Here is a 193,818-nt window from a genome sequence, read left to right on the forward strand (position 1 = left end):
CTGGCAAGCCGGCGGTGACGCGGATTGAGGGTCGAGAACACGCGTTGAACTCCGTTCACTGGGTAAATGATGTGTCGTCCGTGGGGAGGAATGTACAGCAGTGAACGGGTCCATGCTGAGCCTTTCGTGGATCGCTACGGCGTCGATATTGTCTGGGCAAGGCCCGGCGCAAGACGCTGGCCTGGAGGTGGCGGGTGGCAAGCCAACCGGCGACAGGCTGACCGCTACAACTGAACGAGCCTGCCAAGTGGCATGGCTCGAATAAAGGGGGGGCCGGTAAACCTGGCTCGTCTCGGACCGAGATCCCGTGCAAGCGTAGCCAGGCATCCAGCGCCAGCGCTGTAACGGGCTCCTGCTGTATTCATTTGGATGCTAATGGGGCGATGTACTACCGTTGAAGGTTGGAAACTTACGGGATGCCAGGGGCCGGAGGCGGACAACCCTTCATTCGTGCCGAGTTCAGTCGGCACGAATGAAGGGTTGCGCGGCGCCTACACGCCAATCAGGTCTATTTGGCGTTGAGCCCCACCATGCGGCGTATCAGGCTTGTGCTTTTGCGGTAGTCGTAGTCCAGCACCAGGCTATCGCGCAGCAGGGGCTCGCTGAGTGCGTGCTGTTCTTCAAACACCAATGCACGTGTGGAGTGCTCACTGGCAGCCACGTCCCACACCAGATTCATCAGCAGGTTCTTCTCTCTGGCGCCCACGCTTTGCGTGTCAAGAAACCAGGAGAACTTCTGGCCAAAGGCGGCGTCGGTGGCCAAGTCTTTCTCGTTGAACCTGAGGATCAAGCCCTGTCCGCACAGCTCTCTGAGCAAATGCAGCACCCGAGGCAATTTCTCCATGGCAAAAATCCTTCCGGCGGCCAGTGCGTTGGGGCCAGGCAGCAATATGTCGCCTTCGGACATCTCGGCCGTTTCGATGGAGGCGATGCACATGCCTTTGAGTATTTCCGCAAGCTGCACTATTTCGCTGACCCGCTGGCGAACCACCGCAATCCCCTCAAGGCCCAGGACTTCCATGATCACCTTGGCCAGTCCGGCATACAGGTCAGCCTTGGTTTCCAGGCGCACGAGCGTGTACCAATGGCTGTATGAGGTCCACAGGCTGAAGAAGCCGGCGTTGGCCAGTTCCGGCACGTTCGCCGCCATGATTCGCCAGCGTGGAATGAACACGTTATCGAATACCACCATCGCCTCGGCTTCTTCACCTTTGGATATGAGCGGGTGGTCATAGGCGCTGGCGTGAGGCTGGGAGACAATCTCTCGGCAAAAAATCTTCACCCCCGGCGCATCGGCAGGGACGTAAGCCCAGAATGACTCGTTGGGCGCTGCGGGGAACAAGCTGCCAACAAATATTTCATTGGACTGCGGTGCTACCGTGCCCACGCCTTTGACGCCGCTGATCCAGATGCCCTCGGCGTTCTGCTTGTTGATCCTCATCACGGCACGATCGGGCGGCGGCAGGTTGAGGTCGGTGCCGTGGGTACGTGCCCGATAGCCCTGTGGATCAACAATGGCCTCAGACAAATACAGGCTGTTGCGCTCGGCGTAGTCATGGTATTCGGTAATGTTTTCTGCGTACTCAGGGCATTTTTTCCTGAATGTCGGCCGATATCCCATCATGCCGACGGTGAAGCTGGCGATCATGTCCAGGTTACGGCAGTGGGTGCCCCAGGTTTTTTGCGAGACGTACGTGATTGCGCGGCGTCGCGACGCCAAGTCTTCTTTGTTTCTAGGGGGCATATAGGCAGAAGAGGCCAGGTAACCGTCGGGGCGTACGTAAGTCAGAATGTCGTCGTGTTCACCGCTGAATTGTTCTTCGTAGATTTCTGCAACTTGCGATATGCCTCCAGCCGTAGAGAAGTGTGTAGTCACATCCTCAACAACTTGGCCTTGATAAATAACAGTGCGGTCATCACGCAGTGAAGCTTTGAAGGATTCTGCACTTTTCAGATATTTACGCTTGTTTTGAAGATCTAGCATGGTAGCAGCCTCAGTAATGTCTAACTTTGTTTGTGTAGTCTCTGGCCCGATGTCTATCGCTGGGTCAAGGACAACGTTCTAGAGCAACTATAAGATTCAGATAGGAATTAATGTCGTTACACACTTTGGTGATCCGGACTCTCTGTTTGGTATTTCGAATACGCGTTCTTTCGCATCTGGACTCTTCTCATGTTGACCGGGTGTCATAAGTGTTGAAGTTCGCGCAATGAGTTCGAAGTTGGAGCAGCCAGCACTTCAAAGCATATTTATCTCGGTACCCTACGGCTGTAATCGGCGATGTTTCCAGCCTTCAGCGCTGCGGTCATAGCGCAAGCGTTCATGCAGGCGATCCTGGCCGTTACCCCAGAACTCCAGCGATTCAAGCCGCAACTCAAACACGCAATAACCCTCGGGACGCGGCAGCGGACCTGGAACCTCGGCCAGTTCCCTGGCGGCGTTGCGCAGGGCCTCGACATCCGTGAGCTCTTCACTCTGGCGAGACGCCGATGACATCGGATGCGTGGCATAAGGGCGCTTCAACCAGGCCTCGTCAGCCTTGGCATCCGGCATGCGCACGGCCTGGCCATTGAGGATGATCTGCTGGCTGGTTTCGCGCCAATACAGCGTGCCCGAGGCCCAGGGGTTCTCTGTCAGTTCGCGGCCTTTCTGGCTTCCGGCATGGGTGCTGAACACTACCCCGGTGTCACTGATTTCACTGATCACCACGATGCGTGTCGAAGGCCGGCCCTGGCTGTCAGCCGTGGCCAGCGCCAGCGCACGGGGTTCGCGGATGCCCACGCGGCGTGCGCGTTCGAGCCAGTTGTGCAGCACGCTCATGGGATCGGCAGGCGGCTTCTGGTACTCGGGGAACGGCGCATCCAGGGTGCCGGTCAGCGATTCCGACATGCCTTTACCCAACAGCGGCTTGCCTAGTACTGAACTGTTCATAGAACGATGGTCCCCCGTCCGAAGGTGATGCCATTGCCTGATACTTCGACCCGCGTCAGTTGATCGGCGCGGCCCTCGGCCCGGGCGAACATGAGTGAAGGGCGGCCGATTTCCACGCCCTGAAGAATTTCGATCTGTTGGCCGAACTCGATCTGGCCATGCCGCGCCAGATGGATCGCCAAGGGCCCGGCAGCGGAGCCCGTGGCCGCATCCTCGACCACCCCATAGGCCGGCGAGAACATCCGGCTGCGCCAGCGCCGTCCCGCACCGGCAAAACAGTTGATGGCCATGTCGTGGAAGCTGCACAGGGCACGGTGGTCGGGGTGCAGGGCCGACAGCGCAGCGATGCTCGGCAGGCCGACAAACACATGGCGCGGGCCGTTGTGATAGATCTCGATGGGAAAGGTCGAGTCGCTGATGCCCAGGGCCTTGAGCAATTCGGCGTCGCGCCCCAGGGCCGTCCAGGTCGGTATCGGCTGGTCCATGCTGGCGGCGATGACGCTGCCGTTCTGGCGTTCCAGCTCAAAGGCGATGGTGCCCATCTGGGTTTCCAGGAACAGCCGGTGATTGTCGGTGCGCGCACCCAGGGCAATGGCCGTGCCCAGCAACGGGTGCCCGGCGAAGGGCAGTTCGTTGACCGGGGTGAAGATCCGGATCAGCGCATCACCACAGTTACGTGGCTTGAGCACGAAGGTGGTTTCCGACAGGTTCATCTCCCGGGCGATGCGTTGCATTTGCTCGGCCGACAAGTCATCGGCGTCAAAGAACACCGCGACCGGATTGCCTTCCAGCGGGACGCTGGCAAAGGCGTCGATGATGACGTAGTTGTGCATGGTTATCTCCCGGCGGCCGAAGCGTTGTTCTCGACAGGTGTGTGGATCAGGGCGTGCCGCAGCAGGTCGGCGATGATGCGCGGACCTTCCTGGGTCAGTAGCGACTCGGCATGAAACTGCATGGAGGCAAACGACGGTCCGCGCAGGGCATGCACCTCGCCGGTCTCGCTGTCGCGGCTGATTTCGACGGTGCCGATGCCGTCGATGTCCAGGCGGTCACTCGAGCTCTGGGCGGCGAAGGTGTTGTAGAAACCCACCCGTTCGGTGGTGCCGAACAGGTCGATCTGTTTTTGCACGCCCTGGTTGGGAATGGCTTTGCGCTGCAGTTCCAGGCCCAGGCACAAGCTCAGCACCTGATGGCTCAGGCACACCGCAAGGAACGGCCGCTGCTGGCTGAGCAAGGAGCGGATGGCCACGTGCAGGTGGTTGATTTTCGGCTGTTGGACTTCGCTCGGGTTGCCGGGGCCGGGGCCCATGATGACCAGGTCGTAGCCGTCAAAGCTGTATTCGTCGCTGAAGCTGCACACCGTCACCACCAGACCCAGGGCCCGCAGTTGCTTGGCGATCATCGAGGTGAAGGTGTCTTCTGCGTCGACGATCAGCACCTGGCGGCCACTGAAGTCGGCCTGGATCTGCTCCCGCTGCTGGCTGTCCATCAGCCAGAAGTCCGAGACGTAGGCATTGCGGCTGGCCAATGCGGCGCGCACTTGCAGGTGGTTGCCGAAGCGCGAGGGCGCCTGGTTTTTCAGTGCGCTGATCAGGCCAGTGGCCTTGGCCCGGCTTTCGGCAGCCTCGGTCATCGGGTCGGAATGGCGCACGATGGTCGAGCCCACGCTGATTCGCACCTCGCCGCTGTTATCGATGTCGGCGGTGCGAATCAGGATCGCCGAGTCCAGGGAACGGCCGCCCTTGCCATCGCTGCCGATCAGCGCGGCCATGCCGCTGTAGTACGCGCGGCCTTGCGGCTCATAACGCTGGATGACCCGGCAGGCGCTTTCCAGCGGGCTGCCGGTGACGGTGGGCGCAAACAGGGTTTCGCGCAGGATTTCCCGTACATCGCGATGGGTCTTGCCTTCGATGAAGTACTCGGTGTGGGCCAGGTGCGCCATTTCCTTGAGGTAAGGGCCGAGGACGTGGCCGCCGTCCTCACAAATGCGCGCCATCATTTTCAGCTCTTCATCCACCACCATGTAGAGCTCGTCGGCCTCCTTGCGATCCGCCAAAAAGTCCATGACTTCGCTCAGGTTGGGGCCGGCGGGCGGATAGCGGTAAGTGCCACTGATGGGGTTCATCACCGCGAGCCCATCCTTGATGCTGATGTGGCGCTCGGGGGACGCGCCCACGAAGGTACGGCTGCCGGTGTGGATGATGAACGTCCAGTAGGCGCCTTTCTCCCGTTCCAGCAGATGGCGAAAGAACGACAGCGCACTGGCCGGGCCGTACTCGCTGATCTCGGCCAGGAAGGTGCGCTTGATGACGAAGTTGGCGCCTTCCCCGGAGCCGATTTCGTTGGCGATCACCTGGCTGACGATCTCGGCGTAGCTCGCGTCGCTGAGGTCGAAGCGTTCGCTGTTCAACTGGATCGGCACGTTGGGCAGCAGTCCCAGCAAGCGCTCGATGCTGATGGATTGCTGCTCGGTGATGTTCATCGCCAGCAGCGGCGACTGGTCGTCCACCGCCTCGAAACCGCGTTCGGCAATCTGCCGGTAGGGGATCAGCGTCAGTACATCCAGGCGAGGCGCGCCGATCGAGGTGGCAGGCAAGTCGATATCGGCCAGGACCTGCGGCTCCGACATTTCGCCGATCAGCACATCCAGCAGGCCGGGCCCGCTGGATTCCGGGCGGTACAACAGGGCAAACGGCTCGGGAGCCGGTTGCAGGATGCGCTCCATGAGACGGGCGGCTTGGCTCATAGCACCACCTCGTCGGTGGTGATGACCATGGCGCAACGGCTGGCGGCGTATTCGATGGCCATCCAGTGATGCTCCTTGCTGAAGTCGGCGATGGCGTCGGCAATGAGGAAGGGCTGGATGTCGTTGGAGTAGGCATCCACGGTGGAAATCAGTACCCCGACATGGGCGTACACCCCGCACAGGATCAACTGATCGCGATTGTTGGCACGCATGCGTTCCAGCAGGTCGGAGTTGAAGAACGCGCTGTAGCGCCACTTGGTCAGCAGCCAGTCACTGGGCTTGGGGGTCAGGGCGTCGACCACCTCGCGGTCGGTGGGGCTGGCCTTCATGCCCGGGCCCCAGAAGTCCTTGAGCAGCCCGCGTTGCTCCTCGCTCATGCTGCCAGGTTGGGCGGTGTAGGCCACCGGAACGCCGTTGTCGGCGGCCCACTGGCGAATGCGCGCGGCATTGCTCACGACCTGTTCACGCAGGGCGTCGGGCAAGGGCCGCAGGAAGTAGCGCTGCATGTCATGCACCAGCAGCACGGCACGCTCGGGGTCGATGCTCCATTGCGCGAGGTTGATGGGCAGGTCGCGCGAAGTAGGCAAGACGTAAGGGACGATCGATGGAATGCCGGTCATGTCGACAAACTCCAGTCAAAAGGAGGCAAGGGTTGAGGTGGGCTGGTTCTTCCAGGCCATCACCGCGGTAATGGCCTGCCAGGGGGTCAGGCGCGGGTCGCACAGGCTCTTGTAGCGGCTGGCGACCTGATGCAGGCCGGCGGCATCGGAAGCGCACTCGCTGACGTCGTCAGGGGTGGTTTCCAGGTGCAGGCCGGCGGCCACGCCACCGGCTGAGGTCACGGCATGCTTGAAGGCGGTGATTTCCTCGGTGATGGCCTGCACCATGCGGGTCTTGTTGCCGCAGGGCGCGACGATGGTGTTGCCGTGCATCGGGTCGCTCAGCCAGATGATCTTGTGGCCGGCCTGGCGCACCGCTTCAACCAGCGGCGGCAGGCGATCGGCGACCTTTTGCGCGCCCATGCGGGCAATCAGGGTCAGCCGGCCGGGTTCGCGCTTGGAGTCCAGGCGTTCACACAGGCTCAGCAACTGGTCCCGGGTGATGTCCGGGCCAACCTTGCACGCCACCGGATTGAGCACTTCGCTGAGCAGCGTCACGTGAGCGCCCGTTAACTGACGGGTACGCTCGCCGATCCACGGCCAGTGGGTCGAACCGAGAAATACCCGGCCCTGTTCGTCCTGGCGCAGTTGTGGCAGTTCGTAGTCGAGTACCAGCATTTCGTGGCTGGTCCAGGCCGGTGAACCGCTGAGGTGTTCCTGGCTTGCCGACGCTTTCCAGCCCAGGTGTTGCATGATGTCCCGCGCGGCGCTATAGCCTCGAACCAGGCGTTGCGCATCGTGCTGGCGATGACCGCAGACGGCCTCGCGGCCGTTGACCATGTCGCCGCGATACACCGGCAATTCGACATCGCCGATGCGTTCGTTGTTGTTGGAGCGCGGCTTGGCAAACTGCCCGGCAATCCGGCCCACCCGTACCACCGGTTGCTGGGTCACCAGCCGGAACGTACCGGCCAGGATGTCCAGCACCGCGGCTTTGCGGGCCACATGGTCGGGAGTGCTTTCATCCATGTCCTCGGCGCAGTCACCGGACTGGATGACCATCGCTTCGCCGGCCGCTACACGAGCCAGCGTGGCGCGCAGCACCAGGATGTCTTCCACTCGTATCAATGAGGCGCTGTCCCTGAGGTAGGCCTGCGCGTCGTGCAATTGTGAGGGCTCGCTCCATTGAGGCTGCTGGAACGCTTCACAACTTAAAACCCGTTTCAGTAAGTCTTCCATGATGCGATCACTCTCACGAGGGATTAAGTTGGAATGCCTTCGCGTTTGATTTGCGGTACTGGAATACCCAGGGCGCGCAGTTGCTGAAAGACGTTCATGAATTCGCGATTGCGTTTTACTTTGCCGTCTTCCAGCTCGAAGGAGTGCAGGAAGTGGTTCTCGTAATAGCCTTCCGGATAGCCGGGAAAGAGGATCTTGCCGCGGCCATCGCACTCGACCCAGATATGGTTAGGGTCATCGGTTTCAAATACTTTGACGTTGTACCATTCCCAGTCCGGGAAGCACTTGAGTGACCAAACAGCATGTTCGGCCAACTTGGCTTTGCCACTGATTACAATCGGCGCGCCGGTGTCGGTGGTCCATAAGCCGCCTGTACCATCTTCGGTAAATAGTTCATGGCGGCGCAGGCGGTCCTGGCCTTTGGTCCGCATATATTGCTCGACCGTGGCGCGGTTTTTGCGGCGAAGTTCACTGGTGTCGTTAGCGGTTAGTTGTTGCGTTGCACTGTTAGGCATGCTCAATCTCCAATGAATTAGGGGGGGCTTATGAGGCGGGGATACCTTCACGCTTGATTCTTGGAACGGGGATACCCAAGGCGCGAAGTTGTTCGAAGGGGTTCATGAATTCACGGCTCTGCGTGATCTTGCCGTCATCCAGTTCGAAAGAATGGATGTAATGGTTTTCGCAATAACCTTCGGGATAACCGGGAACCAGAGTCTTGCCGCGACCGTCGCTCTCCACCCAGAAGTGGTTGGGGTTATCGGTTTCAAACACCCGGACGTTGTGCCATTGCCAGTCTGGAAAGCACTTCTCCAGCCATGCGCCGAGGGCGGCCAGCTTCGCGTGGCCCTGGAACACGAGGGGTTTACCGGTTTCGGTGTTCCAGGAACCGCCACTGCCATCCTGAGTGAACAGTTCATGCCGGCGCAGGCGATCTTTGCCGTTAGTGCGCATGTACTGTTCGACGGTGGCGCGATTTTTCTGGCGAAGTTCAAGATGATCATTAAAGCCGCTAGGGGAAAGCGAAGCAGGCATGGGCAGCATCCTCCTTAGTTGGGGGTGATAATGTTGAAAGTAAATATTTAGTTAATTGACGTGGGTGAATATTTACAGTGTTTAACTATGTTCCTGCGTGGCGGTGCTGAGCGGGTGTTGTTTATACACCTGCGTTTCTTGGGGGTGGAACTACCAGATCTTGTAGTGATTGGCGTATGAACGGGTTGGCTGCAGCCCACCGAATGAACTGTTGCATTATTGTGAAGAGGCAGGTTCATTCGTCGGCTGAAAGGTGGTAATGGCTTACTAACATCGCCGGGATGCAATGTTCTAAGTAGTTGGTTGGATTAGGCGCAATGAATCTAGTGCTAGCGCAAAGCCTTCTATGACGATGTGATTTTGCTTGTTGACAGAGATTCAGGTTGGTCTAGTCTAACGGCCTGTTTTCAACTTTAGTGGTGCTCAAAATGGAATTAGGGCAGCAGTTGGGATGGGATGCGTACTTTTATAGTATCTTTGCGCGAACCATGGATATGCAGGAGTTTACGGCTGTCGCGTTGAGGGCCTTGCGCGAACTACGGTTTGATTTTTTTGCCTACGGCATGTGCAGCGTGACCCCGTTCATGCGGCCCAGGACTTATATGTACGGCAATTACCCCGAGGACTGGGTGCAGCGATATCAGGCGGCTAACTACGCGGTGATCGATCCCACGGTGAAGCACAGCAAAGTCTCGTCGGCCCCCATTCTATGGAGCAATGAGTTGTTCCGGGGATGCGCGGACCTGTGGTCTGAAGCCAAGGATTCACATTTATGCCACGGCCTGGCACAACCCTCGTTCAACGCCCAGGGGAGGGTCGGGGTGTTAAGCCTGGCGCGCAAGAATAACCCCATCAGCCTTCAGGAGTTTGAAGCCTTGAAGCCGGTGACCAGAGCCTTTGCCGCCGCGGCCCACGAGAAAATTTCCGAGCTGGAGAGCGACGTGCGTGTCTTCAATACGGGCGTGGCGTTCAGTGGGAGGGAATGTGATGTGCTGCGCTGGACGGCCGACGGCAAGACCTCGGAGGAAATCGGCGTGATCATGGGGGTGTGCACCGATACCGTGAATTACCATCACCGCAACATCCAGCGCAAAATCGGCGCCAGTAACCGCGTGCAGGCAGTGTCTTACGCAGTCGCGATGGGCTATATCTGAGGGGCATTCAAAAAGGACGACTCGGCCTGTATCAAGCTGTCTCTTTCAATAATGTGCCGGACATGACGGCTGACGGTGCGACCGCGCTGCGATGGTGCTCGCGGTGGGCCGAGAGTTTGATGGCGAGGATTTTCTCATTCTGGTGCACCGTGACCGGGCCCAGCCGTTCGTAGTGGACGCCGTTGATTTTGTAATAGCGCTCCATGGTGCTGTTGACGATCCCGACGATGGCCTCTGCGCCCGCCAGGGCGGCCGTCTTGAGGCTTCTCCAGAACAACGGCATCGCCAATTGCGGTTCGCAGGTGGTGAAGCGAGTCATTTCCCAGATGGCTGGATGCTTGGGCGGCGCCCCGGCGCAGGCATGACTGAACACCCCTTCAAGCAGGTTGGGGAGCGTGGTGGGAATCAGCCGGGCGCAGCCAACGATGGCGCGGTCTGCATTGAACGCCAGGAGGTAGCGGGCGTGTTCGGTGTCGTATTGATCCCATTCACAACCTGCCTGGCTCGGATGGGCGGGCAGCCGCCATCCGAGTTTCTCGACGAATTGTTCGTGCCGAAAGCGGCCGAGCATGAGTTTCAGCTCATCGTCCATTTCGCTCAGTGTGTGCTCTTCCATGTGCATTGCTGGGGTTCCTTAGGGATGGAGTGCAGTTTTATAGAGGACTTGCACAGGCTTGGCACCTGCAAGATCTGGTAGGGGCCTCGGTGGAATCGAGGTGAAGCCATTCGTTGGGGGCTTTGTCGAAGCGAGCGGCGGCGACAGGGGCGTTGATCCAGCCGTCGGCATTGAAGGCAATAGTCTGGCCCAGGCAGTCGCAGAGAATGCTTCGTGCGCTCATGGGGCAAGAGGGCGGAGGGAAGGCGAAGGTAGAGGGGGATACGAAGAGAGATAGCCAGAAACAACAAAGCCCGCACAAGGCGGGCTTTGTTGAGGTACTTGGTGGCTACACAGGGACTTGAACCCCGGACCCCAGCATTATGAATGCTATGCTCTAACCAACTGAGCTATGTAGCCAAGTGGCGCGCATTATTCGCGTAGAACGGTAAGGCGTCAAGCGCTTTTTATAAAAAAATTATCTACGCTATCAACCGTTTATCCAATTCCCTCCTGTAGTCGCCAGTGCATCCTGCGATTGCACGTGCAGCGGTCGTGACCCCTGACCCGCATTTTAGTCGCTACCCCGTATTGGCCGGTTTGCGTCGGCTGTGTTGCGGAACGCAGGCTTCGATGCTTGTTGTGCTGCGCATCAAGCGAAATATTCAAGTCGTTAGCAAGCTAAGGGGATAGCCGCGGCGCACCGAAAAATGGCACATTGGCCACCCCTGCAACTGCGCATCCATCTGCTGTACGGAAACTCTCATGGCTATCAGCAACGTTCAGTCCGCCTCTGTGGCGACTCCCGCGGCCTCTCAAAGCAGCCCTCTGGTGCTGCGTATCATCGGCGCGGTGGCGCTGGCGCATTTGATCAACGACCTGATCCAGGCGGTGCTGCCGGCGATCTACCCGATGCTCAAGGCCAGCTACGGCCTGACCTTCACCCAGGTCGGCCTGATTACCCTGACCTTCCAGCTCACGGCCTCGCTGCTGCAGCCCTGGGTCGGTTATTACACCGACCGCCATCCCAAGCCGTACCTGCTGCCGGTGGGCATGGTCTGCACCCTGATCGGCATTCTGATGATGTCCCAGGTCGGCAGCTTTGCCTTGATCCTGCTGGCGGCGGGGCTGATCGGCGTCGGCTCCTCGACCTTCCACCCGGAAGCCTCACGGGTGGCGCGGCTGGCTTCCGGCGGGCGCTACGGCCTGGCGCAATCGAGCTTCCAGGTCGGCGGCAACGCCGGCACCGCCTTCGGCCCGCTGCTGGCGGCGGCGATCATCATTCCTTTCGGCCAGGGCAATGTGGCCTGGATGGGCCTGTTCGCGGTGTTCGCCCTGGGGCTGCTCTACGCCATCAGCCGCTGGTACGCCAGCCACCTCAAGCTGTTCAAGCTCAAGCAGGGCCAGTCGGCGACCCACGGGCTGTCCAAGGGGCGGGTGCTCAGCGCCCTGGTGGTGCTGGGGCTGCTGGTGTTCTCCAAGTATTTCTACATGGCCAGCCTCACCAGCTACTTCACCTTCTACCTGATCGAGAAGTTCGACCTGTCGGTGGCCAGTTCGCAGTTGCACCTGTTCCTCTTCCTCGGCGCGGTGGCGGCCGGGACCTTCTTCGGCGGGCCGATCGGCGACAAGATCGGGCGCAAGGCGGTGATCTGGTTCTCGATCCTCGGCGTGGCGCCGTTCACCCTGCTGCTGCCCCATGTCGACCTGTTCTGGACCAGCGTGCTCAGCGTGGTGATCGGCTTCATCCTGGCGTCGGCGTTCTCGGCCATCGTGGTCTACGCCCAGGAGCTGGTGCCGGGCAACGTCGGCATGATCGCCGGGGTGTTCTTCGGCCTGATGTTCGGTTTCGGCGGGATCGGCGCGGCGTTGCTGGGCCACCTGGCGGACCTCCACGGCATCGAGTACGTGTACTTCCTGTGCTCGTTCCTGCCGCTGTTCGGCCTGCTGGCGATCTTCCTGCCGCGGACCCAAAAAGCCTGAGTGCATGCCGTGAACGAAAGGGCGCCGACAGCGATGTCGGCGCTTTTTTTTCCCTTGGCCAAGGCGCTCGTTGAGTCAGATCGAGCAGTGTTGCCCGGCCAGCAGGATGCGGCCGAAGCTGCGCTTGGCATCCAGCGGGGTAATCGCCAGCAGCTGGTCGAGGCGTATTTCGAGCGGACCTTCGGCGTCCTCCAGGCAGAAGAATTCTTCGCCATTGGCGCTGGTGCGGGTGGTCTTGCCGAGCGCTTCGAACTGGCTGCCATCGACCCGTTCCACCAGCAGCCGGTAACCATGCATGCAGGCGATTTCCAGGTAGTCGTGCAGGTCGCAGTCCAGTGGTTTATAGGCGTTCATCCGCTCACCTCCAGGCCGGTCGCCTCGAAGCCCGCTGTCTGGAAACCTTGCAGTGGAATGATGAAATAGCCTTGGCGGGCGATGCCTTGCATCACCCGTGGATCGCCGATCTGGCTGTGGCAGAAGCGGCATTCGTTCTGCGATACGTCGCTTTCCCGCACGCCCAGGCTGTCCAGCCAGGCAAAGGCATATTGCCGGGCCAGGGCGGCGTCATGGGTTTCGGTCAGCACGTCGAAGTGCAGGTACTGGCCTGCGCGGGTGCGCACATGGGTGTCGAAGACTTTCACGTTCATGGCGGTTTCATCCGTCGAGAAAAGAGAGCGCCAGCGCCTCGTCAGGCGTGCGCTGGCGAGCGGGTCTACTTGAGGTCGGCCAGGGCTGCACCGAAGTTCAGGTGCAGGACCTTGTCCGCGACCACCAGGGCCGGTACCGATTTGACCCCGGCGGCTTCGGCCTCGGCGATCCGCGCGGGTGCCTGGCCGAGGTGGACGATTTCCACTTTGATTTGCGGGTCCAGCAGTTCCAGCAGGGTCTGTTCCGTCTCGACGCAAACCGGGCAGCCAGCGTGGTAGTAACGAGCGTGTGTCATGGGCTGATCCTCCAATAAAAGTATCGGATCGATACTGTATTTAGATTTTCACTGGCTCAGGTCTTTGTCAATATAGTTTTTATTCGATACTATTTATCGCAGACATTGATCCGGGAAATGCCCCTGTGCTGTTCGATTTGCTTGAGAGGCTTAGCAGCCTGACCCGCGTCTGGTTTCGCGAGCACCCGCTGCTGGCGGATATCCAGCCGATCCAGTTGAGCGCGCTGCTGTACCTGGCGCGCTGCAACGTCTATTCCAATACACCGCTGGCGGTGGCCGATTACCTGGGCCTGACCAAAGGCACGGTGTCGCAGTCGCTCAAGGCGCTGGAAGCCAAGGGCCTGATCAGCAAAAGCCAGGACGCCCGGGACAAACGCAGCGTGCACCTGCTGCTGACCGAGCAGGCCAGGACCCTGCTGGCGGAAGTGATGCCGCCGGCGTTCCTCGAGACCGCCGCGCAACGCATGGGCGGGCAGGCCAGGGAACTGGAGCACTTGCTCGGCGAGCTGCTGCGCAACGTGCAGCGCACCCAGGATGTGCCGAGCTTCGGCCTGTGCAAGACCTGCCGCTTTCACCAACAGGTCGCGGGCGGGCCTTTCTGCGGCCTGACCGAAGAGCCGCTGGCGCCTGCCGACATTGAGTTGATCTGCCGGGAACATCAGTTCGCCGATGAAACCATGGAGTAAGGTAATGACCCCTGAGCGTATAACCCTCGATGCCCTGTTGACCGGCCGCGCCGTGGCCTACAGCCGCCCGGGATCGATGAGCGCGATCGCCAAGACTGCGCGCACCGGCAGTCTGCAGGTCGGTCCGCTGGGCCTGCTGGACGACGAGCAGGGCGACCTGCGGGTACATGGCGGCACGGAAAAAGCCATTCATCACTACCCCCGCGAGCACTACGCCGCCTGGGTCACCGAGTTGGGGCCGCACGCGTTGCTGGAGCAGCCGGGCGCCTTTGGCGAGAACTTCAGCAGCCACGGCTGGACCGAGCAGAACGTCTGCCTGGGCGACCGTGTCCGGGTCGGCAGCGTGTTGCTGGAGGTGTCCCAGGGACGCATGCCGTGCTGGAAACTCAATGACCGCTTTGCCGTGAAAGACATGTCGCTGCGGGTCCAGCAGAGCGGGCGCACCGGCTGGTATTACCGGGTGCTGGAAGCGGGCAGCGTATGCGCCGGGGACGTGTTGCAGCAGGTCGAGCGCCCCTTCGAGCAGTGGCCGCTGTCGCGCTTGAGCGCGGTGCTGTTTTCCCGCGAGGTGGCAGTGGAGGAGATTCGTCTGTGCCTGGAGTTGCCGCTGGTGCCTTCCTGGCGCCGCACCCTGGAGCGCCGGGTCGAGCAGGCGGCGGTCGAGGATTGGGGCCCGCGCCTGCTGGGCACTGAGCGGGTCGATGAGGAGCCCGTCCGCTGAGCGGCGGGCGCGATCAGTTCGCCTCCAGGGTCAGGCGCGCCTGGACCAGGGCCTGAGGGTCGACCTCCAATTGCAGCGACACCAGGTTGACGCCCTGGTTTTCCACCTCGTCCAGCCAGGTCAGCAGGTCTTGCAGCGCGCCGCCCAGGTTGAGATTGAGGCGTCCTGATTCTTCGCTGTCCATGCGTTCGATGCTCAGGTTGGCCGCGGCCGTGCTGGCGGTGATCAGCCCGGCCAGGGTCCGGCTGTTGGCCTGTTGGCCACGGGCCTGGGCGGACGAAGGGAGCTTGAGCAGATCGGTTTGCAACTGTAGGGCCTCCTGGAACTGCTGTTCAGCCTGGCGCAAGGCCTGGCGCTGCGGATTCCAGAGCAGGGTCCAGAACAGCGTCACGGCCAGAAACAGGCTGAGCAGCTTCAGGGCCAGGCGATCGCGGGCCGGTAGCTGCTGCCAGCGGTTCGAGTAACGATTGAAAAGGGTGGTCATGGTTTAGTCCGTGATTTTCAGGCGGGCGCTGACCCCGTCCGGGGCGAGCACGGCCGAGTCGGCCTGGACGTTCGCGCCCTGCTGCGCGAGGGCTTCGCGCAGGCGTTCGAGGGTGGAGAAATCCGGCGCGTTGACTTGCAGGGTCCAGCCTTGCGCCTGTTGGTAGTCCAGCCGGCGGATCCGCGTATCGCCGCCGTCGCTGCTGGTCCATTGGCTGGCCAGGTTGTCGAGCCGGCGCGCCAGGCTTTGCCGGGGCTGGCCGGCCTGCCGGGCACGGGCCTGGACCTGGCGGGCGAGGTCGATTACCCGCGGCTCGTCGGGGAAGCGTTGGCGCCAGAGTTCCAGGCTGGCCTCGGTCACCTCGGCGGTCTGGTGTTGCAGCAGCCAGCGGTGGCCCAGGTCCTGTGCCACTTGAGCGCCGCAGGCAATGGCCAGGATCGCCAGCAACGACCGCCAGGGTGTACGCGACGGGCTGCGCAGGGCGAACGCGCCCTGGCGCAGGTCGATGGCCTGTGCGCTGCCCCGGGTCAACAGCGGCCAGGGTGTTTCCTCGCTGCGTTGCAGGTTGTCGGGCAGCAGCGGGGCCAGCTCTTCGAGGGTCTGGTCGTCGAGCGCCAGGCGTTGCTGGCAGGCCCCGCCGATCAGCCAGCGGTCGTGGCAACGCAGGGCCAGTGCCTGGTTGTCCGGCAGGCAGTCGGCATCGACGTGAATGCGCTCGGCCGTCAGGCCATGGCGGGCCAGCCGTTCCAATAGTTGTTCCAGCCACTGCCGTTGCAGGGCGAACAGGCGACAGTGCCGACGCGCCTGCAACGGTCCACGGGCCAGATGCAACTGCTCGGGGTCGTCCAGCAGCCGTTCTTCCAGCACCGAATGGATGGCTTGCTGCAGCCAGCGGCCGCTGCGCGGTGGTACATCGAAGCGGTGGTGGCTGACGATCTCGGCCGGCAGCAACAGGGTCAGGCGCCGGCCGGCCAGCACTGCCGCCTGTTGCAGCGTGCCGTGCACCGGCTCGCCGTCGGTTTGCCACCAGGTGACGGGCGAGTCGTCGTCCGCATTCACAGTGGTGAGGTAAAGCCAGGCTTGCATGGGGTTTACTCCGGAATACGGGAAGGGGCGGCGAGGGTGCGCTGCAGTACGCTGACCTGGCCGTCCGGCTCGATGCGCAGGCGGCTGATCAAACGCAATTGGCGGTCACCCAGTTCGACATCCAGCGCCGCCTGGAAATAGCGGCTGCTGACGTCGAGCCCCTGGCTGTTGATCTCGTGCTGTTTCAACACGGGGGCGTCGAGAAACTCCTGCACCGTCTTGTAGCCATCGGCGGGGCGCGCCTGCACCAGGGCGACGGCCTGGGCCAGGTCGAGCTTGCCCAGGCTGGCCAGTTGTTCGGCCGGGGCGGTGTTGAGGTTCAGGGCCCCCGGCGTGGTCCTGACCCAGGGGTGCAGGCGTTCCATGACCGCTGTGTCGACGCCTTCCAGGCGCATCAATTCGTTGCTGTCGTTCCAGGCTAGCGGCTTGCCGTCGAAACCACGCACCGGCGGCAGGCGCCTGGGGTCGTGGGGTGGCAGGCCGAGCACTTGCAGCAGGCGTTGATAACGCAGGCGGCTGATCCGGTCGTTGGGTGTGCGCAGGGTGCCGAGGTTGAAGCGCGCGCTGAGGTCCTGCAGCTGGATGCGGATACGCCCGCCGTCGATGTCGAAGGTCGGCGTGTTGTGCGCCCAGCGCTGGCCCAGGTGCATGCGCTTGGGCTCCGGTTCGCCCTGCCAGTCATCGCGCAGCTGGCCACGGGCCCAGGCTTCGCCACTGAGCGCCAGTTGCCACAGTTGTTGCTGCAACAGCTGGTTGGAACTGCCGATCAGGCTCAGGCGCTGGCGAGCGAGCATGTCACTGACGATCAGGGTCGCCAGGGAGGTGATCAGCAGCACGCTGATCAGCGCGATGCCCCGTTGTCTACAGGCCTTAACCATGCTCCAGCCCCTTGAAGCCCGGCAGCAGGATCACTCGCCGCAGGCCGGGATAACCGGGGGCGTCGAGCTCCAGTTCAATGGCCTGGGGCAGGCTCAATGGCGCCTGGTCGATGGGCCAGTTGGGGTGGGCCTTACCCTGGTCGTCGATGTAGCGCAGGCGTTCGAGCCGGACGCCATCGAGCAGCACCTGTTGCGCGGCGGTGCCGGACAGGGCGGGACTGTCCACCGGGCTGCGGTATTCGCGCAGCCATTGGTCGTCGTTCCAGTGATAGGTGACCAGCAGCAGGTCGTTGCGCGCCTGCTGCAAGGGGTTGCTCCAGCCGCCGCGTACCAGCTGGATGCGCCCGGGCTCGCCGATCAGTGCCTGGCGCGCCGAGCTGCCGTTGACCGGGTAGGCGATAGCCTGGGTCAGGTCACGCTCGAAAATACCCACCGCACGCTGCAGGCGCCGCAGTTGCAGTTCGTGCTGATGAATCCGCTGGTCGGTATGGATCATGCGTTCGAGCAGCTGATAACAGGCCAGGCCGAGCAGGCTGAACAGGGCCATGGCGATCAGCACTTCGAGCAGGGTGAAGCCCTGCTGTGGGCGTTTCATGGGCGGGCCTCCAGGTAGCCCGCCAGGCGCGCGCGTTGCCGGGGCATGGGCGCGTCGGTGGAGACTTCGAGCACGATCTTCAGCAGGCGCGGGTCGGGCGCCGCGGTGGTTTCGCTGGTCAGCAGCCAGTCGCGCCCGGCGAAGCGGATCGGTTCCTGGCGCTGGCTCTGGGCTTGGCGCATGCCGGCGCGTAGTTCGTTCAGGCGGTTGTCCGCCAGCCATTGCGCCAGGGTGCGTTCGCTGAGGCCGCCGTTGTTGCCGATCAGGTGTTCGGTGGCGCTGTAGAGCGCCAGCGACAGCACGGCGAAAATGGCCAGGGCGACCATCACTTCCAGCAGGGTGAAGCCCGCCTGTTCATTGCACCGGGGCAAGACGCACCTCCTCGACTCCGTCGCTGGACAGCGACAGCAGCGGCTGCTGGCGGTATTCCAGCAGCAGGTTGAAAGGCGAGATCTGGTCGTTGGCCAGCACCCAGAGTTGCGGCTCCTTGCCCTGCGGTCGTGGCTCCTGCAGGTTCAGGCGCAGCTCGCCGGGCAGCCGGTGTTCCTTGAAGCGCTGGTCCACCTGCCACTGGCCGCCGCGGTCGAGGCTCAGCACTGTGTAGTGGTCCGGCGCCAGGCGCAGGCCGTGGTTGATGTTGTTCAGTACCGCGTCTTCGCGCAGCAGGCCAATGAGGTTTTGCAGGCGCTCAGCCTCGCGCCGGGCCTTCTGCCCGCCCGAGTCGCTCTGGACCAGCCCGACCATGCCGGCCAGCAAGCCGATGATCACCATGACCACCAGCAGCTCCAGCAGGGTGAAACCCGCCATTGGCTTGCGCACTTCAAGGCTCCCAGTTGCCGATGTCGGCGTTGGTCCCGTCGCCGCCGTTGCGGCCGTCGGCACCGAAGGAATACAGGTCGTAGGCCGAGCCCTCGCGACCCGGGGCGAGGAACTGGTAAGGGTTGCCCCACGGATCCTTGGGCAGGCGCTTGAGGTAGCCGTCGGGGTTCCAGTTGAGGGCCGCCGGCAGGCCGGCCGGTTTTTTCACCAGGGCTTCCAGGCCCTGCTGGGTCGAGGGGTAGTGGTGGTTGTCGAGCTTGTAGATTTCCAGGGCCGTGGCTATGGCCTTGATGTCGCTGCGGGCGGCGGTGACCTTGGCCTGGTCCGGACGGCTCATGATCTGCGGGACCACCAGGGCGGCCAGGACACCGAGAATCACCACGACCACCATGATCTCGATCAGGGTGAAGCCGCGTTGGCGGGAAGGGTTGCGCATGTTGTGGGCTCTTCAGGTGATGAGTTGGTTGAGGTTGAGAATGGGCATCAGGATCGCCAGGACGATGACCAGCACGCTGGCGCCCATGAACACCAGCATCGCCGGCTCGAACAGCCCGACCAGCATGGCGATGCCGTTGGACAGCTGGGTCTGCTGCTGGTGGGCGGCGCGTTCGAGCATGCTGTCCAGTTCCCCCGAGCGTTCGCCGCTGGCGATCATGTACAGCATCATCGGCGGGAAATCGCCGCTCTGTTCCAGGGCCCGGGTCAGCCCTCTACCTTCGCGCACGGCACGCGCCACGTCTTTCATACGAGTACGAATCTGCTGGTTGGCGACCACCTCGGCGGAGATTTCCAGGGCATCCACCAGCGGCACGCCGCTGCGTCCGAGAATCGCCAGGGTGCTGACAAAACGGGTGCTGTTGCTGGCCTGGATGACCCGCCCGATCACCGGCAGGCGCAGCTGGAGCTGGTGCCAGCGCATGGCCAGGGCAGGCTTGCGCAGGGCCACGCGCAGGCCGGCGGCGAGGCTGCCGAGTATCAGCAGCAGGAGCAGGCCGTAGTCCCGGGCGAAGTCGCTGGTGGCGATCAGGCCACGGGTCAGCACCGGCAGTTGCTGGCCACTGTCGATGAACACCTTGACCACATCCGGCACCACGAAACTGAGGAGGAAACCGACGATGCCGAAGGCCGCCAGCAGCAGGATGCTCGGGTACAGCATGGCCAGTTGCAGCTGCTGGCGGGCGGCATGCCGGGCCTCGGTGTAGTCGGCCAGCTGCATCAGGACCTGGGCCAGGTGGCCGGCGCGCTCGCCGGCGGCCACCGTGGCCCGGTACATCGAGCCGAAGGCGCGCGGGTATTCGCCCATGGCCCGCGCCAGGTCATGGCCTTCCAGCACCCGCGCGCGGATCGCCAGCATCATGCTCTGCTGCGCGCGTTTGCTGCATTGCGCGGCGACGGCGGCCAGCACTTCTTCCAGTGGCAGTGAGGCCTGGACCAGGGTTGCCAATTGGCGGGTGAGCAAGGCCAGTTGCGCCGGGCTGAGGCGTTGGTTGCTGGTCAGTGCGGCGCCGGAATGGTCCTTTTGCCCGCGGGCCGGTTTGACCTGCAGGGCGATCAGATTGCGTTCACGCAGCAGCTGGCGGACCTGCCGGGCGCTGTCGGCTTCCTGTACGCCGCGGGTCTTGCGCCCGGCGTTGCACATCGCGAGGTATTCGTAGGCGGCCATGGTCAGTGCTCCCGGGTTACGCGCAGCAGTTCTTCGACGCTGGTGACGCCTTGCAGCACCTTGTCCCGGCCGTCGGCGAACAGGCTGTGGGCATGCTGGCGCGCGTAGTGGGTCAAGGCGGCCTCGCCAGCCCCTTCGTGGATCAGCTGGCGCAGCGGTTCGTCGAACAGCACCAGTTCGTAGATGCCCTGGCGACCGCGATAGCCGCTGTGCTGGCAGGCCGGGCAGCCGACCGGGTGGTAGAGCAGCGGCGCCTGTTGCGGGTCGAGGTTCAGCGGGTGGCAGGCCGCGGCGTCGGCGGGCGCGGCGCTTTTGCAATCGATACAGAGCACGCGCACCAGGCGCTGGGCGACCACGCCGAGCAGCGAGGTACAGAGCAGGAAGGGCTCGATGCCCATGTCCAGCAGGCGGGTGACGGCGCCGATGGCGCTGTTGGTGTGCAGGGTGGACAGCACCAGGTGGCCGGTGAGGGAGGCCTGCACGGCGATGTCGGCGGTTTCCCGGTCGCGGATCTCGCCGACCATGACCACGTCCGGGTCCTGGCGCAGGATGGCGCGCAGGCCTCGGGCGAAGGTCATGTCGACCTTGGTGTTGACCTGGGTCTGGCCGATGCCGGCCAGGTGGTATTCCACCGGGTCTTCGATGGTCAGGATGTTGCGGGTCTGGTTGTTCAGGCTGCTGAGCCCGGCGTACAGCGTGGTGGTCTTGCCGGAGCCGGTGGGGCCGGTGACCAGCAGGATGCCGTGGGGGCGCAGCAGGGCGTCTTCGAGCTTGCCGCGGATCGCCTCGGCCATGCCCAGCCGGCCCAGGTTCAGGCGCCCGGCCTGCTTGTCGAGCAGGCGCATCACCACTCGCTCGCCGTAGGCCGAAGGCAGGGTGGAGACCCGCACATCCACTTCATGGCCGCCGATGCGCAGGGCGATGCGGCCGTCCTGGGGGATGCGCTTTTCGGCGATGTCGAGCTTGGACATGACCTTGATCCGCGACACCAGCAGGCCCGCCAGTTCCCGGCGCGGGCGCAGCACTTCGCGCAGCAGGCCGTCGACCCGCAGGCGCACGGACAGGTGCTGCTCGAAGGTTTCCAGGTGGATGTCCGAAGCCTTGACCTTGACCGCCTCGCCGAGGATCGCGTTGATCAGGCGAATGATCGGCGCGTCGTCTTCCTGCTCCAGCAGGTCGGTGATCTGCGGCAGCTGTTCGGCCAGGCTGGCCAGGTCGTCCTGGCCGGCGATCTGGTCGCCCAGGCCCTCGGCCATTTGCATGGCGTCGTCGCGGCCGTCGCGATACTGCCCGGCTAGCCGCTCGGCGAAAGCCTCGGTGTCGAGTATCCGGTGGCCCCGCAGCGGGCCGTGGCAGCGGCGGATCTCGGCGAGGATTTCCACCGGCGTGTCGGCCCGGCAATAAAGCCGCAGGCCGCTCTCCATGGGCTCCAGCAGGACCCCATGGCGCTTGGCGAAACCGAAGGGCAGGCGCGCGACCGGGTTCATCGGCGTGGCTCTCTGGCGCGCATGTCGATGGTCCCATCCTGCGGGGCCGCATCGAACAATTGACGCGAGTCGGCCGGCAGGGCCAGGCCGCTGCGGCTGTCACCGTTGGCGCGCAGCTTGCGCAGGTCGTTGTACTTGCGCTGGCTGACGTTGATGGCATCGGCGCTGCCCCGTACCAGGGTCGGCCGCAGGAAGACCATCAGGTTGGTCTTTTCGGTGACGTCCTTGGTACTGGTGAACAGCCGGCCGAGCAGGGGAATGCTGCCCAGCACCGGTACCTTGCTGACCTGGGTCTTGACGTTGTCCTTGATCAGGCCGCCGAGCACGATGATCTGGCCGTCGTCGGCGAGGATGGTGCTTTTCACCGAACGCTTGTTGGTGATCACGTCGCTGGTGGTGATGCCGGGCGGGGCGCTGGCCAGTTCCGAGCTTTCCTGCTCGACTTTCAGGCGAAGGGTGTTGCCCTCGTTGATGTGCGGCGTCACCTTGAGGGTCACGCCGACGTCCTGGCGTTCCACGGTGGTGAAGGGGTTGCTGGCGCCGGCGGTGTCGGTGGTGTACGAGCCGGTCTGGAACGGCACGTTCTGGCCGACGAGAATTTCCGCCGCTTCGTTGTCCAGGGTCAGCAGGCTCGGGGTGGACAGCAGGTTGTTCTTGGAGTCGCTGGACAGGGCGGTGACCAGCGCGCCGAAATTGCTGGTGCCGATGCCGATGATGGCGCCGTCCGGCAGGGTGATGTTCTTGTCCTTGCCATTCCCTAGCAGGGTACCGATCGACAGCCCGGTGCCGCTGAAATTGGTGCCGCCGGCGACGTTGCCGGCGCGCGCCGCCCATTGCACGCCGAGGGCTTCGTTGATGTCGCCGCTGACTTCGACGATGGCCGCTTCCACCAGCACCTGGGCCCGTGGCTGGTCCAGCTGGGTGATGACTTTGTCGAGCATGCTCAGTTGCGCCGGGTCGGCCATCAGCACCAGGGCGTTCTGGCTTTCGTCGGCGCTCACCAGTATCGAGTTGCCGCTGCCCTTGCCTTCGCCGCCACCGCGATTGCCGTCGTCCAGGCGCTTGCCGATGCCGTTGAGCAGCTTCGACAGCTGCTTGGCATCGCTGTGGTGCAGGCGCACCACCCGCGCGCTGTCGTTGGCATTGCTCGGCACGTCGATGGCCCTGACCAGCTCGGCCATGCGCTGGCGGGCCTGGGTGTTGCCTGCGAGGATCACCCGGTTGCTGCGGGCGTCGCCCACCGCCTTGGCATCGCTGGGGCCGTTGCCCGTCTGGCTGATGCTTTCGTTCAGGGTGCGGGCCACGTCGCTGGCCCAGGCGTGCTTGAGGGCCACGGTGCTGAACGAGCGGTTGCCGGCCTGGTCCAGCTCGCTGACCACCTGGCGGATGCGCTCGACGTTGCTGGCGCTGTCGGAAACCACCAGGGCGTTGGAGCTGGCCGAGGGCGCGACATAGGCGTCATCGCTCACCAGCGGGCGGACCACCCCGGAGATTTCCGCGGCGTTGGCGTTGCGCAGGTCCAGGACCCGGGTCACGAACTCATCGCCCGATTGCTCGCTGGATTTGGTCTTGGCTTCCACCGCCGGCACGATCAGCACCCGGTCGCCCTGGTCCAGGGCGACGAAACCCTGGCTGCGCAGCACGCTGAGGAACAGCGAGTAGATCCCGTCCTTGTCCAGGGCATTGGACGATTGCACGCTGACCTTGCCTTGCAGGCGGGCATCGACCACCAGGGTCTTGCCGGTGATTTCCCCGACCTCGCTGGCCAGGTCGCGCAGTTCGGCGTCCTTCATGTTCAGCGTCCACAGGTGCTGGGTGGTGAGGGCCGCGCTGCTGGGCAAGGCATTCAGCAGGAGGCCGAGGCTGAGCACGGCGCCGGCAATCTTGGACAGTTTCATGGTGTGTTCTCTATCGCTTGCAGAAGGGCCGTGGCTTTTCGGTCGGCGACCTCCGGAGGGGTTGTCTGGGGGCTGAGCAGGTGCATCTGGCGCCCGGGCAGCAGCAGGTTCTGTTCACGGCCGTTACGCAGCACCACGACCTGGTCGGCGCTGACGCTCTTGAGCAGCGTGCCGTCGGGCAGGCGTTCGCCCGGGGAGTAGAAGGCCCGGCTGTCGGCATGCTGGATCAGTGCCCTGGATTGCTCGGGCTGGTTGCCCAGCAGGCTGGCGAGCAGGACCAGCGGCAGGCTGGCCTGCGCGCTGTCGAATTCGACCGGCACGGCGCCGAAGACCCTGGCGATGTTGTGATCGTCCAGGGGCGCGGGCAGGAGCTTTTCGGCGCTGGCACTCGGTACCGCGGCCGGCACCGGCTGGCCCGCCAGCACTTGCCGGTAGGTCCAGCTGTCGAGGCCGAGCCAGGCCAGCCACAGGCCCAGGGCGACCAGGCTGGCGGGAAGCAGGCAGCGTTGCCCGAGCCAACGCGGGCGCCATGAGAGCAGCGTCTTCATGGGCGTTTCGGCAGCATGCGTCTGAGCACGCCATGGCCGCGCAGTTGGTGGAGGATCACCGCGGCGATATGGCCGGCCACCAGCAGGGCCAGGGCCATGCAGCTGTAGTGGTGAAGCTCCTCGAAAAAGGTGATGGCCGCCGGGTCCTGCAAAGGTTGCGGGAGTTGCAGGCCGAACAGGTCGATCGGGCGCGACATCATCAGCACGCCGCTGAACAGCACGGTGCCGAGGGTGACCAGCAGGGCGGCATGCCCGGCATGCACCAGGCGGCGTTCAGCCGCGCTCTGGTGGGCAGGCGCCGGCGGAGCGGGATGACGCATGAGGTAGAACAGCCGCAAGACGAACAGCGGCACCAGCAGGGTGGTCAGCGAGACGTTGATAAAGGCGATCGCCTGCCGGACCGAGGGCGACGGCTGCAACAGGGCGCTGGTATAGCCGCTGATCGTGGCCCACAGGACAACGGCGGCGAACAACCAGTGCAGCAGCCTGCGCGGTCTTGAGTAGTGAGGGTGGTTCATGTCGATTCCCAAGGTCCGCAACGCGGTGCCGAGGCACCACGCTGCGGTTGGTCAGGTTATGGATTACTTGCGAATCCAGGCGTCTTTCCAGTTGCTGCCAACGCCAGGCTCGAACTGGGTGGCGCCGGCGTTCCACTGGATGCAGTAGCCGCTGTAAGGGAACGGCTTGCACTCATAGACGTTGCCGTCCTTGGCCAGGACCTTGGTGCCGGCCTTGTAGCCGGTCAGGCCTTTGGGGAAGACGAAGTCGTAATCACCGCCGCCCACTTCCTCGGCTTTCAGGGTGATGCGCTGGCTTTGTTGCAGCTGCTCGCCTTTTTCCGGCTTGGCCACGACCACCACGTCGTATTCGCCTTCGCTGACGTTACGCAGCGGGATGGAGAAGTGCGGGGTGTTGTTGCCAGGCTCGGCTTGCACGTGAGCGATGCTTTCATTCTTGCCGTTGAAGACCGTCGAACTGATGGTGTACTTGCCGCCCTGGGCAATGGCGTTGAAGTGCAGGTCGGTGGCGTTGTCCTTCAGGGTGTACTCGGCCTGCAGGCCGGACAGCTTCAGCTCGCCAGGAATGCTCGGCTGCTCTTTCTGGATTTCCACGCGTACCACGTCGCTGTTGTTCTTGGCGTACAGGGTGTTCTTGCCGTAGTTGGGCACGACTTCGTTATTGGCGTTGAGTTCGCCCATTACGTAGCCGGCATTGGCCTTGTTGACCTGCTGCGCCAACAGGAACGGCCAGGTGTTGGCCTGGGCCTGTTCCGCGGTCTCGATGCTCAGGCGGGTCTGGCGGTTCTGTTGCTCGCCGGCATTGGTGAACACGCGGGTGCTGACCTTGTCGCCGACACGCAGTTGTTCAGGCTGCACCGCGCCGAGGATCTTCCAGTCAGGAATCGGCGCGCCATCGTTGTCGATGTTGACGTCGATGGCCTGGTAGAAGGTGGCGGCGGTGTCGGCGATTTTCCAGGTCGCCAGGATCACGTGGTAACCGCTGCGATCGGCCGGGATGTTGACCTTGTGCTTGGTCCTGCCACCGGCTGGCGGACGCGCGCCGCCGGCGCTTTCATTGAGCAGCGGGGTCATCTCGAAGGAGTCGCGGGTCAGCGGCTGGTTCGGGTTCCAGTCCTTCTTGGTGATGTAGAACTGGTAGTAGGCGCTGGCGTGACCGGCGGAGTAGTACCAGGTGAATTCATTCATGCCCGGCTTGATCGTGGTTTTCTGCCAGCGGGTCGCCGTCTGCTCGTTGAGTTGGGAGAAGCTGGTGATGCCGCCCGCCGGGATGGTGCCGTTCGCCGGACCGCATTTAGTGAAGTCGCCCGAGCAGTAATCCTTGGGATAGTGATGCTGGACCGATGGCGAGTACTCGACACTTTGCGGCTCGTAAGTGACGGGGCCGCAATCGCGGTTGAGGTTGCCGCCGGTTGCGGAGCACATGAAGGCACGGGATTTTGGGCTCTCGACATACCCGTGGGCGAAGGCTTGTTGAGTGGCCAACGAAACCAGACCGAGGGTGATGGCCAACGGCAGCTTGCGCATGGCGTTGACGCGGTTGTTATGAGGCATCGAATCACCTTGATTTATGTATATGAAATGGTTTTTTTTTGAGGTCTTCGATGCCGGCCGCTGCAAGACGCGACCAGGGTTGCCCATGGCTGGCAGTGCCCGGTAACGAAGGGCGCCTAGGATGCCGAGCAGGCGTGCGGGCTTGTATGAGACGAGTACGAAAGGCGCGGGGAGGGAATGGAACAAGATGTTTCAGGGCGCCGACCCGGGCGTCGCCCAGGGCGGGATGCGTTGCGCAGGGCTGCCCGGAGCGGGTCAGCCGTGGCGTTCGATGTCGCGCAGCATGCGTTCGATGACGGACAGCACGGCTTCGCGTTGGCCATCCATATTCTGCGTACCCTGGCGGGCTGCGAGTTGCAGGTCGAGGCAGGCCCGCATCAAGGCTGGCGAATCGACGGTGCAGGCCAGCCCGCTGACCCGGTGGACCCACTGTTCGAGGAAGTCCGGCGTGTCGGGCAGCGGGCTGCTCAACAGCTCATGCTCCTGTTCCAGGTTCCGGCGCAGCTCCTGGAGCAAGCGTTCCTTGAGCTGTGGATCATTCTGGAAAACCCCCAGCTGGGACAGGTCGAAGGTCGCGGGAGCCGCCTGGTCGGAGGCAGGCTCGGGTGGGGCGAGGGGTAAAGCGGTTGTGGTTTGGGGAAGGAAGCCGAGCGCTTTCAGCCCGCCAAGCATTTCCCGCAGGCGTTCGAGGACGATGGGCTTGATCATCAGGTCGTCCATGCCGGCCGCCTGGCAACGCTGCCTTTCATCCGCCAGGGCCCGGGCGGTGTAGCCGATGATCGGCAGCCTTGGCAGGCCGCGCGCCTGTTCCGCGGCCCGTATGGTGCGGGTGAGGGCATAGCCGTCCATGTCCGGCATGTTGCAGTCGGTGATCAGCACATCGAAGTCACCCTTTTCCCAGGCCTGCAGGGCCGCCTTGCCGCTGCTGACATAAGTTCCCCGATGGCCGAGCCTGAGCAGTTGTTGCTCGAGCACCAGGCCGTTGGTGGAGACGTCGTCGACGATCAGCACATTCAGCGCGGCGACCGCCGCAGCGTCATGAGCGGCCTGCTGCGCCTCGTCCTCGGCAAGCTGCCAGGGCAGGATCAGTTCGAAGCTGACCCGGCAACCCTGGTCGGGGGCGCTGTCGAGTCGGATGGTGCCACCCATGAGTTCGACCAACTGTTTGCAGATGCTCAGGCCCAGGCCGGAGCCGCCGTGCAGGTGGGCGATCTGCGCATGGGCTTGCTGGTAGGGCGCGAAGATCTGTGGCTGGAGCTCCTCGGCGATGCCGATACCGCTGTCGTTGACCTGGAATATCAACCGGCTCTGGCGCGGGGCCACGTCCAGTTCCCGGACCTGCAGTTCGACCCATCCGTGATCGGTGAACTTCAGGGCGTTGGACAGCAGGTTATGGAGGATTTGCGTCAGGCGCATGGCGTCCACCTGATAGCGCCGCTGCGGGTCCAGGTGGTGTTCCAGTCTCAGCTCCAGGTGCTTTTTCCGGGCCTGGGCAGCGAACAGCTCAAGGCAGTTTTCCAGCAACGGGGCGAGCGCGGTGGGGCTGGACGCCAGTTCCATCTGGCCGGTTTCGACCTTGTCCAGATCGAGAATATTGCCGATCAGGTCGATCATCGATTGCGCCGACTGCTGGGCAATGCTGAGGTTTTGCGAAGGCTTGGACGAGCCGCTGGTTTCCAGCTCCAGCAGGCCGACCATGGCATTCAGCGGGGTGCGCAGCTCATGGCTCATGGTCGCGAGGAACTGGCTTTTCGCCGCGCTGGCGTCGAGCGCCTGTTGCTGGGCTTCGAGCAGTTTGTTTTCCAGGTGCTTGCGCACGCTGATGTCGATCCAGCCGCCCAGCAGCCCCTGCTGTTTGCCGAGCGCGGTGTAGAAGGGCACCAGCCATTGGTAGATATGATGGGTCTTGCCGCCGACCTCGATCACGCTGTCGAGGAACTGCGACTGGCGGTTATCCAGCAGCCGTTGGTGCTGTTCTTCCAGCTCCCGGGCCAGCGCGGGTGGGCTTATGCCTTGCTCCTGGGGCGTGGTGCCGCGGATCTCGTCCAGGGATTGGCCGAAGAACTGCTCATAGGCGTGGTTGCAGGTGCTCAGGCGCCCCTGCAGGTCGCGTACGTAAAGGGGAATGGGCAAGCCGTTGAGCAAGGCGAACTGGAAGGCCAGTTGGTCCTTGAGCTGGTTCTGCGCGGCGCGCCGCTTGCGAATCTGAATCCGCAGGCGCCAGTTCCAGTGCAAGGACAGCAACACCAGCACCAGGACCAGTGCAGCGGTCTGCCACAGCCATTTCGGCAGATAGTCCCAGAGCGAACCCTTGGTCGCGGGTCGTGCCAGAACGCTGATACGGTCCTGGTTGCCATCCGAGTTCTTCAACGAGTACAGGAGCTTGTTGAGGATGCTCAGGAGTTCGGGGTGCTCGGCCGATACGGCGAACACCAGCGGCTCGGGCTGGGCCTGGAACTGCTTGCCGGCGCGCAGCCCCGGGTTGGTCATGTGCCGGGCATCGGCGGCGCTGTTCAGCATGGCGTCGACCATGCCCTGTTCCACCAATTGCACGGCCTGATCGTAATTGTCGGTGAGCACCAGTTCGATGCTCGGGTAGCGGCTCTGGAGCAGGTGCTGCAGGGGATGCCCGGCCTGGAGTGCCAGGCGCCTGCCGCCCAGGGCCGCCAGTGAGCTGGGGGAACTGGCGCCCTGGCGGGTAACGAAGGCCCAGTATTCGGTGCCGAAGCCATCGCTGAACAGCAGGCTCTTTTGTCGGACCGGGGTCGGTACCAATGACAGGGCGATTTGCGCCTCGTCGCGCTCCAGGCGCTGCCGATCGATTTCCGGCGACTGGCTGTCGATGATGTTCAGTTGCAGCTGATAGTCGTCGGCCAGGCTGCGCAGCACATTGAATGCCAGCCCGGCCCATTGGCCGTCGGCATTGCGATACAGGTAATTGGGGATTTGGCGGGCGATCAGGTTCAGCGACGGAAGGCGCTTGAGCCAGCTGTCTTCCGCACTGTTGAGGGCGAAGGAGTCGGTCGGCGCGAACAGCCAGGGCGAGCGTTCCCAGTGCTGCAAGATCTCTTGCTTGCGCTCCCGGGTCACCGTCTTCAGCGAGGCGTTGATCAGGGTGACCAGATTCTCTTCATGCCCCTGTGCGGCGAAGCTGAAGCCCATGGCCGGCAGGTCGGCGACGTATTTGTTCTGCAGCTTGAGGTTGGCCAGGCTGCGCATGTAGAAGTTGCTGCGCAGCTGATCGCCGATCAGCGCGTCGGCCTCGCCGTCGGCCAGGCGTTGCAGGCCTTCGATAATGCTTTTGATCACAATCAGTTCGGCCTTGGGGTAGGCCTTGGCGACCGTTTCGGCCTGTACATAGTAGGCCGGGACCAGCACGCGCTTGCCCGCCAGGTCCGGGGGCAGGTCCTTGTCGGCGATGCGGCCGACGATGATCGGCTCGTTGTCCAGGTAGGGCAGGCTGTAGATGAACCCGGGTTGCTTCCTTTCGTATTCGGTGGCGCGGGGCATCAGGTCGATGTCCCCGCTGGTCAGGGCGGCGATGGCGGTGTCCACCGTAGGGTAGGGCACGCGCTGGATCGGCAGTTCGAGAAACTGGCTGATGTGTTCCAGGTAGTCGTTGGTGATCTGGTTGAGGACAACGTTGCCGCGCGGCTCGGGTCGCTCGTTGGAGGCGCTCACTTCGGCGACCCGTAACGGGCGCGGGGGCAGTGTCTGACGCAGGGCCATCAGCGTGGCCAGGGACAGCGGCGCAGGCTCAGGCTCGGTGGCGCCCAGGGAAGCAACGCTGGTCAGCAAGAGCGTGATCCAGAGGGTCAGACGCGACAGGCCCGCTAGAGGGGTAGGCATAGTCTCAGGTCAGCCCGACTTCCTGGATGTACAGGTACAGGCTGGCGTTGTTATCCAGGCCCAGTTTGCGCATGGCGCTGCTTTTCTGGCTGCTGATGGTCTGCTTGGAGCGGTTGAGGTGCAGGGCTATTTCATTGACCGACAGCCCGGCGCCGTACAGGCGCAAGACCTCGACTTCGCGAGGGGACAGTTGTTCGATCTCGCTCAGGGGCTGGCCGGGGTTGAGCAGATGCTTGATGGACGGGGAGATGAAGGGTTTGGCCTGGCTGGCGCGAACCGCCATCTGCAGGTCGCCCTGTACCCCGCGCTTGCTGATCAGCCCCTGGACGCCCAGCTTGAGGATCGAGGCCAGCAGCGCCGGGTTGTTGAGCATGGTCACCACGATGATCGCAATGGCCGGATAACGCCGGCGCAATTGCTCGATCAGGCGGATGCCATCGGCCTGTTGGCTGTGGGGCATCATCAGGTCGGTGATGACCAGGTCGCAGGGCTGTTCGGCCAACAGCTGGAAAAGCCCTTCGACATCCTGGGCCTCGCCGACGATCTGCAGCGTGTTGTCATCGCTGAGCGACGCTCGAATGCCGATCAGTGTCAGCAGGTGATCGTCGACGACGATAACTTTCTTTTGCATCTGTGGCGGGGCCCTGTCCGTGCGTAGCGTGAGCGAGTGCATAGAGTTAAGCAGAACGCATGCAAGTATCTGCCTGTGTCAGAGGGATGCAGGGTACTCCTGTCGCGTGGCGCGATGAAGTGTCCGTGGCGCTCAGGCAAAACAAGCGTTGGCCAGACGGCGGGCATGGGGCTTCGGCGGAGAGGGGATGTCCGGAGAACATTGGTAATTAGGGGGGAGTAAGGAGGGGTAGCAGCCAGCAGGGCAGGAGTCCTATCGGCGAGCCCGTGGCTTGAGTTTCAAGCCACGGGGCATTTCGCAAAGTCAGGTCAGACGTTGAAGCGGAAGTGCATCACGTCGCCGTCCTTGACGATGTACTCCTTGCCTTCCAGGCGCCATTTGCCGGCTTCCTTGGCACCGGCTTCACCCTTGAACTGGATGAAGTCGTTGTAGGCGATCACTTCGGCGCGGATGAAGCCTTTCTCGAAGTCGGTGTGGATCACGGCAGCGGCTTGCGGAGCGGTAGCGCCGACGCGGACGGTCCAGGCGCGCACTTCCTTGACGCCGGCGGTGAAGTAGGTCTGCAGGTGCAGCATTTCGTAGCCGGCGCGGATCACGCGGTTCAGGCCAGGTTCTTCGAGGCCCAGGGCTTCGAGGAACATGTCTTTCTCTTCGCCGTCTTCAAGTTCGGCGATTTCCGCTTCGATCTTGTTGCAGACCGGCACCACCACGGCGCCTTCTTCTTCGGCGATGGCCTTGACCACATCAAGGTGCGGGTTGTTTTCGAAACCGTCTTCAGCAACGTTGGCGATGTACATGACCGGCTTGGTGGTCAGCAGGTGGAAGCCTTTGATCACCGCTTTTTCGTCGGCGCTCATGTTCTTCATCAGGCTGCGTGCTGGCTTGCCTTCGGTGAAGTGCGCGATCAGTTGCTCGAGCAGGGCTTTCTGCGCCACGGCGTCCTTGTCACCGCCCTTGGCGTTGCGCGCGACTTTCTGCAGTTGTTTTTCGCAGCTGTCGAGGTCGGCGAAGATCAGTTCCAGGTCGATGATCTCGATGTCGCGTTTCGGGTCGACGCTGTTGGACACGTGGATCACGTTGTCGTCTTCGAAGCAGCGGACCACGTGGGCGATGGCATCGGTTTCGCGGATGTTGGCCAGGAACTTGTTACCCAGGCCTTCACCTTTCGAGGCGCCCGCCACCAGGCCGGCGATGTCGACGAACTCCATGGTGGTCGGCAGCACGCGCTCGGGCACCACGATGGCGGCCAGGGCATCCAGGCGCGGATCCGGCATCGGCACGATGCCGCTGTTCGGCTCGATGGTGCAGAAGGGGAAGTTCTCGGCCGCGATACCGGATTTGGTCAGGGCGTTGAACAGGGTGGACTTGCCGACGTTAGGCAGGCCGACGATGCCGCAGTTGAATCCCATGGTGTTTCCCCTCGGATAAGAGTCAGGCCTTCTGGCTGTGCAGGTTTTTCATCGCCCGGTTCCATTCACCGGCGAAGATATCCGGCAGCACGCCGAGGGCAAAATCGATGCTGGCATCGAGCTTTTCCTGTTCGGCGCGTGGCGCACGACCCAGGACAAAGTTCGAGACCATGCTGGCGACGCCTGGGTGGCCGATGCCAAGCCGCAAGCGGTGAAAGGTATTCTGGTTGCCCAGTTGCGCGATGATGTCGCGCAACCCGTTGTGCCCGCCATGCCCGCCGCCCTGTTTGAGCTTGGCGACGCCGGGTGGCAGGTCGAGTTCGTCATGCGCCACCAGGATTTCTTCGGGCTTGATGCGGAAGAAACCGGCCAATGCCGCCACGGCCTGGCCGCTGCGGTTCATGTAGGTGGTGGGTATCAGCAGACGAATGTCCTGACCCTGGTGCGAAAAACGCCCGGTCAGGCCGAAATATTTGCGATCGGCCACAAGGTTGACGCCTTGTTTCTCGGCGATGCGCTCAACAAAAAGGGCCCCTGCGTTATGCCGGGTCTGTTCGTATTCGGCGCCTGGATTACCCAGGCCAACGATCAGTTTGATGGCAGTCACGATAGGGGCCCTTCCTTGGAGTTGTGGATAACATCGCCGCGACTGGAGTGTGCGGCGAAAGTGGACGACAAGTGCTCATTTACCATTATGTAAACTCCGCGTTCCCGCCCGCTTTCTCGCTACGTTCCAGTCCGCGATGTTTCCGGTAACTCCGGCAAGCAGAGTGAATTACTCTGCAGCGCCTTCTGCAGCTTCTGGAGCAACACGTGGAGCGTGAACGTTGGCAACAGCCAGGTCGTTACCGTGAGCCAGAGCAACGAACTCAACGCCTTTAGGGGCCTTGAGGTTCGACAGGTGAACGATGGTGCCGATTTCAGCGTCGCCCAGGTCGACTTCGATGAACTCAGGCAGGTCTTTCGGCAGGCAGGACACTTCGATTTCAGCGATAACGTGCGAAATCTCGCCGCCTTTCTTGACCGGAGCAGCTTCGTTGATGAAGTGCACTGGAACGATAGCGGTCAGTTTCTGACCAGCAACAACGCGTACGAAGTCAGCGTGCATCACGTGGCCTTTGGCCGGGTGACGTTGCAGCGCCTTGATCACGACGTTTTGCTTGGTGCCGCCAACGTTCAGTTCGATAACGTGGCTGAAAGCCGCTTCGTTTTCGAGCAGTTTGGCAACTTCTTTGGCCAGCATGCTGATGGATTCAGGGGCTTTGTCGCCACCGTAAACTACAGCTGGAACCAGGCTTGCGAGACGACGCAGGCGGCGGCTCGCACCTTTCCCCAGGTCGGAACGCACTTCAGCATTCAGAGTAAAATCGTTCATGTTGTATCTCCAAAATAACCACACTCGCCCCAGCGTTTGCGACCAGCGCTAAAGGCGATATGGGCAAAAAAGCCCCGCCCCAACAGGAATGCTGGGGCGGGGCGCTTTTCGTCATCGAGATGTCAGGCTAGGGCAGGGCCCTAGCGGAACATCGCGCTGATCGATTCTTCGTTGCTGATACGGCGAACCGCTTCGGCAACAACCGGTGCGATATCCAGTTGACGGATACGCGCACAGGCTTGTGCTGCAGCGGACAGCGGGATGGTGTTGGTCACCACCAGCTCGTCCAGCACGGAATTTTCAATGTTCTCGATTGCTCGACCCGACAGCACAGGGTGTGTGCAGTAGGCAAAGACCTTGGCAGCGCCATGCTCTTTCAGGGCCTTGGCCGCGTGGCACAGGGTGCCGGCGGTATCGACCATGTCGTCAACCAGGATGCAGGTACGGCCTTCAACGTCACCGATGATATGCATCACTTCAGAGTGATTGGCTTTCTCACGGCGCTTGTCGATGATCCCGAGATCCACGCCCAGGGATTTGGCAACGGCACGTGCACGCACGACGCCACCAATGTCCGGGGAGACGATCATCAGGTTTTCGAAACGTTGGTCTTCGATGTCATCCACCAGAACCGGGGAGCCGTAGATGTTATCTACCGGAATATCGAAGAAGCCCTGAATCTGGTCAGCATGCAGATCAACCGTGAGAACACGGTCGATGCCGACTACGGTAAGCATGTCAGCCACGACTTTCGCGCTGATAGCCACACGTGCGGAACGCGGACGGCGATCCTGACGGGCATAACCAAAGTAAGGAATTACAGCAGTGATTCGAGTCGCTGAGGAGCGGCGGAAGGCATCAGCCATCACGACGAGTTCCATCAGGTTATCGTTGGTCGGAGCGCAGGTCGGCTGAATAATGAAGACGTCTTTACCACGGACATTTTCATTGATCTCAGCGGTAATTTCGCCGTCGGAAAACTTACCGACAGAGATGTCACCGAGAGGGATATGCAGCTGACGTACGACACGCCGAGCCAGATCGGGGTTAGCGTTCCCCGTAAAGACCATCATCTTGGACACGCGCAGTACCTGAAGGCTGAGGGTATACCTGGATGAGTATAAGGAAAATGGCAGGGGCGGCTGGATTCGAACCAACGCATGGCAGGATCAAAACCTGCTGCCTTACCGCTTGGCGACGCCCCTGTATCTGTTGCATCAAGTGCCTGGCACTTGGTTCCTTTTAGAGCAGACTTTGCAGCTTGCGATGCAACATCGAAACGTTGCTTCCTTTTGCTACAAACCCTGTAAGGGTCTCTGTAAGAAGGGCCGAGACTTTATCAGCTTCAGCTTTGCTTGGGAAGCCCCCAAACACACAACTTCCAGTCCCGGTCAGTTTTGCTTCGGTAAATTTACCTAACAAATTCAATGCGTTACGTACATCTGGATAACGCCTTGCAACCACCGGCAAGCAGTCATTTCTGCTGTTTCCCTTGGGAACGGGGCGCACTTTAATGGGCGGAGTGTCACGTGTCAACAGCGGATCTGAAAAAATTTCTGCTGTACTTACAGAGACTTGCGGCACCAGCACGAGATACCAGGGCTCCTCGGGGTCTACCGGGGTGAGTTTCTCTCCCACGCCCTCGGCGAAAGCCGCATGCCCGCGCACGAAAACCGGCACATCGGCGCCCAGGGAAAGGCCCAGCGCGGCCAGGCGATCTTCGTCCCAGCCCAGTTGCCAGAGGTGATTCAGGCCCAGTAGGGTGGTCGCCGCATTGGAGCTGCCGCCACCGATGCCGCCGCCCATGGGCAGGACTTTCTCGATCCAGATGTCGATCCCCAGCGGGCACGCGGACTGTTCCTGAAGCTGCTTGGCCGCCCGCACGATCAGGTTGCTGTCGTGGGGGACGCCGGCGAACTCCGTATGCAGGCGAATGACGCCGTCATCGCGCACGGCGAAGGTGATTTCATCGCCGTAATCGAGAAACTGAAAGATCGTCTGCAATTCGTGATAGCCGTCTTCCCGGCGACCGAGGATGTGCAGCATCAGATTGAGTTTTGCCGGGGAGGGCAGGGTCAGTCGTGGTGCGTTCATGCTTACTGCCCCAGCTTGCGTGGTTGCCATTCCTTGATCACCAGCGTGACGTCAAGGTCGCGGCCATGCAGCTTGATCCGCTCGGGCAGCCAGTAACCGCTCTGTTGTGCATAACTCAGGTACTCGACCTGCCAGTTGTCCTGTTCGAGATTGGACAGGCGGCTGTCGCCATCCAGGGTCAGGCGGCTCTTGCTGTCGGGGGCGGGCAGCCCGCGAACCCACCAGGCCAGATGCGAGACCGGCAGGTTCCAGCCCAGCTGTTCTTCGAGCAGGGCTTCCGGGGTTGGCGCTTCATAACGTCCCTGGTTGGCGACTTCCAGCGCGACCTGGCCGGGACGACCGGTCAGGCGGGCGGCGCCACGACCCAGCGGGCCGGACAGGCGGATATCGTAGTAATCCTGGCGCTGCAGCCAGAACAAGGTGCCGCTGCCCGAATCCTTGGGTGCACGAATGCCGATCTTGCCGTTGATCTGCCAGCCGTCGAGACCAGTCAACTGCTGCTTGTGTTCGCGCCATAGCGCAGGGCTGCCGTGGCCCTCGACGGATTCGCGGGTACCGAAACCCGAGCAGCCGGCGAGCAGAGCGATAAAGCTGAAAACGATAAGGTGGCGCAAAAACATAGTCTTAAAGGGTCTCTGATCCGGTCAGGCGCTTGATGGTACTGCGCAGGATAGGGCTGTCGGGCTGGTCCTTGAGGAACTTGCTCCAGATCTGCTTGGCTTCGCGTTGCTTGCCGTTGGCCCAGAGCACTTCGCCCAGGTGCGCGGCGACTTCCTGGTCGGGGAAGCGTTCCAGCGCCTGGCGCAGCAGGCGTTCGGCTTCCGCGAGGTTGCCCAGGCGATAGTTCACCCAGCCCAGGCTGTCGAGCACCGCCGGATCGTCCGGGGTCAGCTGATGGGCCTGTTCGATCAGGGCCTTGGCTTCGGCGTAGCGGGTCGTACGATCCGACAGGGTGTAGCCGAGGGCGTTCAATGCCATGGCGTTGTCCGGCTCGCGCTTGATGATCAGGCGCAGGTCTTTTTCCATCTGCGCCAGGTCATTGCGCTTCTCGGCCTGCATCGCCCGGGTGTAGAGCAGGTTCACGTCGTCCGGGTATTGCTGCAGGGCTTGCTGGAGAATCTTCCAGGCCTTGTCGCCCTGTTTGTTGGCGGACAGGGTTTCGGCTTCGATCAGGTACAGCTGGATGACGTAGTCCGGCTGGGTGTCGCGGGCGGCGGCCAGGCGTTTTTCGGCTTCGGCGGTACGGCCGTTGTTCATCAGGATATCGGCCTGGCGCAATTGTGCCGGCAGGTAGTCGTTACCTGGGCCGACCTGGCCGTATTCCGCCAGCGCGCCCTGCGGGTCGTTGAGTTCTTCGGCGATGCGGCCCAGGTTCAGGTGCGCCGAATCGACATGGCTTTCCCGGGCGATCAGGTCTTCCAGGTAACCCTTGGCTTCTTCCCAGTCCTTGGCTTCCAGGCAGACCAGCGCCAGGGAGTAACGCAGCTCGTCGTCTTCCGGATACTGCTGGACCAGGCTGGAGAACTGGGCCTTGGCGTCGTCCATGCGATCTTGCTCGACCAGCATGCGTGCATAAGTCAGGCGCAGGCGCTTGTCGTCCGGGTATTTGCGAATGCTTTTTTCCAGCAGCGGCAGGGCTTCGTCGGCGCGGCTGAGGCTTTGCAGCAGGCGGGCGCGCAGGAGTATCGGCGCGATTTCGCCTTCTTCCGGCGGGTTCTGCTCCAGCAGTTTCAGGGCTTCGCGGGTGTCGCCGTCCTGTTGCAGCAGCAGCGCCTTGCCGAAGACCAACTGGCCGTTGTTCGGGTGTTTTTGCAGCAAGCGGTCGAAGCTTTTCATCAGACCGTTGCGGGTGTCCTGGTCGGTGTCGGCGGCCGACAGCGCGAGGAAATCGAAATGGGTATCGCCCTTGCCCTGCAGGACTTTCTCCATATAGACCATGGATTCGTCGTAACGCCCGGTGCGGGCCAGCTGGATGGCGGCGGCGCGCTGGGCTTCCAGGTCGTCCGGGGCGTTTTTCGCCCAGATCAGCGCGGTGTCCAGCGCAGCCTGGTCGGCGCCCAGGTATTCGGCGATGCGAAACGCCCGCTCGGAGATGCCCGGGTCCTGGGTGTTGATGGCCTGGGTGACATAGTTGTCCAGGGCAATGTCGAAACGATTGCGTTGGCCAGCCAGTTCCGCGCTCAGCAGGCTGAAGATCGTGTCTTCGCTGAACGAGGAGTAAACCTTGGGCTTTTCAGGAGCCGGTGTGCTGTCTTCGACCGGCGGTGTAGCGTCCGGTGAAACGGGTGCCAAGGCCTGGCAGCCGCTGAGGAAGACAAAAGCGAGGAGCAACGCGGAAGATCTATTCATATAGGAAGAGGACGACTAACCTGCGGTCGGATCATCATGACACAAGCCTTCGGCCAAACATAACCGAGACTCAGCGGATGCCTTACAGAGGCAGTCTATTGGGACAATAGTCGGCAGTGGTTGTTCTGAATCTTTCGAAGTAGGACAATTGTCGGCTTCTCGACATCATCAGCGACCTTGAATGGCCTTCCTCGCACTCGGTATTAACCACAAGACTGCTTCAGTAGACGTCCGCGAGCGCGTGGCCTTTACCCCTGAGCAGTTGGTTGAGGCCTTGCAGCAGCTCTGCCGCCTCACCGACAGCCGCGAAGCTGCGATCCTCTCCACCTGCAATCGCAGTGAACTCTATATAGAACAGGATCACCTTTCGGCGGATGTCGTGCTGCGCTGGCTGGCCGAGTACCACCATCTGAGCCTCGAAGACCTGCGCGCCAGTGCCTATGTGCACGAAGACGATGCGGCCGTTCGTCACATGATGCGTGTTGCCTCGGGGCTGGACTCGCTGGTGCTGGGCGAACCGCAGATCCTCGGGCAGATGAAATCCGCCTACGCCGTGGCGCGTGAGGCCGGAACCATTGGCCCGCTGCTGGGGCGGCTGTTCCAGGCCACCTTCAGCGCCGCCAAGCAGGTGCGCACCGACACCGCCATCGGCGAAAACCCGGTTTCCGTGGCCTTTGCCGCGGTGAGCCTGGCGAAACAGATTTTCAGCGATCTGCAGCGCAGCCAGGCACTGCTGATCGGCGCCGGCGAGACCATTACCCTGGTCGCCCGCCACCTGCATGACCTGGGGGTCAAGCGCATCGTGGTCGCCAACCGCACCCTGGAGCGCGCCAGTACCCTGGCCGAACAGTTTGGAGCCCATGCCGTGCTGCTGTCGGACATTCCTCAGGAGCTGGTGCACAGCGACATCGTCATCAGTTCCACCGCCAGCCAGCTGCCGATCCTGGGCAAGGGCGCGGTGGAAAGTGCGCTGAAACTGCGCAAGCACAAGCCGATCTTCATGGTGGACATCGCCGTTCCCCGGGATATCGAGCCGGAAGTCGGCGAGTTGGACGACGTTTACCTCTATACCGTCGACGATCTCCACGAAGTGGTCGCCGAAAACCTCAAGAGCCGCCAAGGCGCGGCACAGGCAGCGGAAGAGCTGGTGAACATCGGCGCCGAGGACTTCATGGTGCGCCTGCGCGAGCTGGCTGCGGTGGATGTGCTCAAGGCGTATCGTCAGCAGAGCGAGCGCCTGCGCGACGAAGAGTTGCAAAAGGCCCAGCGCATGCTGGCCAACGGCAGCAGCGCCGAAGACGTCCTGATGCAACTGGCTCGCGGCCTGACCAACAAATTGCTGCATGCGCCCAGCGTCCAGTTGAAAAAGCTGACCGCTGAAGGCCGCCTGGATGCGCTGGCCATGGCCCAGGAACTCTTTGCCCTCGGTGAGGGCGCTTCGGACTCTTCGGATAAAAAACCGCAATGAAAGCGTCACTGCTCAATAAGCTGGATGTCCTCCAGGACCGTTTCGAGGAACTGACCGCGTTGCTTGGCGACGGCGAAGTCATTTCCGATCAGGCCAAGTTCCGCGCCTATTCCAAGGAGTACGCCGAAGTCGAGCCGATCGTCGAGACCTATAAACAGGTACTCAAGGTCCAGGCCGACCTCGAGGGCGCCCAGGCGCTGCTCAAGGACAGCGATCCGGACATGCGCGAAATGGCGGTGGAAGAAGTCCGCGAGGCCAAGGAGCAACTGGTCGAGCTGGAAAGCACCCTGCAACGCATGCTGCTGCCCAAGGACCCCAACGATGGGCGCAACGTGTTCCTGGAAATCCGCGCCGGCACCGGCGGCGACGAGGCGGCGATTTTCTCCGGCGACCTGTTCCGCATGTATTCGCGTTATGCCGAGCGGCGTGGCTGGCGGCTGGAGATCCTCTCGGAAAACGAGGGCGAGCACGGCGGCTATAAAGAAGTCATCGCCCGGGTCGAAGGCGAGAACGTCTACGGCAAGCTTAAATTCGAATCCGGCGCCCATCGTGTACAGCGGGTGCCGGCCACCGAATCCCAGGGCCGCATCCATACTTCGGCCTGCACCGTGGCGGTGTTGCCCGAGCCGGACGAACAGGAAGCCATCGAGATCAACCCGGCGGACCTGCGGATCGACACCTACCGCTCCTCCGGCGCCGGCGGCCAGCACGTCAACAAGACCGACTCGGCGATCCGTATTACCCACATCCCGTCGGGCATCGTGGTCGAGTGCCAGGAAGAACGTTCCCAGCACAAGAACCGGGCGCGCGCCATGTCCTGGCTGTCGGCCAAGCTCAACGACCAGCAGACCAGCGCCGCGGCCAATGCGATCGCCAGCGAACGCAAGCTGCTGGTGGGCTCGGGCGACCGCTCCGAGCGCATCCGCACCTACAACTTTCCCCAGGGTCGGGTGACCGATCACCGGGTCAACCTGACCCTCTACTCCCTCGATGAAATCCTTGCCGGTGGCGTCGAAGCGGTGATTGAGCCACTTCTGGCCGAGTACCAGGCCGATCAACTTGCGGCGCTGGGCGAGTAAACATAAATGACCATCATCGCCAGCCTGTTACGCGCCGCCCAATTGCCCGATTCGCCCACGGCCCGCCTGGATGCCGAGTTGCTGCTGGCCGCTGCCCTGGGCAAGCCGCGCAGCTTCCTGCACACCTGGCCCGAGCGGATCGTGCCCAGCGAAGCGGCATTGACCTTCGCCAGTTACTTGCAGCGGCGCCGTTCCGGCGAGCCGGTGGCCTATATCCTTGGCCAGCAGGGCTTCTGGAAGCTCGATCTGGAAGTGGCGCCCCACACCCTGATCCCGCGTCCCGACACCGAATTGCTGGTGGAGGCGGCGCTGGAATTGCTGCCCGCCACGCCGGCCAAGGTGCTCGACCTGGGCACCGGCAGCGGCGCCATTGCCCTGGCTCTGGCCAGCGAGCGCCCGGCGTGGCGGGTCACCGCGGTCGACCGGGTGCTGGAGGCCGTGGCCCTGGCCGAACGCAATCGCCAGCGCCTGCAACTGGACAATGTCACGGTGCTGAACAGCCATTGGTTCAGCGCTTTGCAAGGCGAGCGTTATCAACTGATCATCAGTAACCCGCCCTATATCGCCGACACCGACCCGCATCTTGCAGCCGGCGATGTGCGTTTCGAGCCGGAGAGCGCGCTGGTCGCGGGCAAGGACGGGCTGGACGATCTGCGCCTGATCATCGCCCAGGCGCCAGGGCACCTCGAAGCCGGCGGCTGGCTGATGCTGGAGCATGGCTACGACCAGGCGCCGGCCGTACGCGACCTGTTACTCAGCCAAGGGTTCGCCGAGGTCCACAGCCGTGTCGACCTGGGCGGTCATGAACGCATCAGCTTAGGAAGCCTGCCGTGCTGAACGATCAGGAGTTGCTGCGCTACAGCCGGCAGATTCTGTTGCAGCACGTCGACATCGACGGCCAGTTGCGACTCAAGGCCAGCCGCGTATTGATCGTCGGCCTGGGCGGCCTGGGCGCCCCGGTGGCCTTGTACCTGGCCGCCGCGGGTGTCGGCGAGCTGCACCTGGCCGACTTCGATAAGGTCGACCTGACCAACCTGCAACGCCAGATCATCCATGACACCGACAGCGTCGGCCTGAGCAAGGTCGATTCGGCGATGCGTCGCCTGTCCGCGATCAATCCCGAAATCCAGCTGGTGCCCCATCGTACCGCGCTGGATGCCGACTCCCTGGCGGCCGCGGTCACGGCGGTGGACCTGGTGCTCGATTGCACCGACAACTTCTCGACCCGCGAGGCGGTGAACGCCGCCTGCGTCGCCGCCGGCAAGCCGCTGGTCAGCGGCGCGGCGATTCGCCTGGAAGGGCAGCTGTCGGTGTTCGATCCACGGCGTCCCGAGAGCCCGTGCTACCACTGTTTATATGGGCACGGCAGCGAAGCCGAACTGACCTGCAGCGAAGCCGGCGTGGTCGGGCCGTTGGTGGGCCTGGTGGGCAGCCTGCAGGCGCTCGAGGCGTTGAAGCTGCTGGTGGGGTTCGGCGAGCCGCTGGTGGGCCGCCTGTTGTTGATCGATGCCCTGGGCACACGCTTTCGTGAACTGCGGGTCAAGCGTGACCCGGGCTGCAGCGTCTGTGGAGGCCGGCATGCGTGAAGCGCCGATCGGCGTCTTCGACTCCGGCGTCGGCGGCCTGTCGGTGCTGGCGGAGATCCAGCAGCGCCTGCCCCATGAGTCGCTGCTATATGTAGCCGATTGCGGCAACATTCCCTACGGTGAGAAAACCCCCGAATTCATCCGTCAGCGTTGCAGCCTGGTCGCCGGGTTTTTCCGCGAGCAGGGTGCCAAGGCACTGGTCCTGGCCTGCAACACCGCGACCGTGGCCGCTGTCGCCGACCTGCGTCGGGATTATCCGGACTGGCCTATCATCGGCATGGAGCCCGCGGTCAAGCCGGCTGCCGCCGCGACCCGCAGTGGCGTGGTCGGCGTGCTGGCCACCACCGGCACCTTGCAGAGTGCCAAGTTCGCCGCCTTGCTCGATCGTTTCGCCACCGACATCAAGGTCATCACCCGGCCATGCCCGGGCCTGGTGGAGCGGATCGAAGCCGGTGACCTGCACAGCCCCGCGTTGCGCCAACTGCTGCAGGGTTATGTCGAGCCGCTGCTGGCGGCCGGCTGCGACACCATCATCCTTGGCTGCACTCACTATCCGTTTCTCAAGCCGTTGCTCAAGTCGATGATCCCCGAGGACATCAGCCTGATCGATACCGGGGCTGCGGTGGCCCGCCAGCTGGAGCGCCTGCTCGGTGAGCGCGAGCTGTTGGCCGCGGGGCCTGCACGCCAGGCTCAGTTCTGGACCAGCGGCGATCCGTGTCACTTCAGACATATCCTGCCGTTGCTCTGGAAAGAGGCGGGAGCGGTGCAAAGCTTCGCTTTATAAATAAATCCTGCAGAAGCGCTGATTTGCGCTGAACTTCTGTTCAAGCGCTGATTTCTATTAACGTGTCTGCGGAATCTGTACAACACCATACAAATCGTTTGAAAAGGATGTTCCTGATGAGACGAGTGTTTTGTTTGGCTGCACTTGCAGCCGCGCTATTGGGGCAAAGTTTTTCGGCACAGGCGGCCGGCGTCGAGTTTTCGGTGGGGCAGACCGGCGATTCGACCCAGACCTATCGCCTGGGCATGCAATTCGATTGGGACAAAAGCTGGCTGCAAAGCGATGTCGGTCGCCTGACCGGCTACTGGAGCGGCGCCTATACCTTCTGGGATGGCGACGAGAAGTCCAGCAACCACAGCCTGTCGTTCTCGCCAGTGCTGGTGTACGAATTTGCCGGGCAGAACATCAAGCCTTACATCGAGGCGGGGATCGGCGTGGCGGTGTTCGCCAACACCGAGGTGGAGGACAACAAGCTCGGTTCGGCGTTCCAGTTCGAGGACCGCTTCGGTTTCGGCCTGCGGTTCAACGGCGGGCATGAAGTCGGTCTCCGTGCCACGCACTATTCCAACGCCGGTATCGCGACGCCCAACGACGGTGTAGAGAGCTACTCGCTGCATTACACCATGCCGTTGTAAGACCTTTTTCAGCGATACGCCGTGGCGATGCCGCGGCGTTCGTTGAGGCAGTCCACTTCCCCCATCTCGAACTCCCGGCAGATCAGCGGCCGTTGTTCGTAGATGCTGCACAGCATGCTGTTGCGATCCAGCGCGGCACACCAGCCATCATCCAGCCGCAGCATGACTTCGCCACCCCAATCGTCGGTGTCGATAAAACGCTCGGGCACCCCGGTTTCGGTGATCAGCATCACTTCCAGTTGGCAGCAGCAGGCCGCGCAGCTCGAGCAGGTGACCGCCGCTTCGGCGATCTGGGTGACAGGAATAGTGGTCATAGGCGCGCAGTGTAAGGCAGTGGCCGCAGGCTGTGTGAAACCACTGACGGACGCCTGCCGTCCCCTTATTCCCGATCCCCCTCGGCAACGCCCCGTGACGGCAGGTTCTTGAAGGCCGCCAGGGCGCGTTCGCGGGACATCGACAGATCGACCATCGGTCGCGGGTAATCGGCCACGCCGAACAGACCGCCGATGGCGGCCGGGTTGTGGATATCTTTTTCATTCAGCCCCGCCAGCTCTGGCAGCCAGTGCCTGATGAAAGTCCCTTGGCTGTCGAACCTCTGCGACTGGCTCAAGGGGTTGAAGATCCGGAAGTAGGGCGCCGAGTCGGTGCCGGTGGATGAGCTCCATTGCCAGCCACCGTTATTTGCCGCCAGGTCGCCGTCGATCAGGTGGCGCATGAAAAAGCGCTCGCCCTGGCGCCAGTCGATCAGCAGGTTCTTGGTCAGGAACATCGCCACGATCATCCGCAGGCGGTTGTGCATCCAGCCGGTTTCCAGCAACTGGCGCATGGCTGCGTCGATGATCGGCAGGCCGGTGCGGGCCTGCTGCCAGGCCGCCAGCTCATCGGGGGCATCGCGCCAGGCCACGGCTTCGGTTTCCGGGCGGAAGGCCCGGTGCCGGGACACCCGTGGATAGCCCGCCAGGATGTGTTTGTAGAACTCGCGCCAGAGCAGTTCGTTGATCCAGGTGACGGCGCCGGGGCTGCCGCTGGCGAACTCGCCCCGGTTGTTTTGCAGCGCCGCGTGCAGGCATTGGCGTGGCGACAGCACACCGGCGGCGAGGTAGGGCGAAAGCTGACTGGTGCCAGGCTTGGCCGGGAGGTCGCGCTCGGCCTGGTAGTGGACGAGTTGGGCCTCGGCAAAATGCGCCAGGCGTTGTTGCGCCGCGGTTTCACCGGCTGGCCAGAGCGCCTGCAGGTGCGGGCCGGGTGTCGGGAACCCTTCGACCTGCCTGGGCAGCGCATCGGCTTTTATCCTCAGCGCGGCTTGCGCCCTGGGAGCCGCCAGCTGTGGCGGCAGGGCGCTGTGCAGCCGGTTGTAGCAGACCTTGCGAAACTGGCTGAAGACCTGGAAGTAACCGCCGCTTTTGGTCAGCACACTGCCGGGCCGGAACAGCAACTGGTCGAGGTAACTGTGGAAGCTCACGCCCTGGCTCTTCAGCAGGCTGGCTACCGCCGCATCGCGGCGACTCTCGTGAATGCCGTATTCCTCGTTGACGTGCAGCGCCTCGACGGCCAGTTCCCGGCACAGTTGCAGCAGCACCTGGGGTGCCTGCTCCCAACTCGGCGCTTGGCGAATCAGCAGCGGGATGTTCAGCCGGGCCAGGTCGCTGCTCAGTCGCTCCAGGTTGCGCAGCCAGAAGTCGACCTTGCACGGTGCATCGTCATGCGCCTGCCATTGCCGCGGGCTCAGCAGGTACAGGGCCACGGTCGGCCCGCGCTGGGTGGCGGCGCTCAGCGCGGTGTTGTCATGCAGGCGCAGGTCGCTGCGTAGCCAGATCAGTTGCATGGGAGTTCCTGCATTTAGAGAAGTCCTAGCCCGGTCAGGGCCTGGTGCGCCGAGAGTGGGTCTGCGGCGAGGTGCAGATTGGCGATCTGGTTGGTGCAGATGGCCAGTTCGGCGGGGTGGATGCTCACCGCGGGGCCGACGATGAGTGCCGGGCAGTCGAGGCCGCCGAGCAGACGTGGCAATTGCCGCAGGTTGATCGACTGGCTCGCGTACAGCAGCACGCCCCGCGCTTTCAGGCGCTCGACGGCCAGGGCCAGCTCACCGGGGGGCAGCGGCCAGTCGAAGACTGCCACCGGGCAGTCGCTATTGCTGATCAGCCAGGCGCAGAGCCACAGGTGCGGCTCCAGCGGCAGGTCCGAGTGATTGATCAGCAGCAGCGGGGCGCCTTGCAGTTGGCGGTTGTTGTGATAGACCCGCACTGCGAATTTGCTGCGCAGCCAGGAATGGAAAAACACCCGCTCCATCTGCATGCCGAAGCGGCCCTGCCAGCGCTGTTCGAGTTCGTCCAGCAGCGGTAGCAGCAGGTGCTCGCACAAGGTCCGCGGCGGGTAGAGTGCCATGGCCTGGTTGACGCTTTCGTCGACCTGGCGCTCGGCCAATTGGCTGATGGCCTGGATCAGGCTCTGGCGTTGCAGGTGCCAGTCGTTGTGGGTCGCTTCGCTGAGTGCAGGCTCGGCGTCCAGCAGGTGCTTGACCTGGCTGACCGCCACGCCGCGATTGAGCCAGGTCAGGATTTTCAGAATGCGTTGCACGTGTTCGTTCGAAAACAGCCGGTGACCCTTGGCGGTACGCTGCGGCACGATCAGCCCGTAACGACGTTCCCAGGCCCGCAGGGTGACGGCGTTGACTCCGGTCTGGCGGGTCACCTCGCGAATCGGCAGCCAGCCTTGCCCATGGGCGCGATCGGATTCGCTGGCGGATGCATCCGGGTCGTCGAACGTCGAATCGTTCATGGTTCAGAGCGCATTGCGCAGGCTGAGACTTTCCGGATGCGGCTGCAGGTACACCTGTTGCGCGATGTAGGGATCGGGGTGCCGGCGCAGGTGATGCTTGAGCAGGGTCAGCGGCACCACCAGCGGCACGATGCCGTGGCGGTACTGGCCGATGAGGTGCTGCATTTCCTGTTTGTCTTCGCGGCTGATGGCTTGCTTGAGATAGCCGCTGATGTGTTGCAGTACGTTGCTGTGGGTACGGCGGGTGGCGCACTTTTTCAGGGCCGCCATCAGCTGGCTGAAATAACGTGGGCCGATTTGCGCCGGATCGCTTTGGCCCATGTTGCCCAGCAGGGTGCCGAGGGCCTTGTATTGCTCCGGGTTGTGGGCCATCAGCAGGTATTTGTAGCGCGCGTGAAAGTCGGTCAGGCGGCGACGGCTCAGGCCTTGCCTGAGCACATCCTGCCAGGCGCTGTAGGCGAACACCCGGGTCAGGAAGTTTTCCCGCAGCACCGGATCATTGAGTCGGCCGTCTTCTTCCATCGGCAGGTCCGGATGGCGGCTGCAGAACGCCTGGGCATGGATTCCGCGCCCGCTGAGCTCGGCGGGACGGCCCTGGTCCTGGTAGACCTTGACCCGCTCCAGGCCGCAGGACGGAGATTTTTGCATGAAGATATAGCCGCAAAGGCTGCCCAGTTCATCGGCCATGCGCTGGCCGTAATCCGTGAGCGCCTGGGTGACATCCATGGCTGGATTGATGCTGCCAACGGCCCGCGGTTGCCGCGGATCGCCCACCAGGCGGATCGGTTCGCGGGGTGTGCCCAGGCCGATGGCGACTTCCGGGCACAGCGGGACAAACTCGAAAAACTCAGCGAGGTCCTGGCTGCACAGGCGCGATTCCTTGTGCCCGCCGTTGTAGCGCACAGGCGCACCCAGCAGGCAGGCGCTGATGGCGATTCTCGGTTTGTCGGCCTGGGTCGGATTGCTGGGCATGTGCAGGGCTCCGGTTTTTCATGTACAAAAAATATGATCTTGTACAACTTTGCCTCATCATAGGATCAAAGGTGTGCAAGTCAAATATTTTGTACAGGTTTGTTGCGCAGCCCTTCGGGTTACGTCCTGCTCATCTGTCGGTCGTTGGGCTTTAGTCGTTCGATTGCTGGCTGGCTAACGCAGGAGATTTTGGCGCGTGTTTTTCTTCATCTCGGAACAGTCCGATCAGCAGAAGTATGTTTCGGGTTTTGGTGCGGGGGAGACAGGCTGCTGTCCATGGCGACAGCAGCAAGGTTACGCGGGGTGCTGCGCTTACAGGTTTTCGTGCAACCGGCGGGCGGCCTCCTGCCCGCTGAGCCAGGCCCCTTCGACGCGACCGGACAGACACCAGTCGCCGCACACATAGAGTCCCAGGTCGACATCCGCCAGGGCTCCCCATTCATGGCTGCTGGCCGGGCGGGCGTAGAGCCAGCGGTGGGCGAGGCTGAAGCTGGGGGCGGGCATGGCGCTGTGCAGCAGCTCGGCGAATGCGCCGTGCAATTGCTCGATCACCGCTTCTTTCGGCAGGTCGATGTGCTGGCGGCTCCAGGTGCTGCTGGCGTGCAGGACCCAAGTGTCGAGGCTGTTGTCGCGCCCTGGTTTGCTGCGGTTGCGGGCCAGCCAGTCCAGCGGGCTGTCCTGTACGAAGCAGCCTTCCACCGGGGTTTCCAGCGCGGTCTCGAATGCCAGGGCGACTGCCCAGGTCGGGTCCATCTTCACCCCGGCGGCGGCACTCGCCAGTTTTGGCGCGGCAGCCAGCAAAGCGGTGGCCTGGGGGGCCGGCGTGGCGATGATCACGTGGCTGAACGGGCCGTGGGTGAAACCTTCGGCATCCTGCAGGTGCCAATGCTGTTCGCCGCGGTAGACCTCGGTGATGCGGCAGGCGAAATGCACCTCCGTTTCGCCCAGCAAGCCACGGGTAATGGCGCTCATGCGCGGGGTGCCGACCCAGCGGGTCTGTTCGTCCGGCGACGGGGTGAGCTGGCCGCCATGGAAGTTGTACAGCTGCGGCGCCCATTCGGCGGCCCAGCCATTGGCTTGCCAGCGCTGGACTTCGGTGACGAAGCGCCGGTCGCGAGCGGTGAAATATTGAGCGCCCATGTCCAGTGCGCCGGCGTCGCTGCGCTTGCTGGACATACGCCCGCCGCTGCCGCGGCTCTTGTCGAAGAGTTGCACGACATGCCCGGCGTCTCTCAGCGCCTGGGTGGCCGAGAGTCCGGCGATGCCGGTACCGATGATTGCGATGGGTACGGTCATAGGGGCCTCGTTTACCTTTCTGTGCAGACGCCGTCGTTAAAAGCTGTACAATTTTGTTTTTTGGTATAACTTTCGGCGTTATCGGTTTTACAGGGTGTCCTATTGTTAAACACAGAGCCTGCCCGATTGAAAAGATCCCTGCTTATAAAAATAGACTAGTGATCCGGGTAAAACGCCACGCGAGGAAGATGTCATGCACATATTGCTGACCGGCGGTACTGGTTTGATAGGACGTCAACTCTGCCGTCACTGGCTGACCCAGGGCCATCAGTTGACCGTATGGAGTCGTCGGCCTGCCGAGGTGCCCAAACTGTGTGGCACCCAGGTCCGCGGCATCGCCCGCCTGGACGAACTTGCGGAGGAGCCGGTCGACGCCATCATCAATCTGGCGGGAGCGCCGATCGCCGATCGGCCCTGGACCCACAAGCGCAAGGCGCTGCTCTGGAGCAGCCGAATTACCCTGACCGAAAAGCTCCTGGCCTGGCTGGAAAGCCGCGGGCAGAAACCCGGGTTGTTGATCTCCGGGTCGGCGGTGGGCTGGTATGGCGATGGCGGGGAGCGCGAGCTGAACGAAGACTCGCCCCCGGTCAGTGAGGATTTCGCCAGCCAGTTATGCATCGCCTGGGAGGAGACCGCGCAACGTGCCGAGGCCATGGGCGTGCGTGTGGTGCTGATTCGCACGGGCCTGGTGCTGGCGGCCGAGGGCGGCTTTTTGTCGCGCTTGCTGCTGCCCTTCAAACTGGCCCTGGGCGGGCCGATCGGCAACGGTCGGCAGTGGATGCCGTGGATTCATATCAAGGATCAAATCGCCCTGATTGATTTTCTTCTGCACCGCAGTGATGCCAGCGGTCCTTATAATGCCTGCGCGCCCAAGCCGGTGCGCAATCGCGAATTCGCCAAGACCCTGGGCAGCGTCTTGCACCGGCCGGCGGTAGTGCCGGTGCCGGCCTTTGTCTTGCGCGTCGGCCTGGGGGAATTGTCGTTGTTGTTGCTGGGTGGTCAACGCGCGGTCCCTGCGCGGTTGTTGGCCGCCGGATTCACTTTCCAGTTCACTGATTTGCGCGCGGCCCTGGATGACCTGTCCAGCCGCCTCTGAAATAGGACGTTGCATGACCGATCACGCGTTGCTCCTGGTCAACCTGGGTTCGCCGGCCTCCACCTCGGTGGCGGATGTGCGCAGCTACCTCAATCAATTCCTGATGGACCCTTACGTGATCGACCTGCCGTGGCCGGTCCGGCGGCTGCTGGTGTCGCTGATCCTGATCAAGCGTCCGGAGCAATCGGCCCATGCCTACGCCTCGATCTGGTGGGAGCAGGGTTCGCCGCTGGTGGTGCTCAGCCGCCGTCTGCAGGAAACCATGACGAGTGAGTGGAAGCACGGCCCGGTGGAGCTGGCGATGCGTTATGGCGAGCCGTCCATCGAGTCGGCGTTGCTGCGCCTGGTGGCCCAGGGGCAGAAGAAAATCACCCTGGCGCCACTCTATCCACAGTTCGCCGACAGCACCGTGACCACGGTGGTGGAAGAGGCCCGACGGGTGATTCGCGACAAGAAGCTGGATGTACAGCTTTCGGTGCTGCAGCCGTTTTACGATCAGCCGGAGTACCTCGACGCGCTGGTGGCCAGTGCCAGGCCGCACCTGCAACAGGACTTCGATCATTTGCTGTTGAGCTTCCATGGCTTGCCCGAACGGCACCTGAAAAAACTCAATCCCGGCCACAGCCTGGACGGCGATTGCTGCCGCGACGCAACCCCCGAGGTGGCCGCCACCTGTTACCGCGGCCAGTGCCTGAACACGGCTCGGGCATTCGCCGAGCGCATGGGGCTGCCGGACGGCAAGTGGTCGGTGTCGTTCCAGTCCCGTCTGGGGCGTGCCAAATGGATCGAGCCCTACACCGAGGCGCGTCTGGATGAGCTGGCCCGGCAGGGGGTGAAGAAGATCCTGGTGATGTGCCCGGCGTTCGTCGCCGACTGCATCGAGACCCTGGAAGAGATCGGCGATCGCGGTCGCGAGCAGTTCCGCGAAGCGGGAGGGGAGGAGTTGGTGCTGGTGCCGTGCCTGAACGACGACCCGCAATGGGCCAAGGCATTGAACGCCTTGTGCGAGCGCGCGCCTTTGGCGTTGTAAAAGCATCGCGGGCAAGCCTCGCTCCTACTGACAACACCGTCTGTAGGAGCGAGGCTTGCCCGCGATAGGTTTCCGGCTGACGCAGATCCTCAGATCAGCGGCTCGTCAGCCTTCTTGTTCTTCCAGCCATCGTTGCCCGGCAGGATCAGGTTCAGCGCAATCGCGACGATGGCGCACAGGGCGATCCCTTTCAGGCCGAAGTCGTCCGGTCCGGTACCGGTACCGATCAATACCCCGCCAATCCCGAACACCAGAGTCACCGAGACAATCACCAGGTTGCGGGCTTCGCCCAGGTCGATCTTGTGACGGATCAGGGTGTTCATGCCCACCGCTGCGATCGAGCCGAACAACAGGCAGAGAATCCCGCCCATCACCGGAACCGGAATGCTTTGCAGCAGCGCACCGAACTTGCCGATGAACGCCAGGCTGATGGCGAAGATCGCCGCCCAGGTCATGATTTTCGGGTTGTAGTTCTTGGTCAGCATTACCGCGCCGGTCACTTCGGCGTAGGTGGTATTGGGCGGACCGCCGAACAGGCCGGCCGCGGTGGTGGCGATGCCGTCACCGAACAGGGTGCGATGCAGGCCAGGCTTCTTCAGGTAGTCGCGACCGGTCACGCTGCCGACCGCGATCACTCCGCCGATGTGCTCGATGGCGGGAGCCAGGGCCACAGGAACGATGAACAGGATCGCCTGCCAGTTGAACTCCGGCGCAGTGAAGTGCGGCAGTGCCAGCCAGGGCGCCGCGGCGATCTTCGCGGTATCGACCACGCCGAAGTAGAACGACAGGGCAAAGCCCACCAGCACGCCGGAGATGATCGGCACCAGGCGGAAGATGCCTTTACCGAACACCGCGACGATCAGGGTGGTGAGCAGCGCCGGCATCGAGATCATCATCGCCGTCTGGTAATGGATCAGCTCGCTGCCGTCACCGGCCTTGCCCATCGCCATGTTGGCGGCGATCGGGGCCATGGCCAGGCCGATGGAAATGATCACCGGGCCGATTACCACCGGCGGCAGCAGCCGGTCGATGAAACCGGTGCCCTTGATCTTCACCGCCAGGCCCAGGAAGGTATAAACGAAACCGGCCGCCATCACGCCGCCCATGGTCGCGGCCAGGCCGAACTGGCCCTTGGCGAGAATGATCGGGGTGATGAAGGCAAAGCTGGAGGCCAGGAATACCGGTACCTGGCGCCCGGTCACGAGCTGGAACAACAGAGTCCCGAGACCCGCCGTGAACAGCGCCACGTTGGGGTCGAGACCGGTAATCAGCGGCATCAACACCAACGCGCCAAAGGCCACGAAGAGCATCTGCGCGCCAGACAGCACCTGGCGCCAGAGCGGATCGTTGAACTCATCCTGCATGCTCAGGCGTCCTTCTGCTTGGTGCCGAAGATCTTGTCGCCGGCATCGCCCAGGCCCGGGATGATGTAGCCGTGCTCGTTGAGTTTCTGATCGATGGAAGCGGTGTAGATGGTCACGTCCGGGTGAGCTTTCTCGACGGCTTCGATGCCTTCGGGAGCGGCGACCAGCACCATGGCGCGGATGTCCTTGCAGCCAGCCTTTTTCAACAGGTCGATGGTCGCGACCATGGAGCTGCCGGTGGCGAGCATCGGGTCGATGATCATGGCCAGGCGCTCGTCGATTTCCGGAACCAGTTTTTCCAGGTAGGTGTGCGCCTGCAGGGTTTCCTCGTTGCGGGCTACGCCCACGGCGCTGACCTTGGCGCCCGGGATCAGGCTGAGCACGCCTTCGAGCATGCCGATACCGGCGCGCAGGATAGGTACCACGGTAATCTTCTTGCCGGCGATCTTCTCGACCTGGACAGGGCCGCACCAACCCGGAATTTCATAGGATTCGAGTGGCAGGTCCTTGGTGGCTTCGTACGTCAGCAGGGCACCGACTTCCTGAGCGAGCTCGCGGAAGTTCTTCGTGCTAATGTCGGCGCGGCGCATAAGGCCAAGTTTGTGTCGGATCAGCGGATGGCGGATCTCACGGATGGGCATAGGGAAAGGCTCCGGCGGCGGGCAAAAAAACCGGCCTAGATTAATCTATCCGAGGGTGTTGTCCTATAGACATCTAAGTACGTTAGTCCAGAAACGCTTGATCTGACCGGGCCGGATGCGTACCTTTGCTCGCTTTTCCGAAACTGCCACCCCCCTGGAGAGCGCCATGTCCGCTGATCTCGAGCATATCCGTCAAATCATGCGCGAGGCTGACTGCCTGTACACCGAAGCTGAGGTCGAGGCGGCCATCGCCCGAGTCGGTGCACAAATCAATGAACAACTGGCGGAGCGCAATCCGGTGGTTTTCTGCGTGATGAACGGTGGCCTGATCTTCTCCGGCAAGCTGCTGACCCACCTCAAATTCCCGCTGGAAGCTTCCTACCTGCACGCCACCCGCTATCGCAACGAAACCAGCGGCGGCGAGCTGTTCTGGAAATCCAAGCCGGAAGTGTCCTTCATCGACCGTGACGTGCTGATCATCGACGACATCCTCGACGAAGGTCATACCCTGGGCGCGATCATCGACTTCTGCAAACACGCCGGCGCCCGCGCGGTGCACACCGCCGTGCTGATCGACAAGGACCACGACCGCAAGGCCCGTCCCGACCTGAAAGCCGACTACGTTGGCCTGCCATGCGTGGATCGCTACATCTTCGGTTACGGCATGGACTACAAGGGTTACTGGCGCAACGCCGCCGGCATCTTTGCCGTCAAGGGCATGTGAATCATGAGCGAGCCGAGCTTTCTGGATCAGTCGCTGTTTGCCGAACTGGCCGAAAAAGCCTCGGCCAGCCCCCGTGGTCGCCACCACCACAACTTCCATCAGATGCAAGAGCCTTGTCACCGCATGGCGGTGGGGCTGCAGCCCTCCACCTACATCCCGCCCCATCGCCATCTAGGTGACGACAAGGCCGAGACCCTGCTGGTGCTCAAGGGGCGCCTGGGCCTGCTGATTTTCGACGACGCCGGTCAAGTGCTGGGCAAGCGGGTGCTGCAGGCGGGTGGGGATTGCATGGGCGTCGACCTGCCGGTCGGCGTCTACCACGGCCTGGTGGTGCTTGAGCCCGATAGCCTGATGTTCGAATGCAAGGCCGGGCCTTATCGTCCGGTCGGCGAGGGCGAACTGGCCGCTTGGGCGCCCCGCGAGGGCGAGCCGGGTGTGGCCGAGTACCAGGCCTGGATGCGCGCCCAGTTCGACTGAGCGCCATCCTCGCTCCTGTAGCCGCTGCCGCAGGCTGCGATCGAGCGGCACGCTCGTAGCGATCTCAAGGATGTCAGAGGTCCTGCGGACCTATCGCAGCCTGCGGCAGCGGCTACAGGGTGGAAAGGACAACCCATGCTAGAGTGCATCACTCTTGCCTGGAGTCCCTCATGAGCCTTTTGATTCGCAGTTGCGCGGCCTTTGTTCTGATCCTGAGCCTGCCCCTGGCCGCCGCCCCTGCGCCCATGCACGCGCAGTTCCTGCCCCCCGATGACCTGACCCTGCGTGATGCCGCCCCCGAGCAGCAACAGTTGTTGCAGGTCACCGAGTACTCGGTGGTCATCGGCAGCCAGCGCCAATCCAACCAGCAACCGATCCCGGTGACCTCGCCGCTGCTGGTCCGCCTCAAGGGCAAGCCGCTGAACAAGGGCGCGACCATCAGCCAGGTGCTGGTGAACTTCGACGGCGAGAGCAAAAGCCTGAAAAAGCCGCAGTTCGACGACAAGACCAAGACCCTCACCCTGTTCTACCCGCTGGCCCAGTATCGGGTGGTGATGGACCTGCTGCGCAACGACACGGTGTATTGCCAGTTCCTCAGCTACGCCAACGGCCACATCTGGGCCGATCTGCACACCGGCGCGGTACGCTCGCGTTGAGGCCCGACGCGGCCTGGGGGTAAACTGCCTGCCCCGTGAAATGTCTGCGAGCTGGAGTCGGCAATGCGTAAAGATAAGAAACAAGTGATTGGTGACGAGATCGGCGATGCGCAGATCAAACTGTTCCTCGATTTCGAGCCGGCCGACGCCACTTCGCCGTCCCTGCACAAGCTGATCAAGGCCTATCGTGGCCTGCGTATCGACGATTTCGAACGTTTTCTGGTGTTCTTCGTCGAGGCCGGCTACGACCTGGATGGCAAGGACGAACATGGCAAGGACTTCGTGGCCCTGATCCAGGACCAGCGTAACGCCGCCGATTACATCGAACTGATCGAAAAAGCCCGCGGCTGAAAACGCGCTGCGCCGGCTGTGGTTGTCTTTAAGCGGCCATAAAAAACGCCCCGTTCTCCAAGAGAGCGGGGCGTTTTTCATGAGCGCGGCTTAAGCGTAGCTTTCGGCTTCGCTGCTCTGCTCGACCAGCTCCAGGCTGACGTTGTTCTCGCTGTTGATCTTGCGATACAGCGTAGCGTCGGTTTCCAGGGCCTTTTCACGGGCCGGGAAGATTTCCTTGAGCTTGCTGGCCCACTCACCGGTCGCCTTGGCCGGGAAGCAGCGCTCGATCAGTTCGAGCATGATCGAGACAGTCACCGAAGCGCCTGGCGAAGCGCCAAGCAGCGCGGCGAGAGAGCCGTCCTTGGCTGCGACCAGCTCGGTGCCGAACTGCAGCACGCCGCCTTTCTTCGGATCTTTCTTGATGATCTGCACCCGCTGGCCGGCCACTTCCAGGCGCCAGTCTTCGGCTTTGGCTTCAGGGTAGAAGCGACGCAGGGATTCCAGGCGCTGCTCCATGGACTGCATCACTTCGCTGACCAGGTACTTGGTCAGGTCCATGTTGTCGCGAGCCACCGCCAGCATCGGGCCGATGTTGCCGGCGCGAACCGACATCGGCAGGTCCATGAAAGAACCGTGCTTGAGGAACTTGGTGGTGAAGCCGGCGTAAGGTCCGAACAGCAGGGATTTCTTGCCATCGACCACACGGGTGTCCAGGTGCGGCACGGACATGGGTGGCGAACCTACGGCCGCCTGGCTGTAGACCTTGGCCTGGTGCCGCTTGACCACTTCCGGGTTGTCGCAACGCAGCCACTGGCCGCTGACCGGGAAGCCGCCGAAGCCTTTGCTCTCCTCGATGCCCGAAGCCTGCAGCAGCGGCAGCGCCGCGCCGCCAGCGCCGAGGAACACGAACTTGGCATCGACGTCGCGGCTGTTGCCGCTGTTGACGTCCTTGATGCTCACGGTCCAGCCGTTGTCCTTGTTGCGTTTCAGGCCGGTCACGCGCTTGCAGTACTTGACCTGGGCATCGGGTGCGCTGGTCAGGTGCTTGAGCAACTGGTTGGTCAGGGCGCCGAAGTTGACGTCGGTGCCATTGATCACGCGGGTGGCGGCGATGACTTCGTCAGCCGGGCGGCCAGGCATCATCAGCGGCATCCACTCGGCCATCTTGGCCTTGTCCTCGGTGTATTCCATGTCCGCGAAAGCGTGGTGCTTGCTCAGCACTTCATAGCGCTTCTTCAGGAAGGACACGCCGTTCTCGCCCTGGACGAAGCTCAGGTGCGGCACCGGGCTGATAAAGGACTTGGACGAGCCGAAGGTGCCTTTCTTGGTCAGATAGGACCAGAACTGCTTCGACACCTCGAACTGGGTGTTGATGTGCACGGCTTTCTTGATATCGATGGAACCGTCGGCGGCCTGTGGCGTGTAGTTCAGCTCACAAAGGCCGGCATGGCCGGTACCGGCGTTGTTCCACGGGTTGGAACTTTCCGCGGCACCCGAATCCATCAGCTCGACGACTTCCAGCTTGATCGCGGGGTCGAGTTCTTTGAGCAGTACAGCGAGGGTGGCACTCATGATGCCGGCCCCAACCAATACGACGTCTACTGCTTCGTTATGCGCCATTAACGCGTCTCCAAAATCTGCAGCACCAAATTGACGGCATAGCTGCCAGGAGTAGGGGGCGGTTCACGTTATGCCCCAGGTCACTCATGGCCAGGATCGCCATGTCCGAATCTTCGCAATTTTTCGCAACTTCGACGGACGCTACCAACCAGGCCTGATCCGCGTATGAACGCATTTCAGGGCAGGGCGGGCAATTCGACTTATGGTCAAGAGTCCGTTTGTGCAACCAAATCCGTAGCGGACAGGCTTCAAGCGCAAGTATCTGAGGCGTGCTCGGTCCTGTGTAATCGGGCTGTTGTAGACGCTAATGGTGCCAGTACAGACGCAAAACTATTCATTTGCTCGCCACACTCTTGTGAAGTTGTGAAAACCCGTTTTTTCACGCTCTTTTGAAGACGTGAACCTCAAAAAAGGGCTGTCCAAGCCTGGCACCGGCCCGAGGGGTGAATGCCGACATGGAACACGTGGCATTAACGGGCGAACAGCTCAGTGGCCGAGCAATGGCAGCTCTGCAGATGCGCGAAAAGCGGTGGTTTGCAAGATGAACAGCAAGCACACCGGCTTCACTCGATCTGTGTGGGCGGCTCTCTGTGGGCAATGCGGGGGAGCTGATGCTGATGCGTCAGCGATGCTGCGAGGCCCGATCAGGAGACGTCCTTATAATCGGGGGGAGATTGTAACGAAGAAACGCGCAGAAATGATCCTGTTTAATGACTTTTATTAGGCTTTTGGTCAGGTAGCCATCATCGGTTGTACCCGGGTGCGGGCAATGCGTGGGCTGACACGGGCGCTGGCGGGGAGCGGCTGGTGCAACCAGTTGAGACGGATTTCCTCGATTTCCACCCAGCCGTCGCCCATTGGCGGCACTTTGCAGTGCTTGAACGCCTGGCAACGGCCCTGTGGGTCGAGCTTGGCGAAGCTGCGGTATTTCTGGCGCGGAGCGAACAAGGACCAGAGGAAATGCATGGCGATGTACCTGTTGGGCAGTTGCGATGAAGAATGCCGCCTGGGCGTTACATGGCCATGTAACGCTCGTGACGGGGAGGTTACAGCAAGCGCCTGGCACCGAACCTGTATGAGAGCTGACTGACTCGCGCCGGGCCGCTGGTTAGCGGCCGCCGACCCCCGCTATACTGCGCGCCTGTCTGTGCCTGATTTCTGGAGAAATGAGCATGTTGCAACGCCTGTTGTTCGGTTTGATCACTGTGACCAGTTTGACGCTGGCTGGTTGCGCCCATAGCCCGCAACAACTCAGCCCGGAACCGAAGCTCACCACTCAGCTCGCGCCGGTCGGCCATGGCCAGCCGGTGGTCGTGAAAGTGGTCGACGGCCGTCCGTCGCCGACCCTGGGTACCCGTGGCGGGCTTTACCCTGAAACCAGCGCGATTACCGTCCAGGGCGCGCAGATCCTGCCGAAGCTGCAGGCCCAGGCCGAAGCTGCGGTACGCCTGCTGGGCTTTACCCCGACCGCCAACGCGCTGAATGCCCCACAGCTGACTGTGACCCTGACCGAGCTGAAGTATCAGTCGCCCAAGGAAGGCCTGTACGTGACTGAGGCCACCATCGGTGCGACCTTCCGCTCCGATGTGCAGAACGCCAACCGCCGCTACAGCGGTCGTTACGGCGCGTCCCTGGACCAGCGTTTCGGCATGGCGCCGAACCAGGAAACCAATACCAAGCTGGTCAGCGACGTACTCAGCGATGCCCTGACCCGCCTGTTCAAGGACCCGAGCATCGGCCAGATCCTCGGCGAATAATCTGAGCCTGTGGCCGCTGCCGCAGGTTGCGATAAGGCTCATAGAGCCTTGCTTGACGCCTTAAGCTCCGGACACAAAAAAGCCCGGCTTCCACAGAAGCCGGGCTTTTTATTGGCTGTCGATTTGTTTCGAGCCTGGCCTCACGCCGCCTCGACGTAAAAATCCAGCACGCTGACCCCTGTCAGCAGATCGGTTTCCGGAAGGTCCGCATGCTGGTGCCCGCCGAGGGCGCAATACACCAGCCAGTGGCGGTCCTGGACGTTGAAGGCCAGGCCACCGACCAAGGCTTCCTGTTCGTCGCTGGGGGCGATCAGGTAGAGGCGATCCTGGTTTTCTGCGTGCAGCATGACAAGCTCCGTGTCGGTTTCGAGGGGCGCCAGACTGGCCTGTTTGTATGACGAACGTATGACAGGGCGAATTAACCGGCCAACGGGTTGTTATCTGTCGGAAAGCCCAGGCAGAAAGTGGGCCTTTGGGTAAAATCCGCGCCGCGAGCCGCCAGGGCTCGTTATCCGGTTTCATTCGAGGTTCGTGATGTCGCTGCAACTGATCTGGTCGCTGTTCAGCGCCCACCCCGCCAAGCTGATCAATATTCTTGCCTTGCTGTTCGCCTTTCCCGGCAGCTGGTTGTTGCACGCCACCCGACGTCGCGAGCAGCGCGCACTGGCCAATCTGGCCGCCCAGGGCCAATCCCGTTCCCAAGAACCGCTACCGGCGCAGACGTTGGATGATGCGACCTTGCGCATGAACCGGTTCTTCTACCGTTTCGGTTTTGCCTGCCTGGGGCTGGCGTTGCTGGTGTCGTGGATCAGCACCCGGTTCTGATGTGGCCCGCAGATCGCTATCGCGAGCAAGCTCGCTCCTACAAGGGGCGTTACTCGCAATCAACGTACAGAAACGACAACGGCGCCCGAAGGCGCCGTTGTTGTGTGCGGTGAGCGTTATGGCAAGGCCAGTCCCGCCTTGACCCGATACTGATTGCGCACCGGCGTCGCATATTGCAGCACCAGGTACGGGCGATGCTCCTCCGGGCAGGCGTCCAGGCGCCGTTGCCACTCTTCCTGGGCCTTGGCCAGTTCGTCCGCCGGGAACACCTGGGCCGCGCTCGGAACCTGCAGCTCCGGATCGGCATCGCTCCACTGGGCGTAGGCCAGGTAATGCACCGGGAACAGGCGATAGCCGCCGAGGATCTGCCGGTCCATCTCCACCGCCAATTGCTTGGTGTCCTCGAACAACTCGCTGATCGGCGCGGCGAAGTTCACGTGGACCCGGCCTTTATAGCCGGTGATGCCCTTGGCGATGCTGATATCGTCCTCGCCCGGAGCCTTGGTATAGCTGCCGGTGGTGGCGCGGATATACAGCTCGCGGGCCTTGGCCTGATCGCAAGGGTCGTATTCGTAGCTGATCGATACCGGGGTCAGGTTCAGCGACTGGATGACCTCGCCGAACGGCTCGTCCTTGCGGCTCATGTGGAACATCTTGAGGATCGCCGACTCGGTACGGTCATCGCCGTCCTTGGCCCGGCCTTCGGCCTGGGCGATCCAGATCGACGCGCAATCGTTGCGGATCGAGTGGTTGATGTAGGCCGACAGCAGTTGGTAGGCGGCCATCTTTTCCCGGCGTCCGGTGATCGAACGGTGCACGATGAAGCTCTTGTTCAGGCGCATCAGGTCGCTGACGAAAGGCTTCTGCAGCAGGTTGTCGCCGATGGCGATGCGCGGGGTCGGCAATCCGGCGTGGTACACCGCGTAATTGACGAAGGCCGGGTCCATCACGATGTCGCGGTGGTTGGCGATGAACAGGTAGGCGCTGCCGGACTTGAATTGCTCGACCCCGGTGTAGGTCACGCCGTCGGTGGCCCGCTCGATGGTGTGGTCGACGTAGAACTCGACCTTGTCCTGCAGGGTCGCCACCGAAGTGACCGCGGCGAACTCACGACGCAACCGATGAGCTATAAGGGGTTTGAGCAGCCAGCCGAAAGCGCCGGCAAAGCGCGGGAAGCGGAAGTGGGTGAGGATATCTAGAAACGCCTTGTCGCCGAGCAGTCGAGCCAGCACCGCTGGTACTTCACTGTCGTCGTAAGGTCGGATGGCATCGAATTCGCCCATCATGCTCTCTTGTTGGAAACGGCTAGGTAAGAAAAGGTTTGGATCGAAAAATAGCCGGGCGCGGTCTGAAAAGTAAGCTCAGATCTCAATAGCCCTGCAAATAGACCGGCGATTATACGCACAAGTCACTCCGGAGGCCGCGATGCTGGAAACCGAACGCTATCAATGTCCCTACTGCGGTGAAGAGGCCGAGGCCGTGCTGGACCTGTCCGGCGGCGATCAGCAGTACATCGAGGATTGTCCGGTCTGTTGCCGGCCCATTGTGTTCACGTTGCAGACCGACGGTGAGGAATGGATGCTCGAGGTGCACAGCGAAAACGAGTGAGGGGGTTATATGCAGCGAGTCTACGAACCGGAAAACCTGCTCGAAGGGGAATTGCTCCAGGGCATGCTGGCCAGCGAGGGGATCGAAGCGCATCTGGTGGGGCGGGATTTGCTCGGCGGCACCGGTGAGTTGCCGGCGTTCGGCCTGCTTGGGCTGGCGGTGGATAACGACCAGGCGCAATACGCCCGGGAGCTGATCGCCGCGTACAATGCCGCGCTGCCGATGCCCGGCGACGAGCCGGCCAATCATGCTGGCGTGCTGATCTGTTAGGCTGGCCGCCGATTTTCCGAGAGTTGTTTGCCCCATGTGTGGACGTTATGCCCTGTTTCGCTGGAACCAAGCGTTTGCCGCCTTGCCCGGATTTCCGGCGGATCAGCAGGCGCAGTGGAATATCTCGCCCAACGATTCGGTGCTGATCCTGCGCAGCAGCGATGGCCAGCGCAACCTCGCCCGCGCCCGCTGGGGCCTGACGCCGCCCTGGCTGACCGATCTGTCGCGCACCCCGGCCCATGCCCGTGCCGAAACCCTGGCCGAACAGCCGATGTTTCGCGAAGCCTTTCGCCAGCGCCGCTGCCTGTTGCCGGCCAACGGTTTTTACGAATGGCGCGGCGGCACCCGTAAACGCCCGTACTGGCTGACGCCAGGGGAGGGCTCGTCGCTGTTCTTCGCGGCGATCTGGGAAGCCTATCCGGTGCAGGAACAGGTCTGGCTGAGCACCGCGGTGGTCACCCAGCCGGCGGCCAGCCAGCGTCGGCCATTGATCCTCGATGCCCAGGGCCAGGAAGCCTGGCTCGACCCACAGACGCCATTGCCGGTGTTGCAAGCCTTGCTGGCCAGCCCACCGGCCGCCTTGCGCGAGCGGGTGCTGGCCAACCTGGTGAACGATCCGAAGCTCAATGCCCCGGAATGCCTGACCCCGGGTTGACGCCGTCCTGTGGCGCCAACCCGGAATCGTGTGGCCTGAATCAGCGAGCGCTTCGCACGGAGTGCCGCCCAGCTCGATCGCAGCCTGCGGCAGCGGCTACAGAGTCGGTGCCGGGCTCTTGAGTCGCGCCGCAATCCCTGTAGCCGCTGCCGAAGGCTGCGCAAGGTCCGCAAGACCTTGAGCGTTAGTACGGGCCACGCCTGCTTTGCGGCCGGTCGCAGCGGCTTACACCTTGAACTGATTGATCAGGCGCCGCTGCTGCTCGGCCAGCTTGGTCAGGCCGGCGCTGGCCGCGCTGGACTCGTCGGCGCCGCCCGCCACTTCGTTGGCCACCTGGCCGATATTGATCACGTTGCGGTTGATGTCCTCGGCGACGGCGCTCTGCTCTTCGGCGGCGCTGGCGATCTGGGTGTTCATGTCGTTGATCACCGACACCGCCTGAGTGATGGTTTCCAGGGCCTCGGCCGCTTTCGCCGCGTGCTGCACGCTTTCGTCGGTGCGGTTCTGGCTGTCTTCCATGACCCGTACCACATCGCGGGTGCCTTGCTGCAACTGCTGGATCATCGACTGGATTTCTTCGGTCGCCTGCTGGGTCTTCTGCGCCAGGTTGCGCACTTCGTCGGCCACCACGGCAAAGCCTCGGCCTTGTTCGCCGGCGCGGGCGGCTTCGATGGCGGCGTTGAGGGCCAACAGGTTGGTCTGCTCGGCGATGCCGCGAATGGCGATCAGGATCGCGTTGATGTTCTCGCTGTCCTTGGCCAGGGTCTGCACGACGCCCACGGCCCTGCTGATCTCCACGGCGAGGGCGCCAATCGCGGTCGAGGTGTCGCGCACGATCCGCATGCCCTGGCTGGCGGCCTGGTCGGCATGGTTGGCGGCTTGCGCGGCCTGGGTCGCATTGCGGGCCACGTCCTGGGCGGTGGCAGTCATTTCATGCACCGCGGTGGCCACCTGGTCGATCTCGGCCATCTGCTTGTGCACGCCCTGGTTGGTGCGAATGGCGATATCGGCGGTGTGTTCGGAGGAGTCGCTGACACTCTGCACCGAGGTCACCACCTGGCTGATCATCGCCTGCAGCTTGGCCAGGAAGGTATTGAAGCCCTTGGCGATCGAGCCCAGTTCGTCGGCGCGGTCGCTGCTCAGGCGGCGGGTCAGGTCGCCTTCGCCCTGGGCGATATCGTCGAGCATGGCCACCATCTGCTTGAGCGGACGGGCGATGCCGTGGCCCACCAGCCAGATCACCAGCAGGCCGAGGCCGGCGATGATCAGGCCGACCATGGCCATGCCGAGGGTGTCGGCCTGGCGTTGTTCGGCCAGGTCGTTTTGCAGTTTCTGCAGGTCGGCCATGACGGCGTCCAGCGGCAGTTGCAGCATCAGGGTCCAGCGGGCGTCGGTCTGGCCAATGCCGAACGGCAGGTACAGCTCGATCCGCCCGTGGGCCTGGTCGACGTTGTAGTTCACTTCGCCGCGCTTGAGGTTGCCGAGCTTGGCGACTTCTTCGCTGTCGAGAATGTCGCTGACCTTTTCGCCGAACTTGCTCGGGTCCTTGGTGTAGGCCACCAGCCGGCCATTACCACCGATCAGGGCCATCTCGCCCACACCGTTGTAGAGTTTCTGGTTGGCGCCCAGGAGCATGTCCTGGATGAAGTTCACCGACAGGTCGGCGCCGACGATGCCCTGGAAGGCCCCGTCGAGCAGGATGGGTTCAATAAAGGAGGCAAGCATGACGATCTTGTCGCCGACCTTGTACGGCGCCGGATCGATCACGCAGGATTTCCTGCTTTCCTTTGAGCACAGGTAGTACTCGCTGGCGCGTACGCCGGTGGACAGGACTTTCTGGTCGTCCACGTCCACCAGTTTGTCCAGGCCCAGGCTGCCATCTTCGTTGCGGAACCACCACGGCAGGAAGCGCCCGTTGCTGGCATCGATACCCACTACCTTGGTGTCGACATAGGCGCTGTCGTTATGGTCGATGGCGTTCTTTTCCCAGCCTATATAGGCACCGAGAATCTTCGGGTTCTGTGCGACGTTTTCCTTGATCAGGCTGATCAGCTGTTCGCGGCTGAGATTGAGCTGTGGATTGCCGTCCGCGCCCTTGCTGCCGATCAGCGCGTTGACCCGCACCAGCCCGCCGGCGATCAGCAGGGGCGCCTCGAGTTCACGCTGGATCTGGCTGACCTGGGTCTGTGCCAGTCCGACCAGCCGCTGTTCGATGACTTGCTCGAATTGAGCCTGGGTTCGCTGTTGCACCATCTCCTGGGTCCGGGCACCGGCGAACAGGGCGTACAGCACCAGGGCAACGACCACGCTGAGGACGATGGCACCGGCCAGGGCGGCCACGGAAAACTGGATCGACTTGAATTTCATAAGGGCTCCGGACGCAGGAATGACGTCTGCCCCGCTGTATCGGCAAGGCCCTCGCCGACCATGAGCGAGGATCGGAAAAATGACTGTTTTGTAGGCTGACATGTCGCAAATGGACAGCTGCCGGGCGTTGTCGGGCGCGGCGGGGAGGGTTCTGTGAATTTTTTCCTACGCTGCCCTGTAGCTGAAAACAGCGTGCTACACGTCCGTTGTATCTGGCGTCGATACACAACTGCGCCTAGGATACGCGCCATGTTTTCAGGGAGCGTTTTCATGAGTAAGAAGCAGGTTTTGGGTGCACTCACCGCTGCGTTGCTGCTGTCGGGTTGCCAGTCGGTCAACACCACCAGCGGCGGCGCTGTCGGCGTCGATCGCAAGCAGTACATGTTCAGCATGCTGTCGAGCGATGAGGTCAACCAGTCCTACGCGCAGTCCTATCAGCAGAAGATCGGCGAAGCGAACAGCAAGAACGTGCTGGACAAGTCCAGCGCCAATGCCAAGCGCATCCAGGCGATCGCCAACCGGCTGATTGCCCAGGCCCCGGTTTTCCGCCCGGATTCCGCGCAGTGGAACTGGGAAGTCAACCTGATCAAGAGCGATGAACTCAACGCCAACTGCGGCCCTGGCGGCAAGATCATTTTCTACAGCGGCCTGATCGACAAGCTGCAACTGACCGACGATGAAATCGCCGCGGTCATGGGCCATGAAATCGCCCACGCCTTGCGCGAGCACGGTCGTGAAGCGATGTCCAAGGCCTACGGGGTCAGTGCGCTGAAGCAGATCGCCCTGATCGCCGGCGCGCCGCAGGAAGCGGTCGCCGTGGGCGACAACGGGGTCAACCTGTTGATGACCCTGCCCAACAGCCGCGGCAATGAAAACGAAGCCGACCTGATCGGCCTGGAACTGGCGGCCCGCGCCGGCTACAACCCGAACGCGGCCATCACCCTGTGGAACAAGATGAGCAAGGCCTCGGAAGGCGCGCCACCTGAATTCCTCAGTACTCACCCGGCGTCCGGCAGTCGTATTTCCTCGTTGGAAGCGGCGATTCCGAAGGTGATGCCGTTGTACCAGCAGGCCAAGAGGCCCTGATCGTCAGGCGTCGTTGTTGACGACAGTGTCGTGAACAAGCCGGCCCCCTGCAAAAGAAAGCCCCGACTGGTTCGGGGCTTTTTTGTGCTCGCAGGTTTGCCTGGAGGCATGCCTGCTGATGGGGCGCTTACAACCAGCCGCTGCTCTGCATGGCCTTGTACACCGCGACAATGGCCAGGATGAAGAACGCCGAGGCCGCGAGGCGACGGATCAGGGTCAGGGGCAGTTTCTCCGCCGCGAAGTTGCCGGCCAGTACCACCGGGACGTTGGCGATCAGCATGCCGGCGGTGGTGCCGATGATCACCAGCCACAGTTCAGGGTATTGCGCCGCGAGCATGACGGTGGCGATCTGGGTCTTGTCGCCGATTTCAGCGAGGAAGAATGCGATCAGCGTGGTCAGGAAGGGGCCGAACTTGCGGGCGGTGCTGGCTTCGTCGTCGTCCATCTTGTCTGGCACCAGGGTCCAGAGCGCGGTCGCGGTAAAGCTCGCGGCGAGGATCCAGTGCAAGGTCGCATCCGAGAAGAAGCTGCCGAACCAGGCGCCTACCGCACCGGCTGCCGCATGGTTGGCCAGGGTCGCGGCGACGATGCCGGCAATGATCGGCCAGGGTTTGCGAAAGCGCGCGGCGAGAATGAGGGCAAGCAGTTGCGTCTTGTCGCCGATTTCGGCCAAGGCAACGATCGCTGTGGGAACCAGTAGAGAATCCAGCATCAGGGCATTCCTAAGGGGCGGGTCGACACGGCTATGACACGTACAGCCTTCCCGCCCCGGGTAAGGTGTGCGTGTCATAGGTCTTGTCAAACCCTGCGGTCCGTCTGTGCGGACTCTTGGGTCGCATGCGCCATGATCTGAGGATCAAGTATGTTGACGCATGCCGGGCGAGCGTGGCGCTCGCGGGAGACTACTCCCCTAGGACGGAGCGGATTCTGCCTAGGCAAAATCCATTCGGCAAGCGTTCTTTTGCAAAAAGGTTTTCAGCCGCGCTTGGCGCTGTAGATGCGAAAACCCTGGCCTTCGGCCTTGATCGAACAGGGGCCGAGATGCTCTTCGATCAGCGGTTGGTAACGCAGGAAACTGTTGGCTACCAGCCGGAGTTCGCCACCTGTTTTCAGATGTTTGGCTGCTTTTCGCAGCAGGTTTTCTGTCGCCTGGTAGTCCGTGTGGACCCCGACGTGGAACGGTGGATTGGTCAGGATGGTGTTCAAACCCATGGGCGCGGCATCGATACCGTCACCGGTCAGGACCTCGGCTTCCAGGCCATTGGCGGCCAGGGTCAGGCGACTGCTGGCAGCGGCGAAGGCGTCGACGTCGAGCAGGGTCACGCTGTTATGCGGGTAGCGCCGTTTGATCGCCGCGCCCAGGACCCCGGCGCCGCAACCGAAATCCAGCAGGTGGCCGCTGGGCAGTTTGTCCAGGTGTTCCAGCAACAGGGCGCTGCCGCGATCCAGGCGACCATGGCTGAACACCCCCGGCAGGCTGACCACTTTCAGCGGTCCTTCGACCAGCGGCAGTTCATATTCCTGGGCCAGGCTTTCCAGGCTGACGGCTTGCGGCGCGTTGTCGACCGTCACTTGCCATAGCTGGCAGTGCCGCGCGCTGTCGAGCTTGCGCGGTTTGCCGAAGGGGTTGAGCTGCTTGGCCGCGCGTTCGATGCCGCTGCGTTTTTCCCCGACCAGGTACAGCTCGCGCCCGGCCAGGCGCGAGGCGAGGGCGTTGAGCAGGTAGTCGGTCAGTTCCTTGGACTTGGGCAGGAACAGCACGGCGTTGGCAAAGGCTTGCTCGGGGGCGGTCACGCCGAAGTGGCTGCGTCCGCTGAAGCGCGCATCCAGCGCGGCCTGGTCGCCAGCATGCCAGCACCAGCCATGGGCGGCTGGCAGGCGGCCGAGCAGGTCATCGGCGGGCAGGCCGGCCAGCAGCAGCGAGCCTTGAAACAAGTCAGCCTGACGAAGCAGTACTTCACTGCGCGGATCCATAATCTGCTCCTGGGAAAAAAGTGGCGCAGTTTATCAACTGACGACCCGCAGCGCTGTACCGCTGAAAAACGCCTGGGCGTTTTCCGCCAGCTGGCCGACGATGCGCTGCCGGGCTTCACGGCTGCCCCAGGCGTTGTGTGGGGTCACGATCAACCGTGGGATGTCATGGGCCAGCAGCGGGTTGCCCGTGGTCGGCGGCTCGACGCTCAACACGTCGGTGGCCGCGCCGCCCAGATGACCGCTGCGCAGGGCGTCGGCCAGGGCCTGCTCGTCGATCAGGCCGCCACGGGCGGTGTTGACCACGAAGGCCTGGGGCTTGAGCAGGGCCAGCTCCCGGGCGCCGATAAAGTGCCGGGTGTGTTCGTTGAGCGGGCAGTGCAAGGTCAGTGCATCGACCTGCGGCAGCAGTTCATCCAGCGGCAGACGATCAGGACGGGCCGGACGACCGGGAATCTGCCCCAGCAACACGCGCATGCCGAAGGCTTCGGCCAGGCGGGCGACGGCGCCACCCAGCTCGCCATGGCCCAGCAGGCCCAGGGTCTTGCCTTGCAACTCGACGATCGGGAAGTCCAGCAGGCAGAACTGCCGCGCCTGCTGCCAGCGACCGTCACTGACCGCCTGGCGGTAATCGCCGAAGCGGGTGGCGAGGTTGAGCAGCAGCATGAGGGTGTGCTGGGCCACCGATGGCGTGCCGTAGCCCTGGCAGTTGGCGACTGTGATGCCTTGGGCGCGGGCAGCGGCCAGGTCGACATTGTTGGTGCCGGTGGCGGCCACCAGGATCAGTTTCAGCTCGGGGCAGGCGGCCAGGGTTTCGGCGTTGAGCAGCACTTTGTTGCTGATCGCCACCTGGGCTCCCTGCAGGCGCTCGATCACCTGTTCGGGGTTGGTCCGGTCATGCAATTGCAGTTCGCCGAAGCTGTGGCGCAGCGCGCCGAGGTCGAGGTCGCCGAGGTCCAGGGAGCTGTGGTCGAGGAAGACGGCGCGGCGATTGTTAGTCATCAACTGTACCTTTTGCACGAGGGTCTGAAGGCGTAATCTGCCGAGCCTAACAGATGAAATAATTAGATACACAGGAGTGTCCATGTACCTCGCCGAGTTCTTGACTGTCGCCCTTATTCACCTGCTTGCCGTGGCCAGTCCGGGCCCGGATTTCGCCGTCGTGGTGCGCGAAAGCGTGACCCACGGTCGCCGCGCCGGCACCTGGACGGCATTGGGCGTCGGCACCGCGATCTTCCTGCACGTGGGCTATTCGCTGCTGGGCATCGGCCTGATCGTGTCGCAATCGATCGTGCTGTTCAACGCGCTGAAATGGGCCGCCGCCGCTTACCTGCTGTACATCGGCTACAAGGCCCTGCGGGCGCAGCCGGCCAAGCCGGCTACCGAGAGCCTGCACCTGGAAGCCGGCGAGCGCACCGCGCGCGGCGCCTTCACTTCCGGTTTCGTGACCAATGGCCTGAACCCGAAAGCGACGCTGTTTTTCCTCTCGCTGTTCACCGTGGTCATCAATCCGCACACGCCCCTGGCCATCCAGGCCGGTTACGGCGTGTACCTGGCGGCGGCGACGGCTACCTGGTTCTGCCTGGTGGCGCTGTTGTTCAGCCAGCAGAAAGTCCGCGCCGGTTTTGCCCGCATGGGCCACTGGTTCGACCGCACCATGGGCGCGGTGCTGATTGCCATCGGGGTGAAGCTGGCCTTTACCGAGATGCATTGAGTCGGTCTTTCCCGCTTAGGCTCTTATCGGATATTTCTGATCATTAATTGGGATTAATCGTACAATCGTCCGCTTTTATGCCACTCCGGCCGGTCGAGCCCCTTGACCGCCCGGAGGGCGCGCGAGACCGGACGCTTGATGACGATACAAAAAGTACCGCAGCAGTTGCTCTATCTGGTTTATGGCGGCAAAGAGGTTTATCGCCATGAAGCGAAATTCAGCATTCTGACGGCCCTCGACCAGAGTAAGAGTGCCGAGCCGCTGGTGATTCGGGTCATGACCGACCGTCCCGAGGACTTCCACGGCTGGCCGGTGCACGTAGTGCCGTTGAGTACGCAAACGCTGGTCGAGTGGCAGGGCGACCAGGGCTACTACCATCGGCGCAAGGCCTGTGCCTTTGCCGCGGGCCTCGAGCTGGCGGACAAGACCCTGTTTGTCGATACCGACACCTTGTTCGAGGCCGACCCGCAGCGGCTGTTCGATCGTATTGCGCCCGGCCAGTACCTGATCGATGAAGACGAGTTTCTCTGGTCCGAAGTCCGTGCCCGCCCCGAGTTCGTCAAGCTCGACCGCTACCTGCAGGCCAGCGGTCAGTCGGTGCCCGACGACCAGCGCCTGTTCAACAGCGGGGTCTGTGGCCTGACGGCTGGCGACGGTCCGTTGATGCAGGCCTCGATTGCCTTGATCGATGAGTGGAGCGCACACATCAAGGACCTGCACACCCTGGAACAGATCGCCCTGTCATTTGCCTTGCGCGGTCAATTCGTGGGCGAGAGCAAGAGTTGCATCTATCACTACTTCTCCGACAAGGACTTCTTCCACGCCATGCAGGCGCTGTTCTTCCAGCGTCACGGCGAAGCTTTCCGGCCGGAATTGTTGCGCATGCAGCGCGAGGTGCCACGGCGCAAAACCTTGCCGTCGCTGTTTCAGCGCTCGCGGATCAAGTTCTACTTGAGGCGACAGAACAAGGACATGCAAAAGGTCGGGCGCGACCTGCTGTATGGCAGCTGCGGCCCGATCTCGCCTTATGTCGAGGCTTGCCGCCATGTCTGGTGGGATCAGGGGCTGCGCCAGATCCAGCGCCGCGGCATGAGCCAGCAGGCGCCGATTCGCGCGCTGGCGCGTGGCGAATGGCCGGCCGGGCTGCCCCGGCCGCAAAACCGTGACGTGGAAAAACGCCTGCGCCACTACCTGCAACAGCATTTGCAGCCGCACGGGCCTGCACACGGGGTTAAGTGATGGGGCCTAGCGCCTTGAACTGATTCAGGGCGCCGAGGTATTCCCGCGGGTGGTGGCCGAGCAAGCGGCAGAACATCGCGCTGAAGGCCCGGGCGCTGCCATAACCCAAGGCCGTCGCCACTTGCTGCACGCTCTCGCCGGCGATCAAGCGTGGCAGGGCTTCCATCAGGCGCAGTTGCTGGCGCCAGGCATTGAAGCTCATTTGCAATTCCTGCTGAAACAGCCGCGCCAGGGTTCGTGAACTGGCGCCGACCTGCTGCGCCCAGTCTTCCAGGGTATTGGCATGATCCGGCGTCTGCAGCAGCGCCTGGCAAATGGCTTGCAGGCGCCGGTCGCGGGGCATGGGGATATGCAGTGGCAGGTTCTCCAGGCGGGCGACTTCTTCCAGCATCAGTTGCTGGATCAGTGGGTTTTCCGCGTGTTCGCGACCCTGCACGGCCCGCAGGATCAGCTCGCGCAGCAGCGGTGTGACCGCCAGCACGCAACATTGCTGCAGCGAAGGCGGCGACAGCTCGGGGGCGATGAACAGCGAACGCATGTGCACATCGCCGGCCATGAAGATTTCATGTTCCACCAGGGGCGGAATCCACACCGCGCGGGTCGGTGGCAGGACCCATGCGCCCTGGGCCGTTACCACGCGCATGGTCCCGCGCACCGCGTACAGCAGTTGTGCCTCGCGATGCCGGTGCAGCTCCTGGTGGGCACCGTCGAGATAATCGCGTGGGTAGGCGCTGACCGGGCCGTGCTGAAAGTGGCTGATTAACATGTCCGATCCAATGACTTTATTGTCAGGAGTGCGTTTTATAGCCAACCTAGCATAACGGCATACCTACAACGAAACAGCGTGCCGTCATGAATCAGTCTCGAAACGTAATCCGCTACATCAACGCCGCCCATGTGATCGATCACATGTTCATGCTGATCTTCCCCGCCGCCGTGCTCGGGATGACCAGGGCCTTCGACCTGGACTATGCCGCGCTGATCGGTCTTTCCCTGGGCGGCTTCATTGCCTTCGGCGCCTGTTCGCTACCGGCTGGCTGGCTGGGCGACCACTGGAGCCGGCGGCAGATGATGCTGCTGTTCTTCTTCGGTATCGGCGCATCGGCGATTTTCACCGGCCTGAGCAGCAGCCCGACGATGCTGGTGGTCGGCCTGACGCTGATGGGGGTGTTTGCCGCGATCTACCATCCGGTGGGCACGGCGATGCTGGTGGCCTATGCGCAGAACCGCGGGCGGGAGATCGGCATCAATGGCATGTGGGGCAATCTCGGCGTGGCCTTTTCGGCATTGATCAGCGGGCTGCTGGTGGCGCATTTCGGCTGGCGTTCGGCGTTCATCCTGCCGGGCGTGGTGGCGATTGCTCTGGGCCTGGGGTTTGCCTGGCAGGTGCGTGAAGAACCCATCCCGGCACGGCCCCATGTGCGGCTCAAGGGCGTGGACGGCCAGCGCATTTCCATGGCCATGGTGTTTGGCGTCCTGGCCCTGGCAACCGCGACCGGCGGGGTGGTGTTCAACGCCACCACCATGACCTACCCGAAGCTGTTCCAGGAGCGCCTGCAGGACCTGTTCGCTTCGCCGCAGACCCTGGGCCTGGTGGTCAGCCTGGCGTATGCCTTCGGCGCCGTGGCGCAACTGAGCATTGGCCGGGTGCTGCATCGCTTCAGTCTGAAATGGCCCTTTATCTTCTTGACCCTGTGCCAGGCGCCGCTGCTGTTCGGCCTGGCCGAGGTCGAGGGCTGGGCGGTCATCGGCCTGGGAGCGGCCTTTATGTTCGTGGTGTTCGGGCAGGTCACGGTGAACGATGCGATGGTCGCCAACTTCGTTGCCCCGCAGTGGCAGTCCCGGGTGTTTGCCTTGCGCTACTGCCTGTCGTTCGGCGCCAGTGCCACGGCGATTCCGTTGATTGCCTTTGTCGAGCCGCGCCAGGGGCTGGCCGGGCTGTACCTGATCCTGAGTGGTTTCGCCGCGCTGACCTTCGCCGCCGCGTTGATCTTCCCGCGTACCCCGGCGGAGGCCGCGGCGGGGCAGGCCGCTTGAGGGGGCATAGGAGTGTCTTCGCGTGAATCCCCGGTCGCACGAATGCTGGCTTGGAGCTAGCATTCGTACGGCTCTGCAAATCATTCCTTTGGCTGATTTGGCAGAGCCAACGGCGCTCTAGAGTGAGCGTTCTCAAGCCACGACCGTGCAGTCACGAAAAGGGATGCTTATGTTGCAGACTCGCGTTATTCCGCCAGCCGAAGGCGCTTACCAATACCCGCTATTGATCAAGCGGCTGCTGATGTCCGGCACCCGTTACGAGAAGACCCGTGAAATCGTTTACCGGGACAAACTGCGTTACAGCTACCCAACCCTGATCGAGCGCGTGGCCAGGCTGGCGAACGTGTTGACGGCTGCCGGGGTCAAGGCCGGGGATACCGTGGCGGTGATGGACTGGGACAGCCATCGCTACCTGGAGTGCATGTTCGCCATCCCGATGATCGGCGCGGTGATCCACACCATCAACGTGCGCCTGTCGCCGGAACAGATCCTGTACACCATGAACCACGCCGAGGACCGCTTCGTGCTGGTCAACAGCGAGTTCGCCGGGCTCTACCAGGCGATCGCCGGGCAACTGACCACGGTGGAGAAAACCCTGCTGCTGACCGACGGCCCGGAAAAGAGCGCCGACCTGCCGAACCTGGTGGGCGAATACGAGCAGCTTCTGGCCGCTGCCAGCACCCAGTACGCCTTCGAGGATTTCGACGAAAACTCGGTGGCCACCACCTTCTACACCACCGGCACCACCGGCAACCCGAAGGGCGTGTACTTCACCCACCGCCAGCTGGTGCTGCATACCATGGGCGTGGCGGTGATCATGGGCAGCATCGACAGCGTGCGCCTGCTGGGCACCAGCGATGTGTACATGCCGATTACCCCGATGTTCCACGTGCATGCCTGGGGCCTGCCTTATGTGGCGACCATGCTCGGCCTCAAGCAGGTCTATCCCGGTCGTTACGACCCGGAGCTGCTGGTGGAGCTGTGGCGCAAGGAAAAGGTCACCTTCTCCCACTGCGTGCCGACCATCCTGCAGATGCTGCTCAATGCCAAGGCGGCCCAGGGCACGGATTTCGGCGGCTGGAAGATCGTCATCGGCGGCAGCGCGCTCAACCGTGCGCTGTACGAGGCCTCCAAGGCCAAGGGCATTCAGCTGACGGCGGCCTATGGCATGTCGGAAACCGGGCCGCTGGTGTCCTGTGCCCACCTCAACGAAGAGCTGCTGGCGGGCACCGAGGATGAACGCACCTCCTACCGGATCAAGGCCGGCGTGCCCGGGCCTCTGGTGGAGGCGGCGATTGTCGATGGCGACGGCAACTTCCTGCCGGCCGATGGCGAGACCCAGGGTGAGCTGGTGCTGCGCGCACCCTGGCTGACCGAAGGCTATTTCAACGAACCGCAGAAGGGCGCGGAGCTGTGGGAAGGCGGCTGGCTGCACACCGGCGACGTGGCGACCCTCGACGGCATGGGTGTGATCGACATTCGCGACCGGATCAAGGATGTGATCAAGACCGGAGGCGAGTGGGTATCGTCCCTGGCCCTGGAAGACCTGATCAGCCGGCACCCGGCGGTACGCGAAGTAGCAGTGGTGGGTATTCCCGATCCGCAGTGGGGCGAGCGCCCGTTTGCCTTGCTGGTGGTCCGCGAAGGGCATGCAATCGAGGCCAAGGAGCTCAAGGAGCATCTCAAGCCGTTTGTCGAACAGGGGCACTTGAGCAAGTGGGCGATTCCCAGTCAGATCGCCCTTGTTACTGAAATTCCCAAGACCAGTGTCGGCAAGCTCGACAAGAAGCGCATCCGCCTCGACATCACCGAATGGCAGGCCAACAACAGCACCTTTCTTTCGACCCTGTAAGCACCTCCTGCCGTGCCCGAAAGGGCACGGTAGAGCCCACCAAGCAAGCGCTTGCCTTGTCAAATCCGAATTTTCAGCCATCCTTGCCGTGCCGGCATTTGCCGGACTGGCGAAAGGACTGTTCCAGAGTGGTTGGAGGCTGCAAATCACACTTTAGAGGGATCAAGCCGTACCACCTGCTGGCTATAGTCCGCCCAAGGATTTTTAAGAACGGGGCAACCGCACAACACGGGGCGATGCAACTTTGAACGACTTCGGGGCTGACTGGGTTCCGCCCGTTCAGAGCGTTTTTAAAAGTGCTCACTGCCATAACAATAAAGCACATGGAGTAGCGTCGATGACATCAGTAAACCAGCTCTGGCGCCGGGCGAAACTGCCTCTGGCCGTCAGTCTCGCCTCTACGCTCGCCGGGCCTGCCTTCGGCGTCAGTTTCAACATCGGTGAAATCGAAGGTCAGTTCGACTCTTCTCTATCGCTGGGTGCGAGCTGGTCTACCCAGAGCCCCAACAAGAATCTGATTGGTGTCAACAACGGCGGTCATGGCCTGTCCCAGACCTCCGACGATGGCCACGCTAACTTCAAAAGTGGCGAAACCTTTTCCAAGATCTTCAAGGGCATCCATGACCTTGAACTGAAATACGGCGACACCGGCGTCTTCGTCCGTGGCAAGTACTGGTATGACTTCGAGCTCAAGGACGAAAGCCGCGAGTTCAAGGACATCAGCGACAGCAACCGCAAGGAAGGCGCCAAGTCTTCCGGCGGGCAGATCCTCGACGCCTTCATCTACCATAACTACTCGATCGCCGAGCAGCCGGGTTCCGTGCGTCTGGGCAAGCAAGTGGTGAGCTGGGGTGAAAGTACCTTCATCGGCGGCGGCATCAACTCGATCAACCCGATCGACGTATCGGCTTTCCGCCGTCCTGGCGCGGAGATCAAGGAAGGCCTGATCCCGGTCAACATGTTCTACGTCTCCCAGAGCCTGACCGACAACCTCTCGGCCGAAGCCTTCTATCAGCTGGAATGGGACCAGACCGTCGTCGACAACTGCGGCACCTTCTTCTCCCAGCCGGACATCATCGCCGACGGTTGCAGCGACAACCTGCGGGTGCTGAACAAACGCTCGACCATTCCATCGATTGCCCTGGGGCCATTGGCCGCCGCGGGTGTCGACGTCAACCAGGAAGGCGTGCTGGTACGTCGTGGCCCGGACCGCGATGCACGGGACAGCGGGCAGTGGGGCGTGTCCTTCAAGTACATGTACGAACCGCTCGACACCGAGTTCGGCGCGTACTTCATGAACTACCACAGCCGTGCGCCGATCTTCAGCGCCACCGGTGCTCCGCAGTCGGTCTTCAATCGCGTGGCGGCCTTGCCTCCAGCGTTCCGCGCCTTGGGCCCACTGGTGGTTGCCGGTAGCTCCGAGTACTTCGTCGAGTACCCTGAGGACATTCGCCTCTACGGCCTGAGCTTCTCCACCACCTTGCCTACCGGTACCGCGTGGAGCGGTGAGATCAGCTATCGCCCGAACGCTCCGGTGCAACTGAACTCCACCGATATCCTGTTCGCCGGTGTTCGCCCATTGGGCGGTACCCTGGCCAATGCCTCGCTGCTCGACGGCTCGCCGGGCCAGGACCTGCACGGCTATCGCCGTAAAGAGATCACCCAACTGCAGACCACCTTCACCCACTTTTTCGATCAGGTCATGGGCGCCAGCCGCCTGACCCTGGTCGGTGAAGTCGGCCTGACCTACGTGGGCGGCCTGGAAAGCACCTCCAAGGTTCGTTACGGCCGCGATCCGGTCTACGGCCCGGGCGAACTGCCTGCCACCGGCAGCCTGGACACCTGCTCGCAGATCCTCAATACCAGCACCATCAACGGCGCGGGTCCAGGCGCGGCGACCAACAATCGCAGCCGCAACTGTAACGACGACGGCTTCACTACCTCGACTTCCTGGGGTTATCGCGGTCGTGCCATCTGGGAATACAACGACGTGTTCGCCGGTGTGAACCTCAAGCCGAACGTGGCCTGGTCCCATGACGTCAGTGGTTACTCGCCTGGCCCTGGCGGCAACTTCGAGGAAGGTCGCAAGGCCATCAGCCTCGGCGTGGATGCCGAGTACCAGAACACCTACACCGCGAGCCTGGCGTACACCAACTTCTTCGACGGCAAGTACACCACCGTGGATGACCGTGACTTTGTGGCCCTCAGTTTCGGCGTGAACTTCTAAGCACTGCATTTTCAGGAAGAACAAGAATATGAAAGTAACCAAGAGTCTGTTGCAGGTCGGTGTCCTCGGGCTGTCGCTGCTGGCGACCGGGGTCATGGCCGCGGTCTCGGCCGATGAAGCGGCCAAGCTGGGTACCTCCCTGACGCCGATGGGCGCGGAAATGGCCGGTAACTCCGCCGGTACCATTCCCGCCTGGAAAGCCTTGCCGACCAACGCCGGCAATGTGGACGGCAAGGGCTTCCTGTCCAACCCGTACGCCAGCGAGCAGCCGCAGTTCACCATCACCGCGCAGAACGTCGAGCAGTACAAGGACAAGCTGGCGCCGGGGCAGTACGCGATGTTCAAGCGCTATCCTGAAACCTACAAGATGCCGGTCTATCCTTCCCACCGCGGTGCCACGGTGCCCGCCGACGTGTTCGCCGCGATCAAGGAAAACGCCACCAAGACCAACCTGGTCAGCGGCGGCAACGGCCTGGAAAACTTCAAGACCGCCATTCCGTTCCCGATTCCGAAAAGCGGCGTGGAAGTCATCTGGAACCACATTACCCGCTATCGCGGCGGCAGCGTGACCCGTCTGGTGACCCAGGCGACGCCACAGGCCAACGGCTCGTTCAGCCTGGTGTACTTCCAGGACCAGTTCGTGTTCCGCGACAAAATGAAGGACTACGATCCGGCGAACCCGGGCAACATCCTGTTCTACTTCAAGCAGAAAGTGACCGCGCCGGCGCGCCTGGCCGGTGGTGTGCTGCTGGTGCACGAAACCCTCGACCAGGTGAAGGAACCGCGCTCGGCCTGGGTCTACAACGCTGGCCAGCGTCGTGTGCGTCGCGCCCCGCAAGTGTCGTATGACGGTCCGGGTACCGCGGCCGACGGCCTGCGTACTTCCGACAACCTCGACATGTACAACGGCGCGCCGGACCGCTACGACTGGAAGCTGGAAGGCAAGAAGGAGATGTACATCGCCTCCAACAGCTACAAGCTCGACTCGCCGCAACTGAAGTACGCCGAGATCATCAAGGCCGGCCACATCAACCAGGATCTGGCGCGCTACGAGCTGCGCCGTGTCTGGCACGTGGTCGCGACCCTGAAGGAAGGTCAGCGTCATATCTACGCCAAGCGTGACTTCTACATCGATGAAGACACCTGGCAGGCCGCGGTGATCGACCACTACGACGGTCGTGGCCAGCTGTGGCGCGTGGCCGAGGCGCATGCCGAGAACTACTACGACAAGCAAGTGCCGTGGTACGCCCTGGAAACCCTCTACGACCTGCAGTCCGGCCGTTACCTGGCACTGGGCATGAAGAACGAAGAGAAATCGGCCTATGACTTCGGCTTCACTGCCACCACCAGCGACTTCACCCCGGCGGCCCTGCGCCAGGATGGCGTTCGTTAACCCGCGGTAAATCGAGGCGCATCCTCGATCGACGCCCCGACTGGTTCGGGGCGTTTTTTATTGTCTGGGATTTTCTACAAAACACGGGGTGGCCTCTGTAGGAGCGAGCTTGCTCGCGAAAAATACTCCAGACAATGCCACCTCCCGGTAAAACCGCGCTGAGCTGATCGCGAGCAAGCTCGTTCCTACAAGTACGCGGGGAGCGCTGACAAACCCGGTTGTATTCTTTTTCTATCCATCTGTAGCAAAAATCTTCAACAGGGGGCTTTTTACCGCTAGTCTGCCGACATCTGTATTGCCGACAACAGCACTTCAATAAGAGTTGGCCATGACTGATCTGTCCCGTATCCAGGGGCCTGCCGGTGCGGCCATCCCCGCGCCGGAAGGGCGCTTCTACCGACCTCCCTTGCCCGACGGCTACGTTCTGCGGCCGCGTCTGTGCGAGCGCTTGAGCGCGGGCCTCAATGGCCGGTTGCTGTTGGTCAGTGCGCCGGCCGGTTTTGGCAAGAGTTCGCTGGCGGTGGAGTTCTGCCAAAGCCTGCCGCCGCACTGGCGCAGCCTGTGGCTGGGGCTCAGTCGCCGGGACAACGATCCGGGACGTTTTCTCGAACGCCTGCTCGAGGGGCTGCAACAGTATTTCGCCCAACTGGGCAGCCAATCCCTCGGGCTGCTGAAGATGCGCCAGCGCCACCAGCCCTTCGCCTTCGAAGAATGGCTGGACGGCCTGCTCGACGAGTTGGCGGCCCATCTTTCCAGTGCGTCTCCCTTGTTGCTGGTGCTGGACGATTACCACCTGGCCCAGGGGCCGGTGCTCGATCGTTGCCTGCAGTTCTTCCTCAATCATCTACCCGACGGCCTGTTGGTGCTGGTGACCAGCCGCCAGCGCCCGGACTGGCACCTGGCGCGTTTGCGCCTGTCGCGGCAGTTGCTGGAACTGCACGAGCAGGACCTGCGCCTGACCTACGACGAATCCCTGACCCTGCTCGACCGGCACAGCAGTTCGTTGCGCGGCGAGGCGCTGGAAAGCCTGATCCTGCGCAGCGAAGGCTGGGTAGCGGGGTTGCGTTTCTGGTTGCTGGCGGCCTCGGAGGCGGGCAGCGGTGGAGCCTTGCCGCAGTCGCTGAATGGCGGCGAAGGCCTGATTCGCGATTATCTGCTGGAAGAAGTCATCGATTGCCTGCCTGCCGAAGTGCAGTCGTTCCTCTACGACACGGCGCCCCAGGAGCGCTTCTGCAGCGAACTGTGCGATGCGCTGCGCGAGTCCCACGACAGTGCCGAGATCCTGCGTTACCTGTTGGCCCACCAGGTATTCCTGGTGCCGCTGGACGAGCAGGGGCATTGGTACCGTTATCACCACCTGTTCTCCGACCTGCTGCGCACCCGGCCCACCGCCAACGCAGTATTGCCGCCGGCCAGCCTGCACCTGCGGGCCTGTCGCTGGTTCAACGCCCAGGGGCTGCTGGACGAAGCGGTGGAGCAGGCGTTGCGCGCCGGGCACCTGGATGTGGCGGCGAACCTGGTACAGAACTTGTCCGAGGAACAACTGCTGGCCGAGCAGAACGTCGGCATGTTGCTGCGCTGGAAAATGGACTTGCCCGACAGCCTGCTGATCAGCACCCCGCGGCTGATCGTGCTGTACAGCTGGGCGCTGGGGCTGGCGTGCCAGCTGGATGCCGCCGAGGAGCTGGCCAGCCATTTGAGTCGCTTCCTGCCGGCCCCTTCGGCCACTGCGCAGAAATCCATGCTGGCGCAATGGCTGGCCTTGAGCGGGATCGTCGCCCGCGGGCGGGGGAATCGCGAGCTGACCCTGCTGTACTGCACCGAAGCCCTGGAAACCTTGCCGCAGAAACGTTACGGGCAGCGGCTGGTATGCCTGTCGACCCTGTCCAACCTGGCGATCGCCGATGGCGACCTGTGGCGCGCCCGGGGGCTCAACCGCGAATCCCTGGAGCTGGCGCAGCGGGTCGGCAACCCCTTGTTCGAGGCCCTGGCCCATTACGACCGGGCCCGGGTGCTGCAGGCCCGCGGCGAGATCCTGCGGGCGCTGGATGAAGTGCGCCAGGGCTTGCAGCGCTTGTATGGCCTGTCCGCGCAACGCCTGTACGCGGTACGTGCGCGGCTGACGCTGTATGAGGGGTATCTGCTGACGTTGCGCTGCCAGCCCGAGACCGGGCTGGCGCGCTTGCGGGCGGGCCTGGTCGAGGCCCGGGCCTGTCGCGATATCAGCGTGCTGATCGGCCATTGCGTGATCGCCAACCTGGAAGGCCACAACGGTGAATTTGCCAAGGCCTTTGCCGAGCTGGCCGAGGCCGAGCGCCTGATGCACATCTGGGACGTCCCGCCGATCTACTACCTGGCGATGATTACCCTGGTCAAGTGCGAACTCTGGCTGGTCCAGGGCCGCACCGACCTGGCGCAGGCCTGGCTGGCTCGCCTGGGGCAGACCTACACCGGCGACCAGGCCGCCGCGGCGCCGGAATTTCATCCACAGCTGCCGCTGCATATCGAGTTGCAGCAAGCCTTGCTCGACAGCATCCAGGGCGAGCCGGCCCTGGCCGAACAGCGCCTGGACAAACTGGTGGAGCATGGCCGCGAGACCGGGCGGCAGATGCTCAATGTGATGGCCTTGAATCAGAAGGTCGCGCTGTTGCTGGCCGAGGGGCGCGACCCCGAGGCCCGACAGGCCTTTGCCCTGGCGCTGGAGGCGGCCGTGGGCGGGGCATTGCAACCGTTCGAATGGGCGGTGCGGGCGCATCCGGCCTGGATCCGCGAGCAGCTGCAGCAGGGGCCGGCGACGCCATTGCGCCAGACCTTGCTCGAACGCCTGCCGGCCGCCGTGGCGCGCGAGCCTCTGGAGCAGCATCACGGCGAAGCCCTCAGCTCCCGCGAACTGGCGGTGCTGCAACTGATCGCCCAGGGCTGTTCCAACCAGGAAATCAGCGATCAGTTGTTTATCTCGCTGCACACCGTGAAGACCCACGCCAGCCATATCAACAGCAAGCTGGGGGTGGAGCGTCGCACCCAGGCCGTGGCCCGGGCCCAGGAGCTGGGCTTGCTAGGTTGATCGGGCTGTCAGTCGATCTCGCGGGCATTGCCTTCGGCGCGCTCTTGGGGCGCAGCTGGAGGCTCGGTGGGGGTGAAGTCCAGGGTCACCGTGAAGCGCTGTTGTTCGGTCACGACCTGGATTGTCCAGCCCAGCCTGGCGCACAGCTGGCGCATCAGTTCCAGGCCCAGGCCATAGCCGAAATCGCTGGATTCTTCCGGCTCGCGGGTGTCACGGACGCGGTTGACGATGCGCAGTCGCAGCTGCTCGAAGGTGATTTCGATGCTGCCGTCGTCGGCATATTGCAGGGCATTGCGTAGAAAGTTACCGACCACGATCCGGCAGGCGGTCGGGGGCAGCCGACAGGGTTCGTTGCTGATGTCGAGGATCAGTTCGATATCCCGCTTGCCGATCAGGTAGCGATGCTCCTGGATCAGTTCGTTGAACAGCTCGGCCATGTCGATGGCTTCTTCCGGCAAGGGTTCAAGGCGCTCGCGGCTCATCCACAGCAGCGTCTCGGCAATGCGCTGCATGTTCAGCACCGAGCGTTCGATACGTTGCAGAGGTGGGGGCAGGGTGCCGCCGGACTGCAGGGCCAGCAGTTCCAGGTTGGCCTTGAGCACCGCCAGCGGCGTGCGCAACTCATGGCTGGTATAGCGCAGCAGGCGTCCCTCGCGCAGGCTGGCGGCCTGCACCTGCTGCACGCTCTGGGCCAGGGAGTCAGCCAGTACATTGAATTCCTTGAAGCGGAAATTCGGCCGTTGGCTGGACACCGCGTTCGGATCCTTCAGGGTGGTGGACCACTGGGCCAACCGGCCGAGAGGACGTACCAGCCACCAGACCAGCAGGACGATGATGATCAGTGCCGGGACGAAGACCCCCAGGCTGATGAAGTTGACGCTGTTCAGTTCGTGATCGAGATAGGCATCGGACAACGGAGTCTCGACCTCGCCACCTTCTTCATGGTCGTGGTCGACATCGAACATGTACAGGGTTTTGCCGTCACCCAGGGGCTGGGCCAGGATCGCTTTGACTTCATCCTGTCCATCGGCGTCCAGTTCGCCGAACACCTGTACGGCGCCGAAGGACAGGGTTGGCGGCGTATCCAGCAACTGGCGAATTTTCGGCGGCAACGCCTCCTTGCCGATAACGCTGCTGAAGAAATAGTTCTGTGGCGGGGGCAGGCTTGGGTCTTTCTTGTAATGCCTGACGAAGTACAGGGCTTGCTCTTCCATCATGGCGCTGGCGGTATAGAGCAGGCCACGGACGCTGTAGCTCGAGAGCAGTTGGCTGTAGATCAGCAGCACCACGGCAATCAACAGCAGGAAACTGCCGCTGATCACCCATTTCAGACTCAGCCCCTTGCGCATGGAGCCCTCAGCTGTACGCCAATGCCGGAAAGAGTGTGGATCAGCGGTTGGCTGAAATCCTTGTCCACGGTCTTGCGCAAGCGGTGCATATGCACCTTGAGGGTATTGCTGTCCGGTGGCTCGTCGCCCCAGACCGTGGCCTCGAGACGTTCGCGACCCACCGGCTCGGGACTGGCGCGCATCAGGCACTCCAGCAAGGTCCAGCAGATGGGCGACAGGTGCAGTTCCTGTCCGGCGCGGCTGACCTTGCGGGTGGACAGGTCCATGGTCAGGTCGGCCACCTGCAGGCGGCTGGCCTGGCCGCTGCGCCGCAGGCTCAGGGCGCGGATCCTGGCCACCAGTTCGGCCAGCTCGAAGGGCTTGACCAGATAATCGTCGGCGCCCATGGCAAAGCTGGCGAGCTTGTCCGGCAGGGCATCCAGCGAGGTGAGCATCAGGATCGGTGTCTGTTTGCCCTGTTCGCGCAGCTGTTTGCACAGCTGTTGGCCATCCAGGCGCGGCAGCATGATGTCCAGCAGGATCACATCATAGTGCTGGTCCAGCGCCAGGCTCAGGCCGGTCCGGCCATTGCTGGCGTGATCGCAGACGATCCCGTTGATCTCCAGGTATTCGATGACGGTGTTGGCCAGGTCGAGGTTGTCCTCGACCAGCAGCAGGTGGATATGCACGGGAACGTCCCCTTGGACCCTTGTCGCTCAGTGGCCCAGAGGATAACGGAGTCGGGCGTTTTTTTAGCGATGTTTACCTGACGTTAACCTGTCGGACTCTAGGGTGGCGGCTTTTACACCAAGAGGGCGCCACCATGAACCTGTCTCCTTTGATCAAAGACATTCTGCTGGTCTTGATTGTCATCGGCCTGCTGGCCTATGGCTCGCTGTCCAGAACGCCCGCGGTGCGCCTGGGCGAGGGTGGGCCGCGAGGAGGATTCTTGATCGGGCATGGCAGGGAGCTGACAGCAGGATCGGACGCCATTGCCCATGCATTCTGAAAAGGCCGGCGCGGGCTACACCGACCAACTGGTGTTTTGCTTGCTGCTGATTCTTTGCGTGTCGCTTGCGCTGGGCACCTATATCGTCCGGCTCAATGCGCGCATCGATCAGCAGCGTGAACTGTCGCCGGTGCATCTGCTCGAGTGCGGCAATGGGCGCGGCGCCTTTATCGTCTATCCCCATGGGCGGCGCAGCAGCAGTGACAATTGTTATCTGATCGAAGAGGATGAGTAGCCAGCGTAGCGCGATCCAGGAAGATCCGGCGCTGAATTCAAGCACAAGAAACGTAGTTCTTGCGTTTGAATGTCGATCTACAGTGCAGGCGTACCGGGATGAAGGCCAGGTCCGGGCCTGATCTCCCTGGAAGATAAAGGAGGCTTAGCATGTCCTGCGTATTCAAATTGATGAACTCGCCCGTCGGTCAACTGACCCTGGTTGCCAGGGGTACGAAGCTCGCCGCGATTCTCTGGGAGAGCGAGCGCGAAAACCGCGTGCGTCTCGGCCCGTTGCAGTCTGCCGACGATCATCCGGTCCTGCTGGAAACCGAACGCCAGCTCAACGAGTACTTTGCCGGCAGCCGCGATTGCTTCGAGCTGGAGCTGGACTTTGTCGGCACCGAGTTCCAACGCAAGGTCTGGCAGGCGCTGCTGACCATTCCCTTCGGTGAAACCCGCAGCTACAGCCAGATTGCCGCCCAGGTCGGCAGCCCCAAGGCCGTGCGCGCAGTCGGCGCGGCGAATGGCCGGAACCCGATCTCGATCATCGCCCCCTGCCACCGGGTGATCGGCGCCTCGGGCAGCCTCACCGGTTTTGCCGGCGGCCTGCAGGCCAAGCAGTTCCTGCTGGCGCTGGAGGGCGAGCAGACCTTGCCGCTGGACTTCTAGCCCTGCCGCCCAGGGCTTTGTCGGGCTGCTGGCGACAAGAACATCTTGTCTCCAGCAGCGGTTGTAGAGCGGTTGCCGCGATATCGTTCGGTATTAACCGAACGGGTAATAAGAGTTTTGTATTCTGTCGTCAAAAAAACATCACAAACCGCTCGCTATAATTTCCTCGAAATACAACTAAAGCCGTATAGCTCGCCTGCTTGATTTCTATCAAGGCATAACTGAATATAGCCCGCCAGCGTATCGGGATTTACCAACTTGGTAGGTCAGCAGCTATGCATTCACGTGCTTAGGCATAATAAGAAAAATCTTGCACCGTCTTCACCCTCTCCCGAGAGACTGAAGTAATCCTGAAATATGACGAGCTCATGACATGGATAGTCGACTCAAATACTCTGGCTTTATTCCGGCCGACGAAAGTAATTCAAATGTCTGTTTAAATTTAGAGCTTGAAAAGCTGTTGGGCGATCTGCAAGGGGCAAGTTATGCCTACTTTGCCGCCCCTCGAAATCGCGAAGTAGCCCCTCTTATTATTTCGAACTACCCATCGCGCTGGCTGAAAGCCTATAAGAATGCCAACTATCATTTGATCGACCCGATCATTCATCACGGTCTTAAAAGTTGCGCGCCGTTTTCCTGGAGCGACGCTCTCCAGGCCGCCTCCTGTGACAAGAGTCAGGAGTTGTTTCGACGTTCCAGCCAATACCGCATCTGCTCCGGCGCGACGTTTACCCTGCATGACGCCTGCGGCATGTTCAGTTCGCTGAGCCTTTGCAATAGCGGGTCGCAAGCCGAATTTGAGCGGCGCATGGCCGACCAGCAGGGGCAGTTGCAGATGGCGCTGATCCGCTTTCATAGCCGGCTGCTGAGCCTGCGGGCGATGGACGAGCTGTTCCCCGAGCCTCAGACCGGGCCGCTTTCGGCCAGGGAGCTGGGGGTGCTCAAGTGGGTGATGATGGGCAAGGCCTACCGGGAAATCGCGCTGATCTGCGCGATTTCCGAGCGGACGGTCAAATTTCACATGTCGAACATTTCCGGAAAGCTGCAGGTCTGCAACGCCAAGCAGGCGGTCTACGAGGCTCAGCGCCAGGGCATCCTCTGATTCAGGCGCTGATCCGCTGAGGCTCGTAGAACGCGGTGTGGAGCGGGTTCAGGCGCTGCGGCCAGCAGCTGAGCTGCGTGGATGACAAGGGGCATTTGCGAGCGATGCTGGACAGCAGGCGCTGACGATTGGCGTCGCTGATCGGCATGTTCAGCAGCAGCACCTTTTCTCCCGGCGCGGCCTCGCCGGTGTCCATTACTTCGTAGTGCCAGCCGGCGTTGCGGACGATCCGTCCCATGGCGTTGCTGACCACCGTGATGATCGATTCCAGGCCGCTGCGCGCGGCATGGTTGTGCATGCACAACAGCAGCATTTCGGTCAGCGGCAGATGGGCCAGGCCGAGCTGGCGCGAGCGGGTCTTGTCGACGAAAAAGCGGCTGGATTCAGCCATCAGCGCCTGCTTGGGCGGCGCGCAGCGGAAAAAGTCGCGGAACGGCCCTTCGACCATGTAGGGATCCAGGGTGTTGATCAGGCGCAGGCCGGCCAGGGGCACGCCTTTCCAGGTACCGATCAGGTAGGTGGTGCGCTCGTTGTCGTACTCATCGAACTCGATGTCATTCTTTATATTAACCTTCCAGTTCAAACGATCGGCGAATACTTCCTTGCGCAGGCCATACAAATCGGCGACCCAGGCGTGGGGCGTCGCACTATAGTCGAGCGCGTGAAATTCGATAAATTCCATATTGTTGAAGTTCTTCCATGGGATATGGTCAGTACTAAAGATTGGGCTCGCACCGTTCGCGGAGAGTCAACTTACGGCTAAGGCAAATCAATTGTGCGGCGCTTGTTAGTTTAACAATGTCTGCCCGGAGACAACCTGTACTTAGGTGCAGTTGCAGGTTGCCTGAGTTGATTTTCATTACGCACTTGGCCATCTGTACCTAGATACAGTTGTCCTCCCCGGGCAATTACGACAACTTATGCCGGGCAGTGGTTAAGCCCTCAATAACGCCGTAGAGCTGAGCTTTGCAATGTTGGACGATTGTTCCAACTAGTGCGTACATGGCTTGTACTTGCGAGTACTCCACTTGCCTTAATCGTCGAATATGCCAATGGCAGTCTGAGTGTCTGGATCAGGCTTCTTCACGCTGCGTGGCATCTCCAGCCAAGACATCGAAACAGGGAAGATCATGGAAAAGTCCGCCTCTTCAGAACCGCGCCGGGTGGTTGTAACCGGTTATGGCGCCATCTGCTCGCTCGGCGAGAATGTCGAAGCCATCTGGGACGCAATGATGGATTACCAGGTCGGTTACCGTCAGCACAGCTTCGACGATCCGAGCATCCATGCGCGTTACTTTGGTTTTATCGATGACTTCGGTCGTGAAGCGATGCGTCCGTTCTCGAAGAAAATCTCCAAGATGTTGCCGCTGTTCGCCAAATACAGCCTGGTGGCCACCCACGAGGCGATCCGCATGGCGTATGGCGACACGCCTCTGGATGAGGTCGTCTCGCCCTTCGATCGCGGCGTGATCCTGGGCACCGGCTGGGGCGGGCTCGATACCGCCAACAGCAACAACAACGAATACCGCGAGCAGGGCATCTCCACGTCCTTCGCCACCGTCATGTCGATGTGCAATGCCGCGACTGCCGGTATCACCATGAACTGGAACATGCGCGGTATCCAGAACAGCCCGGTGGCGGCCTGCGCCACGGGCACCATCGCCATTGGCGAAGCCTACGAGGCGATTCGCAGCGGCCGCGCCAAGGTGATGATCGCCGGTGGCAGCGAATCCCTGAAAGAGCAGTTCAACGTCTGGTCGGTGGATGTCATCCAGGCCTTGAGCAAGGAACAGGAAAACCCACGCCTGGCCTGCTGCCCGTTCAGCAAGGGACGCAGCGGCTTCGTGCTCTCCGAGGGCGCGGCGGTGTTGTGCCTGGAAGACTATGAACTGGCCCGGGCCCGGGGCGCGAAGATCCTCGGCGAGATCACCGGCTACGCCAACTATTCGGACGCCTACGACATGACGGCCCCGGCCGAAGACATGCAGGCCCGGGTACGGGTGATCAATGACGTGTGCCAGCAGGCAGGCGTAGAGGCCGTGCAGATCGACTACGTCAACCTGCACGGCACCTCGACCCCGCTCAACGATGTCAACGAGACCCGCTCGATCAAACTGGCCCTGGGGGATGCGGCATACGGCATTCCGATGTCCAGCACCAAGTCCTACACCGGGCACTTGATCGGCGCCGCCGGCTCGATGGAGGCGGTCTTCTGTCTCAAGGCCATGGCCCGGGGCACGATTCCGGCGACCATCCATATGGATGAGGCCGACCCTGAGTGCGACCTCAACTACGTGCCCAACGAACACCTGCATGGGCAGACCCTGAACAACGTGCTGAACCTGAGCTTCGGCTTCGGTGGCGCCAACGCCGGCATCATGCTGCGCAAGGTGGTCTGATCATGCAGCTGCAATTCGGAGCCGAGCAGATCGAGGCCTGGGCCGGTCTCTCCGGCGATCGCAACCCGATCCACTTCGACCGCGAGGCGGCGCGCCGCATGGACGCGGCCGATGTGGTGGTGCATGGCATGCTCGCGCTGCTGCCGGTCAAGCACCGCATGGGGCGGGCCAGCCCGGTGCTGCCCCAGGACTGGATGCAGTTCAAGGCGCTGCTCAAGACCCCGGTGCTGCGTGACAGCACGGTAGCCCTGTCGACCCGCGAACGCAGCGACAGCACCGGGTTCAAGTTGCACTCGAGCGCTGACAACAGCGAACACGTGATCGGCCATGTACGCATCGTCGAGGCACCGGAATGGTCATCCACAACCCCCGGTTTCCTGCTGGCACACGAGGAGGTCGCGGCCTGGCTCGCGCGCTTTCGTGATGACCTGGGCCGGGAGCTCGATGACTGGGTCGCGCTCGATGCGCTGATCTTTTCCCACTTCATCCGCAACCATCTGGGCGTGATCTTCGATTGCCTGTCCCCGCAGTTCCGTCAACGGCAGCGGCCGAACCGGCTCGAGGATCTGTCCGATCACCTGGTGGTGCAGACCAGCCACCAGATCACCTTCTGCACATCGCTGCGCTCGCTGGGTGAGTTGCAGACCGATATCCGCTGCGAAATCGACAACATCCACCTGATCGAAAGCCCCGGCAAGGCCGTGGGCACCCTCGATCTCGGGGTGCATGTCAGCGATCGCCACGTAATGACCATCACCCTCGGCCTGATGATAAAGGCCCTTCCAACCTCCCAAGGAGCTATGCAATGACCACCGTAGAGAAAGTATTTGCCGTTGTTCGCGACCTCATCCTGGAACTCAAGGATGTCGACGAAAACGATGTGACCCTCGATACCCACATCGAAGCGATGGAGTTCGACAGCCTGGACTTCGTCGAGATGCAGGTCGTGGTGCAGAAGAAGATCGGCGTGGCGCTGGATCCCGACTCGTTCGTCAGCCGCAAGATCGCCACGCTGCGCCAGCTGTGCGAGTTCGTGGTCGAGCTCAAGGAATCGGCCGCTGTCCCTGCCTGACTGGCAGGTCCACCGTTACGGATAGGAGCAAGGGAATGTCCACGCTGACCAATAGTGTGCTCGCCATTTCAGAAGCAAGAGAGTCCAAGGTCCGCAAGCTGAGCGAAGTCTCGCACCACAAGACCATGGACCACGCGACCGTGCTGCCCTGGGACAAGGAGGTCGATCGCAGCCTGTACCCGAAGGACCCCGATCACCTGTGGATCAATGGCACGCGTTTCTGCGAAGGCCTGAGCGAGGCGCAGAAGCTGGAACTGGCCTGGCTGGAAACCGGCCGTGACATCTCCATGTTCATCTGGCTGGAGCAGACCATTCCACCGTTGTACATGGGCTATGTCACTCAGTTCCACGACCGCATCTCCCAGGACCTGCAGGAGTACCTGATGATCTTCTCCAAGGAGGAGATCGTTCACACCCTGACCTTCAAGCGTTTCATGGGCAAGGCCGGCCTGCAGTTGTGGAACCCGCCGGTGGGTCTCTATGAGTTGCTCACCGAGACGCTGCCGAAGATGGAGCCCGCGGTGGGCGTGCTGTTCACGCTGCTGATCGAGTGGGTCGCGGAAATGGGCGCGATGCACACGTCCCAGGGGCCAGGCGTCGAGCCTATGACCCGGACCATGTTCCGTGAGCATCATCATGACGAGGCCCGGCATATCGCCTTCGGTCGCTGGATCAGCGAGTCGTTCTTTGAAACGGCGAGCCCCGAGTCCATCGCCCAAGTGAAGGCCATGAGCCGCCGGATCATTCCGGCGCTGATCGACATGTTCACCTACAACCCGGAAATCGCCCGGCACACCTCGTTCGAGTTCCCGATCGCGGTGGATGACAAGGCGAAGATCGAGGAAGTCTGGCGCTCGGCCCATAACGCCCGGCTCAACGACGCACGTTTTGCCGAGATCTATGCCTGGGTCGACAAGCTGGGGTTGCGGCAATGAACCAGCCGTCCTGGGACGCGATCTTCGTCGGTGCCGGGATCACCAGCCTGGCCTGTGCGGCGATGCTGGTCAAACGGGACCCTGGGGTGCGCCTGTTGATGGTCGACAAGCATATTGTCGTCGGCGGCTATGCCTCCACCTTCAGCCGGCCAAAGCAGGGTGCGGTGTTCGACTGCAGCCTGCACAAGCTCAGTGGCATGGCCGAGGGCGGCAACCTCATCCGCATCCTGCGTGACCTGGGGCTGGAGGAGACGCTGGATCTGGTTTATCCCCAGGACTACTTCTGCGCCTACCGGGACGGCACGGAGCTGCCGCTGGCCAACGATGCGGACGGGGCGGAGCGGCAGTTGGTCGAGCGCTTTCCCCATCAGGCCGAGGCCATCGCGACCTTCTTCGAGCACGTCCGGACCTACGGGCGCAACGGCTATTACCAGTTCCAGATGCTCGACGGCAGCTTCGAGCCGGACATGGCCCAGTTGCGTTTCGCCCATCGCAACCTGAAGCACAAGACCGTGCGCCAGGCGCTGCACGAACTGTTCGACGACCCGTACCTGATCGAGATCCTGGCGGCGCCGGGCATCTACGTCGGCGGCTACTCGGAAGACCTGGGCTATCTGTACTACCTGCATGTGGTGTACGCCACGCTCAACCGTGGCAACGCCTATGTCGCCGGCTCCTCCCAGCACCTGTCCAACCTGCTGGCGCAGCAGATCGAACAGGCGGGTGGGCAGATCCTGCTCAGCACCCGGGTCGATGGCGTGCTCACCGACGGCCAGGGCAATGCCACGGGCATCAACACCAATCGCGGGGTGTTCCATTCTTCGCGGGTGTACATCAACGCTTCACCGCATTACGCGGTGCAGCACCTGTTCGCGGCGGATGTGGAGCTGGCGGCCACCCGGGAGAAGCTCACCGGGCTGAAGCCGGCACGCTCGACCACCACGGTGTACCTGGTGACCGACCTGCCACCGGAGCAACTGGGCTTGCAGCACAGCGAATCGATGCTGTTCGCCGATGACCCGGCGGCAGGCGCCGAGTTGCGCATGGCGGCCGCCCTCAGCGGTTATGAGGCGCAGCTCAGCGAGCGGGCCTTCTGGGAGATGTCGCCGATCGAGGTCACCAACTATCACGCCCTGGACCCGGCTGCGGGCCAGGTGGTGTGCATCAACGTGCTCGACTCGATCGCCCATTGGCCGCAGCGCCGCACCGCGCAATACCGGGCCAAGAAGCAGCGGGCCAGCGACATCCTGGTGGAGCGTCTGTTGCGCCAGGTGCCGGGGCTGCGCGGGCATGTGCTGCATACCGAGGTCGCCACGCCCCATACCTATGTGCGTTTCACCAACAACACCGACGGTTCGGGTTATGGGGCGATGGTCGGCACCGATCTCAAGGGCCATGTGTTCCATCACGGCTTCCCGGTGCAGGGCGTGCAGTTCCTCAGCGCCTGGGTGGCAGGTCCCAGTTACGAAGCCGCCTTCGGCTATGCCGAAATGAAGGCCAGGCAATGGAGGCGAGCATGAGCAAGAACGAGCAATCGACCAGTTGGCTGGGGATCGCCATTTCCAAGCTGTTCATCCGCGTCATGTTCCGTCAGGTACAGGGCTGGAAGCGTGACGTGCCCAAGCGTGCGGCAGGCTTTGTGGAGATCGCGCGCGACGGCAGCCGACTGGAGGGGGCGTCGCTGCGCACCAGCGCCATGCACCCTCGGGGCGTGGTGCTGTTGTGTCATCCGTTCCTCAAGTACGGCATGCATTACTTTTTCGAGAACAACCTGGACCAGGCGTTTCTCGAGCAGGGCTATCACGTGGTCGCCTTCAACTTCAAAGGCTTCGGCCGCAGCACCATCGGCGGCCATGCGTTCGCCGACGATGTGCTGGCGATTGCCCGGCGCGTGTCGCGGGACAACCCAGGCCTGCCGATCCACCTGGTGGGCTGTTCGTTCGGTGGCTATCACCTGTCCCATGCCCTGGCGCGGGATGCCACGCCCTTTACCTCGGCCGTGCTGGACAGCGTGCCGATTTCGGTGCGCAGCTACTTCACCCGCGGGCCGTTGCGACTGGCCATGCGCTGGATCAGCGGCAGCCGCCTGGCGGTCCCCACGGGCACCTGTGCCATCGATCACTCGCTGCGCGGCGTGCGTCACCTGCCGATCGCCTACTTCTACGGGCGCAACGACCACTTCATCCCGGATGCCAGCGTGACCGGGCTCAGCCAGGAGTGTGAGGCGCTGCACGTGGTCGGTTTCGAGGGCTGTCGCCACCTGGAAAACCACAAGAAACACCGGGACCGCTACTTCGAGGAAATCTTCGATTTCTTCGCTCGTGCGGAAGCTCGAAAAACCGCCGTGCCGGCATGACGGCGGCAGGGATCATCAGGTCAAAGGATGTAGATCATGGAAGTTCAGCAGTCTTCAAACGGCAAATGGGTACTGGTCAGCGGCGGCAGTCGCGGCATTGGCCGCGCACTGGTCCTGGCCCTGGCCCGGGAAGGGTATCGGGTCGCGTTCACCTACCAGTCCTCGGCCGACGCGGCCTTGCAACTGGAGCAGGAAGTGGCCGCCAGTGGCGGCCTGGCCAGCGGGCATGCCTGTGACGGCAGGAACCACGATTCGGTCGAGGCGGTGTGCGCACAGCTGGTGGAAACCCACGGCGAGCCCTACGGCTTGATCAACAACATGGGCGTGACCGGCGACCAGCTGCTGTTCAAGTTCGACATCGAGCGCTACCGCGACGTGGTCGCGACCAATCTCGATTCGGCGGTGTATTTCAGTAAATGCCTGGCTCCGGCGATGGCCGCCGAGCGCCGCGGCAAGATCCTGCACATGTCCTCCGTCAGCGGGCTCAAGGGCAACAAGGGGCAGATGGGGTACTCGGCGACCAAGGCGGCGATGATCGGCATCACCAAGACCATGGCCCTGGAAATGGCGCGCTTCAAGATCACCGTCAACGCCATCGCCCCAGGCTTCATTGCCACGGAGATGGTCGGGCAGATCGCCGACCCGATACGCAAGTCGATCACCGACACCATCCCCCTCAAGCGCTTCGGTGAAGTCCGCGAAGTGGCGGCCCTGGCCAGCTTCCTGCTGTCGCCCCAGGCCGACTACATCACTGGCCAGACATTCGTGATCGATGGCGGTCTGACGGCCTGATTAGCAGTTCTGATCTGGCCGCAGAGCCAGGAGTAATCATGAGTCAAGAATACGATACCGTTTTCGTCGGCGCGGGCCTTGGCGCGTTGGCGGGTGCCAGCCTTATGGCGCAGCGAGGCCAGAAAGTCCTGGTGGTGGAAAAGCACAACGTAGCCGGTGGTTACGCGAGCAATTTCCGCCGCAAGGATTTCAACTTCGATGTTTCGCTGCATTCGTTCGACGGCGTGGTGCGGGGCGCCGAGTCGTTCAATGTGATCCAGGCCTGTGGCGTGGCGGACAAGGTCGAGTTTCTCCATCACCCGACCTTGTATCGCTATCGCTCGCAGGACATCGACCTCACGGTCGGGCACCGCGACCTGGAAGGTTACAAGCGCGAGTTGTTCCGCTTCTTTCCCGAGGAGGTCGATAACATCAACCGGCTGTTCGCCGAGTCGCAGCGCAACTACAAGGACCTGTGCGGCTTCCTGTATTCGCGCAAGCCGTTCTGGATGAGGCTGGTGGCCACGCCGATGATCTATCCCCGGGTGCTCAAGTATGGGCATGAAACGGTGGATCACTACTTCTCGCGCTTCACCTCCAATGAGCGCCTCAAGGAAGTGCTGTCGGCGCAATGGAGCTACTACGGCCTGCCGGCCAAGGACCTGGCGTTCGGCTACTTTTCCTATCCCTTCATCGATTATCTGGAGAACGGCGGTTATTCGATCAAGGGCGGCTCACAGGCCTTGTCCAACGCCTTGGTCGAGGTCATCGAGCAGCATGGCGGCCGGGTCGAGCTGGAGTCGGCGGTCAATCAGATCGTGGTCGAGCGCGGCCGGGTCAGTGGCGTGGTGACGCGCAAGTCGGGCAAGGTCAAGGCGCGCAACGTCGTGGCCAATATCTCGCCCCATGCGGTGCTGGGATTGGCGGGCGAGCAGCACTTCGGTGCCAAGTACCGCTCGCGCCTGCGCCGGCTCAAGCTGTCGGTGTCGGGGTTCCAGGTCTACCTGGGGCTCGATTGCCCGCTGAGCGAGCTGGGCGTGGGCGCCGAGGAGTACATCCACTTCTTCGCCCCGCCGAAAACCCAGCGCCAACAGTTCGAGCATATCCAGGCCGGAGAGCTGCATGGCGACAACACCAGCTGGTCGATCAACTACTTCTCCAACGTCGATCCCTCGATGGTCCCGGCCGGAAAGTCCAGCCTGGGCCTGTTCACCCTGACGGGCGCCGGCGAATGGCACTCCCTGGACAAGCTCGCCTACCGGCGCAAGAAGATCGAACTCACCGAGCTGCTGATCGCCAACGCCGAACGGGTCATCCCCGGCCTGCGTCGGCACATCGAGGTCTGCGAGGCAGGTTCGCCGCGCACCATGAGCAAGTTCACCCATAACCCGGCGGGCGCGATCTACGGCTTTGAGCAGAACACCCGACAGTCCGGCCTGTTCAACCGTTTCCCGCAGAAATACCCGGTCAAGGGGCTGTACCAGGTCGGGGCCTGGACATTCCCGGGCGCAGGCTTCATCGGAACGATGTTGTCGGCGCGCTTGTTGGTCGACCGCTATTTCTGAGCGGCGACTTCCCAGTCCAACCAGACGTTTACGAGACTCACCATGACCTACGTAGTGACCGACAACTGCATCCAGTGCCGCCACACCAACTGCGTCGATATCTGCCCCGCGGATGCCTTCCACCTGGGGCCGAACTTCATCGTCATCAATCCCCAGGAGTGCGTCGACTGCGGCCTGTGCCTGCCCGAATGCCCGGAGGAAGCCATCCAGCCGGAGAACCAGCTCGATGACAGCAACCGGCATTTCCTCAAGCTCAACGCCGAGCTGGCCGAGCACTGGCCGGTGATCCTGCAGCGGATTCCGCCCCTGGCGGAGCATGAGCACTGGAGCCGCAAGCCGAACAAGCTGCCCCACCTGATACATGAGGCCGAGGCGGTCGATCCGACCCGCGACCACCACCTAGCCCACGCCTGATGCGCGACTGGAACCGTAACCCATGCAAAGCTTTGATCGATTCAAGACCCTCGAGAGCGACACCTTCGACGTGATAGTGGTCGGCGCCGGCATCGGTGGCCTGACGGCTGCCGCAACCCTGGCCAACCGCGGCAAGCAGGTGCTGGTGCTCGACATGCACTATGAAATGGGCGGCTGTGCCACGGTGTTCCACCGCAAGGGCAAGGACTACGAGTTCGATGTCGGCCTGCACTACATCGGCGACTGCGGCAAGGACGGCCTGATTCCGCGGATCCTGCGCGGGGCCGGCATCGATGACGGTGAAATCCGCTTTATCGAGCAGGATCCGGAAGGTTTCGAGACCCTGTGTTTCCCCGACTTCCAGTTCGCGGTTCCCCGCGGTTATGAACGCTTTCGCGAAAAGCTGCTGGAGGCGTTCCCTAAGGAGCGGGCGGGGATCAACCGCTATTTCAAGATGCTGCAGCAGGTCTGGGATTTCATGGGCATCCACTCGCGCCCGCTGACGGCGCTGTGGGTACTGCCGCGCTCGTGGATGCTGATGCGTCACGCCAAATCGACGGTGGCGCAATTTCTCGACACCTGTACCCAGGACCAGCGCCTGCGGGCCATCCTGACCGGGCAGCTGGGGGTCTATCACCAGCCGCCGAGCCGCGCGACCATGGCCGGCCACGCGGCGGTGGTCAATCACTTCCTGCAGGGTTCCTACTACCCCTCGGGCGGCGGTCAGATGTTCTCCGACAAGCTGGGCGAGGTGGTCGAGCGCAAGGGCGGCAAGATCCTCCTGCGCTCCAAGGTCGAACGTATCCTGATCGAGAACGGGCGTGCCGTGGGCGTCGAGTTCAGCAACAAGCACCTGGGCAAACGGGTGGTCAAGGCCGGTGCGGTGATCTGCAACGCCGATATCAAGCAGGCCCTGCTCGGCCTGATCGGCCGTGAACACCTCAAGCCCAAGACCGTGCGCCGTGCCGAGCAGTTCGAGATGTCACCGGCCATGGGCGTGGTCTATCTCGGCATCGACATGGACCTCAAGGCCATGGGCCTGAAGAACACCAACTATCGCATCTATCCAGGCTGCGATTACGAGAAGGCCTACCGCGAGGTGTTCGCCGGGGCGTTTCCCGAGGAGCCCCATCTGTTCATCGGCAACGCCACCATGAAAGACCCGGATAACCCGGCCATCGCGCCACCGGGCATCTATAACCTGCAATTGATGTCGGCAGTGCCTTCCACCCCGCAAAGCTGGGGCGTGACCCAGGCCGAGCTGACGGATGGCAGCTATCGGACCAACCCGGCCTACCTGGCGAAAAAAGAGTGGTACGCCCGCCAGCTGATTGCCTTGGCCGAACGGGTGATTCCGGACATGTCGAAGCACATCGTCTATCAGGAAGTCTCGACGCCTTTTTCGGTCACGCGCTTTATCGGCTCCGAAGGCGGGACCTCCTACGGCCTGGCCTTTACCCCGGAGTACTTCCTGCACAACCGGCCGGGAGCCAAGACGGAGATCCGCAACCTGTACCTGTGCGGCGCTTCCACCCGTACCGGGCACGGCATCTTTGGCGCCATGACCGGTGGCGTGGAAGCGGCCGCGGCGGTCAGTGGTCGTCACGTGCGTTACCAGGTCATGGACATCGGCACCCGCGCCGAAGCGGCGGTCCGTTGACGGCGACGTCATGGCGCACCCCGTCGGTGCGCCATGACGTCTATGCTGCAGCGCGTGAATCATTGGATTCACCGAGAATGGACTGGCATCAAGGAGCGATGGAATGACGAATGGATACAACATGGCGCTGGTGATCGGCGCCGGGCTCAGCCTGTTGGCGGCGCTGATGCATGTCGGGGTGATCATGGTCGGGCCTTCCTGGTATCGCCTGTTTGGCGCAGGCGAGCGCTTTGTGCGGGCGGCCCAGGCCGGGCGCTGGTTTCCCGCGGTGGTCACGGCCGGGATTGCTCTGGTGCTTGCCGCGTGGGCGGCCTACGCGCTGTCCGCGGCCGGGGTGATTGCCCCCTTGCCCTTGCTGCGCCCGGCGCTGATCGCGATCACCCTGGTCTACCTGTTGCGTGGCCTGTTGGGGCCGGTCGCCCTGGCGGGCACCGGGCGCAGCCGGCGCTTCATCTTTGTCAGCTCGACGATCTGCCTGGTCTATGGCCTGGTGCATCTGTTCGGCCTGGTGCAAGTGTGGGGTTCCCTGGCCTAGGGGATATCGGTAAAGGGCTGTGGAGTTGAAAGTCAGGGGTCATTGCGGTCACCCTTGGCGTCATCAGCCTGGCCTCAGCCCTTTAGGACCCCCATGGACATCGCAAAACCTGCACTCATTCGCGAAACCTTCCCTGTCGGCCCCTTGCAGTGCAACTGCACGATCATCGGTGATCCTGTTACCAAAAAGGCCATCGTCGTCGACCCGGGCGGCAACCCCGACCTGATCATGGCGCGGCTCGACGCGCTGGGGCTGAAGGTGGTGAGCATCATTCATACCCATGCCCACCTGGATCACTTCCTGGCCTCCGGGCAGATGAAGGAGAAAACCGGCGCGACCCTGCACCTGCACAAGGAGGATCAGTTCCTCTGGGACAACCTGGAGATGCAGTGCGGCATGTTCGGCGTGCCTTACACGCCGGTACCGGCGCCGGATCGCTGGCTGGCGGACGACGAAGAGCTGGCCTGCGGCTGCGGCGTGGCCCTGCATACGCCGGGACATACCCCAGGTTCCATGAGCTTCTGGTTCGCAGAGGCTAAGCTACTGATTGCCGGCGACACCTTGTTCAAGCGCGGGGTAGGGCGCACGGACCTGTGGGGTGGCGACCAGGCCACCATCGTGCGTTCGATCAAGCAGCGTCTGTACACCCTCGATGAAGACGCGATCGTGGTGGCCGGGCATGGTCCGGACACCCGCCTGGGCGATGAAATGCGTGAGAATCCCTTTGTCAGGGCCTGACATTTGCTGTCAAAAGTTTCACGGAATTTTTGTCATTGGCCGTGTTCAAACGCCTGCAAAGGTCTGTTGCCAACGTCCGCTGCATCACAGAATGAAAAAAGTAGGAGCTTCTCCATGTTCACCTCGCGTCGTTTGATCGTTGTTGCTACTGCTGTGGCCTTGTTGTCCGGCTGTGCTTCGCCTAACCCCTATGACAATCAGGGGCAGGCCGACGGCTCCACGGGCATGAGCAAAACTGCAAAATACGGTGGCTTGGGTGCCTTGGCCGGTGCGCTGGCCGGTGCCGCCATCGACCACAACAACCGTGGCAAGGGCGCGCTGATTGGCGCCGCGGTAGTCGGTGCTTCCGCCGCCGGCTACGGCTACTACGCCGACCAGCAGGAAAAGAAACTGCGTGCCAGCATGGCCAATACCGGGGTCGAAGTGCAGCGCCAGGGCGATCAGATCAAGCTGATCATGCCGGGCAACATCACGTTCGCCACCGATTCGGCGAACATCGCTCCAAGCTTCTATCAGCCGCTGAACAACCTGGCCAACTCCCTCAAGGAGTTCAACCAGAACCAGATCGAAATCGTCGGCTACACCGACAGCACCGGCAGCCGCCAGCACAACATGGACCTGTCCCAGCGTCGCGCCCAGAGCGTGGCGACCTACCTGACCTCGCAAGGTGTCAGCGGTGCCAACCTGTCGGCCCGTGGCGCTGGCCCGGATAACCCGATCGCCAGCAACAGTGACGTCAATGGCCGTGCGCAGAACCGTCGGGTGGAAGTGAACCTCAAGGCGATTCCTGGCCAGCAGTATGGTGGTCAGCAGCAACAGCCGGGTACGGTTCAGCAGTATCCGTAACTGATCGCTTGAATGAAGAAATGCCCGATCCTGTGATCGGGCATTTTTGTGTGCGGCCTTTGCCGGCCTCTTCGCGGGCTTGCCCGCGAAGAGGTCCGATCAGCCGCTATCCAATCACCAGATACAAAAAAGCCCCCGGACAACCGAATTGTCCGGGGGCTTTTTATTGGACGCGAAGCCTGATTACTTCTTCAGACCATAATGCTCGTCGAGCATGCCAGGCGCGTTAGGCGTCTTTGGCGCGTAGTCCCGTGGCGGTTCCTGGTCGCGCGGCGGCGTCAGGCGTTCCCGTGGAGCCTGCACCGAGTCGGAGTGCAGCGCGGCCAGCAGGCGTTGGCGGGTCAGCTCGTCCAGGGCCAGGCGGTTGGCGCCCTCGGCGAGATGGTCCTGCACTTCCTGATAGCTTTGAGTGAGTTTTTTCACCAGGGTGGCGGTGCTGTTGAAGTGGGTGACCACTTCGTTCTGATAGCTGTCAAAACGTTCCTGAATATCATCCAGCTGACGTTGCGTGCGGTTAGGCGCGGCATTCGGCAGCAGGCGAGCGACCAGAAATCCAATGGCGACACCCGCGATCAGGGCAAGAGTCGGCAACAACCAAACTAAGAGCGAGTGTTCCACGAGTCCTTCCTCTATAAACGGCTTTGCTTTACGTTAACGGCTCGAACCTGCGCTGTATACCGCGATTCACTCGCAATAGATTGGCACAGACAATTTGCTAGACGAGTCGACCCGATTCGAGGTCACGGAGTTCCTTCCTTGCTTATGCGTGAAACCCCCGTAGTGATTGCCGGCCCGGTCGGCCAACTGGAAGCCCTGTATCTGGATGTCGCCGACGCCCGTGGCGTGGCGTTGATCTGCCATCCGAACCCGGTGCAGGGCGGCACCATGCTCAACAAGGTGGTCTCGACCCTGCAACGTACGGCGCGCGATGCTGGCCTGATCACCTTGCGTTTCAACTACCGTGGCGTCGGCGCCAGCGAAGGCAGCCACGACATGGGCAGCGGTGAAGTCGACGACGCGCAGGCGGCTGCCGAATGGCTGCGGGCCAGGCACCCGGATCTGCCGATGACCCTGCTCGGTTTCTCCTTCGGCGGCTTCGTCGCCGCCAGCCTCGGCGGGCGCCTGGAAGCCCGCGGCGAACAGCTCAAGCACCTGTTCATGGTCGCCGCTGCGGTGATGCGTCTGCGCGACAGCGACCTGCTGCCGCAGAATTGCCCGCTGACCCTGATCCAGCCGGAAACCGACGAAGTGGTCGACCCGCAACTGGTCTACGACTGGTCCGACGCGCTTGAGCGCCCCCATGAGCTGCTGAAAGTGGCAGAATGCGGACACTTTTTTCATGGCAAGCTCACCGATCTCAAGGATCTGGTGCTGCCACGACTCTCGAATTGATTGCAGTCTGATAAGCGATTACCCATGACTACTCGTACGCGCATCCTCACCGGCATCACCACCACCGGCACGCCGCACCTGGGCAACTACGCCGGCGCCATCCGCCCGGCGATCCTCGCCAGCCGCGACAGCAATGCCGATTCGTTCTACTTCCTGGCCGACTATCACGCCCTGATCAAGTGCGACGACCCGCTGCGTATCCAGCGCTCGCGCCTGGAAATCGCCGCGACCTGGCTGGCCGGTGGCCTGGATGTGGAGCGCGTGACTTTCTATCGCCAGTCGGACATCCCGGAAATCCCGGAGCTGACCTGGTTGCTGACCTGCGTGGCGGCCAAGGGCCTGCTCAACCGCGCCCACGCCTACAAGGCTTCGGTGGATAAAAACGTCGAAACCGGTGAAGACCCGGATGCCGGCATCACCATGGGCCTGTACAGCTACCCGGTGCTGATGGCCGCGGACATCCTGATGTTCAACGCGCACAAGGTGCCGGTCGGTCGCGACCAGATCCAGCACGTGGAAATGGCCCGTGACATCGGCCAGCGCTTCAACCACCTGTTCGGCCAGGGCAAGGAGTTCTTCACCATGCCCGAGGCGCTGATCGAGGAAAGCGTCGCCACCTTGCCGGGCCTCGATGGCCGCAAGATGTCCAAGAGCTACGACAACACCATCCCGTTGTTCAGCAGCGCCAAGGACATGAAGGACGCGATCTCGCGCATCGTCACCGACTCCCGCGCTCCTGGCGAAGCCAAGGACCCGGATAACGCGCACCTGTTCACTCTGTTCCAGGCATTTGCGACACAGGCCCAGGCTGACGAATTCCGCAACGAACTGCTGCAGGGCCTGGGTTGGGGCGAGGCGAAGAATCGTCTGTTCCAGCTGCTGGACAACCAGCTGGGCGAAGCGCGCGAGCGTTATCACCAGTTGATCGAACGCCCTTCGGACCTGGAAGATATCCTCCAGGCCGGCGCCAAGAAAGCCCGCGCCGTGGCCACCCCGTTCCTCAACGAACTGCGTGAGGCCGTGGGCCTGCGTTCGTTCGTCAACCAGGTGCAAGTGGCGGCGACCACCAAGAAGAAAGCGGCCAAGGCCGCGCGCTTCGTCAGCTTCCGTGAAGACGACGGCAGCTTCCGTTTCCGCCTGCTGGCCGCCGATGGCGAGCAGCTGTTGCTGTCGCGCAACTTCGCCGACGGCAAGACTGCGGGTGCCGTGACCAAGCAACTGCAAGCCGGCCAGGCTCTGGATCTGCGCAGCGAAGCGCTGAGTTTCAGCGTCTGGCTGGAAGGTGAGTGCGTGGCCGACAGCCCGGCCTTTGCCGACGCGGCGGCCCGCGATGCGGCGATCGATGCACTGCGTGTCGCCCTGACGCCTGTGCAGGACTAACCGCAATCTCCCGACCAAGGGCTGATTGCCATTCTCAAGGGCCGTCGCTACAGTGACGGCCCGTTTTTGTTGCCTTGCTAACGAATTATGACGCCCCTAGAACGATACCAAGCTGATCTGAAACGCCCGGAGTTCTTCCACGACGCTGCGCAGGAAACCGCCGTGCGTCATTTGCAGCGCCTGTACGACGATCTGATCGCCGCGTCGAACAACAAGCCGGGCCTGCTGGGCAAGCTGTTTGGCAAGAAAGACCAGGTGCCGGTCAAGGGCCTGTACTTCTGGGGCGGGGTAGGGCGTGGCAAGACGTATCTGGTCGATACCTTCTTTGAAGCCCTGCCGTTCAAGCAGAAGGTCCGTACTCACTTCCACCGCTTCATGAAGCGTGTGCACGAAGAGATGAAGACCCTGGGCGGCGAGAAGAACCCGCTGACCATCATCGCCAAGCGTTTCGCCGATGAGGCCCGGGTGATCTGCTTCGACGAATTTTTCGTCTCCGACATTACCGACGCCATGATACTCGGCACGCTGATGGAAGAGTTGTTCAAGAACGGCGTGACCCTGGTGGCCACCTCGAACATCGTGCCGGACGGTCTGTACAAGGATGGCCTGCAACGGGCGCGCTTCCTGCCGGCCATTGCCCTGATCAAGCAGCACACCGAAATCGTCAACGTCGACAGCGGTGTCGACTACCGTCTGCGTCATCTGGAGCAGGCCGAACTGTTCCACTTCCCGCTGGATGAAGCGGCCCACGAAAGCCTGCGCAAGAGCTTCCGCGCGCTGACGCCGGAATGCACCCAGGCGGTGGAAAACGATGTGCTGATCGTCGAGAACCGCGAAATCCGCGCCCTGCGTACCTGTGATGATGTGGCCTGGTTCGACTTCCGCGAACTGTGCGACGGTCCGCGCAGCCAGAACGACTACATCGAACTGGGCAAGATCTTCCACGCCGTGTTGGTCAGCGGTGTCGAGCAGATGAGCGTCGCCACCGACGACATCGCCCGTCGCTTCATCAACATGGTCGACGAGTTCTATGACCGTAACGTCAAGCTGATCATTTCCGCCGAAGTCGAGCTCAAGGACCTGTACACCGGCGGTCGCCTGACCTTCGAGTTCCAGCGCACCCTCAGCCGTCTGCTGGAAATGCAGTCCCACGAGTTCCTCTCGCGGGCGCACAAGCCTTAACGGTTGTCCGGATAAAAGAAGGGCCTGCATTGCAGGCCCTTTTTCATTTACGCGGCTTGTTGGTGAAACTGCTGCCGGTACTGGTTCGGTGACAGCTCGGTGTGCTGGCGGAACAGGCGGGCGAAGAAGCTCGCATCGTCATAGCCGACTTCATAGCTGATGGTCTTGATGCTCTTGCGCGTGCCCGAGAGCAGGCCCTTGGCGGTTTCGATACGCAGGCGTTGCAGGTAATGCAGGGGCTTGTCGCCGGTGGCGGTCTGGAAGCGCCGCATGAAATTGCGAATGCTCATGCCATGTTCCCGGGCCACGTCCTCGAAGCGGAACTTGTCGGCGAAGTGCTCTTCGAGCCAGTGCTGGATCTGCAGGATGATCACGTCCTGGTGCAGCTTCTGGCCGCCGAAGCCGATACGCCCCGGGGAATAGCTGCGCTGCACTTCGTAGAGAATGTCGCGGGCCACGGCCTGGGCGACGTTGGCGCCACAGAAACGCTCGATCAGGTAGATGTACAGGTCACAGGCCGAGGTGGTGCCGCCGGCGCAATACAGGTTGTCGGCGTCGGTCAGGTGCTTGTCCTGATTGAGCTGGACCTTGGGGAAACGCTCGCTGAAAGCATTGAAGAAGCGCCAGTAAGTGGTGGCTTCCTTGCCGTCGAGCAGCCCGGCCTCGGCCAGCCAGAATACCCCGGTGGCCTCGCCGCAGAGCACGGCGCCGCGGGCATGTTGCTGGCGCAGCCAGGGCAGGATCTGGGGATAACGTTGGCAGAGGGTTTCGAAATCGTCCCAGAACGCCGGGAGGATGATCACGTCGGTATCTTCCAGGGCGCCGTCCACCGGGAGCATCACGTTGCTGAAACTGCACACCGGTTTGCCATCGGGGCTGACCAGGCGGGTTTCGAATGCCGGGGTCAGGCCCTGGCCCAGCTGCTTGCCATAGCGCAGGCTGGCCAGATGGAAGAAATCCTTGGCTTGCATGAGGGTGGAGGCGAAAACCCGGTCGATGGCCAGGATGCTGACGCGCCGCAAGGGCGTGGAGGTTTGGTTAGACATAATTCAATTGTTCTTATAGGGGAAAGTGGTCACCAGACGGCTGGATCGTCTTATTTTTTGTCGGATGTGTCCAGTGTCCTGTGTCGTACGCGTGGGCTTAGGCTCTGTGGGCCAATCCCGGCTAACAATAACGACAGGCGGCCCCATGATCCCCAGAACCTTGTTCAGTTCCGAGCACGAACTCTTTCGTGACAGCGTGCGTACCTTCCTGGAAAAGGAGGCCGTGCCGTTCCATGGGCAATGGGAAAAACAGGGCTACATCGACCGCGCCTTGTGGAACAAGGCCGGTGAGGCGGGCATGCTCTGTTCCCATCTCCCCGAGGAGTACGGTGGGCTGGAGGCTGACTTCCTCTATAGCGCGGTGGTGATCGAGGAAGTGGGGCGTCTCGGCCTGACCGGCATCGGCTTCTCCCTGCATTCCGATATCGTTGCGCCCTACATCCTGCATTACGGCAGCGAGGCGCTGAAGCACAAGTACCTGCCGAAACTGGTATCCGGCGAGATGGTCACGGCCATTGCCATGACCGAGCCGGGCGCCGGTTCCGACCTGCAAGGGGTCAAGACCACCGCGGTGCTGGACGGTGACGACTATGTGATCAACGGCTCGAAGACTTTTATTACCAACGGCTATCTGGCCGATCTGGTGATTGTCGTGGCCAAGACCGATCCCAAGGCCGGCGCCAAGGGCACCAGCCTGTTCCTGGTGGAGGCGGATACGCCCGGTTTCTCCAAGGGCAAGCGCCTGGAAAAGGTCGGCATGAAGGCCCAGGACACGTCGGAGCTGTTCTTCCAGGATGTTCGCGTACCCAAGGAAAACCTGCTGGGGCAGGCCGGCGCGGGCTTTGCCTATCTGATGCAGGAGCTGCCCCAGGAGCGCCTGACGGTGGCTGTGGGTGGCCTGGCGTCAGCCGAGGCGGCATTGCAGTGGACCCTGGAATACACCCGCGAGCGCAAGGCCTTCGGCAAATCGATCGCCGATTTCCAGAACACCCGCTTCAAGCTGGCGGAAATGGCCACCGAGATTCAGATCGGTCGGGTGTTCGTCGACCGCTGCCTGGAATTGCACCTGCAAGGCAAGCTCGACGTACCGACCGCCGCCATGGCTAAGTACTGGGGCACGGACCTGCAGTGCAAGGTGCTCGACGAGTGCGTGCAGTTGCATGGCGGCTACGGCTTCATGTGGGAATACCCGGTGGCCCGGGCCTGGGCGGATGCGCGAGTGCAGCGGATCTATGCCGGGACCAATGAGATCATGAAGGAGATCATCGCGCGTTCCCTGTAGCGCGTTGTCTCCTGCGTAGAGGCGAGCTTGGCGGGCCAGCTCGCTTCTAGGCGGGAGGGCAGGTTACGGCGCCGGGTTCGGGTGGTCCTTGTGGATCGCCTCGATGCCGGCCAGCACCTCATTCGACAGCTTCAACTCAAGACTGGCGATGTTGCTGTCCAGTTGCTCAAGGGTGGTCGCGCCGATGATGTTGCTGGTGACGAACGGTTGCTGGGTGACGAATGCCAGAGCCATTTGCGCCGGGTCCAGGCCGTGTTCGCGGGCCAGGGCGACATAACGGCTGCAGGCCGCTTCCGATTGCGGGTTGAAGTAGCGGCTGAAGCGGCTGTACAGGCTCAGGCGGCCTTTGGCCGGGCGCGCGCCGCCTTCGTATTTGCCGGAGAGGAAGCCGAACGCCAGGGGCGAATAGGCCAGCAATCCACATTGTTCGCGAATGGCAATTTCCGCCAGGCCCACTTCAAAGCTGCGGTTGAGCAGGTTGTACGGGTTCTGGATCGATACCGCCCGTGGCCAGCCGCGGCTCTCGGCCAGGGCCAGGAACTTCATGGTGCCCCAGGGCGTTTCGTTGGACAGGCCGATGTGACGGATCTTGCCGGCCTTGACCTGTTCGTCCAGGGCTTCGAGGGTTTCCTCCAGCGGGGTGAAGTCTTCTTCCTTGTGCTTGTAGTCCAGTTGGCCGAAGAAGTTGGTGCTGCGCTCCGGCCAATGTAGCTGGTAGAGGTCGATCCAGTCGGTCTGCAGGCGCTCGAGGCTGGCGTCCACGGCTTGGACTATATGCTTGCGGTTGTGTTTGAGCTGCTTGTCGCGGATGTAGTCGATGGTATTGCCGGGGCCGGCGATCTTGCTGGCGAGGATCCAGTCGGCGCGATCGCCGCGAGCCTTGAACCAGTTACCGATGTAGCGCTCGGTGGTGGCATAGGTTTCGGCCTTTGGCGGCACCGGGTACATCTCGGCGGTGTCGATGAAATTGATCCCCGCAGCCTTGGCCCGTTCGATCTGGGCGAAGGCCTCGGACTCGCTGTTTTGCTCGCCCCAGGTCATGGTTCCCAGGCAGATTGCACTCACGTTCAGGTCGGTCCGGCCTAGCTGGCGATAGTCCATCGGGTGCTCCTTCGGCAAAACAATCATAAAAGCAGGTTGAATTTTTTTTCGCAATCTGCATAATTCCGCAGCTCTTTCTGCAGTGGAAGTGATGCGCCGCCTGCCGAAGAATCTTGCCGTATAACGGACGCGCTGACCCGAGCCCCCGATAGCGTCTGTATCCGGCTGCCTTTGACTTGTCAAAGTACGCACTATTCAGTAAGATCCGCCGTCTAATTTACAGGGCGGCCCCTGAGGCTATAAAGAATGAAAACTTTTACTGCTAAACCGGAAACAGTTAAGCGCGACTGGTTTGTCGTCGACGCTGCTGGTCAGACCCTGGGTCGTCTGGCCACCGAAATCGCGAGCCGTCTGCGTGGCAAGCACAAGCCTGAGTACACCCCTCACGTCGACACCGGTGACTACATCGTCGTGATCAACGCTGAGCAAGTACGTGTTACTGGCGCTAAAACCACTGACAAAATGTACTACTCCCACTCCGGTTTCCCGGGCGGCATCAAGTCGATCAACTTTGAAAAGCTGATCGCCAAGGCCCCTGAGCGCGTGATCGAGACCGCGGTAAAAGGCATGCTGCCTAAGAACCCGCTGGGTCGCGACATGTACCGTAAGCTGAAAGTCTATGCGGGCGCTGCACACCCTCATACTGCTCAGCAGCCCCAAGAACTGAAGATTTAACGGAATAGTTCATTATGTCGGCGACTCAAAATTACGGCACTGGCCGTCGCAAGACTGCAACCGCACGCGTTTTCCTGCGTCCGGGCACTGGTAACATCTCCATCAACAACCGCTCCCTGGATAACTTCTTCGGCCGCGAAACTGCCCGCATGGTAGTTCGTCAGCCGCTGGAACTGACCGAGACCGTCGAGAAGTTCGACATCTACGTCACCGTTATCGGCGGTGGTGTGAGTGGCCAAGCTGGCGCAATCCGCCACGGCATCACTCGCGCTCTGATGGATTACGACGAAACTCTGCGCAGCGCTCTGCGTAAGGCCGGTTTCGTAACCCGTGACGCACGTGAAGTTGAACGTAAGAAAGTTGGTCTGCGTAAAGCGCGTAAGCGTCCGCAGTACTCGAAGCGTTAATTCGCTTTCGCGTTCAAAAGAACGCCCAGTCTCCTCGCGGAGCTGGGCGTTTTTTTATGGGTGACTATTTTACAGTGTGACAACTTGCCACATCTGCAGAGCCCCTATACTACAGGGCTTGGGGCAGGGCCAAGTTGGTAATTACCTTGTCAGAGTAGGGGCTTTTCATTACCATTCGGCAAAATTTTTATAAGTTCAGATTTTTACTTAGTAGATGCCTGATTTAACAGGCCACAAAGCTGATGGGAGAGGACTGAATGAGCAATGACGGCGTGAATGCAGGCCGGCGTCGCTTCCTTGTAGCAGCCACATCCGTGGTGGGTGCTGCAGGAGCGGTGGGGGCTGCGGTCCCGTTCGTGGGGTCATGGTTTCCCAGTGCCAAGGCGAAAGCCGCAGGGGCACCGGTGAAAGTGAATATCAGCAAGATCGACCCAGGTCAGCAGATGATTGCTGAGTGGCGTGGTCAGCCGGTATTCATCGTCCGCCGTACACAGGAAATCCTGGGGAATCTCAAAAAGATCGAGGGTCAACTTTCCGACCCCGACTCCAAGAACTCTGTTCAACCAACCTACGTCGACCCGGAAGTGCGTTCGATCAAGCCAGAGATTCTGCTGCTGATCGGTATCTGCACCCACTTGGGTTGCTCGCCGACATTCCGCCCTGAAGTGGCGCCTGCAGATCTGGGCAAGGATTGGGTAGGTGGCTATTTCTGCCCTTGCCACGGTTCCCACTACGATCTGGCTGGCCGCGTCTACAAGTCGCAACCCGCGCCTTTGAACCTGCCAGTACCCCCGCATTCCTATGAGTCGGACGACCTTATTGTCATCGGCGTCGATACGGAGAAAGCGTGATGAGCAAGTTCATGGATTGGGTTGATGCGCGCTTCCCCGCGACCAAAATGTGGGAAGACCATCTCAGCAAGTATTACGCCCCGAAGAACTTCAACTTCTTCTATTTCTTTGGTTCCCTGGCTCTGCTGGTTCTGGTTAACCAGATCGTCACCGGTGTCTGGCTGACCATGAGCTACACCCCGTCGGCAGAAGAAGCTTTCGCTTCCGTCGAATACATCATGCGCGACGTCGAGTACGGCTCGATCCTGCGTCTGCTGCACTCCACCGGCGCTTCGGCGTTCTTCATCGTGGTCTATCTGCACATGTTCCGTGGCCTGCTCTACGGTTCCTACCAGAAGCCGCGTGAGTTGGTGTGGCTGTTCGGCATGCTGATCTACCTGGCGCTGATGGCCGAGGCCTTCATGGGCTACCTGCTGCCTTGGGGGCAAATGTCCTACTGGGGCGCCCAGGTGATTATCTCGCTGTTTGGTGCGATCCCGGTCATCGGTAACGACCTGACCCAGTGGATTCGTGGTGACTACCTGATTTCCGGCATCACCCTGAACCGCTTCTTCGCCTTGCACGTTGTGGCCCTGCCGATCGTGATTCTTGGTCTGGTGGTGCTGCACATCCTGGCGCTGCACGAAGTGGGTTCGAACAACCCGGATGGCGTGGACATCAAGAAGCACAAAGACGAAAACGGCGTACCGCTGGATGGCATCGCGTTCCATCCGTACTACACCGTGAAAGACATCGTCGGTGTGGTGGTGTTCCTGTTCATCTTCTGTTCGATCGTGTTCTTCTTCCCGGAAATGGGTGGTTATTTCCTCGAGAAGCCGAACTTCGAGCAGGCCAACCCGTTCAAGACGCCTGAGCATATCGCCCCGGTTTGGTACTTCACCCCGTTCTACGCGATTCTGCGTGCGGTTCCGGACAAGCTCTTGGGTGTGATTGCGATGGGTGCGGCGATCGCTGTGTTGTTCGTGCTGCCATGGCTTGACCGCAGCCCGGTCAAATCCATGCGCTACAAGGGTTGGCTGAGCAAGATCTGGCTGGTGGTGTTCTGCATCTCGTTCGTGATCCTGGGGATCCTGGGCGTCCTGGCACCGACTCCAGGTCGTACGCTGCTGTCGCAGGTATGTACCTTCCTGTACTTCGCCTACTTCATTCTGATGCCGTTCTACACCAGGCTCGAGAAGACCAAACCGGTTCCGGAAAGGGTGACTGGCTGATGAAAAAGCTATTTGCTGTACTGATTCTTGCTGCTATGCCTGTACTGTCCTTCGCGGCCGCACAAGGTGGTCCCGAGCTGGAAAAAGTCGACATCGACGTCTCCGACAAGGCCGCCATGCAGGATGGCGCGCGGACATTCGCCAACTACTGCATGGGCTGCCACAGCGCCAAGTTCCAGCGCTATGAGCGCGTTGCCGACGATCTGGGGATTCCTCACGATCTGATGATGAGCAAGCTGGTGTTCACCGGTGCAAAAATCGGCGATCACATGAACATCGGCATGCAGCCGGCTGATGCCAAGACCTGGTTCGGTGCGGCTCCGCCCGACCTGACCCTGGTGGCTCGTGTGCGTGGTACCGACTGGCTCTATGGCTACCTGCGTTCCTTCTACGAAGACCCTGCGCGCCCATGGGGCGTGAACAACAAGGTCTTCCCGAACGTGGGCATGCCTAACGTTCTGGTCGGCCTGCAAGGCCGCCAGGTTGTGGGTTGCAAGCAGGTTCAGATCGTCGAAGACGGCAAGAAGCAATACGATCCGCTGACCGGCACCGCTTTGACCCATGAAGCCTGCGACCAGCTGACCGTGTTGCCAAAAACCGGCGCGCTCAACGAAGAGCAGTTCAACGAGAAGGTCAAGAACCTGGTGACCTTCCTGGCCTACTCGGCCAACCCGGTCAAGCTGGAGCATCAACGTATCGGCACCTATGTGTTACTGTATCTGGCCTTCTTCTTCGTGTTCGCCTATCTGCTCAAGCGCGAATACTGGAAAGACGTTCATTGATAAAGCTGTAATTCATTGCTGTTAATCGTGCGCGCCCAAGGGCGTCTCTGAAGGTGTAACGAGTCTGGATCATCCAGGCGTTACGGGAGGCGCCCTCTGGGCGCGCTCGTTTTTCTGCTTCCGATAATTTCAACAAGCGAGGAGGACCGCCATGGGCGTGACCAATCGGTTGGCCTGTTACTCCGACCCCGCCGACCACTATTCCCACCGGGTACGTATCGTGCTCGCAGAGAAGGGTGTCAGCGCCGAGATCATCAGTGTGGAGGCGGGGCGTCAGCCGCCGAAGCTGATCGAAGTGAACCCTTACGGCAGTCTGCCCACCCTGGTCGATCGTGACCTGGCGTTGTGGGAGTCGACCGTGGTGATGGAATATCTGGATGAGCGTTACCCGCACCCGCCACTACTGCCGGTTTACCCTGTGGCGCGTGCCAATAGCCGTCTGCTGATCCATCGGATCCAGCGTGACTGGTGTGGGCTGGTGGACCTGATCCTGGATTCCCGGACCAAGGAAGCGGCTCGGGCTCAGGCGCGTAAAGAGCTGCGTGAGAGCCTGACCGGGGTTTCGCCGCTGTTCGCGGAGAAGCCGTTTTTCCTCAGTGAGGAACAAAGTCTGGTGGATTGCTGCCTATTACCAATACTCTGGAGATTACCGATTCTGGGTATTGAATTGCCACGGCAAGCCAAGCCGTTGCTTGATTACATGGAGCGCCAGTTCGCCCGTGAGACGTTCCAGGCAAGTCTGTCTGGCGTCGAACGCGACATGCGCTAAGGCTTAAGGAGCCGCTATGAACTCCAGTCGACCTTATCTGGTCCGCGCGCTCTACGAGTGGATTGTGGACAACGATTGCACTCCGCATATGCTGGTCAATTCCGAATACCCGGCGGTGCAGGTGCCTCAGGGTTTCGCCAGTGACGGACAGATCGTCCTGAATATTTCGCCGAGTGCCGTGCGCCATCTGCACATGGATAACGAGGTGGTGACTTTCGAGGGGCGCTTCGGTGGTGTCCCGCATAGCTTGTACGTCCCTGTGCCGGCGATCCTGGGCATTTACGCCCGGGAGAATGGTCAGGGTATGGTGTTCGATCTGGAGTCGCCCGTGGATGACGAGGACGATGAAATCGAGCCGGATGATGATATCCCGCCACCGGATAACGAGCCGCCGCGTCCAAGCGGCCGACCCAGTCTGAAGGTCGTGAAGTAATAAAAAAGGCGATCCATCCGGATCGCCTTTTTTGTGCCCGTACCTTTCACCTGCATCAGTCGATGTATTCGAACAGCTTGACGATTTTCTGCACGCCGGAAACGCCCTGTACCAGGTTGGTCGCCTGGGTGGCTTCCTGTTGGGTCAGCAGGCCCATCAGATAGACGATGCCGTTTTCCGTCACGACCTTGATGCGCGAGCCTGGAATGCTGGCATCGGTCAACATCTGGGTCTTGATCTTGGTGGTCAGCCAGGTATCGTTCTGCCGGGCCAGCAGGGAAGAGGGCGGCAGAACCTGCAGTTCGTTGTGGACCTTCTTCACCCGCTGCACGGCGCTGGCGGCCTGCTCGGCGAGAGTCTTGAGGTCGGCCCGCGGGGTCTGGCCGGCCAGCAGGACGATGCCGTTGAAGCTGGTCACCACGATGTGTGAATTGTGGTCCAGGTCCGGGCTGGCTTTGGCGACGTTCACTTCGACTTTGGTCTGGATCAATGAGTCATCGATCTTGCTGCCGAAGGTGCGGGTGCCGCGGTCATCTTCGATCGGGCTTTCGCGGGTGGCGGTAATCACCGAGCTGCAACCGCTGATGCTCAAGGCTAGGGTCAGGGCCAGTAGGCCAAGGCGATTAGGGGTCATTCTTCACTCCCGAACAGTTGGCTGTCGATCAAGTCGCAGAGGCAGTGGATCGCCAGCAGGTGGACTTCCTGGATGCGTGCAGTGACGTTGGCCGGTACGCGAATCTCGACATCTTCCGGCAATAGCAGGGATGCCATGCCGCCGCCATCGCGACCGGTCAATGCTACGACAATCATTTCGCGATCATGTGCGGCCTGGATCGCTTGAATAATGTTCGCTGAGTTGCCGCTGGTGGAAATCGCCAGCAGGACGTCGCCGGGCTGGCCCAGGGCGCGAATCTGCTTGGAAAAGACTTCGTTGTAGCTGTAGTCGTTGGCGATCGAGGTGATCGTCGAGCTGTCGGTGGTCAGCGCAATGGCTGGCAGGCTCGGGCGCTCGCGCTCGAAACGGTTGAGCAGCTCGGAAGAAAAGTGCTGGGCATCGCCGGCCGAGCCGCCGTTGCCGCAGGAAAGCATTTTCCCTTCGTTGAGCAGGGCGTTGACCATGACCTGGCTGGCTTGCTCGATGTGCGGTGCAAGTACGTCCATCGCCTGTTGCTTGGTGTCGATACTGGCCTGAAAAAGCTGGCGAATTCGGGATTGCATGTCCATCTGTGTGACCTTAAGTAGCGCGGCTTTCTGGCACATGAATGTGCTGCCCGCAAAGCAAAGAGCAAAAATGTTGAGTGAAAATGTCCGGCTCGGCCCGAGAGCGTCGATCAGCTTTCAAAGGCATTCCGTAGCCAGTTCAAATGAGTTGTCGTGCCTGGGGCGCTGTCTATGGCGACCACATCGAAACGGCAAGGGTGGTTGGACCAGCGCGACTCGCGCTGCAGGAAAAACTGTGCGGCGAGTATCAGTTTCTGACGCTTGCGTGCGTCGATACTGCCCAGTGCGCCACCCCATTGCGTGTGTTGTCTGTAGCGGACTTCGACGAATACTACTGTATCGCCGTCAAGCATGACCAGATCAAGCTCGCCGCGTTTGCACAACCAGTTCTGCGCCAGCAGGCGCAGCCCCTGTTGTTCAAGATGCCGGAGCGCTTGGGCTTCGGCATCCTGACCGCTTTGCTGGCGTGATCGTTGTGGCATTAACGCTGGGTGTCGGGCAGGCGAGTGATCTGGCCGCTGACGAACTCGGCCCATGGCAACTGGCGTTGAACGCGCTGGCTCGGGCTCATGGTCAGGCTGCCCGACAGGCCTTCGATGCGGCTGTCCGGCAGCGCCTTGAGTTGCCCCAGGCGTGGCGCCAGTCGGTAGGCGTCGGCACCCATCGCATACAGTCGGCCCAGGCTGCCACCGGCTTGTGGCCACTGCGCGGCGACCTGCCGGCGCAGCGGGTCATTGGCGTCCAGCAGCCAAGGCGTTTCGCAGAAGCGTACGCCGTTCATGTCGTTGTACTGGTTCTGGTCGCCGTTGGCGCTGAAAACGTGGGAGGTGGCATAGACAGGTACATCGCCAGCGTACTGAAAGTTCAGGGTCGGCTTGATCTGTTGTGCCTGTTGCGGTGTGGACGCCAGGAAAATGAACTCGATGTCCTGGCGGCGCGAAGGTTGTGCGGCCACCTGGGTGCCGGCGGCGTTCTGCAGGCTCTTGGCGCGAGCTTCGCTCTGGCGCAGTTGGAACAGGTCGGCAATCTGCTGGGCCAGGGCCACCGGCTGATCGACGCGTTCGATACCGACCACGCTACCGCCGTTGCTTTCCCAGTCCTGACGGAAAGCCTTGAGCACACGATCGCCCCATTCGCCGCGTGGCACCAGGACAGCGGCGCGGTGCAGGCCATCGGCGCGAGCGCGACGGGAGACTTCGCGAGCTTCGTCTTCGGCAGCCAGGCCGAACTGGAACAGTTGCGCCGGGCCTTGCTCGCCTTCGCTGTAGTTCAGCGCCAGGGTGGTGATAGGCAGTTGCGGGCGTGCGGCGAGCTGTTTGACCAGCGGTTTTTCCAGCGGGCCGACGACCAGTTGCACGCCATCAGCCTGGGCCTTGCGGTAGAAGTCATCCAGCGAAGTCAGGCGCGAGCTGTCGTAGAACTCGATGCTGGGTGGTTTCTGTCCGGCTTGCTGGGCCTGATAGTGTGCGGCCATGAAACCGTCGCGCAGGGCCTTGGAGACCGCAGCCAGCGGACCGTCCTGCGGCAACAGCAGGGCGATCTTGGACAGCGGCTGGCTGGCCAGTTCCTTGAGTTTGGTCAGTGGCAGCGGCAGTTGAATGGCGGCCGGATGCTTGGGGTTCTGTGCGCGCCAGTTGTCGATGGCGGCCTGCTGTTGTTCCAGGGTACCGGCAGTCTTCACTGCCAATGCCAGGCTCATCCAGCCGCCGAGGTCGTCGTTGCTGACGGCTTGCAGTTGATCGGTCGGCAAGCTGGCAATCAATGCCCAGATGGCTTCATGGTTCTTGCTCGCGGCGTCGTCCTTGAGCAATGGTGCAATGAAGATACGCTCCCGTGCTGCGGCGAGAGCCTGGCCGTCGGCCTCGAGTGCGCGAGCATGGATGGTGCCGGTGCGGATCTGCTGCTCTTCCGGCAGTTCGCTCAGGCGTTGCAGGCTCGGGTGGCTCAGGGCAGTCAGGGCCGCCTTTGGCTGGTTGCGAGTCATGGCCAGTTCGGCCGCCAGGGTGCTGGCGAAAACCTGCTGGCCGGGCTTGAGTTGCTCCATTGGCACTTGTTGCAGGATTTGCGCGGCCTGGCCGGCGTTGCCCTGGCGATAGGCCAGGTCGGCAGCGCTCAAGCGCAGCAGGGCTGCCTTGTCGGGTGTTTTGCTGTTGGCGGCCTGTTCGAGCAGTTGCTCGATGCTGGCATCCGGGGTCCGTGGAAGTTCGCCAAGGCTGGAGGAGGGCGAGCTGGCGCAAGCTGCCAGGAGGGCAGCAAGGCATAAGGCAGAGAACAGCCGCAGGCAAGCGATCATGTAAGTGTTCCTGATACTCGATCAAATTAGCGTGGAATTGTACCCAAGCACTGGCCGGGGCGCGATCTTACTGGCAATAAACCGTCTATTTTAGGTCGTGCAAATGTTGCAGCGCTTTAGAATGGCCGGTGTTGTCGCAGGTGCGAGGTGCCTGCGGCACGCATTCCGAAGGCATCTACGCGCTACAATGTCGGTTTTACCGATCAAGAGGTGTGCGCTTTGACTGCTCCAGGTCCTTTGAATTCCGCTGCTGGCTCGCTTTATGTGGTGGCGACGCCCATCGGCAACCTGGACGACATCAGTGCCCGGGCCTTGAAGATCTTGCGTGAGGTGGCGTTGATCGCCGCCGAGGACACGCGTCACTCGCAGCGCTTGATGCAGCACTTCGGGATTTCCACGCCGCTGGCCGCCTGCCATGAACATAACGAGCGGGATGAAGGCAGCCGCTTTCTGACCCGTCTGTTGGCGGGAGACAGCGTTGCGCTGATTTCTGACGCGGGCACGCCGTTGATCTCCGATCCGGGTTACCACTTGGTGCGTCAGGCGCGGGCGGCGGGAATTAATGTCGTTCCTGTTCCTGGGGCTTGCGCTCTGATTGCGGCCTTGTCGGCGGCGGGGCTGCCTTCCGATCGTTTTATCTTCGAAGGGTTTCTGCCGGCCAAGGCGGTAGGGCGGCGCGGGCGTCTTGAGCTATTAAAGGAAGAGCCGCGCACGCTGATTTTCTATGAGGCGCCACACCGCATTCTCGAGTGCCTGCAGGATATGGAGCTGGTGTTTGGTGGCGAGCGTCCGGCATTGCTGGCGCGGGAACTGACCAAGACCTTTGAAACCCTCAAGGGCTTGCCGCTTTCGGAGTTGCGCGCTTTCGTCGAGGCGGACAGCAATCAGCAGCGCGGCGAATGCGTGGTGCTGGTGGCGGGGTGGTCGGCGCCGGAGAGCGACGAGGCCGTAAGCGGTGAGGTAATGCGAGTTCTCGATCTGCTGCTCAAGGAGATGCCGCTCAAGCGGGCTGCGGCATTGGCGGCGGAAATTACCGGCGTGCGCAAGAATGTTCTCTATCAGGCGGCGCTGGATAAACAGAAAGGCGAGTAAACGCGATCGGCGGAATGGCAAAAGGCTTTTATCACTTGTTCTTCCGCCGCTCTGCCGTTAACCTGCGCGGCGGAGAGTCGATTGGACAGTCGCTGCCCTCTATGAAAATTAGAGGGGGGAGGAAAGTCCGGGCTCCATAGGGCGGAGTGCCAGGTAATGCCTGGGAGGCGCGAGCCTACGGAAAGTGCCACAGAAAATAACCGCCTAAGCACTTCGGTGCCGGTAAGGGTGAAAAGGTGCGGTAAGAGCGCACCGCACGTCTGGCAACAGTTCGTGGCTAGGTAAACCCCACTCGGAGCAAGACCAAATAGGGTTCCAAGGCGTGGCCCGCGCTGGAACCGGGTAGGTTGCTAAAGATGTCCAGTGATGGCCATCGTAGAGGAATGACTGTCCTCGACAGAACCCGGCTTACAGATCGACTCTCCACCTTTTCCCTCCCTGCTTGAATCAATAGCAGAAGCGCTTTTGTAATACCGAAAAGATCTTACTCTTAACAAATTACTTTAACTTCGCGATACAGCTCCTTGAGCTGATTGAAGTTATTGCGCCAAATCCTTCGCCAAATTCCCGTTACCCCTCCTTTTAGTCTCCTAAATCTCCGTTCTATAAGGCTTTTCCGTCGCTCCGTGCCTTGACGGTGTGGTGGGCGCATTCCTATAGTGTGCGCAAGTGGCGGAAAGTGGCATGAAGTGGGTTTTTTGGACGTAAAACGCTAAAATTTGGAGAAACGCTGACGTGTTTCGCGGAGCTAACGCTATCAGTCTCGACGCAAAGGGCCGTCTCGCCATGCCGAGCCGGTACCGTGACGAGCTCGTTTCGCGTAGTTCCGGGCAACTTATCGTCACTATTGATGCCGTTGATCCGTGTTTGTGTGTCTACCCCCTCGATGAGTGGGAAATTATTGAAACCAAGCTGCGCGCGCTGCCTTCGCTACGTGAAGAAAACCGTCGCTTGCAGCGTTTGTTGATTGGTAATGCCGTCGACCTCGAACTCGATGGCAGTGGTCGTTTTCTGGTTCCGCCACGTCTGCGCGAATATGCCAAGTTGGATAAGCGCGCAATGTTGGTAGGCCAACTGAACAAGTTCCAACTGTGGGACGAGGATGCCTGGAATGCTGTTTCTGCAGCGGACCTGGCAGCTATTCAACAACCGGGCGCCATGCCTGATGAACTGCGTGATTTGATCCTGTGACTATTGATAGCGGCTTTAACCACATCACCGTACTGCTTGACGAAGCCGTCGAGGCTCTCGCCGTACGTCCTGATGGCTGCTATCTGGATGGCACCTTCGGTCGCGGCGGTCATAGTCGTTTGATCCTCAGCAAGCTCGGGCCGGATGGCCGGCTGCTCGGATTCGACAAAGATCCTCAAGCGATTGCCACCGGGCAAGCGCTAGCGGCCGAAGACGGCCGCTTTGTCGTTGTGCAGCGCAGCTTTGCCGAGCTGGGTTCGGAAGTGGCCGAGCGTGGCCTGGATGGCAAGGTCAGCGGTGTGTTGCTCGACCTGGGCGTATCTTCGCCGCAGCTCGACGATCCTGAACGCGGCTTCAGTTTTCTCAATGACGGTCCCCTGGATATGCGCATGGACCCGTCCCGCGGCATCAGCGCGGCGGAGTTCGTCAACACCGCTCCGGTGGAAGAAATCGCCCGTGTGTTCAAGGAGTACGGCGAAGAGCGTTTCTCCGGTCGCATGGCCCGCGCCGTGGCTGAGCGCCGCGACATCAAGCCGTTCGAGCGCACCGCCGACCTGGCGGAGGTCTTGAAAGTCGCCAACCCGGCGTGGGAAAAGGGCAAGAACCCGGCTACCCGCGCATTCCAGGGGTTGCGCATTCACGTCAACAACGAGCTGGGCGATCTCGAGGCCGGCCTCGAAGCAGCGCTGGAGTCTCTCGAAGTGGGCGGTCGCCTGGTGGTGATCAGCTTCCATTCCCTGGAAGATCGCATCGTCAAATTGTTCATGCGCAAGCTGGTGAAGGGCGAGGCGGACAACTTGCCTCGCAATCTGCCGGTACGCCACGTGGCTTTCGAACCGAAAATCAAAATCCATGGCAAAGCGCAGACGGCCTCCGATGCCGAGCTCAAAGCCAACCCGCGTGCCCGTAGTGCTGTCATGCGCGTTGCGGAGAAGCTGCGGTGAGCAAGCTCTTCGCCAAGCCACTTCCAGGCGGAAGCTTTTTCATGCTTCTGCTGTTCATCGGCGTTCTGGTGTCCGCGATTGCGGTGTCCTATAGCGCGCATTGGAATCGTCAGCTGCTCAACACGCTGTATGGCGAGTTGAGTGTGCGCGACAAGGCGCAGGCGGAGTGGGGCCGGCTGATTCTTGAACAAAGCACTTGGACCGCCCATAGCCGGATCGAAGTGCTGGCCACCGAACAACTGAAAATGCGTATTCCCGGCGCGGCAGAAGTCCAGATGGTGGCGCCATGATGAAGCTTGAAGGCGCACTCTTTCCCTGGCGGTTCCGCCTGGTGCTGGGTTTGCTCGGCATCATGGTGGCGGCGATCGCCTGGCGCATCATCGATCTGCAGGTCGTCGATCGCGACTTCCTCAAGGGGCAGGGCGATGCGCGCAGCGTTCGGCATATTCCGATCCCGGCTCACCGTGGCCTGATCACCGACCGTAACGGCGAGCCGCTGGCCGTCAGTACGCCGGTGACCACCCTGTGGGCCAACGCCAAGGAAATGCAACTGGCCAAGGACAAGTGGCCGGCATTGGCTGCTGCCTTGGGGCAAGACCCCAAAGCACTGGCCGAGCGTCTTGAAGCCCAGGCCAATAAAGAGTTCATCTACCTGGTGCGTGGCCTGACGCCCGAGCAGGGCCAGCAGGTTCTCGATCTCAAGGTGCCGGGGGTCTATGGCATCGAAGAGTTTCGGCGTTTCTACCCGGCCGGCGAAGTGACCGCGCACATGGTCGGCTTTACCGACATCGACGACCGCGGTCGCGAGGGGGTCGAACTGGCCTATGACGAGTGGCTGGCCGGGGTGCCGGGCAAGCGCCAGGTCATCAAGGATCGGCGCGGCAGACTGATCAAAGATGTCCAGGTCACCAAAAACGCCAAGGCCGGCAAGCCCTTGGCGTTGTCGATTGACCTGCGCCTGCAATACCTGGCCAACCGCGAACTGCGCAATGCCATCGTCGAGAACGGCGCCAAGGCCGGCAGCCTGGTCATCATGGACGTGAAGACCGGCGAGATCCTGGCCATGGTCAACCAGCCGACCTACAACCCGAACAACCGTCGCAACCTGCAACCGGCGATGATGCGCAACCGCGCCATGATCGACGTGTTCGAACCGGGTTCGACCATGAAAGCCATCTCCATGAGCGCGGCGCTGGAAACCGGCCGCTGGAAACCGAGCGACACCGTCGAGGTTTATCCAGGCACGCTGCAGATCGGCAAGTACACCATTCGTGACGTATCCAAGAGTGAAGGCGCGGTGCTCGACCTGACCGGGATTCTGATCAATTCCAGTAACGTCGGCATGAGCAAGATCGCCTTCGATATCGGCGGCGAAGCCATCTTCCGCCTGGCCCAGAAAATCGGCCTCGGCCAGGATACCGGCCTCGGTTTCCCGGGCGAGCGTGTCGGCAACCTGCCGAATTACCGTGAATGGCGCAAGGCCGAGACGGCCACGCTGTCGTACGGCTACGGTATCTCGGTGACGGCGATCCAGTTGGTTCACGCCTTCTCGGCGCTGGCCAATAACGGTCGTATCGCTCCACTGACTCTGATCAAAACCGACAAGACCCCGGAAACCACCCAAGTGATTCCGGAAAAGGTCGCCAAGACCATGCAAGGCATGTTGCAGCAGGTGATCGAGGCTCCGCGCGGCGTGTTCCGTGCTCAGGTGCCGGCGTATCACGTGGCCGGCAAGAGTGGTACCGCGCGCAAGACTTCGGTCGGCACCAAGGGTTATGCCGAGAACTCCTACCGTTCGCTGTTCGCTGGTTTCGGCCCGATGAGCGATCCGCGTTACGCCATAGTCGTGGTGATCGACGAGCCGAGCAAGGCCGGCTACTTCGGTGGCCTGGTATCGGCACCGGTGTTCAGCAAAGTGATGTCCGGCACCCTGCGTCTGATGAATATCTCGCCGGACAACCTGCCACCTACCCAACAAGCCAATGCGGCACCAGCTAAAGGGGGGCGCGGCTGATGTCTCTTAGCCTGAACAAGATTTTCGCCCACGCTGGTCGCGATCTGCTGATTCGCGAACTGACCCTGGACAGCCGCAATGTGCGCGCCGGCGATCTGTTCCTTGCGGTTCCTGGCGGCAAGTTCGATGGCCGTGCGCACATCGCCGATGCCTTGCAGCGCGGTGCGGCTGCCGTGGCTTATGAAGTCGAAGGCGCGACCGTCCTGCCGATTACCGACGTACCGCTGATTCCGGTCAAAGGCCTGGCGGCGCAGCTGTCGGATATCGCCGGACGTTTTTATGGCGATCCGAGTCGTCATCTCAACCTGATTGGCGTGACCGGTACCAACGGCAAGACCAGCGTGACCCAGTTGGTCGCGCAAGCGCTCGACCTGCTGGGCCAGCACTGCGGCATCGTCGGCACCTTGGGCAGCGGTTTTTATGGCGCGCTGCAAAGCGGGATGCACACTACGCCGAACCCGATTGCCGTACAGGCCACCCTGGCCGACCTGAAAAAGGCCGGTGCCAAGGCCGTGGCGATGGAAGTGTCGTCCCATGGGCTCGACCAGGGGCGGGTCAGTGCGCTGGCCTTCGATGTGGCGGTGCTGACCAACCTGTCTCGCGACCACCTGGATTATCACGGCACCATGGAAGCCTACGGCTCCACCAAGGCCAAGCTGTTCGGTTGGACCGACCTGGGTTGCCGGGTCATCAACCTCGACGATGAGTTCGGTCGGCTGTTGGCCAGTGACGAGCAGGATTCGCGGCTGATCACCTACAGCCTCGAGGATCCGCGGGCCTATCTGTACTGCCGCGAAGCGCAATTCGACGACGAAGGCGTGCGTGCGACCCTGGTGACTCCGCAGGGCGAACATCATCTGCGCAGCACCTTGCTTGGCCGTTTCAACCTGAGCAACGTGCTGGCCGCTGTCGGCGCCTTGCTCGGACTGGATTACGCCCTCGACGAAATCCTCCACGTGCTGCCGAAACTGGAAGGTCCGGCCGGTCGCATGCAGCGCCTGGGCGGCGGTTCGCAACCGCTGGTGGTGGTCGATTACGCTCACACCCCGGATGCCCTGGAAAAAGTATTGCTGGCCCTGCGTCCCCACGCCAAGGGCCGTTTGCTGTGCCTGTTCGGCTGCGGCGGCGATCGCGATCGCGGCAAGCGTCCGCTGATGGCGGAAGTGGTCGAGCGCCTGGCCGACGGCGTGCTGGTTACCGACGACAACCCGCGTACGGAAGATCCAGCGCAGATTTTCGACGACATTCGTACCGGCTTCAGTGCGGTGGACAAGGTCGAGTTCGTCTCCGGTCGCGGCCTGGCCATCGCCCAGCTGATCGCCGGCGCTTCGGCGGATGACGTCATTGTCCTGGCCGGTAAAGGCCATGAGGACTATCAGGAAATCAACGGCGTGCGTCTCGACTTCTCCGACCTGGTGGAAGCCGACCGGGCGCTGACTGCGTGGGAGGTGGCCCATGCTTAAGGCCCTGAAACTCAGTGAACTGAGCGGACCGTTGGCGGGTCGCCTGCTGGCTGGCGATTGCAGCTTCGATGGCGTGAGCATCGACAGCCGGGCGATCAAGCCGGGCCAACTCTTTATTGCCCTGGCCGGCCCGCGTTTCGACGGCCATGACTACCTGAATGAGGTCGCCTCTAAAGGCGCCGTCGGTGCCCTGGTCGAACGCGAAGTGCCAGACAGCACGCTGCCGCAGTTGCTGGTCAGCGATACCCGGCAGGCGCTTGGACAGCTGGGAGCGTTGAGTCGCGCCGCTTTTACCAAGCCGGTAGCGGCGATTACCGGCTCCAGCGGCAAGACCACGGTCAAGGAAATGCTGGCCAGCATCCTGCGCACGCGCGGGCCGGTGCTCGCCACGCGCGGCAACCTGAACAACGACTTGGGCGCACCCTTGACCCTGCTGGAGCTGGCCCCGGAGCATACCGCGGCGGTGATCGAGCTCGGGGCTTCGCGCATCGGCGAAATTGCCTACACCGTGGCGATGACCAAGCCGCATGTCGCCATCATCAATAACGCCGGTACGGCCCATGTTGGCGAGTTTGGCGGGCCGGAAAAAATCGTCGAGGCCAAAGGCGAGATCCTCGAAGGGCTGGATGCTTCCGGTATCGCCGTGCTCAACCTCGATGACAAGGCCTTCCCGATCTGGAAAACCCGTGCCGCCGGCCGTCAGGTGCTGAGTTTTGCCCTGACCAACAATGCCGCCGACTTTTACGCCTCGGATATCCAGCGTGATGCCCGTGGCTGCCCGAACTTCACCCTGCATGCTGGCAACGGCTCCGAGCGGATCCAGTTGAACCTGCTGGGTACCCATAACGTGGCCAATGCCCTGGCCGCTGCGGCTGCCGCTCATGCCCTGGGCGTGTCGCTGTTCGGCATCGCCACCGGGCTCAACGCGGTGCAGCCGGTCAAGGGCCGCACCGTCGCCCAGCTGGCGAAAAACGGCATGCGGGTCATCGACGACACCTACAACGCGAACCCCACGTCAATGTGCGCGGCCGTTGATATACTCGCCGGCTTTTCCGGCCGCACCGTCCTGGTGCTCGGAGATATCGGCGAGTTGGGCGATTGGGCGGAGCAGGGGCACCGCGAAGTGGGTGCTTATGCCGCCGGCAAGGTGTCGGCGCTCTACGCCGTGGGCCCAATGATGGTCCACGCGGTCGCCGCCTTTGGTGAGCACGCCCGACACTTCGCCAGCCAGGCCGAGCTGATCACAGCCCTGGGCGCCGAGCAAGATACAAACACCACTATTTTGATCAAGGGATCGCGCAGCGCGGTGATGGAAAACATCGTCGCGGCTTTGTGTGGTTCCAGCACGGAGAAACATTGATGCTGCTGCTGCTAGCGGAGTACCTGCAACAGTTCTACAAAGGCTTCGCGGTCTTTCAGTACCTGACCCTGCGCGGGATTCTCGGGGTACTGACTGCGCTGGTGCTGTCCTTGTGGCTGGGGCCGTGGATGATCCGCACTTTGCAGACCCGTCAGATCGGCCAGGCCGTGCGTAACGACGGTCCGCAATCGCACCTCTCCAAGTCGGGCACCCCGACCATGGGCGGCGCGCTGATCCTTTCGGCAATCGGTATCAGCACCCTGCTGTGGGCCGACCTGAGCAACCGTTATGTGTGGGTGGTGTTGCTGGTCACCCTGTTGTTCGGCGCCATCGGCTGGGTCGATGACTATCGCAAGGTGATCGAGAAGAACTCCCGTGGTTTGCCTAGCCGCTGGAAGTACTTCTGGCAGTCGGTATTTGGCCTGGGCGCGGCGATCTTCCTGTATGTCACCGCGCAAACCCCGGTCGAAACCACCTTGCTGATCCCCATGCTCAAGGACGTCAGCATTCCGCTGGGTATTGGCTTCGTGGTCCTGACCTATTTCGTGATCGTTGGCTCCAGCAACGCGGTCAACCTGACCGACGGCCTCGACGGCCTGGCGATCATGCCGACCGTGATGGTGGGCGGTGCCCTGGGCATCTTCTGCTACCTGTCGGGTAACGTGAAATTCGCTGAGTACCTGCTGATTCCTTACGTTCCAGGCGCGGGTGAGCTGATCGTGTTCTGCGGCGCGCTGATCGGCGCCGGACTGGGCTTCCTGTGGTTTAACACCTACCCGGCACAAGTCTTTATGGGCGACGTCGGCGCGCTGGCACTGGGTGCGGCCCTGGGCACCATCGCGGTGATCGTTCGTCAGGAAATCGTCCTGTTCATCATGGGCGGTGTGTTCGTGATGGAAACCCTGTCGGTGGTCATTCAGGTGGCCTCCTTCAAGTTGACCGGTCGTCGTGTATTCCGCATGGCGCCAATTCACCACCACTTTGAACTCAAGGGCTGGCCCGAGCCGCGCGTGATCGTCCGTTTCTGGATCATCACCGTGATTCTCGTGTTGATCGGCCTTGCCACCCTGAAGCTGAGGTAGAACGAGTGTCTCTGATCGCTTCTGACCACTTCCGCATCGTTGTCGGCCTCGGCAAGAGCGGCATGTCCCTGGTTCGCTTCCTGGCGAACCGGGGCGTGTCGTTTGCCGTCGCCGATACGCGGGAAAATCCACCGGAACTGGCCACGCTGCGCCGTGACTATCCGCATGTGGAAGTGCGTTGTGGCGAGCTGGACGTCGACTTCCTGTGCCGTGCCGACGAGCTCTACGTGAGCCCCGGCCTGGCCCTGGCGACCCCGGCCCTGCAAGCCGCCGCCGCCCGTGGGGTGAAACTCTCCGGCGATATCGAGCTGTTTGCGCGTAACGCGAAGGCGCCGATTGTCGCCATCAGCGGTTCCAACGCGAAAAGCACCGTGACCACCCTGGTGGGGGAAATGGCGGCGGCGGCGGGCAAGCGGGTCGCCGTGGGTGGAAACCTGGGTACCCCGGCCCTGGACCTGCTCAGCGACGACGTCGAGCTGTACGTCATGGAACTGTCCAGCTTCCAGCTGGAGACCACCGATCAGCTGGGTGCCGAAGTGGCCACCGTGCTGAACATCAGCGAAGACCACATGGACCGCTACAGCGGCCTGCCGGCGTATCACCTGGCCAAGCACCGGATCTTCCGGGGCGCCCGGCAGGTGGTGTTCAACCGCCAGGATGCCTTGACCCGGCCATTGATCGGCGAAGGCCTGCCGTGCTGGACCTTCGGCCTGAGCAAACCCGACTTCAAGGCGTTCGGCCTGCGTGAAGAGAACGGCGAGAAATACCTGGCCTTCGAATTCCAGAACCTGATGCCGGTGCGCGAGCTGAAGATCCGCGGCGCCCATAACCAGTCCAACGCCCTGGCGGCGCTGGCCCTGGGGCATGCGGTCGGCCTGCCATTCGACGCCATGCTCTCGGCCCTGCGCACCTTCGCCGGCCTCGAGCACCGCTGCCAGTGGGTTCGCGACCTGGATGGCGTGGGTTATTACAACGACTCCAAGGCCACCAACGTTGGCGCTGCCCTGGCGGCCATCGAAGGCCTGGGCGCGGACATCGAAGGCAAGATCGTGCTGATCGCCGGTGGCGACGGCAAAGGTGCCGAGTTCAAGGACCTGCGCGACCCGGTGGCGGCCAACTGCCGCGCCGTGATCCTGATGGGCCGCGATTCCGACAAGATCGGCGAGGCCATCGGCGATGCTGTGCCGCTGATTCGTGTCGGTTCCCTGGTCGAAGCCGTGGCGCAATGCCGTGCCACCGCCCAGGCCGGTGACGTGGTGCTGCTGTCGCCGGCCTGCGCCAGTTTCGACATGTTCAAGAATTACGAAGACCGTGGTCACCAGTTCGTCCGCGCCGTGGAGGATCTGGCATGAACCTGAGAGACATCATCAAGCCTTATCCATCGCCGATCATTACCGGGCGCGGCGTCGACCTCGATTTCCCGATGCTCGCCGGCTGCCTGACGCTGCTCGGCCTCGGGCTGATCATGATCGCCTCGGCCTCCACCGAAGTGGCGGCGGTGCAGTCGGGTAGTGCCCTGTACTACATGATTCGCCACCTTATCTATGTGGTGCTGGGCCTGGGTGCCTGCATCGTCACCATGATGATTCCGATCGCCACCTGGCAACGCCTGGGCTGGATGATGCTGCTCGGTGCCTTCGGTTTGCTGGTGATGGTGATCATTCCGGGGATCGGCCGTGAAGTGAACGGTTCGATGCGCTGGATCGGCTTCAGTTTCTTCAACGTCCAGCCTTCCGAGATCGCCAAGGTGTTCGTGGTGATCTACCTCGCCGGTTACCTGGTGCGTCGCCAGAAAGAAGTGCGCGAAAGCTGGATGGGCTTCTTCAAACCGTTCATCGTGCTGCTGCCGATGGCCGGCCTGCTGCTGATGGAGCCGGACTTCGGCGCCACCGTGGTGATGATGGGGGCCGCGGCGGCGATGCTGTTCCTCGGTGGGGTCGGGTTGTTCCGCTTTTCCTTGATGGTGGTCCTGGCGGTCGCGGCGGTGGTCCTGCTGATTCAGATGCAGCCCTATCGAATGGCGCGCCTGACCAACTTTGCCGACCCTTGGGCCGACCAGTTCGGCGCGGGCTACCAGCTGTCCCAGGCCCTGATTGCTTTTGGCCGTGGCGAATGGCTGGGCGTTGGCCTGGGTAACAGCGTGCAGAAACAGTTCTACCTGCCGGAAGCCCACACCGACTTCGTGTTCTCGGTCCTGGCCGAAGAACTGGGCGCCGTCGGTTCCCTGTGCACAGTGGCGCTGTTTGTCTTCGTTTGTATCCGTGGCATGTACATCGGCCTGTGGGCCGAGAAAGCCAAGCAGTTCTTTGCCGCCTATGTCGCTTATGGCCTGTCGTTCCTGTGGATCGGCCAGTTCCTGATCAACATTGGGGTGAACGTCGGCCTGTTGCCGACCAAAGGCCTGACCTTGCCGTTCCTCAGTTATGGCGGCAGTTCGTTGGTGATCTGCTGCGCCTGTCTTGGCCTGTTGCTGCGCATCGAGTGGGAGAGTCGGACCCACCTGGGCAGCGAAGAGATGGAGTTCAGCGAGAGCGACTTCGCCGAGGAGCCAAGCCATGGGCGCTAATGTGCTGATCATGGCCGGTGGCACCGGCGGTCACGTGTTCCCGGCGCTGGCCTGTGCCCGTGAGTTCCAGGCGCGCGGTTATACCGTGCACTGGCTCGGCACCCCGCGCGGTATCGAAAACGAGCTGGTGCCGAACGCTGGCCTGCAACTGCATCTGATCAACGTCAGCGGCCTGCGGGGCAAGAGCAAGCTGTCGCTGCTCAAGGCGCCATTCGTGTTGCTCAAGGCAGTGCTGCAGGCGCGCCGGATCATTCGTCAGCTCAAGCCGGTTTGTGTGCTGGGCTTTGGCGGTTATGTGACCGGCCCTGGCGGCGTCGCAGCAAAACTGTCCGGCGTGCCGGTGATCGTTCATGAACAGAACGCGGTCGCCGGTACCGCCAATCGGCTGCTGGTGCCGTTGTCGGCCCGAGTCTGCGAAGCTTTCCCGGACACCTTTGGTGCCTCCAGCAGCCGGCGTACCACCGGCAACCCGGTGCGCACCGAGCTGTTCCTCGATACACCGCGCGAGGCTTTGGCCGGACGCAAGGCGCGTTTGCTGATCCTGGGCGGAAGCCTGGGAGCAGAGCCGTTGAACAAGTTGCTGCCTGAAGCCCTGGCGCTGGTCTCCCCCGAGCTGCGTCCGGAAGTGTTTCATCAGGCCGGCAAAAACCACGATGAAGTGACTGCAGAGCGCTATCGCGCCGCCGGCGTCGAGGCGCAGGTGCAGCCGTTCATCAAAGACATGGCCCAAGCCTATGGCTGGGCTGACCTGGTGGTTTGTCGCGCAGGCGCGTTGACCGTCAGTGAACTGGCTGCCGCCGGTCTGCCTTCGATGCTCGTGCCTTTGCCTCACGCCATCGACGATCACCAGACCCGCAATGCCGATTATTTGGCTCGTGAAGGCGCTGCCTTCCTGATGCCGCAAAGAACGACTGGCGCAGCGGACCTTGCCGCTCGCCTGACAGAGGTTTTGATGCAACCGGAACGACTCAACAGCATGGCCGACGCCGCACGTCGCCTGGCCAAACCCGATGCCACCCGTAGCGTGGTCGATATCTGCCTGGAGGTGGCCCATGGTTGAGAATCAGAAAGCCATGCCACAACCGGAAATGCGCCGCATCCGTCGCATCCACTTCGTCGGTATCGGCGGCGTGGGCATGTGCGGGATCGCCGAAGTGCTGCTGAACCTGGGCTACCAGGTCTCCGGTTCCGACCTCAAGGCGTCGCCGGTTACCGAGCGCCTCGAGTCCTTCGGTGCGCAGATCTTTATCGGCCACCGTGCCGAGAACGCCGCCAACGCCGATGTACTGGTAGTGTCCAGCGCCGTGAACACCTCCAACCCGGAAGTGGCCACCGCTCTGGAACGCCGCATCCCGGTGGTGCCGCGCGCGGAAATGCTGGCCGAGCTGATGCGCTACCGCCACGGCGTCGCCGTTGCCGGTACCCACGGCAAGACCACCACCACCAGCCTGCTGGCCTCGGTATTCGCCGCCGGTGGCCTGGACCCGACCTTTGTCATCGGTGGCCGGCTGAATGCAGCAGGTACCAATGCACAGTTGGGTACCAGCCGCTACCTGATCGCCGAAGCCGATGAAAGCGACGCCAGTTTCCTGCACTTGCAACCGCTGGTAGCCGTGGTGACCAACATCGACGCCGACCACATGGCGACCTACGACGGTGACTTCAACAAACTGAAGAAAACCTTCGTCGAATTCCTGCACAACCTGCCGTTCTACGGCCTGGCCGTACTGTGCCTGGACGACCCGGTGGTGCGCGAGATCCTGCCGCAGGTCAAGCGTCCGACCGTCACCTACGGTTTCAACGAAGACGCCGATGTGCGAGCGATCAATGTACGCCAGCAGGGCATGCAGACCTTCTTCACCGTGCTGCGTCCCGATCGCGAGCCGCTGGATGTCTCGGTGAACATGCCGGGCAACCACAACGTGCTGAACGCCTTGGCGACCATCTGCATCGCCACCGACGAAGGTATCAGCGATGAAGCCATCGTCCAGGGCCTGTCGGGCTTCCAGGGCGTGGGTCGACGCTTCCAGGTCTATGGCGAGCTGCCGGTGGAAGGCGGCAACGTGATGCTGGTGGACGACTATGGCCACCACCCGACCGAAGTCGCGGCGGTGATCAAGGCCGTGCGCGGTGGCTGGCCTGAGCGCCGCCTGGTGATGGTTTACCAGCCGCACCGTTTCAGCCGTACCCGCGACCTGTACGACGATTTCGTCCAGGTGCTGGCGGACGCCAACGTCCTGCTGTTGATGGAAGTCTACCCGGCGGGCGAAGAGCCGATCCCGGGGGCGGACAGCCGTCAGCTGTGCCACAGCATCCGTCAGCGCGGTCAGCTGGACCCGATCTACATCGAGCGTGGGGTCGACCTCGCGCCGCTGGTCAAGCCGCTGCTGCGTGCCGGCGACATCCTGCTGTGCCAGGGCGCCGGAGATATCGGCGGCCTTGCGCCGAAGCTGTTGAACAGTCCGTTGTTCGCGGGCGCCGTGCCTGCCGGTCAGGGGAAGTCGAAATGACCGCCGCCTACGCCTCTCTGTTTTCGACCATCGCGCCGAAGGATTTCGGCCGTGTCGCCGTGCTGTTCGGCGGCAAGAGCGCCGAGCGCGAAGTCTCGCTGAAGTCCGGCAATGCCGTGCTTGAAGCCTTTCTGAGCGCCGGTGTGGACGCCTTCGGCATCGACGTCGGTGACGACTTCCTGCAGCGCCTGCTGAACGAGAAGATCGACCGCGCCTTCATCATCCTCCACGGCCGTGGCGGCGAAGACGGCAGCATGCAGGGCCTGCTGGAATGCCTGGGGATTCCCTACACCGGCAGCGGCATCCTGGCTTCGGCGCTGGCGATGGACAAACTGCGTACCAAGCAGGTCTGGCACAGCCTCGGTATTCCGACGCCACGCCACGCCGTACTTGGCTCCGAGGCCGATTGTATTTGCGCGGCTACGGAACTGGGCATGCCTTTGATCGTCAAACCGGCGCATGAAGGTTCCAGTATTGGTATGGCCAAAGTGACATCCGCGTCCGAACTGATCGACGCATGGAAAGCGGCCAGCACCTACGACTCGCAAGTCTTGGTTGAACAATGGATTCAAGGTCCGGAGTTCACCATCGCCACGCTGCGCGGCCAGGTATTGCCACCGATCGCCCTGGGCACGCCCCACACGTTTTACGACTACGACGCCAAGTACCTGGCTTCCGATACCCAGTACCGGATCCCGTGCGGCCTCGACAGCGACAAAGAGCAGGAGCTCATGGACCTGACGGCGAAGGCCTGCGGGGCGCTCGGTATCGCCGGTTGGGCGCGTGCCGACGTGATGCAGGACGCCGACGGCCAGTTCTGGTTCCTGGAAGTGAATACCGCCCCCGGCATGACCGATCACAGCCTGGTTCCGATGGCGGCGCGTGCCGCCGGTCTGGATTTCCAGCAGCTGGTTCTGGCCATCCTGGCGGAAAGTGTCGTCAGTAACGCAGAGCCGCGAGGTTAAGGCCATGCAAGGCGCCCAGCTACGTCATCAGCAACCCGCTCCCGGCCGCAAGCCGGTGCCGCGTGGTGCCAGCCGGATGGTGGCCAAGGAGCCGATGTCGGCGCGCCTGCCGAAAGCCAACTTTGGCGTGCTGAAAAGCCTGATGTGGCCGGTGCTGCTGGTCGCGCTGGGCTTCGGCACTTACGAAGGCGCGCAACGCCTGCTGCCCTATGCCGACCGGCCGATCACCAAGGTCGCGGTGCAGGGCGACCTGAGTTACATCAGCCAGCAGGCGGTGCAGCAGCGGATCGCGCCCTACGTCGCGGCGAGCTTCTTCACCATCGACCTGGCGAGCATGCGTACCGAGCTGGAACAGATGCCATGGATCGCTCATGCCGAGGTACGGCGTGTGTGGCCGGACCAGGTGGTGATTCGCCTGGAAGAACAACTGCCGGTGGCCCGTTGGGGCGACGAGGCGCTGTTGAACAACCAGGGCCAGGCCTTCACCCCGCGTGAACTGGCGAACTACGAGCACTTGCCACAGTTGTTCGGCCCGCAGCGGGCCCAGCAGCAGGTGATGCAGCAGTACCAGGTGCTGAGCCAGATGCTGCGCCCGATGGGTTTCTCCATTGCCCGTCTGGAGTTGCGCGAGCGCGGCAGCTGGTTCCTGACCACGGGGGCCGGTAGCGCTGGCCCTGGTATCGAGCTGTTGCTCGGACGCGATCACCTGGTGGAGAAGATGCGCCGCTTCATTGCCATTTATGAAAAAACGCTGAAAGAACAGATTACGAACATCGCGCGCATCGATCTGCGTTATGCCAACGGCCTGGCCGTCGGCTGGCGGGAACCTGTAGCGCCCACGACGGCCCAACCCGCCGTCGCGAAGAATTAAGAAGAGGCAGGACCATGGCAAACGTGCAAAGCGGCAAAATGATCGTCGGTCTGGATATCGGCACCTCCAAGGTGGTGGCGCTGGTAGGCGAGGTCGCGGCCGATGGCACGCTGGAAATCGTCGGTATCGGCACCCATCCATCGCGCGGCCTGAAGAAGGGCGTGGTGGTGAATATCGAGTCCACCGTTCAATCGATCCAGCGCGCGGTAGAAGAAGCGCAACTGATGGCCGGTTGCCGTATCCACTCGGCGTTCGTCGGCGTGGCGGGCAATCACATTCGCAGCCTGAACTCCCACGGCATCGTGGCGATTCGTGATCGCGAAGTGAGTTCGGCGGACCTGGAGCGGGTACTCGACGCGGCACAGGCCGTGGCGATTCCGGCCGACCAGCGGGTGCTGCACACCCTGCCGCAGGATTACGTGATCGATAACCAGGAAGGCGTGCGCGAGCCCCTGGGCATGTCCGGTGTACGTCTGGAAGCCAAGGTGCACGTGGTGACCTGCGCGGTGAATGCCGCCCAGAACATCGAAAAGTGCGTGCGTCGCTGTGGCCTGGAAATCGACGACATCATTCTCGAACAGCTGGCCTCGGCGTATTCGGTGCTGACCGACGACGAGAAAGAGCTGGGCGTGTGCCTGGTGGACATCGGTGGCGGTACCACCGACATCGCGATCTTCACCGAAGGCGCGATCCGCCATACCGCGGTGATCCCGATTGCCGGCGACCAGGTGACCAACGACATCGCCATGGCGCTGCGTACGCCGACCCAGTACGCCGAAGAAATCAAGATCCGTTACGCCTGCGCCCTGGCCAAGCTGGCCGGTGCCGGTGAAACCATCAAGGTGCCAAGTGTCGGCGACCGTCCACCGCGCGAGCTGTCCCGCCAGGCCCTGGCCGAAGTGGTCGAGCCGCGCTACGACGAGCTGTTCACCCTGATCCAGGCCGAACTGCGTCGCAGCGGCTACGAAGACCTGATCCCGGCCGGCATCGTGCTGACCGGCGGTACTTCGAAAATGGAAGGCGCGGTCGAACTGGCCGAAGAGATTTTCCACATGCCGGTCCGCCTGGGCGTGCCGCACACCGTCAAGGGCCTGTCCGACGTGGTGCGCAACCCGATCTATTCCACCGGCGTGGGCTTGCTGTTGTACGGGCTGCAGAAGCAGTCCGACGGCATCTCGTTCTCCGGCATCGGCAGCCGGGACAGCTACAGCAGCGACGAACCCAAGGCCGCCTTGCTCGATCGCATCAAGAGCTGGGTGCAGGGCAATTTTTAAGAAACAGCTTCAAGCGGCAAGTTTCAAGCTTCAAGAAGTACAGGGTTCCATGCTTGCGGCTTATAGCTTGCAGCTTGGAGCTTCTACCGCAGTAAAAGCAGCATGAAATACGTTGTAAGCAGTAGGCGCAGTAGGCGAAAAAACTAGAGAAATGAAAGGAGAGGGAAAATGTTCGAACTCGTAGACAACGTCCCCGCAAGTCCGGTAATCAAGGTTATCGGTGTTGGCGGTGGCGGCGGCAACGCCGTCAATCACATGGTCAAGAGCAACATCGAAGGCGTCGAATTCATCTGCGCCAACACTGATGCTCAAGCGCTGAAAAACATCGGCGCGCGGACCATCCTGCAACTGGGTACCGGCGTGACCAAGGGCCTGGGTGCTGGCGCCAATCCTGAGGTCGGTCGTCAAGCCGCCCTGGAAGACCGCGAGCGTATCGCCGAAGTGCTGGCGGGCACCAACATGGTGTTCATCACGACCGGCATGGGCGGTGGTACCGGTACCGGTGCCGCGCCGATCATCGCCGAAGTGGCCAAGGAAATGGGCATTCTCACCGTTGCGGTGGTGACTCGTCCGTTCCCGTTCGAAGGCCGCAAGCGTATGCAGATCGCCGATGAAGGCATCCGCGCGCTGAGCGAAAGCGTCGATTCGTTGATCACCATTCCCAACGAAAAGCTGCTGACCATCCTCGGCAAGGACGCCAGCCTGCTGTCGGCTTTCGCCAAGGCCGACGACGTTCTGGCCGGTGCCGTTCGCGGTATCTCCGACATCATCAAGCGTCCGGGCATGATCAACGTCGACTTCGCCGACGTACGTACCGTGATGAGCGAAATGGGCATGGCAATGATGGGCACTGGCTGCGCCAGCGGTCCTAACCGTGCACGTGAAGCGACCGAAGCGGCAATCCGCAACCCGCTGCTGGAAGACGTGAACCTGCAAGGCGCGCGCGGCATCCTGGTGAACATCACCGCCGGTCCCGACCTGTCCCTGGGCGAGTACTCCGACGTGGGTAGCATCATCGAAGCCTTCGCTTCCGAGCATGCGATGGTCAAGGTTGGTACCGTTATCGATCCGGACATGCGCGACGAGCTGCACGTGACCGTGGTTGCCACGGGTCTGGGCGCGAAAATCGAGAAGCCTGTGAAGGTCATCGACAATACCGTGCAAACCTCCATGGCCGCTGCACAGGCGCCAGCCCCTGCCCGTCAGGAACTGCCGTCGGTCAACTACCGTGATCTGGACCGTCCGACCGTCATGCGCAACCAGGCCCAGGCCAGTGCTGCGACTGCGGCGAAGCTGAATCCGCAAGATGATCTGGACTATCTGGACATCCCGGCTTTCCTGCGTCGACAGGCCGATTGATGGAATGTATCAGGGGTATTAGGGTGATTGGTGTTCAGCAAAGGCCTGGTCTGTTATTATCGCCAGCCTTTGTTGATACCAGTTCGCAATTTGCGCTGAAGCGGCCCAAGCCATGATTAAACAACGCACCCTGAAGAATATTATCCGTGCCACAGGTGTAGGCCTGCACTCTGGGGAGAAGGTTTACCTGACCCTCAAGCCTGCGCCTGTCGACACCGGCATTGTGTTTTGTCGTGCCGACCTGGACCCTGTGGTGCAGATACCTGCTCGCGCGGAAAACGTTGGTGAAACCACTATGTCGACCACCCTGGTCAACGGTGACGCCAAAGTGGACACGGTGGAGCACCTGCTCTCGGCCATGGCTGGCCTGGGCATCGATAACGCCTACGTCGAGCTCTCCGCGTCCGAAGTCCCGATCATGGATGGCAGCGCTGGACCCTTCGTATTCCTGATTCAATCTGCCGGCCTGGAAGAACAGGACGCAGCCAAGAAGTTCATCCGCATCCTTCGTGAGGTGACGGTGGAAGACGGCGACAAGCGCGCCACTTTCGTGCCTTTCGACGGTTTTAAAGTGAGCTTTGAGATCGATTTCGATCACCCGGTTTTCCGTGACCGCACCCAGAGTGCAAGCGTGGACTTTTCCAGCACGTCGTTCGTGAAGGAAGTCAGCCGCGCCCGTACCTTTGGTTTCATGAGTGATATCGAGTACCTGCGCAAGCATAACCTCGCACTCGGCGGCAGCGTGGAAAACGCCATCGTGGTCGACGCGGATGGTGTACTGAACGAGGACGGCCTTCGCTATGAAGACGAGTTCGTGAAGCACAAGATCCTCGACGCAATTGGTGACCTCTACCTGCTGGGCAACAGCCTGATAGGTGAGTTCAAAGGCTTCAAGTCGGGCCATGCATTGAACAACCAGCTTCTGCGCAAGCTCATTGAGCAGAAAGACGCTTGGGAAGTCGTGATCTTCGAAGATGCCAGCACTGCACCGATCTCTTATGTGCGTCCGGTTGCGGTCGTGTAACTAACACTCTCTTTCCTTTTGTTTTTAAAGGCTGCCTTCGGGTGGCCTTTTTTTATGTCCGCAGGTTTCTGTGCGCCTAGTGATGTTGTCGCAGGTAGTTCCTGCGGGCAGCACGGGCCCCGTAGAAGCGAGGCTTGCCCGCGATGAGGTCAACCCATCACTCGGTTTCGCCCCTCGGCCTTGGCCTGGTATAGCGCCTTGTCGGCCATCGAACACAGCGCTTTCAGGCTGGACTTCGGCGTGCCTGCCCAGGTGCCGAGGCCAATGCTGATGGTGATCGGCGAGGCACCGTCCTGGATCGGCGGCAGGCGCTCGATCGCCAGGCGAATATGCTCGGCGATACGCCGGGCGCCGGCGTTGTCAGTCTCCGGCAGGACCACGGCGAACTCTTCGCCGCCGTAGCGTGCGGCCAGGTCGCCGGGGCGACGGATATTGTCACTGATCACCCGGGCGACGATGCGCAAGGCTTCATCGCCGAGCGGGTGGCCATAGCGATCGTTGAAGGCCTTGAAGTGATCCACGTCGAGCATCAGCAGCGACAGCGCGCTATGGGAGCGCTGCGCGCGACCCCATTCGCGAGCCAGGGTCTGATCCAGGCTGCGACGGTTGTCGAGGCCGGTGAGGGCATCGGTGGCCGCCAGTTGCGCGAGTTCCTGCTCGGCGCTCTGGCGCCGGCGCAATTCCCGGCACAGCAGCCAGGTCAGCCACAGCAGGCCCAGGCACAGCGCACCGGTGGCGCCGCCAACCACCAGCGCGGTGCGCTGCCAGGAGGCGAATACTTCATTGCTGGAGAGCGCCACGATCACGATCAGCGGCAGGTCCCCGACCTGGGAGAAGGTGTACAGGCGCGGCTGCTGGGTGCTGGACATGCCTTTGAAGCTGCCGTTCCCCTCGCGCAGGATGCGGATGAAATTGGGCCGTTGGCTGAAGTCCTGGCCGATCAGGTTGTCCGCTCGCGGCGGCTCCTGGGCCAACAGGATACCGTCGCGACTGATCAGGTTGACCGAGCTGTCGCGGCCGACATTCAGGCTTTTGAACAACTGGCTGAAGTAGTCCAGGCGCATGGCCGCTTCGGCCACGCCGAGGAATTCTCCACGTTCGTTGGAAACCCGCCGGCTGAAACTGATGCGCCAATCCAGCTCGGGCGGGAGGGCGCGGAACGGTCGGCTGATCAGCATGCCCGGATCGGGGTTATTCACATGAGACTGGAAATACTCCCGATCGGCAAAGTTGCCCTTGCGCGGTTCGACCGAAGCGGAGTCGGCGAGCACATCGCCGTGCGCGTCGAGCAGCAGGATGTTGCCCTTGTAGGGTGCAGCCGTGGCCCGGTCGAACAGCGCCATATGGCGAATGGTCGGCGAGACCTGTTTCAGGTCCTCGTGTTGCGAGGCGCTGATCAGGCCACGCAGGGAGACGTCGTACAGCTCGACGTTGCGCAGCACGTCGGCGTCGATCAATTGCACGATGTTGGAAGCCGCGCGGGTGGCGGCTATTTCGGCGCTGCCGCGTTCGCGAATCAGCAAGAAGGTCACGATGCTCAGGATGGAGATGACCATCAATGAGCTTCCAAGAATCAGCATCCTTTCCGACCGGCTCGAAGTGGTCGTGTTGCGGGGTGTCGCACTACTCACACTCATGGTTCTGGCTTCTGCGTTGTGTACGTTTTCTATAAGGGTGTTTCGGGTGAAGCGAGCAGAGTTGCAGAGACCGATCGCGCCTGCGGGCGCATGTATAAATCGCAGACAAAAAAAAGGCCAGCAAAATGATGCTGGCCTTTTGCGTATTCGCGCTTAGAACACATTGATCGGGTAATCGACGATCACCCGGTATTCGTCGGTGTCGTTGTCCAGCGCGCCATAACCGTTGCCGCCACGGTTGGTGGCCCACTGCAGGCGGACCGCCAGGTCCTTGGCCTGGCCACCCTGCACCACGTACTTGAGGTCGAGGTCGCGTTCCCAGTGCTTGGCGTGCTCGCCGCCGGCGCTGTACCAGTGGGCGTAGCCACGGCTGTGCGGATCGACCTTGGTCAGGTCCAGCTCGCCGCGTGAGTAGGAAAGCGCCGACGTCAGGCCCGGCAGGCCGAGGCCGGCGAAGTCGTAGGCGTACTTGAGTTTCCACGAGCGTTCGTTGGGGCCGTTGAAGTCCGAGTACTGCTGGGAATTGTCCAGGTAGATGCTGTCGCCCTGGTTGATGTAGTCGAACGGAGTGTTGCCGTTCACCCGCTGGTAGGCGGCGGTGAGGCTGTGATGGCCCACGCCCAGGGTGAAATGCAGGCTGTAGGTGTTGTTGTCGATGTCGCCCAGCAGTGCGTCGCCAGTGTCCTGGGTGTGATAGAAGTGCAGGCCCGGGTTCAGGGTCACCAGCTCGTTCAGCGCATAGCTGTAGTCGAGGTCGTAGTAGTACTGGTTCCAGATGTCCTTGAGTTCGGCGGCGTACAGGCTGCTGGTCAGCCCGCTCACGCCGCTCCAGGCCACGCCGGCCCAGTTCAGGTGGCGGCTTTCATCGCCGTCCAGCAGTTTGCCGTAGGCCGTGTCGATACGCTGGCGGCCGCTCTGGTTGTAGAGCTTGGTGAAGCTGGCCTGGCCGCCTTCGAGCAGCCAGCCGTCGAAGCTGTGGTTGCTCAGGCTGACCCCGCGGAAGGTCTGCGGCAGCATGCGGCTCTGGCCGCCGGCGATCACCGGATTGTTGAGGAACAGGTCGCCGGCCTTGAGCTCGGTGTCGAAGGCGCGGATTTTCAGGGTGGCGCCAGCGGTGGAGAACGACGTCGGGGCTTTGCCGTTGCCGTCGCTGATCGGCAGGATGCTCGAGCTGTCGGTACCGCCACCGCCATCGAGTTTCAGGCCGAGCATGGCGTTGGCATCGAGGCCGAAACCGACCGTGCCCGGGGTATAACCCGACTCGAAGATCCCCAGGAAACCCTGGCCCCATTCGATGTTGTCATCGTTCTGCTGGTGGCGGTTGCGATTCATGTAGTAGTTGCGGGCGTTGAGCTTGAGGCTTGCGCCTTCGACGAAGCCTTCGGGGCTGGCCTGATCGGCCGCCTGGGCACAGGGGGCGATAGTTGCAGCCATTGCAATGAACAACGGGCTGAGAGTTGAAGTGACCTTCACCGGTATAAAGCTCCTTGGATGAATGATGACAGTTGTTATTGTCGATTCGGGTGTTTCTTGTTCTGGGTGAAACGAATGAAACAGTCGGTTCTACATGGCAAAAAAAAGCCGCTGTTATCAGCGGCTTTAAGACAACTTACTCCGGGAGGTAGAGCAGAGAAGTTGTCGAGGGAAACGAGTCGGTAGCGGGTATCAGCTGTCTTTCTGAACTTCCGGCTGGCGCTGTTCCGCCGTGATGTTCTGCGGCTGCTCGCTGTTCTGTTGCTTGGCAGCCAGCACTTCCTGGGCTTCCTGGAATGCAGCGGCGCGTGCAGCGTTATGCGCGGCGAAAGTCTGCGATTCTTCGGCCATGGCCATAGGGGCCAAGAACAGGGAGGACAAAACAAAGGCGCTGGCAATACCCATACTGTTGGACATTTCTGAAGACCTTCTTGCAGAGCAAGTTCAAATTAGGTACGACAAAAATATAACTTCAAGGCAGCTGGAAAAAGCGCCGAACAGGATAAGCACTGTTACACCAAAAGCAATAGTTGACACTGCTTCTGCAGGAACCAGGCTTGCCGGCGATGCAGGCAATGCGGCGCATCTGACGTACCGTTATCGCGGGCAAGCCTCGCTCCTACAGGCTTGTGGTGGCCTTGGCTTCTGTAGGAGCCAGGCTTGCCGGCGATAGAGGCAATGCGCTGTGCCTGACGCACCGCTATCGCGAGCAATCGAGCGTCGACCGGCTGCTCCTACAGAGCAGAGGGAGAGTTCAGACCGGAAGGTAGATGCCGAAGGTGTTCATGCCGTCATCGCTGCGCACGAACACGTCGCCGCCGTGCATCAGGGCGATGGCCTTGACGATCGCCAGCCCCAGGCCGTGGTTGGCGCCACTGTTGCTGCGGGAGGCATCGACCCGGTAGAAGCGCTCGAACAGCCGTGGCAGATGCTCGCGGGCGATGGCCTGGCCGGGGTTGCTCACGGCGATGGCCACCTGGTGTTCCTGCACATCGATCTGTACCCGGATCACCTGCCCGGGTTCGGTGTGCTGCACGGCATTGCTCAGCAGGTTGATCAGCGCCCGGCGCAGGTGGGCGATCTCGATCTGCACCTGGGCATCGCCGCGGACCTCGACCTTGACCTGGGCGTCTTCGAGGATGAAGTCCAGGTAGTCCAGGGTCGTGGCTACTTCATTGGCCAGGGAGGTGCTGGTGAGCTTGGTGGCCTTGCTGCCCTGGTCGGCGCTGGCCAGGAACAGCATGTCGTTGATGATCGAGCGCAGCCGCTCCAGCTCTTCGAGATTGGATTGCAGCACCTCGAAATAATGCTCGGCGGAACGCCCGCGGGTCAGCGCCACCTGGGTCTGGCCGATCAGGTTGGTCAGCGGCGAGCGCAGTTCGTGGGCGACGTCGGCATTGAAGGATTCCAGGCGCGAATAGGCCTGTTCCACCCGTTCCAGGGTCGAGTTGAACGAGTTGGCGAACTGCGTCAGCTCCGGCGGCAGCGACGACAGCTGCAAACGCCCGGAAAGCCTCGGCGGGGCCAGGCGCTGGGCTTCTTCGGACAGCCCGATCAAAGGCTTGAGGCCGATGCGCGCCACCCAGTAACCCAGCGCCGAGGCCAGCAGCACGCCGACGATGGCCAGGCTGATCAGGGCAATCAACAGCTGGTGCTGGGTCTCGTAGAAGGTCTCGGTGTCGATGGCGATCAGAAAGCGCAGCGGCGGGCGCAGCTCCTTGGCCGGCAGCTGGCTGACCAGCACTTTCAGCGGATAGGGATGCCCGGGCAGGGTCAGGTCGCGCATGCCCAGCGGGCCCTGGGCGAAGCGGCGGATCTGCGGGTCGGGGTTGCCGTATTCGTAGGCAGGGTCGCCGCTGACCACCCAGAAACGGATGCGCTTGTCTTCTTCGCTGAGCAGCTTGAGCTTGTTGTTGATCTTGGCCCAGTGCTCCGGGTTGCCGAAGCGCGTCAGGGCCGATTCCAGCACGCTGTAGCGCGCGTCCAGTTCGGCTTCGGGCAGCAGGCCCAGGCCCTTGTCCACCTGTTGATAGAGCGCGCCGCCGATCAGCAGGAACACCAGCAGGGCCACCAGGGTGAACAGCCCGCTCAGGCGCAGGGCGATCGAGTTACGAGGCACCGCGGTTCTCCAACACATAACCCATGCCGCGGATGGTGTGCAGCAGTTTCTGTTCGAACGGCCCATCGAGCTTGGCCCGCAGGCGCTTGATCGCCACTTCGACGACGTTGGCGTCGCTGTCGAAATTGATGTCCCAGACCATCTCGGCGATCGCGGTTTTCGACAGGATCTCGCCCTGGCGCCGGGCGAGCACGCTGAGCAGCGAGAACTCCTTGGCGGTCAGGTCCAGGCGCGTGCCGGCGCGGCTGGCCTTGCGACTGATCAGGTCGATCCACAGGTCGGCGATGCTGATCTGCACCGGTTCGTGGCCGCCGCTGCGGCGGGTCAAGGCCTGCAGGCGCGCCACCAGTTCGAGGAAGGAAAAGGGCTTGCCCAGGTAGTCGTCGGCGCCGTCGCGCAGGCCCTTGATCCGATCTTCGACGCGCTCGCGGGCGGTGAGCATGATCACCGGCGTCTGCTTGCGCGCGCGCAGGGCCCGCAGCACACCGAAGCCGTCGATGCCGGGCAGCATCACGTCGAGCACGATCACCGCGTAGTCGCTTTCCAGCGCCAGGTGCAGGCCCTCGACACCGTCGCGCGCGAGGTCCACGGTGTAGCCTTGTTCAGTCAGGCCGCGGTGCAGATAGTCCGCGGTTTTCTCTTCGTCTTCGATAATCAGAACGCGCATGACCCCGCCTCAGGATGTGCTTGCCAGCGCTGGCGCTGGTGTGGGCCGATGGAATAGCCGCTCGAGCCACAAGTATATGACCGGAGTGGTGAACAGCGTCAGCGCCTGGCTCACCAGCAGGCCACCGACTACGGCGATCCCCAGTGGCTGGCGCAGCTCCGCGCCGGCGCCATAACCGAGCATCAGCGGCAGGGCGCCGAGCAAAGCGGCGAGGGTGGTCATGATGATCGGCCGGAAACGCGTGATACAGGCCTGGTAGATCGCTTCCTGCGGCGGCAGCCCGCCCTGGCGCTGGGCTTCGAGGGCGAAGTCGATCATCAGGATGCCGTTTTTCTTGACGATGCCGATCAGCAGCACCAGGCCGATCAGGGCCATGATCGAGAAGTCCTGGCCCAGCAGCCAGAGCATGATCAGCGCGCCAAGGCCGGCTGAGGGCAGGGTGGAAATGATAGTCAGCGGGTGGACGAAGCTCTCGTAGAGCACGCCGAGGATGATGTACACCGCCACCAGCGCCGCGAGGATCAGCCACGGCTGGCTGGCCAGGGAACTCTGGAAGGCCTGGGCCGCGCCCTGGAAGTTGCCGGCGATGGAGGCGGGCATGCCGATCTGGTTTTTCGCCTGCTCGAGCATGATCACCGCGTCGCCCAGGGCCACGCCGGGCGCCAGGTTGAACGACAGGTTGGCGGCCGGGAACATGCCGTCGTGGGCGATGGACAGCGGGCCGACGGTGGGCGGATCGACCTTGGCCAGCGCCGACAGCGGCACCATCTCGCCACTCAGGGGCGAGCGCAGGTAGAAGTAATTCAGGCTTTCGGCCTTGCCGCGCTGCCTGGCGTCCAGTTCGAGGATCACGTTGTACTGGTTGGTCTCGGTCTGGAACTCGTTGACCTGGCGCTGGCCGAAGGCGTCGTAGAGCGCTTCGTCGACATCGGTGGCGGTCAGGCCGAAACGCGCCGCGGCGCTGCGGTCGATGCTGATATGGGTGATGCTGCCGCCCAGTTGCAGGTCATTGGACAGGTCGCGAAAGGCCGGGTTGGCCCGCAGTTTCTCCGTCAGGCGCTGGGTCCAGGTATTCAGCGTCGGCCCGTCGTTGCTCTTGAGCACGTACTGGTACTGGCTGCGGCTCGGCCCGGAGCTGAGATTGATGTCCTGGCCGGCCCGCAGGTACAGGACGATGCCCGGGATCTTGGCCAATTGCGGGCGAATGCGGTCGATGAACTGGCTGGCGGAAACGTCCCGCTGGCCGCGGTCCTTGAGGGCGATCCAGAAGCGGCCGTTGGCGATGGTCTGGTTGTTGCCGGTGACGCCGACCGAGTGGGAGAAGGTTTCCACCGCCGGGTCGGCGCCGAGGATCTTCGCCAGGGCCAGGTGTTTTGCCACCATGTCCGGGTAGGAGATGTCGGCCGCCGCTTCGCTGGTGCCCAGCACGAAGCCGGTGTCCTGCACCGGGAAGAAACCCTTGGGAATGAACACATAGCCGGCGATGGCCAAGCCCAGGGTCAGGCCGAACAGGCCGAGCATCAGCCGCTGATGGTCCAGCGCCCGGCGCAGCCCACGCTCGTAGAGCGCCAGCAGGCGTTCGCCGAAGCCCGGGCGATCGTTGGGATGATGAGTCGGGGCGCGCATGAACAGCGCCGCCAGGGTCGGCGCCAGGGTCAGCGACACCACCACGGAAATCAGGATGGTCGAGGTGGCGGTCAGGGCGAATTCCTTGAACAGCCGCCCGACCACGCCACCCATGAACAGCAGAGGGATGAACGCGGCAATCAGCGAGAAGCTGATGGACACCACGGTGAAGCCGATTTCCCCGGCGCCCTTGATCGCCGCCTCGCGCATGCCGTCGCCGGCCTCCAGATGGCGATGGATGTTCTCCACCACGACAATCGCGTCGTCGACCACGAAACCCACCGAGATCACGATCGCCACCAGGGTCAGGTTGTTCAGGCTGAAGCCCATCACGTACATCAGCGCGAAGCTGGCCACCAGCGACACGCCGAGCACGCTGGAGACGATCAGCGTCGCCGACAGCTGGCGCAGGAACAGCGCCATCACCGCCACCACCAGCAACACCGCGATCAGCAGGGTGATTTCCACTTCGTGCAAGGACGCGCGGATGGTCTTGGTGCGGTCCGAAAGCACAGTCACGTCCACCGAAGCCGGCAGCATGGCCTCCAGGCGCGGCAACTCGCTTTGGATGCGGTCCACGGTGTCGACGATGTTGGCCCCCGGCTGGCGGAAGATCACCAGGTTGAGCCCCGGCTGGTCGTTGGACCAGGCCTGCACGTAGGCGTTTTCCGGGCCGCTGATGACCCGGGCGACATCCTTGAGCTGCACCGGCGCGCCGTTCTTGTAGGAGACGATCAACTGGCCGTAGTCATCGGGATGGAACAGCTGGTCGTTGGTCGACAGGGTCGAGATGCTCGACTCGCCATACAGCGCACCCTTGGCCAGGTTGAGGCTGGCCTGCTGCAGGGCGACGCGGATATCGGCCAGGGTCAGGCCGATCGCCGCCAGCCGGTCGGGCGAGGCCTGGACGCGGATCGCCGGGCGTTGCTGGCCGGTGATGTTGATCAGGCCGACGCCGTCGATCTGGCTGATCTGTCGGGCCAGGAGGGTTTCCACGTAGTCGCTGAGCTCGGTGCCGGGCATCTGCGTGGAGCTGATGCTGAGGATCAGCACCGGGCTGTCCGCCGGGTTGACCTTGCGCCAGGTGGGCAGGCTCGGCATGTCGTTGGGCAGCTTGCCCGAGGCGGTGTTGATCGCCGCCTGCACTTCCTGGGCGGCGGTGTCGATGCTCTTGTCGAGGGTGAACTGCAGGGTCAGGATGGTCGAGCCCAGGGCGCTGCTGGAGGTCATCTGGGTCATGCCGGGGATGGCGCTGAACTGTACCTCCAGCGGCGTGGCCACCGAAGAGGCCATGGTTTCCGGGCTGGCGCCGGGCAATTGCGCGGAGACCTGGATGGTCGGGAATTCGGCTTCCGGCAGGGGGGCGATGGGCAGCCGGGGAAAGGCGATGGCGCCCAGCAGCACCAGGGCGAAAGTCAGCAGCAGGGTGGCGACCGGATGATCGACGCACCAGGCGGAGATCGAGCCGTGGCCCTTCATGGCTGCGGCTCCGTGTTCGCGGCCTGGATCTGTTGCGGCGGTTCGCTGAGCACCTCGATGTGCGAGCCGGCCTTGAGCCGCGACTGGCCGTCACTCACCAGCAGGTCGCCGGCCTGCACACCCTTGATGATGTTCTGGCCGCTGTCCTGATAGACCATCTGCACCGGGACGATTTCCACCTTGTCATCCTTGACCCGATACACGAAGTGCTTGTCCAGGCCGCGCTGCACCACGCTGGGCGGCACCACCAGGGCGGCTTTTTCCACGGTGGTGCGGATCTTGATGGTCACCAACTGGCCGGGCCAGAGCTTTTGCCCGGGATTGTTGAATTCGGCCTTGGCGCGGATGGTCCCGGTATTGGTGTCGATCTGGTTGTCGATCAGGCTCAGGTGACCTTCACCCAGGCGCTCGCCGGTGGCGGAGTCGGTATCGGCGCCCAGGTAGGCGTCCACCGTGGCCGGGTGTTCGGCGACCAGCAGCCCCTGCAAGGTCGGCAGCATCTGTTGCGGCAAGGAAAACTCGACCGCGATCGGGTCGATCTGGGTCACCGAGAACAGGCCCTGGGTATCGCTGGTGCGCAGGAAATTGCCTTCGTCCACGGTGCGGATGCCGACGCGGCCGGACACCGGCGAGCGGATCTGGGTATAGGACAGCTGCACTTGCGCCGCATCGATGGCGGCCTGGTTGCCCTGGGCGCTGGCCCTGAGCTGGTTGACCAGCGCTTGCTGCTGGTCGTAGGTCTGCTGGGACACGCCGTCATCCACCGACAGCAGCTTGTAGCGCTTGAGGTTGACCTGGGCCACCTGCAGTTGCGCCTGGTTTTCCGCCAGTTGCGCCCGGGCCTGGTCGAGACTGGCGCGGATCGAGCGGTCGTCGATGGTCGCCAACAGGTCGCCGGCCTTGACCAGTTGGCCTTCCTTGACCAGCAGCCTGGTGAGGATGCCGTCCACCTGGGGCCGGATCACCACGCTGTGCAGCGACAGCACCGAACCGATGCCACTGACATACCGCGGCACATCCTGCCGGGCGACGCTGATCACTCGCACCGGCACGGCAGTCGGCGCTGCCAGTTTGGTGCTGGGCGGCTTGAGCAGGTGCCACAGGCCTGCGGTGGCGAGAACGGCGAGCCCGCCTGCGAGCACAAGGGTTGTTTTTCGATTACGCATGGACGCCAGCGCCGGGGGGCAGGTGGGACGGGAGGATGGCCAGTATCGATGGCCCCTTTATAGCCGCCCGACCCGGTCAGCAACGTGACGCCTGCCTGACAGCGCTGTCAGCAAAGGCCGACCGATGACCCTGGCCCATGCCGGTCGCGGCAGGTCAAAGACCCGCAACCTGGGTATACTGCCGGCCCTCGCGGCCCGCTTGCCCGGGCCCGGCCTTTGCTTTTCACCCCGGAGCTTCCATGACTACCCCAGCACAACCGCCTGTGTCCGACGCTCCCAGCGCCGACCAGGTCGATGACGCCAACGCGCCTGGCGAAGGCAAGCCGGCGATCGCGCCGTTCAAGTTTCCGTTCAAGCCGTCCGAGTTCGCCCAGGCCAAGAATGCCCAGCAACCCTGGTACAAGAACGGCGCCACCAACGGCCACACCAAGACCCCGGGCGCGGCGCCACCCGGCACCCGTCGCTCGATGGGCAAGCGCTGAACCTGAGCTTTTGTAGCCGCTGCCGCAGGCTGCGATAAGACCGTAGGCCTTCGACAATCTTGAGGTCTTGCGCTCTCTTCGGGCGCGATTGTCCGAACGCGGCCCGAGCCTGCGGCCGCGGCTACAGGTCAGGCCGCGCGCAGGGAAATGAAGGCGTAGGTGAGTGGCGCCTCGGTCACCACCTGGGCGCCGGCCTCCTGCACCTGCCCGGCAATGTCCGCGCCGGAGACATGGAACAGCCACTCGCTGGCCGGCGCGGCCAGCGGTTGCGCCTGGACCTGCTCGATGGCTTCGGCCAGGGCAGCCATGTCCGGCAGGTAGGCGGTAAAGCCATCGCCCTTGAGGGCGGTGGTGTGAATCCCCAGCAGTTGGCAGATGGCTTGTTTGCTGTGGATATCGTCGCGGTCGGCCTGGCGTGAACGCTGGATCAGTTCGGCCAGTTCCCGGTCCACCAGTTCACCGCCGACAATCAGCTGCGGGCCTTTTTCCCAGGACTCGGGCGGGCAATCCTTGATCGCCGGGTTGAGCGGGATGTGCGGATTGATTTCCATCGGGTAGATGCGGCACACCAGTGGCCGGCGCTCATAGATCCGGCACAGCTGGTCTTCGTCAAGATTCCGGCAGGGGCCGACGTTGTAGGCGGCGAAAGTGATTGCCACGTGGGCCTGGGCTGTGCCGCTGGGCACCACGCAGGAACGCCGTTCGGCGTGTTCGCGCTGCTGGGCCGGCAGCCCCAGGCCATTGCTCAGGAACCCCTCCGCCAGCACGATCACCTGGCCGCCATCCAGCGCCCACTGGCGGGCTTCGCCGAGGGTCAGGGGGACGTGGTGATCGTTGCAGCACTTGCCGCAGCCTACGCAGGAAAAACGAGTATTCATTGAGCCGACAGCCATAGTCGAAAGGTGGAAGCGGCGACGGAATGACTCACATCGCCCTCTAAATAGCGCTCTCGAAGCAAGTTATGCGCCAGTCACCGGCCCTTGGCCTCGAGGGCGGGGCGGATCGAATCCCATTCGGTGACATGGGCGCTCTTGCGCTGCTTGTCGTACAGGCACAGTTCCATGCCGGTCTGGCCCTTCATGTGTTTTTGCGGGTACTGGCCCTGAAGCAGCAAGGCGCTGTAGCCAACCCGGTCGTCGAACTGCGCGGCATTGCCCAGCACTTTGACATTCTTCAGCTGGCTGGCCTTGGTGCAACTGGCCCGCACCTGCTTGTCGAATGTCGCCCAGGCATCCGGGCTGGAGGCCTGGGCCTGGCTGGCGAGGAGGGCGGTCAGGCAGGCGAGGCTCAGAGACAGGGCTTTCATGGCGGGGCGTTCCTTCGTTCGCGGGTATGCGCAGGAGTATGCCTGAGGCGCGGGCGATGAAAGATCTGTAGCCGCTGCCGCAGGCTGCGATCGGCCGGAACGGCCGCGGCGATCTTGAAATCGCTGAAGGTCCTGCGGACCTTATCGCAGCCTGCGGCAGCGGCTACAGGTTACAGCGGCGTCTGGGGAACCTGCTCGCGGCGGATCGTGACCATGCCGACGCTGTCATACAGCCCGCGGGCTCGCTGGTTGTCTTCCAGCACCCGCAGGTCGACAAAGGCCTCGCGGCGCTGGCGGAAGACCTCGAAGGCCTGCAGCAGCAAGGCCCGCCCCAGGCCCTGGCGGCGGGCCCGCGGATACACCACCAGATCCTTGATATAGGCGCTGGTCCAGCACTGGATCACCCCGACGACGCCCTCGGCATCCTGGGCCACCAGGCACAGTTGCGGGTCGTATTCGGCGTCGCTTTCGAAACGTTGACGCCAGCTGTCCAGCTCCGGCACGCGCCCGCCGCCGTCCTGGTAGCCAAGGTGCATCAGGCCATGCACCGCTTCGGCCAGTTCCGGCCGATAGCTGTCGAGGCTGAAGGCGGCCGGCCAGCTGGCGGGAGCCGGTTGCCCGGTCAGGTCGCGGCGCATCAGCAGGCAGTAGTCGTCGGCCATGGCTCAGGCGCTCTGGGCGGCGACGTGACGGGCCGCTTCGATCAGGCAGCGGGTCAGGTCCGGCGAGGAGAACTTGGTCAGCACCGCGTTGGCGCCGGCCAGGCGGGCCTTTTCCGCGTTCATGGCGCTGTCCAGCGAGGTATGCAGCAAGACGTAGAGGTGGGCGAAGTCCGGGGTCTCGCGCAGGGTGCGGGTCAGGGCATAGCCGTCCATCTCCGACATCTCGATGTCCGAGACGATCAGGTTGATTTCCTGGGCGGTGCCTTGCAGGTCCAGCAGGCAGTCGATGGCCTCCTTGGCGCTGCGCGCGGTGTGGCATTGCAGGCCGAGGTTGCGCAGGGTATGCACCGACTGCTGCAGGGCCACCTGGCTGTCGTCGACCACCAGGATCCGCGCGTTACCCAGCAGTTCGGCGTCTTCCATGCTCAGTTCGGTCGGCGCGGTTTCGATCTGCGCCGGGGCGATGCCGTGGATGACTTTCTCGATGTCCAGCACCTGCACCAGGGTGCCGTCGACCTGGGTGACCCCGGTGATATAGGACTTGACCCCGCCGGAGCCATAGGGCGGCGGACGGATATCGGTGGTCAGGCAATGCACGATCTTGCTCACCGCCTGCACATGCAGGCCCTGCTTGGAGCGGCTGACGTCGGTGACGATCAGGCAGCCGCCCTCCGGGTCTTCCAGCGGCCGTTCGCCGATGGCCCGGCTCAAGTCGATGACCGACAGCGAATTACCGCGCAGGGTGGCGATGCCTTTCACGTGCGGGTGCGATTCCGGCAGTTTGGTCAGCGGCGGGCAGGGAATGATTTCACTGACTTTGAGCAGGTTGATTGCCATCAGCTTGCCGCTGCGCAAGGTGAACAGCAGAAGCGAAAGGGAATCTGCGCGGGCTTTGTTGGAAGACATAAAAACCTTCTGTGGAAAAAGGTGGTTCGCGCAATAGGTCGCGAACAGCTAGCGATAACGGGTTATCGACGTGTAGAGGGCTGGCTTTAGCGGCTTTGTCGGTTTGCGGATCAACGCACGCGGTATTACGACAATTGTAGGAGCGAGCTTGCTCGCGATAGGCCGAAGGTCGCTTGTGAGTTCGCTATCGCATCGCGAGCAAGCTCGCTCCTACAAGGTTCGCACTCTTTATTTCAGTCCCAGGCGCTTGGCCATGCGCCCCAGGTTGGCGCGGTCCAGGCCCAGCTCGCGGGCGGCGCTGGCCCAGTTGTGCTGGTGACGCTCAAGGCAGGCGCTGATCAGCTGGCGCTGGTAGTTTTCGGTGGCCTGGCGCAGATCGCCACTGCCGGGAATCTCGGCCATGGCTGCCGGGGCGGGCTGGGGCGCGATCGGTGCCGAGGCGTCCGGCAGGTCCAGGTCGGCGGCGCTCAGGCTGAGGATCTTCGGCCGTTCGCGGCAGCTACCCAGGGCCTTGAGGGCGCTGCGGCCGATCAGGTGTTCCAGCTCGCGCACGTTGCCCGGCCAGGCGTAGGCCAGCAGCGCCGCCTGGGCATCGCTGGTCAGGCGCAGGCTGCCCAGGCCCATGCGCGAGCGATTCTGTTCGAGGAAGTAGCCGCTGAGCAGCAACACATCGCGGCCGCGGTCGCGCAGGGCCGGCACCAGCAGCGGGTAGACGCTGAGGCGGTGATAGAAGTCCGCGCGATAGCGGCCGCTGCGCACTTCTTCGGCCAGGTCGCGGTTGGTGGCGGCGATCAGCCGCACGTCGACCTGATGCTCCTGGTCCGACCCCAGGCGTTGCAGCTGGCCGCTTTGCAGCACGCGCAGCAGCTTGGCCTGGACGGTCAGCGACAACTCGCCCACTTCGTCGAGAAACAGCGTGCCGCCATTGGCCAGCTCGAATTTGCCGCGGCGGTCGTTGGTGGCGCCGGTGAAGGCGCCGCGTACATGGCCGAACAGTTCGCTTTCCACCAGGGTGTCGGGCAGGGCGGCGCAGTTGAGGCTGATCAGCGGCTTGTCGGCCCGGGGCGAGGCGGCATGGATGGCCTGGGCCACCAGTTCCTTGCCAACCCCGGTTTCGCCGGTGATCAGCACCGTCAGGTCGCTGCCGCCGACCAGGCCGATTTCCTCCAGCAGGCGTTTGTGCGCCTTGCTCTGGCCGATCATTTCGCGGTTCTGGCCGCTGGCCTGGCGATAGACCTCGGCGCGCTGGTGTTCGTCTTCGGCGCGCAGGGCCAGGCGCTCGATGCGCTCGGCGGCGTTGACGGTAGCCGCCGCCAGGCTGGCGAAGGCCTGCAGGGCATCCAGTTCGATCGGCTCGAAGCGCTGCGGGTCGAGGGCATCCAGGGTCAGCAGGCCCCAGGGGCGTTCGTCGATAAACAGCGGGCAGCCCATGCAGTCGTGGACTTCCAGGTGTTCATGCAGGCCATCCACCAGGCCGTCGTAAGGGTCCGGCAAGTCGCTGTCGCTGGCGAAGCGGGTAGGGCCGGGATGGCTGAGCAGGGCGGCGAAACGCGGGTGTTCGCTGACCTTGAAACGCCGGCCCAGGGTGTCGGTGCTCAGGCCGTCCACTGCCAGCGGCACCAGCCATTCGCCATCCAGGCGCAGCAGCGCGGCGGCGTCGCAGGGCAGCAGGGCGCGCATGGCTTCCAGCAGGCGGCGGTAGCGCTCGCCTTCGGGCAGTTCGCGGGACAGGTCGGAGACCAGGGGCAACAAGGCGGTGAGCAGGGACTTTGCGGTCATAATGACTCCGTATGGTCTTAATGACTATAAATGCCGGTGTGTCGATATGACTACAGTTATTTTAAGATATTGATTTATATGGTTTTTATTGTTGGCACGAAAACTGATTGGTAAAGGGCAACCTGCAAGTAGTCAGAAAGCTCAGGAGTTGTACTTATGCTTAGCGTCGAAGATCGTGCCATCATCAAATCCACCGTTCCGCTGCTGGAAAGCGGTGGCGAAGCCCTGATCACCCACTTCTACCGGATGATGCTCTCCGAGTATCCGCAAGTGCGCCCGCTGTTCAACCAGGCGCACCAGGCCAGCGGCGACCAGCCACGGGCCCTGGCCAACGGCGTATTGATGTACGCCCGGCACATCGACCAGCTCGACCAGTTGGGCGACCTGGTGGCGAAGATCATCAACAAGCACGTGGCCCTGCAGATCCTGCCGGAGCATTACCCGATCGTCGGCAGCTGCCTGCTGCGCGCCATTTCCGAAGTGCTGGGCGAAGAGATCGCCACGCCGGCGGTGATGAACGCCTGGGGCGCGGCCTATAACCAGTTGGCGGATATCCTGATCGGTGCCGAAGGCGCGATCTACGACCAGAAGGCCCAGGCCCCGGGCGGCTGGCGCGGCGCGCGGGAATTCAAGCTGGTCCGCCGGGAGCAGGAGAGCGCGGAAATCACCTCGTTCTATTTCGAGCCTGTGGATAACGGCCCGATTCTCGCCGCCGAGCCGGGTCAGTACATCGGCATGCAACTGTTCCTCGATGGCGAGGAAATCCGCCGCAACTACTCGCTGTCGGCCCTGTCCGACGCCGACCAGTACCGCATCAGCGTCAAGCGCGAAGCCGGTGGCCGCGCTTCCAACTATTTGCACGACCAGATGCAGGTTGGCGCCAGCATCCAGCTGTTCCCGCCGGCGGGCGAATTCACCCTGGCGGACAGCGACAAGCCGCTGGTGCTGATCAGCGGTGGCGTCGGCATCACTCCGACCCTGCCGATGCTCGAGGCCGCCCTGGCCAGCCAGCGTCCGGTGCACTTTATCCACTGCGCGCGCAACGGCGGGGTGCATGCGTTCCGCGATTGGGTCGACGGTCTGGCCGCGCGTCATCCGCAACTCAAGCGCTTCTACTGCTACGCCGAAGACGACGGCGTCAGCCCGGCGGCGGACAAGGTCGGCCTGCTGAGCCAGGAACAACTGGCCGCATGGTTGCCGCAGGAGCGTGACCTGGACGCCTACTTCCTTGGCCCGAAAGCCTTCATGGCGGCGATCAAGCGCCACCTCAAGGCCCTGGGCGTACCGGAAAAGCAAAGCCGCTACGAGTTCTTCGGCCCGGCCGCGGCCCTGGAGTAACCCCCATCGGCCAGCCTCCGCCCGGAGGCTGGCCTCTTTGTAGCCGCTGGCGCAGCCTGCGATCGAGCGCGCAGCGCTCGCAACACTATCCCCCCGAGTACACCAGGCAAACCGCGAGCTCAGGCTGACGGTCGCTGCGCAACCGGTCGCAGGCTGCGCCAGCGGCTACAGGCCGCACTCGTAAAAATCCTTTAAAGGTTAATCCGTTCTTAACCTGTTTATCGTTAATTCCCCGATGCTGATGATAGGCGCTCGTTCGCACTGATCAGGATCATCCCATGCAACTCTCAGCCATTCCCCGCATCACCCTGGCCGCAACCTTGCTCGCCAGTCCCCTGGTTTTCGCCGAGCCGGCCTTGCTCCAGGCGCAAACCCTGGTCGTCGACCAGAGCCTGCCCAAGGCCCAGCGCGAGGCCATGGAACTGGCCGCGCGGCGCTACGGCAGTTTCTGGAACAGCGGCGATGAAAGCCTGGCCAAGGCTGCGCTGGCGGAGAACTTCGTCGATATGACGCCGCCTGCAGGGCGGGTCCAGGGCCCGACCGGGCCGCTGCTGGCGTCGCGCTTCTTTCGTACGGCGGTGCCGGACTTGAGCGCACAAATCGAGCAGATGATCGTGGCCGGGGACCGGGTGGTGCTGCACCTGCATTTTCGCGGGCACTTCAGCGGGACCTTCAATGCACTCAAAGGTCATGGTCAGCGTGTAGACTTCCGGGCAACCGACATTTATCAGATCGCCGATGGCCGGATCACGGCCAATTGGCATATCGAAGACAACCTCAGCCTGATGCAGCAGTTGCAAGCGCTGCCATCGGGTTGAGCCACAGACAGAAAGGAATTGAGGATGACTGACGACACACTGCGCTTGGGGCGCGAGCGACGTTTTCTGGTGTTGCTGGGGGTGATCTGCCTGGCGCTGATCGGCGGCGCGCTGTACATGCAGGTGGTGCTGGGCGAGGCGCCTTGCCCGCTGTGCATCCTGCAGCGCTACGCGTTTCTGCTGATCGCGATTTTCGCCTTCATCGGCGCGGCCATGCGCAGCCGTCGCAGTCTCACGGTGCTGGAAGCGTTGGTCATGCTCAGCGCGCTGTTCGGCGCGGCGGTGGCGGGGCATCACGTCTACACCCAGGCCCATCCTGCGGTCAGTTGCGGCATCGATGTGCTGCAGCCGATCGTCGACAGCCTGCCGTTGGCGACCGTCTTCCCGCTGGGGTTCCAGGTCGATGGCTTCTGCTCCACGCCGTACCCGCCGGTGCTGGGCCTGTCCCTGGCGCAGTGGGCGCTGGTGGCCTTTGTGCTGACCCTGGTGCTGGTGCCGCTGGGCATCATTCGTAACCGTCGCCAAAGCGCCTGACCCGGCGTAAAAAGCCCCGCTCCCGATGTTCGGGGCCGGGGCATTTTTGCGTGTAGGACAATGTGCGAAAGGGGCGTGATATGGGGCAATCGGACGTGCGATAAACGTGCGACATGTTGTCACATGGAGGGTGTCGCACCTGTGTTTGCGCAGATGACAGTACGCCGTTTTTTTTGTGTCAGAAACGGAAAAAGTCTGTCAGTTCGTGTTGGCGCAGTGAGCGGCAAAACAAACATAGCCGGCTATCTAAATAAATCGTTTCAGCCCTCGTTTTACAAGGGATAGCGCGATGCCATCGGTGGATTTTGCACGAGTGAAAGGCCCCTTTTTCGAGCTGGCTGGAAGGCGTTTTTGGGGCTTTTTATTGCGAATGAATCTCGATATGATCGCGACCCGTTGCAATAATCGCCACGCATTGTTGCGCGAACCGATAAAAATTATTTCGGGATAAGACATGGTTTATAAAACGCTACATATCTACAATCGCCCGCACTGAATTTCCGGCGCTGCTCACCCTGAGCTTACGGCGGCGGTCGAGGGGCGTTGGACGCTCCATGCGACCCCAGGTGTCGGCACCTTCCAAATATCCGCACCAAATGGAATTGGTCTGTAACAAGGCCTTTGACCACGAATTCGAATAAGAACTCACTGCTAGCCCAGGATTTGTCAAACAGCGCGTAACGCGCCGGGCAGGCCCTTATTCAATCGAAGAAAAAATGCCAACCCTTGGCACGGTGAAGTGTTGGCCATCAAAACCCAACTGCATTGCGCAAGCTGCTTTAGAGGTCGTGAGATGAGTAAAAACAGGTACCCCCGATTACTAGGCTTTTTGCCGCTGCTTGGCATGATGTTAATGCTGGGAGGCTGCAAGTGGACCTTGCTCGACCCGAAAGGACAGGTCGGTCTGGATGAGCGAAACCTGATCATCACCGCTACCTTGCTGATGCTGCTGGTCGTGATCCCGGTGATCGTGATGACCTTCGCGTTCGCCTGGAAATACCGCGCGTCCAACACCAACGCGACCTACGCGCCCAAGTGGTCGCACTCCACCAAGATCGAAATCGCGGTGTGGCTGGTCCCGATCCTCATCATCATTGCCCTGGGTTATGTGACCTACAAGTCCACCCACGCGCTGGACCCGTATCGTCCGCTGGAATCCGACGCCAAGCCGATCAACATCGAAGTGGTCGCGCTGGACTGGAAGTGGCTGTTCATCTACCCGGACCAGGGTATCGCCACGGTTAACCAAATCCGGTTCCCGGAGCACACTCCGCTGAACTTCAAGATCACCTCCGACGCTGTGATGAACTCGTTCTTCATCCCTGCCCTGGGCGGCCAGATCTACGCGATGGCAGGCATGCAGACCAAGCTGCACCTGATCGCCAACCAGAAAGCTGAAATGGAAGGCATCTCCGCTAACTACAGCGGCGCTGGCTTCACCGGCATGAAATTCAAAGCGATCTCGACGAGCCAGGAAGATTTCGACGCCTGGGTAGCCGAAGTCAAGGCCGCACCTAAACAGCTTGATCAAGCTGAATACGAAGCCCTTGCCAAGCCAAGCCAGAACAACCCTGTCGCGCTGTACTCCTCGTACACGCCGGACCTGTTTCAGAAAATCGTCGACAAGTATGAAGGCATGAAACCAGGCAAGCCGGTCAAGCACGAGAAGAAAGAAGTGGCCGCTGTGGAAGGGACTGACATGAGCTCGCATTCAGCTGCTGGGGCAGAGGAGTAAACGATGTTTGGTAAATTAAGTCTGGACGCGATACCGTTCCACGAGCCGATTGTCATGGTGACCGTTGCCATGATCATCCTCGGTGGTCTGGCGCTTGTCGCGGGTATCACGTACTTCAAGAAGTGGTCCTACCTGTGGACCGAATGGCTGACTTCGGTCGACCACAAGAAAATCGGCGTGATGTACATCATCGTCGCCATGGTCATGCTCCTGCGCGGCTTCGCCGACGCGATCATGATGCGTACCCAGCTGGCCATGGCCACCGAGGGTTCGCCGGGCTACCTGCCTCCTGAACACTATGACCAGATCTTCACCGCCCACGGTGTGATCATGATCATCTTCATGGCGATGCCATTCTTCACCGGCCTGATGAACCTCGCAGTGCCGCTGCAGATCGGCGCGCGTGACGTTGCCTATCCGTTCCTCAACTCCCTGAGCTTCTGGCTGCTGGTTTCCGGCGTCGTGCTGATCAACCTGTCCCTGGGCGTCGGCGAATTCGCCAAGACCGGCTGGGTTGCGTATCCGCCGCTGTCGGGCCTGCAATACAGTCCGGGCGTGGGTGTCGACTACTACATCTGGGCGCTACAGCTATCCGGGCTAGGGACGACGCTAACGGGGGTCAACTTCCTGGCCACCGTGCTGAAAATGCGTACCCCGGGCATGAAGATGATGGACATGCCGATCTTCACCTGGACCTGCACCTGGGCCAACGTACTGATCGTCGCTTCGTTCCCGATCCTGACCGCTACTCTGGCACTGCTGACGCTTGACCGTTACATGGATTTCCACATTTTCACCAATGAACTTGGTGGCAATCCAATGATGTACGTGAACCTGTTCTGGGCTTGGGGTCACCCTGAGGTGTACATCCTGATCCTGCCGGCGTTCGGTATCTTCTCCGAAGTCATCTCGACCTTCTCGGGCAAGCGCCTGTTCGGCCACCACTCGATGATCTACGCTTCCGGCGCGATCTCGGTACTGGGCTTCATGGTCTGGCTGCACCACTTCTTCACCATGGGTTCGGGTGCCAGCGTCAACGCCTTCTTCGGCCTAGCGACCATGCTGATTTCCATCCCGACGGGTGTGAAGCTATTTAACTGGCTGTTCACCATCTACCACGGCCGTCTGCGTATCACCAGCCAGGTCCTGTGGACCCTGGGCTTCATGGTGACCTTCGCCATCGGCGGCATGACCGGCGTACTGCTGGCCATCCCGGGTGCCGACTTCGTCCTGCACAACAGCCTGTTCGTGATCGCGCACTTCCACAACGTGATCATCGGTGGTGCTGTATTCGGCTACATCGCTGGTTTCAGCTTCTACTTCCCGAAAGCGTTCGGCTTCAAGCTGCACGAAGGCTGGGGCAAGGCTGCATTCTGGTTCTGGATCTCGGGCTTCTTCGTCGCCTTCATGCCGCTCTATGCACTGGGCTTCATGGGCATGACCCGTCGCCTGAACGCCACGACCAACCCTGAGTGGGTGCCGTACCTGTACGTCGCCATGTTCGGTGCGGTGATGATCGCCATCGGTATCGCCTGCCAGCTGATCCAGCTGTACGTCAGCGTGCGTGATCGCAAGCAGAACCAGTGTGTTTCCGGCGACCCATGGAATGCCCACACCCTGGAATGGTCGACTTCGTCGCCACCACCGTTCTACAACTTCGCCGTACTGCCGAAGGCCAATGGAATCGACCCGTTCACCGAAGCCAAGGAAAACGGTACCGCGTACCAGAAGCCTGCTCGCTACGAACCGATCCACATGCCGAACAACACCGCCACCGGCCTGGTGATGGGTGCTCTGTTGACCGTCTTCGGTTTCGCGATGATCTGGCACATCTGGTGGCTGGCGATCGCTAGCCTGGCCGGTACCGTGATCTATTTCGTGATCCACGCGGCTCGCGATGATCAAGGCTACATGGTGCCGGTCGACGTGATCGAACGCATCGAAGCCGAGCAGCACGCTCGCCTGGTAGCCGAGAAGAAGATTCCGGCCAACCGTGTAGAAACCTCGTTGGAACAGGCTTAAACCATGTCGAACTTAGTGACCAATGCTGGACACACCCATGTCGATGACCATGGGCACGATGACCATCACCACGACTCGGGCGAGATGACCGTATACGGTTTCTGGCTCTACCTGATGACCGACTGCATTCTGTTTGCGTCGATCTTCGCGGTGTACGCGGTACTGGTAAACAACGTAGCGGGTGGCCCGTCGGGCCACGACATCTTCGAACTGCCTTACGTGCTCGGCGAAACCGCCTTGCTGCTGTTCAGTTCGATCACCTACGGCTTCGCCATGCTGGCGTTCTTCCGGGGTAACAAGAAGCAGGTCCTGGGCTGGCTGGCCCTGACCTTCCTGTTCGGCCTGGGCTTCATCGGCATGGAGATCAACGAGTTCCACCTGCTGATCTCCGAAGGCTACGGCCCTAGCCGCAGCGGCTTCCTGTCCGGGTTCTTCACCCTGGTCGGTACCCACGGTCTGCACGTGACCGCTGGCCTGATCTGGATGGCGATCATGATGTATCAGGTCAACAAGCACGGCCTGACCGCAACCAACAAGACCCGCCTGAGCTGCCTGAGCCTGTTCTGGCACTTCCTGGACGTGGTCTGGATCTGCGTCTTCACCGTTGTTTACCTGATGGGGACTATGTAATGGCTAATGCACACTCCCATGACAGCCATGATGCTGGCCACGGCAGCGTAAAGTCGTACGCCATCGGCTTCATCCTGTCGGTGATCCTGACGATCATCCCGTTCGGCCTGGTGATGTACCCGACCCTGCCGAAATCCATCACCCTGATGATCGTGCTCGCCTTCGCGGTGATCCAGGTCCTGGTTCACCTGGTGTACTTCCTGCACCTGGACCGCTCCGAGGCCCAGCGTAACAACGTGATCGCGTTCGTCTTCGCTGCGCTGGTGATCGTCCTGCTGGTTGGTCTGTCGTTGTGGATCATGTTCAGCATCCACACCTACATGATGGCGAAGTGAGGTAAGACCCGATGTCGCTCAAGCACTTTATCCAAATCACCAAACCGGGGATCATTTTCGGTAACGTGCTTTCTGTGGCGGGCGGTTTTTTCCTGGCCTCCAAGGGACATGTCGATCTGGCCATCTTCCTGGCCGCGATGATCGGCACGTCCCTGGTGGTAGCTTCCGGTTGCGTGTTCAACAACTGCATCGACCGCGACATCGACCTGAAGATGGAGCGCACCAAGAACCGCGTGCTGGTTCAGGGCCTGATCTCCCTGAAAGTGGCACTGGTCTACGCGACCCTCCTGGGTGTCGCCGGCGTTGCGTTGTTGTACAAGGTGGCCAATCCGCTGGCGGCGCTGTTTGCCGTGATCGGCTTTGTCATCTACGTCGGCTTCTACAGCCTGTACCTCAAGCGCAAGTCGGTGCACGGCACGCTGGTGGGCAGCCTGTCCGGGGCGATGCCGCCGGTGATCGGTTACGTGGCCGTGAGCAACAGCTTCGACATGGCCGCGCTGACCCTGCTGGTGATGTTCAGCCTGTGGCAGATGCCGCATTCCTACGCCATCGCGATCTTCCGCTTCAACGATTACCTGGCCGCATCGATTCCGGTGCTGCCAGTGAAGCGCGGCATCCTGGTGGCCAAGAAGCACATCCTGCTCTACATCCTGGCGTTCCTGGTGGCGACCCTGATGCTGACCTTCAGCGGGTATGCCGGCATGAGCTACCTGGCCGTCGCGGCCGCGATGGGCATGTACTGGCTGTACATGGCCTGGACCGGCTACAAGGCGGTGGACGACACCGTCTGGGCCCGTAAGCTGTTCGTGTTCTCGATCTTCACCATCACCGCGCTGAGCGTGATGATGTCCCTGGATTTCAAGGTACCGAGCGAACTGCTGCTGACCTACGCGCCATAAGCTGCAAAGGCTATGAAAAAGCCCCGCCTTCGACAGAAGCGCGGGGCTTTTTATTGAGTGTCAGTCAGTGGGCTGTTTAAATATTCAAATGACTCTATTCATGCAGGAAGCAGAAAGATGAAGAAAAAAGCTGTTGTCGTATTCAGTGGCGGGCAGGACTCGACGACCTGTCTGATCCACGCATTGCCGCTCTATGATGAAGTGCACTGTATTACCTTTGATTACGGCCAGCGCCACCGCGCAGAAATAGACGTGGCGCAGCAGCTCGCGAAGCAGCTGGGGGCGACAGTCCACAAAGTGCTGGATGCTTCGTTGCTCAATGAGTTGGCGATCAGCAGTCTCACTCGAGACAATATTCCGGTGCCGACGGTGAACAGTTCAGGTGAAAGCCTGCCTAGCACTTTCGTGCCGGGAAGAAACATTCTGTTTCTGACCCTGGCCTCTATCTATGCCTACCAGGTACAGGCTGAAACGGTCATTACCGGGGTGTGTGAAACGGACTTCTCGGGTTATCCCGATTGCCGTGACGAGTTTGTAAAGGCCTTGAACAAGGCCGTCGAGTTGGGCATGGAATACCGCCTGCGTCTTGATACGCCACTGATGTGGCTGAACAAGTCGGAGACGTGGGCGCTGGCGGATCATCACAATCAGTTGAGCCTGATCCGCGAGCAGACCCTGACGTGCTACAACGGCGTGCTTGGCAGCGGTTGTGCCAATTGCGATGCGTGCAACCTTCGTGCAAGAGGGCTGAATGATTACCTGGGGAACAAGACAGAAGTCATGAATAGCTTGAGAAGCAAGATGAATCTGCAATGACGGCTTGACCGACAGCACGTCAATGGATTTCAACACTGCATCCACACCTGCCGGATGAGTGTTGAATCCATCAGCTTGAGATAAAGAGTGGTTGCACTACTTTGTCTGGCTGTCCGTCATGTATCTCTTGAACAGTGACCTGGCTCCATAGGCAGGCAAGATGTTGAAGAAGGCAAAGCACACCTTGATTGCGATCTGCACATAAATCATGTTCAGGATGTCGTTGTTTTGCATCGAGCCATAAAAGGCGATGTAGCAAAACACAAAGCTGTCGATAATGACCGCGAACAGCGTACTCAAGAATATCCGCAGGAACAGGAACCTGGAGTTCGTCAGCTCTTTTATCTTGCACAGCAAGTACGAGTTGATGTTCTCGGAAACCAGGAAAGAGACAGAGGACGCCACCAGGACAGATGACACATGAATGATCACGTCGTTGTACGGGGTGTCGAGCTTCCAGCCTGGCAGGCCGGGGAGAAAGGTCGAGCCATAGAGCAGGATGATAATCATGGCGTTGCTGGCGAAGGCAAAGAAGATCGCTTTTCTTGCCAGCCGCAGTCCGAAGTTTTCGTTCAACAGGTCAACGATCAGGAATGTCAGGGGATAAAGGAAGGTGCCCGGAGTGATAATGATGCCAAGTGATTCAAGATAAATGGGCTTGGTGGCGGCAATGCTGGTGAAGATATAGAAGGTAAAGAGCAGCAGATTAAGGATGATATAAATCATCCATGAGCTTTCGTGGCGGTCATTCAGATCGTATGCGGTCAGCGCTCCTCCTTGGGAGTAGAACTTCTTGTAGATGTTTTTAACTTCCATTTTGTTCAGGTTTTCCATTATTTCGCTGTTAAGCACTTCGCTCAGTTTGATCTTTATGACTTTGCCCGTAGCGATGATCATGATCACCGCCAGGCTCTTGTTGTTTTCAAAGCCCAGAAGTTTATATTTGCTGTTCTCGAGTTCGCCTTCATAAGCTGCCATTGAATCGCTCCTCGATGATGTCACCCACCACAAGTACTCGGTCTGAGTCGGAGCATGGCTCATTGATGATGAACAGCTTTCTTGCCTGTCTGTCGTAGACCAGTTTTTCCTTGTCGTCGCTCGACACTCCCTTTTGAATGATCAAGAGGTCGCCGGCCTCGTACATTCCCTTGATCTCATTCTCCAGCAGCACCGCTATCAAGTTGTAGGAGGCGCCGAAGTAATAGGTCAGTGGGTGAAGGATGGCCAGTTCGCCAATCCGCTTGTCCATGTTGATCATCAACAGGCTTTCCTTGAGGATCGGAACCGCCGCCGGGTTCATGTTTCCTTGTGGGGAAATACTGCTGTCGATGATTTCCTTCTCTTCAAAATCGACGGTTTCTATTTCTTCGTAGGAGACACCGAAGAAATCAGAGATTTTGCGAATGGTGGATTGCTGTACGTTGCTGACCTTGCCTTCCAGAATGTTGTAGATGGTCGTCCTGGTCAGGCCGCTGGCATTGCATAAAGACAGTTGCGTCTCGCCGCGACTTTTTATCAGGTATTTGATATTGCTCTTCAAATACTCTGTTCTTTCTCTTCTGTGCATCAAATGCTCACCATTTCCTTATAGTCGCCACGCTTAGGGGCTTTCATAGCGTGCGTGGCGTGCATGACATTCAACTGCTCGACGCCAGGGGGTGAGAACAGTCGGATTGATGCGGCAAGAGCTTGTCGGCTTTGTGGTCTGTACCAACTCGCTAGTGCTCCTTTAGCCAGCCTGCATCCATCCTGGAATATTTCGCTGTCGGTATCGGGCGCGCCCGGAATCCTTGGGAGGGTTCGGACCGGGGGCACCGCGGGGGGCAAGTGTTGCATGTCCCTGTCATGACAATAAAGCCCCGAAATGCGCGGTGCCATCGCCTGGATGGGCGAACATCCAGCAGCAACGCAAACCTGCTGTCCCTTCCCGCTCCTCGGAAAAGAAGCATTTAATTTGGAAAGTGTTTAATTTTTTGATTAATTAGCTGCCCACGAACGTTAAACCAGGAAGCGTGCTGTCGTTCGTAGCACGCAAATGACAAGGAAGGAACACCGAACGATGGCAGCTTATACAGAACCACTGAGGGACCAGGCCGACCTGTTGCGACGTGGTTTGGCGGATTTGCGCGCTGAAGACGCCGAACTGGCCGGGATCCTGGACGCTGAAGTCACGCGTCAACACCGCACACTGTCCCTGGTTTCATCCTCCTGCGCGGCCAACCCTCGCATCCTGGCGGCGTCTGCCTCGGCACTGGTCAACGTCACAGCCGAGGGCACGCCAGGCAAGCGTCATCAGGTTGGCTGCGAGAACGTCGACCTGGTCGAGTCGCTGGCGATTCGCCGGGCGCGGGAGTTGTTCGGGGCGCAATATGCCAGCGTCCAGTCACACTCCGCCTCGAACGCCAACTACCAAGTGCTGGCTGCCCTGCTCGAGCCGGGGGACACCATTCTCGGAATGGCCCTCGATCATGGCGGGCACCTGACCCACGGCAGCCCTGTCGCATTCACCGGCGCCCACTACAAGGCAATCCGCTACGGTACTACCTCGCAGGGCGTGATCGATTACGCAGAGGTACGCCAACTGGCGCTCGCCCATCGTCCGCGCATCATCATCTGCGGTGCGACCGCCTATTCCCGGGTCGTGGACTTCCAACGCTTTCGCGCTATTGCCGACGAGGCCGGGGCCATCCTCCTGGCGGATATCTCCTATATCGCCGGGCTGGTCGCCACGGGGCGGCATCCGAGCCCGATCGACGTGGCGCATGTCACCACCGCGTGTACCCACAAGCAACTCGCGGGGCCTCGTGGCGGCCTCATTCTTTCCGGCCGGGACGCCGACACCAAGGTTCCCGGCCTGAGGGCGAGCTTCAGTCGGGTCCTTGAGCAAGCGGTATTCCCCCGGATGCAAGGCGCGCCGGCGGTCAACATGATCGCGGCCAAGGCCGCTGCGCTGGGCTACGCGATGTCCCCCGAGTTCGATGCCTACATGGGGCGGATTCGCAGCACAGCCGATGCAATGGCCAGCGCATTCATGGCGCAGGGCTACGAGGTCGTGGGCGGGGGGACGGAGAACCACACGGTTCTGCTCAGGTTGCGTGGGGGCATCAGCGGTTCGATTGCCGCCTCGGCACTGGAGCGATGCGGGATCATCGTGGGTAAAAACCGCGCACTGGGGGAAACCCGGTCCTCATTCGTCGCCAATGGCTTGTGTCTCGGCACCGGTTCCATCGCCCAACGCTACATCGATTCCCAAGGGTGTCGTGAAGTGGTCGATCTGGTGTGCCGGATACTGGACAAGGTCACGCCACTCAGCGAGCAGAAGTACAGCCTGGAGCCTGAGTTGCAAGAGCAGTTCCGACTCCAGACCGAGGCGTTGTGCGCGATGTATCCCATCGCCGATTACCGGGGCAACTGAGGGGGGCCCGGTCTTTCATTCGCAGGAGCCAGCCGCTGAGGGGCGCTGCGCTGTTGCGCGATCCGCCCTCTGCGCGAGCCAGCTCGCGGGTACGGGTTATTGCTGTTGTAGAGCGCTGTAGCCTTCGAACGCGGTCTGCTGCTGGATCGCGGTGACGATGTTCTTGCGGGTGGCTGGCTGTTCGTTGCCGTCCTTGTCGAAGAACACTTCGCTTTCCAGCTCAGCCTCGTCGCCTTCGCCGACAAAGGCGAAACCGAGGAATTCGAAGGCTTCACGGTCGACGTTGGCCTTGGAGCGCGGGCGGATCGGCAGGGTGACGCTGATGCCGTCCTTGCTGATGGCGAACACTTCCATTTCTTTCTTCGGCCGCGCCTTGCTTTTGCCGCCGCCTGGGCTGCTGATGGCCTGGTGGGTCTGGTTCAGCACTTTCAGCGCCAGGCCGTAGACCAGCTCCTGGAAGCTCGGGTCGTCCTTGTAGCTGGACAGGATGCGGCTGATCGGGAACTTGCTGCTCAGGTCTTCGAGGGCGGCGCTGTCGGCGGCCTCGGCGTCCTTGAGCTGCTTGAGCTGGCCCATGAGTTCATAGGCGCGGTCGTCGTCGAAGCGGTCGTGAGCCTGGCGGATCTCGGCGCGCAATTCGCGGATCTGGTCGCTTTCCTTGGTGGACTGGAAAGCATCGAGGACCATCTCGCTGATGGTCTTGGCCTGGGACACGTGCTGTGAAAGATTGATGGCGTTTTCGTATTCCGCTTTGGACGACAAGGCGTTTACGGATTCTTCTGTATTGGAATCGGACATTGATATTTCACTACTTCGTTTAACTGGAAATGAGGCTAGAAAAGCACCGGGCCTTTTCAGGGCGCCTAATTTATGGGACCGAGGCCCCATTGTCACGGACCAACGGACCGGTGCGAAAAGGCGTGGCTCTACTGACCCACGATCGACGGGAAAATTCCGGCCTCGATCATCCCTGGCGAGTGCTCGCCGGGCAACGCCCGACAGCTCATTTCCTTCAGCGTTGCGCCTGCTGGCGAAACTCGGCGAACGAGATCATGCGCTGGTGCGCCGGGTCCCACAGCTTGAGTCGCAGGCAGCGGTAGATATCCCGCGGGTGCAGCGAAGTGGTGATGGGCGATTGCAACGCCGGGATCGCCGCCATGGCTTCTGGCAGGCGGTAGAAGGGGATGCCCGAGTTGGCGTGATGCACATGGTGATAGCCGATATTGGCGGTGAACCAGGCCATCAGTGGGCCGGTGCGCATGTAGCTGGAGGAGAACACCGCGGTAGCGGCGTAGTCCCAGTCGGCGCGCTCGGGGTAACGCACGCCGGGGAAGTTGTGCTGGCAGTAGAACATGTAGGCGCCCAGCGCCGAGCCGGACAGGCTGGGGACCAATACCCCGTACAGCAGGATGTCCGGTGCCAGCAGTGCCAGGGCGACGGCGCTCGCCAGGTTCAGCGCCAGCGCCAGTAGCGACCAGAGCCGATGCCGCGGCTGGGTGATCAGCGACACCATGCAGATACTGAAAATGAAGATGCTGAATGACGCCAGCAGGATCATCAGCGGGTGCCGGGCGACACGATAACGCAAGCGCTTGAGGCGCCCGGCGCGGGCATATTCCTCGGTGGACAGCAGGGGAAAGGTGCCCAGGTCAGTGTGGGTGGACAGCAGCGGCAGGCGGTTTTGTTCCGCGCCGACGTACTGGCAGCTGTGGCCGTGGTGGTAGTCGTGGGACTGCTTCCACAGCGTCGGCGGGGCCATCAGCAGCAGGCCGAAGGTCTTGAAAAACACCTCGGCAAAACGCGAGCCCTTGAGGATCGCGCCGTGCATGTAGTCGTGGTACAGCACGAACATGCGCACCAGGGACAAGCCCAGCAGCACGCTGCACGCCAGGCGCAGCGGCCACCACAACGGCATGGCCACGGCCGCGCCGAACAGCCCGATCACCAGCAGCGTCGAGTAGAAATGCCACCAGCTCAGGCGGCGGTTTTCCACGGTAAAAGGCAGGGTCTGGCGAATCAGCTCCTTGCCATAACGCGCCAGTTGCTCGCGGTTCAGGCCATCGGTGGGCCAGGGAATGGCCCCCGGCAGGCGCTGCTCCTGGCCTGAACCAACGGGGCAATAAGGCGGGGCGGTCGAGGTGTCCAGCGTGCGCATGGGTGCTGCTCTCCTTAGCCGATAACCGCTTCGTTGGGGCGGTGCTGCATGAACAGCTGCGGCCGCCGGTCCTTCCATGGCCGTGCCTGTTCCAGCTGGCCGGCCAGGCGGAACAGCAGGCTTTCCTCGCCAAAGGCGGCGCTGAGCATCAGGCCGATCGGCAGGCCCTCGGCGTTCCAGTGCAGCGGCAGGGAAATCGCCGGCTGCCCCGAGGCGTTGTGGATGGCGGTGAACGGGCTGTAGTCGATCAGCGGGCCGTAGGTGTTTTCCAGGTCGCTGGAATGGATATCCACCACCCCGTTGCGCAGCGGCGGCCGGGCCAGGGTCGGGGTCAGCCAGCAATCATAAGTCTGGTGGAAGCGCGCCATTTCCCGGCCGACCTGCTGCAGCACCAGCTCGGACATCTGGTACTCCACCGCGCTTACCCCGAGGCCGCGTTGATGCACGGCCTGGGTCAGGTTTTCCAGTTCGCCGGGCAGCGGGCCGCGTCCTAGTTGCAGGCTCATCAGTTCCACGGCGAAGGCGATTCCGGAAAACCACAGGGCGCTGAAGGCTTCGGCAAAACTTTGCAGGTCCAGCTGCGGCGCGGCTTCTTCCACATGGTGGCCGAGGGATTCGAGCAGGCGCGCGGTGCTTTCCACCGCTGCGATGCAGTCGGGGTGCAGCGGCCGCCCGGCCGGGTCGGTGCTGGAGAAGGCGATGCGCAGGCGCCCCGGTTCGCGGCCGAGCTGGTCGAGAAAACGCCCCTGCATGGGCGGCGCGCGGTACGGGTCGCCCGGCACCACGCCGTGAGTGGCGTCGAGCAGGGCGGCGCTGTCGCGCACGCTGCGGGTCAGTACATGTTCGTCCAGCAGGCCGCTGAGCAGTTCGCCGAAGTCCGGGGCCAGGGAGTTGCGCGCCCGGGTCGGCTTGAGGCCGACCAGACCGCAGCAGGAGGCGGGAATGCGGATCGAGCCGCCGCCGTCGTTGCCATGGGCCGCCGGGACCATGCCGGTGGCCACCGCGGCGGCCGCGCCACCACTGGAGCCGCCGGTGGAATACTCCAGGTTCCACGGGTTGCGCGCCGGGCCGTAGAAGGCGCCTTCGGTGGTGGGCAGAATGCCGAACTCCGGGGCGTTGGTCTTGCCGACGAACACCAGCCCGGCCTGGCGAAAACGCTTCACCAGCTCGCAGTCCTGGGGCATGACCCGTGCTTGCAGCATGCGCGAAGCCAGGGTCGAGGGCAGGTCCTGGCAGTCGCCGAGGATGTCCTTGAGCAGGAACGGCACGCCGTGCAGCGCGCCCGTCGGCACGGCCTTGTCCTGTTCGGCGGCCTGCGCCCGGGCCTTGTCGTAGGCTTTGTAGACCACGGCGTTGACCGCCGGGTTGAAGGCTTCGATGCGGCGTATGGCTTCCTCCAGCAGTTCGGAGGGGCGTACCTGTCTGGTTCTGACCAGATCGGCCAGGCCGACCGCGTCGAAGGTGGCGTATTCGCTAAAAGACATCCTGTTCTCCCGGTGCTGCGCACGCTGGTGGCGAAACCGGAACGCTCCCGTTCCGGCGTGGATTTCATGACATGGCCAGTTACACAAGCCCAGCTTGCGCAGGCCCGGATAGTCGGCTTCACCTCTTTGAAAAGGGCTGATGACTGCAAGGCTGTATGGCAAAAAGCCATGCATGCATCGAGCTGTGAGGCGAATATGCGCCGGGGGCGGAAATTGCGGGTATACGCCGTTCGGAGTATTAACTTCGAGTGCGCGCTCCCAGAGGATGATCAAGCGTAATGGATGCGCAAGGCCGCAGATTTCGGGCCTTGCGGGAGATGGCTAAGTACGGCTGCCTGGACACAAAATAATGACTACGAACGACCACGATAGCGACGTTCCGTATGCGAATTTTTCGGAATGTCTGCAGCTTCACGCCCATACGATCCCGGACCGATTGGCCTATCGTTTTCTGCACAACGGGCGAGACGAAGAAACCCTGATCACCTTCTTTGAACTGGACCGCGCAGCGCGAGCGGCGGCGGCCCGGTTGCAGGGGCATTGCCGGGTGGGGGACAGGGTGCTGATCCTGCTCAAGCCGGGCCTGGACTATGTGATCGCCTTCATGGGCTGTCTGTATGCCGGGCTGGTGGCGGTGCCGGCCTATCCGCCGGGGGCGACCAAGACCCTGGACCGGCTGGACGGCATCATCGATGACTGCCAGCCGACGGCGGCGCTGGCCAGTGGCGAGGATGTCCCGACCATCCAGGCCCGGCTGGGGCAGGCCGAAAGTCCGCGGGTGCTGGACATGGCGACTCTGGACCTGGCCCTGGCCAGCGAATGGCGGACGGTTCCTGTGACCCGGGACGATATCGCCTTTTTGCAATACACCTCCGGCTCCACCGGGATTCCCAAAGGAGTGGCGGTGACCCACGGCAACCTGATTCACAATTCGCGCAGCATCAGCCGCGGCTTTCTGACCCACAAGGACAGTCACCTGGTCAGCTGGCTGCCGCCGTATCACGACATGGGGCTGATCGGCGGCATCCTGCAATCCTTGTTCGTCGGCTTCGGCTCGACCCTGCTGGCGCCGATCCACTTCCTGCAACGGCCGCTGCGCTGGTTGCAGGCCATCAGCACCTACCGCGGCACCGTCAGCGGCGGGCCGAACTTCGCCTATGAATTGTGCCTGCGCAAGATCAAGGACGAAGAGCTGGCCGGCCTCGACCTGAGCAGTTGGGAGGTGGCCTTCAACGGCGCCGAACATGTGCGGGCGCAGACCATTGCCGCCTTCCATGAGCGTTTCGCCTGCGCCGGTTTTGCCAGCACCTCGGCCTTTCCCTGCTACGGGCTGGCCGAAGGTACGCTGATGGTCAGCGCCGGCGGTAGCAAGCGCGAGCCGGTGATTCGCCAGTTCCATGCCGGCTTGCTGGAGGACAATGTGGCGCGCCTGCACGACGACCAGGGCAGCGACGCCGAGTTGCGCCTGCGCACCCTGGTCAGCAGCGGCCGTGGCATTCCGGGGCAGGGCCCGTTCATCTGCGACCCGCACACCGAACAGCCGCTGGAGGACGGGCGGGTCGGCGAGATCTGCATCCTCGGCGACAGCGTCGCCAGCGGTTACTGGCAGCGCCCGGAGAGCACCGCCGCGGCCTTTCGCCCGGCCCCGCCGGCGCTGGGCTGGTCGCGCTACTTCCGCACCGGCGACCTGGGCTTCCTGCTCGATGGCGAGCTGTTCGTCACCGGGCGGCTCAAGGACCTGATCATCGTCAATGGCGTCAACCATCACCCCGGCGATATCGAGAACACCGTGCTGCGTACCCATGACAGCTTTCGCCCGGACGGCACCGCGGCCTTCAGCATCGAGACCGGCGACAGCGAGCAGGTGGTGATCGCCCAGGAAATCGAGCGGCGGGCCTTGCGCAGCCTCGACCTGCCGCAGCTGTTCAGCGACTTGAAGGCGCGGCTGTGGCAACAGCACCAATTGGCGCGGCCGGTGCTGTTGCTGGTGTTCGGCGGGTCGTTGCCGCGTACCTCCAGCGGCAAGATCAAGCGCCAGGAGTGCCGCAAGCAGTTCGCCCCCTGGCTGGCGGCACTCGAGGGCACGGCGCCGGCCGAAGCCCATCCGCTGGACAAGTCGGTGGTTGCGGTGGAGAGCAACGGCCGGGTATTGCGTGACATCACCGTCGACAGCCAGGTCGTGGAAGCATGACCAGTCTATCGATCGGCCCGGTGCATGCGCCCAAACCCGCGGCGTTGCTGTTCGCCCAGCCGGCCTTCTGCGAACCGCGGCTGGAACTGGCCAGCCGCCCGCGGTCGGTGCTGTCGTTGCCGCCCACCGACAGCCAGCAACGGTTGCAGCTGACCAGCGTGCTCAACTCCATCACCTCGGCGCGCAGCATCGCCGAGCTGACACAGCAGACCCAGCTGGCGCTGCCGCAGATCCTGCCGTGCGAGAACTTCGTGTTCGCCAGCGGCCGGGTCCGCGCGCACCGGGTGTTCTTTTCGCACCTGATTCATCCGGACAGCGTCTCCGATGACCTGATCAAGGCCATCGTCGGTCGCGACGGCATGATTCCGCCGCTGGGCATCGACCCCATCGAGCATTGCGGACGCCCCAAGTTCACCACCCTGGAGCGCCTGGGTAACTCGCAGGACCAGGTGTGGGCGAAGATCTTTCGCGAACACGGGATACGCAATCTGGGCTGGACCCTGCTGCCCGGATTGCACCGCAACACCTTCACCGGCTACTTCTTTCACAACATCTCGGCCACCGTGGCCCATGAAAGCAAAATGCGCATGATGGTCTTCGCCCCGTACCTGCACATCGCCCTGAACCGGGCGCTGGGCAGCAAGCTGTTGCGCCACAACCCGGGGCCGAACCATCAACTGTTGTCCATCCTGTCCAGCCGCGAAGCGGAGATTTCGCGCTGGGTGGCCCGAGGCAAGACCAACTGGGAGATTGGCCAGATCCTCGGCATCAGCGACAAGACCGTGAAAACCCATCTGCAGAACATCTTCTCCAAACTCCAGGCGTCGAGTCGGGCGCAGATCGCGGCGTTGTTCTGCGACGAGTGAGTGCTGCCTGTCTTTCATCCAGTAACCACCCCCTCAGTGCTGACGAGGCTCAGTGCTTCGGCGTCGCCTGTGCTTTTTGTAGGAGCGGCCGGTCGGTGTTCGATTGGCCGTGATGGTGTCTGTTTGGGCGCTGCATTTTTTGGATGGTGTACATATCTATGCCGGGGGAGGCTTCTGTAGGAGCGGCCGGTCGACGCTCGATTGCCCGCGATGGCTTCCGTGCAGGCGCTGCATTTTTTGGACGGTGTACATATCCATTCCTGTGGTAACGGCCACTTAGGGTTTCGCCCTTACGGCGAGTCCCTTTTTACAAACGCCTAAAAAGGAACCAAAAACGCTTGCCCCTGCGTACGGCCTTCGCTGCGCTCAGGTTCCCTCGCTCCGGCGTCCATCAGGGGGCATCGACTCCGGTCGGCTTCGCTTCGACCTCCATACGATGTCCTCGACTGCGTCGAGGGGCGCTGCGCGCCATCCCCCTGATGAACACCTCCACTCGGCCTCCCGATGGGGCGGGTAGATCAAAAGCAAAAGCCAGGCGCGACCTGCCGGTCGGCGCGTTTGTAGCCGCTGCCGAGCCCGCGAGGCTGCGATCGACCGCGAAGCGGGCGCAGGGGGCTTGAGATCGCTGGAGGACCTTCGGTCCTGTCGCAGCCCGCGGCAGCGCCTACAAAACCAGGCGCTACTCCTTACGGAGTATTGAGCTGAGCCGGCATGACGCCGAGCATCGGGGTGTAGCAAATGGCCTGCTGCGGCGGGTCATCCACACTCAAAACGCGTTTGCATCATGACGCCTGCCCAAGCGTCGATCCCGTGGTTTCACCACGGGGTGGCGCGGGCCAACGGCCATGCAAAGGAAGCGAAATACGCTGGGAGGCGACTGTGCATATAGACGAAATAACCTTTGCCGTGACCGAAACCCTGGCCAGCCTGCTGGAGGTCGATTCCGGGTCGCTGGACGTCGAGCGTTCGTTCCACGAGATGGGCGTCGACTCGGTGCTGATCGTCGGTCTGTCCGCCGAGTTCGAAGACCGTTTCGGCATCTCCCTGGACCCGGAACTGGCCTACCTGCACGACACCGTGAGCAAGGTCAGTCAGCATCTGTATGGCGTCATCAACCAGGGCGCGCTCGGCGCGGTGGGGGAGGTCAGTCATGGCTGACTCGTTGCTCAATATCACCCGCCAGGAACTGCTGGAATTCGTCGGCCTCAACGAGACCGTGGTTCGCGCCCAGGGCACCCGGATCGAAACCGCCAGCGGCCAGACCCTGATCGATTTCGTCGGCCAGTTCGGCGCGGTGCCCTTCGGGTATGGCGCGGCGCCAATTACCGAGGCGATCCACACATTCCTCGCCAGCGGCCAGGCCTCGCTGGTCCAGCCGCTGATCAACCCCGGCGCCGAGGAGCTGGCGCGGCGTTTGATCGAGCTGGCGCCGGGCAACCATTCGAAAGTGACCTTCACCACCAGTGGCGCGGAGACCGTCGAGGCAGCGATCAAGCTGTGCCGCGCCGCGACCCAGCGCGAGCTGGTGATCGGCACCCTGACCGGTTTTCACGGCAAGACCCAGGGCGCGGTGGCGGTCACCGGCAAGGCCATTTACCGCGAGCCGTTCCAGATCCGCGCCGAGGGTTTCAGCCATGTGCCCTATGGCGACCTGGAGGCCCTCGAGGCGCTGCTGAAGACCCGGCGCGCCGCAGCCTTTTTTGTCGAGGCGGTGCAGGGCGAGGCGGGCATGATCACCCCGCCCCCAGGCTACCTGCTGGCGGCGCAGAACCTCTGCCGCCAATACGGCACCCTGTTTGTCCTCGATGAAATCCAGACCGGCCTGGGCCGCACCGGCGAGCTGTTCGCCGCCACCGCCCACGGCCTGGAGCCGGACGTGGTGCTGCTGGCCAAGGCCCTGGGCGGCGGTGTCGCGGCCATTGGCGCGTGCATCTACGGCGAGCAGTGCTGGAGCCGTGATTTCGACCGGCACCACAGTTCCACCTTCGCCGTAAATGGCTTCAGCGCCGCCATCGGCCTGGCCGTGCTCGACCAGCTCACGGCCAACGACGGCGCCCAGCTCAAGCACGCGGCGCAGCAGGGCGCCTATCTGCATGCCGGGCTGTCGCGTCTGGTACGCGACTATCCCGAGGTGTTCCACAGCCTCGACGGCCGCGGCCTGATGCTTGGCCTGAAATTCCGCCGCTGGAGCGGCGAGCGCCTGTACACCCTGTCCCTGGCCAGCGCCTTCGGCGCCCTGGTACCGATCGTTTGCGGCTACCTGAAAAGCCGCCATGGCGTGTACTGCCTGCCGACCCTCACCGAAGGCAACGTGCTGCGCATCCAGCCACCGCTGTGCATCGAACGCGCCGACATCGACCTGCTGCTCGAAGGCCTCAAGGCGGTGGCGGAACTGGTGGTGCACAACCAGCAGCATCGCTTGATCCTCGAAGCCCACGGCTATGCCGGGCCACGGGGTGTGTCGAGCCCCTGGGTGGTGCCCGGCAAACCGCGCAGCAGCGGGCGCTGCCTGGGTCGCTTCGCCTTCCTGCTGCACCCGACCACCGCCGAGAGCGTCAACGGCGACAGCGTGGTGGACGGCCTGGGGCTGTCGGCGGCGGAAAAAACCTTCATGCAGGGCTGGCTCGACGACTTCTCCGAATGGGCCAAGCCCGACCTCGATGCCGGTGTGTCCTATCACGCCCGGCGGGTCTACAACGGTGCCGGCGACTATGTCGAAGGCTGGCTGGTCGGCAGCCTGCTGCAACCGCGCGACCTGATGCGCCTGAGCCTGGGCAAGCGGCGCAAGCTGCTGGCCAACTACCTGGACAGCGTCGCCGAGCTGGAGGTGGATTTCGTCGGCCTGGGGGCCTACACCTCGGTGATTTCCAGTGCTGGTGTCGATGTCATCAACGAGCGGTTCCACACCACCACCGGCAACAGCCTGACGGCCATGGTCGGTGTCGATGCGCTACTGAGCACCTGCGCCAATCGGGGCGCGCCGCTGGCCAAGCGCCTGACCGGGGTGATCGGTGCCTACGGTTCGGTGGGCCGCCTGGCCAGCCTGCGCCTGGGGCGCTTCTGCGAGCACCTGGTATTGCTCGGCAATGGGGCCAATCGGGGCGCCATGGACGAGCTGCGGCTGGTGGCCGGCGAGCTGTATCGCGACGCCTTGCTGCAGATCCAGGGCGGCCACAGCAGCGGCATCGCCAAGACCCTGGTGCTGCTCCTGCCGAGCCTGGCCAGCGTCGAGCAACTGCTGGATCGCGACCTTGGCGACGAGGAGCAATTGCGCGAACTGTTCGACCGCATCGATGCCCTGGCCCATGGCAAGCCGCAGGTGCAGCCGCCGCTGGTGATCACCGCGGACCTGGGGAGCTGGCTGCCACGCCTGGAAACCGTGCTCTCGGCCACCTCCAACGGCTCGGCCTTTATCGACCCGCTGGTCCTGCATCAGAACGCGATCATCTGCGACTGCGCGCAGCCGCCGGACATCGGTCACGTCACCCTGGCGCTGCGCCCGGACGTCACGGTGATCGAAGGCGGCCTGATCCATCTGCCCGACCGCAGCCAGCGTTTCGGCCAGCAGAACCTCACCGGTCTGCCCACGGGCGTGACCTTCAGCTGCCTGGCCGAAACCATGGTCCTGACCATGGCCGGCCTGCAGCGCGACTACAGCATCGGCAAGCGTCCTCCACTGGAGGATGCCGAAGCGATCTTCGACCTGGCCCGAGCCTTCGGTTTCGCCCCCGCGGTGGAGCAGTTGATCGAAAAAGCCGGTTAACCCTGACAACGAGAAAGGAGTCCACACCATGTCGATGCACAACGCCCGCAACGCCACCGAGAAGTACTTGCCGGGCCTGCTCGCCGCCCTCCAGGAGCGTGGCCTGATGGCCCTGGAACAGGCCGACCCGGCCGTGCTCTGCGGGCTGTTTCGCGACTACCGCGCCGCCGGCCTGATCATCCCCGAGACCTACGGCGGCCTCGGCGCCTCGCCGGAGGAAACCGTGGAAATCCTGCGGGCCATCGGTTCGCTGTGCCCGTCCCTGGCGGTGATGATGACCATGCACCACCACACCATCGCCACCATCGTGCAATTGGGTGGGTTGATCCCGGCGGCGGAAGAGCTGCTGTGGGGCATCACCCAGAACCAGTTGCTGATCGCCTCGGCCTTCGCTGAGGGCAAGCCGGGCTCGGAGATCTTCAACCGTAGCGTCAAGGCGCGGCCGGTGGAGGGCGGTTTCGTCCTCGACGGCAGCAAGAAGCCCTGCACCATGAGCCACCACATGGACGTGATCGTGGTCGGTGTCGCCTGTGAGCAGGACGACGGCAGTGTCAGCCAGGGCTTTGCCGTGGTCTTTGCCGATGGCAGCACGGTCACCCGCGAACCCTTCTGGAACGCCACGGTGCTGCGCGCCACCGACAGCAACGAACTGGTGTTCAACGGCGTGTTCGTGCCCAGCGAGCGCATGCTGCTGGCCGACGGCGCCGACAGCGAAGAGGTGGCCGCGACCGCCATGGAAACCTCGCTCAACGGCCTGAGCTGGTTCCAGCTGATGGTCGGCGGCAGCTACCTGGGCGTGGCTTCGGCCCTGGTCGACCGCTTGCTGCGAAAAGCCTTTGCCGACCCCGCGCAACTGGCGCTGCTGTGCATCGAACTGGAAGGCGCCCATCAGGCGCTGCTCGGCACCGCCGGCGAATTGCAGGCGCAACAGGATGCGCCAATGAACACCTACCACAAGGCGCTGTGCACGCGCTTCCTGGTGCAGGCGGCGATCGAGCGTTCGACCAACCTCAGCGTCGAGCTGCTGGGTGGCATGGCCTTTATCGCCTCCGATGAAGTGGCCTATCTGCTGACGGCCTCCCGGGCGATCTGCTTCCACCCGATCTCCCGCGGCGCCGCCACGCCGTTGCTGGCGCAGTTCCTGCGCGAGTCCTACAGCGCCTGATTCGCCTGCTACCGAGCCGGAGCTGTGGCGCCGCTGGCGTCGCTCCGGCCTCGGCAACATGCCTAATGGAGTAGAAGCATGAGTAGCGATTTTCTCTATCCGCCGCGCCCGGCCAATGTCGGTCGCGGGTTTCACTGCCTGGCTGTTCCGCTGTTCAGTCTGCTGCTGGTGTTCAACACCGCGGCTATCGTTGTGATTCTGGCCCTGTCGTGCACCTTGCAGGTCGGGCGCCGGGTGTTGTCGTGGCTGCCGGGAATGAAGGCCCTGGGCGGCTGGCTGGTGACGAGCTATCACCGCTTGTTGCAGCCACTGGCCGACCGTTTGCTCAAGGACCCGCGGGACGAGCCGATCCTCGCCGCCGCCATCAGCCTGGGCCTGACCGCCGGGCCGGTGTTCATCGCCCAGCTGTGGCTCAAGGAAATCTCCTGGCTGCTGGTGCTGCTGTTCTACGCCTTCGTCTACGGCCCGAACATCCGCGGCTTCGTCCGCTCCTTCAGCGCCATGCATCAGGAAGGCCACGTGCCCGGCGGTATCTTCAAGCGTTCGAGCCTGCTGGATCGCTGGGTCGGCAACTCCTTCCTGTACATGTTCTTCGCCATTCCCATGGGCCTGATCCCCCACGCGGCGGCGCATTTGCAACAGCATCACCGGGAGAACGCCGGGCCGCTGGATGTCTACGCCACTGCACGCTACGACCATGCCAGCGCCTGGGATTTCGCCGTCTACATGGTGCGCGAGGTGATGTACCAGCAGTTCATGGTTTCGCCCTGGTTGTACTTCAAGAGCAAGCGCAAGCGCAGCCAGGCCCGGGCCATGGTCATGGGCAACCTGGTGCATGGCGGGCTGTTCGTCGCGCTGGCGTTCTACAGCCTGCCGATCGCCGTGTTCTACATGCTGGTGCCCTGGTGCGCGAGCAACTTCCTGATGGGCGTCATCCACTGGAGCCAGCACGCCTTCTACGGCGGCCAGGAAGACCCCAGGGACTGGATGTACAACACCGTGACCCTGCTGGAAACGCCGGTGAATATCCTCAACGAGGGTTACCACGCCTGCCACCATCACTGGGCCGTCGGCCACTGGTCGGAGAGCCCGGCGCTGTTCGAGCGGCTCAAGCCGGAACTGGCGGCCGCCGGCTCCATGGTGTTTCGCGACCTCAGCGTGTTCGGCCTGTTCGTGCTGCTGATGCTGCGCCGCTTCGATGCGCTGGCGGACAAGCTGGACTGGTGGCAGCCGCTGGACCACGCAGAGAAAGTCCGCCTGCTGCAATACCGGGTGCTGCCGGCGCCCATCTCGGCCCATGAGCACGCCCATCAACGGCGCCTCGGCACAGCGCACGACGCCCACGAATCCACACCTGCGCACAGCGCCCTGGGCCAGCCATGAACCGTCCCCTGACCTTGAAAGTCGCCGCCATCGAACGGGAAACCGACGACGCGGTGACCATTCACCTCAAGCAGCCGCTGCTGCGCAAAGTCCGCTACAGCGCCGGGCAATACCTGACCCTGGAGGTCGACGTCGACGGCGCCAAGGGCTGCCGCGCCTATTCCATCAGCAGCACGCCGGGGCTGGACAAGACCCTGTCGATCACCGTCAAGCGGGTGGCCGGCGGCAAGGTCTCCAATCGCCTGGTGCAGGAGCTGAGCGCCGGCGACGCGGTGCAGACCCTCGGCACCCACGGCCGCTTCACCTTCGCCCCGCAGCCGGGCAGGGGCCGGCACCTGGTGCTGCTGGCGGCGGGCAGCGGGATCACGCCGATCTTCTCGATCCTCAAGTCGGCGCTGCACTTCGAGCCGGACTCGCAGGTGTCGCTGATCTACGGCAACCGCAATCGGGAGTCGGTGATCTTCCGCGACAAGCTCGACCAGCTGCGGCAGACCTTCGGCGAGCGTTTGCAGCTGGTGCATGTGTTGTCGCGGCCGGACACCCCGGGGGCCCACGAAGGGCGCCTGACCCGCGAGCGGGTGATGGACATTCTCGGCGCGCTGCCCGGCCCGCAGGCCCGCGAATACTACAGCTGCGGCCCCAGCGGCATGATGGACGAGGTGACCGCTGCCCTGGAGGCCCTGGGCATTGCCCCGGAAAGCGTGCACCAGGAGCGTTTCACCCCGGCCAAGGCGCCAGTGGCCAGCGGCGACACGGAAAAACGCGTGGAGCTGCTGATGCAGGGCCAGACGTTCAACTTCACCGTTGCCCCAGGCCAGACCCTGCTCGACGCGGCCCTGGCCAGCGGCGTGCAGCCACCGTTTTCCTGCCGCAGCGGTTTCTGCACCGCCTGTGTCTGCACCCGGCTGACGGGGCAAGTGCGCATGCGCGAAGACCACGGGCTGTCGGCGGACGAACTGAACCGAGGCCAGGCACTGTTGTGCGTGGGCTATCCATTGACGGACGACGTGCGCCTGCAAGTCGATTAGCGATACAGACAGAGGAAGGTCAATTCATGAGTCATTCAACCCACCATGCCGCCGAAGACCAGTTGCGGTTGGCCAAGCGCGCCGAACTGCGGGTCGACCGCGAGCGCCAGGCCCAGTTGCAGGCACTGATGCAGCCGCAACCGCTGAAGTTCACGCTCTGGTCGTTGTTGCACCTGCTGGTCTGGTGCGCGGCGGCGCTGTACATCCTGCTCGGCGACAACCCCTGGGGCCTGGCACTGGCGGTGCTGGTGCTGGGCAACCAGCTGCATGCCTTCACCGTGCTGCAACACGATTGCGGGCATGCCAGCGGCTTTCGGTCGGCGGCGCTGAACCTGTGGGTCGGGCGCTTCATGGCCTGGTTCATCGTGTTCCCGTTTTCCTCCTTCACCGAATGCCACAAGTACCATCACCGCTATCTGGGCGATCCGCACAAGGACCCCGACGACTGGAACTACACCGGCGGGGTGAAGTGGATGTTCCTGCGCATCGCCGTGTTCGTGCCGCGCTTCATCTACTTTTCCCTGGTGCGCTACGGCAAGGCAGTGCGCAACCGGGTGCTGCGCGAGCTGGCGTTCAATCTGCTGTCGATGGCGGCGATCGGCGCCTGGTGCTACAGCCAGGGGCTGATGCTGCAGTTCGTGCTGATCTTCATCGTGCCGCTGCTATTGCTGGCGCTGGTGATCAACCCGATTTCCCGGGGCTACGAGCACTTCCCCATGGCCACCCTGGAGGTCGGCGACCCGCAGCGCCTGGACCTGGCGAAGAACACCGTGACCGTCAGCGACCGGCTGATCGGCCTGCTGTGGGCCAACATCAACTACCACGTCGAGCATCACATCTACCCCGGTGTGCCCTTCGTCAACCTGCCACGGCTGGCGGCGCTGCTGGACAACAAGCCCTACCTGCGCGACCGCTGGCTGCTGGCGCGGATGTTCGCGCGACGTCCGGTAACAACTTCCGCCGAACCTCGGCGAGCGGCGTGAGCTACATTTACAGCGCCCGAAGGAGCGCCACCCACCGAGGATTCACGGATGACCTGTATTTTCTGCCAGATCGCAGCCGGCGAATTGCCCAGCGCCCTGGTCTATCGCGATACCCACTGCATGGCCTTCATGGACGTACACCCGCTGGGGCAGGGCCACGTGCTGCTGATCCCGCTGGCCCATGTGGAAAAACTCGAGCAACTGCCCACGGTCATCCGCCAGCACCTGTACCAGGTGTTCGATACCTTGCTGGCCGCCCAGCGTCGCGCCGGCTTCGGGGTGGAAGGCACGCACCTGATCGTCAACGACGGCAAGGCCACCAACCAGCACATCCCCCATGCCCACCTGCACCTGGTGCCGCGGCAAAGGGGCGATGGGCTGGGTTTCGGGATGCGCATGTTCATGCACTTCACCGGTGTGTTCGGCCGCCGCACGCCGCTGCAAACCCTGCGCCGCCAGGCCCTGGTGATCGCCGCCGAGCTCGACCCGCAGGCGCTGGAGAACCTGGCGCACCGGACCAGCCGGCTGCACGCCGAGTCGATTTAGCCGCCCGGGCCGGCGGGCGGCCGGCCCTTGATCCACAGAGGTTTAAAATAAACAGTGCATGCGCTGCGGACGGTCACGCCCGGCGTTTGTGCCGCCAGGAGTCAGGAACATGAGTGCGCTACTTCAGGAGCAGGCCGATCCGGCGCGGGTCTATCGGGTGTTGATCATCGGTGCCGGCTTCTCCGGCATCGGTATGGCGATCAACCTGCGCCAGCGCGGCGAGCAGGACTTCCTGATCCTTGAACAGGAAGCCGGCGTCGGCGGCACCTGGTGGGTCAACCAGTACCCCGGCTGTGCCTGCGACATTCCTTCCCATCTCTATTCGTTTTCCTTCGAGCCCAACCCCGACTGGTCGCGGCGCTTTTCGCCGCAGCCGGAGATCCGCGATTACCTCAGGCACTGCGCCGACAAGTATCAGGTGCTGCAACACTGCTGCTTCAACACCGCGGTCAGCGGCCTGCGCTGGCTGGAAGAGCGCGCGCTGTGGCAGGTGACCGATGCCCGTGGCGGCGTGCGTTTTGCCCAGGTGGTGGTGGCTGGCACCGGGGCCTTGTCGACCCCGGATTATCCCCAGCTGCCGGGGCTGGAGCGCTTCAAGGGCCGGGTCTTTCATTCCCAGCAGTGGGACCATGAGTACGTCCTGGCCGGCAAGCGGGTCGGGGTGATCGGCACCGGCGCGTCGGCGATCCAGTTCGTGCCGCAGATCCAGCCGCAAGTGGCCAGCCTGGCGGTGTTCCAGCGCACGCCGCCGTGGATCATCCCCAAGCCGGACCGGGCCTTTTCCACTAGCGGCCAGCGCCTGCTGCGGCGTTTTCCCGCTATGCAGCGGCTGTTGCGCGGGCTGATCTACACCGCCCATGAAACCCGTGTGTTCGGTTTCGTGTTCAACCCGCGGCTGATGGCCTTGCACCAATGGCTGGCGCTCAATCTGCTGCGGCGCCAGGTCAAGGACCCGGAACTGCGCCGGCGCCTGACCCCGGACTACGCCATCGGCTGCAAGCGCATCCTGCTGTCCAACGACTACTTCCCGGCCCTGGCCCAGGCCAACACCCGGTTGGTCACCAGCGGTATCCGTGAAGTCACCGAGGACGCGCTGATCACCGTCGACGGCCAGCGCCATGCCCTGGATGCGCTGATCTTCGGCACCGGCTTCAAGGCGCGCACGCCATTTCCGGCGGGGATGATCCTCGGGCGCGGCGGGGTGGACATCGTCGATACCTGGCGGCAGGGCAGCGAAGCCTACAAGGGCACCACGGTCAGCGGCTTTCCCAATCTGTTTCTGCTGATGGGGCCCAACACCGGCCTGGGGCACAACTCCATCGTCTACATGATCGAGTCGCAGATCGCCTACATCCTCGGCGCCCTGGACACCCTGCAACGCCTGGGTGTGACCAGTGTCGATGTCGATCCGCAGGCCCAGGCGCGCTTCAACCAGGGCCTGCGCCGCAGGCTGCGCGGCGCGGTGTGGAGCGTCGGCAGTTGCCAGAGCTGGTACGTCGACCCTCACAGCGGGCGCAACGTCGCCCTGTGGCCGGGGTTCAGCTGGCAGTTCCGCCAGCAGACCCGTTATTTCGATGCCGAGGCCTATCGGCTGACGTCGCATCCCCAAGGAGTAAAACCATGAGCCATCCGGGCAAGAGCGTATTTCTGTTCGGCCTGTACATGTTGTTGCTGGGCGCCGCGCTGGTGCTGGCACCCAACCTGCTGCTGCCGTTGTTCGGTTTTGCCCTGACCGACGAGGTATGGATCCGGGTGATGGGCCAGCTGGCGCTGTACCTGGGGGTCTATTACGTCTGGGCCGGCTACACCGAGCGGCGCGAATTCATGGCCCTGACCGTGGCGATCCGCCTGTCGGTGCCGGTGTTTTTTGCCGCCTTCGTCGCCGCCGGGCTGATATCGCCGGTGCTGTTGCTGCTGGCCTTGCCGGACCTGTGCAGCGCGCTCTGGACCTGGTGCGCGCTGAAAGCCCCGACGGCTTCACGCCAGCCACCGGGTCATGCCTGAGCCCTTCAGTCTGGCGCTGACTCGACCCGCCAACTAACCCTGGCGGGGTACTCCATTGAAGTGATTACCACGCGGCTGCGCGCCCTCCATACTCGCCACCAGCCCTGGCGGGTGCCGCTCATGCGGCGTTCGGAGACCTGCCGACACTTCAAAGGATCCGCGATGAAGATTGAACTGATGCAACTGGCCGGCCGTGACGGCGACACGGCCTACAACCTCGAGCGGGTCCTGCGGGGCATTGCCGACTGTGACGACGACATCGACCTGCTGGTGTTCCCGGAAACCCAGATCAGCGGTTTCGCCAACCCGCAGCAACTGGCCGAGGTTGCCGAGCCATTGGACGGGCCGAGTATCCAGGCCGTGTTGCGGGCGGTGCGCGCCAAGGGGGTCGCGGTGGTGGTTGGCATCGCCGAAAAAACCGCCGGCCATTACTACAACACCTCGCTGCTGGTGACCCCCGAAGGGGTGGCGACGAGTTACCGCAAGACCCATCTGTGGCCCGACGAGCGCGGCCTGTTCCAGCCCGGCGACCGCTACAGCACCGTGTTCTGGCGGGGCGTGCGGGTCGGCCTGCTGATCTGCTACGACATCGAACTGCCGGAAAGCGCCCGCGCCCTCGGCCAACTGGGCGCCGAGCTGATCCTGGTGAGCAACGGCAACATGGACCCCTACGGCCCGGTGCATCGCACCGCGATCATGGCCCGTGCCCAGGAGAACCAGGCCTTCGCGGTGATGGTGAACCGGGTCGGCGACGGCACCGACGGCCTGGTGTTCGCCGGCGGTAGTGCGCTGGTCGATCCCTTCGGCCGGCTGCTGTTCGAGGCCGGCCGCGACGAGTGCCGGCAGGTGGTGGAGCTCGACCTCGGGCAACTCAAGGCCGCCCGCCGCGATTACGACTACCTGCATGACCGGCGCCTGCAACTGTCCGGCGAATACGTCGAGCACGCCGATGGCCGTCGCGAACTGTTGATTCCTTAAACCTCATCGCTGTTTTTCCGCCGCTTTCGGCCCTGCCATAACAACCCATAATCAGCAGGCGAGGCGCACGTCCCTTGGACGGGTGCCAACGCTCGGAGTCCTCAGATGAAAGCTATCCGCTGTTTGCCCCTGGCCCTGGCCGCACTGTTCGGTTTCGCTACGGCCCAGGCCGCCGAACCGAGCGTGCATTTCTACAACTGGTACGATTACATCGCCCCGGACACGCCCGGGCAGTTCCACAAGGAAACCGGCATCAGCGTGCTGCAGGACACTTTCGACAACAGCGACGTGATGCAAAGCAAGCTGATGGCCGGGCGCAGCGGCTATGACGTGGTGGTGGCCAGCAGCGACCTGCTGCCGAACCTGATCAAGGCCGGGGTGCTCCAGGAACTGGACCGCAACCAGCTCGGCAACTGGTCGCACCTGGACCCCGAGATGCTGGCCAAGGTACAGAGCAACGACCCCGGCAACCGTTTCGCCGCGCCTTACCTGTGGGGCACCACGGGCATCGGCTACGACGCCGACAAGGTCAAGGCGCTGCTCGGCGACCAGGCACCGGTGGATTCCTTGGACCTGATCTTCAAGGAAGAGAACCTGGCCAAGCTCAGCCAGTGTGGTGTCGCCATGCTCGATGCTCCGAGTGAAATCATCCCCATCGCCCTGCATTACCTGGGCCTGCCCTACAACAGCCAGAACCCCGAGGACTACAAGAAGGCCGAGGCCTTGCTGCTCAAGGTCCGGCCGCATATCCGCTACTTTGATTCGTCGAAATTCATCACTGACCTGGCCAACGGCAACATCTGTGTGGTGCTGGGCTGGAGCGGCGGAGTGTTCGATGCCCAGGTCGCCTCGCAGAAGGCCAACAACGGCCGCCGTCTGGTCTACAGCATTCCCCGCGAAGGCGGGCCGGTCTGGGTGGAAAACCTGGTGCTGCTCAAGGATGCGCCGCATCCCCAGGACGGCCTGAAGTTCATCGATTACCTGCTGCGCCCGCAAGTGATTGCCCAGTCTTCCGACTACCTGGGCTACCCCAACGCCAACCGCGATGCCACGGCGCTGGTGGCCCAGAAGATCCGCGACAACCCTGGGGTCTATCCGTCTGCAGAAGTGATGGCCACGCTGTTCCCGCTGGAGCCGCTGCCGCTGAAAATGGAACGGGTGCGTACCCGGGTGTGGAGCAAGGTCAAGACCGGGAGCTGACCCCGGGAAGGCCACTGCTGGCCGGAGAGAGGAGGGGGCTGCTGCGATTTCCGCAAGCAGGAGCAGAACTGGCTACATCCGTGTAGCCAGTTGCGAAGGGTTGGTACTACGCATTGTTCAATGAAGCTCCTGAGCAAAGTCGCAGTGAGCCAGGCGGGATATCTCGATCATATCCACAACGGGTTCTTCATCGAACTCGAGCCCGCTGCCTGAGCGCCCTGTGTCGCTATTACTTGAGCGTTACATCGAGCATCGGCGGGATGTAACCGTAGTCGTACTCGGCCACCACGAACGTCTGCTGCCCTTTGATCTTGATCTCCACCGTCGGTGCTTCGGTACCGCCGATACGAATCTGCGTGCCGCTTTCGTCGGTCGGTACGCTGTCGATGAAGGAGGTCACCAGGCCGTTGGGCATCACACAGTGCGAGTAGGTCTGGAACGGCTGGGAAGACGGGTTGCCCAGCACCAGGCCGGAACCGTTCAACGGCACGTAGGGGCCGAACAGCGAATCGGCAACAAAACCGTACACCCCGTCCGGCCCGGTCACACCGTCGGCATAGGTGAAGGTGTGGCTGATGGTGAACAGGTAGTACTTGCCGTCCTGGAACACGAAGTGCGGGCGTTCGGTCTGGTCGTTGACGCCGACCGCGGTCAGCAGCGGCGGCAGCATTTCCCAGTCGTCGCCGTCTTCGTCGCGGGCCACGGCGATACCGACACAGGCAGTCTGGAAGCGCGAGTTGCCGACGTCTTCATAACCTGGCGGTACGTCGCCGATTTCCGCTTTCCCGACCTTGTGCGAGCCGCGTTCACCGGCCACGTTGCCTTCGAACAGCATGTACAGCTTGCCGTCGTTGGGGTCGCGGAACGGCCATGGATCGCGGAAGCCCCAGAAGGGGTTCTGCGCTTCGGTCTGGTACATCTTGCCGTCGGCCTCGAACAGCGGCTTGACCTTCTCGAAGCCAACCATGCTGACGCCATGCTCGGTCGTCACCACCCGGCCACGCACCTTGACGATGGTCGCGCCCGGAGTGACAGCGGTGTAATACAGGTCCACATCACCCTGTTCGTTCAACAGGATCGGCGTGCCGGCCCATTCGCGAGCGGTCGGCGAAACCCCTTCGGCCATTACCCGGCCACCGAGTTTCCAGTCCTTGCCGGTACGGGAGAACCAGTAGTACATCTTTGCCCGGCCGTGGCGGTCGTTCCAGTCGCGGGTGATGTCGTAGTTGCCGTTTTCGTCGATGTACTCCGGGTCGTTCGGATGACGATCCGCAGTCAGGGTGAAGATCACCGACCAGCCATCGACGGAGGTTATGTTTCCGTCCAGGTCGCGCAGCGGCATGGTGTCCCAGATGAACACCTCGTTGCTCAATACCGGGAAATCCGCACTGACCAATGGTTGGGTCGTGGTGGGATCGTCCGCATGGACTTTCAGCGCATCGGCCCGAGTCCAGAGGCTGGGTTGATGGGGGGCCTTGCCGAATTTTTCAGTGTTGCTTTTCATAGGTAATACCTCGTCCGTGAATGGATTCGCTTATCAAAAATACTGTATGTGCATACAGCAATTTCACCTTAAGCGAGGCGATTTTTCGGGTCAAGGATAAATTTGCATTTATGCATAATTGCCGTTTTTGCTGGAGCTGATACGTTTCAGCTAGTTATGTTTCCAGAAGTTTGTTTTTCGGCCTGATCAGCGACGATGCCAGCAAAATGCGCGCTTGGAACCGTTGGTCGGTCCGAGGGGCAGGGAGGGGGAAAGGAGGGAGGCAGAACCAGGTGAAGGACGGGCGCCGAACCTGGGCGGATCGGTCAACGCCGCCGAGCGCTGCGAACATTGTCGCTGTCATGGCGCGGACGTAGCCTGGGCCCTCGTCACCTGAATCACGGTCAGCAGAGGGGGATCGCTCTCATGAAGGGTGCAATCGACGCATGGGCACAACCGGCCAATGGCCGGGCGCGGCAGTTGCTGCCGGAGGTGGCGCGGCTGTTCGAGAAGTCAGGTTCCGCGCATTTGCTGGACCAGCCGCTGAGCATCGAGCAGACCGTCGAGCTGATGGACCAGGCCGGGGTAGAGAAACTGATGCTGGCGGCCTGGTGCCGGCCGGAGCGCTGGGTGTTCAGCAACGATGAAATCGCCGCCTACACCCGGGCTTATCCCGAGCGTTTTGTCGGCGTGGCCACGGTGGACCTGAGCCGGCCGATGGCGGCGCTGGCCGAGCTGCAGCGGGCGGTGGGCGAGCTGGGCTGCAAGGCCCTGCGCATTGTGCCCTGGCTGTGGAAACTGCCGCCCAACCACCGCCTGTACTACCCGCTGTACGCCAAGTGCGTGGAGCTGGGCATTCCCTTCTGCACCCAGGTCGGCCACACCGGCCCGCTGATGCCTTCGGAAACCGGGCGGCCGGTGCCTTATCTGGATGAGGTGGCGCTGGACTTCCCGCAACTGCGAATTGTCGCCGGGCACATCGGCCACCCCTGGACTGACGAGATGATCGGCCTGGCCTGGAAGCACGACAATATCTACATCGACACCTCGGCCTACCTGCCAGCTTATTACCCGCCGCAGTTGCTGCATTTCATGCGCACCTACGGGCAGGACAAAGTGCTGTTCGGCAGCAACTTCCCGCAGTTGCCGTTCGATAAATGCATGCAGCAGGTCCAGGCCCTGGAGCTGCCGGAGCCGGTACGGGACAAGTTCCTGCATGGCAATGCGCGGCGGGTATTCGGCTTGTAGTGCAGCGCCTCAGCTGTGGTCCTGGTAGCGGCGCCGGCTGAAAAACAGCGAGCTGCCCATGGCCACCAGTGCCACGGCAATCAGCCCGGCATCGAGGTCGCCCAGCATCGACGGCAAGAACAGTATCCATAGCAGCCCGGCCAGGCTCAGGGCCAGGCCTGTCCACTTCCTCAGCGGGTAAGGCTTCATCCAGTAGTACAGCGGCATCAGCAGCAGGCATACCAGCACATAGGGGAGGTTCTGCTTCATGAGTCTTGCTCGCTGCGGCTGAAGCTCACTGTATTGCCGGCCATGAGCCGTTTTCTGTTGCTGGGACACTGCATGTCGCGCTTCCTTGTCGATGGCATGAGGCGCGCCAGTGTCCATGGCGAGCGGCTTTTGCGCAAATATCTGGTGTTATGCCAACCGCGCCAGGCAGTCCTCCAGAATATCCAGCCCTTCTTCCAGCACCTCGAGTTCAATGGTCAGCGGCGCCAGCAGGCGGACGATGTGCCGCGATTTGCCGCTGGGCATCAACAGCAGGCCGGCGTCCCGCGCGGCGCTGAGCAGTGCGCTCAGTTGCTCCGGGGCCGGCGAGCCGTCGGCCTTGACCAGTTCGATGCCACGCATGGCGCCGACCCCGGTCAGGCGCCCGAGATAGGGGGTCAGGCGCTCGGCCCGCCAGCGCTGGAAGCGGCTGACGATGGCTTGCTCCTGGCGCTCGCCCCAGGTTTGCAGGTTGAGGTCGCTCATCTCGTCCAGGGTCGCCAGGGCCGCAGCGCAGGCGATGGGGTTGCCGGAATAGGTGCCGCCCAGGCCGCCCTTGGGCAGGTTGTCCAGCAGCGCCTTGCGTCCGACCACCGCGCCCAGCGGCACACCGCCACCAATGCTTTTGCCCAGCAGCACCAGGTCCGGCTCGATCCCCAGCCGGGTGAAGGCGAAGCGCTGGCCGGTGCGACCGAAGCCGGACTGGATTTCATCGGCGATCAGCAGGATGCCTCGTTCATCGCAGAAGCGTCGCAGGGCGCGGGCGAACTCGACGTCCAGGGCCAGGAAACCAGCCTCGCCCTGCACCGGTTCGACGATGAAACAGGCCACTTCGGCAACGTCGATCTCCACGCTGAACAGCCGGTCCATGGCCTTCAGCGCCTCCTCGCAGGTCACGCCGTTGTCCGCGCTCGGGTAGGGCAGGTGATACACCGGGCCGGGCAGCACGCCGATCTTCTGCTTGTAGGGCGCGACCTTGCCATTGAGGTTGAGGGTCGCCAGGGTGCGGCCATGGAAGCCGCCGTCGAAGGCGATCACCGCGGTGCGCCCGGTGGCGCCACGGACGATCTTCAAGGCGTTCTCCGCCGCTTCCGCGCCGCTGTTGGTGAGCATGCCGCTGACCGGGTAACTCAAGGGCATGAAACGCGCCAGCCGCTCCATGAATTCGACATAGGGCCCGTGGGGCGCCGCGTTGAACGCGTAGTGGGTCAGCCGGGTGGCCTGCTGCTGAATCGCCGCTACCACCCGCAGATGGCAATGCCCCAGGTTGAGCACGCCGATCCCGCCGACGAAATCGATGTAGCGCTTGCCGTTCTCGTCCCACACCTCGGCATTCTTGCCATGGCTCAGGCGGATGGGGTGAACGATGGAAATCGACTGGCTGATGCTTTCGCTGCTCATGGGCTAAGGGCTCTGGCTACCTGGAACATGGCGGCTATCTAAGCCAAGAGCGAGGCCGTGTCGCAAACGAAATAAAGTGCGGGGGTCAGTATGAAAATTCTGGATGTTGGGGTGGAGGCTGGATCAGTCGTTCAGTGGCGCGACGTTTCTGGTTCTGGCCCGGCGTTGGCGAAACAGTGCGACCGCCACCACCAGCACCACGACACCGAGGACAATCGGCAGGCGATAAGGCTTCAAGTCGCCGAACAGATGTTCCAGCGCATCGCCGGCCCAGTAGCCGCCGCAGACGAACAGCGTGGCCCAGAGCAGCGCGCCGAGCATGTTCAGCAAGGTGAAGCGCAGCGGCGACAGGCCGCTGGCGCCGATCACCACCGGGCCGACCCAGCGCATGCCATACATGAAACGCACCGCCAGCACCGAGGTCGAGGGATAACGCCGGATCAACCCGGTCACCCGCTCGATGGCGGCCTGCTGGCCCTTCAGGCGCGGCAACAGACGCCCGCCGAAATGCCGCCCGCTCCAGAACAGCAACTGGTCGCCGAACATCCCGCTGACCGTCGCCACGGCAATCACCGCCCACAGGTCCAGCACCTGCTGATGCGCCGCCATGCCACCCAGGATCAGCACGGTTTCGCCTTCCAGCAGGCAGCCGAGGACAATCACCCAATAGCCATAGGTCGCAAGCAGGGCGTGCAGGTCGAGGTGTTCGAACATGGGGATGAAGGGGCCTTTGAAGAGCTGATTGGGTGGTGCGATCAACCTGCTGAACCATAGCGCGTCCGAGCGAATCCGTTGTCACGAATCGCTCGGTGGGGTTCAGTCCTCATCCGGCGCCAGCATCCGGGTTTTCGGCGTGCCGTTGGCGTTGTGCTGGTAGATCTCCCGGGGCTGGCCGTGGTCGTTGAAGAACACCTGGCCAATGCCCGCCGAGTTCCACAGCCGTTCGCCGGCCTCGCGATGCTCGGGGCTGTAGGGCACCACGCGCATCAGCCGGCGGCGGGTGAACCAGTTCAAGGGTGAGCGCGGCGAATACAGCCAGCGATTGAGGCGGTCGAACCATTCCAGCAGAGTCGGCGGGAACTCATTCTTGATGCCGCTGCTGGTGATCTGCCAGATCTTCGGGCCGCCCTTGCGGTGGCGGATCAGCACTTCGTAGACGAAGGAATAATGTACGTCGCCGGAGAGGATCACGTAGTTACCCGGGGTACGCGAGTGGCGGAAGATATTCAGGATCACCTGGGCCGCGCCGCGGTGGGCCATCCAGTTTTCCGCGTCCACCAATAGCGGGTGACCGCACCAGCTGAAGACCTTCTGCACTGTCTCGATCAGCTTGACGCCGAACACCGGCGCCGGGGAAACGATGATCGCCGATGGGTGATCCAGCAGTTCATGTTGCAGCTCGCTCAGGGCTTCCCAGTCGAGCAGGCCCGAGGGCTGCGCCAGGTTGAACTCGCTGCGCCAGCGTCGGGTGCGGGTGTCCAGCACCACCAGCGCCGGAGTGGTGGGCAGCGTGTATTGCCATTGCTGGAAGCGCAGCAGTTCGTCGATCAGGGTGTCCTGGGCGGCGCTGTCCAGGTAGAGCGCATCGCCCTGGGCCTCGGCACTCAGGGCGCGAGTGTGTTGCAGCGGCGCGGTGAAGGCATCCGGGTTGTTGCCCCAGCCCTGGCACAGCATGTAGGCGATCAGCGCGTTGCCGATGATGCGTTTGGAAAACGGGTGACCGTAGGCGGTTTCTTCCCACTGGGCGCTGAGGTTCCAGTCGTCGGTGATGTCGTGGTCGTCGAAGATCATCAGGCTCGACAGGTGGGCGAACACCCGCGCCACGCCACCCAGGCCCTTGGCGAAAGCCTCGATCCGCAGCTGCTCGCGCTGGTAGCGCTGTTGCTCCTTGGCTGCGAGCTGCGGCGGGCGTGGATCGATCAGACTCCAGGGCACCGGCGACCAGACCAGCAGGTACATGGCCATGACCTCGGCGAAGGTCACCAGGTGGTTGTCGGCGCTGCTGCTGGTGAAGATCGGCTTTTTCACCCCGCCAAAGAAACGCTCGCGCAGGGTCTCGTTGCTTTTCAGCGCCGGCAGTAATTCGGCGCGTTGGTAATAGCTGGCGCGGTGCTGATAAAGCGCGGCGCTGTCGCTCACCACCGCGCCTTCCAGGTGCTCGCCGAACAAGCCCAGGCGCTCGATCAATGCATGAATCGCCCGCAGCATCGGCCCGGCCACGTCGTCGGCGTAGACCTGGTCGCCGGTCATCAGCAACAGGGCAGGGCGTTGCTGCGGATCGGGTGTTTCCGCCAGCAGGCGATCGACACAGAGCAAACCCTCGTCCGCCGAATGATGGGGCTTGCGGCACGAGCCGTGGACCAATTGCTGAATGCGGCTGTGCAGGACGAAATCCGGCTGCTGCCTTTGCCCGTAGAGCAGATGCGGCGCCCACTCGGCGATGCCTGAACTTGAACCATCGGCATGATTGATCAGCACGTCGTAGTCGATGGGCACATCGCAGGGCAGGGGATTGTCCAGCGGCAGGTCGATCAGGTGGATAAAGGCATGCTGCCCTACCGGGATCACCTGGCACTGCTCGGCGGTAAGCGGGTAATCGCGGCTTTCCGCGTCGCTGCCGACCTGCAAACGCAACGTCAGCTCCAGCGCACGAGAGCCTACCAACCACAGCACCAGCCGCGTGTGTTCCAGGCGGCGCAACAGAGGGCCGGCGAGGACGCAGGGTAAGGCGATGCTGGAAGCGGTCGATGGCAACGGTTGAGACATGCAGGTTCGAGGCTCTTGCGGCAAACGGAGGCGGGGATAGTACCGCAGCCAGTGTCGAAGAATTGTCAGCGAGTGCTTGGGGTGTTTGGGAGCGGTATCGCGCAGTCTGGGCTGAAAACTGCGCGTTGTCCGCAGGCGCTATGGTGCTGTGGGCTTATTGATTTCCCGCAGCAGGTCAGCAACTGGCAACTGCAGGGTGTTGGAGTAATAGGTCTTGTAGCCATAGGCGGTGATAAGTGCTTTGCACGGAATTGTCTTTTTGTTGGCTAACAAGGTGTTCAATTCTTCGATAGAGAGGTCGCGACGGGATTGTCCTTTGTCGAGGGTTTCACTCAAAAAAGCTTCAGTGAAAAAGTTTGAGGGTGGTTGATTCGTTTGAGCTGTATCAGCCTGAATCCTGCCATAGGCAGAGCGCGCAATTTCATGCTCAACGGAAAAGTCATGGTCCCCGTCTAATGCACAAATAAACTGAGCTGAGGCAATACCTTCTCCCATACCTCTTGCGTAGAGATCCAGAAGGTTGATGTTTGATTTGTAGCGGACGATATACAGCGAAAGATCCGCTTTGCGTTCGACAGAAATGAAATTCAAGTCTGCTGGCGGTTTCTCATGATCTTTTGCGCAGGAGGAACAGGCGATAGCCAGCAGAAGCAGACATAGTCTTTTCATGTTTTTGCCAGCTTGTTGGTAATGGATTCAAAGATGATATCGCAGGCGGATTGTGAGCCCGCAATTGGCTGCGTGAACATATCAAATGTCCTTGAACGTCTTCCGGTAGTCGGTGGTGGACGGCGCGATGGCAAAATAGTAGCTTCGATCTCCAGCGCTCTGCTTACGGCCCCCTCCAAACGCCGTGGCCCGGCCCTTCATGCTCGTTTAGGAAGACGTTCTACTCCAGTCGCCAGCTCACAAGGATGAACCATGGCCATCAAATCCACGCATTCCAACCAGCAAAAACACCTCGCCGTGCTGATCGACGCCGACAACGCTCAGGCGTCGATTGTCGGGGCGTTGTTCGAGGAAATCGCCAAGTACGGCATCGCCAGTGTGAAGCGCATGTACGGCGACTGGACCGGGCCGCAGTTGGGCAGTTGGAAAAAACTGATGCTGAAGCATTCGATCCAGCCCATCCAGCAGTTCTCCTACACCAAGGGCAAGAACTCCACTGACAGTTCGTTGATCATCGACGCCATGGACCTGCTTTATACCCGGCGTTTCGATGGCTTCTGCCTGGTGTCCAGCGACAGCGATTTCACGCGCCTGGCCGGGCGCCTGCGCGAGGAAGGCATGACGGTATACGGCTTCGGCGAAGCGAAGACGCCTGAGTCTTTCGTTAGCGCCTGCGACAAGTTTATCTACACCGAAATTCTCCAGGCCCAGGACGTCACTGAATCCGCCGCCCAGGGTGACAAGACCCAGGCCGTCCCCGGCTCCATCGAGAATGCGGGCAAACAACCAGCCGCTTCATCTTCCAGCAGTCCGACAGAAGTACCGGTGGAGTTCATCGCCAAGATTCTTGATGACATCGCCGAAGAGGACGGTTGGGCGCCCTTGGCCATGTTGGGCACCACCATCAGCAAGGTGAGCCCCGCATTCGACTCCCGGTTGTACGGCCACACCAAACTCAGCGGCCTGATCCGAAGCCAGAACAAATGGTTTGACCTGGACACCCGTGGCGGCTCGCCCACCGGTGGGGTGGTGTTGTACGTGCGCAACAAAAAATAGGACCCCCGACCAGCAGGCTCGCTGAGTTGGCTGGCCACGACCGATTCGATTGACCTTCCCAGGAGTGAACCATGCGTAACCTTTGTGCCAGCCTGTTGATCGGCGCGACCGTTCTGTTGTCAGGCTGCAACACCACACCCTATGACAGGGCTACCATCTATTACGACCGCACGCAGTTCACGACTCAAGTCAGCAAAGACTTCCCGGACATCAAGGGACCAATCCTGCAACACGGTCGCTGCTCGCTACTGATCTCCACTCCGGGCTCTACCACCGGCACCTACCACTTCTGCACCTTCGCCCTGACCCAGGACGAACTCTACGTCCAGGGCTGGGACGCCACGGCGCTGAAGTACAAGGAAATCCTGCGGGTCGACCTGTCGACCCTGAGCAAGGTCGCTTTGGATTCGTATTTCCGGACCAACCAGGTGCAACTGATCGAACAGCGCCGTCAGAGCGCACTGAGCGTGATGATCGATGACGGTGGCTATCACGACACAGCGGCGACGGAGCGTGTGTACGAGACCATCAAGAAACGCGGAGTAACTGTGGTGAAGAGCGAAGGAATGATGATGCCGCCGGCTCCGCCGACACCGGTGGTGATTCCTATTGTTATTCCTAAGTAATAGCCAATTTTTAAATTTGGTTTAAATGTTGATGGGTGAGTATTGGAGTGAGTTATGATTAAGCAATTAAAAGAGATTACTAATCTTAGGACATATGTTGCCTCAGTGGGGGTCTTCGTTTTAGGTGTGGTTTTACTTGCGCTGAGTGAACGGATTGGCTTTCCTGATGGATATCTTTGGGTAAAGTCACTAATGTCAAATATTGGAGCTCTTTTGATTGCGTCGGTATCAATTGCAATGCTTTGGGAGTTGTTCTCGAAAAGGTCTTTTTTGGATGAGTTATTAGCAAAGACTGGACTTGCTGATGATATACGAACAGTGGGAGTTACGGGGATATCGCTAAATCCAGTTCAAGGGCCAAATTTTTCAAGGCTCATTAGGTCTTGTGAGCGACTTGATATGTTTGTTTGTTATGCAAATACATGGCGAGCTACATTTGAAGAGGATCTTAAGTTTTTAGCTGCCAAAAAAGGTAGTCGAATTAGATTGATAGTTCCGGATCCTGATAATGAGGAAATAATGAAGGATCTTGCTAAACGTTTTAATGCAAATGATTCTGCGACAATGCAGGGTAGGGTTAGGTAGGCTATCAATGAGTATAAGGATTTGTTTGCCTCTGTGGGTAATGATAAGTTGGACTTTAGTGTGTGGATACATGATGAGACTCCTGTGACAAGTTTTTATCGTTTTGATCGCTGTGCAGTTGTTACTTTGTATAAACATGCAAAGGGGCGGGGAAATGCTCCAACTGTTACAGCTGAACGTGGTGGCAGTCTTTACAATTACATTGAAAGTGAGATTGATTCGATGGTTAAAGGTATTCCTCCGTATCAAAAGTTAGCCAGGCAAATATATCCGGAGGTTGTTTGAGGCCTCTGCAGTTTTTTGTATTGCGCCGTGAACGCTAGATTTTTTTGCAGAAAGGCAACTCACAAGCTACTCTTTACTTGCCGCTGAAAACTCAGCGGTCGGGCTTGGAAACCCGCAAAGGTATAGGCGCACAAGCGCCCAGATCACGATTGCAGGCGCTATTTTTTTGCCTGCGACTTCGTGTAATGGCGGCTGTGCGCGGGAGGACTTCGGTCCTGCCGGGACCTATACCCCCGGTTTTCCAACCTGCGTACAGCTGCCACCCATTCGCTTGGAAACGAACGTGGTAGCTCTTTCTTAGGTATAGGAGCTAGTCGCATGGACGTTTTGACTCAGTATCTTCACCTCGTAAACTCTAGCCTTCCGATAATCATCGGAGGTGCACAATGAGCGCTTCAATCAAAACTCTCGGTACCGTCACCTTCGCCCCTACCGGCGAATCTCAACACTCCCTGTTCCGCGTCAACCCTGACGTGCCGCTGCGCGAGGCACTTGAGCACGTATCGCAGTTGCTGTTCCACGCCAAGATGCTGGCCCTGGATGCGGCCATGGAGCGGGACGATCGTTATGCCTGGGCGTCCCATTACTTCAGTGAGATGGGCAAGGCGATTGTGGATGATCTGTGCCTTGGCGAGTGGCCGGTAGCGGGCGGTCGCCGGCCCTGATGTGATCATCGTCGCCCGGATGTAAGCCCTGAATGAAGGCCCTACTGGTGGGCCTTCATGCCAAAGCAAACGCGTAATGCCAACCGCGCTCGTTGGTTTCCTTCAAGCGCAGATGGAAGCCTCATGAGTGGCACAACAACGTTATGAGGATACCGAAGGGAATTCTGGCTGCTATATGAGAGGGACGGCAGGATGCAAAAAAGGCCCTTAAAGGGCCTTTTTGTATTCAGGTGAAGCACTCAATTAATTTCATTGCACTAACCGACAACAGCATGCTTCCCCCAAGCCCCCATATAATATAGTGCGATACGATGAGCCTTCTTTTAAACGGCTGGGGGAAAGTATCTATCTCGTTGGCGTCCAATATGCCTTTTTTAACATGGGAAGTAGGGCGAGCTAAAAAACCTGCCACCATGCCGACCATTACCAGCCTTCCCCAAGGACCCATGTGAAGATAGAACCTGCTCCCGGTTATTGCCTTGCAGTTTTTAACGTGGCCAAGTATTTCCTCCATGCGGGTGTACCCCCAATAGAGATAGATACCACCCATGCTGAATATTCCAAGAAAAGTCAGGATGCATAAAACAACAAAAAAATCATGTGGGGAGCTAATCAGGTTCATTTTCCTTTCTCATATATAAACTCTCCAATGCTCTCGCCCCCAGCTTCACCCAGTTTCCCTGCCGCATAAGAGCCCCCTCCGATGACTATCAGGCCGCACACCACGCTACCGATGCCACCTGTAGGGACTCCGATGGCCACACAAACAGTTCCGGTCGCGGCGGTACCTAATGCCATTCCCGCAAACATTCCACCTGCTACCCCGCCCGTAAAGCTTCCGGCTTCGGTGAACCGTACTTTCTCACAAGCCTCCTTATTCCCCGCTGAGCAAACGTCCTGAACCTTCACATAAGACGCTCCACCGCCCAATGCTGTCCCAAGCCAACCGCCCAACTTAAGTACCTTGGAGGCTCGGGAAACACCCTCAATATGCGTGGCGTACCCTGGAATCTGACCTACCGCACCCGCCTGGGTCCAGCGATGCACCAGACTCCGACTGGAAATCCCCAAGGCGCTTTTAAGGCTGGGGTGATCGGGGAAGGCAATGCTTATTTTCGTGATGGAGGTCAGGTTGGTATCCAGTTGTGCAAACAGCTTTCTCCTTTCACTGAAGAACTCAACGCTGCGCAAATGCCCATCCCGCAGAAAGAACTTCTGATGGAGTTCTTCGATATCCAGCAAGGTTCTTTTCAAGCTGTCCATATGGTTGCCCACGGCCGTCGTGCTGACACCCAAAGCAGTCGAACCATAGGACAGTATCGATTCAACCTGCGCCCGATACTTGAGCATAAAAGCGGCTTCCTCATCA

188 protein-coding genes, 2 tRNA genes, 1 other RNA gene, 2 pseudogenes and 1 riboswitch are annotated in these 193,818 nt (G+C 62.1%); of the genes and pseudogenes, 105 read left to right on the top strand and 88 right to left on the bottom strand.

The genetic code is table 11. The features are described 5' to 3' along the window. Nucleotides 1-508: 508 nt before the first annotated feature. The 8 genes from J4D28_RS09240 to J4D28_RS09275 all read right to left on the bottom strand — a co-directional run bounded on the left by J4D28_RS09240 (nt 509) and on the right by J4D28_RS09275 (nt 8,551). Nucleotides 509-1,984: a 4-hydroxyphenylacetate 3-hydroxylase N-terminal domain-containing protein gene (locus J4D28_RS09240; protein ID WP_009050825.1), complete on the bottom strand. Its 1,476-nt coding sequence runs from the start codon at nt 1,982-1,984 to the stop codon at nt 509-511. 279 nt (nt 1,985-2,263) lie between these two features. After that, the gene (gene phzG, locus J4D28_RS09245) at nt 2,264-2,932 is read right to left on the bottom strand and encodes a phenazine biosynthesis FMN-dependent oxidase PhzG (protein WP_009050824.1); all 669 of its coding nucleotides are present in this window, start codon (nt 2,930-2,932) and stop codon (nt 2,264-2,266) included. Next, nucleotides 2,929-3,765 carry a PhzF family phenazine biosynthesis protein gene (locus J4D28_RS09250; RefSeq protein ID WP_016703606.1) on the bottom strand — a complete coding sequence of 279 codons (837 nt, stop codon included), beginning with the start codon at nt 3,763-3,765 and terminating at the stop codon, nt 2,929-2,931. The genes phzG and J4D28_RS09250 overlap by 4 nt, the downstream gene beginning before the upstream one ends. A 2-nt stretch (nt 3,766-3,767) precedes the next feature. Further along, nucleotides 3,768-5,678, bottom strand: a complete 1,911-nt coding sequence (locus J4D28_RS09255) for a phenazine-specific anthranilate synthase component I (protein ID WP_009050822.1) — start codon at nt 5,676-5,678, stop codon at nt 3,768-3,770. Then, the gene (locus J4D28_RS09260; RefSeq protein ID WP_103331117.1) at nt 5,675-6,298 is read right to left on the bottom strand and encodes an isochorismatase family protein; all 624 of its coding nucleotides are present in this window, start codon (nt 6,296-6,298) and stop codon (nt 5,675-5,677) included. Before J4D28_RS09260 ends, J4D28_RS09255 begins: the two co-directional genes overlap by 4 nt. A gap of 15 nt (nt 6,299-6,313) precedes the next feature. Further along, nucleotides 6,314-7,516 (bottom strand): 3-deoxy-7-phosphoheptulonate synthase, encoded by a 1,203-nt coding sequence (locus J4D28_RS09265; RefSeq protein ID WP_103331116.1) that lies wholly within the window; start codon nt 7,514-7,516, stop codon nt 6,314-6,316. Between the two features lie 23 nt (nt 7,517-7,539). After that, complete coding sequence (locus J4D28_RS09270) at nt 7,540-8,031, bottom strand: PhzA/PhzB family protein (protein ID WP_103331115.1); 492 nt, start codon at nt 8,029-8,031, stop codon at nt 7,540-7,542. 28 nt (nt 8,032-8,059) lie between these two features. Then, nucleotides 8,060-8,551 (bottom strand): PhzA/PhzB family protein, encoded by a 492-nt coding sequence (locus J4D28_RS09275; RefSeq protein WP_009050818.1) that lies wholly within the window; start codon nt 8,549-8,551, stop codon nt 8,060-8,062. A gap of 428 nt (nt 8,552-8,979) precedes the next feature. Between J4D28_RS09275 and J4D28_RS09280 the strand changes: the two genes are divergently transcribed. Further along, entirely contained in the window at nt 8,980-9,705 is a 726-nt protein-coding gene (locus J4D28_RS09280; RefSeq protein ID WP_038635113.1) for an autoinducer binding domain-containing protein, read from the top strand. 31 nt (nt 9,706-9,736) lie between these two features. Here the strand turns inward: J4D28_RS09280 and J4D28_RS09285 are convergent, their stop codons facing one another. Then, the gene (locus J4D28_RS09285; RefSeq protein ID WP_103331114.1) at nt 9,737-10,327 is read right to left on the bottom strand and encodes an acyl-homoserine-lactone synthase; all 591 of its coding nucleotides are present in this window, start codon (nt 10,325-10,327) and stop codon (nt 9,737-9,739) included. Between the two features lie 316 nt (nt 10,328-10,643). Next, nucleotides 10,644-10,720: transfer RNA gene (locus tag J4D28_RS09290), tRNA-Met, on the bottom strand. 345 nt (nt 10,721-11,065) lie between these two features. Between J4D28_RS09290 and J4D28_RS09295 the strand changes: the two genes are divergently transcribed. Then, nucleotides 11,066-12,283 carry an MFS transporter gene (locus J4D28_RS09295; protein WP_103331113.1) on the top strand — a complete coding sequence of 406 codons (1,218 nt, stop codon included), beginning with the start codon at nt 11,066-11,068 and terminating at the stop codon, nt 12,281-12,283. 75 nt (nt 12,284-12,358) lie between these two features. On the opposite strand, the gene J4D28_RS09300 is transcribed toward J4D28_RS09295, so the two are convergent. The 3 genes from J4D28_RS09300 to J4D28_RS09310 form a co-directional block, all read right to left on the bottom strand. Further along, the gene (locus tag J4D28_RS09300; RefSeq protein ID WP_041984178.1) at nt 12,359-12,637 is read right to left on the bottom strand and encodes a Rho-binding antiterminator; all 279 of its coding nucleotides are present in this window, start codon (nt 12,635-12,637) and stop codon (nt 12,359-12,361) included. Beyond that, nucleotides 12,634-12,930, bottom strand: a complete 297-nt coding sequence (locus J4D28_RS09305) for a DUF2024 family protein (RefSeq protein ID WP_009050813.1) — start codon at nt 12,928-12,930, stop codon at nt 12,634-12,636. The genes J4D28_RS09300 and J4D28_RS09305 overlap by 4 nt, the downstream gene beginning before the upstream one ends. A gap of 65 nt (nt 12,931-12,995) precedes the next feature. Continuing rightward, nucleotides 12,996-13,226, bottom strand: coding sequence for a thioredoxin (locus J4D28_RS09310; protein ID WP_009050812.1), 231 nt, complete (start codon nt 13,224-13,226; stop codon nt 12,996-12,998). Nucleotides 13,227-13,351: 125 nt separating this feature from the next. Here J4D28_RS09310 and J4D28_RS09315 point away from each other — a divergent pair, with 125 nt between their 5' ends. Both J4D28_RS09315 and J4D28_RS09320 read left to right on the top strand, forming a co-directional pair. Next, nucleotides 13,352-13,912: a MarR family winged helix-turn-helix transcriptional regulator gene (locus J4D28_RS09315; RefSeq protein WP_103331112.1), complete on the top strand. Its 561-nt coding sequence runs from the start codon at nt 13,352-13,354 to the stop codon at nt 13,910-13,912. A 4-nt stretch (nt 13,913-13,916) separates the two neighbouring features. Then, entirely contained in the window at nt 13,917-14,633 is a 717-nt protein-coding gene (locus tag J4D28_RS09320; RefSeq protein ID WP_103331111.1) for an MOSC domain-containing protein, read from the top strand. 13 nt (nt 14,634-14,646) lie between these two features. Here the strand turns inward: J4D28_RS09320 and gspM are convergent, their stop codons facing one another. From gspM to J4D28_RS09435, 23 genes are all read right to left on the bottom strand, one after another. Further along, nucleotides 14,647-15,117 carry a type II secretion system protein GspM gene (gspM, locus tag J4D28_RS09325; RefSeq protein ID WP_103331110.1) on the bottom strand — a complete coding sequence of 157 codons (471 nt, stop codon included), beginning with the start codon at nt 15,115-15,117 and terminating at the stop codon, nt 14,647-14,649. 3 nt (nt 15,118-15,120) lie between these two features. Beyond that, nucleotides 15,121-16,203, bottom strand: coding sequence for a type II secretion system protein GspL (gene gspL / locus J4D28_RS09330; RefSeq protein ID WP_016703595.1), 1,083 nt, complete (start codon nt 16,201-16,203; stop codon nt 15,121-15,123). A 5-nt stretch (nt 16,204-16,208) separates the two neighbouring features. After that, nucleotides 16,209-17,081: a type II secretion system minor pseudopilin GspK gene (gspK, locus tag J4D28_RS09335; protein WP_103331109.1), complete on the bottom strand. Its 873-nt coding sequence runs from the start codon at nt 17,079-17,081 to the stop codon at nt 16,209-16,211. After that, entirely contained in the window at nt 17,074-17,676 is a 603-nt protein-coding gene (gspJ, locus tag J4D28_RS09340; protein WP_103331108.1) for a type II secretion system minor pseudopilin GspJ, read from the bottom strand. Before gspJ ends, gspK begins: the two co-directional genes overlap by 8 nt. Then, a complete protein-coding gene (gene gspI, locus J4D28_RS09345) occupies nt 17,673-18,047 on the bottom strand; it encodes a type II secretion system minor pseudopilin GspI (protein ID WP_103331107.1) in 375 nt (124 codons plus the stop codon). The genes gspJ and gspI overlap by 4 nt, the downstream gene beginning before the upstream one ends. Continuing rightward, on the bottom strand, nt 18,031-18,495 hold the full coding sequence (gene gspH, locus J4D28_RS09350) for a type II secretion system minor pseudopilin GspH (protein ID WP_103331106.1): 465 nt from the start codon (nt 18,493-18,495) through the stop codon (nt 18,031-18,033). Before gspH ends, gspI begins: the two co-directional genes overlap by 17 nt. 1 nt (nt 18,496) lies before the next feature. Next, a complete protein-coding gene (gene gspG, locus J4D28_RS09355; RefSeq protein ID WP_103331105.1) occupies nt 18,497-18,931 on the bottom strand; it encodes a type II secretion system major pseudopilin GspG in 435 nt (144 codons plus the stop codon). Between the two features lie 12 nt (nt 18,932-18,943). Then, the gene (gspF, locus tag J4D28_RS09360; RefSeq protein WP_009050802.1) at nt 18,944-20,158 is read right to left on the bottom strand and encodes a type II secretion system inner membrane protein GspF; all 1,215 of its coding nucleotides are present in this window, start codon (nt 20,156-20,158) and stop codon (nt 18,944-18,946) included. 2 nt (nt 20,159-20,160) lie between these two features. Continuing rightward, nucleotides 20,161-21,645 (bottom strand): type II secretion system ATPase GspE, encoded by a 1,485-nt coding sequence (gene gspE, locus J4D28_RS09365; protein WP_103331104.1) that lies wholly within the window; start codon nt 21,643-21,645, stop codon nt 20,161-20,163. Further along, nucleotides 21,642-23,543: a type II secretion system secretin GspD gene (gene gspD, locus J4D28_RS09370; RefSeq protein WP_103331103.1), complete on the bottom strand. Its 1,902-nt coding sequence runs from the start codon at nt 23,541-23,543 to the stop codon at nt 21,642-21,644. The genes gspE and gspD overlap by 4 nt, the downstream gene beginning before the upstream one ends. After that, a complete protein-coding gene (locus tag J4D28_RS09375) occupies nt 23,540-24,091 on the bottom strand; it encodes a type II secretion system protein N (RefSeq protein WP_101283496.1) in 552 nt (183 codons plus the stop codon). Before J4D28_RS09375 ends, gspD begins: the two co-directional genes overlap by 4 nt. Continuing rightward, nucleotides 24,088-24,609 (bottom strand): cytochrome b, encoded by a 522-nt coding sequence (locus J4D28_RS09380; RefSeq protein ID WP_103331102.1) that lies wholly within the window; start codon nt 24,607-24,609, stop codon nt 24,088-24,090. The genes J4D28_RS09375 and J4D28_RS09380 overlap by 4 nt, the downstream gene beginning before the upstream one ends. 63 nt (nt 24,610-24,672) lie before the next feature. Beyond that, complete coding sequence (gene gbpA, locus J4D28_RS09385; RefSeq protein ID WP_103331101.1) at nt 24,673-26,163, bottom strand: N-acetylglucosamine-binding protein GbpA; 1,491 nt, start codon at nt 26,161-26,163, stop codon at nt 24,673-24,675. Nucleotides 26,164-26,418: 255 nt separating this feature from the next. Next, entirely contained in the window at nt 26,419-30,012 is a 3,594-nt protein-coding gene (locus J4D28_RS09390) for an ATP-binding protein (protein WP_103331100.1), read from the bottom strand. Nucleotides 30,013-30,016: 4 nt separating this feature from the next. Continuing rightward, nucleotides 30,017-30,643 carry a response regulator gene (locus J4D28_RS09395; RefSeq protein ID WP_038635070.1) on the bottom strand — a complete coding sequence of 209 codons (627 nt, stop codon included), beginning with the start codon at nt 30,641-30,643 and terminating at the stop codon, nt 30,017-30,019. A gap of 308 nt (nt 30,644-30,951) precedes the next feature. Beyond that, entirely contained in the window at nt 30,952-32,052 is a 1,101-nt protein-coding gene (gene ychF, locus J4D28_RS09400) for a redox-regulated ATPase YchF (protein ID WP_009050794.1), read from the bottom strand. A 22-nt stretch (nt 32,053-32,074) separates the two neighbouring features. Beyond that, nucleotides 32,075-32,659: an aminoacyl-tRNA hydrolase gene (gene pth, locus J4D28_RS09405; RefSeq protein ID WP_009050793.1), complete on the bottom strand. Its 585-nt coding sequence runs from the start codon at nt 32,657-32,659 to the stop codon at nt 32,075-32,077. Between the two features lie 168 nt (nt 32,660-32,827). Further along, entirely contained in the window at nt 32,828-33,427 is a 600-nt protein-coding gene (locus tag J4D28_RS09410) for a 50S ribosomal protein L25/general stress protein Ctc (protein ID WP_009050792.1), read from the bottom strand. Between the two features lie 140 nt (nt 33,428-33,567). Beyond that, entirely contained in the window at nt 33,568-34,509 is a 942-nt protein-coding gene (locus tag J4D28_RS09415) for a ribose-phosphate pyrophosphokinase (RefSeq protein WP_003171603.1), read from the bottom strand. 48 nt (nt 34,510-34,557) lie between these two features. Beyond that, nucleotides 34,558-34,632: transfer RNA gene (locus tag J4D28_RS09420), tRNA-Gln, on the bottom strand. A 37-nt stretch (nt 34,633-34,669) separates the two neighbouring features. Then, nucleotides 34,670-35,521, bottom strand: coding sequence for a 4-(cytidine 5'-diphospho)-2-C-methyl-D-erythritol kinase (gene ispE, locus J4D28_RS09425; protein WP_009050791.1), 852 nt, complete (start codon nt 35,519-35,521; stop codon nt 34,670-34,672). A 2-nt stretch (nt 35,522-35,523) separates the two neighbouring features. Then, nucleotides 35,524-36,141 carry a lipoprotein insertase outer membrane protein LolB gene (gene lolB / locus J4D28_RS09430; protein WP_009050790.1) on the bottom strand — a complete coding sequence of 206 codons (618 nt, stop codon included), beginning with the start codon at nt 36,139-36,141 and terminating at the stop codon, nt 35,524-35,526. Between the two features lie 4 nt (nt 36,142-36,145). After that, entirely contained in the window at nt 36,146-37,870 is a 1,725-nt protein-coding gene (locus tag J4D28_RS09435; protein WP_016703581.1) for a tetratricopeptide repeat protein, read from the bottom strand. A 181-nt stretch (nt 37,871-38,051) separates the two neighbouring features. Here J4D28_RS09435 and hemA point away from each other — a divergent pair, with 181 nt between their 5' ends. From hemA to J4D28_RS09465, 6 genes are all read left to right on the top strand, one after another. Further along, nucleotides 38,052-39,338, top strand: coding sequence for a glutamyl-tRNA reductase (gene hemA, locus J4D28_RS09440; RefSeq protein ID WP_009050788.1), 1,287 nt, complete (start codon nt 38,052-38,054; stop codon nt 39,336-39,338). Further along, nucleotides 39,335-40,417 (top strand): peptide chain release factor 1, encoded by a 1,083-nt coding sequence (prfA, locus tag J4D28_RS09445; protein WP_007928353.1) that lies wholly within the window; start codon nt 39,335-39,337, stop codon nt 40,415-40,417. The genes hemA and prfA overlap by 4 nt, the downstream gene beginning before the upstream one ends. 6 nt (nt 40,418-40,423) lie before the next feature. Continuing rightward, a complete protein-coding gene (gene prmC / locus J4D28_RS09450; RefSeq protein WP_028683382.1) occupies nt 40,424-41,254 on the top strand; it encodes a peptide chain release factor N(5)-glutamine methyltransferase in 831 nt (276 codons plus the stop codon). Continuing rightward, the gene (locus J4D28_RS09455) at nt 41,248-42,003 is read left to right on the top strand and encodes a molybdopterin-synthase adenylyltransferase MoeB (protein ID WP_103331099.1); all 756 of its coding nucleotides are present in this window, start codon (nt 41,248-41,250) and stop codon (nt 42,001-42,003) included. The genes prmC and J4D28_RS09455 overlap by 7 nt, the downstream gene beginning before the upstream one ends. Beyond that, complete coding sequence (gene murI / locus J4D28_RS09460; protein ID WP_009050785.1) at nt 41,996-42,787, top strand: glutamate racemase; 792 nt, start codon at nt 41,996-41,998, stop codon at nt 42,785-42,787. Before J4D28_RS09455 ends, murI begins: the two co-directional genes overlap by 8 nt. A gap of 116 nt (nt 42,788-42,903) precedes the next feature. Further along, on the top strand, nt 42,904-43,422 hold the full coding sequence (locus tag J4D28_RS09465; RefSeq protein ID WP_016703578.1) for an acyloxyacyl hydrolase: 519 nt from the start codon (nt 42,904-42,906) through the stop codon (nt 43,420-43,422). An 8-nt stretch (nt 43,423-43,430) separates the two neighbouring features. On the opposite strand, the gene J4D28_RS09470 is transcribed toward J4D28_RS09465, so the two are convergent. The 5 genes from J4D28_RS09470 to J4D28_RS09490 all read right to left on the bottom strand — a co-directional run bounded on the left by J4D28_RS09470 (nt 43,431) and on the right by J4D28_RS09490 (nt 48,468). After that, nucleotides 43,431-43,736 (bottom strand): YkgJ family cysteine cluster protein, encoded by a 306-nt coding sequence (locus J4D28_RS09470; RefSeq protein ID WP_009050783.1) that lies wholly within the window; start codon nt 43,734-43,736, stop codon nt 43,431-43,433. Between the two features lie 65 nt (nt 43,737-43,801). Beyond that, a complete protein-coding gene (gene phrB, locus J4D28_RS09475; RefSeq protein ID WP_103331098.1) occupies nt 43,802-45,247 on the bottom strand; it encodes a deoxyribodipyrimidine photo-lyase in 1,446 nt (481 codons plus the stop codon). A 14-nt stretch (nt 45,248-45,261) separates the two neighbouring features. Continuing rightward, nucleotides 45,262-46,200 (bottom strand): MerR family transcriptional regulator, encoded by a 939-nt coding sequence (locus J4D28_RS09480; RefSeq protein WP_103331097.1) that lies wholly within the window; start codon nt 46,198-46,200, stop codon nt 45,262-45,264. 3 nt (nt 46,201-46,203) lie between these two features. Further along, on the bottom strand, nt 46,204-47,172 hold the full coding sequence (locus J4D28_RS09485) for a DUF523 and DUF1722 domain-containing protein (RefSeq protein ID WP_103331096.1): 969 nt from the start codon (nt 47,170-47,172) through the stop codon (nt 46,204-46,206). A gap of 312 nt (nt 47,173-47,484) precedes the next feature. Beyond that, a complete protein-coding gene (locus tag J4D28_RS09490) occupies nt 47,485-48,468 on the bottom strand; it encodes an NAD(P)/FAD-dependent oxidoreductase (RefSeq protein ID WP_009050779.1) in 984 nt (327 codons plus the stop codon). A 193-nt stretch (nt 48,469-48,661) separates the two neighbouring features. Between J4D28_RS09490 and J4D28_RS09495 the strand changes: the two genes are divergently transcribed. Both J4D28_RS09495 and hemH read left to right on the top strand, forming a co-directional pair. After that, nucleotides 48,662-49,564: a TIGR01777 family oxidoreductase gene (locus J4D28_RS09495; RefSeq protein ID WP_028683377.1), complete on the top strand. Its 903-nt coding sequence runs from the start codon at nt 48,662-48,664 to the stop codon at nt 49,562-49,564. Between the two features lie 13 nt (nt 49,565-49,577). Beyond that, nucleotides 49,578-50,594 (top strand): ferrochelatase, encoded by a 1,017-nt coding sequence (gene hemH / locus J4D28_RS09500; RefSeq protein WP_016703574.1) that lies wholly within the window; start codon nt 49,578-49,580, stop codon nt 50,592-50,594. A gap of 89 nt (nt 50,595-50,683) precedes the next feature. Here the strand turns inward: hemH and J4D28_RS09505 are convergent, their stop codons facing one another. After that, on the bottom strand, nt 50,684-51,958 hold the full coding sequence (locus J4D28_RS09505) for a uracil-xanthine permease family protein (protein ID WP_041984212.1): 1,275 nt from the start codon (nt 51,956-51,958) through the stop codon (nt 50,684-50,686). Nucleotides 51,959-51,960: 2 nt separating this feature from the next. Then, entirely contained in the window at nt 51,961-52,599 is a 639-nt protein-coding gene (upp, locus tag J4D28_RS09510) for a uracil phosphoribosyltransferase (RefSeq protein WP_007928379.1), read from the bottom strand. 166 nt (nt 52,600-52,765) lie between these two features. On the opposite strand from upp, the gene J4D28_RS09515 reads away from it, so the two are divergent. From J4D28_RS09515 to J4D28_RS09530, 4 genes are all read left to right on the top strand, one after another. Continuing rightward, on the top strand, nt 52,766-53,323 hold the full coding sequence (locus tag J4D28_RS09515; RefSeq protein WP_007928381.1) for a hypoxanthine-guanine phosphoribosyltransferase: 558 nt from the start codon (nt 52,766-52,768) through the stop codon (nt 53,321-53,323). A 3-nt stretch (nt 53,324-53,326) separates the two neighbouring features. Continuing rightward, a complete protein-coding gene (locus J4D28_RS09520) occupies nt 53,327-53,800 on the top strand; it encodes a WbuC family cupin fold metalloprotein (protein WP_028683375.1) in 474 nt (157 codons plus the stop codon). A gap of 170 nt (nt 53,801-53,970) precedes the next feature. After that, nucleotides 53,971-54,456: a hypothetical protein gene (locus tag J4D28_RS09525; RefSeq protein ID WP_028683374.1), complete on the top strand. Its 486-nt coding sequence runs from the start codon at nt 53,971-53,973 to the stop codon at nt 54,454-54,456. 63 nt (nt 54,457-54,519) lie between these two features. Next, the gene (locus tag J4D28_RS09530) at nt 54,520-54,807 is read left to right on the top strand and encodes a PA4642 family protein (RefSeq protein WP_007928384.1); all 288 of its coding nucleotides are present in this window, start codon (nt 54,520-54,522) and stop codon (nt 54,805-54,807) included. Between the two features lie 90 nt (nt 54,808-54,897). On the opposite strand, the gene mqo is transcribed toward J4D28_RS09530, so the two are convergent. After that, nucleotides 54,898-56,409, bottom strand: coding sequence for a malate dehydrogenase (quinone) (gene mqo, locus J4D28_RS09535; protein ID WP_009050773.1), 1,512 nt, complete (start codon nt 56,407-56,409; stop codon nt 54,898-54,900). Between the two features lie 732 nt (nt 56,410-57,141). Beyond that, on the bottom strand, nt 57,142-57,375 hold the full coding sequence (locus J4D28_RS09540) for a hypothetical protein (RefSeq protein ID WP_092417690.1): 234 nt from the start codon (nt 57,373-57,375) through the stop codon (nt 57,142-57,144). Nucleotides 57,376-57,581: 206 nt separating this feature from the next. Here J4D28_RS09540 and J4D28_RS09545 point away from each other — a divergent pair, with 206 nt between their 5' ends. Then, complete coding sequence (locus J4D28_RS09545; RefSeq protein WP_009050771.1) at nt 57,582-58,166, top strand: YajG family lipoprotein; 585 nt, start codon at nt 57,582-57,584, stop codon at nt 58,164-58,166. Nucleotides 58,167-58,306: 140 nt separating this feature from the next. Here J4D28_RS09545 and J4D28_RS09550 read toward each other — a convergent pair whose 3' ends face one another. Beyond that, the gene (locus J4D28_RS09550; RefSeq protein WP_009050770.1) at nt 58,307-58,513 is read right to left on the bottom strand and encodes a hypothetical protein; all 207 of its coding nucleotides are present in this window, start codon (nt 58,511-58,513) and stop codon (nt 58,307-58,309) included. 187 nt (nt 58,514-58,700) lie between these two features. Here J4D28_RS09550 and J4D28_RS09555 point away from each other — a divergent pair, with 187 nt between their 5' ends. Continuing rightward, nucleotides 58,701-58,991: a hypothetical protein gene (locus J4D28_RS09555; protein ID WP_009050769.1), complete on the top strand. Its 291-nt coding sequence runs from the start codon at nt 58,701-58,703 to the stop codon at nt 58,989-58,991. 116 nt (nt 58,992-59,107) lie between these two features. Here the strand turns inward: J4D28_RS09555 and J4D28_RS09560 are convergent, their stop codons facing one another. Next, nucleotides 59,108-60,277: a 1-acyl-sn-glycerol-3-phosphate acyltransferase gene (locus J4D28_RS09560; RefSeq protein ID WP_036985434.1), complete on the bottom strand. Its 1,170-nt coding sequence runs from the start codon at nt 60,275-60,277 to the stop codon at nt 59,108-59,110. A 139-nt stretch (nt 60,278-60,416) separates the two neighbouring features. On the opposite strand from J4D28_RS09560, the gene J4D28_RS09565 reads away from it, so the two are divergent. The 3 genes from J4D28_RS09565 to J4D28_RS09575 are packed head-to-tail and all read left to right on the top strand — an operon-like array spanning nt 60,417 to nt 61,524. Continuing rightward, entirely contained in the window at nt 60,417-60,599 is a 183-nt protein-coding gene (locus J4D28_RS09565; protein ID WP_009050767.1) for a CPXCG motif-containing cysteine-rich protein, read from the top strand. A gap of 9 nt (nt 60,600-60,608) precedes the next feature. Then, a complete protein-coding gene (locus J4D28_RS09570; protein WP_009050766.1) occupies nt 60,609-60,869 on the top strand; it encodes a putative signal transducing protein in 261 nt (86 codons plus the stop codon). 34 nt (nt 60,870-60,903) lie between these two features. Further along, on the top strand, nt 60,904-61,524 hold the full coding sequence (locus J4D28_RS09575) for an SOS response-associated peptidase (protein ID WP_016703569.1): 621 nt from the start codon (nt 60,904-60,906) through the stop codon (nt 61,522-61,524). Between the two features lie 225 nt (nt 61,525-61,749). Here the strand turns inward: J4D28_RS09575 and J4D28_RS30650 are convergent, their stop codons facing one another. Further along, nucleotides 61,750-62,592 carry a methyl-accepting chemotaxis protein gene (locus J4D28_RS30650; RefSeq protein ID WP_404940513.1) on the bottom strand — a complete coding sequence of 281 codons (843 nt, stop codon included), beginning with the start codon at nt 62,590-62,592 and terminating at the stop codon, nt 61,750-61,752. Between the two features lie 12 nt (nt 62,593-62,604). Beyond that, a pseudogene (locus J4D28_RS30655) lies at nt 62,605-63,993 on the bottom strand (HAMP domain-containing protein); the annotation flags it as partial. Nucleotides 63,994-64,161: 168 nt separating this feature from the next. Here J4D28_RS30655 and J4D28_RS09585 point away from each other — a divergent pair. After that, nucleotides 64,162-64,977 carry a M48 family metallopeptidase gene (locus J4D28_RS09585; protein WP_009050763.1) on the top strand — a complete coding sequence of 272 codons (816 nt, stop codon included), beginning with the start codon at nt 64,162-64,164 and terminating at the stop codon, nt 64,975-64,977. Nucleotides 64,978-65,104: 127 nt separating this feature from the next. Here the strand turns inward: J4D28_RS09585 and J4D28_RS09590 are convergent, their stop codons facing one another. From J4D28_RS09590 to J4D28_RS09600, 3 genes are all read right to left on the bottom strand, one after another. Next, nucleotides 65,105-65,689: a TMEM165/GDT1 family protein gene (locus J4D28_RS09590; protein WP_009045541.1), complete on the bottom strand. Its 585-nt coding sequence runs from the start codon at nt 65,687-65,689 to the stop codon at nt 65,105-65,107. Nucleotides 65,690-65,778: 89 nt separating this feature from the next. Further along, a riboswitch (yybP-ykoY riboswitch) is annotated at nt 65,779-65,900 on the bottom strand. Between the two features lie 52 nt (nt 65,901-65,952). After that, nucleotides 65,953-66,951, bottom strand: a complete 999-nt coding sequence (locus J4D28_RS09595; protein ID WP_103331094.1) for a class I SAM-dependent methyltransferase — start codon at nt 66,949-66,951, stop codon at nt 65,953-65,955. A 33-nt stretch (nt 66,952-66,984) separates the two neighbouring features. Beyond that, a complete protein-coding gene (locus J4D28_RS09600; protein ID WP_038635038.1) occupies nt 66,985-67,950 on the bottom strand; it encodes a 2-hydroxyacid dehydrogenase in 966 nt (321 codons plus the stop codon). Between the two features lie 82 nt (nt 67,951-68,032). Between J4D28_RS09600 and J4D28_RS09605 the strand changes: the two genes are divergently transcribed. Further along, a complete protein-coding gene (locus tag J4D28_RS09605; RefSeq protein WP_028683370.1) occupies nt 68,033-68,662 on the top strand; it encodes a LysE family translocator in 630 nt (209 codons plus the stop codon). Nucleotides 68,663-68,800: 138 nt separating this feature from the next. Beyond that, the gene (locus J4D28_RS09610; protein WP_041984220.1) at nt 68,801-69,901 is read left to right on the top strand and encodes a hypothetical protein; all 1,101 of its coding nucleotides are present in this window, start codon (nt 68,801-68,803) and stop codon (nt 69,899-69,901) included. Here the strand turns inward: J4D28_RS09610 and J4D28_RS09615 are convergent. Then, nucleotides 69,894-70,667 (bottom strand): helix-turn-helix domain-containing protein, encoded by a 774-nt coding sequence (locus J4D28_RS09615; RefSeq protein WP_009050758.1) that lies wholly within the window; start codon nt 70,665-70,667, stop codon nt 69,894-69,896. The two genes, J4D28_RS09610 and J4D28_RS09615, sit on opposite strands and share 8 nt — an antisense overlap. A gap of 86 nt (nt 70,668-70,753) precedes the next feature. On the opposite strand from J4D28_RS09615, the gene J4D28_RS09620 reads away from it, so the two are divergent. The 5 genes from J4D28_RS09620 (at nt 70,754) to J4D28_RS09640 (ending at nt 80,474) form a co-directional block, all read left to right on the top strand. After that, nucleotides 70,754-71,938, top strand: coding sequence for an MFS transporter (locus tag J4D28_RS09620; protein WP_028683368.1), 1,185 nt, complete (start codon nt 70,754-70,756; stop codon nt 71,936-71,938). 169 nt (nt 71,939-72,107) lie between these two features. Further along, a complete protein-coding gene (locus J4D28_RS09625) occupies nt 72,108-73,790 on the top strand; it encodes a fatty acid--CoA ligase (protein ID WP_016703563.1) in 1,683 nt (560 codons plus the stop codon). A gap of 337 nt (nt 73,791-74,127) precedes the next feature. Then, nucleotides 74,128-76,017, top strand: coding sequence for a DUF1302 domain-containing protein (locus J4D28_RS09630; protein ID WP_103331093.1), 1,890 nt, complete (start codon nt 74,128-74,130; stop codon nt 76,015-76,017). Between the two features lie 28 nt (nt 76,018-76,045). Next, on the top strand, nt 76,046-77,410 hold the full coding sequence (locus J4D28_RS09635; protein ID WP_009050754.1) for a DUF1329 domain-containing protein: 1,365 nt from the start codon (nt 76,046-76,048) through the stop codon (nt 77,408-77,410). Nucleotides 77,411-77,738: 328 nt separating this feature from the next. After that, nucleotides 77,739-80,474, top strand: coding sequence for a LuxR C-terminal-related transcriptional regulator (locus J4D28_RS09640; RefSeq protein WP_103331092.1), 2,736 nt, complete (start codon nt 77,739-77,741; stop codon nt 80,472-80,474). Nucleotides 80,475-80,482: 8 nt separating this feature from the next. On the opposite strand, the gene J4D28_RS09645 is transcribed toward J4D28_RS09640, so the two are convergent. After that, on the bottom strand, nt 80,483-81,823 hold the full coding sequence (locus J4D28_RS09645; protein WP_016703561.1) for a HAMP domain-containing sensor histidine kinase: 1,341 nt from the start codon (nt 81,821-81,823) through the stop codon (nt 80,483-80,485). After that, nucleotides 81,808-82,491, bottom strand: a complete 684-nt coding sequence (locus J4D28_RS09650; protein ID WP_009050751.1) for a response regulator transcription factor — start codon at nt 82,489-82,491, stop codon at nt 81,808-81,810. Before J4D28_RS09650 ends, J4D28_RS09645 begins: the two co-directional genes overlap by 16 nt. A gap of 134 nt (nt 82,492-82,625) precedes the next feature. On the opposite strand from J4D28_RS09650, the gene J4D28_RS09655 reads away from it, so the two are divergent. The 4 genes from J4D28_RS09655 to J4D28_RS09670 all read left to right on the top strand — a co-directional run bounded on the left by J4D28_RS09655 (nt 82,626) and on the right by J4D28_RS09670 (nt 84,798). Next, entirely contained in the window at nt 82,626-82,811 is a 186-nt protein-coding gene (locus J4D28_RS09655; protein ID WP_016703559.1) for a hypothetical protein, read from the top strand. Beyond that, entirely contained in the window at nt 82,801-83,046 is a 246-nt protein-coding gene (locus J4D28_RS09660) for a hypothetical protein (protein ID WP_016703558.1), read from the top strand. The genes J4D28_RS09655 and J4D28_RS09660 overlap by 11 nt, the downstream gene beginning before the upstream one ends. A gap of 149 nt (nt 83,047-83,195) precedes the next feature. Continuing rightward, entirely contained in the window at nt 83,196-83,696 is a 501-nt protein-coding gene (locus J4D28_RS09665) for a methylated-DNA--[protein]-cysteine S-methyltransferase (RefSeq protein ID WP_103331091.1), read from the top strand. A gap of 373 nt (nt 83,697-84,069) precedes the next feature. Further along, nucleotides 84,070-84,798, top strand: a complete 729-nt coding sequence (locus J4D28_RS09670; RefSeq protein ID WP_080577957.1) for a LuxR family transcriptional regulator — start codon at nt 84,070-84,072, stop codon at nt 84,796-84,798. Between the two features lies 1 nt (nt 84,799). Here the strand turns inward: J4D28_RS09670 and J4D28_RS09675 are convergent, their stop codons facing one another. Continuing rightward, entirely contained in the window at nt 84,800-85,480 is a 681-nt protein-coding gene (locus J4D28_RS09675; RefSeq protein ID WP_038635027.1) for an acyl-homoserine-lactone synthase, read from the bottom strand. A 448-nt stretch (nt 85,481-85,928) separates the two neighbouring features. Between J4D28_RS09675 and J4D28_RS09680 the strand changes: the two genes are divergently transcribed. The 13 genes from J4D28_RS09680 (at nt 85,929) to J4D28_RS09740 (ending at nt 98,089) form a co-directional block, all read left to right on the top strand. Next, nucleotides 85,929-87,197 carry a beta-ketoacyl-[acyl-carrier-protein] synthase family protein gene (locus J4D28_RS09680; RefSeq protein ID WP_103331090.1) on the top strand — a complete coding sequence of 423 codons (1,269 nt, stop codon included), beginning with the start codon at nt 85,929-85,931 and terminating at the stop codon, nt 87,195-87,197. A gap of 2 nt (nt 87,198-87,199) precedes the next feature. After that, nucleotides 87,200-88,006, top strand: coding sequence for a MaoC family dehydratase (locus J4D28_RS09685; RefSeq protein WP_009050744.1), 807 nt, complete (start codon nt 87,200-87,202; stop codon nt 88,004-88,006). Beyond that, on the top strand, nt 88,003-88,269 hold the full coding sequence (locus J4D28_RS09690) for an acyl carrier protein (protein WP_016703554.1): 267 nt from the start codon (nt 88,003-88,005) through the stop codon (nt 88,267-88,269). Before J4D28_RS09685 ends, J4D28_RS09690 begins: the two co-directional genes overlap by 4 nt. Before the next feature lie 35 nt (nt 88,270-88,304). Further along, on the top strand, nt 88,305-89,204 hold the full coding sequence (locus tag J4D28_RS09695; protein ID WP_103331089.1) for a diiron oxygenase: 900 nt from the start codon (nt 88,305-88,307) through the stop codon (nt 89,202-89,204). Continuing rightward, a complete protein-coding gene (locus J4D28_RS09700; protein ID WP_053269879.1) occupies nt 89,201-90,724 on the top strand; it encodes an NAD(P)/FAD-dependent oxidoreductase in 1,524 nt (507 codons plus the stop codon). Before J4D28_RS09695 ends, J4D28_RS09700 begins: the two co-directional genes overlap by 4 nt. Then, nucleotides 90,721-91,560 (top strand): alpha/beta hydrolase, encoded by an 840-nt coding sequence (locus tag J4D28_RS09705; protein ID WP_053269878.1) that lies wholly within the window; start codon nt 90,721-90,723, stop codon nt 91,558-91,560. Before J4D28_RS09700 ends, J4D28_RS09705 begins: the two co-directional genes overlap by 4 nt. Before the next feature lie 36 nt (nt 91,561-91,596). Next, entirely contained in the window at nt 91,597-92,352 is a 756-nt protein-coding gene (locus tag J4D28_RS09710) for an SDR family NAD(P)-dependent oxidoreductase (protein WP_009050739.1), read from the top strand. 38 nt (nt 92,353-92,390) lie between these two features. Beyond that, the gene (locus J4D28_RS09715; RefSeq protein ID WP_103331088.1) at nt 92,391-93,896 is read left to right on the top strand and encodes an NAD(P)/FAD-dependent oxidoreductase; all 1,506 of its coding nucleotides are present in this window, start codon (nt 92,391-92,393) and stop codon (nt 93,894-93,896) included. 42 nt (nt 93,897-93,938) lie between these two features. Further along, complete coding sequence (fdxA, locus tag J4D28_RS09720) at nt 93,939-94,310, top strand: ferredoxin FdxA (RefSeq protein ID WP_009050737.1); 372 nt, start codon at nt 93,939-93,941, stop codon at nt 94,308-94,310. 22 nt (nt 94,311-94,332) lie between these two features. Continuing rightward, entirely contained in the window at nt 94,333-95,970 is a 1,638-nt protein-coding gene (locus J4D28_RS09725; protein WP_103331087.1) for an NAD(P)/FAD-dependent oxidoreductase, read from the top strand. Nucleotides 95,971-96,073: 103 nt separating this feature from the next. Beyond that, on the top strand, nt 96,074-96,505 hold the full coding sequence (locus J4D28_RS09730) for a hypothetical protein (RefSeq protein ID WP_009050735.1): 432 nt from the start codon (nt 96,074-96,076) through the stop codon (nt 96,503-96,505). 93 nt (nt 96,506-96,598) lie between these two features. Further along, the gene (locus tag J4D28_RS09735) at nt 96,599-97,243 is read left to right on the top strand and encodes an MBL fold metallo-hydrolase (RefSeq protein WP_041984234.1); all 645 of its coding nucleotides are present in this window, start codon (nt 96,599-96,601) and stop codon (nt 97,241-97,243) included. A gap of 114 nt (nt 97,244-97,357) precedes the next feature. Continuing rightward, nucleotides 97,358-98,089 carry an OmpA family lipoprotein gene (locus J4D28_RS09740; protein WP_009050733.1) on the top strand — a complete coding sequence of 244 codons (732 nt, stop codon included), beginning with the start codon at nt 97,358-97,360 and terminating at the stop codon, nt 98,087-98,089. Nucleotides 98,090-98,272: 183 nt separating this feature from the next. Here J4D28_RS09740 and J4D28_RS09745 read toward each other — a convergent pair whose 3' ends face one another. Beyond that, nucleotides 98,273-98,707: a YhcB family protein gene (locus J4D28_RS09745; protein WP_007928428.1), complete on the bottom strand. Its 435-nt coding sequence runs from the start codon at nt 98,705-98,707 to the stop codon at nt 98,273-98,275. A gap of 144 nt (nt 98,708-98,851) precedes the next feature. On the opposite strand from J4D28_RS09745, the gene J4D28_RS09750 reads away from it, so the two are divergent. The 3 genes from J4D28_RS09750 to zapE all read left to right on the top strand — a co-directional run bounded on the left by J4D28_RS09750 (nt 98,852) and on the right by zapE (nt 102,043). Further along, nucleotides 98,852-99,481, top strand: coding sequence for an alpha/beta hydrolase (locus J4D28_RS09750; RefSeq protein WP_016703548.1), 630 nt, complete (start codon nt 98,852-98,854; stop codon nt 99,479-99,481). Between the two features lie 24 nt (nt 99,482-99,505). Then, a complete protein-coding gene (locus tag J4D28_RS09755) occupies nt 99,506-100,861 on the top strand; it encodes a tryptophan--tRNA ligase (RefSeq protein WP_009050731.1) in 1,356 nt (451 codons plus the stop codon). Between the two features lie 87 nt (nt 100,862-100,948). Then, nucleotides 100,949-102,043, top strand: coding sequence for a cell division protein ZapE (gene zapE, locus J4D28_RS09760; RefSeq protein WP_007928431.1), 1,095 nt, complete (start codon nt 100,949-100,951; stop codon nt 102,041-102,043). Nucleotides 102,044-102,090: 47 nt separating this feature from the next. Here the strand turns inward: zapE and J4D28_RS09765 are convergent, their stop codons facing one another. Then, a complete protein-coding gene (locus J4D28_RS09765; protein WP_172666974.1) occupies nt 102,091-102,990 on the bottom strand; it encodes a GlxA family transcriptional regulator in 900 nt (299 codons plus the stop codon). 244 nt (nt 102,991-103,234) lie between these two features. On the opposite strand from J4D28_RS09765, the gene J4D28_RS09770 reads away from it, so the two are divergent. Further along, complete coding sequence (locus tag J4D28_RS09770; protein ID WP_103331086.1) at nt 103,235-104,371, top strand: acyl-CoA dehydrogenase family protein; 1,137 nt, start codon at nt 103,235-103,237, stop codon at nt 104,369-104,371. A 63-nt stretch (nt 104,372-104,434) separates the two neighbouring features. On the opposite strand, the gene J4D28_RS09775 is transcribed toward J4D28_RS09770, so the two are convergent. Further along, the gene (locus J4D28_RS09775) at nt 104,435-105,472 is read right to left on the bottom strand and encodes an NADP(H)-dependent aldo-keto reductase (protein ID WP_038635010.1); all 1,038 of its coding nucleotides are present in this window, start codon (nt 105,470-105,472) and stop codon (nt 104,435-104,437) included. Nucleotides 105,473-105,718: 246 nt separating this feature from the next. On the opposite strand from J4D28_RS09775, the gene rplM reads away from it, so the two are divergent. The 7 genes from rplM (at nt 105,719) to J4D28_RS09810 (ending at nt 110,600) form a co-directional block, all read left to right on the top strand. Continuing rightward, nucleotides 105,719-106,147: a 50S ribosomal protein L13 gene (gene rplM, locus J4D28_RS09780; protein WP_007928449.1), complete on the top strand. Its 429-nt coding sequence runs from the start codon at nt 105,719-105,721 to the stop codon at nt 106,145-106,147. Nucleotides 106,148-106,161: 14 nt separating this feature from the next. Further along, nucleotides 106,162-106,554, top strand: coding sequence for a 30S ribosomal protein S9 (gene rpsI, locus J4D28_RS09785; RefSeq protein ID WP_003228056.1), 393 nt, complete (start codon nt 106,162-106,164; stop codon nt 106,552-106,554). Nucleotides 106,555-106,811: 257 nt separating this feature from the next. Next, nucleotides 106,812-107,405, top strand: coding sequence for a ubiquinol-cytochrome c reductase iron-sulfur subunit (gene petA / locus J4D28_RS09790; RefSeq protein WP_007928454.1), 594 nt, complete (start codon nt 106,812-106,814; stop codon nt 107,403-107,405). Beyond that, on the top strand, nt 107,405-108,616 hold the full coding sequence (locus J4D28_RS09795) for a cytochrome bc complex cytochrome b subunit (protein WP_007928456.1): 1,212 nt from the start codon (nt 107,405-107,407) through the stop codon (nt 108,614-108,616). The genes petA and J4D28_RS09795 overlap by 1 nt, the downstream gene beginning before the upstream one ends. Next, the gene (locus J4D28_RS09800) at nt 108,616-109,398 is read left to right on the top strand and encodes a cytochrome c1 (protein WP_009050727.1); all 783 of its coding nucleotides are present in this window, start codon (nt 108,616-108,618) and stop codon (nt 109,396-109,398) included. The genes J4D28_RS09795 and J4D28_RS09800 overlap by 1 nt, the downstream gene beginning before the upstream one ends. Nucleotides 109,399-109,549: 151 nt before the next feature. Beyond that, nucleotides 109,550-110,167, top strand: a complete 618-nt coding sequence (locus J4D28_RS09805; RefSeq protein WP_007928460.1) for a glutathione S-transferase N-terminal domain-containing protein — start codon at nt 109,550-109,552, stop codon at nt 110,165-110,167. Nucleotides 110,168-110,183: 16 nt separating this feature from the next. Further along, on the top strand, nt 110,184-110,600 hold the full coding sequence (locus J4D28_RS09810) for a ClpXP protease specificity-enhancing factor (protein ID WP_007928461.1): 417 nt from the start codon (nt 110,184-110,186) through the stop codon (nt 110,598-110,600). 55 nt (nt 110,601-110,655) lie between these two features. Here J4D28_RS09810 and J4D28_RS09815 read toward each other — a convergent pair whose 3' ends face one another. From J4D28_RS09815 to J4D28_RS09830, 4 genes are all read right to left on the bottom strand, one after another. Further along, a complete protein-coding gene (locus J4D28_RS09815) occupies nt 110,656-111,234 on the bottom strand; it encodes a BON domain-containing protein (protein WP_016703543.1) in 579 nt (192 codons plus the stop codon). Then, nucleotides 111,231-111,824 (bottom strand): phosphoheptose isomerase, encoded by a 594-nt coding sequence (locus tag J4D28_RS09820; protein ID WP_007928463.1) that lies wholly within the window; start codon nt 111,822-111,824, stop codon nt 111,231-111,233. Before J4D28_RS09820 ends, J4D28_RS09815 begins: the two co-directional genes overlap by 4 nt. A gap of 107 nt (nt 111,825-111,931) precedes the next feature. Then, on the bottom strand, nt 111,932-112,303 hold the full coding sequence (locus tag J4D28_RS09825; RefSeq protein ID WP_007928464.1) for a YraN family protein: 372 nt from the start codon (nt 112,301-112,303) through the stop codon (nt 111,932-111,934). Further along, nucleotides 112,303-114,114 (bottom strand): penicillin-binding protein activator, encoded by a 1,812-nt coding sequence (locus tag J4D28_RS09830; protein WP_009050724.1) that lies wholly within the window; start codon nt 114,112-114,114, stop codon nt 112,303-112,305. The genes J4D28_RS09825 and J4D28_RS09830 overlap by 1 nt, the downstream gene beginning before the upstream one ends. A gap of 237 nt (nt 114,115-114,351) precedes the next feature. On the opposite strand from J4D28_RS09830, the gene rsmI reads away from it, so the two are divergent. From rsmI to lpxC, 18 genes are all read left to right on the top strand, one after another. After that, entirely contained in the window at nt 114,352-115,206 is an 855-nt protein-coding gene (gene rsmI / locus J4D28_RS09835; protein WP_174248226.1) for a 16S rRNA (cytidine(1402)-2'-O)-methyltransferase, read from the top strand. 73 nt (nt 115,207-115,279) lie between these two features. Next, an RNA gene (rnpB, locus tag J4D28_RS09840) (RNase P RNA component class A) lies at nt 115,280-115,633 on the top strand. 308 nt (nt 115,634-115,941) lie between these two features. Continuing rightward, on the top strand, nt 115,942-116,397 hold the full coding sequence (mraZ, locus tag J4D28_RS09845) for a division/cell wall cluster transcriptional repressor MraZ (protein ID WP_003205355.1): 456 nt from the start codon (nt 115,942-115,944) through the stop codon (nt 116,395-116,397). Further along, nucleotides 116,394-117,341 carry a 16S rRNA (cytosine(1402)-N(4))-methyltransferase RsmH gene (rsmH, locus tag J4D28_RS09850; protein ID WP_009050722.1) on the top strand — a complete coding sequence of 316 codons (948 nt, stop codon included), beginning with the start codon at nt 116,394-116,396 and terminating at the stop codon, nt 117,339-117,341. Before mraZ ends, rsmH begins: the two co-directional genes overlap by 4 nt. Next, a complete protein-coding gene (gene ftsL / locus J4D28_RS09855; protein WP_009050721.1) occupies nt 117,338-117,631 on the top strand; it encodes a cell division protein FtsL in 294 nt (97 codons plus the stop codon). The genes rsmH and ftsL overlap by 4 nt, the downstream gene beginning before the upstream one ends. Further along, nucleotides 117,631-119,355 carry a penicillin-binding protein 2 gene (locus J4D28_RS09860; RefSeq protein WP_016703540.1) on the top strand — a complete coding sequence of 575 codons (1,725 nt, stop codon included), beginning with the start codon at nt 117,631-117,633 and terminating at the stop codon, nt 119,353-119,355. The genes ftsL and J4D28_RS09860 overlap by 1 nt, the downstream gene beginning before the upstream one ends. Continuing rightward, entirely contained in the window at nt 119,355-120,818 is a 1,464-nt protein-coding gene (locus J4D28_RS09865; RefSeq protein ID WP_028683356.1) for a UDP-N-acetylmuramoyl-L-alanyl-D-glutamate--2,6-diaminopimelate ligase, read from the top strand. The genes J4D28_RS09860 and J4D28_RS09865 overlap by 1 nt, the downstream gene beginning before the upstream one ends. Then, a complete protein-coding gene (murF, locus tag J4D28_RS09870) occupies nt 120,811-122,178 on the top strand; it encodes a UDP-N-acetylmuramoyl-tripeptide--D-alanyl-D-alanine ligase (protein WP_103331085.1) in 1,368 nt (455 codons plus the stop codon). The genes J4D28_RS09865 and murF overlap by 8 nt, the downstream gene beginning before the upstream one ends. Then, nucleotides 122,178-123,260, top strand: a complete 1,083-nt coding sequence (mraY, locus tag J4D28_RS09875) for a phospho-N-acetylmuramoyl-pentapeptide-transferase (RefSeq protein WP_007928475.1) — start codon at nt 122,178-122,180, stop codon at nt 123,258-123,260. The genes murF and mraY overlap by 1 nt, the downstream gene beginning before the upstream one ends. A 5-nt stretch (nt 123,261-123,265) precedes the next feature. Then, a complete protein-coding gene (gene murD / locus J4D28_RS09880) occupies nt 123,266-124,612 on the top strand; it encodes a UDP-N-acetylmuramoyl-L-alanine--D-glutamate ligase (protein WP_009050718.1) in 1,347 nt (448 codons plus the stop codon). Next, nucleotides 124,609-125,826, top strand: coding sequence for a putative lipid II flippase FtsW (gene ftsW / locus J4D28_RS09885; RefSeq protein WP_007928477.1), 1,218 nt, complete (start codon nt 124,609-124,611; stop codon nt 125,824-125,826). Before murD ends, ftsW begins: the two co-directional genes overlap by 4 nt. Beyond that, complete coding sequence (murG, locus tag J4D28_RS09890) at nt 125,816-126,886, top strand: undecaprenyldiphospho-muramoylpentapeptide beta-N-acetylglucosaminyltransferase (RefSeq protein ID WP_009050717.1); 1,071 nt, start codon at nt 125,816-125,818, stop codon at nt 126,884-126,886. The genes ftsW and murG overlap by 11 nt, the downstream gene beginning before the upstream one ends. Beyond that, a complete protein-coding gene (murC, locus tag J4D28_RS09895) occupies nt 126,879-128,336 on the top strand; it encodes a UDP-N-acetylmuramate--L-alanine ligase (RefSeq protein ID WP_009050716.1) in 1,458 nt (485 codons plus the stop codon). The genes murG and murC overlap by 8 nt, the downstream gene beginning before the upstream one ends. After that, nucleotides 128,333-129,301, top strand: a complete 969-nt coding sequence (locus J4D28_RS09900; RefSeq protein WP_009050715.1) for a D-alanine--D-alanine ligase — start codon at nt 128,333-128,335, stop codon at nt 129,299-129,301. Before murC ends, J4D28_RS09900 begins: the two co-directional genes overlap by 4 nt. 4 nt (nt 129,302-129,305) lie before the next feature. Further along, nucleotides 129,306-130,172: a cell division protein FtsQ/DivIB gene (locus tag J4D28_RS09905; protein WP_007922133.1), complete on the top strand. Its 867-nt coding sequence runs from the start codon at nt 129,306-129,308 to the stop codon at nt 130,170-130,172. A 14-nt stretch (nt 130,173-130,186) separates the two neighbouring features. Then, a complete protein-coding gene (gene ftsA, locus J4D28_RS09910) occupies nt 130,187-131,446 on the top strand; it encodes a cell division protein FtsA (RefSeq protein ID WP_007922131.1) in 1,260 nt (419 codons plus the stop codon). A 168-nt stretch (nt 131,447-131,614) separates the two neighbouring features. Beyond that, nucleotides 131,615-132,805 (top strand): cell division protein FtsZ, encoded by a 1,191-nt coding sequence (gene ftsZ, locus J4D28_RS09915; protein WP_007922129.1) that lies wholly within the window; start codon nt 131,615-131,617, stop codon nt 132,803-132,805. A 112-nt stretch (nt 132,806-132,917) separates the two neighbouring features. Then, nucleotides 132,918-133,829 carry a UDP-3-O-acyl-N-acetylglucosamine deacetylase gene (gene lpxC / locus J4D28_RS09920; protein WP_009050714.1) on the top strand — a complete coding sequence of 304 codons (912 nt, stop codon included), beginning with the start codon at nt 132,918-132,920 and terminating at the stop codon, nt 133,827-133,829. A gap of 149 nt (nt 133,830-133,978) precedes the next feature. Here lpxC and J4D28_RS09925 read toward each other — a convergent pair whose 3' ends face one another. The 7 genes from J4D28_RS09925 to J4D28_RS09955 all read right to left on the bottom strand — a co-directional run bounded on the left by J4D28_RS09925 (nt 133,979) and on the right by J4D28_RS09955 (nt 143,996). Next, nucleotides 133,979-135,466 carry a diguanylate cyclase gene (locus tag J4D28_RS09925; protein ID WP_103331084.1) on the bottom strand — a complete coding sequence of 496 codons (1,488 nt, stop codon included), beginning with the start codon at nt 135,464-135,466 and terminating at the stop codon, nt 133,979-133,981. 153 nt (nt 135,467-135,619) lie between these two features. Beyond that, nucleotides 135,620-136,900 (bottom strand): OprD family porin, encoded by a 1,281-nt coding sequence (locus J4D28_RS09930; protein WP_051673204.1) that lies wholly within the window; start codon nt 136,898-136,900, stop codon nt 135,620-135,622. A 231-nt stretch (nt 136,901-137,131) separates the two neighbouring features. Next, nucleotides 137,132-137,356, bottom strand: coding sequence for a hypothetical protein (locus tag J4D28_RS09935; RefSeq protein ID WP_016703533.1), 225 nt, complete (start codon nt 137,354-137,356; stop codon nt 137,132-137,134). Between the two features lie 337 nt (nt 137,357-137,693). Beyond that, nucleotides 137,694-139,058 (bottom strand): heavy metal sensor histidine kinase, encoded by a 1,365-nt coding sequence (locus J4D28_RS09940; RefSeq protein WP_103331083.1) that lies wholly within the window; start codon nt 139,056-139,058, stop codon nt 137,694-137,696. After that, complete coding sequence (locus J4D28_RS09945) at nt 139,048-139,725, bottom strand: heavy metal response regulator transcription factor (protein ID WP_009050709.1); 678 nt, start codon at nt 139,723-139,725, stop codon at nt 139,048-139,050. Before J4D28_RS09945 ends, J4D28_RS09940 begins: the two co-directional genes overlap by 11 nt. A 9-nt stretch (nt 139,726-139,734) precedes the next feature. Then, nucleotides 139,735-142,830, bottom strand: coding sequence for a multidrug efflux RND transporter permease subunit (locus J4D28_RS09950; RefSeq protein WP_103331082.1), 3,096 nt, complete (start codon nt 142,828-142,830; stop codon nt 139,735-139,737). After that, a complete protein-coding gene (locus J4D28_RS09955; RefSeq protein WP_103331081.1) occupies nt 142,827-143,996 on the bottom strand; it encodes an efflux RND transporter periplasmic adaptor subunit in 1,170 nt (389 codons plus the stop codon). The genes J4D28_RS09950 and J4D28_RS09955 overlap by 4 nt, the downstream gene beginning before the upstream one ends. 239 nt (nt 143,997-144,235) lie before the next feature. Between J4D28_RS09955 and J4D28_RS09960 the strand changes: the two genes are divergently transcribed. After that, a complete protein-coding gene (locus tag J4D28_RS09960; RefSeq protein WP_009050706.1) occupies nt 144,236-144,478 on the top strand; it encodes a hypothetical protein in 243 nt (80 codons plus the stop codon). Nucleotides 144,479-144,606: 128 nt separating this feature from the next. Here the strand turns inward: J4D28_RS09960 and J4D28_RS09965 are convergent, their stop codons facing one another. From J4D28_RS09965 to norR, 5 genes are all read right to left on the bottom strand, one after another. Then, entirely contained in the window at nt 144,607-145,356 is a 750-nt protein-coding gene (locus J4D28_RS09965; RefSeq protein WP_009050705.1) for a YkgJ family cysteine cluster protein, read from the bottom strand. Nucleotides 145,357-145,448: 92 nt separating this feature from the next. Beyond that, entirely contained in the window at nt 145,449-145,784 is a 336-nt protein-coding gene (locus J4D28_RS09970; protein WP_016703527.1) for a hypothetical protein, read from the bottom strand. A 170-nt stretch (nt 145,785-145,954) separates the two neighbouring features. Beyond that, nucleotides 145,955-146,446: an N-acetyltransferase gene (locus J4D28_RS09975; RefSeq protein ID WP_103331080.1), complete on the bottom strand. Its 492-nt coding sequence runs from the start codon at nt 146,444-146,446 to the stop codon at nt 145,955-145,957. A 3-nt stretch (nt 146,447-146,449) separates the two neighbouring features. After that, nucleotides 146,450-147,352 carry a chemotaxis protein CheV gene (locus J4D28_RS09980; RefSeq protein WP_009050702.1) on the bottom strand — a complete coding sequence of 301 codons (903 nt, stop codon included), beginning with the start codon at nt 147,350-147,352 and terminating at the stop codon, nt 146,450-146,452. Between the two features lie 228 nt (nt 147,353-147,580). Next, entirely contained in the window at nt 147,581-149,131 is a 1,551-nt protein-coding gene (gene norR / locus J4D28_RS09985; protein ID WP_103331079.1) for a nitric oxide reductase transcriptional regulator NorR, read from the bottom strand. 156 nt (nt 149,132-149,287) lie between these two features. Here norR and hmpA point away from each other — a divergent pair, with 156 nt between their 5' ends. The 9 genes from hmpA to queC all read left to right on the top strand — a co-directional run bounded on the left by hmpA (nt 149,288) and on the right by queC (nt 158,258). Next, nucleotides 149,288-150,469, top strand: a complete 1,182-nt coding sequence (gene hmpA / locus J4D28_RS09990) for an NO-inducible flavohemoprotein (protein WP_103331078.1) — start codon at nt 149,288-149,290, stop codon at nt 150,467-150,469. 278 nt (nt 150,470-150,747) lie between these two features. After that, a complete protein-coding gene (locus tag J4D28_RS09995) occupies nt 150,748-151,287 on the top strand; it encodes an ester cyclase (RefSeq protein WP_103331701.1) in 540 nt (179 codons plus the stop codon). 24 nt (nt 151,288-151,311) lie between these two features. Beyond that, on the top strand, nt 151,312-151,821 hold the full coding sequence (locus tag J4D28_RS10000) for a disulfide bond formation protein B (RefSeq protein ID WP_009045493.1): 510 nt from the start codon (nt 151,312-151,314) through the stop codon (nt 151,819-151,821). 793 nt (nt 151,822-152,614) lie between these two features. After that, entirely contained in the window at nt 152,615-153,556 is a 942-nt protein-coding gene (gene cyoA, locus J4D28_RS10005; RefSeq protein ID WP_009050698.1) for a ubiquinol oxidase subunit II, read from the top strand. Between the two features lie 3 nt (nt 153,557-153,559). Next, nucleotides 153,560-155,578 (top strand): cytochrome o ubiquinol oxidase subunit I, encoded by a 2,019-nt coding sequence (gene cyoB / locus J4D28_RS10010; protein ID WP_009045490.1) that lies wholly within the window; start codon nt 153,560-153,562, stop codon nt 155,576-155,578. A 3-nt stretch (nt 155,579-155,581) separates the two neighbouring features. Beyond that, nucleotides 155,582-156,208 carry a cytochrome o ubiquinol oxidase subunit III gene (locus J4D28_RS10015; protein WP_007929702.1) on the top strand — a complete coding sequence of 209 codons (627 nt, stop codon included), beginning with the start codon at nt 155,582-155,584 and terminating at the stop codon, nt 156,206-156,208. Next, nucleotides 156,208-156,543, top strand: a complete 336-nt coding sequence (cyoD, locus tag J4D28_RS10020; RefSeq protein ID WP_007929704.1) for a cytochrome o ubiquinol oxidase subunit IV — start codon at nt 156,208-156,210, stop codon at nt 156,541-156,543. Before J4D28_RS10015 ends, cyoD begins: the two co-directional genes overlap by 1 nt. An 11-nt stretch (nt 156,544-156,554) precedes the next feature. Next, a complete protein-coding gene (gene cyoE / locus J4D28_RS10025; protein ID WP_007929705.1) occupies nt 156,555-157,442 on the top strand; it encodes a heme o synthase in 888 nt (295 codons plus the stop codon). A gap of 117 nt (nt 157,443-157,559) precedes the next feature. Beyond that, complete coding sequence (gene queC, locus J4D28_RS10030; protein WP_009050697.1) at nt 157,560-158,258, top strand: 7-cyano-7-deazaguanine synthase QueC; 699 nt, start codon at nt 157,560-157,562, stop codon at nt 158,256-158,258. 96 nt (nt 158,259-158,354) lie between these two features. Here the strand turns inward: queC and J4D28_RS10035 are convergent, their stop codons facing one another. Both J4D28_RS10035 and J4D28_RS10040 read right to left on the bottom strand, forming a co-directional pair. Continuing rightward, nucleotides 158,355-159,236, bottom strand: a complete 882-nt coding sequence (locus tag J4D28_RS10035) for a queuosine precursor transporter (RefSeq protein WP_009050696.1) — start codon at nt 159,234-159,236, stop codon at nt 158,355-158,357. After that, nucleotides 159,223-159,825 (bottom strand): helix-turn-helix transcriptional regulator, encoded by a 603-nt coding sequence (locus J4D28_RS10040; protein ID WP_009050695.1) that lies wholly within the window; start codon nt 159,823-159,825, stop codon nt 159,223-159,225. Before J4D28_RS10040 ends, J4D28_RS10035 begins: the two co-directional genes overlap by 14 nt. 492 nt (nt 159,826-160,317) lie before the next feature. Here J4D28_RS10040 and glyA point away from each other — a divergent pair, with 492 nt between their 5' ends. After that, entirely contained in the window at nt 160,318-161,673 is a 1,356-nt protein-coding gene (gene glyA / locus J4D28_RS10045; protein ID WP_009050694.1) for a serine hydroxymethyltransferase, read from the top strand. Between the two features lie 96 nt (nt 161,674-161,769). Here the strand turns inward: glyA and J4D28_RS10050 are convergent, their stop codons facing one another. The 3 genes from J4D28_RS10050 to J4D28_RS10060 all read right to left on the bottom strand — a co-directional run bounded on the left by J4D28_RS10050 (nt 161,770) and on the right by J4D28_RS10060 (nt 165,312). Continuing rightward, nucleotides 161,770-162,471 (bottom strand): hypothetical protein, encoded by a 702-nt coding sequence (locus J4D28_RS10050; RefSeq protein ID WP_009050693.1) that lies wholly within the window; start codon nt 162,469-162,471, stop codon nt 161,770-161,772. 214 nt (nt 162,472-162,685) lie between these two features. Further along, the gene (locus tag J4D28_RS10055; RefSeq protein ID WP_103331700.1) at nt 162,686-163,828 is read right to left on the bottom strand and encodes a fatty acid desaturase; all 1,143 of its coding nucleotides are present in this window, start codon (nt 163,826-163,828) and stop codon (nt 162,686-162,688) included. A gap of 14 nt (nt 163,829-163,842) precedes the next feature. After that, entirely contained in the window at nt 163,843-165,312 is a 1,470-nt protein-coding gene (locus J4D28_RS10060; RefSeq protein WP_041984275.1) for an amidase, read from the bottom strand. A 349-nt stretch (nt 165,313-165,661) separates the two neighbouring features. Here J4D28_RS10060 and J4D28_RS10065 point away from each other — a divergent pair, with 349 nt between their 5' ends. From J4D28_RS10065 to J4D28_RS10125, 13 genes are all read left to right on the top strand, one after another. Beyond that, nucleotides 165,662-167,503: a fatty acyl-AMP ligase gene (locus J4D28_RS10065; protein ID WP_103331699.1), complete on the top strand. Its 1,842-nt coding sequence runs from the start codon at nt 165,662-165,664 to the stop codon at nt 167,501-167,503. Beyond that, complete coding sequence (locus tag J4D28_RS10070) at nt 167,500-168,369, top strand: LuxR C-terminal-related transcriptional regulator (RefSeq protein WP_007929724.1); 870 nt, start codon at nt 167,500-167,502, stop codon at nt 168,367-168,369. The genes J4D28_RS10065 and J4D28_RS10070 overlap by 4 nt, the downstream gene beginning before the upstream one ends. A gap of 879 nt (nt 168,370-169,248) precedes the next feature. Beyond that, nucleotides 169,249-169,527 (top strand): acyl carrier protein, encoded by a 279-nt coding sequence (locus J4D28_RS10075; protein ID WP_009045481.1) that lies wholly within the window; start codon nt 169,249-169,251, stop codon nt 169,525-169,527. After that, entirely contained in the window at nt 169,520-172,132 is a 2,613-nt protein-coding gene (locus tag J4D28_RS10080) for an aminotransferase class III-fold pyridoxal phosphate-dependent enzyme (RefSeq protein ID WP_009050689.1), read from the top strand. The genes J4D28_RS10075 and J4D28_RS10080 overlap by 8 nt, the downstream gene beginning before the upstream one ends. A 28-nt stretch (nt 172,133-172,160) precedes the next feature. After that, complete coding sequence (locus tag J4D28_RS10085) at nt 172,161-173,297, top strand: acyl-CoA dehydrogenase family protein (RefSeq protein WP_009050688.1); 1,137 nt, start codon at nt 172,161-172,163, stop codon at nt 173,295-173,297. 78 nt (nt 173,298-173,375) lie between these two features. Next, nucleotides 173,376-174,680 (top strand): fatty acid desaturase, encoded by a 1,305-nt coding sequence (locus tag J4D28_RS10090; protein WP_009050687.1) that lies wholly within the window; start codon nt 173,376-173,378, stop codon nt 174,678-174,680. Next, complete coding sequence (locus tag J4D28_RS10095; RefSeq protein WP_009050686.1) at nt 174,677-175,708, top strand: ferredoxin--NADP reductase; 1,032 nt, start codon at nt 174,677-174,679, stop codon at nt 175,706-175,708. Before J4D28_RS10090 ends, J4D28_RS10095 begins: the two co-directional genes overlap by 4 nt. 26 nt (nt 175,709-175,734) lie before the next feature. Beyond that, on the top strand, nt 175,735-176,691 hold the full coding sequence (locus tag J4D28_RS10100; protein WP_009050685.1) for a fatty acid desaturase: 957 nt from the start codon (nt 175,735-175,737) through the stop codon (nt 176,689-176,691). 48 nt (nt 176,692-176,739) lie between these two features. Next, nucleotides 176,740-177,237: an HIT family protein gene (locus tag J4D28_RS10105; RefSeq protein ID WP_009050684.1), complete on the top strand. Its 498-nt coding sequence runs from the start codon at nt 176,740-176,742 to the stop codon at nt 177,235-177,237. Nucleotides 177,238-177,346: 109 nt separating this feature from the next. Next, nucleotides 177,347-178,861, top strand: coding sequence for an NAD(P)/FAD-dependent oxidoreductase (locus J4D28_RS10110; protein ID WP_009050683.1), 1,515 nt, complete (start codon nt 177,347-177,349; stop codon nt 178,859-178,861). After that, a complete protein-coding gene (locus tag J4D28_RS10115) occupies nt 178,858-179,241 on the top strand; it encodes a hypothetical protein (protein ID WP_009050682.1) in 384 nt (127 codons plus the stop codon). The genes J4D28_RS10110 and J4D28_RS10115 overlap by 4 nt, the downstream gene beginning before the upstream one ends. A gap of 162 nt (nt 179,242-179,403) precedes the next feature. Next, entirely contained in the window at nt 179,404-180,219 is an 816-nt protein-coding gene (locus J4D28_RS10120) for a carbon-nitrogen hydrolase family protein (RefSeq protein ID WP_009050681.1), read from the top strand. 105 nt (nt 180,220-180,324) lie between these two features. Then, nucleotides 180,325-181,419, top strand: coding sequence for a polyamine ABC transporter substrate-binding protein (locus J4D28_RS10125; protein ID WP_041984290.1), 1,095 nt, complete (start codon nt 180,325-180,327; stop codon nt 181,417-181,419). 229 nt (nt 181,420-181,648) lie between these two features. Here J4D28_RS10125 and J4D28_RS10130 read toward each other — a convergent pair whose 3' ends face one another. Continuing rightward, complete coding sequence (locus J4D28_RS10130; RefSeq protein ID WP_016703507.1) at nt 181,649-182,923, bottom strand: glycoside hydrolase family 68 protein; 1,275 nt, start codon at nt 182,921-182,923, stop codon at nt 181,649-181,651. Between the two features lie 405 nt (nt 182,924-183,328). On the opposite strand from J4D28_RS10130, the gene J4D28_RS10135 reads away from it, so the two are divergent. After that, nucleotides 183,329-184,150: an amidohydrolase family protein gene (locus J4D28_RS10135; protein WP_103331698.1), complete on the top strand. Its 822-nt coding sequence runs from the start codon at nt 183,329-183,331 to the stop codon at nt 184,148-184,150. 9 nt (nt 184,151-184,159) lie between these two features. Here the strand turns inward: J4D28_RS10135 and J4D28_RS10140 are convergent, their stop codons facing one another. From J4D28_RS10140 to J4D28_RS10160, 5 genes are all read right to left on the bottom strand, one after another. Then, nucleotides 184,160-184,399, bottom strand: coding sequence for a hypothetical protein (locus tag J4D28_RS10140; RefSeq protein WP_009050677.1), 240 nt, complete (start codon nt 184,397-184,399; stop codon nt 184,160-184,162). A gap of 147 nt (nt 184,400-184,546) precedes the next feature. Beyond that, complete coding sequence (locus J4D28_RS10145) at nt 184,547-185,797, bottom strand: aspartate aminotransferase family protein (protein WP_103331697.1); 1,251 nt, start codon at nt 185,795-185,797, stop codon at nt 184,547-184,549. Nucleotides 185,798-185,920: 123 nt separating this feature from the next. Next, a complete protein-coding gene (locus J4D28_RS10150) occupies nt 185,921-186,511 on the bottom strand; it encodes a DedA family protein (RefSeq protein ID WP_101283426.1) in 591 nt (196 codons plus the stop codon). A gap of 102 nt (nt 186,512-186,613) precedes the next feature. After that, nucleotides 186,614-188,563: an alkaline phosphatase D family protein gene (locus J4D28_RS10155; RefSeq protein ID WP_103331696.1), complete on the bottom strand. Its 1,950-nt coding sequence runs from the start codon at nt 188,561-188,563 to the stop codon at nt 186,614-186,616. A gap of 138 nt (nt 188,564-188,701) precedes the next feature. Next, complete coding sequence (locus J4D28_RS10160) at nt 188,702-189,232, bottom strand: hypothetical protein (RefSeq protein ID WP_232788594.1); 531 nt, start codon at nt 189,230-189,232, stop codon at nt 188,702-188,704. A gap of 252 nt (nt 189,233-189,484) precedes the next feature. Between J4D28_RS10160 and J4D28_RS10165 the strand changes: the two genes are divergently transcribed. The 5 genes from J4D28_RS10165 (at nt 189,485) to J4D28_RS10185 (ending at nt 192,449) form a co-directional block, all read left to right on the top strand. After that, nucleotides 189,485-190,288 (top strand): NYN domain-containing protein, encoded by an 804-nt coding sequence (locus J4D28_RS10165; RefSeq protein ID WP_101283420.1) that lies wholly within the window; start codon nt 189,485-189,487, stop codon nt 190,286-190,288. A gap of 71 nt (nt 190,289-190,359) precedes the next feature. Then, nucleotides 190,360-190,914 carry a hypothetical protein gene (locus J4D28_RS10170; RefSeq protein WP_101283418.1) on the top strand — a complete coding sequence of 185 codons (555 nt, stop codon included), beginning with the start codon at nt 190,360-190,362 and terminating at the stop codon, nt 190,912-190,914. 54 nt (nt 190,915-190,968) lie between these two features. Beyond that, the gene (locus tag J4D28_RS10175) at nt 190,969-191,499 is read left to right on the top strand and encodes a hypothetical protein (RefSeq protein ID WP_146043840.1); all 531 of its coding nucleotides are present in this window, start codon (nt 190,969-190,971) and stop codon (nt 191,497-191,499) included. A 33-nt stretch (nt 191,500-191,532) separates the two neighbouring features. Further along, a complete protein-coding gene (locus J4D28_RS10180) occupies nt 191,533-191,784 on the top strand; it encodes a hypothetical protein (RefSeq protein WP_146043839.1) in 252 nt (83 codons plus the stop codon). A gap of 386 nt (nt 191,785-192,170) precedes the next feature. Further along, nucleotides 192,171-192,449 (top strand): DUF3077 domain-containing protein, encoded by a 279-nt coding sequence (locus J4D28_RS10185; protein WP_101283414.1) that lies wholly within the window; start codon nt 192,171-192,173, stop codon nt 192,447-192,449. 226 nt (nt 192,450-192,675) lie between these two features. Here the strand turns inward: J4D28_RS10185 and J4D28_RS10190 are convergent, their stop codons facing one another. Next, entirely contained in the window at nt 192,676-193,071 is a 396-nt protein-coding gene (locus tag J4D28_RS10190; protein WP_038634921.1) for a hypothetical protein, read from the bottom strand. Next, a pseudogene (locus J4D28_RS10195) lies at nt 193,068-193,818 on the bottom strand (PAAR domain-containing protein); the annotation flags it as partial. The gene J4D28_RS10190 and the pseudogene J4D28_RS10195, both read right to left, overlap by 4 nt.

Origin of the sequence: Pseudomonas sp. GW531-T4, from assembly GCF_017349615.1 — a bacterium.
In the GTDB taxonomy this organism is placed as follows: domain Bacteria; phylum Pseudomonadota; class Gammaproteobacteria; order Pseudomonadales; family Pseudomonadaceae; genus Aquipseudomonas; species Aquipseudomonas chlororaphis_I.

Coding starts and splice junctions, on each gene's coding strand:
- J4D28_RS09240 (WP_009050825.1), bottom strand. CDS start 1,984: ATGCTAGATCTTCAAAACAAGCGTAAATATCTGAAAAGTGCAGAATCC.
- phzG (WP_009050824.1), bottom strand. CDS start 2,932: ATGAACAGTTCAGTACTAGGCAAGCCGCTGTTGGGTAAAGGCATGTCG.
- J4D28_RS09250 (WP_016703606.1), bottom strand. CDS start 3,765: ATGCACAACTACGTCATCATCGACGCCTTTGCCAGCGTCCCGCTGGAA.
- J4D28_RS09255 (WP_009050822.1), bottom strand. CDS start 5,678: ATGAGCCAAGCCGCCCGTCTCATGGAGCGCATCCTGCAACCGGCTCCC.
- J4D28_RS09260 (WP_103331117.1), bottom strand. CDS start 6,298: ATGACCGGCATTCCATCGATCGTCCCTTACGTCTTGCCTACTTCGCGC.
- J4D28_RS09265 (WP_103331116.1), bottom strand. CDS start 7,516: ATGGAAGACTTACTGAAACGGGTTTTAAGTTGTGAAGCGTTCCAGCAG.
- J4D28_RS09270 (WP_103331115.1), bottom strand. CDS start 8,031: ATGCCTAACAGTGCAACGCAACAACTAACCGCTAACGACACCAGTGAA.
- J4D28_RS09275 (WP_009050818.1), bottom strand. CDS start 8,551: ATGCCTGCTTCGCTTTCCCCTAGCGGCTTTAATGATCATCTTGAACTT.
- J4D28_RS09280 (WP_038635113.1), top strand. CDS start 8,980: ATGGAATTAGGGCAGCAGTTGGGATGGGATGCGTACTTTTATAGTATC.
- J4D28_RS09285 (WP_103331114.1), bottom strand. CDS start 10,327: ATGCACATGGAAGAGCACACACTGAGCGAAATGGACGATGAGCTGAAA.
- J4D28_RS09295 (WP_103331113.1), top strand. CDS start 11,066: ATGGCTATCAGCAACGTTCAGTCCGCCTCTGTGGCGACTCCCGCGGCC.
- J4D28_RS09300 (WP_041984178.1), bottom strand. CDS start 12,637: ATGAACGCCTATAAACCACTGGACTGCGACCTGCACGACTACCTGGAA.
- J4D28_RS09305 (WP_009050813.1), bottom strand. CDS start 12,930: ATGAACGTGAAAGTCTTCGACACCCATGTGCGCACCCGCGCAGGCCAG.
- J4D28_RS09310 (WP_009050812.1), bottom strand. CDS start 13,226: ATGACACACGCTCGTTACTACCACGCTGGCTGCCCGGTTTGCGTCGAG.
- J4D28_RS09320 (WP_103331111.1), top strand. CDS start 13,917: ATGACCCCTGAGCGTATAACCCTCGATGCCCTGTTGACCGGCCGCGCC.
- gspM (WP_103331110.1), bottom strand. CDS start 15,117: ATGACCACCCTTTTCAATCGTTACTCGAACCGCTGGCAGCAGCTACCG.
- gspL (WP_016703595.1), bottom strand. CDS start 16,203: ATGCAAGCCTGGCTTTACCTCACCACTGTGAATGCGGACGACGACTCG.
- gspK (WP_103331109.1), bottom strand. CDS start 17,081: ATGGTTAAGGCCTGTAGACAACGGGGCATCGCGCTGATCAGCGTGCTG.
- gspJ (WP_103331108.1), bottom strand. CDS start 17,676: ATGAAACGCCCACAGCAGGGCTTCACCCTGCTCGAAGTGCTGATCGCC.
- gspG (WP_103331105.1), bottom strand. CDS start 18,931: ATGCGCAACCCTTCCCGCCAACGCGGCTTCACCCTGATCGAGATCATG.
- gspF (WP_009050802.1), bottom strand. CDS start 20,158: ATGGCCGCCTACGAATACCTCGCGATGTGCAACGCCGGGCGCAAGACC.
- gspE (WP_103331104.1), bottom strand. CDS start 21,645: ATGAACCCGGTCGCGCGCCTGCCCTTCGGTTTCGCCAAGCGCCATGGG.
- gspD (WP_103331103.1), bottom strand. CDS start 23,543: ATGAAACTGTCCAAGATTGCCGGCGCCGTGCTCAGCCTCGGCCTCCTG.
- J4D28_RS09375 (WP_101283496.1), bottom strand. CDS start 24,091: ATGAAGACGCTGCTCTCATGGCGCCCGCGTTGGCTCGGGCAACGCTGC.
- J4D28_RS09380 (WP_103331102.1), bottom strand. CDS start 24,609: ATGAACCACCCTCACTACTCAAGACCGCGCAGGCTGCTGCACTGGTTG.
- gbpA (WP_103331101.1), bottom strand. CDS start 26,163: ATGCCTCATAACAACCGCGTCAACGCCATGCGCAAGCTGCCGTTGGCC.
- J4D28_RS09390 (WP_103331100.1), bottom strand. CDS start 30,012: ATGCCTACCCCTCTAGCGGGCCTGTCGCGTCTGACCCTCTGGATCACG.
- J4D28_RS09395 (WP_038635070.1), bottom strand. CDS start 30,643: ATGCAAAAGAAAGTTATCGTCGTCGACGATCACCTGCTGACACTGATC.
- ychF (WP_009050794.1), bottom strand. CDS start 32,052: ATGGGATTCAACTGCGGCATCGTCGGCCTGCCTAACGTCGGCAAGTCC.
- J4D28_RS09410 (WP_009050792.1), bottom strand. CDS start 33,427: ATGAACGATTTTACTCTGAATGCTGAAGTGCGTTCCGACCTGGGGAAA.
- ispE (WP_009050791.1), bottom strand. CDS start 35,521: ATGAACGCACCACGACTGACCCTGCCCTCCCCGGCAAAACTCAATCTG.
- lolB (WP_009050790.1), bottom strand. CDS start 36,141: ATGTTTTTGCGCCACCTTATCGTTTTCAGCTTTATCGCTCTGCTCGCC.
- J4D28_RS09435 (WP_016703581.1), bottom strand. CDS start 37,870: ATGAATAGATCTTCCGCGTTGCTCCTCGCTTTTGTCTTCCTCAGCGGC.
- hemA (WP_009050788.1), top strand. CDS start 38,052: ATGGCCTTCCTCGCACTCGGTATTAACCACAAGACTGCTTCAGTAGAC.
- prfA (WP_007928353.1), top strand. CDS start 39,335: ATGAAAGCGTCACTGCTCAATAAGCTGGATGTCCTCCAGGACCGTTTC.
- prmC (WP_028683382.1), top strand. CDS start 40,424: ATGACCATCATCGCCAGCCTGTTACGCGCCGCCCAATTGCCCGATTCG.
- murI (WP_009050785.1), top strand. CDS start 41,996: ATGCGTGAAGCGCCGATCGGCGTCTTCGACTCCGGCGTCGGCGGCCTG.
- J4D28_RS09465 (WP_016703578.1), top strand. CDS start 42,904: ATGAGACGAGTGTTTTGTTTGGCTGCACTTGCAGCCGCGCTATTGGGG.
- J4D28_RS09470 (WP_009050783.1), bottom strand. CDS start 43,736: ATGACCACTATTCCTGTCACCCAGATCGCCGAAGCGGCGGTCACCTGC.
- phrB (WP_103331098.1), bottom strand. CDS start 45,247: ATGCAACTGATCTGGCTACGCAGCGACCTGCGCCTGCATGACAACACC.
- J4D28_RS09480 (WP_103331097.1), bottom strand. CDS start 46,200: ATGAACGATTCGACGTTCGACGACCCGGATGCATCCGCCAGCGAATCC.
- J4D28_RS09485 (WP_103331096.1), bottom strand. CDS start 47,172: ATGCCCAGCAATCCGACCCAGGCCGACAAACCGAGAATCGCCATCAGC.
- J4D28_RS09490 (WP_009050779.1), bottom strand. CDS start 48,468: ATGACCGTACCCATCGCAATCATCGGTACCGGCATCGCCGGACTCTCG.
- J4D28_RS09495 (WP_028683377.1), top strand. CDS start 48,662: ATGCACATATTGCTGACCGGCGGTACTGGTTTGATAGGACGTCAACTC.
- hemH (WP_016703574.1), top strand. CDS start 49,578: ATGACCGATCACGCGTTGCTCCTGGTCAACCTGGGTTCGCCGGCCTCC.
- J4D28_RS09505 (WP_041984212.1), bottom strand. CDS start 51,958: ATGCAGGATGAGTTCAACGATCCGCTCTGGCGCCAGGTGCTGTCTGGC.
- upp (WP_007928379.1), bottom strand. CDS start 52,599: ATGCCCATCCGTGAGATCCGCCATCCGCTGATCCGACACAAACTTGGC.
- J4D28_RS09515 (WP_007928381.1), top strand. CDS start 52,766: ATGTCCGCTGATCTCGAGCATATCCGTCAAATCATGCGCGAGGCTGAC.
- J4D28_RS09520 (WP_028683375.1), top strand. CDS start 53,327: ATGAGCGAGCCGAGCTTTCTGGATCAGTCGCTGTTTGCCGAACTGGCC.
- J4D28_RS09525 (WP_028683374.1), top strand. CDS start 53,971: ATGAGCCTTTTGATTCGCAGTTGCGCGGCCTTTGTTCTGATCCTGAGC.
- J4D28_RS09530 (WP_007928384.1), top strand. CDS start 54,520: ATGCGTAAAGATAAGAAACAAGTGATTGGTGACGAGATCGGCGATGCG.
- mqo (WP_009050773.1), bottom strand. CDS start 56,409: ATGGCGCATAACGAAGCAGTAGACGTCGTATTGGTTGGGGCCGGCATC.
- J4D28_RS09540 (WP_092417690.1), bottom strand. CDS start 57,375: ATGCATTTCCTCTGGTCCTTGTTCGCTCCGCGCCAGAAATACCGCAGC.
- J4D28_RS09545 (WP_009050771.1), top strand. CDS start 57,582: ATGTTGCAACGCCTGTTGTTCGGTTTGATCACTGTGACCAGTTTGACG.
- J4D28_RS09550 (WP_009050770.1), bottom strand. CDS start 58,513: ATGCTGCACGCAGAAAACCAGGATCGCCTCTACCTGATCGCCCCCAGC.
- J4D28_RS09555 (WP_009050769.1), top strand. CDS start 58,701: ATGTCGCTGCAACTGATCTGGTCGCTGTTCAGCGCCCACCCCGCCAAG.
- J4D28_RS09560 (WP_036985434.1), bottom strand. CDS start 60,277: ATGATGGGCGAATTCGATGCCATCCGACCTTACGACGACAGTGAAGTA.
- J4D28_RS09565 (WP_009050767.1), top strand. CDS start 60,417: ATGCTGGAAACCGAACGCTATCAATGTCCCTACTGCGGTGAAGAGGCC.
- J4D28_RS09570 (WP_009050766.1), top strand. CDS start 60,609: ATGCAGCGAGTCTACGAACCGGAAAACCTGCTCGAAGGGGAATTGCTC.
- J4D28_RS09575 (WP_016703569.1), top strand. CDS start 60,904: ATGTGTGGACGTTATGCCCTGTTTCGCTGGAACCAAGCGTTTGCCGCC.
- J4D28_RS30650 (WP_404940513.1), bottom strand. CDS start 62,592: ATGATCAGCCAGGTGGTGACCTCGGTGCAGAGTGTCAGCGACTCCTCC.
- J4D28_RS09585 (WP_009050763.1), top strand. CDS start 64,162: ATGAGTAAGAAGCAGGTTTTGGGTGCACTCACCGCTGCGTTGCTGCTG.
- J4D28_RS09590 (WP_009045541.1), bottom strand. CDS start 65,689: ATGCTGGATTCTCTACTGGTTCCCACAGCGATCGTTGCCTTGGCCGAA.
- J4D28_RS09595 (WP_103331094.1), bottom strand. CDS start 66,951: ATGGATCCGCGCAGTGAAGTACTGCTTCGTCAGGCTGACTTGTTTCAA.
- J4D28_RS09600 (WP_038635038.1), bottom strand. CDS start 67,950: ATGACTAACAATCGCCGCGCCGTCTTCCTCGACCACAGCTCCCTGGAC.
- J4D28_RS09605 (WP_028683370.1), top strand. CDS start 68,033: ATGTACCTCGCCGAGTTCTTGACTGTCGCCCTTATTCACCTGCTTGCC.
- J4D28_RS09610 (WP_041984220.1), top strand. CDS start 68,801: ATGACGATACAAAAAGTACCGCAGCAGTTGCTCTATCTGGTTTATGGC.
- J4D28_RS09615 (WP_009050758.1), bottom strand. CDS start 70,667: ATGTTAATCAGCCACTTTCAGCACGGCCCGGTCAGCGCCTACCCACGC.
- J4D28_RS09620 (WP_028683368.1), top strand. CDS start 70,754: ATGAATCAGTCTCGAAACGTAATCCGCTACATCAACGCCGCCCATGTG.
- J4D28_RS09625 (WP_016703563.1), top strand. CDS start 72,108: ATGTTGCAGACTCGCGTTATTCCGCCAGCCGAAGGCGCTTACCAATAC.
- J4D28_RS09630 (WP_103331093.1), top strand. CDS start 74,128: ATGACATCAGTAAACCAGCTCTGGCGCCGGGCGAAACTGCCTCTGGCC.
- J4D28_RS09635 (WP_009050754.1), top strand. CDS start 76,046: ATGAAAGTAACCAAGAGTCTGTTGCAGGTCGGTGTCCTCGGGCTGTCG.
- J4D28_RS09640 (WP_103331092.1), top strand. CDS start 77,739: ATGACTGATCTGTCCCGTATCCAGGGGCCTGCCGGTGCGGCCATCCCC.
- J4D28_RS09645 (WP_016703561.1), bottom strand. CDS start 81,823: ATGCGCAAGGGGCTGAGTCTGAAATGGGTGATCAGCGGCAGTTTCCTG.
- J4D28_RS09655 (WP_016703559.1), top strand. CDS start 82,626: ATGAACCTGTCTCCTTTGATCAAAGACATTCTGCTGGTCTTGATTGTC.
- J4D28_RS09660 (WP_016703558.1), top strand. CDS start 82,801: ATGCATTCTGAAAAGGCCGGCGCGGGCTACACCGACCAACTGGTGTTT.
- J4D28_RS09665 (WP_103331091.1), top strand. CDS start 83,196: ATGTCCTGCGTATTCAAATTGATGAACTCGCCCGTCGGTCAACTGACC.
- J4D28_RS09670 (WP_080577957.1), top strand. CDS start 84,070: ATGGATAGTCGACTCAAATACTCTGGCTTTATTCCGGCCGACGAAAGT.
- J4D28_RS09675 (WP_038635027.1), bottom strand. CDS start 85,480: ATGGAATTTATCGAATTTCACGCGCTCGACTATAGTGCGACGCCCCAC.
- J4D28_RS09680 (WP_103331090.1), top strand. CDS start 85,929: ATGGAAAAGTCCGCCTCTTCAGAACCGCGCCGGGTGGTTGTAACCGGT.
- J4D28_RS09685 (WP_009050744.1), top strand. CDS start 87,200: ATGCAGCTGCAATTCGGAGCCGAGCAGATCGAGGCCTGGGCCGGTCTC.
- J4D28_RS09690 (WP_016703554.1), top strand. CDS start 88,003: ATGACCACCGTAGAGAAAGTATTTGCCGTTGTTCGCGACCTCATCCTG.
- J4D28_RS09695 (WP_103331089.1), top strand. CDS start 88,305: ATGTCCACGCTGACCAATAGTGTGCTCGCCATTTCAGAAGCAAGAGAG.
- J4D28_RS09700 (WP_053269879.1), top strand. CDS start 89,201: ATGAACCAGCCGTCCTGGGACGCGATCTTCGTCGGTGCCGGGATCACC.
- J4D28_RS09705 (WP_053269878.1), top strand. CDS start 90,721: ATGAGCAAGAACGAGCAATCGACCAGTTGGCTGGGGATCGCCATTTCC.
- J4D28_RS09710 (WP_009050739.1), top strand. CDS start 91,597: ATGGAAGTTCAGCAGTCTTCAAACGGCAAATGGGTACTGGTCAGCGGC.
- J4D28_RS09715 (WP_103331088.1), top strand. CDS start 92,391: ATGAGTCAAGAATACGATACCGTTTTCGTCGGCGCGGGCCTTGGCGCG.
- fdxA (WP_009050737.1), top strand. CDS start 93,939: ATGACCTACGTAGTGACCGACAACTGCATCCAGTGCCGCCACACCAAC.
- J4D28_RS09725 (WP_103331087.1), top strand. CDS start 94,333: ATGCAAAGCTTTGATCGATTCAAGACCCTCGAGAGCGACACCTTCGAC.
- J4D28_RS09730 (WP_009050735.1), top strand. CDS start 96,074: ATGACGAATGGATACAACATGGCGCTGGTGATCGGCGCCGGGCTCAGC.
- J4D28_RS09735 (WP_041984234.1), top strand. CDS start 96,599: ATGGACATCGCAAAACCTGCACTCATTCGCGAAACCTTCCCTGTCGGC.
- J4D28_RS09740 (WP_009050733.1), top strand. CDS start 97,358: ATGTTCACCTCGCGTCGTTTGATCGTTGTTGCTACTGCTGTGGCCTTG.
- J4D28_RS09750 (WP_016703548.1), top strand. CDS start 98,852: ATGCGTGAAACCCCCGTAGTGATTGCCGGCCCGGTCGGCCAACTGGAA.
- J4D28_RS09755 (WP_009050731.1), top strand. CDS start 99,506: ATGACTACTCGTACGCGCATCCTCACCGGCATCACCACCACCGGCACG.
- zapE (WP_007928431.1), top strand. CDS start 100,949: ATGACGCCCCTAGAACGATACCAAGCTGATCTGAAACGCCCGGAGTTC.
- J4D28_RS09770 (WP_103331086.1), top strand. CDS start 103,235: ATGATCCCCAGAACCTTGTTCAGTTCCGAGCACGAACTCTTTCGTGAC.
- J4D28_RS09775 (WP_038635010.1), bottom strand. CDS start 105,472: ATGGACTATCGCCAGCTAGGCCGGACCGACCTGAACGTGAGTGCAATC.
- rplM (WP_007928449.1), top strand. CDS start 105,719: ATGAAAACTTTTACTGCTAAACCGGAAACAGTTAAGCGCGACTGGTTT.
- rpsI (WP_003228056.1), top strand. CDS start 106,162: ATGTCGGCGACTCAAAATTACGGCACTGGCCGTCGCAAGACTGCAACC.
- petA (WP_007928454.1), top strand. CDS start 106,812: ATGAGCAATGACGGCGTGAATGCAGGCCGGCGTCGCTTCCTTGTAGCA.
- J4D28_RS09795 (WP_007928456.1), top strand. CDS start 107,405: ATGAGCAAGTTCATGGATTGGGTTGATGCGCGCTTCCCCGCGACCAAA.
- J4D28_RS09800 (WP_009050727.1), top strand. CDS start 108,616: ATGAAAAAGCTATTTGCTGTACTGATTCTTGCTGCTATGCCTGTACTG.
- J4D28_RS09805 (WP_007928460.1), top strand. CDS start 109,550: ATGGGCGTGACCAATCGGTTGGCCTGTTACTCCGACCCCGCCGACCAC.
- J4D28_RS09810 (WP_007928461.1), top strand. CDS start 110,184: ATGAACTCCAGTCGACCTTATCTGGTCCGCGCGCTCTACGAGTGGATT.
- J4D28_RS09815 (WP_016703543.1), bottom strand. CDS start 111,234: ATGACCCCTAATCGCCTTGGCCTACTGGCCCTGACCCTAGCCTTGAGC.
- J4D28_RS09820 (WP_007928463.1), bottom strand. CDS start 111,824: ATGGACATGCAATCCCGAATTCGCCAGCTTTTTCAGGCCAGTATCGAC.
- J4D28_RS09825 (WP_007928464.1), bottom strand. CDS start 112,303: ATGCCACAACGATCACGCCAGCAAAGCGGTCAGGATGCCGAAGCCCAA.
- J4D28_RS09830 (WP_009050724.1), bottom strand. CDS start 114,114: ATGATCGCTTGCCTGCGGCTGTTCTCTGCCTTATGCCTTGCTGCCCTC.
- J4D28_RS09860 (WP_016703540.1), top strand. CDS start 117,631: ATGAAGCTTGAAGGCGCACTCTTTCCCTGGCGGTTCCGCCTGGTGCTG.
- J4D28_RS09865 (WP_028683356.1), top strand. CDS start 119,355: ATGTCTCTTAGCCTGAACAAGATTTTCGCCCACGCTGGTCGCGATCTG.
- murF (WP_103331085.1), top strand. CDS start 120,811: ATGCTTAAGGCCCTGAAACTCAGTGAACTGAGCGGACCGTTGGCGGGT.
- mraY (WP_007928475.1), top strand. CDS start 122,178: ATGCTGCTGCTGCTAGCGGAGTACCTGCAACAGTTCTACAAAGGCTTC.
- ftsW (WP_007928477.1), top strand. CDS start 124,609: ATGAACCTGAGAGACATCATCAAGCCTTATCCATCGCCGATCATTACC.
- murG (WP_009050717.1), top strand. CDS start 125,816: ATGGGCGCTAATGTGCTGATCATGGCCGGTGGCACCGGCGGTCACGTG.
- murC (WP_009050716.1), top strand. CDS start 126,879: ATGGTTGAGAATCAGAAAGCCATGCCACAACCGGAAATGCGCCGCATC.
- J4D28_RS09900 (WP_009050715.1), top strand. CDS start 128,333: ATGACCGCCGCCTACGCCTCTCTGTTTTCGACCATCGCGCCGAAGGAT.
- J4D28_RS09905 (WP_007922133.1), top strand. CDS start 129,306: ATGCAAGGCGCCCAGCTACGTCATCAGCAACCCGCTCCCGGCCGCAAG.
- ftsA (WP_007922131.1), top strand. CDS start 130,187: ATGGCAAACGTGCAAAGCGGCAAAATGATCGTCGGTCTGGATATCGGC.
- ftsZ (WP_007922129.1), top strand. CDS start 131,615: ATGTTCGAACTCGTAGACAACGTCCCCGCAAGTCCGGTAATCAAGGTT.
- lpxC (WP_009050714.1), top strand. CDS start 132,918: ATGATTAAACAACGCACCCTGAAGAATATTATCCGTGCCACAGGTGTA.
- J4D28_RS09925 (WP_103331084.1), bottom strand. CDS start 135,466: ATGAGTGTGAGTAGTGCGACACCCCGCAACACGACCACTTCGAGCCGG.
- J4D28_RS09930 (WP_051673204.1), bottom strand. CDS start 136,900: ATGGCTGCAACTATCGCCCCCTGTGCCCAGGCGGCCGATCAGGCCAGC.
- J4D28_RS09935 (WP_016703533.1), bottom strand. CDS start 137,356: ATGTCCAACAGTATGGGTATTGCCAGCGCCTTTGTTTTGTCCTCCCTG.
- J4D28_RS09945 (WP_009050709.1), bottom strand. CDS start 139,725: ATGCGCGTTCTGATTATCGAAGACGAAGAGAAAACCGCGGACTATCTG.
- J4D28_RS09950 (WP_103331082.1), bottom strand. CDS start 142,830: ATGAAGGGCCACGGCTCGATCTCCGCCTGGTGCGTCGATCATCCGGTC.
- J4D28_RS09955 (WP_103331081.1), bottom strand. CDS start 143,996: ATGCGTAATCGAAAAACAACCCTTGTGCTCGCAGGCGGGCTCGCCGTT.
- J4D28_RS09960 (WP_009050706.1), top strand. CDS start 144,236: ATGACTACCCCAGCACAACCGCCTGTGTCCGACGCTCCCAGCGCCGAC.
- J4D28_RS09965 (WP_009050705.1), bottom strand. CDS start 145,356: ATGAATACTCGTTTTTCCTGCGTAGGCTGCGGCAAGTGCTGCAACGAT.
- J4D28_RS09970 (WP_016703527.1), bottom strand. CDS start 145,784: ATGAAAGCCCTGTCTCTGAGCCTCGCCTGCCTGACCGCCCTCCTCGCC.
- J4D28_RS09975 (WP_103331080.1), bottom strand. CDS start 146,446: ATGGCCGACGACTACTGCCTGCTGATGCGCCGCGACCTGACCGGGCAA.
- J4D28_RS09980 (WP_009050702.1), bottom strand. CDS start 147,352: ATGTCTTCCAACAAAGCCCGCGCAGATTCCCTTTCGCTTCTGCTGTTC.
- norR (WP_103331079.1), bottom strand. CDS start 149,131: ATGACCGCAAAGTCCCTGCTCACCGCCTTGTTGCCCCTGGTCTCCGAC.
- hmpA (WP_103331078.1), top strand. CDS start 149,288: ATGCTTAGCGTCGAAGATCGTGCCATCATCAAATCCACCGTTCCGCTG.
- J4D28_RS09995 (WP_103331701.1), top strand. CDS start 150,748: ATGCAACTCTCAGCCATTCCCCGCATCACCCTGGCCGCAACCTTGCTC.
- J4D28_RS10000 (WP_009045493.1), top strand. CDS start 151,312: ATGACTGACGACACACTGCGCTTGGGGCGCGAGCGACGTTTTCTGGTG.
- cyoA (WP_009050698.1), top strand. CDS start 152,615: ATGAGTAAAAACAGGTACCCCCGATTACTAGGCTTTTTGCCGCTGCTT.
- cyoB (WP_009045490.1), top strand. CDS start 153,560: ATGTTTGGTAAATTAAGTCTGGACGCGATACCGTTCCACGAGCCGATT.
- J4D28_RS10015 (WP_007929702.1), top strand. CDS start 155,582: ATGTCGAACTTAGTGACCAATGCTGGACACACCCATGTCGATGACCAT.
- cyoD (WP_007929704.1), top strand. CDS start 156,208: ATGGCTAATGCACACTCCCATGACAGCCATGATGCTGGCCACGGCAGC.
- cyoE (WP_007929705.1), top strand. CDS start 156,555: ATGTCGCTCAAGCACTTTATCCAAATCACCAAACCGGGGATCATTTTC.
- queC (WP_009050697.1), top strand. CDS start 157,560: ATGAAGAAAAAAGCTGTTGTCGTATTCAGTGGCGGGCAGGACTCGACG.
- J4D28_RS10035 (WP_009050696.1), bottom strand. CDS start 159,236: ATGGCAGCTTATGAAGGCGAACTCGAGAACAGCAAATATAAACTTCTG.
- J4D28_RS10040 (WP_009050695.1), bottom strand. CDS start 159,825: ATGCACAGAAGAGAAAGAACAGAGTATTTGAAGAGCAATATCAAATAC.
- glyA (WP_009050694.1), top strand. CDS start 160,318: ATGGCAGCTTATACAGAACCACTGAGGGACCAGGCCGACCTGTTGCGA.
- J4D28_RS10050 (WP_009050693.1), bottom strand. CDS start 162,471: ATGTCCGATTCCAATACAGAAGAATCCGTAAACGCCTTGTCGTCCAAA.
- J4D28_RS10055 (WP_103331700.1), bottom strand. CDS start 163,828: ATGCGCACGCTGGACACCTCGACCGCCCCGCCTTATTGCCCCGTTGGT.
- J4D28_RS10060 (WP_041984275.1), bottom strand. CDS start 165,312: ATGTCTTTTAGCGAATACGCCACCTTCGACGCGGTCGGCCTGGCCGAT.
- J4D28_RS10065 (WP_103331699.1), top strand. CDS start 165,662: ATGACTACGAACGACCACGATAGCGACGTTCCGTATGCGAATTTTTCG.
- J4D28_RS10070 (WP_007929724.1), top strand. CDS start 167,500: ATGACCAGTCTATCGATCGGCCCGGTGCATGCGCCCAAACCCGCGGCG.
- J4D28_RS10080 (WP_009050689.1), top strand. CDS start 169,520: ATGGCTGACTCGTTGCTCAATATCACCCGCCAGGAACTGCTGGAATTC.
- J4D28_RS10085 (WP_009050688.1), top strand. CDS start 172,161: ATGTCGATGCACAACGCCCGCAACGCCACCGAGAAGTACTTGCCGGGC.
- J4D28_RS10090 (WP_009050687.1), top strand. CDS start 173,376: ATGAGTAGCGATTTTCTCTATCCGCCGCGCCCGGCCAATGTCGGTCGC.
- J4D28_RS10095 (WP_009050686.1), top strand. CDS start 174,677: ATGAACCGTCCCCTGACCTTGAAAGTCGCCGCCATCGAACGGGAAACC.
- J4D28_RS10100 (WP_009050685.1), top strand. CDS start 175,735: ATGAGTCATTCAACCCACCATGCCGCCGAAGACCAGTTGCGGTTGGCC.
- J4D28_RS10105 (WP_009050684.1), top strand. CDS start 176,740: ATGACCTGTATTTTCTGCCAGATCGCAGCCGGCGAATTGCCCAGCGCC.
- J4D28_RS10110 (WP_009050683.1), top strand. CDS start 177,347: ATGAGTGCGCTACTTCAGGAGCAGGCCGATCCGGCGCGGGTCTATCGG.
- J4D28_RS10115 (WP_009050682.1), top strand. CDS start 178,858: ATGAGCCATCCGGGCAAGAGCGTATTTCTGTTCGGCCTGTACATGTTG.
- J4D28_RS10120 (WP_009050681.1), top strand. CDS start 179,404: ATGAAGATTGAACTGATGCAACTGGCCGGCCGTGACGGCGACACGGCC.
- J4D28_RS10125 (WP_041984290.1), top strand. CDS start 180,325: ATGAAAGCTATCCGCTGTTTGCCCCTGGCCCTGGCCGCACTGTTCGGT.
- J4D28_RS10130 (WP_016703507.1), bottom strand. CDS start 182,923: ATGAAAAGCAACACTGAAAAATTCGGCAAGGCCCCCCATCAACCCAGC.
- J4D28_RS10135 (WP_103331698.1), top strand. CDS start 183,329: ATGAAGGGTGCAATCGACGCATGGGCACAACCGGCCAATGGCCGGGCG.
- J4D28_RS10140 (WP_009050677.1), bottom strand. CDS start 184,399: ATGAAGCAGAACCTCCCCTATGTGCTGGTATGCCTGCTGCTGATGCCG.
- J4D28_RS10145 (WP_103331697.1), bottom strand. CDS start 185,797: ATGAGCAGCGAAAGCATCAGCCAGTCGATTTCCATCGTTCACCCCATC.
- J4D28_RS10150 (WP_101283426.1), bottom strand. CDS start 186,511: ATGTTCGAACACCTCGACCTGCACGCCCTGCTTGCGACCTATGGCTAT.
- J4D28_RS10155 (WP_103331696.1), bottom strand. CDS start 188,563: ATGTCTCAACCGTTGCCATCGACCGCTTCCAGCATCGCCTTACCCTGC.
- J4D28_RS10160 (WP_232788594.1), bottom strand. CDS start 189,232: ATGAAAAGACTATGTCTGCTTCTGCTGGCTATCGCCTGTTCCTCCTGC.
- J4D28_RS10165 (WP_101283420.1), top strand. CDS start 189,485: ATGGCCATCAAATCCACGCATTCCAACCAGCAAAAACACCTCGCCGTG.
- J4D28_RS10170 (WP_101283418.1), top strand. CDS start 190,360: ATGCGTAACCTTTGTGCCAGCCTGTTGATCGGCGCGACCGTTCTGTTG.
- J4D28_RS10175 (WP_146043840.1), top strand. CDS start 190,969: ATGATTAAGCAATTAAAAGAGATTACTAATCTTAGGACATATGTTGCC.
- J4D28_RS10185 (WP_101283414.1), top strand. CDS start 192,171: ATGAGCGCTTCAATCAAAACTCTCGGTACCGTCACCTTCGCCCCTACC.
- J4D28_RS10190 (WP_038634921.1), bottom strand. CDS start 193,071: ATGAACCTGATTAGCTCCCCACATGATTTTTTTGTTGTTTTATGCATC.